A 230686-nucleotide genomic window follows, 5' to 3' on the forward strand; every position below is an offset into this window, starting at 1 on the left:
GTCGAGGGCCTCGTGCAGCTCGTGGGCGACGGGGAAATAGCCGACGCCGTTGCTCGGGTTGTTGTGCTGCTCCGTGAAGATCGTGTTGTCCTTGCCGCGCGCCATCTCCTCGGCGAGTTCCTCGCGGGCGGCGGTGGCCAGCTCCTCGCTCTCCCCGCCCTCGTCGACGTAGACCAGCTCCGTGCCGAGGGCCTTCATCGCGCGCAGCTTGTCCGTGCAGGCGTGGTGGTCCACGACGGCGGTGAAGGTGTAGCCGCGCTCGGCGGCCACGACCGCGAGACCGAGGCCGGTGTTGCCGGACGTGGACTCGATGATCCGGCCGCCCGGGCGCAGCTCGCCGCGCTCCTCGGCGTCGAGGACCATCTGCCGGGCCATGCGGATCTTCGCGGTGCCGGTGGGGTTGAACATCTCCAGCTTCAGCAGCAGCCGGCTGCCGGTCTCGGTGGTGGCGAGCTCCAGAAGGGGGGTGCGGCCGATGAGGTCGGACACGTGGGAGACCACGGCGGGGCGCTGAAGGGCTCCGGGCATCGATGTGCTCCTGTACGGGAGGGGAGGGGCGGGGGCGGGAGGGGGCGTCAGGTGAAGTGGCGGTCCAACCGCCAGCGCGGGCGCGGCAGTTCGGTGCGGTCGACGACGACCTTGGGCGGCAGCGGCAGGTCGTGGAAGGGGGATTCGTTGGAGTCCATCTGGTAGCCGGCCGTGTTGGGGTAGACCAGCAGGTCACCGACGCGCGGCTGCCGTCGGAAGGGGATTTTCCGCCAGGTGACCATGTCCGACTCCAGGCAGGTCGCGGCGCCGACGCTGGAGGGATACGTACCTTCGGTGGCGGCCGGGCCCGCGGCGCCGCCCGTCTCTTCGGCGCCCCCGCGGGGAACCAGCACCGGGTCGGGCAGGTACTCGCTGGCGAACCACTGCTCCGACAGGCTCAGGCTGCTCCCGTCCACGGTCAGCAGCCGGTAGCCCGCCCGCTCCTTGACGCCCTGCACGCGGAACACCGTCCCGCCCGCGCGGTCGAGCAGCGCCCGGCCCGGTTCGAGCAGCAGGCGTACGCCCGCGTCTCGAAGCACGGCGGCCAGCGCGCGCCCCCCGGTGCGATGCGCCAGCAGCGCCCGGAGCGCGTCCGCGCCCGCGACGGGCGAGTGGTACGGATAGAAGTCGCCGTCCTCGAACGACTTGCGCGCGTGGAAGTGCCCGTCGTGCCGCGCGGCGAGGAAGGCCCGCCAGTCGTCGGCGCCGACGTAACTGATCGGCAGCCCTCCGCCGATGCTGACGCGGTCGGCGTGCAGCCCCAAGGTCCGCGCTTTGACGCACAGTTCGGCGAGCGAGGCCGCCGACTCCGCGCGCGCCGCGACGTCGTATCCGGAGAGGTGGAAGCTGAAGCCCTCCATGCGCAGGGCGGTCTCGCCCGCGTGCGCGCAGCGGTCCATGGCCGTGGCCAGCTCGGCCTCGGTCAGGCCGAAGCGGCTGTGCGGCTGGCCGGGGGGCAGGGCACGCAGCAGGACGCGGGCGGGCCGCGTCACATGGCCGGCGCCCTCGCCGGCCACGAGGGAGAGGAGCGCGTCGAGTTCGTCCAGCGCGTCCACGGCGATGAGCGCGCCCTGGCGCACCGCGAGCCGCAGCAGGTCGTGCGCCTTGGCGGGCCCGGTGACCACGAGGTGCTCGCCGGGTACGCCGTGACCGAGCGCCTCGCGCAGCTCTCCGAGGGAGGCGACGTCGACGCCCGCGCCCTGGGCCGCACACCGCTCGACCCACACGGCGGCCTTGTTGGCCTTCTTCGCGTAGTACACGAACCCGGCGACTCCCGCGTCCTCCAACGCCCCGCGCATCGCACGCAGGTTGGCGTCGAACGCGTCCGGCAGCAGGAAGTGGAAGGGGCCGCCGAAGGCGTAGGAAAGCTCCTCGACGAGCCCGGAGGCCAGCACGGAGTCGGTGGCGGGGTCCGGCAGTGCGGGCAGCCCCGCGGAGACCTCCGCCCCGCTCACCGCCACACCGCCACCTCGGTCCCGAGGCCCTGCTCCAGCGCGAGCTGTGCGAAGCGGTGCCCCAGGGCGATGTCCGTGACGACCAGACCGCTGTTGTACGCGAAGATCCGCTCCTCGGCGCCGGTGCGGCCGGCCGCGACGCCCGCGAGCACCGGGGGGAACTCCGTGTCCACCGCGGGCAGTTTGCCCTCGGCGTCTGCCATGTCCGTCCCGGTGACGTTCATCTGCGCCTCGCTCGTGGCGACGACGCGGTCGGCCCGGTGCAGGGTCGAGGGGGCGAGGCCGTGGCCGACCAGGATGGAGAGGGCGCCCGGCTTCAGCCAGTCCGCCTCGATCGCCGCGGGGGTGTGCCCGCCCGCGGTGGCCACGATGACGTCGGCGTCCCCGGCTGCGGCCCGCAGGTCCTCGACCAGTTCCAGCTCGCGCCCGGGGAAGTGCCGGTGCAGCTCGTCGCGTACCGCCTGGATGCCCTCGGGGTGCGTGCCGGACAGCATCAGCCGCTCCAGGCCGGGCAGCGCGGTCAGCAGGAACGGCAGCGCCAGCCGCCCCTGCGTCCCGGTCCCCACGACCAGGGCGCTGCGGGCGCCGGGCGCGGCCAGCTCGCGGGCGAGCAGCGCGGAGACGGCCGGGGTGCGCAGCGAGCCGATGCGGGAGCAGTCCATCATCGCCACCGGCAGTCCGGTCACGTCGTCGTAGAGCGTGAGCGAGGTGTAGTAGTGCTGCTCCTCGCGGCCCTTGTCCAGGCCGTGCTTGTACGAGGTCTTGATGGCGACGACGTCGCGGGAGCCGTCACGGCCGAGCATCGCGTACGAGACGGAGTGCCCGTCCTTCGGCTTCACGGTGAGCTTGCGCGGGTTGTCCGACTCCCCGGCGTACAGCGTGCGGTAGGCGCCCTCGACGGTCGCGATCACGTCGGAGAGGGAGATGTCGATGCCGGCGAGGTCGCTGGTCGACAGGATCCGCAGATGCTGGTCGTCGCCGGATGTCCGGGGCTCGGCGGGGCTGCCGGGTATTCGGTCCTCGGTGGGGCTGGGCGGGGTACTGCCGGTCATGATGTCCGTTCCTTCCGTTCCGTGGGGGCGCGTTCAGGCGGCGTGCGCTTCGAGCGCCGCCTGACCGTAACCGTGCTCGTCGGCCTCGGCCAAGGGGCGTCCGCGCCGCCCGGGCACCCGCACGGAGGCCCGCTTGAGCCAGCGGTCGGTCCCGTCGTAGCGCGCCTTGAAGGGCACCCGGCCGTGCACGACCAGGTCGTTGTCGACGACGAGGACCTCCCCGGGGTCGAGGCTGACCGCGACGGAGACGCGGGCGAGTTCGTCCTCCAGGCGCTGGTACGCGGCTCGGTACTCCCCGTCCGCCTGGTCGAGGGGCGTGTACGCGGGGTCGAAGCGCAGGGTGAGCCCGTCCTCGGCGGCGAAGAGCGTGGGCACGGGCGGGGGAGCGGCGTCGGCGTAGCCCTGGGCCTCGGCGTAGGCGTCGTCGGGCAGGATCGGCAGGGCGGGCCGGGAGAGCAACTCCACGTCCTCGTCGGTGAGCCGGACCTTGCGGACACTGGCCGCGGTGGTCGCGATGCGGTCGTGGTTGCGCATGCAGCCCAGCATCAGCAGATGCGCGCGGCCGGGGTGGAAGGCGTCCTCGGTGTGCGGGCTGAGGAGCACCGCGCTGCTCGCGCCGGTCTGCTCGGACTCATGGCCGGGCGAGGGCACGATGTTGTGCACGAACCTGCCGTCCTGCTGGCCCTGCCAGGCGATGGGGTTGCCCATCACGCTGGCCAGCAGCAGGAGCACGATGTCGTGCACGGCTCCGCTGTCGCCCGCGTGGGCCCAGCCGGGCGGGGTCGGCCCCACCTGGGCGTCGTCGACTTCCAGGCCGCGCAGGACGAAGAGGCCGTCGTCGGTGTCGACGGGGCGGCAGTGGTGGCGCAGGGTGGCGCCGAACTCCGCCGCCGACTCCTCAACTCGTGCGAGAAGCTGGGGAGATGTCGCGGAAGTGCCGAATTCGGCGAGAATCTTCTCGGCTGCGGTGCGGAGCTCGCCCACGGAGTGGGGATCGAGCTGGCGGACGGGTGCGGCTGCGGCCGTGCTCATCGCGAAATTAGTCCGTTTCCGTCGAGTTGGTGGAGGAATCCGGGCGTGCGATCACCGGTGACGAGTCGAACGCTAGCAGTAAACTTAGGTAAGGCAAACCTTCCTGATTCATGGTTGAACCATCCCCTACCGGGCGGCAAGTTGGAAGGTGGGGGGCGCACTTGGCGGCGTGCGCGGGGTTGCGCACACAAGGGCCATTAGGGTAGGCAACCCTAAGATTTTCCGATCGTATTTCTGCTTCGACACGCGCTTCGATCGTGCTTCGATCGCGCTTCGACAGGCCGCTCTGAACTGGAACGAGGACGTACGTGGACATCACCAGGCGCCAAGTGCTGTGGGCCGGCGGGGCATTGGGTACGGCGACACTGCTCACCGCGTGCTCGGGGGGCGACGACACCTCGTCCAAGGCGGGCGGCGGAGGCAAGCCCCGCAAGGGCGGCACCCTGCGCGTCGGAGCCCTCGGCCGGGCCTCGGCGATCACCCGGGACCCGCACGGCACCCAGGCCAACGAGAGCGACTACCTCATCATCGCCCTCGTGTACGACACCCTCACCGCGCCCGGCGCCAAGGACAACACCGCCGCGCGCCTCGCGGCCAGTTGGAAGCCGTCCGCCGACCTGAAGACCTGGCGCTTCAAGATCGCCGAGGGCGCCGAGTTCCACGACGGCACCCCCGTCACCGCCGACGACGTCGTCTGGTCCCTCAAGCGCCTGCGCGGCACGCCCTCCGGGGCCTCCCGGCTGCCCGGCATCAAGGCCGAGAACATCAAGGCCGAGGGCAAGGACACCGTCGTCCTCGTCTCCGACTACGCCAACGCCGAACTGCCCCTGCTCACCCGCCTGTCCACCTTCGTACTGAAGAAGGACACCAAGGAGAAGGACCTCGGCAAGGCGCCCGGCACCGGTCCCTTCAAGCTCGACTGGTTCCGCTCCGGCAACGCGCGCCTCGTCCGCAACGACAAGTGGCACGGCGGCGAGGTGCTCCTCGACGCCATCGAGGTCAAGATCTTCGAGTCCCCGCAGGCCATGTCCAACGCCCTGCTCGCCGGCCAGATCGACCTCGCCTCCAACGTCGGCGCGGTCGCCGCCCGTACCGCCGAGAAGCGCAGCGACATCCAGGTCGTGCGCCGCCCCGACGACATGGCGATGCCGATCATCATGCGCGCGGGCGACGGCCCCTTCGCCGACCCCAAGGTCCGTGAGGCGCTGCGCCTCGCCGTCGACCGCAAGGCCATGGTCAAGCAGGTCCTGTCCGGCTACGGCACCGTCGGCAACGACATCATGGGCACCGGCGACCCCGCCTACGAGTCGGGCATCCCGCAGCGCGCACGCGACCTCGCCAAGGCCAAGTCCCTCCTGAAGGAAGCGGACTTCGACACCTCCAAGACGTACAAGCTGATGACGACCGAGGACGTCCCGGGCCTCGCCGAGTCCGCGACGCTCTTCGCGAGCCAGGTCCGCGAGGCGGGCGTGAAGGTCCAGGTCGTCAAGCAGGAGTCCGCCACCTTCTACGACAAGACGTGGCTCAAGGCCGACCTGTACACCACCTACTGGGGCACCAACGACTCGGTGCTCTTCTTCGCCAGCAAGACCATGGAGTCCAAGTCCGCCCAGAACGAGGCGGCCTGGAAGAGCAAGGAGTTCGACGCCGCCTACCGCGAGGCCATCGGCGGCAAGGACGCGGCCGCGCGCGCCAAGGCCCTCAAGAAGGTCCAGCAGATCCAGCACGACGACTCCGGTTACCTCCTGTGGGGCGTCGCCGAGGGCATCGACCTCGCCGCGGCCCCTGTGCACGGCCTGCCCAAGCTGCCCGGCTACGGACGCGTCCAGCTCGAGCGGGCATGGCTGGCCCGCTGAGCGGCACGGTGAGCGAGCGGGTCGCGGGTCCTCGCCCGCGGCCCGCCGGTCCCGCGCTCTCCGGGACCCTGCGCCTGGCCGGGCTGCTCGCCCGCCGGGCGCTGCTGCTCGCCGTCCTGCTCGTCACCGTCTTCGTCGCCGTCGAACTCCTGCCGGGCGACGCCGCCAACGCCACATCGGAGCGCGGCGAGAGCGCCGCCGACCTGGCGCGCCGCCGCGAACTCCTCGGCCTGGACCGGCCCGTCCTCACCCGCTTCTGGGAGTGGATGACCGGCCTGCCCACCGGCGACTTCGGCACGTCCGCGCGCGGCGAGCCCATCGCCGACATCCTCTCCAAGCCGCTGCCCAACACCCTGCTCCTCGGCGGTCTCGCGCTCCTGGTGACCCTCGCCGTCTCGATCGCGCTCGGCTGCTGGGCCGCGCTCAAGCCGGGCGGTGCCACGGACCGGGCCGTCTCCGCGACCGCCACCGGGATCCTCGCGCTGCCGGAGTTCGTCGTCGCCGTCGCGCTCGTCCTGGTGTTCGCGCTCTGGACCGACCTGCTGCCCGCGGTCACCCTCACCGACGCCGACGGCTCGCCCGCCTCCTGGCGGATGCTGATCCTGCCCGTCCTCGCCCTCGCGATCCCGCAGATCGGCTGGAACGTCCGCATCGTGCGCGCGGCCCTCGCCGACGAGGCCAAGGCGCCGCATGTGGAGAGCGCCGTCATCGACGGGCTGCCGCGCCACCGCGTCTTCACCCACCACCTGCTGCCGGGCGCGCTGCCCACCATCGCCGCGGGCATCGCCACCTCCACCGGCATGCTGCTCGGCGGCGCCGTCGTGGTGGAGACCATCTTCAACTACCCGGGTATCGGCTCGGTCCTCGCGGGCGCCGTCACCGACCGCGACGGCCCCCTCGTCGCCGGCGTCGTCGCCGTCACCGGAGCCGTCATCACCGGCGTGCTGCTCCTCGCCGACCTCGTACGTTCCTGGGCTTCGGGAGGCCGAACATGACCGCGCCCCTCACCCTGGCGAAGCGGGCCGCACGCCGCCTCCCGCGCCGCGGCGTCGTCCTGCGCGTCCTGCCCGCCCTGCTGCTCGTCGCCCTCGCCTTCGCCGGGCCCTGGCTCGCGCCGCACGCCATCGACACCCCCGTCACCGCCCCCTACGCCGAACCGGGCGGCGAGGCGGCGCTCGGCGGTGACCAGCTCGGCCGCGACGTCCTGAGCCGCCTGCTCGCCGGCGGCCGCGAACTCATCGCCACCTCCCTGCTGGTGGCCGCCCTGGTGACCGGCGCCGCCGCGTTCCTCGGCGCCCTCGGCGCGCTGCGCCCCGCCGTCGGCCGCGTCGTCGAACGCTGCGCGGACGTCCTCATGCTGCTGCCCGCCGTCCTCGGCATCCTGCTCATCGCGCTGTCCTGGCCGGGCGGCGGACGGTTCGCCGTCATCGCGGCCGCCGTGGTGATGGGCGTGCCCTACGCCGTACGCCTGGTCGCGGGCGCCGCCGCGCCGGTCGCCGCCTCCGGGTACATCGAGGCCGCGGCGGTCGGCGGGGAACGCCTGTGGCACCTCGTCGTACGCGAGGTCCTGCCCAATCTGCGGGCCACGCTGCTCGCCCTCTTCGGCCTGCGCTTCGTCGCCGCCGTCTACATCGTGGCGACGGCCGGTTTCCTCCAGGTGGGCCCACAACCACCCGCCGCGGACTGGGCACTGATGATCCGCGAGAACTCCGGCGGAATCGTCCTGAACCCCTGGGCGGTCCTCGCACCCTCCCTCGCCATCGGCCTCCTCGCCATGAGCGTCAACCTCGCGGCCTCGGCGCTGGTGCCGCGGTCCGGCAGGAGAGAGGTGACCGCGCTGTGAAGCGCGAGCCCGTCTCCGCGAAGCAAGAGCCCGTCTCCGCGAAGCAAGAGACCGCGATGACCCGGGGGGTCGCCTCGTGAACCACATGCCCGACTGGTACCCGAAGGGGCAGGTCCCCTCCTCCGGGGTGGCGGTGCGCGTCGACGGACTGAGTGTGGCCGCCGCCGACGGACGGCTCCTCCTGGAGGGCGGCGGCATGGAGGTGCGGCCCGGTCGCGTCACCGCGCTCGTCGGGCCCTCGGGGTCCGGCAAGACCACCCTCCTGCGGGCTGTGGCCGGGGTCCTGCCGCCCGGCGCCCGGCGCACCGCGGGCACGGTCGAGGTGCTCGGCCAGGACCCCTTGGCGCTCGGCGCCGCCGACCTGCGCGCCCTGCGCCGCCACCGCCTCGCCTACCTCGGCCAGGACCCCGGCTCCGGGCTCAACCCCCGCATGAAGGTGCGCCGCCTCATCGCCGAGGTCGCCGTCGACCGCGGCGCCGAGGCCTTGCGCGCCCAGCTGGAGGAGGTACGGCTCCCTCTCGGCCAGGGGCTGGAGAACCGGCGCACGGGCGAGCTGTCCGGCGGCCAGCAGCGTCGCGTCGCCCTCGCCAGGGCCCTCGCCCGCCGCCCCGCCGTCCTCCTCCTCGACGAGCCCACCGCGGGCCTCGACCCGGAGGTGCGGGACGAGATCGCCGAACTGCTGCGGCACCTGGCGGCCCACCACCGCCTCGCGGTCGCCCTCTCCTGCCACGACACCGACCTCGTCACGCGCCTGGCGGACGACGTCGTCGACCTGTCCGCCGCCGGCGCGCCGCCCCTGCCCCTGCCCGCGCCCCGCCCCCGTACGGTCGAGGCCCGGACCCCTGCGGACGGCACCCCCAAGCTCGCCGTCGCCGGACTGTGCGCGTCCTTCACCCACCGCGGCCGCGCCGTCCCCGTCCTGCACGACGTCGGCCTCACCGTCACCGCCGGATCCAGCACGGGCATCGTCGGCGCCTCCGGATCCGGCAAGACCACGCTCGTACGCGCTGTCGTCGGGCTGCACCGGCCCGCCGAGGGCACCGTCACGCTCGACGGCGTACGCCTCCACCCCGCCGCCCACGGCCGCACCCGCGCCCAGCGCCGCGCGCTCCAGCTCGTGCCGCAGGACCCGCTCGGCACCCTCAACCCCAGCCGGACGGTGGGCGAGACCCTCGGCCGGCCGCTGCGGCTGCACGGCCGCGCCCCGCGCGCCGAGGTCCCCGGGCGCGTCCTGGAACTCCTGGAGAGCGTCGGCCTGCCCGCGAACTTCGCCGACCGCTACCCCCACGAACTCTCCGGTGGGCAGCGGCAGCGCGCCTCCATAGCCAGGGCGCTGGCGGCCGACCCCGACGTCCTGGTCTGCGACGAAGTCACCTCGGCCCTGGACGACAGGACCGCGGGGGCGGTCATGGACCTCCTCGAAGAGCTGCGGGAGAGCCGTGCCCTCGCCCTCATCCTCATCAGCCACGACCTGCGGCTGGTGGCGAGCCGCACGGACGCGCTGCTGGTCCTCTCCGACGGCCGGGCCGTGGAGTCCGGCGCGACCGAGCGGATCCTCGCGGGCGTGGCGGGGGCCGCGGACGTACGTTTGCCAGGGGAGCGGCCGGTGTGACAGGTTTCCGGTCATGAACATGGGCATGGTGGTCGGTGACGTCTCCTCGCGCGCCGCGACGCGGGAGACGGACCTGCCCTGATGCCCTGACGTCCGTCAGGGGCCGTCACCCAGGAGGTCCGCCCCCTCCTCGTCGAAGCGCGCTTCGTGTCCCGGCGCCCACGACCAGGAGGAGACCCCGATGCCCCGCATCGAGTGGACCGAGAACGACAACACCCCCACCCAGTACGCCCGTTGGCACTCCGAAAGCGACGCGGCCCCGCCCCGCCGGGTCGTCGTCGCCGACGACCGGACGAAGGCCGACGCCGCCCACCGCCTCGCCTGCGAGGGCACCGCGCTGCTCTGGCGCGGCGACTTCCACGGCGCCCGGCAGCTGCTCGCCGCCCTGGCGCGCCGCGTCGACAGGAAGCCCACGCCCTCGGGCGCCACCCCCGCCGACGGCTTCCACCTGCACCGGCGGGCCCGCGGCCACCGCGCCCGTGTGCTCGGCATGCTGCTCGTACGCCTCGACGAGGAGTACGGCCTGACGCTGCGCAGGGCGCCCGACGTCCGCGCCGCCTGCCGGGAGGCGTACGGGCCGCCCGACGGCCCGATGGTGGTCTCCCTGCGGGAACTCCTCGGCGTCATCGGCGCCCACGAATGGCGGACGAAGGGCGTGGAGGTACCCGCCCTCGACGGTGACCGCATCCACCCCCACTACGGCGTGTTCTCGCCGGTCAGAGGGGAGTACGTCGACCTGGTGGCGTGCGCCCCGCTGCCGCCCGTGGCGGACCGGCCAGGGGCCCTGCCTTCCGCCGCGCCGCGTACGGCGTTCGACATCGGCACCGGAACGGGCGTCCTCGCCGCGGTGCTCGCCCGGCGCGGGTTCGACCGGGTCGTGGCCACCGACATCAACCCGCGCGCCCTCGCCTGCGCGCGCGACAACGTCCGGCGCCTCGGGCTCGACGGGCGGGTGGACGTGGTCGACGCCGGGCTCTTCCCGGCGGGCCGGGCCGCGCTCGTGGTGTGCAACCCGCCGTGGCTGCCCGCCCGCCCGGCCTCCGCCGTCGAGCAGGGCGTGTACGACCAGGGCAGCGCGATGCTGCGCGCCTTCCTGACCGGGCTCGCGGAACACCTGGAGCCGGGCGGCGAAGGCTGGCTCGTCCTCTCGGACCTGGCGGAACACCTCCAACTGCGGTCGCGAGCCGACCTGTTGGCGCTCTTTGACGCGGCGGAGCTGCGGGTCGTCGACCGGCTCGACACCGTCCCCCGCCACCCGCGCGCCGCGGACACCACCGACCCGCTGCACACGGCCCGCGCGGCCGAGGTCACGTCGCTGTGGAGGCTGGCGCCCCGCTGACCCCGCTGGTTACCCGACCGGCTCCCCGGTCGGCTCCACCGTTATGGAGCAACTGCTTCAGAATGTGTTAGCGTCCTCACTCGTCAGTTATGAAGCAGTTGCTTCAAAAAGGTCTCGGCACGTCGGAGGACGTTTCCATGCCACCTGCGGTGTACATAGTGGGGCTCGGTATCTTCACCCAGGGAACCTCGGAGTTCATGCTGTCCGGCCTGTTGCCGGGTATGGCCGACGACTTGGGGGTGTCGATCCCGGACGCCGGACTGCTCATCTCGGCCTTCGCTGTCGGCATGGTCATCGGCGCGCCGCTGCTCGCCGTCGCCACGCTCGGCTGGCCGCGCCGCACGGCGCTCGTCTCCCTCCAGGCCGCCTTCGTCGCGGCCCACGTGGTGGGCGCCCTCGCGCCCGGCTACACCGTCCTGTTTGTCTCACGCATCGTCAGCGCACTTGCCTACGCCGGGTATTGGGGCGTATCCGTGGCCACCGTGGTGGCGCTCGTGCCCGCGGCCGCCAAGGCGCGGGCGATCGCCGTGGTGGGGTGCGGACTGACGCTCGCCACCATCGTCGGCGTCCCCGCGGGCACGGTGCTCAGCCAGTACTCCGACTGGCGCGCCGCCTTCTGGGCGGTGGCCGCGGCGACCGTGGTGAGCCTGGTGGGCACGCTGCTCGTGGTCCCCGGCGGCCGCGGCGCAGGCGAGCGCCTGTCGGTCAGGGCCGAACTGCGGGGCATGGCACGGCCGCAGCTGTGGCTCTCGTACGCCATCACGGCCTTCGCCTTCGGAGCGGTCATCGTCACCTTCAGCTATCTGGCGTCACTCCTGACCGAGGTCAGCGGCGTCTCCGAGGGGTGGGTGCCGGGGATGCTCGCCCTCTTCGGCGTCGGCGGCATGGTCGGCATCGTGATCGGCGGACGCACGGCCGAGGCGCGGCCGCTGGGCACGCTCGGCGTCGGGCTCGGCGGGCTCGCTCTGTTCTCCGCGCTGCTCGCCCTCACGGCGCACGTGACGGCCGTGGTGATCGTCCTGGTCTTCCTGCTCGGCCTCGTCGGCTACGTCACCAACCCGGCCTTGCAGTCCCAGGTGTTCACCCTGGCGCCGGGCGCCCCGACGCTCGTCGGCGCGACCAATACGGCCGCGTTCAACGTCGGCAACACCGTGGCCCCGCTGCTCGGCGGCCTGGCCATCGACGCCGGGTTCGGCTACGCCTCGGTGGCCTGGGTCGGGGCCGCGCTGGCCGCGGCGGGTGTGGCCGGTGTGCTGTGGGCGGCGTACCTTCAGCGCTCGGGGCCGAAGCGGGTGCCGACGCCGGGCCCTCGTACGGCCGTGATCGCCCGCGAGACCGCCAAGGCGGAGGCGTGAGCACCGGCGCGCGGGAGGACCACGCCGCCCCACACGCCACCCGCGCCCCCCACGCCACGCGCGTCCGCGTCACCGCCGAGCCCGACTGGTACGAGTCGGCGGGCATCTCGCTCGGCATCCGCGTCGGCGGCCTCGTCTTCACCTCGGGACAGGCGCCGGTCGACGAGCGCGGTGCCACGGTCGGCGCCGGGGACTTCGAGGCGCAGGCCCGGCGCGCGCTCGCCAACCTCGCCACGGTCCTCGGCCGCGCGGGCTCCGGCCTGGACCGGCTGGTCAAGCTCACGGTCTTCGTCACCGACATGGCCCACCAGGACGTCTTCGCCCGGCTGCGTGCCGAGTACTACGTCGCGCCGTTCCCCGCGGAGTCCTTCGTCCAGGTCGCCGCGCTCGCCGATCCCGCGTGGCTGATCGAGATCGAGGCGATCGGCGCCGTGGAGTGACACCCCGCGTTTTGTGAGAGCGTTCCAAAACGTCTACTGTAGGGCCATGGCCAGGCCACGAGAGTTCAGCGAGGACCGCGTCGTCACCGCGGCCATGGAGACGTTCTGGCGCCATGGGTACGAGGGCACCTCGACCCGGGACCTGTGCGACAGCACGGGTCTGGGCCCGTCCAGCCTCTACAACACCTTCGGTGGCAAGCGGCAGCTCTACCTCCGCGCCCTGGGGCACTACTACGACACCGCCACCGCCGAACAGGTCGAGATCCTGCGCGGCCCCGGCCCGGCGAAGGAGCGGCTGCGCGCGATGATGCTCCACGCCCTCGACGCCGACCTCGACCCGGCGGACGCGCGCGGCTGCTTCGCGATCAATGCCGCCGTCGAGGCCGCCGCGCCCGACCCGGAGGTCAAGGAAGCGGTGCGGCGCAGCTTCGACCGGGTCGAGGACGAGCTGTGCGCGGTCGTGGAGGAGGGTCGGCGGGCCGGTGAGATCCGCTCCACGGGTGACGCGCGGACGGTGGCCCGCCGGGTGCAGAGCGCCTACTACGGACTGCGCGTCCTCAGCCGCGTACACGACGACCGGGAGATCCTGCTCGCCACGGTGGAGGGCGCGCTCGCCGATCTGTGACCCGCGGCGCGCTCACGTACCGCTCACGCGTCACCCGGGTCCGTTTATCGGCTGTTGATCGCTTCACCGGACGCTTCGCTGGTCCAAGTCCGTCGTGAACCAACGGAATTGACCGGAGGTATGTACATGAAGATGATCCGCTCGCTCAAGAAGAAGATCACCGGGGAGAAGAGCCTGAAGGCGTACGCCTGGTACCACTGGTACTAAACCGGCGAATCGTCCCTCTGTGTTCCGTGTGTCCCGTGTCCGGCGTGCCCGAGCGGCCGCCGGGCGCGGGCCCTCCGCCCTGGGAGACCACCGATGCCCCTCTCCGGTACCGACCGGTCCGCCCGCTCCGCCCGGACCACCGTCTTCACGCCGCGGCTCGACGCCCTGCTGCGCGGCCACCGCGGCGAGGACGTGTTCCGCCTGGACGCCGACACCGTGGGCGTCGCCGGGCCCGAGCTGACCGACCGGATCCTCGCCGCCCGGCCCGCCACCGAGCACGAACGCCCGACCTTCAAGCCCCTGCACGGCCGTTCCATCCACCGCACCGAGGCGTCGCACGTCATGCGGGCCATCGGCCGCGACGTACGCGCGGCGCTGCGCGGGCCCGGGCCGGGGGACGTCGACCTCACCGGGGAGTGGCCGCACGTCGGCCACGTCCACCTGCGCGACCTGATCCTCGGTGCCGACCCCTACCGGCTGCGCATCCTCATGGACCGCACCCTGGAGCTGACGCCCAAGCTGACGTGGACGGTCATCGCCGTCGGCGCCGCGCTCCCCGGCAGACCGCGTCCGGGCGCGCCCGTGACGGAGATCGCGGGCCTGACCGCCGAGGCCGCCACCTACAGCGACCGGCGGTACGCGATGGGCCTGTACCGGCGCGCGGCGGCGCCCGTCTGCTTCACCGTCTCCACGCTCGTCGCGAGCGCGTACTGGCTCGGGGCGCCCTTCGACGACGACACCCCGAACGAGCACATCCTGTACGAGGCCATGCGCCTGCTGCCCCCCTCCTGGAACATCCTGCGCAACGCGTCCCCCGAGTACCCGGCGCTCGACGCCCGCATCGGCGCGGGCGACGACGTCCTGCTGCTGCCGCTGCTCAGCCACCGCGACCCGGCGCTCTGGGACGACCCCGACGAGTTCCGCCCCGGACGCTGGGCCGCCCTCGACCCCGACGACCACCCCGGCTACCTCCCCTTCGGCCACGCCTCCGAACGCTGCTGGGGACGGCACATGGTCATGCCGCTGGCCGGGATGCTGCTCGACCTCCTCCGCGCCGAGGGGCTGACGGTCGACCCCCGGCAGACCACCGCCAGGGTGCCGCTCGCGGGGCTGCTCGGAGTCGACAAGGTGCGGCTCGTACGGCCGTCCTAGGCGGCGCGGCGGAACAGGCCCGTCCAGAGGAACGGCTCGCCGAAGAGCGCGGACTCGGCGGGCTCGTCGCGCATGCGGCGCAGTTCGACCTCCGTCAGGTCCCCGAAGATCCGCCGCAGCGCCCGGTCGTCGTAGGCGATACCGCCGTGCAGGGCGGACTGCCGGTAGAACTCCGCGTCCGGCAGTTCGGATCCCATGCCCCCCGCGCCGGCCGCGAAGCAGGTGAGGGCGAAGTGGCCGCCGGGCGCGAGGACGCGGTCCAGGAGGGCGAGGTAGCTGACGCGGCGGTGCGGCGGCAGGTGGTGGAAGCAGCCCGAGTCGTAGACCAGGTCGTACGGACCGGCCAACTCGGCCTGCGTGAGGGCGAAGGCGTCGCCCTGGTGGAACCGTACGGCGGCCCCCGTCGCGCGGGCGCGGTCCTCGGCCCAGGCCAGCGCGGCCGGCGACAGGTCGACGGCGTCGACCTCGAAGCCGAGCGAGGCGAGATGGAGGGCGTTGCGGCCGGGCCCGCAGCCGAGGTCGAGCGCGCGGCCCGGCGCGATGAGGCCCCGCTCGGCGTACGAGACGAGGTTTTCGTCCGGCTTCGCCACGAAGAACGGCACGGGCCTGGAGCGGTCGGCGTAGAAGTCGTCCCACCAGGCCGCGCCGCCGGCCGTCCAGCGGTCGGCCTCCGGTGCGAACAGGCCGTCCAGGAGGTTCAGCACGTCGTCGGCCGTGCGGATGTCGCGGTCCATCAAGTCCCCTTTCCCAAGGGGCAATTGTAGGTCGCGGGCCAGGGAAAGCCCAGGTCAGGGTCGGTGTGGTGAGGGGGCTTTCCGGACCTCGCCGCCGCTCCTTCCGGTGAGCCGAACAGTGTGTTCACGCGCTGTATCCCCAGAAGTAATCACAGCTGCTTGGATGTGCGAGCGCCGGAACAACGGCCGCTTCCGGCCAGTCCGGAAACAGCAGCAACAGCCCCCCACCGTCAGGAGTTTCAGTGCCGTACTCAGCGCCGCGCAGGTCCCAGGCGGCCGCGATCGCCACCGTGCTCGCCGCCGCCACGCTCGCCGCCGTCGCCCCGTCCGCGACCGCCGCCGACGCCTCCGCCGCGACGCCCTCGCTCAAGGTGCTCACGTACAACACGTTCCTGTTCAGCAAGACGCTCTACCCGAACTGGGGCCAGGACCACCGCGCCAGGGCCATACCGGCGGCGGACTTCTTCCAGGGGCAGGACGTCGTCGTCCTCCAGGAGGCGTTCGACAACTCCTCGTCCGAGGCTCTGCTGGCCGGGGCCAAGGGCCGCTACCCGCACCAGACACCGGTGATGGGCCGCGGCAGGAGCGGCTGGGACGCCACCGGCGGTGCCTACTCCTCGGTGACACCGGAGGACGGTGGCGTGACGGTCCTCAGCAAGTGGCCGCTCGTGCGCAAGGAGCAGTACGTCTACAAGGACGCGTGCGGCGCCGACTCGCACTCCAACAAGGGGTTCGTCTACGCCGTGCTGGACGTGAACGGCACCAGGGCGCACGTGGTGGGGACGCACGCCCAGTCCACCGACCCGGGCTGCGGCAGCGGCGAGGCGGCAGCCACGCGCGCGAAGCAGTTCAAGGAGGTGGACGCCTTCCTCGACGCCAAGAACATCCCGGCCGCTGAACAGGTCATCGTGGCGGGCGACTTCAACGTCGACTCGCACAGCGCCGAGTACGCCTCGATGCTCGCCGACGGAGGCTTCGCCCCCGCCGACGCCCGCACGGGCCACCCGTACTCCTTCGACACCCGGGACAACTCGATCGCCTCCGAGCGCTACCCCGACGACCCGCGAGAGGACCTCGACCACGTCCTGCACCGCAAGGGCCACGCGCGCCCCGCCACCTGGCACAACAACGTGGTCAAGGAACAGAGCGCGCCCTGGACGGTCTCCAGCTGGGGCAAGAAGTACACGTACACGAACCTGTCGGACCACTACCCCGTGACGGGGTACTAGGGCGTCGGCCGCTAACTGTGCCAGGGCCCGGTCACGGCGAACGTCGTGCCGGGCGTGTAGCAGTTGACGTACATCGTGGCGTGGTCGGGGGAGAAGGCGACGCCCGCGAACTCGCCCCATTCGGGCTTCTCGGGGCTGCCGATGTTCTGGCGGTTGCCGGCCATCGCGTAGACCTCGCCGCGCCGGGTCACGCCGTAGACGTGCTGGGCGCCGTCGCCGTCCTCGCAGACCATCAGGCCGCCGGTGGGTGCGAGGCAGATGTTGTCGGGGGACTCGCCGGGCAGCTGGATGTCCGTGCTCGGGCCGAAGACGATCACCAGGGTGAGACGGCGCGCGGCCGGGTCGTACCGCCAGATCTGGCCGAAGTGGTCGCCCGCCGAGCCCTCCGCCTTGCGCGCGAAGGACGACACGAAGTAGACGGACGAGCCGCCCCAGTAGCAGCCCTCCAGCTTCTGCGCGTGCGTGATGCCCTTCGGGCCGAAGTCCTGGTGGCGGATGGGCGTCTCCTTGGCCAGCGGGTCCGGTACGTCGACCCACTCGACACCGTCGAAGCTCGCGCCCGTCTTCTGGATCGAGGACAGGTCCGGTACGCCCGGCACGCGCATCGCCTGAAGCCTGCCGCCCGCGCGCAGCGAACCGCGGCCGCCCCCGGGCTTCTTGGGCAGGAAGCGGTAGAAGAGGCCGAAGGGCTTCTGGAAGGCGTCCTCGGTCTCGTAGACGATCCCGCGCTCGGGGTCGACGGCGATCGCCTCGTGCTGGAAGCGGCCCATCGCGGTGAGCGGTACGGCGCCGGTACGGCGCGGATCCACCGGGTCGACCTCGAAGACGAAGCCGTGGTCCTTGGTGTAGCCGTTCGTGCCGGCCTTGTCCTCGGTCTCCTCGCAGGTGAGCCAGGTGCCCCAAGGGGTCGGCCCGCCCGCGCAGTTCACGGCGGTCCCGGCGATCGCCACGCGCTCGTCCAGGACGTCGTTTCTCCGGTCGAGCGCGAGCGCCGTACAGCCGCCCTTGGCGGCCGGGTCGTACGTGAGTCCGCTGACCGTCGGCACGCCGATCTTGGCGGTGACGCGGTTCTCGTGGTTGCGCACGAGGTGGACACCGCCGCGCCTGCCGCGGAAGGCGGCCATGCCGTCGTGGTTGCTGGGCACCTTGCCCTCACCCGAACGGAGGTTCTCACCCTCGCGCGAGAGGACCCGGTAGCGGAAACCTTTCGGCAGATCGAGCAGGCCCTTGGGGTCGGGGACGAGGGGGCCGTAACCGGCCCGCCCGTGGGCGGCGGCCGTCCCCGCGAAGAGCTCCGAGAGAGCGCCCGTGAAGGCGATTCCCGCGCCCACGGCACCGGTGCGGGCGAGAACCTGACGTCGAGTGGCAGACATGATGGGCAACCTCCTGCTGGCGGACAGGAATGTGACCGGATGTGTGTACCACGCGCCCTGACTAGTGCACGAGACCCTTGGCATCCCGGGCGAGCGCCGTGAGCCGCGAGATGGCCCGGAAGTACTTCTTCCGGTACCCGCCGTTCAGCATCTCCTCGCTGAACAGCCGGTCGAAGGGCACACCGGAGGCCAGCACCGGCACCTCCCGGTCGTACAGCCGGTCGGCGAGTACCACGAGCCGCAGCGCGGTCGACTGGTCCGGCACCGGCGTCACCTCGGTGAGGCAGACGGCCGCGATGTGGTCGGTCAGCGCGCCGTAGCGGCTGGGGTGGACCTTGGCCAGGTGCGCGAGCAGATGCGGGAAGTCGTCGAGCGAGGCGCCCTCGGTCGCGTACGCCGCCTTGGTGACCTGCTCCTGCGAGTACGGCTCCGGAGCCTGCGGCAGGCCCCGGTGGCGGTAGTCCTCACCGTCGATGCGCAACGCCTTGAAGTGCGCGGAAAGGCCCTGGATCTCCCGCATGAAGTCGGTGGCGGCGAAGCGGCCCTCACCGAGCTTGCCGGGCAGCGTGTTCGAGGTCGCGGCCAGCGCCACGCCCTGCTCGACCAGCTTGGACAGGAGCGAGGACACCAGCACGGTGTCACCGGGGTCGTCGAGTTCGAATTCGTCGATGCAGAGCAGCCGGTGATCGCTGAGTGTGCGCACCGTCTGCTGGAAGCCGAGGGCGCCGACCAAATTCGTCAGCTCGACGAAGGTGCCGAACGCCTTCTGCTCGGGCGCCGCGGGCGTCGCGTGCCAGAGGGAGGCCAGGAGGTGGGTCTTGCCGACGCCGTAGCCGCCGTCGAGATAGACCCCGCGCGGCCCGGTCGGGGCCGGGGCCTTCTTCTGGAACCAGCGCTTCCTGCCCGCGCCGGAGGCATGCGCTCCGCCGAGGCCCGCCGCGAACCCGCTCAGGACGCGGACCGCCTCGGTCTGGCTCGGCTGGTTCGGGTCCGGGATGTACGTATCGAAGCGGACCGAGTCGAAGCGCGGCGGCGGCACCATCTCGGCGACCAGACGGTCGGCGGGGACGTGGGGCTCGCGGGCGCACAGGGACAGCGGAGCGACTTCGGCTATGGGGCCGGGCCCATGGGCTGCGGTGGAGGACGACACGGTTCCCCACCTTAAGGGGCGTGCAAGACTGCGGATATGCGACGCCTGTTCCCTGTGACCGACCAGACAACCGAGACGAACGCCGCGGACGGACGTGGCGCGAGCACCGAGGCCGCACGGGAGTGGAGCCTCGACGAACTGGCCGAGGCCTACGCCTACCCGGCGGGAACCGCCGCGGGGACGGGCACCTGGCTGCGCGCCAACATGGTGTCCACGCTCGACGGCGCCGCCCAGCACGACGGCCGCTCCCGGCCGATCTCCAACGACACCGACATGCGGATCTTCGGCACCCTGCGCGGGCTCGCCGACGCCGTGGTGGTGGGGGCCGAGACGGTCCGTCTTGAGGGCTATCGTCCGGCACGCGCGCGTGACGCCTTCGCCGCGCGCAGGGCCGCCGCCGGGCAGACCCCGGCGCCCGCCATCGCGGTCGTCAGTGCGAGCCTCGACCTGGACTTCTCACTTCCGCTTTTCGCCGAGCCGCCGACCCCGACGCTCGTGGTGACCGGGGCCGCCGCGTCCGCCGACAGGATCGCCGCAGCCGAGCGGGCGGGCGCCGTCGTGGTGATCGCGGGCGAGGGCGCGACCGTGGACCCCGCGCGAGTGGCGCCCGCCCTGGCCGAACGCGGGCTCACCCGGCTGCTCACCGAGGGCGGGCCGCGCCTGCTCGGGCAGCTCGTGGCCGCCAAGGCGCTGGACGAGCTGTGTCTGACGGTCTCGCCGATGCTCACCGCGGGGGACGCGCAGCGGATCGCGGGCGGGCACGCGCTCGCGACGCCCGATGAATTCGTACTGACGTCCGTACTGGAGGAGGCCGGGTTCCTCTTCACCCGATACCGTCGTAGCTGACAATCAGCGGAATCAGCCGTTCCGTTTGGCTTCCGCTGGGCACACTAGATCTCGCAGACCCCGTGCGGCCACGGGGCAGGATGGTTTCCGCAAGGGCCTCAGTACGGCCTACGGAGGAGAAGGGCGCCTGTCGTGTTCACAAGCGTATTGATGATCGAGAAGGCCCTGACGTCCGCCGACGTGGAGTTCGTCACCACCTTGCACGGCGACGAGCCGGTCACCTTCCACGTGCTGCTCCAGCCCCGGGGCGATCAGGCGGACCGCCTGCTGCGAGCCATCGACGACGTCGCCCTGGGCGAGCTGGACGAGGCGGCGCGCGAAGGAGAGACCCCCGAGGGCAAGGACGCGGCGGCCCTCGGCGAGCAGGCGCTGCGGGTCTCGCTGACAGCGCTGCGCGCGGCGGGCTGCGAGGCGCAGGGGCGGCTCATCCAGGACCACCCGCTGGACGCGCTCCAGGCGCTGGTCGACGACGTGGGCGCCGACGAGGTGATCGTGCTGACCGATCCCCACTACGTGGAGGAGTTCTTCCACCGGGACTGGGCCTCGCGGGCGCGGCACAAGGTGGGGGTGCCGGTCCTGAAGTTGTTCTCGCACAGCGAGTGACGCTGCCCGCTGTGGGTGGGCGGTTCTTTGTTGTGCGGGGTCGCTGCCGCTGGGGGGCGGGTCTCTGTCGTGCGGGTTTGTTCGTGGCTGGGCGCGCAGTTCCCCGCGCCCCTTTGGGGCGCATCCCTGCGGGCGCTTTACCGCGGGGCGCTTAGGCTGGGGCCGTTCACACCGTACGAACGCGACACCGTCGCACCACCAGGGGAGACACACGCATGGCACCCGGCCTGCCCCAGTCCATGGCCGACATGGACCGACCGCACTTCATCGGCATCGGCGGCGCCGGAATGTCGGGCATCGCCAAGATCCTGGCCCAGCGCGGCGCCAAGGTCGCGGGCAGCGACGCCCGGGAGTCCGCCACGGCCGACGCGCTGCGCGCGCTCGGCGTCACGGTCCACATCGGGCACGACGCCGCGCACCTCGCCTCCGACGCGACCTGCGTCGTCGTCTCCTCCGCGATCCGCGCCGACAACCCCGAGCTGGCCCGCGCCGCCGAGCTGGACATCCCCGTCGTCCACCGCTCGGACGCCCTGGCCTCCCTGATGGACGGCCGGCGGCCGATCGCCGTGGCCGGTACGCACGGCAAGACCACGACGACGTCGATGCTCGCCGTCACGCTCGCAACCCTCGGCCTCGACCCGTCGTACGCGATCGGCGGCGACCTGGACGTGCCCGGCTCGAACGCGCTGCACGGCGAGGGCGACATCTTCGTCGCCGAGGCCGACGAGAGCGACCGCAGCTTCCACAAGTACGCGCCCGAGGTCGCCATCGTCCTCAACGTGGAGCTGGACCACCACGCCAACTACGCGTCGATGGACGAGATCTACGAATCCTTCGAGATCTTCGCGGGCAAGGTCGTCCCCGGGGGCACGCTGGTGATCTCCGCGGACCAGCACGGGGCCGTCGAGCTGACCGGGCGGCTGCGGGACCTCGGACAGCTGAAGGTCGTCACGTACGGCGAGTCCGAGGACGCCGACCTGCGCATCCACAAGATCACCGCGCGTGGTCTGACCAGCGAGGTCACCGTCGTACTGAACGGCAAGTTCCTCACCTTCCAGGTCTCGGTGCCCGGCCGCCACTACGCGAACAACGCGGTCGCCGCCCTCGCCGCGGGCATCGCCCTCGGCATCCCGGCGCACAACCTCGCCTCCGCGCTCGGCTCCTACACGGGCGTCAAGCGCCGCCTCCAGCTCAAGGGCGAGGCCGCGGGCGTCCAGGTCATCGACTCCTACGCCCACCACCCCACCGAGATGACGGCCGACCTGGAGGCGATGCGCTCCGCCGCAGGCGACTCCCGCATCCTCGTCCTCTTCCAGCCCCACCTCTTCTCGCGCACCCAGGAACTGGGCACCGAGATGGGCCAGGCCCTCGCCCTCGCCGACTCCTCCGTGGTCCTGGACATCTACCCGGCCCGCGAGGACCCGATCCCCGGCATCACCAGCGCCCTGATCATCGACGCGGCCCGCGCGGCGGGCGCCGAGGTGACGGCCGCCCCGGACAAGGAAGCGGCGGTCGCGACGATCGCGGGAATGGCCAGGCCCGGCGATCTCGTTCTCACCATGGGAGCGGGCGACGTCACGGACCTCGGCCCGCGGATCCTGGCCGAACTGTCCAAGTGAAGGGGACCCCACCCATGGCGTACGACGTCGAGAAGCCGGACGAGCAGTGGCGCGCGGAGTTGACCCCGTCGGAGTACGCGGTCCTGCGTCAGGCCGGCACGGAGCCCGCCTTCGTCGGTGAGTACACCGACACGAAGACGAGGGGCGTCTACTCCTGTCGCGCGTGCGGCGCGGAGCTGTTCACCTCGGCGGAGAAGTTCGAGTCGCACTGCGGCTGGCCGAGCTTCTTCGACCCGAAGGACACCGACGCGGTCGAACTGATCCAGGACACCTCGCACGGCATGGTCCGCACCGAGGTGCGATGCGCGCGCTGCGGATCGCACCTCGGACACGTCTTCGAGGGTGAGGGTTACCCCACCCCCACCGACCAGCGGTACTGCATCAACAGCATCTCGCTGCGGCTCACGCCGGACGAGGGCTGAGCCGGCCCGGGGACGGGACTCAGAACGTCAGCTTCCAGCTGTTGATGTAGCCCGTGTCCTGGGCGGCCACGTCCTGGACACGGAGTTTCCAGGCGCCGTTCGCGGGCTCGCTGGACGCATCCACCGTGTACGTGGCGATGACGTTGTCCGCCGAGTCGTTGCCGCTGGAGTTCTTCAGGCGGTACGCGCTGCCGTCGGGGGCCAGGAGGTCGACGACCACGTCGCCGCGCCAGGTGTGGCGGATGTCGACGTCCACCTTGAGGGTGGCCGGGGCGTTGCCCGTGCGGCCGGTCACGTTCACGGTGGAGGTCACCGCGGCGCCGTTGTCCGGGATGGTGACGTCCGTGGTGTTCTCGTAACTGTCACCGGGCGGGACCGGCGTGTCCGTGCCGAGCTTCCACACCGTGTGGGCGATGGCGTCACTGTTGCGGTCGAGCGCGGTGTCGTTGATGTTCGCCGTGGTGTCGCAGGACGAGTGGTAGCAGCGGTCGAAGGCCTGGCCGGCCGTGCCGCCCCACTTCTGCGCCTGGGCGCTGGTCTTGGCGCGCGAGGCCCCGCTGAACAGGCCGCCGACCGGGATGCCGGCGCTCTTGAACGGGGCGTGGTCGGAGCGGCCGTCGCCCTCGGTCTCGATCTCCGTCGGGATGTTCAGACCCGCGTAGTAGTCCTTGAAGGTCTTCTCGATGGTGGGGTCGTCGTCGTAGACGAAGTAGCCGGCGTTCGGCGAGCCGATCATGTCGAAGTTCAGATAGCCGGTGAGCTTCGACCGCTCGGCGGCGGGGAGGTTGTTCACGTAGTGGCGGGAGCCGACCAGGCCGATCTCCTCGGCGCCCCACCACGCGAACCGCAGGTGCTTCGCCGGCTTCAGCTGCGCGCGGGAGACCGCGAGCGCGGTTTCCAGGACGCCGGCCGAGCCCGAGGCGTTGTCGTTGATGCCGGCTCCCGAGGAGACGCTGTCGAGGTGGGCGCCCGCCATCAGGACCTTGTCGGGGTCGCCGCCCGGCCAGTCCGCGACCAGGTTGTAGCCGGTGGCCCCACTGGACGTGAACTGCTGGACGGTGGTGGTGAATCCGGCCGCGTCCAGCTTTCCCTTCACGTAGTCGATGGAGGCCTTGTAGCCGGGGCGGCCGTGCGCGCGATTGCCGCCGTTGGCCGAGGCTATGGACTGGAACTGGGAGAGGTGCGCCTTGACGTTGGCGAGCGGGATGTCGGGTGCCGCGAGTGCCGGGGCGGGGGCCGAGGGCGCCGCGAGGGCTGTGGGCGCGGCGGTGGCGAGCAGACCGGCCGCGGCGAACGCGGCGATGCCCGCGGTCGTGCGTCTCGCGGTCGTGCGTCTCAGGGTGCGGGGCAGGGCGGTGGGTCGGGAGAGTCTCATGTGGGGCTCCGTATTCCGAACAGCGAAGGGGACGGAACGTGCGAGACGCCCCGCGACGCGGGTGCCGCGGGGCGCCTTTGGAGCTGTGCGTTGCCTGATGTTGAGGGCGCGACGATCTGCCGTCAAGAGCGGAAACCGGTCAGAATACGGTCAGCCAAGTTCGTATAGCGGACAACCCTCCGGCGCCGTCCGGTCTCAGAAGAAGACCCCGCACCTCAACAGCACATTCGCGTACGGCCGGGCCTCCCCGGTGCGGACCACCAGACGGGCCCGCGCCGAGAGGCGTTTCAGCTCCTCGTGCGGGACCAGCTCCAGCGCGGGGATGCTCTCCCGCAGCAGCCGCGCTGCCTGCGGGTTGGCCTCCCCGACCTCCCGCGCGGCCGTTCCGCCCTCCACCACCAGCTCGGCGAGCAGCCCGTCGAGGACCTCCGCGAAGGCGGGGACCCCGGCGCGGAACGCCAGATCCACCACGCGCGGGCCCGCCGGGATCGGCATGCCCGCGTCGCAGATCAGGACCGTGTGCCCATGGCCCAACTCGGCCAGCGCGCCCGCGAGATGACGGTTCAGGATGCCCGACTTCCTCACCGGGACGAGACCTCGGGGGCGGCCTCCGCAAGCTCCGACGCCGTCGGGTAGGAGCCCTGCGCGCCCTTGCGGGTGACCGCCGCCGCGCCCACGCGGACGGCGTAGGCGGCCGCCGTCGCGAGGTCCTCGCCGAGGCCGAGGCGCCAGCCGAGCGCCGCGGTGAAGGCGTCGCCCGCTCCCGTCGTGTCCACCGCGTCGACCTTCGGACTCGGGACCCGGACGGCGTCGGAGCCGTCCGCGGTGAGCGCGCCCGCCGAACCCAGCGTGATCACCACCGAACGGGGCCCGAGCGCGAGCAGCCCGCGCGCCCACTCCTCCGGGGCGTCTCCCGCGTCCTCGCCGAGGATCACGCGCGCCTCGTGTTCGTTGACCACCAACGGGTCGCAGGCGGCGAGCACTTCGGTGGGCAGCGGCGCGGGCGGCGAGGGGTTCAGGACGAAGCGGGTGCCGGGCCGCAGCGTGCGGACGACCTCGGCGACCGTGTCCAGGGGGATCTCCAGCTGACTCGAGACCACCCGCGCCGCCGCCAGGAGACCGCTCGAGGCGCGGATGTCCTCGGGCGACAGGCGGGCGTTGGCGCCCGGCGACACCACGATGCTGTTGTCGCCCGACGGGTCGACCGTGATCAGCGCGACGCCGGTGGGCGCGCCGCCCACCAGGACGCCGGCGGTGTCCACCCCGGCCGCGCGCTGCGCGTCCAGCAGGAGCGTGCCGTGCGCGTCGTCGCCCACCCGGGCCAGGAGCGCCGTGCGCGCGCCGAGCCGGGCGGCGGCCACCGCCTGGTTGCCGCCCTTGCCGCCCGGATGGACGGCCAGGTCGGAGCCGAGGACGGTCTCGCCAGGCGCGGGGCGGCGCTCCACCCCGACCACCAGATCGGCGTTGGCGGAGCCCACGACGAGCAGTTCGAGGTCCGTGTCGCCCGTGCTGCCGGCGTTGTTGTCGTTCATGTGCTGCTTCCTGCTTTCGTACGGTGATGAGGCGAGGGCGGTCAGGAGAAATTCTTCACGTTCTTCGACGTGACGACCTTCACCGGGACCTTCACCATCTCCCGCACCTCCTTGCCCTGCGCCGCCCGCACCGCGTTGCGTACGGCGATCCTGCCCAGCTCCCTGGGCTGCTGCGCCACGGAGGCGTACAGCGTGCCCGCCTCGACCGCCTTGAGGCCGTCGGGGGTCCCGTCGAAGCCGACCACCGGGACGGACGTCCCCGCCTTGTCGCCGAGCGCCTTGACCGCGCCGAGCGCCATCTCGTCGTTCTCGGCGAAGACGCCGTTCACGCCCTTGTTGGACTGGAGGAGGTTCGTCATGACGTCCAGGCCCTTGGTGCGGTCGAAGTCGGCGGGCTGCTTGGCGACGACCTCGATGCCCGGGTACGCCTTGATGCCCTCGGCGAAACCCTGCCCGCGCTCGCGGCTCGCTGAGGTGCCCGGCGTGCCCTGGAGGACGACGACCTTGCCCTTGCCGCCCAGCTTCCCGGCGAGGGCCTTCGCCGCGAGCCTGCCGCCCGCCACGTTGTCGGAGGCGACGAGCGTGGCGGTCTTCGCCTTGTTCACACCGCGGTCGGCCGCCACCACCGGGATGTCCTGCTTGTTCGCGCCGCGCACGGCCGGGCCCGCCGCGTCGGAGTCCACCGGGTTGACGATGATCGACTTCACGCCCTCGCCGGTGAAGTTCTGGAGCTGGTTCGTCTGCTGGGACGCGTCGTTCTGCGCGTCGGTCACGGTCAGGTCGACGCCCGCCTTGTCGGCCTCCGCCTGTGCGCCCTCCTTCATCTGTACGAAGAAGGGGTTGTTGAGGGTGGAGAGGGACATGCCGACCTTCGTCGAGGTGCCCGAGGTGCCCGAGGTGCCCGAGTTGAAGAAGGAGACGGCACCGATCACCGCCGCGACGACCACGGCGGCCACCGCGTACTTCATCGCCTGCGGCCCCTTGCCCCGTATGCCTCCGGACGCGCCCGAGGAAGCTCCCGGAGTCGCCCCGGCCCGCCTGCGCAGCGTGTCCAGCAGGACCGCCAGCGCGATGACGACACCGATCACGACCTGCTGCCAGAAGGCCGACACCGAAAGGAGGTTGAGGCCGTTGCGCAGCACCGCGAGGATCAGCGCGCCGACGAGCGTGCCGGACGCCTTGCCGACGCCGCCCGCGAGGCTCGCGCCGCCGATGACGACCGCGGCGATCGCGTCGAGTTCGTACCCCTGCGCGGCCTGCGGCTGCGCGGAGACCAGGCGGGAGGCGAGCACGATGCCCGCGACGGCCGCGAAGAGACCGGAGAGCGCGTAGATGACGAGCTTCTGGCGCTTGACGCGCAGGCCCGAGAGGCGGGCGGCCTCTTCGTTGCCGCCGATCGCGTACATGGAACGGCCGATGAACGTACGCCCGAGGACGACGGCCGTCACCAGGCCCATCACGACCATCACGATCACCGGGACCGGCAGCCAGCCGCCCACGGTGTCGCCGAGGTGGGAGACCGAGTCGGGGAACGCGATCGGGCTGCCCTGCGAGATCACCAGGGAGAGGCCGCGGGCCACCGACAGCATCGCGAGCGTCGCGATGAACGGCGGGAGCTTCCCGTACGAGACGAGCAGGCCGTTGACGAACCCGCACGCCATGCCGGTGCCGACGGCGAGGACGACCGCGAGCCAGACCGGCAGCCCCTCCGAAGTCGCCGACCAGGCAAGGACGGTGGCCGACAGCGCGGCCACCGAACCGACCGAGAGATCGATGCCGGCCGACACGATCACGAACGTCACGCCGAACGCGAGGATCGCCGTCACGGCGGCCTGCACACCGACGTTCAGCAGGTTCTGCGTGGTGAGGAAGTCGCCGGAGAGCAGCGACATCGCCACGACCAGGACGATCAGGGCGCTCAGCGCGCCGTTGTCGAGCAGGACGCGGCGGAGCGTGGCCGCACCACTCGCGCCGCCCGCGTCACGCTTCACGGTTTCAGTGGCCACGGGAGCCCTCCGCTTCTTCTTCGTCGTTCCGTACGTCCGTGTGGTGCGCCGTGTGGTGCGCCGTGTCGGTCGGGGCCGCAGTGCTGACGGCGAGCGCCATCACCGCGTCCTGGGTCGCCTCGTCGCGGTGCAGCTCACCGGCGATCCGGCCCTGCGCCATGACCAGGACCCGGTCGCTCATGCCGAGCACCTCGGGCAGATCGCTGGAGATCATCAGGACGGCGTGCCCGGAGGCCGTCAGCTCGTTGATCAGCTGGTAGATCTCGACCTTCGCGCCCACGTCGATGCCGCGCGTCGGCTCGTCGAGGATCAGCACCTCGACGTCCGCGAGCAGCCACTTGCCGATGACGACCTTCTGCTGGTTGCCGCCGGACAGCGTGCGCACGTGCTGGCCGAGCCCGGCCATGCGCACTTTCAACTGCTCGGCGATCCGGGCGGCGTCCCGCGCCTGGCCCTTGAGGTCCACCAGACCGGCCCGGGTCGCCGAACGCAGCGTCACCAGGCCGAGGTTCTCCCGCACGGACGCGTCGAGGACGAGCCCCTGGCCCTTGCGGTCCTCCGGTACGAGGCCGATGCCCGCGCCCATCGCGGCGTTCACGTCGTGCCGGGGCAGCCGCGCGCCGCGTACGCCGACGCTGCCCGCGTCGTAGGGATCGGCGCCGAAGACCGCCCGCGCCACCTCGGTGCGGCCCGCGCCGACGAGCCCCGCGAGGCCGACGACCTCACCGGCCCGCACCTCGAAACTGACGTCGTGGAAGACGCCGTCACGGGTGAGGCCCTCGACGGACAGCAACGGCGGGCCCGTCTCGGGCCGTTCGCGCGGGTACTGCTGCTCGATATTGCGCCCCACCATGAGGCGTACGAGTTCCTCCTCCGGGGTGGAGGCGGGCACCTGCTGGACGCTGCGGCCGTCCCGCAGCACGGTGACGCGGTCGCCGAGCGCGGCGATCTCCTCCAGGTGGTGGGTGATGAAGACGATGCCGACGCCGTCCTCGCGCAGCGTGCGCACGATGGCGAAGAGCTTGTCGACCTCCTCGGAGGTGAGCACGGCCGTCGGCTCGTCCATGATGAGCACGCGCGCGTCCAGGCTCAGCGCCTTGGCGATCTCGACCATCTGGAGCTGTGCGATGCCCAGTTCGCGCACCTTGGCGCGCGGTGACACCCGGACGCCGACCCGCTTCAGCAGCGCCTCGGCGTCCGCCTCCATCCGCTTCCGGTCGATCATGCCGAAACGCCGCGGCTGGCGTCCCAGGAAGATGTTCTCAGCGACCGTGAGATCCGGTACGAGGTTGAACTCCTGGTAGATGGTGGCGATGCCGAGCCTCTCGGCGTCCTGCGCACCGTTGATGCGCACCTCGCGTCCCTCGGCGAGGATGCGGCCGCTGTCGGGGCGGTAGGCGCCGGAGAGCATCTTGATGAGGGTGCTCTTGCCCGCGCCGTTCTCGCCGAGCAGGACGTGCACCTCTCCGCGCCGCAGATCGAAGTCGACGGCGTCGAGCGCGACGACGCCGGGGAACGTCTTGCGGATGCCTTCGATGCGCAGCAGTTCGTCCGCGTGGGTCACGGCTTGCTCCTTTGCGTGCTCGGGTCCGTGTCCGGGGCCGGGGCCGTGCTCGGGTCCGTGCCCGCCCGCCTGCCCGGCTGCGTGCGCCGGACGGCGGGCTCGCCGCAGGATCGCCGGACGACGAGGCGCGCGGGCAGGGTCACGGACCGCGGGCTCCTGCCCTCGATCCGGTCGATCAGCGCCTGTACGGCGGCCCGGCCGAGGTCGCCGGTCGGCTGGGCGATCGCGGTGATCGGCGGATCGGTGTGCACGAACCAGGGGATGTCGTCGAAGGCCGCGAGCCCGATGTCGTGCGGGACGCGCAGGCCGTGCGCGCGGATCGCGTCGAGGGCGCCGAGCGCCATCAGGTTGTCGGCGGCGAAGACGACTTCGGGCGGCTCGGGCAGGGAGAGGAAGCGTTCGGTGGCGCGGCGGCCGCTGTCGGCCTGGAAGTCGCCCTGGCCGATGTAGGCGTCGGGCAGGGCGATGCCGTGCTCGCGCAGCGCGTCGCGGAAGGCCTCGACGCGCTCGCTGCCGGTCGTGGTGGCGGCCGGCCCCGCGATGATGGCGAGCCTGCGGTGACCGAGGCCGTGCAGATGGGCGACGAGGTCGCGAACGGCCTGGCGGCCGTCGGAGCGGACGACGGGCACCTCCACGCCGGGGATCCACCGGTCGACGAAGACCATCGGCGTTCCGGCCCGCACGGCGTCGAGCATCAGCGGCGAGCCGCCGTCGGTGGGGGAGACGAGCAGCCCGTCGATCCGCCGGTCGAGCAGCGTCCGCACGTGATGGTCCTGGAGCTCGGGCCGCTCGTCGGCGTTGCCGATGATCACGCTGTAGCCGAGCGCGCGGGCCGCCTCCTCGACGGAGCGCGCCAGCTCCGTGAAGTACGGGTTGAGCACGTCGCTGATGACGAGCCCGAGGGTGCGGGTCTGGTCGGTGCGTAGGGACCGGGCGACGGCGTTGGGCCGGTAGCCGAGCGCCTCGACGGCGGCGAGCACGCGGGCGCGGGCCGCGGGGCTGACCGAGGGGTGACTGTTCACCACCCGCGACACGGTGGCGACGGAGACGCCCGCCTCGGCGGCGACGTCCTTGATGCTCACGGAGCCCGAGCTTGCGGCCATCGTCGGTCCACCTCCTTGTGGAATCGATTACACGGAGGATTGGAAACGATTACACGGGGGTGTGGCAAGGGGATGGAGGGGGCGATGGGGGGAGTGAGATCCGATCGTGATGAAGCGGGGAGGGGCAGGCCGGCGGGTCAGGCCGACCGGAAGGGGACCGTCAGCCAAGGGCTGTCCGGGTCCGAGGTCAGGGCGCGGTGGGCGTGCAGTACGTCCGTGTACCAGGAGCCGAACGACTCATCGTCGAAGTGGAGGCAGCGGCCCAGGATGTAGCCCGCGGAGAACTCCTCCCACGAAGCGTACGCGGCCCGCGCGGCATGCGAGGTCCGCTCGACGGCCGTACGCAGCTCCGCCTCGGTCGCGTACCGGGCGCCCCGCCCCCAGCGGGCCATCTTGGAGGCGCGGCCGATGTCCCACGCCGCGACCGTGCGGACGAAACCGTCCGGCGGCAGCAGCTCGTCGGCGCGGAAGCGGGCCTCGTAGCGCAGGATCTTCCCGACCAGGCCGCGCATGGCGGCGACGAAGTCGTCCAGCTCGGGGTCGTCGCCCGGGCGGTGCGGGGTGTCCGGGCCGCCCGTCTCCACGACGCGGTTGCGCAGCGTCACCTCGACGCACTCCCGCCACCGCTCCGGGTCGAGGCGCGGCCCGACCTCGGCCAGCACCGCGAGGCGGGCACCGAGGACGAAGTCCCAGTACCAGGGGCTGACTTCGCGCGTCAGCAGACGCTCCTGGACGGCCAGCCAGTCCTCTCGGCCGGCCACTCCCCAGGACTCCGCCAGGCGGTCCACCTCGTTGCGGTGGCCGGCGCCGTGCCAGTAGAGCGTGTTCCACGGGTCGCCGTTGGCGAAGCACAGATGCGCGCCGCACGCCAGGCCGTGCAGGAGCGGGCCGGGCCCGGGCGCCCCCGTGCGGCGGGTCTCGATGCGGTCGCCGAGGCCGCCGTCGCGGTGGTGGCGCTCGTGCAGGTCGGCCCAGACCTGCCGCTCCTCGTCGGTGGTGAGGTAGTACTGCTCGCACGGCGTCGCCGCGTTGACCACCAGGATGTCCACGTCGTCGGGGCAGCCCTCGGCGAGCGCGCCGAGCGTCACGAACTCGTATACGACGGCGGGGTGCGGGCGCGGCAGCAGCCCCGCGGTGTACACCTGCGCCGCCTTGCGGCCGTCCGGCAGATCGACGGTGAGCAGCGGGCTCGCGTCCGCGTCGGGGTCCTTCTCGTGCAGCGCCACCGGCCGGTACAGGCCCGCCACGGCCACGGCCCGCAGATACGTGTACGCGTCGTCGGCCTCGCGGAGTTCGTACAGGTGCTCCTCGAGATCGGCGGGCGCCTGCCACCGGCTGCCGTCCTCCGGAGCGGGGACGAACGGGAAGATCTCGTCGTGGAACTCGTCCTCGGCCTCGGGCGCCGCGTGCATCGTCGTTCTCCGCTTCCAGGTGTGTGGATCTTGCACCTTACGCGGGGACCTCCAGCCGCAGCGACTTCAGGCCGTTGATGAAATGCGAGACCAGCCGCCGGGGCGGTGCCGCGAGCCGCAGCACGGGCAGGGCGCGCGTCACCTCCTCGTAGAAGACGCGCAGTTGGAGACGGGCGAAGTGCGCGCCAAGGCAGACGTGCGGGCCCTCGCCGAACGCCACATGGGGGTTGGGTGAACGGGCCAGGTCCAGTCGGTGCGGATCGGTGAAGACCCGTCCGTCGTGGTGGGCGGAGGCGTGGAAGACGACGACCTTGTCACCGGCCGCGACCGGCGTCCCCGCCAGCTCGGTGTCGCGGGCGGCGGTACGCCGGAAACTGAGGACCGGCGGGTGCGCGCGCAGCAGTTCGTCCACGGCCGTGCCGAGGCCGGCCGTGCCGTCGCGCAGCCGCTCGTACTCTCCAGGGTTCTCGGCGAGCGCGAGCAGCCCGCCCGGCGCGGCGGCGCGCACGGTGTCGTTGCCCGCGACCGTGAGCAGGAAGAAGAACATCTCCAGCTCAGGGGCGGCGAGTTCGGCGTCCGTGGCGAGGGTCGTCAGGATGTCGTCGGCGGGGTGGCCGCGCTTGTACGCGGCCAGCGTCCGCGCGTAGTCGAACATGTCGCGCAGCATCGCGGGGGAGCGCGGATCCACGGGCGTGCCGTCGGGGCCGTGCGCGGTCGGCGCCGCCTCGTCCGGGTCCTGGTAGCCGATGACGCGCCGCGTCCAGTGCAGCAGCAGGCCGCGGTCGCCCGGCGCCACGCCCAGCAGGTCGGCGAGGTTGAGCAGGGCGTAGTCGTCGGTGACCTCGGTGACGACGTCGAACGTGCCGTCGCCCGCGCGGGCCCCCTCCACGGCCCCGGCGATGAGGGCGCGGGCCCGCTCGCGCACCCGCGCCTCGAAGCGGGCCACCCGCTTCGGCGTGAACGCCCGGCTCACCCGGCCGCGCAACCGGTTGTGCGCGGGCGGGTCCTGATTGAGCATCATGCGGCGGATGAACGGGAGGTCGTCCGGCGCGGGGTCGCGGATCTGCGTGGCTCCCAGATGGGAGGAGAAGGCGGCCGGGTCCTTCAGGACGCGGACGACGTCGGCGTGCCGGGTGACGGCCCAGAAACCCGGGCCCGCGGGCCAGCCCAGCACCCCGGGCTCCTCCTGCCAGGCCACCGGGTGGTGGTCGCGCAGGACGCGGTAGCGGTCGTGGGGGACCGCGTCCGCGTACAGACGAGGATCGAACACGTCGGGGACGGGCGGCGTCGGCGGCCCGCCACCGCGCGCCTCCCTCATGCCCCGGAGCCTCCACGGCCCGCGCTCCCCGGGTGGGGGTCCGCCGCGTCATCGTCCGCGCGCAGGAAGTCCTCCACGGTGCGGATCAGTTCGAGGGGGGTCTCGTCCATCGCGTAGTGCCCGGCCCCCGGCAGCTCGGCCAGCTCCCCCCGGGGATACGTGCGCAGCCACGTGTCCCGCATGAGGTCCGCCGACAGCGCCGGGTCGAGCGCGCCGGCGACCGCGAGCGCGGGCACCGACGACCGCGCCACCTCGGCGTGGAAGTCCTCGCCCGCCCAGGAGTCCAGCCAGGCGCGGAACGCCTTGACGTCGCTGACCGCGAGGGAACGGTCCACCATGCGGTCCAGCCAGGCGCCGGGGCGTACGCCACCCGTGGTGAAGTCGATGATCGCGCGCCGGTTCGCCGGGGTGTGCGCGGCGGACGCGAACAACTCCCACTGTTCGGGAGAGAGCCGCAGGCCCGAAGCGGGCACCGGCGACACCCCGACGAGGCGGCGCACCCGGTGCGGGGCGGCTGCCAGCACCCGCTGGGCGACGCTGCCGCCCATCGAGTGGCCGACCAGCGAGAACCGCTCCCAGCCGAGCCGGTCGGCGAGGTCGAGCACATCGGCCGCTCCCTCACCCGTCGTGTACGAGCCGACCGCGTCCTTCGCCTCGCCGTAGCCCCGCAGGTCCACCACCGCGTACTGGAACGATCCGACGTCGAGGTCGGCGAGCACGGGATCGTACGCCGACCGGTCGGCGAGCCAGCCATGGACCGCGACGACCTTGTGCGGGCCCTCGCCGAGCAGGGTGCGGGGAAGCTGGAAGGAGGCCACATCGACTCCGATCGCCGGCACGGTCCGGGCGACGCCGGTCGGCACCGGCCCGCGACCACGGTGACCCCAACTCCGACGCCGCGCAAGGGTGCCCCTGCTCCCGCGAGCGCCTCCCCGGTACGGGTGGTGCGCGCGATGGCGGGGATGAACTTGCCGGACGGCCTGCGGTCCGGTGCCGTGACTGGTCAGAATGTGGCATGGCCATCCGTCGTCGCAGCTACCGGCTCGATCAGGAGCCCGAAACCGGAGCCGTCCGACTGATCCCCGCGGGCGCCTCGCCCGGGGCGGACGGACAGGTCCCCGGACAGGTCCCCGGACAGGACCCCGGTCAGGAACACCCAACGGATCTTGCCGAGTTCGGGCCCGCGGTCGAACGCGTCATCGGGGCGGCCTCCGAGCTGAGCTACAGCCTGCTCCCGGACGGCGGCCGCCTCCTGTGCGCGGCGCTTCCCGGACAGCGCGTGGAGGCGCTGTACCTGAGCGCGGACACCCCGGGGCCCGGCCCCGTGTGGCCGATCGACACGTGGCGCTCGGCGACCTGGGAGCCGGGCGCGCAGGAGACACTCGGCGCCGGGTTCATCGAGTCCGAACTGCCCGTCCCCGAGGCGCACTTCGACCGCGAGCTGCTGGTGGAATTCGCCCGGGAGCGCGCGGACCGTGTCGCGCCCTTCCTCGCCGATGTGCGCCGCCTCTTCGAAGACCCGGCCGGACGGCAGATCGTCCTCGTCGAGAAGGACTCCGAGACCGTGGCCCGCTGGGTCGCGCTCGCCTGCGCCTCGCTGCCCGAGGCGTACGTCCCTCTGCTCACGTTCACCACCTGGACCACCGCCCCGCACCAGTCCCCGCAGCAGATCATCGGGATCGGCCCGGAGACGGAGTTCGACCGGACCGACCCCGCCACGGTCACGTACCTGTACCGCGTGCACGACGGCACGGGCGGCCCCCAGAGCCCGCCCCCCGACCGCGACCCCTGGGCCCGGTTCACCGCCGAGCGCTGGATCTCCGGGAACCCGCCGCGGCCCGGCCCCGGGGCCATGCCGCGGCCCGAGGACGCCTTCGCGCTGCTCCCGCTCATCGCCAGAGGCGGCGGCAGCGGGAGTGACGGCGGCGACGGGAGCGGGGGCGGCGACGGGAGTGAGGGCGGTGGCGCGGGCCTCACGAGAGCCCCCTCGGGCGCCGACCTCGCCGGGCTCGGCGAAGACTCCCTCCGCGCGGTCTTCGATGACCTCGCCGGGTCCGTGGCGCGGGGCGAGACCGACTCCCGCACGCTCGGCGAACTCGACCGGCTCTGCCGAGGGCTCGACGACGACCGGGCCCGCGCGGCCCGGCCGCTGGCCCTCGCTCTCGTCAAACACCATCTCGACGCGCCCCGCGCCCGTGACATCCTGCCCGATCTCACCGCCTTCGAAGGGCTGCCGCTCGGCCAGGAGGCCTGGCGGCAGCTGCGCGAGGAGTACGGCGACCGCGCCGACGACGCGCTGCGCCGCAGACTCTCCGACCCCCTCCACACCTGGACGGAGCCGCTGAGGCTCGCCCTCGCCGTGGGCACCGACGGCGGACCGGGGCTCGACGAGGCCATGAACCGGCTCGCGGGAGCACTGCTGCGCCCCGACCGGGGCGAGTGCGCCCACGCGGTCCGCGTCCTCGACGAGGTCGGACACCTCCCCCTCACCCGCCGGGTGCTGCGCCTGCTCATCAAGGACTTCACCGAGCGCAAGCTCGACCGTCTGCGGGAGCTGGCCCGCTCCCCGCACGGCGACTGGCTGCGGCGGCACATCGAGGAGGCGCCGCTCACCGTCCGGCTCGCCGCCGCCGCCGCGCAGTGGCACGGCCCCCCGGACCACCTGCGCGGCGCCGAACTGTTCAAGCGGCTCACCGAACTCCTTCCCACACGGAAGGTCGAGGACAAGACCACTCTGGGCCTGCTGTGGCACATCGTGTGGCGCGCCAACCCGCCGGACCGCGCCGAGCAGCCCTGGATCGCCCGCACCTGCACGCCCCGCCTGATCGTCGAGGCGGACCTCGGCCGTCGCGTCATCGGCTGGCTGAGGGAGCCGGACCGCTGCGACGCGGAGCTGGTCGACTTCGCCCGGGCGATGTGCGGTGACTCCAAACTGGGCGCGGGAGACCGGCACACCGCCGCCCTGCTCGTGACCGCCCAGGACCTCGCGGACGGCCGTACGCTCCTCACCCGCTCCGCCGTCGAGCGCCTCGGAGAGCTGTTCCGCAAGGCACCGCCGCCCGGCCTGGTCCTGCGGCAGGGCATCGACGAGCGGGTGGGCCACGCCCTCGCCCGGGCGAACCCCCTCGACGTGTGCGACTCCCACGGCGTGCGGATCCTCTTCGCCGCCGGACGGGAACTGCTGCGGCCCTACCGCGCGTACTTCCTGGACGACCGCACCCGCGACCGCCTGCTGCGCGAACTGCCCGAGCAGCCCGCCGAGTTGGCCGCGTACTTCCACATCTGGCGGCCCCGGCAGCGGCACGGCGTCAGCCCGGAATGGAACACGGTCGCCGAGGAACTGCTCGACGAGGTCCTCGCGCCCGTCCTCGCGCACGTGGACGACCATCACCTCGGCCGCGTGGCGACCGTCCTCCAGCGTGAGAACCAGGACGTGCAGGGATGGACGGCGTGGCGCCACCGGATCAGGCAGCGGACCGAGCATCCGACCGCGCCCCAGGACGAGTAGTCCGCCCGTTCGAGCGGCTCCCCCTCGGAAGCCCCCGAAGCCCCCGCCCCCCGCACCCTTCGCGCTCCATAGGAAAGGACCAGCGTGAGCGACACCAGCGACACTGTCGTCGTCGACAACTTCCCCGGCGGAAGCATGGCCAGCCGCCCCGTGCACTTCATCTGGATGCTCGACTGCTCGGGCTCCATGGGAGTGAACGGCAAGATCGGCGAGCTGAACTTCGCCATCCGCGAGGCCATCCCCGAGATGCAGCAGGCCGCCCAGTCCAATCCCGCCGCCTCCCTGCTCGTGCGGGCCATCACCTTCGCCAGCGGGGCGAGCTGGCACGTCAGCGACCCCACCCCGGTCGACCAGTTCTCCTGGGAGGACGTGCACATCTACGGCGGCACGGACATGGGCGCCGCGTTCAAACTGGCCGCCGGTGCGCTCCAGACGCCGCCGATGCCGCAGCGCGCCCTGCCGCCGGTGCTCGCCCTCGCCTCCGACGGGCAGCCCACCGACGACTGGCGGGCCGGGCTGCGCGCCATCGACAGCACCCCGTGGGGCAAGCGGGCCGTGCGCGTCGCGGTCGCCATCGGTGACGACGCCGACAAGAGCATGCTCAAGGAGTTCCTCGGCAACCCCGAGCTGGAGCCGCTCCAGGCGAAGAACCCCCGCCAGCTCGCCGCGGCCATCCGCTGGATGTCCACCGCGGTCGTCAAGGACGCCTCCACGCCGAAGGTCGACGACGGCTCTCGGCCCACGACGCCGATCGACGTCCCGTCGATGACCAAGGGCGAAGACGACATCTGGTGACGGGACCGCAGACAGCGACCGGACCGGATCCGGTGTCCGGCCCCATGACGGCCGCACCCTGGGCGCTGCTCAGCGGCGCGGTCAAGGGAGTGGCCAAGAAGTACAGCCAGGACCGCAGCGCCGCGCTGTCCGTCGCCGGGGGCCGCGCGGTCGTCCTCGTGGTCGCCGACGGGCACGGCAGCGCCGCCCACTTCCGCAGCGACCTCGGGGCGAGTTGGGCGGTCGAGGAGTTCACCGCGTGCGCGCGGGCCTTCGCGTACGAAGCGGTCCGGGTCGGCGGCGACGCCTCGGGCTGGACCGGGCTGCGCGAGGAGGCGCGCCGCCTGCCGCAGCAGGTCGGCCACCGCTGGCACGAATGGGCCCTGCTGCACGACCGCAACTCGCCCGCGCACGGCGCCCGTTCGCACCGTGCGGGGCGCGCGGAGACGGAGCGCGACCGCAAGGAGCCCCCGGACCTCGCCGCCTACGGCAGCACCCTCATCGGAGCCGTGCTGACCGAACGTATGGTGTTCTGCTGGCAGTTGGGCGACGGCGACATCGTGTTCGTCGACGACGCGGGCGTCCCGCACACCCCGCTCTCCACCGGCCCCGACATGGGCGACGAGACCGACTCGCTCTGCGCGCCCGAGCCCTGGCGCAAGATGCGCTCGCACTGGCAGCCCTTCACGGGCGGCGCCCCGCCGTGCGTACTGCTCTCCACCGACGGGCTCTCCAAGAGCTTCGCCGACCACCAGGGGTTCCTGGACTTCGCCACGGGCCTCAGCGGCCGCGCCGCAGAGCAGGGCGTGGCGGCGGTCCAGAGCCAGCTACCGGACTGGCTGGCGCGGGCCGCCCAGTTCTCCGGGGACGACACGACCCTCGTGGGCGCCATCGCGGCGCCCGCGCGGCGCAGCGACGAATCGTAAGGGCAGAAAGGCAGAGAGGAACAGAATGGTGAACGGCATGCTCGCCGCCGGAAAGACCCTGGTGGCCGAGTCGGGGGAGAAGCTCAAGGTCGCCGAGCTCTTCGGCTCCGGCGGCCAGGGCGAGGTCTACCGCGTCACGACGCCCACCGGCGACCACGCGGTCAAGTGGTACTACCCCCAGCTGGCCGACGCCCGCCAGCGGGAGATCCTCGAAGGGCTCATCGCCAAGGGCTGGGACGACGACCGCTTCCTGTGGCCGCGCTCCATCGTGATGGATCCCGCGGGCAAGCAGCCCGGCTTCGGCTACCTCATGGACGTACGGCCCGCCCGCTTCTGCGACCTGCCCGCCCTCTTCCGCCGTGACCCGTCGGTGTCCGCCGCGACGATGCGCACTCTGGTGACCGTGGCGCTGCACACCGTCGAGGCGTACCGCGCGCTGCACTCCCGGGGCATCGCCTACCGCGACATCAACTGGGGCGCAACATCTTCTTCGACCCGCGCACCGGCGACGTCCTCGTCTGCGACAACGACAACGCCGTCGTGGAGGGCGCCGAGGCGGGCGTCGCGGGCACCATGGACTTCATGGCGCCCGAGCTGGTGCGCGGCGACAAGGGCATCCAGCCCGGCACCCAGAGCGACCTGCACTCGCTCGCCGTCCTCCTCTTCTACCTCCTGATGAACGATCACCCGCTCAATGGAGCCCTGGAGTTGAACATCCGCTGCCTCGACATGGCCGCCAAACGCAAGCTGTACGGCACGGATCCCGTCTTCGTCTACGACCCCAAGGACACCCGCAACCGCCCGGTCCCCAGCGAGCAGCCCACCGTCGTTGCCAGTTGGAACGCGCTGCCGCAGATCCTGCGTGACCTGTTCGTGCGCACTTTCACGGACGGCCTGCACAACCCCTCCCTGCGGGTGCGCGAGTCACAGTGGCGCGAGGCGCTCAGCCAGGTCCTCGACGCCATCACGCAGTGCGGCGCGTGCGGCAAGCAGAACCTCACCCAGCCGGACGGAGCCCCGCCCAACTGCTGGAAGTGCCGCACCACCCTGACCCTGCCGCCCCGCCTCGAACTGGTCACGGGCACCGGCACGCTGCGCACCCGCCGGGGCATCCGCCTCGCTCCCAGCGCCCGCGTCTACGCCCATCACCTGCGCGACGACCCCGACCGCCACGACTTCACCGCCGTGGTCGGCGAGGTCACCGAACACCCTCAGCAGCGTGGCCGGTTCGGCCTCACCAACCGTACGAGGTCGGTGTGGACGGCGCGCAAGGACGACGGCACGGTCCGGGACGTGGAACCGGGCAAGACGATCGCCCTGCGCTCGGGACTGCTCATCGAGTTCGGCGGCGGCACGGAGGCCGTGGTCAAGGAGTGACGCAGGGCCGTCTCACGGCCGCCACCAGCGCCGCCACCACCCCCGCCACCAGGGAGGCTCCGAGGGTAGCGGGGGTGGTGGCGGAGGCGCCGCGGGGAGTGTCGCGCTGGCCGGGGGCGTGTCGATCGCGACGGCGTCGGGGCGGGGCAGCGGCACCGCGGTGACCACGCACACGTCGGCGGACACGGGGATCTCCACCCGCCCGGCGAGCAGCGCGCTGCGTGCCACATGCCGCTCCCCGCCCCGCAGGCCGTCGCCCCACGCCACGCGGACCAGGACCGCCGGTTCCGGCCAGTCGAAGCGCACCTCGGCGCGGTCCGCATCGATCCGACGCACCATCAGATCCCTAATCGGCGCCGGGCTTTCGATGACCAGGCTCGGTCCGGACACGGCCCGGTCGCCGAGCACGCTCACCGCCGTCACACGGACGCGCCGCTCGGGCCGCGGTGTCAGCTCGGCGCACGACTCGGCGCCGGCCGACCGCGCCGGGACGGCGTCCACCGTACCCACGAGGTCCGACACGTCCGTGCCCGGCGGGACGGGGCCCGCCGTCCAGGGGATGAGCAGCCCGTCGCCGACGGCGGGGGGCCGCCAGGTGATGGTCACGCGCTCGCCGTCCGCGTGCCGCCGCACGGTGAGTTCCTCCACCGGCGACGGCCACCGCTCGGCCCGCTCGGTGAGGGTGACGCCGCGGGACCACACGAGGTCGCCGTCCGGATCGCGGTAGCCGCAGCGCACCTCGTAGGTGTACGTCCCCGGCGCCAGGGGCGCGTCGAGCAGCCCGTCGTGGGCGCAGGGGACCCGCACCAGCGACGCCCCCCCCAGCCCTCGGTGGCGTCACCGAAGCCCGAGCGCGTCACCCGTACCTCGGCCGCCGCCGGGTCGGGCCGCCAGCGCAGCCGCACCCCGCCGGGGACGACGTTGGCGCGCAGCTCCGTCACCACAGGAGTGAGCAGCACCGGCCCCGTGACGCGGGGCACCCCGGCGAGGCGATCGCGGCGCAGCGGGACGACGGCGTATCTCAAGGGGCGGCCCACCGGGGCTTCGGTGTCGACGCTGCCGAGGCCCGTCTCGCCCGCCGCCGTCTCGACCGCCAGCTGGGGGGCGCCGTCGGGAAAGCGCAGGACGCGGTAGGTGACGCCGTGGGCGCGGCGCGGCGGCGCGCACCAGGACAGGCGTACGGCCCGGTCGTCGGTCACGGCGCCGACCTCGGCGTCCGCCGGGGCGAAGGGGTCGTCGGCAAGGAGCGTGGCCACGCGCAACAGCTCCGTGTGGGCGTGCGGGTCGTCCCGCGCCAGGCGCAGCGCGCCGAGCCGCGCGGTGGCGGCGGCACGCAGCGCGCCCTCGGCCTCGGACCGTGCGGCCTCGGCGGTGAGCCGGTCGACGTCCGCGGCTCGCGCGCGGAGGGAGCCCACCAGTGCGCTCAGGCGGTGGTCCTGCGGCCCGTCCGGGGAGGCGGAGCCGCGCGGCAGCCGCGCCACGACCCGCTCCGCCTCGCGCAGCCGCGGGCCCGGCCATACGTCGTTGAGCGTCTCGGCGGCGTGCCGGGCGGGCCCGGGGCCGGGGAATCCGGCGGCCACCGCCGCGGCGAGCTGTCCCGCCTCGCTGCGGTGCACTCCGAGCGCCACCGCGTCGGCGGCCCCCGGGCTGTCACCGGCGTCCGTGAGGAGGCAGCACACCTCCCACAGGACGATGCGGCGCAGGCCCATCGCGTCGTCGGTCAGGACCGTCTCCAGAATGTCCACCAAGGCCGCGGCCTGACGGGCACGAGGCTCCCCGGAGGCCTGCCAGCGGGCGCCCGCCCGCTGGACGTACGGCCGGTCGACGCGCTGCCAGATGCCGCCGCGGCCGGGGAACCAGAGGCCGTCGAGCACCCGGAAGCCGTCGTCCTGTTCGGCCCTCGGGAGCGTGCCGAACAGGGCGTCCGTCGCGGGCGCGGCCGCCGGGGCCCGCAGCACCTCCGCCGCATGCCTGAAGCCCGCCTCCCGCATGGCCTCGCGCAGCGCGACGTACCCGCGCATGCCGGGGCAGCGGGGCAGGACGGGCAGCGGCGGGCGGGCGCCGCTCGCCTTCGGGTGTTCGCCGGGGCGCAGGACCGCCATGCCTCAGCCGCCCGGCGCCGTGTAGAAGTACACGCGGACCACGGCGGTCTCGGGCCGCTTGCCGAGGTTGTGGAAGTCGTCCGTCGCCGTCTTCTTGGTGAACATGTCCGGACGGCCCTTGCCGAGGAGGCCGTTCACGCGGTGGGCGTAGACCGTGCCGTTCGGGCCCCCGCCGAAGGTGAGCACGAGCGCGGCCCGGCGGCCCGACCACTTCCGGGTGCCCTTCGAGATCTGCGCGACGAGGTCGCCCTTGCCCCGACCCGACACCTGGAACTCCTGGGGGTCGCGGTCCACGGCGAGGGGCCCGGTGGGAGTGGGGGAGGGCTTGCCGCCTTTGGACGGCGGGGGCTTGGGGCGGTCGTCGGCCTGCGGGTCGGGGCGGTCGGCCATCGACACGAGTGCGAGGACGAGCAGCAGGTCGGCGAAGAGCCACCCCGCGAGGAACACCACGCTGAACCGGTTGCCACGCCCGCGCACCGGCCGCCCTCGGCTCACGCGGGGCCCCCGTCACGGGGCGCGGGCGGGGGCAGCCGGGTCGTCGGCGGGTCGGCGGGCGGGCTCGGCGCGGGCACGGGTGAACCGTCCTCGGCGGCATGTCCATGGGCCGCCCCGCTGTTGGCCGTCCCGGCTCGCCCTGCACGCGGCTCGCTCGCCGCTGCCTCGGCCCGTGGCTCGCCCGCGCTTCCGTTCGAGCCACCGGAACCGTACGAACCACCCGAACCGTTCGGGCCGCCGCTCGGGCCGTTCGGACTGCCGCTCGGGCCGAACGCCCCGCTCTGGGAGCCGTACGCCCCGCTTGGGGAGCCATACGCCGCGCCGGAAGAGCCGTACGCCCCATTGCCCCTGCCGTGCGACGCGCCGTACGCCTCGCCTCGCGGCGACAGCGAGGGCAGGGCGGTCGCCAGCGTGTCCATGCGGGCGTCCAGGCGGGCCGCCGCGTCCTGCCAGTGGGCCGCCGCCGCGTCCCACCGCTCCGTGGCCTCGCGCATGCCGTCCACCGCGTCGCCCGTGCGGCCCGTGCTCGACACCAGGGCCTGCGAGGCCAGTTCGGTCGCCTTCGCCACCGACTCGGACTTCGTGACGAGCGTCTGCTGCGCGGCGACCAGCGCCTTCAGGGAGGCCTCGACCGTGTCGCCCGCCGCCTTGACGTGGTCGGCGATCCCGCGGGCCGCGAGCGCGTTGGCCCGGCCCGCCTTCGCGGTCGCCGCCGCGCCGTCGCGCAGGGTGGTATCGATGCGGTCCGCCGCGGCGCCGAGCTTGGGCACTTCCTTCGTGAGGGACAGCGCCGCGTTCTTCAGGGCGTCGGTGGCGTGCCCCACGGACGCCGTGGCCCCGCTGAGCGCCTTGTGGCTCTGCTCCGCCTTCGCCGCCACGTCGCCCATCTCCTTGGCGGCCTGCCTCAGCTCCGCGATGAACTGCTGCGGCGTCGCGCTGCGGTACGGCGCGAGCAGCATCTGCGCACGGGTGAGCACCGACGCCAGCTGGGCGAGGACCTGCTCCCGCTCCTCCTCCCGCTCCGCGTCGTCGCGCTCGGCGCGCACCCGCACGCGCGCGTGCCACACCGAAAGGCCCACGAGCAGGGCGATGAGGAGTACGGCCATCAGCGCCACGTTCTCGAACCGCCCGAGCGACGACAGATGGCCGCCGAAGCCCGTCTGCCACAGCTGGAGGAAGGGGCGCGTCGCCTGCTTGGGGTCCTCGTCGGCCAGCTCGCCGTACGCCCGCACGGCCTCCCGCAGTCCGAACCAGGTGATCAGGAGCGGAATGAAGACGAGCACCCCGAGGGCCGCCTCCAGGAGCCGGTCACGCCGCCCGGACGTCCGTTCAGGGGGTGTGCGTACGCTCTCCGGTCGTACGTACGTCTGTACGAGGTCGACCTCCGCCCAGCTGTCGAGCCGGGTCATCGTGCCCATGTCCCGGTGCAGCGCGGTCAGTTCGGCGCCGCGCGGCTCCAGCGCGGGCAGGGCGGCGAGCCGTCTCAGCTCGGTGATGATCAAGGCCTTGTCGAGCAGTTGGTCGGGCGTCAAGCCAGTTCCCCTCCATGACTCACGGGCGACTCACAGGCAACTCACGGGCGGCTCGCGAGCGGCGGCGCACGCGGGGCGCGACCGGCCTCTATCCGAGGACGTCCCCCCTGCCGCGCCGGTTCCTGCCGTCACGGTTGAGCCGCGCCAACAGTGCCTCGGCGGCGGAGTGTTCAGGGTCCCACGTCAGACACTTCCCCAGGGCCTCAATGGCCTCATCGCGCTCGCCGCGCCGGTCCAGCTCCACGGCGTGCCGGTAGGTGCGCTCGGCGAGCAGGCCGCGCACCCGTACGTTCGTCGGATCGTGGTTGTACGCGCACTTCAGCCACTGCTCGGCGCCGGTGAAGTGCTCCGGCGACATGTCGGCCATCGCGGCCTCGCAGTGCACGTCGATCATCGCGTCCAGCATGTCGGCGCCCGTCGGCCTGGTCGCCGCGTCCTGCCAGGCGATGTGCGCGGCCCGCACGGCGTGCTCGTACCGGCCGAGGGACAACAGTGCGCGGGCGCGGGCCAGTTGGCGCTGCGAGGCGTAGTCGAGGGCAGGCGCGGGCTCCGGTGCGGCCGGCCGGGTGGTCGGCGCGGGGTCGGGCCGGGGCGAGGGGCGGTCGAGGTCGTCCAGCAGCCCCTGGGCCTCGACGATGATCTCGCGCAGCAGGGCGCCGGCCTCTCGCGGGCGTCCCTGCCGGACGAGCAGCCGTGCCTGTTCCAGGTCGCGGGCGCCGTGACTCCCGCGTTCCTCCCGCACGCCGTGCGGGGCGGTGGCCTCACGGGGGTCCCGTACGGCGGCGCGCGCGGGCCGCGGATCGCGTGCGGCATCGTGATCTTTTGGGGCACCCGGGACTCGTGGTTCCCGTACCTCTTCGACGTCGGCCCCCACCAGCGTCGCCGTCAGCGGCGGTGCGTCCGAGAGGGTGTCCTGGGCCGGCGCCGCCGGTTCCAGAGGGCCCTCCTCCAGGGCCGAGGGGCCCGAGGACGCCGTGCCGCCCGCGAGCCGCACCGCGTGCTTCAACGCGCCGAGCGCCAGCAGCTCGGGCGACGCCTGGACGCTGCGCTCCCCGAGCCCGGCGATCCGTGAACGCACTTGCTCCATACGGGTGTTGCCGCCCACGAGCAGTAGCGTGTCGACGTCCGACGGCTCCATCCCCGCCTGGTCGAGCAGCGCCCGCGCCCGGTCGAGGGTGCGCCGCACATGACGGTCCAGATACGCGTCGAGGTCGGGCCGCTCGATCCGCAACCACAGCGGGACTCCGGCGCCGGGCATCATGTCCAGCACCGCCGCCTCCGGGCCGCCCGGCGACCCGAGCGCCTCCCGCGCCTCCTGCCCGCGCGCGCGAAGGCCCTGCCACACGGCCGCGTCGAGCCCGGTGACCGAGGACGGGGCGCGGTGCCTGCGCAGCAGCCGGACCGCCGACGACAGCAGCGCCGCGTCGAACGCGCGCCCCCCCGACGTGGTGCCGCCCTCGTAGCCCAGCGAGCGGAAGTGCCCGCGCACGCTGCGGACCAGACCCAGCTCGAACCCCTCGTACCCCATGCCGTAGACCAGGCACGTGCCGCTGTCCCGCTCCGTCATGTGACCGATCACCGCGGCCATGGAGTCGCTGACCAGCCGCGCCGGGTCGAGCCCCGCCTCGCGCGCCGCGTCCCGCAGCGCCGCCCGCTGCGCCGAGCCGAACCGCGCGGGCACGCTGATCACGGTCTGCGTCACCCGCCCGGGCGCCGCCGCCTCCACCCGCTCCCGCACGGACCGCAGCAGCCGCACGACGAGCTGGTCCGGGTCCACGGGCTTGTCCCCGACCCACACCGGACGCCCGCTGCCCAGGCGGCTCTTGAGGCTGGGGAAGGTCACCGGCAGCTCCCCCGTCTCGGCGGGTTCGCACAGCAGCCACGGCCCGTCCTCCGCGTCCGTGTCCAGGCGCCGCCCCGGGCGGCCCGGCAGCGCGAAGAGCGCCCGCACCCCCGTGGCGCCGAAGTCGATGCCGAGACTGACAGCGGCCGTCCCCGGCGCGGGGCGGCCGTCCTGCCGCGCCTGGTTCATCCGCCGGCCGTCTCTTCGGCGAACCGCAGGATGCCCTCGTAGTCCGGCCGGTCGGGAAGCGTCGGCACCGCACGCTCGGACTGCGCGACCGCCACCAGGTTCACGAGGTTGCGCGCCTGCTGGGCGGTCTGGACGTTGTTGCCCTGGCGGTGGGCCTGCTTGACGTACTCGACTGCTTCGTTGATCTGCCGGACCGTCTCCGGAGGAGCGCCCTCCGACGCCAGCTCGGCCTGCCGGAACTGGCTCGCCAGACCGCACTGGCGGTACATGTCGTCGAGCAGCAGCTCGGTCAGGCGCTTGTATTCGTTGCTGTCGCCCATCGTGACGGCCCGCTGCGCCTGCTCGATGTCCCTGCGGACCTTCATCGCCTGCACCGGCTCGATGTAGGGCCCGTACCGCTTCAGGAAGTGGTCGGCCTCCCGCTCGGCGAAGGCCAGCTGCTCGCGCAGGACGGCGCTGTCCAGCTCCTCCACCGGCTCGGGCGGCGGCGTGCGCGGCTTCTCCCGGTTCGGCGTGGCCTCCAGGACCATGTCCGTGCCGCGCACGCTGATCTTCACCGTGATGATGCGGTCCGCCGAGTAGTTGAAGGAGACGTCCACCTGGCGGTTGATCTCGATCTCCTGCGGCAGCTCGAACTCCACCACGCCCTGCTCGTGGTTCTCGCTCGCCACCTTGCTGTCGCCCTCGTAGACCGGCACCCGGATGCGGCGGCTGTCCGTCGCGTGGAACGTGCGCTGCCGCGGCTCGGAGAGCGGGTACGGCGAGCCCGCCTCGATGATCTCGACGAACACGTCGCGCTGGCTGCCCTTGATCGCGGCGATGCCCATCGCCATCGGCGTCGACTCGTACAGACCCGTGTCGCCCTTGGAACGCCCGTCGGCCAGGCTCCTGCCGCAGGCCGCGCAGGCGCTCGCCCCGTACTCGTTGACCTTCGCGCAGCCCGTGTCCGAGCACTCCACGCCCCGCAGCGTCTCGGCGAGGACGCCCGCGCCGAACGCGACGCACTCCATGGGGTTGATGTTCCTGCGCACCTTGTCCGCGCCGAAGAACGCCTCGACCGCCTCGTACACGGGCCGCGTGAGCGTGCCGCCGCCCACCAGGAGCACGTCCGAGATGTCGTCGGTCGAGAGTTCGTAGCGCGCCAGGGTCTCCTGGACGAGCGACATGGTGCGGCCCACCAGCGGCGCGATCATCGCGGTGAACTCGCGGCGCGTCAGGTTCATCTCGACGTCGAGCACGCCGTTCTCGCCCTTGTACGCGGCGGGGATCACGATGTACGTGTCCTCCATGTCGTTCAGCTCCCGCTTGGCGCGCTCGGCGGCCTTCTTCGCGTGGAAGAGGAACGCCTTGTCGCCGGACGGGTCCACGTGGTGCTCCTCGCGCATCCACGTGATGATGCGCTCCACGATCGCGAGGTCGAAGTCGTCCCCGCCCAGCCAGATGTCGCCGGCCGAGCGCAGCACCTGGAACTGGCTCCTGCCCTCCTGGTCCTTGACCGCGTTCAGCACGGAGATGTCGAACGTGCCGCCGCCGAGGTCGTAGACGAGGACCCGGCTGCGCGCCCCGCCGGGCTTGTGCAGGCCGAAGGCGACCGCGGCGGCCGTCGGCTCGTCCACGATCTTCTTCACCACCAGGCCCGCCTTCTCGGCGGCCTCGCGTGTGGCGGCGCGCTGCGCGTCACGGAAGTAGGCGGGCACGGTGATGACCGCGTGCGTCACCGGCTCGCCGAGGGTGCGCGAGGCGTCCCTGACCAGCTTGTCCAGGATCACGCTGGAGATCTCGGCGGGGGTGCGGGCCCGGCCGCCGAGCACCACGTGCGCCCGCGGGTCCTCGTCGGGCCCCGCCACGATCTCGTAGCTCATCCGGTCGCGGGCCTGCGCCACCGACGCGTCGGCGAAGTCCCGGCCCATCAGCCGCTTCACGGAGACGATGGTCTCCTTGGGCTGCCTGATCGCCCAGTTCAGCGCGTCCTCGCCGACCAGCGGCTGGTCCTTGCCGTCGCGGCTCTTGATGCCGACGACCGACGGGGTGAGCCGCTCGCCCTTGCTGTTGGTGAGCACCGCGATGTCCGCGCGGTGCGGATCGTGGGCGGCGACCGCGCTGTTGGTGGTGCCGAGGTCGATGCCGATGGCCTTCATTCCCGCTCCGTCCCTTGCTCCGTGCCGCCGTCGACGGCGACAACAACCCGGGCGGCGCGCAGCACTTGCCCCCGGTATCGATACCCGCGCTGGAGGATCTCAAGGACCTCGTCGTCGGCGCTCCCGGGCGGCGCGGCGCGCACCTCGGTCACCTGGTGCGTCGCCGGTTCGGCCCGCTCGCCGACCCGCCCGACCCGCTCGAGACCCTCCTCGGCCAGCGCCGCCTCCAACTGCCCGGCGATCAGCGCGAGGCTCCTTCTGTACGTCTCCACATCGCTCGCCGCGCCGTCCGAGAGCAGCCGGTCGAAGGAGTCGAGGACGTCGGCGCAGCGCAGCAACAGCCGTTCGGTGAGCGCCTGGTGGACCGCGTCGCGGGCGGCCAGGTCGCGGGCGTGCTCGTAGGCGAGCCGGGCCGTCGGGTCAGACATCGAAGCGGATCAGATCGTCCAGGAGGCGCGCGGTGGCCTCCGGGAGCGGGTGCCCGGGGCGCTCCTGGGGCGTGGCCTCGTCCGCATGCCCCGGGGACGCCGTCTCGACGGCCAGGCGCCGGTCGATCTCCGCTGCCGCCACCGGGAGTTCGGCGTCGAGGTCGACGTCGTACAGGAGCAGATCGACGAGCATTCTGCGGCGTACGACGCGCAGCTCGTCCCACGCCTGCTGGGTGACCGGCGTCATCAGGTGCCGGGCGAGCAGTTCGAAGGAGACGTCCCGCATGTCGGCGTGGGTCGTCCAGGGTGTCACACCGGCCGGGGCGAGCGCGTCGTAGGGGAAGGGGCCCTCCCAGCTCGCGTCGGGGTCCTTGATCACGCGACACTGCCTCCTGCTTCGTCCTCGGGGGTCCCCTGTCCGGGGCTCAGCTCGGCGAGCCAGCGGCGCACCGCGTCCAGGAGCGCGCGCCGGATCCGGCTGTCGGTGGGATCCGCGCGGGTGGCGCGGATCAGGTGGTGCAGCGCCCACAGGATCTCCCCGCGACGCAGCGCCCGCTCCGCCTTGTCCGTCAACTCCGCCGCCCAGCACGGCAGATCGTCGTCGTCGGGCGGGGTCTCCTGGCCGTCGCTGCGAATCAGATCGCCCATCCCGCCGACGCCGAGATGCCGGGTGAGGAGCTTCTCCATCTCGTCGAGGGACTCACTCAGCGTCTCGCGGTAGCGGTGCGTCAGCGCCTGGCCGAGGCCCACGTCCAGCAGACCCAGCGCCTCGTGGAGGAGTCCCAGGCGGGCCGGCACCTCGTACGTCCGCTCGTCGAGGGTGAACACGAGGGCCCGCGCGAGGTTGTCGCGGGCGTGGCTCGACTCCGGGTTGAGGGCGAGGGCGCGGCGCAGGTCGGCCTCCGCGCCGTACACGTCGCAGCGCATGCCGTGCTTGGTGCGGGTGTAGCCGCGCCACACGCCCCGCAGGGACAGCAGCGCCGAGAGCCTGCCGTTGAGCCGGCCGAGCAGGTCGCGGTCGAGCGGGTGCAGTACGGCGGTGGCGGACTCGACGAGCCGGACGGCCTCGTCCAGGCAGGGGCCGAGCTGCGCGCCCTCCTCGTCGGCGAGGGCCTCGGCCCGGCCGAGGACCGTGCGGATCACGGCCTTCTTCGAGCGGGCCTGCATCCCCGCGTCGCGGGAGACCCGCACCAGCTCCCGCCAGTGCTCAAGGGCCTCGTTGAGCCCGCCGTCACCGCGCGTCAGGGCGGCCCTGGCGAGCGCGAGCCGCACGTGCACGGCCAGTTCGACGCCGTCCTGGAGGAGGCGGGCGTGGCGGCGCGGCAGGCGTACGTAGGCGGGGTTGCGCAGCAGGAAGTCCTTGCAGTGGTCGCACCCCTCGGCGTGCCCGGCGCGGGAGGCGGGGCCCGCGCAGTCGTCGGGGAGGGTGCTCAGCGTGCGCAGGGCGGGCAGCGCGCGCAAGGCGGGCCCGAACTTGCGCACCTCGCACAGGGCGAAGCTCCGTGCCAGCTCCGAGAAGGCCCAGCGCAGCTCGCGTACCGCGTACTCGCCGGGGTCCTTGCCCTGCTGGGCCGCCGCGTCCAGGCTCGCCACCAGATCACCGAGGGGCGCCTGGAGCCGCAGCAGCCGCAGATAGCGCGGGCCGCACGCCAGCGTGGCGCGCGCGCCCGGCACCGACGGCAGGCCGCCCACGTCCTTCAGCACCCGGGCGCCGCCCAGCTCGGACTCCAGGATGCCCGCCAGCGCCTGGTAGGCGGCGGCCTGTCCGGGCCGGTCCTGCTCGGTGTGGCGCTGCTCGTAGGCCGACAGCTGGCCGAAGAGGTGCTGGCTCAGCTCCCAGCGCAACGACGCCATGTCCTCGTGGGTGAGGTCGCGTTCGTAGCAGACGGCTCGCTCGGCACGCCAGCCGTCCCAGTACTCGTCGTCGCTGAGCAGCGTCGCCCAGTACGCGAGCGCCGACTCCCAGGCGCCCACGGCGTGTTCCCATGCGCCGCTCTGCTCCAGCTCCTGCGCCTGCCACAGCCGGGCCGCGGCCAGGCCGTGCACCACGTCCATGTCGCCGGGCGCCTCCTTCAGGCGCCGCTCCCACTCGGCGGCGGCGGCCTCGCGGTCGCGCGCGAGGAGCAGGAGCAGCGGGGCGTCCTTCGGGAAGCGCTCGCACAGGGTGTCCAGGAGGCCGGGCCCCTCGTCCGGCGAGAGCCCGGCGAGGGCGTCGCGCAAGGCTTCGGGGGAGTGCCAGCGGTAGAGCAGGGCGTCCAGCCGCAGCCGTCGGGCCGGCAGGCGCAGCCGCTCCAGCGCGACGCGCTCGTGCCACGACATGGAACCGCGCTCCAGCAGCGCGTACGAGGCGTTCTTCACCACGTCCATGGAGGCGCCGGGATCCACGCCCGCGTCCCGGAGCGCGAGATACGGAAAGGCCTGGTCCTGTACGGCGAAGGGGTCGGCGACCAGGGGCGCGCTGGTCAGCCCGTCCGCCCACGGGAGCAGCCCGACCAGCCGCCGCAGCCTGCGGCATCTCACGTCGGCGCGGTCCAGGACACCCCGGGCCCGCTTGTACGCGGCGACGGCCGTGCTCCACTTCCCCGCCGCCTCCAGCAGCCGCCCCTCGGCGTAGGCGAGATGGGCGTCGGCGTCCTGGTGCCCCGGGCACTGCCGGAAGGCGTCGGCGGCCCGCTGCCACTCCTGGTGCGCGTCGGCGAGACGTCCGCGCGCGTAGGCGGCGACGGCGTGGGCGTCCCGGTGCGCCCCGAGAGCGTCGGCCTCGGCGGCCGTACGGGCCCAGTCCCCTTCGGCCTCGGCGAGCCGCACGCGCGCGTACCGCCCGCGCGTGGCGGCGTCCACGCCGTGTGCCTCCTCCCGCTCCAACTCCTCGTACGCCTCGACGACCCCTCGCCACGCCGTGGCCCCGTCAGCACCCTCTTCGGCGATCCGGGCCCGCATGTAACGCCGACGCGCCCGGACGTCGGCCCACTGCTCGTCCATGGCTTCGTAGACGCCGAGCGCGTCCTGCCACCGTCCGTCCAGTTCGCGGGTGCGGGCGAGGGCGTAGTGGTAGAGGTGCGCGGGTTCGTCGTCGACGGGGGTGGTGCCGGAGGCGAGGGGTGCGGGCGGCGGGCCGGGCGGGAGCGGTGCGCCGCGCAGCCGCGGCGGAAAGGCGCGGGCGTGGATCTCGCAGGCCCTCGCCCAGTCGCCCGCCTCCTCCGCCCTGCGGCCTTCCGCCTTGCGGCGCAGGGCGGCCACCGCGCCCTCGCGGGCCTCGTCCGGTACGCCTGTGAGGAGGCCGAGGACCGCCGCCCAGTCGGCGCGCAGATCGGCGGCCACGCGCGCGCGTGCGTAAAGGCGCCGCACGCCGACCTCGCCCTGGGCGTACGTGTCGGGCAGCCGCCCGAACCCATCGATGACCCCGCCCCACTCGCCCCGCTCGTCGGCGGCCCGCCCGCGCGAGTACAGCACCCGGTCCGGTACGTCCGACAGCTCGGACGGCAACCCGGCGAAGTGGGCGAGCGCCTGCGCCCAGCGGCCCTGCTCCTGGCAGAGCCGGCCCTCGGCGTACGTGCGCAGGTGGAGCGTGTCGGAGGGCAGGCCGTCCCCGGCGTCACCGCAGGCCGCCTCCCCGAATGCCTCCGCCGCCGCGCCCCAGTCACCGGATGCCATCGCCGACCGGCCCTGCACATAGCGTCGGAGCGGCCTTGTGGCGCGGTACTCGGCCGGCAGGGGAGCCAGTTGGGCCAGCGCGGCCGGCCAGTCGGCGGACTCCGCGGCGGCGAGGGCGCCCTCGTATGCGCGGTGGCGCAGCTCGCCGAGCCACGGCTCCGCGTCCCAACCGTGCGCGGCCGCCGCCGACAGGTCGGTGACCGCGTCGACGACGCGGCCCGCGTCCGCCGCCGCACGCCCCCGCGCGTACAGGACCCGCACCCCGCTGTCGAGGAAGCCGTCCGCCGAGCCGTAGCCCGTCACCGCCGCGGCCCACGCCCCCGCCGCTTCCGCCGTCCGTCCCTCGGCATACGCGCACCAGCCGGCCCGCTCGGGCCCCGCCTGCGCGAACGCCTCCCGCGCGCCCGGCCAGTCCCCGTCCCGCGCCGCCGCCCGGCCGCGCGCGTAGGCCGCCCGTCCCGCCGCGTCCTCCAGGTCCGCGCACGCCCCGTACGCGGCCAGTGCGGCGGGCCAGTCCTCGCTCGCCTCGGCGGCCCGCCCCGCCACGTACGCGGCCCACGCCGCGGCTGTACCGTGGCCGGGGCGCAGCGTCAGGACGGTGGCGTACCCCCGCGCGGCCGTCGCCCAGTCGCCCGCCTGCCGCGCCCGCTCGGCGGCCTCGCAGGTGCGCGCCACGTGCAGTTCGTCGCGTGCGGCCGCGAGCCGCTCCACCACGTCCCGCAGCCCGCCGGGCCGGGCGGCGAGCACGTCCTCGTAACGGCTGATGGCGGTGGGCCAGTCCGCCGACGCCTCGGCGGCCCGCGCCTCGTCGACGAGCGCGGCCAGGCGCTGAAGCTCGGCCACCTCCGCCTCCAGGCAGCCCGGCACCGCACCCGGCAAGGCCCGGCGGACCACGTCGAGTTGGGCCGCGGCGGCTGCCGCGTCCCGCTCCCCGGCGAGCAGCGCGCACAACTTCTCGACCTGGGGCCAGGCCAGCTCGAAGTCGGCCTCGGCCCGCATCCGGCGCTGCTCATCGGCGTAGCTCTCGGCCGGTGTCCGCAGGATCCGCTGCACCTGCGCCCAGTCGCCCCGGTCCCGCTGGAAGCGCGCCGCGCCGATCAGGACGGCCGAGCCGACGTGGCCGACGGGGCTCTGGAGCGTCTCCAGCGCGTGCGCGCCCTCCAGCAGCGGGTCCGGCTCCGCCCGGTCCCGTACCTCCCGTGCCTTGAAGAGCCATCCCTGCCGACAGCCCTCGTGCAGGAACAGCGTGGGCGTCGCCCACTCCACCGCCGTGTGCTCCGGCTGGTGGGAGATGCGCAGCCGCGCCGCGGCCACCGACTCGTCGACGGTCTTGTTGGCCGCGATGCCCTTCAGCAGCTCCGGGCTGAACGCTCCCGCCGACACATCGCTGACCAGCCCCCGCATCGCCACCACCGCCGGCACGCCGCCGCCGATCAGCGCCTGCGCGAGCCCGGAGAAGGGTTCGAGGTGCGAACTGTCCGCCCCGAAACAGAGGTTGAGGGCGACCAGCCGGAGCCGCCGGGATTTCAGCAGGATCCCGCTGAGCAGATCCGCGGGCACCCGGTCGCTGCCACCGCTCTCCGTCTCCAGGGCCACCACGCCCTTGCCCAGCTCCTGGTCGTACTCGCCGTGCGCGATCAGTACGACGGCCGTGGGGAGTTCGTGGTCCTCGGCGAGCGCCGACTCCAGCCCCGCGCGCGTGGCCCGCTCAAGCACCCTGGTCTTCACGGCGACATCGGGCAGATCGTGGCGCAGGGCGGCCACCTCCGCCGACGTCCGCAGCTGGGCGAGGTCCTTGGGGGAGGCGCAGGCCACCACGAGCCGGATCACGCTCGGCTCGTCCGCCGGCCCCGGCAGCCGCTGTCCGAGGGACCCGCCCGGCAGGGAACGCGCCAGTGAGTAGCCGTGGTTGAGGGCGAAGGCCTGCTGCGGGCTGCCCGGCGGCCCGCACAGCGACTCCAGGGGGAGGTCGCGCAGCTCGGGCGGCAGGTCGAAGCGGAGCCGGATCCCGCGCTGCCTCGACATTCCCTGCGCGCGGTCGTACGCGGTGTCGACGCAGACGCCGACACGGGTACCGATCCCCTCGCGGGCCTCGCCCTCGGCCCCCTGGCGCGCCTCCTCGTGCTCGCTCTCCTCCGATTCCTTCCCGTCACCGCCGAACAGCAGGCGGAACACCCCGCGCCCCAGTTCCCGCAGCTGCGCCACGGTGTGCAGTTCGCCCATCGGGGCCAGGCAGAGTTCCGCCGCGATCAGCCGGTCCCACTGCTCGCGGAGCGCCGCGGGCTCCGCGCCGACCGTGATGATCTCGGCGGCGGCCGCCGGGCCGTTGGCGGTCACGAGATAGCGGTCGCCGCCGACGCGGCGGACCCGGATGCGCAGTTCCTCGTAGGTGAGCACGGCCGTCACCGCTCGCTCTCGTCGGGCTGCCACATGACGTGGTCGAGGTCGGCGACGGCGGCTTCCCGCTGGTCCTCCAGGTCGGGATCGTCCGGGAAGTGCTCCAGGGCGGCGGTGAGCTGGTCGATGGCCTCGCGCAGGGTGTCCCGCGCGCCGGACAGGCTGCCCGAGCCCCAGCGGGCGGCGGCGAGGCGGCGCAGCACGATGCCGAGGCTGACCTGGGTCCGCAGCAGGTGCGGGTTGAACGCGACGGAGCGGCGCAGGTCGGCGGCGGGCTGGTCGAGCGGCCCGTCCTCCTCGTTGGCCACGGAGATGCCCCGGTCGGCGAGGACGCGGGCCAACTGTCCCTCCAGGCGGCCCCGTTCGTTGGCTCCGATCACCGAGCGGGTCGCCTCCAGGGTGGCCACCGCGCGGGTCAGCCGTCCTTCGTAGTGCGCCGCGCGGGCCGCGCCGAGCGCCATGTCGACGATGGCGGTCTGCGTCTCGCGGTACCGGTCCAGCTCCCGGCTGTGGACCAGGGCGCGGCGCCAGTACGCGGCAGCAGCCGTGAAGTCGGGCCGGTCGGCGGTGAGTTCGTCGCGCCCCATGCTGAGCCGCGCCTCCAGAGCCAGGCCGCGCGCGTCGAGGGAGAGCCTGCGGTGCCTGTCCGGAAGCCCGGCGTAACCGGGGTTCAGCTCGTCGAAGCGCGCGCAGTCCGGCTCGCACACGGCCGCCGCCCCGGGCCCGCCCCGCGCGCGACAGCTCGGGCAGCGCAGCTCGGCGAGGGCGGCGAGGGCGTCGCCGGGCTTGCCGAGACCCAACAGCAGCTGAGCGAAGCCCAGTTCGGAGAAGGCGTAGGTGAGGGAGGTGTACATGGGCGGGGCGCCGGCGGCGGGGTCGATGGACGGGTGGCCGGTGACCGCGGCGGTGGCACCGGGCGGGAGTGCGGCGGGCGTGTCCTCGACGGGGTGGAAGCCGTTCGCCCGGAGCGCGTGGGCCTGCTGCGCGGCGGTGTGCGCGGCGCCCGTGTGCAGCGCACGGGCCTCCTGCGCCGCGGCGAACGCGCCGAACTCGGCCGACCTGCCCAGCTCCGCGATGCGCAGCGGCCCGCAGAAGAGGGGCACCCCGCCGCCCTGCGCCGAGGGGAAGCCGCCCACGGCGGCGAGCAGCTTCGCGGCGTCGGCCTCCCGCTGGAGCAGCGGTCCCGGCGCTACACGCGTACCGGCGTCGTCGGGCATGCGCCGCTCCAGCGCCTCGCGCAGACCGGCCCGCAGGGCAGGCACCAGTGAGGCCTCCACCGCCACGCCGTACCGCCGGGACGCGGTGGCCCGGGCCCGCTCCCAGAACCCCGCGTCGTGCAACACGGAAGCCCAGGCGGCGATACACCTCTCCCACTCCGGGCCCCGCTGCCCGCCGGGGGAGTTGAGCAGGGCCAGTGCCAAGGTGTGGGTGACCCTGTGGTCGGTGGGGTCGCGCCGGGCGGCCTCGTGGAGAAGTTCCACGGCGGCGGCGCGCCGGCCGCCGCGCACGAGCACCACGGCGTGCAGCGGAACGAATCCGCCCGGCTCCGGGTCGAGGCCGCGGGCGGCGTCGACCAGCGCCCCGGCCCGCGCCCGACCGGCGCACTCCCGTGCGGGGTCCGCGCCACGCTCGCTCATCAGCCCCTGGAGCGCGGCCTTGCGCAGCCGCAGGGCCACCTCGCGCGCGGGGCGGCCCGAGAGCGCCGCCATGACCCAGCGGGCCTCGTCGTCCAGCGGGGCGATCCGGGAGGCGGCGCGCAGATCGCTGAGCGCCGCTTCCGGGGCGCCCGCGCGCGCGTGGACGTACGCGCGTTGGATCAGGGTGCGGCGGTGCGGGACGGCGCAGGCGAGCGCGGCGGTGAGGTGGCGCTCGGCGGCGGCGAGGTCACCGCGGTGCGCCGCCGCGCAGCCCAGCCAGTGCAGCGGCCCGGCAGCCGTGGGCCGCAGCCGTCGCGCCCGCTCGAACTCGACGACGGCCGCGTCGACGTCCCCGGCGGCGAGCCGCACCCGCCCCACCCCGGTCCGAGCCCGCGCCTCAACCCGCCCCCCGCTCCCCCCAATCCCCCGCTCGCCCCCAGGGCCCCGCCCCCCACCACTTCCCCCACTACCGCCACCCACCACCCCGGAGCAACGTCCCTCACGCTCCGCGCCACCGCTCTCGTCCCGGCCTTGCCGACCGCCTGGCCCGACCCCCGTGGCGCCGTTTTCCCCGCCCTCCGCGCCGCCGCTCTCGGCTCTGCCTTGCCCGTCGCCCGCGCCGCCGCTCTCGGCTCTGCCTGCCGGACTGCCTGCGCCGACCCCTTCGGCGCTGTATTCCCCGCGGCCCGCGCCGCTCCTCGGGGTACCGCCTTGTCCGCTGCCCGCGCTGCCGCTCCTGGTGCTTCCTTCCCGGCTGCCCACGCCGACCCCCGTGGCGCCGTTTTCCCCGCCCTCCGCGCCGCCGCTCTCGGCTCTGCCTTGCCCGTCGCCCGCGCCGCCGCTCTCGGCTCTGCCTGCCGGACTGCCTGCGCCGACCCCTTCGGCGCTGTATTCCCCGCGGCCCGCGCCGACCCCCGTGGCGCCGTTCTCCCTGCCGCCCGCACCGCCCCCTTCACCGCTACCTATCCCACCAGCCCCGCCACCATCCCTGAGCCCCTCACCGCCCTCGGCACCCTCACCGCCGTCGGCGCCCCCCGCCCACGCCGACGTCAGTGTCAGCGCCTCCCGGAAATAGGCTTCCGCCCTCGCGCGGTCGCCGCGATCCAGTGCCGACTCCCCGGCGGCGCACGCCTGTTCGGCGCGGGTCAGTTCCGCGTCCGACGTCTCCGCGGTGTCCGCGGTCTGCGTAGTCACAGTCAGCCCCCGATCCACGGCGAACACCCCGCCGTGCCCTCCGGCCGGCGTGTCAGCCGGCGGCCTCGTCAAGGACCGAGCGCCAGCGGCCCTGGGCGCGGTCGTAGTGCAGCGGCCCCACCGCGAACTCCGCCAGGTCGAGCCCGATCAGCGACTCGTACGCCTCGGCGGGCAGATCGGGCTCCAGCACGATGCTCAGCCCGCCCCCGGGGTCCTGGAGGACCAGCGGCCTGGCCTCGGCGCCCGCGGGCGACCCCGGACGCGCGGTTTTCCGTACGACCCCCTTGAACGCGGCGTACGCGTCCTTGACCGCCTCCGCCCCGAGGCCGCTGAGGAACGCCTGCAACGGCAGGGAGGCCAGGACGATCCAGGGGATGTCGGCCGCCCCGCGGTGGACGAGGGTGCGGCGGACCCGGACCGGCGGGGCGCCGAGCCGGTCGAGCGCGGCGGCCAGCTCCTGCCCGATGTCCTCGGGGACGTCGCGGTCCAGGAGCAGCTCCGCTCGCGGCGGCGCATCGGTCATGGAGGTGATTCCTTCCGGGGGCGTGGACCGCAGCCTAGAGGCGTAAGCCCTGCGCACGCGGGCAAACTGATGATTCGGCAAAGGCGCATCCAGGCCGCCGCCCCATGCCTTCGTGCGCCCCTTGTGCGCCCCGGCGCGCCTCCGATTCACGCGATGGTGCGATCATGCGCGGCCGCCCGGATGGCGGGAGAGGGTCATGGGTAGGGCCGGGCCATGACGCAGCCGTTCGAACTGCCGCACTTCTACATGCCGTACCGCGCGCGGCTCAACCCCCACCTGGAGGAGGCGCGTGCACACTCCAGCCAGTGGGCGCGTGACATGGGCATGTTGGAGGGCTCCGGCATCTGGGAGCAGAGCGACCTCGACGCGCACGACTACGGCCTGTTGTGCGCGTACACCCACCCCGACTGCGACGGCCCCGCGCTGTCGCTGATCACCGACTGGTACGTGTGGGTCTTCTTCTTCGACGACCACTTCCTGGACATGTACAAACGCACCCAGGACCGCGTCGCGGGAAAGGCTCACCTGGACCGGCTCCCCCTCTTCATGCCGATGGACCTCTCGACCTCCGTCCCCGAGCCGCAGAACCCGGTCGAGGCGGGCCTCGCCGACCTGTGGGCCCGCACGGTCCCCGCGATGTCCGCCGACTGGCGCCGCCGCTTCGCCGAGTCCACCGAGCACCTCCTGAACGAGTCGATGTGGGAGCTGTCCAACATCAACGAAGGACGGATCGCCAACCCCGTCGAGTACATCGAGATGCGCCGCAAGGTGGGCGGCGCCCCCTGGTCGGCGGGCCTCATCGAGTACGCGACCGCCGAAGTGCCCGCCGCCGTCGCCGGTTCGAGGCCCCTGCGCGTGCTCATGGAGACGTTCTCCGACGGCGTCCATCTGCGCAACGACCTCTTCTCGTACCAGCGGGAGGTCCAGGACGAGGGCGAGCTGAGCAACGGCGTGCTCGTCCTGGAGACGTTCTTCGGCTGTACGACCCAGCAGGCCGCCGACATCGTCAACGACGTCCTGACCTCGCGCCTGCACCAGTTCGAGCACACGGCGGTCACCGAAGTGCCCGCCCTCGCCCTGGAGAAGGGCCTCACCGCACCCGAGGTCACCGCGGTCGCCGCGTACACCCGGGGCCTCCAGGACTGGCAGTCGGGCGGCCACGAATGGCACCTGCGCTCCAGCAGGTACATGAACGAGGGCGCGCTGGCCACCTCGCCGCTCGCCGGGCCCACCGGCCTCGGCACCTCCGCCGCCGACGTGGGCGCGCTGCTCGCGTCCGCCGGGGCGGAGCGGCTGCGCTCGTTCACGCACGTCCCGTTCCAGAAGGTGGGCCCCTCGATCCTGCCGGACTTCCACATGCCGTTCCCGCTGCGGCTCAATCCGCACCTGGACGCCGCCCGCCCGAGGCTCACCGCCTGGTCGCACACGATGGGCATCCTGTCGGAGGGCGTGTGGGACGAGGACAAGCTCGACGCGTACGACCTTCCGCTGTGCGCCGCCGGAATCGGCCCCGACGGCACGGCGGAAGCCCTGGACCTCAGCTCGCAGTGGCTGGCCTGGGGCACCTACGGCGACGACTACTACCCCCTGGTCTTCGGCCACCGCCGTGACTTCGCCGCGGCGAAGCTCTGCACGGAGCGCCTCGCCGGGTGCATGCCCATCGAGGGCGAGCCGACCACCGTGCCCGTGAACGGCATGGAGCGCGGCCTCGCCGACCTGTGGGCGCGCACGACCCGGGACATGTCCCCGGAGCAGCGGCGCACCACACGGCACACCGTGGTGGTCATGACGGAGAGCTGGCTGTGGGAGCTGGCCAACCAGTTGCAGAACCGCATCCCCGACCCGGTCGACTACCTGGAGATGCGCCGTGCCACCTTCGGCTCCGAACTCACCATGAGCCTGTGCCGGATGGGCCACGGCCCCGCGGTGCCGCCGGAGGTCTACCGCAGCGGCCCCGTCCGCTCCCTGGAGAACGCCGCGATGGACTACGCGATGCTCCTCAACGACGTTTTCTCTTACCAGAAGGAGATCGAGTACGAAGGAGAGGTCCACAACGGCATCCTGGTCGTGCAGAACTTCTTCGGCTGCGACTACCCGACCGCGCTCGGCGTCATCCACGACCTGATGACCCAGCGCATGCAGCAGTTCGAGTACGTGGCCGCCCATGAGTTCCCCGTCCTGTACGAGGACTTCGGGCTGACGGCCGAGGCGCGCGCCGTCATGGACTGCTATGTCACCGAGCTGCAGAACTGGCTGGCGGGCATCCTGAACTGGCACGCGGGCTGCCGGCGCTACGGCGCGGAGGATCTGGCGAGGCGGGCGCACGGCTTCGTGCCGGACCGTGCGCCCGGGGTCCCCGCCGTCGCCGGGCTGCGCTGACCCGCCTCGCGGGCCGGCCAGGCAGGTACTAGGCAGGTACGCGCGCGTGCCGCACGGCGGCCCGCGCCAGCGCCTGGACGACCGGGTGCGGGCGTGAGCCGTCGCCGAACAGCTCGGGCTGGAAGAGGGTGGCCAGGAAGAAGGGATGGCCGGGGAGTTCGGCGATCCGGACCCGGCCCTCCTCGTCCTGGCCCGTGAAGCGCAGGCCGTGCGCGCGCAGCGTGTCGAGGTGGGGGCCGGGTCCGTAGGAGCAGTGGTAGCGCTCGATGGACCGGTCGGCGCCGAGCACCGATTCGGCGAGCGATCCGGGGGTGAGCGTCACCGTGCCCTCGTGGCCGACCAGCGAGCAGGCGAGCGGCTCGATGAGCAGGTCGCCGGCGCCGGGGTCGTTCTCGGCGTGCGCGACCGCGGTCAGGCCGCACACGTTGCGCGCGAACTCGAGCAGCGTGTGCTGGAAGCCGCCGCAGGTGCCGAGGAAGGGAATGCCCTCCTCGCGCGCGGTGCGGATCGCGGTCAGCGCTCCCGCCTCGCTGCGGTAGGGGCTGCCGGGCAGGACCCACACCGCGTCGAAGCCACGTACGGCTTCCGGCTCCTCGGCGTCCTCGGTCGGGACCCAGTACGCGTCGAGGACGAGGCCGTCGTGGGCGGCGAGGGCGTCCAGGAGGAGCGGCAGCCGGTTGTGGGAGGTCACGTTCGGCGAGCGTTCGCCGATCAACGCGATACGTGCCGTGGGGGAGTTGTGCGCCGCGTCGGCGGTCATGGCTGTGTCAGTCGTCATGCCGATCATCCTGGGCGCGGCCGGCCGTTCACGTCCAACGATGAAATCTGCATTCTCCATAAGTGTTCCTGATGGGGGTGCGCGATCCTTGGCGCATGGATCCACACCTCCTGCGTACGTACGTGACGGTGGCCCGCCTCGCCTCCTTCTCCGCGGCCGCGCGCGAACTCGGCTACACCCAGTCCGCCGTCTCCCAGCACATAGCGGCCCTGGAACAGGACCTCGGCGCCGCTCTGCTGACCCGCCGCCCCGTGGCGCCCACCCCGGCGGGCGCGCGCCTCATGGAACACGCGGGCCCCCTGCTGCTGCGCCTCGACGCCGCCCGCGCCGAGGTCATGCGCATGGCGGCCGCTCCCGAGCAGGGCCTGACGCTGGCCACCACACCGACCGCGCTGACCCGGCGTACGGCCGAGGCACTGCCACCGGCCGGCGTCACCCTGTCCGTGCTGCCCCGCGACGAGATTCCCGCGGCCGTCGCGACCGGTGCCGTCGACCTCGGCCTCGTCGACGGCCTCGCCGCACCGAACGACCCGCTGCGCCTGCCCGACGTGGCACCCCTGACCGCGCGGGGCGTCGGCCAGGAACCCGTCGCCGTGCTGCTCCCCGAAGGCCACCCGCTGGCCCGCCGCACCGGACTGCGCCTCGGCGACCTCGTGTACGCGCGCTGGATCGACGCGCCCGACACGGGCCTGCCGCTGGCCCAACTCCGCGCCGCGAACGGCACAGCGGGCTTCCGGCCCGCGCTGCGCTACGACGGCACGGACCTGCGCACCCTCGCCGCGCTGGCCGCCGCGGGCCACGGCCTGACCCTGCTGCCGCGTGCGGCCGCCGCCGAGGTGCCGGGCGCGGTCGCCGTGCCGCTGACCGCGCCCCGCGTCGTCCACCGCACGGAGCTGCTGCACGCCGGGACCCTGCGCGGGCCCGCCGCGGCGCTGGCGGCGCAGCTGGACGTCAGAGCCTGATCTCACCCGTTCGTGAGGCATCGCCGCCGGGTCGCGCCGGGTAGAGCTGTGGCCGGAGGCGAGCCATGGAACAGACCGCGTTGCGTCCCAAGCCGATGCCAGGCCGGAGCCCCGGCCGCAGCCCAGGCGACCATTCCGAGAAGGGCCGCCGCCCGTACGCCGTGCGGCGTCGCGGCAGGCGCCTGACGGCCGTGCTCGGCGGCCTGCTCCTCGCGGTGCTCCTGGTGCTGGCGGGCGTCGGCATCGGCACGGTGGGCGTCACCGTCATCGGCATGGGCGGAGTCGCCGAGACGGCGAAGGCGGCGGCCCCGCCGGGCGCGCTCCGGCAGGCCGCCGGGGGCCTCGGCGCAGAGGAGCCGAAGTCCGAACCGTCGAGGCCCGAACCGTCGAAGCCCGCGCCACGGAACTCCGGAGCGGCCGACGGCCCCGCCCCCGCCTCCGCGAATCCCGCCGGGGCCTCCACTCTCGGCGTCGAGGCCGTCGACGCCCCCGACGGCCGGGGCGCGCTGCTCGTCGGCGTGCACCTCCCGGGCCCGGGCTACGCCGCGGGCCTCGTACGCGGCGACACCCTGCTCGCGTTCGGCGGGGTACGCGTCGGCTCGGCGGCCGCTCTCGCGTCGGCGGTCGCCGCCGCACAGCCGGGCAAGGAGGTGCCCCTGACGGTCCGCCACAAGAACGGCAACCGCCAGATCCTCTCCGTCAGGCCGGGCATCGTGACCTGAGCCAGCCCCTTCGGCCGGCTCGCGGTCACCCGCGGCGGAAGGGAGGATGCTCGCGTAGCCAACAGGAGGCCCTCATGAGCACCGCGCCCGCGCCCTTCACCGCCGACGACTACAGGGCCCGTATGGAGCGCGCCGCTGCCACGGCCGCCGACGCGGGCCTCGCGGGCGTCCTCGTCGCCCCCGGCCCCGACCTCGTGTGGCTCACCGGCTACCGGCCGACCGCGCTCACCGAACGCCTGACCGTCCTCGTGCTCGCCGCCGGACAGGAACCCGTCCTCGTCGTGCCCACCCTGGAGGCCCCGGACGCCGAGCGCGCCGCGGGAGCGCCCGCGCTCACCCTGCGCGACTGGACCGACGGCAAGGACCCGTACGCCGTCGCCGCCCCGCTCCTGGACGTGTCCGGCCGCTTCGCAGTGAGCGACAACGCCTGGGCGATGCACCTGCTCGGCTTCCAGAAGGCGCTGCCCGGCACCTCGTACGTCTCCCTCACGGAGGCGCTGCCCATGCTGCGGGCCGTCAAGGACGCCGCCGAGCTGGAACGCCTCGCGGCGGCGGGCGCGGCGGCCGACGCGGCGTACGAGGAGATCCAGAAGGTCCCCTTCGCGGGCCGCAAGGAGATGGACGTGGCCGCTGATCTGGCCGGTCTGCTACGGCGGTTCGGACACTCCCAGGTGGACTTCACCGTCGTCGGCTCCGGTCCCAACGGCGCCAATCCCCACCACGAGGCGGGCGAACGCGTTATCGAACACGGCGACATGGTCGTCCTCGACTTCGGCGGCCTGCTCCACGGCTACGGCTCGGACACCTCCCGCACGGTCCACGTGGGCGAGCCGACCGCCGAGGAGCGGCGCGTGCACGACGTGGTGCGCGAGGCGCAGGCGGCGGGCTGCGCGGCGGTGCGGCCCGGGGCGGCCTGCCAGGACGTCGACCGGGCGGCCCGCGCCGTGATCACCGAGTTCGGCTACGGCGACTACTTCATCCACCGGACCGGCCACGGCATCGGCGTCACCACCCACGAACCGCCCTACATGATCGAGGGCGAGGAGCAGCCCCTCGTGCCCGGCATGTGCTTCTCCGTGGAGCCCGGCGTCTACCTGCCCGGCCGCTTCGGCGTACGCATCGAGGACATCGTGACCGTCACCGACGACGGCGGGCGGCGCCTCAACAACACCGCCCGCGACATGGCCATCGTCGACTGACCGCTCAGGACGTCCGGTTGAGGGGCGTCAGGCGAAGTCCGTCCGGGGCCCGCTGCGTGGCTCGCGGCCCGGGTAGTACGCGAGGACGTTGTACGGGTACGGCAGCGGACGCGCGCTCGCCGACGTCAGCCGCTCCTGCTGCTCGGGCGTCAACTCCCAGTCCACACAGCCGAGGTTGTCCGTCAGCTGCTCCACCGACCGGGCCCCCACGATCGGCGCGGTCACTCCCGGACGCTGGAGGAGCCACCGCAGGGCGACCTGGGCCGGTGTGCGGCCCGCCTCCTCGGCGACGTCCAGGAGCGCGTCGACGACCCGCCACGTCTCCTCGGTATTCCGCTCCTGCCAGGCGTCCGAGCCCCGCGCGCCCTGCGGGGGCGCGGCCATGCCGCGGCGGAACTTGCCCGACAGCCAGCCGCCCTGCAAGGGGCTGTACGGGATGACGCCCACGCCCTCCGCCTCGCTGAGCGGCAGCAGCTCCCACTCGGCCTCGCGCACCAGGAGGTTGTACACCGGCTGGAGGCAGGAGTACGGCTCCCAGCCGCGCGCCCGCGCCACGTCAAGGGCCTTCTGCAACTGGGCCGGGGAGTGGTTGCTCGCGCCGAGGTAGCGCACCTTGCCCGCCTTCACGAGGGTGTCCAGCGTGGACAGGGTCTCCTCGATCGGCGTCGTCGCGTCCCACACATGTGTCTGGTACAGGTCGATGTGGTCGGTGCCGAGGCGGCGCAGGCTCGCCTCCACCGCCGACAGGATGTGCTTGCGGCTCAGCCCGCCCGCGTTCGGGGCGTCGCCTCGTCCGCGCCGCTGCCGAACATCATCGCGCCGAAGCACAACTCGCTGACGCGCAGCCCCGTCCGGCCGAGGAATCGCTGCTTCATGGCGTGCCTCCCCTTGGTGGGCCCTCAAGATAGGCGCTTCGGCGGGCCGTGTGGACAGCTGCTCTAGGCGACGCCCACGACAGCGCACGACTCGCCGGGCAGCCGCAGCACGCCGTCCGCGCCGGGCGGCTCGACCGGCTCCCAGGCGGCGAGCACGCGCGCGTGGTTGTTCCCGAGCGGGACGGCGGCGGGATCCTTGCCGAAGTTCACAGCGACCTTCAGGTCCCCGCGCCGGAACGCGAACCAGCGCGCCTGTTCGTCGTACGCGACCCGCACCGCCGCCAGGTCGGGATCCATCAGGTCGGCGCGGGCGCGCCGCAGGGAGATCAACTCGCGGTGCCAGGCGAGCACGCGCGCGTGGTGCCCCGATTCCGGCTGAGACCAGTCGAGGCAGGACCGCTCGCGGGTGGCCGGGTCCTGCGGGTCGGGAATGTCCTCCTCCGCCCAGCCGTGCGCGGCGAACTCCCGCCGCCTGCCCCGGCGCACGGCCTCGGCCAGCTCGGGATCGGTGTGGTCGGTGAAGAACTGCCAGGGCGTCGTGGCCCCCCACTCCTCGCCCATGAAGAGCATGGGCGTGAAGGGGCCCGTGAGCGTCAGCGTGGCCGCGCAGGCGAGCAGGCCGGGGGAGAGGGAGGCGGAGAGCCGGTCGCCCTGCGCGCGGTTGCCGATCTGGTCGTGGGTCTGCGCGTACCCGAGGAAGCGGTGGGCGGGCGTCCGCGCACGGTCCACGGGGCGGCCGTGGGCGCGCCCGCGGAACGTCGAGTACGTCCCGTCGTGGAAAAAGCCGCGCGTCATCGTCTTGGCGAGTGCGGCGAGCGGGGCCCGTGCGAAGTCTTCGTAGTAGCCCTGCGACTCGCCGGTGAGCGCGGTGTGCAGCGCGTGGTGGAAGTCGTCGTTCCACTGCGCGTGCAGACCGAGGCCGCCGCTCGCGCGCGGGGTGACGACGCGGGGGTCGCCCAGATCGGACTCGCCGATCAGGGCCAGCGGCCTGCCGAGATCGCCCGCCAGGGAGTCGACGGCCGTGGACAGCTCCTCCAGGAAGTGGCACGCGCGCGTGTCCCGCAGCGCGTGCACCGCGTCGAGCCGCAGCCCGTCGAGCCGGTAGTCCCGCAGCCAGGCGAGCGCGCTGCCGATCAGATAGGCGCGCACCTCGTCCGAGCCCGGCGCGTCCAGATTGACCGCGGAGCCCCAGGGCGTGTGGTGCGTCTCGGTGAAGTACGGGCCGAAGGCGGGCAGGTAATTGCCGGACGGACCGAGGTGGTTGTGCACGACGTCCAGGACCACGCCGAGGCCCTGCGCGTGCGCCGCGTCGACAAAACGCTTCAGCGCCTCCGGGCCGCCGTAGGGCTCGTGCACCGCCCACAGGGACACTCCCTCGTACCCCCAGCCGTGCCGGCCGGGGAAGGGGCACAGCGGCATCAGCTCCACATGGGTGACGCCGAGGTCCGCGAGGTGTTGGAGCCGGTCCGCCGCCGCGTCGAGCGTGCCCTCGCGCGTGTACGTCCCCACGTGCAGCTCGTACAGGACCGCCTCCCGCACGCCGCGCCCCGCCCATGGCGTCCGCCACGCGTACCGCTCGTGCTCGACGACCGCGCTGAGGCCGTCGGGGCCGTCCGGCTGGCGGCGCGAGCGCGGGTCCGGCAGCACGGGGCCGCCGTCCAGCGAGAAGCCGTAGCGCGTCCCGTCCCCGGCCTCCGCGTCCGCCGTCCACCAGCCCGCGCGGTCCCCGTCGCGCTCCATCGCGCGCGTGGCGCCCGCGCACTCCAGAGTGACCTGCCCGGCCTGCGGCGCCCACACTTCGAACCTCACCGACGTGCCCCCTCGTCCGCTGTTCGTCACACCTGCGTCCCATGGTGCGTCAGAAGTCGCCTGTTCGTGGGCGGAAGAGATCGATCGACCGCCGCCCGCGCCCATTCTGGACACCTGGGGCGAGGTTGCCCGACAATCCCTTGGTGACATCCTCTTTCGAGTTCTCCACGTACCCCGCGCGGGTGACGGACGCCGAGCGCGACCGGGCGCTGGACGCACTCAAGGAGGGCGCGGCCGTCGGCAGGCTCTCGCACGACACCTTCCTGCGGCGCATGGAACTCGTCCTCGCCGCCCGCAGGCCCGACGAACTGGCCGCCCTCACCGCCGATCTGCGGACCGAGGGCCGCTGGTCGCGGATGGTGCTCGGCAGCGTGGAAGCGGTCTCCGGGTTCACCATGAAGCTGCGCAGGGCCTGGCAGGCCGAGCGCCTGCCGAAGCTGCTGCTGCCCTCGCCCGACAGCCCCTACCCCCTGCGGATCGGCCGTGACCCGGCCAATGGCCTGCGGCTCAGCCACGACACGGTCTCGCGCGTGCACGCCGAGCTGCGCCGGCAGGGCGGCATGTGGGTGCTGCGCGACCTCGGCTCCACCAACGGCACGTCCGTGAACGGCCGCAGGGTGACCGGCGCCGCGCTCGTCCAGGACGGCGACCTGGTGAGCTTCGGGCGGATGGCCTTCCGCCTGGCCGTGAGCTGAGCCCCGGCCGCGCGCCCGACCGGCCCCGGTAGGCGGGGCCGGTCACTTCTGTAGCTGTACGCGCGCGTGGCGCGCGGCGGCCACCGCGGTCCGTGACTGGTGCTCCACCTGGTGCTCCAGCGGCACCCACCGCGCCTCGAACCGCTCGGCGAAGGCCTCGCTCCACCGTGTCACGAGCCGGTCGAGGCGGGGCGCCGCCCGGTCGCCCGCCTCGTCGAGGACCCGCAGCAGCATCGCGGCCGCCCGCAGCGGCAGGCGCCGCCCGAACGCGTCGACGCTCCCGACGTACGCCACGGTGGTGTCCGCGGGCGGCAGGCGGACCCAGTCGTCGGCGAGGCCCGGCGCCAGCGCGAGTCCCCAGCGCGCGGCCCGCAGCAGCGGCCCGGCGTGGCCGGCCAGCCGGGGCAGCGCCTCGGCCAGGATCTCCTCGACGAGCCTGCCGTCCCTGCGCAGCCGCCGCGCGAGCGCCCGCAGGGCCGGTCCCGGCGCCGGGTGCGGCGCCGGGTCGTCGACGAGGTCGCTCGCCCACATCGGCACCTCGACGATCGCGGTACGGCCGCCGTACCGATGGGCGTGGTGCCAGGTGGTGAGCCGGGCGTCCTCGGGCAGGCTCGGGTAGGCCGCCGCCGCCCCGGGCCCCGGCAGTACGTGGACGCCGGGCCCGGAGACCGGCCAGCCCGCGGCGTCCGACGCGCCCGTCTCCACCGGAATGTGCAGCTCCGCCGCCGACTTGGCGAAGGGCTCCGCGAGGCCGGGGATGTCCTCCGTCAGCTGCACCCAACTGCCGCCCAGATCGGTGCCGTGCAGGGACACCTGCAAATAGGGCCGCAGCTCGTCGATGACGGCGGTCAGGGCGCGCGTCTCGGGCGGCAGCCGGTGAGGAGGCAGTACGGAGGGCGACCACTCGGGCTGCTCCGGACCCGCGGGGCGGAAGAAGTGCCGGTGGTAGTCGAGGAGCGAGCGCGGGGCGGGGGTGCGGTGCAGGCTCGCGCCGTCCGGGTCCGCGCAGAGCAGGAAGTGCCAGGAGGTGTCGGCGCGCAGCCGGGCGTCGCGCAGGGTCCGCTCGGCGAGGTGCAGGAGGGTCGAGCCGCCGGCGGGCTCGTTGGCGTGGGCGCCCGCGACGACGAGGACCGCGCGGGAGGCGTGCCCCACGGACAGCAGGTGGAGGGGCCTTCCCGCGCGTGAGGTGCCGATCTGGCGCAGGGCGGTCAGTTCGGGGCGGTGTTCGGCCAATTGCCGAGCAGCGGCGATGAGTTCCGGAACAGTGGGATAGCGCTGCACCGCCAGTTGACTCACCCCCGTCCGGTCCGCCACCGACGCAATCCGCAGTACGCCACGCCCCCGAGCGGGTGTCAAGGACACGCGCGATAGGGGCATTTGTACGACGCCGCCACCTCTGTCCCTGCCTCCCGCACACCTGTACGGAACCCACGCGGGCCCCCTGTCCCGCCACGGGCCTGTGCCTTGCGGGTGGCTCGGTTTCACCGTTCCTGCGGGCGTGGTGGCGGCGCATCCTGATCGCGGCGCGGGCCGTGCCGCCCCTGGCGCAGTGTCCCGTCCCCAGCCCCTGGGTCGCTCTCCGCCCCGCGGCTGCGGCAGCCGGGCGCCCGGACCGGCACGGGCTGTGCCGTGCGGGCAGCCTGGCCACGGCCCCCTGCGGCCCTACGGGCACGACCCGGGGCGCACCCCGATCGCGCCGCGGGCCATTGCCTACCGGCAGTTCGCCGTCCCGATCCGCCGCTACGGCGTTCGCCGCCCCGCCCCCTGGCTGACCGGCTCCCCGGAGTCGTCCGCCCGCTCCAGCAGCACCACAGGCGACTTCGCGAAAAGCTCCTCCGCGCGTGCGCGGCCCTCGAACTCCCGCCCGGGGGACAGCAGATCGGTCCACCGCCCGCCCGGGAGCGGAAGCTCCGTCTCCCGCCAGCCGCCCACCTCCGCAAGCCGCAGCGACAGCCGCGTCACCGCGACCACGACCTCCCCCGAGCGCGTGAACGCCACACAGTGCGCGGCGCCGGGCCCCTCGGCCGTCAGCGGCTCGTACGTCCCCGCGTCTCCGAACAGCTCCGGGCGCCGTCGGCGCAGCCGCAGCGCCACCGCCGTGAGCGCCAGCTTCTCCTCCGCGAGGTCCGCGGGCTCCGGCCGTGTGTCGAGCCGCTCCAGGACGTGCGGCTGGAAGCGCGCGGGCCGCCGGTTGTCCGGGTCGACCAGCGCGCGGTACTCGCCCTCCGTGCCCTGGTAGAGGTCGGGCACCCCGGGCATGGTCAGATGCAGGAGCGCGGCACCCAGGACGTTCACCCGCACATGGGGCGCCAGTTCCCGCGCGAGGTCCGCGACGGCGTACAGCGGGGGCCCGCACGGCCCGGCCTCCACGAAGGCGCTCACGGCCTTCTCGTAGGCCTCGTCGGGCTCGGTCCAACTGGTGTGCAGTCCCGCCTCGCGCACATGCTTCAGGAGCGCGTTCTGCAACCGCATGTCGTACGGGAAGCCGAAGCCGACCGCCGTCTGCCAGGCGGCCCACGCCAGCTGGGGGTCGGGGGCGCGGACACCTCCCTCGCGGGCGGTCCGTTCCGTCACCTCGGCGAGGAGGTCGGCCCACCGGTCCGGGCACTGCGACAGGAGGGAGATGCCCGCGCGCACGTCGGCGCTGCGCTTGGTGTCGTGGGTCGTCAGGACCGTGCCCGTCCAGGGCCAGTCGCGCTGCACGCGCGCGCAGTACGCGTGGAACTCCTCCACGGAGACCGCGGGCCGCTCGGGCGCGCCGCCCACCTCCGCCGCCGAGAGGAGCGGCGCGTGCCGGTAGAACGCGGTGTCCTCGACGGCCTTGGCGCGCAGCGCGGACGCGGTCTGCGCGAACCGCGCGCGGAACGCCGCCACGGCGGCCCCACCGCTCCCGTCCGCCGCCCCGGCCCTGCCCAGCGCCAGATCCCGTACGACGTCGACCGTCTCGGCCTCCTCGGGCACGCTGAAGACGGCCCTGGCCTCCTCGGCGGCCCGCGCGGTGAGCACCGTCTCGGGGGCGGCGCCCCCGGACACGTACGGCCGGTAGACGGGAAGCCGCACGAGGAGTTCCCGCAGGGCCGTGCGCAACGCCCACGGCGCGTGGTCCCGCAGGGCGGGGTCGGCCGCGCAGATCGCGGCCGCCGCGCGCGTGAGGCGGTCGACCTCGGCGGCCAGCTCGCGCGTGACGACCTTGTACGCGGCACGGCGCACCGTCGCGGCCCACTCGCCGCCCCGGTCGGCCGGCGGCGCGGCGAAGCGGCGGTACTGGCCGAGGAGTTCCCCCGCGCCCGCCGGATCGGTGAGGACGCCGTCGAGATGGCGCAGCGCGTCGTAACCGGTGGTGCCCGCCACCGGCCAGGCCGCGGGCAGGTGCTCGCCGTCGGCGAGGATCTTCTCGACGACCGTCCAGCGCCCGCCTGTCGCCTCGTGGAGCTTCTGGAGGTACGCCCCCGGGTCCGCGAGCCCGTCCGGGTGATCGATCCGCAGTCCTTCGACGACCCCCTCGCGGAGCAGCTGGAGGATCTTCCCGTGGGTCGCCTCGAAGACGTCCGGGTCCTCGACGCGGACTCCGATGAGGTCCGAGATGGTGAAGAAGCGCCGGTAGTTGAGATCCGTACGGGCCAGTCTCCACCAGGCCAGTCGGTACCACTGCGCGTCCAGCAGCTCGGGCAGGGGCAGCTCTTCCGTTCCCTCCCGAAGCGGGAACGCGTGTTCGTGATAGCGCAGGACGTCCCCGTCGACCCGCAGCGCCGTCAGCTCGTCCCCGAGCCGCGCCCCGAGGAAGGGCAGCAGGACGCGCCCGCCGCCCGCGTCCCAGTCGATGTCGAACCAGCGGGCGTACGGCGAACGGGGTCCCTCGCGCAGCACCTCCCAGAGCGCGTGATTGTGGCGCGGCACCGCCGCCATGTGGTTCGGCACGATGTCCACGACCAGGCCGAGACCGGCCTCGCGGGCGGTGCGTGCCAGGGACCGCAGCCCCTCCTCGCCGCCCAGTTCGTCCCTCACGCGGGCGTGGTCGACCACGTCGTAGCCGTGCGTCGACCCGGGGACGGCCTCCAGCACCGGCGACAGGTGCAGATGCGAGACACCCAGCGAGGCGAGATGGGGGACGGCGGCCTCGGCGGCCGCGAAGGGGAACTCCGGCTGCAACTGGAGCCGGTACGTGGCGGTCGGCGAAGGAGGCACCGCGGGCCTTGTGCGCTCTGGCGTCATGCGAAGGTACGTACCCGCCCCGGCGGCTTTCGTGTCATCCGCTCATGCGCGTCCGCTCAACGGCGTCGTTAGCGTCAGACGATGGCTCGGGGCACGCGGGACGCGTATCGCACAGTGATCGGCATGACGGGGGCGCTGCTGCCCGTCGTCTCGTTCCTCGGCAGGCTCCCCGTGGCCGTGATCCAGTTCGGCAGCGTGCTCCTGGTGACGAAGACCAGCGGGTCGCTGGCCACCGGCGGCGGCGTCGCCTGCGCGCTCGCGCTCGGCCAAGTGGGCGCCGGGCCCTTCGTCGGGCGCCTCGCCGACCGGCACGGCCAGCGGGCGGTGGTGCTCGTCCTCTCGCTCGTCAACGCCGCGGCGATCGCCGCGTACACCGCGGGTGCCGTCGCGGACCTGCCCACGCCCGCTCTCGTCGCCCTGGGCGTGCTCGCGGGCGCCACGGTCCCGGGGGTCGGCCCGCTCGCCAGGGCCCGCGTCGTCGCGCTGATCCGTGCGCGGGGCGGTGACGAGCGGCTCGCGGGGACCGTGCTCTCCCTGGAGAGCACGATGGACGAGCTGTCCTTCGTGCTCGGCCCCGCCCTGGTGGGCCTGGCGTCCGTCGTGGGCCATCCGGCGTACGCGTTCGGCGCGGCGGCGCTCCTGGTCGCCGTCTGCGGCACGGGCTTCGCACTGCACCCCACGGGGCGCACCGCCAGGAGGAGCCCGCGAGGACCGGCACGCGCGCGTGGGGCACGGCCGCTCCTGCCACGCTCGGTGTACGTGGTACGCGTCGGGCTCCTCTTCCTCGGGGTGCTGCTCGGCGCCTGCGGGGCGGGCATCACCGCGCTGACCGAGGAGCTGGGGCAGCCGGGGCAGGCCGGGCTCGTCTACGCGGCGATGGGCGTCATGAGCGCCGTGGTGGGGCTCTCCATGGCCGCGCTGCCCGACCGCTTCGGGCTGCTGGCGCGCTGGCGCGTGGCGACGGCGGCCGCCGCCCTCCTGTCGCTGCCCCTGGTCTGGACCGACAGCCTGGCGGCCCTCTACGGAGTGGTCACCTTCTTCGGCGCGGTCTACGCCCCGAACCTCATCACGGGCTTCGCGCTGACCGAGCGTTCCGTGCCGCCGCAGCGGCTCGCGGAGGGCATGACGTTCGCGGCGAGCGCGTTCGTCGGGGGGCAGGCGGTGACGCTGGCGGTGGCCGGGCGGCTGGCCGAGGCCCACGGGCCGGGGGCGGCGTTCGCCCTCGGCAGCGCGGCCGCGGCGGCGGCGTTCACGGTGGCGCTGATCGCCCGCCACGAACCGCCCCGCCACGGACCGCCCCGCCACGAACCGCCCCGCCAAGACCTGCCGCCCCGCGAACCGCCCCGCTCCGAAGCCCGCGCTCGGCAGCCCCGCGCCCCCGTCACGCCGGACGCTGCAACACCGTAAGGCTGCGGTCGGTCAGCGTCAGCCGGTCGCCCGCCCGCACCTTCGGCCCCGAATCCGACGCCACCCCGTCCGGACGCGCCGTGTCCACCACCACCTGCCACTGGCGGCCGTGGTTGACCGGCACCACGAACTCCAGCGGTTCCGGCGACGCGTTGAACATCAGCAGGAACGAGTCGTCGGAGATCCGCTCCCCGCGCGATCCCGGCTCCGAGATCGCGTTGCCGTTCAGGAACACGCTCAGCGCCCGCGCGTGCGAGGCCTCCCAGTCGCGCTGCTCCATCTCCGCGCCCTCCGGGGTGAACCAGGCGATGTCGGACAGCTCGTCGTGCGTGCCCTGGACCGGGCGGCCGTGGAAGAACCGGCGCCGGCGGAAGACCGGGTGGTCCCGCCGCAGCATCGCCATCGCCCGCGTGAAGGCCAGTATCGGGCTCTCGCCGTCGGGCCAGCGCACCCACGCCACTTCGTTGTCCTGGCAGTACGCGTTGTTGTTGCCGGCCTGCGTGCGCGCGAACTCGTCGCCGTGGCTGAGCATCGGCACGCCCTGGGAGAGCATCAGCGTGGCGATGAAGTTCCGCATCTGCCGCTCGCGCAGGGCGAGGACGCCCGGATCGTCCGTCTCGCCCTCGACGCCGCAGTTCCAGGAGCGGTTGTGGCTCTCGCCGTCGCGGTTGTTCTCGCCGTTCGCGTGGTTGTGCTTCTCGTTGTACGACACGAGGTCGTGCAGCGTGAAACCGTCGTGGCAGGTGGTGAAGTTGATGGACGCCAGCGGGCGCCGCCCGTCGTCCTGGTAGAGATCGGACGAACCGGTCAGCCGGGAGGCGAACTCCGCGAGGGTGCGCTGCTCGCCCCGCCACAGATCACGCACCGTGTCGCGGTACATGCCGTTCCACTCGGTCCACAAGGGCGGGAAGTTGCCCACCTGATAGCCGCCCTCGCCGACGTCCCAGGGCTCGGCGATCAGCTTCACCTGGCTGACCACCGGGTCCTGCTGCACGAGGTCGAAGAACGACGACAGGCGGTCCACCTCGTGGAACTGCCGCGCGAGCGTCGCCGCGAGATCGAAGCGGAAGCCGTCCACCCGCATCTCCGTGACCCAGTACCGCAGCGAATCCATGATCATCTGAAGGACGTGCGGCGAGCGCATCAGGAGCGAGTTGCCCGTCCCCGTGGTGTCCATGTAGTAGCGGGGGTCGTCCGTCAGGCGGTAGTACGAGGCGTTGTCCAGGCCCTTGTACGACAGGGTCGGGCCCAGGTGGTTGCCCTCGGCCGTGTGGTTGTAGACGACGTCCAGGATGACCTCGATGTTCGCCTCGTGCAGCGCCTTCACGGCCTGCTTGAACTCCAGGACCTGCTCACCGCGGTCGCCCCAGGAGGCGTACGCGTTGTGGGGGGCGAAGAAGCCGATGGTGTTGTAGCCCCAGTAGTTGTTCAGGCCCATGTCCACCAGGCGGTGGTCGTTCACGAACTGGTGGACCGGCATCAGCTCCAGGGCGGTCACACCCAGCCCTGTGAGGTGCTCGATGATCGCCGGGTGGCCCAGCGCCGCGTACGACCCGCGCAGTTCGTCCGGAAGGTCCGGGTGCAGCATCGTCAGGCCCTTCACATGGGCCTCGTAGAGCACCGTCTCGTGGTACGGGGTCCTGGGCGGCCGGTCGTCGCCCCAGTCGAAGTACGGATTGACCACCACCGACGTCATCATGTGCGGCGCCGAGTCCAGGTCGTTGCGCCGGCCGGGGTCCTCGAAGTGGTAGCCGTACACCTCCTCGCCCCAGTCGACGCGCCCGCTCACCGCGCGCGCGTACGGATCGAGCAGCAGCTTCGCGGAGTTGCAGCGGTGCCCCTGCTCGGGTGCGTAGGGGCCGTGCACGCGCAAGCCGTACCGCTGTCCCGGCATGATGCCGGGGAGGTAGGCATGCCGCACGAACGCGTCGGACTCACGCAGCTCGACGGCGGTCTCCGAGCCGTCGTCGTGCAGGAGACACAGCTCCATCCGCTCTGCGGCCTCGGAGAAGACCGCGAAATTCGTGCCGGCTCCGTCGTACGTGGCACCTAAGGGGTACGCCTGCCCAGGCCAGACCTGCATGCATATGACTCTTTCACTAACGCCCCCTCGGGCCGGGGCCACTTTGGCCAGAGTCTGCCCGAAAGTGGGGCAACCACCCTTGAGTTGAACCCGTCTAACCGTCCGACCACATACTCGGCATGCCCACGAATGGGGCGCCAGGGGAGTAGGGGGAGTAAGTGCGAGAGATAGTCAGACGCCACCTCGGGAAGGTGGTGGCGGGCGCGGCGGTCGCGGCGACCGCCACCGCGGTCGTGGTGGGCGTCAATCTGCCGGGTTCGGAGGCGGGCGCGTCGGGGGACCGCCAGGCCAACGCGGCAGCCGCGAAGCAGGACGCCATCGCCAAGGACGGCGTCGTCGAGGCGGCGCCCGAGGAGGGCGCCAAGGGCATCGGCAGCGACCCGCTGACCGACGAGGAGATTGAGCGCGCGGAGAAGGCATCGGTCAGCGGCCAGATGCGCTCCAGCGGCCGGGACGTCGAGGGGGACCGCGGCCCGCAGCTGCTGTCCACGAACCTCAGCGAGCCGGACCCGACCGACGCGGGGGCCGCGGCCCCGCGCAGGGCCGAAGTCGTCTACTACGACTACAAGAAGGACGCCGTCATCACCAAGACGGTGAATCTGGAGTCCGGCAAGGTGGACGACACGACCACCGCGCAGAACGTCCAGCCGCCACCCAGCCAGGAAGAGCTCGCCGAGGGCGCCAGGCTGCTGATCGCCGACCCGCTCGGCAAGGGGCTGAAGAAGGACTTCAAGCACGCCACGGGCAAGGCGCTGACCGGCCCGCAGCAGCTTCAGCTGAGCGGCATGGTCTTCCGCAAGGAGACCGTCAAGCGGGTGCCGTCGGACCTGACCGAGTGCGGCAAGCACCGCTGCCTCCAGGTCGTCACGAAGGTCAAGAACGGCCCGTGGATCGACACCCGGTCCCTCGTCGTCGACCTGAGCACCCGCACGGTCGGCCGCCTCGGCTGATTCCGGCCAGTCGCGCAGGACACCACACATCAACTTCTCCTCGTACGAGGGAGCCCACTCCACCATGCACGTCAACAGACTTTCGCGCGCCCGCAAACGGGCCACTCTGGCCGTCGCGGTCTCCGCGCTCCTCGGTGGCGCCCTGAGCGTCGCCGCCCCCGCCTCCGCCGCCCCCAAAGCGCCCAGCGCGCCCGCCGCGGCGGCCGACTGCAGCGACGCCTACAAGATCGAGCAGACCCTCGACGGCGGCACGACCTGGCGCATGTGCTGGCACTACAACACGCTCTCGGGCCTGATACTCGACAAGATCAGCTACCAGCCCAAGGGCGAGGCGAAGCCGATACCCGTCCTGACCAGCGCCCGGCTCGCCCAGGTGCACGTCCCCTACGACGACGGTCAGGCCGAGTACGACGACGTCACCGGCACCGACTTCGGCCAGGCCCTGCAAAACCTCGCCCCCGGTGAGTGCCCCGGCGGCACCATCAAGACCGTCAAGGTCCCCAACCGCGGCGAGGTGAAGGGCCTGTGCACCACCACGCGCGCGCGTGGGCACGCGTACCGCCTCAACGACGACGCGAGCACCGGCGGCTCCGGCAAGGTCTTCAGCGGCCAGGGCAAGGACCTGCTCGTCTACACCGTGAACAAGGCCTCCTGGTACGAATACATCACCGAGTGGCGCTTCTCCTCGGACGGCACGATCACCTCCAACGTGGGCGCGACCGGCAGTCTCTCGCCGTACGACTACGACGGCGGCGACGACCGCGGCTGGCCCATCGGCAAGGGCGACCAGGCCAAGGCCGAGAGCCACGCCCACAACGTCTTCTGGCGGCTCAACTTCGGCCTGGACGGTTCCCCCAAGGCCAAGGTCGAGCAGTACGACTCCAAGGTCACCCCGCCCACCGGGCCGGGCAGCCCCACCACGAAGACCACCCGCACCAAGGTCACCAAGGAACTCGCCGGTGACCGCAAGGACATGCGCTGGTGGCGCGTGGTCAGCGGGGCGGGCAAGAACACGGACGGCCACCCCAGGTCGTACGAGATCGTGCCGGGGGCCAGCAACAAGCACGCGGGACGGCCCTTCACCAAGCACGACGTGTACTTCACCCAGTACAAGAAGTGCGAGCAGTACGCGAGCAACAACATCGGCTGCCCGGCGGGCAGCCCGGACAGCGTCGACAAGTGGGCGAACGGCGAGAGCCTCACGCACCCCATCACCTGGGTGCACATCGGCTTCCACCACATCGCCCGTGACGAGGACCAGCAGCCGATGCCGGTCCACTGGCAGGGCTTCTCGCTGGCCGCGCGCGATGTCACCGCTATGAGCCCGCTCACTCCGCAGGATCTCGCTAACCAGAACGGTCAGCCGCCGATGGGCGGTTGAGGAAACACCCGGCCCATCCGGCTGCACCGCCCGCCGCTCCCGGAGTACCCTTCCTTGATCGTTGACCGGGGGAGTGGCAAGGGGGAACGGAAGGCGGTGCGCGGGTGAGCTCGGGTGGGCGGGAGCTGCCCTCTGGTGACGAGGGTCACGAGGGGGGCTCCGCGGACGTACCCGCCGGAGCGGTGTCCCTGGCACGGCCGGTGGAGATGGGATCTCAGATCGGACCGGAACTGGACTGGGGTGCCGACGCCTGGCGCGAGGTCCGTACGCGCGCCCAGCGCGCCGGGCGCGCCTACATCTGGCTGAATCTGGTGGAACAGCGGCTGCGCGCGGTCGTGGCCGCTGTTCTGCGCCCCGTCTACGAACCCGTCCACGCGGACGACTGGGTGGTCGCCGCGGCGGGCCCCGCGGGGCAGGAGTGGGTGCAGCGGGCCGTCGCCGTGCGCGAAGTGAGCCGGCGCAAGGGCTACTTGCTCGACCCCGCCGACGACAACGTCCTGAGCTTCCTCACGCTGCCCCAGCTGCGCGAGCTGATGGTGCAGCACTGGCCGTGCTTCGAGCCGTACCTCGACGACCGGCGCGATGTCGAACTGGCCCTGGACGAGCTGGAGGTCACGCGCAACGTCGTCTCGCGCAACCGCGCGCTGTCCGCGGCGGTCCTGGCGCAGGCTGAGCGCGCCTCCGCCAAGCTCTTGGACATACTCGGCGCGGGTACCGACACGCCTTCCGCGCGCCGCCTTCCGGTGGACGCCGTCGAGGACCTGGTCGGCGACCGTTACGCGGACGTGGTGGCGGTGCACCCGGACCGGGTGCGCCTCCTGCGGCAGTTCCCCGCGGAGGACATCTTCGGCGGGGCCCGCCGCCTCGACGCGATCGGCATCGGCCTCAACCTCCTCGTGCAGAACTTCTCCGGGCGCCGTCTGGTCCGGCTCGCGGAGTCCGGCTGCCGGGTGCGGCTGCTCTTCCTCAACCCCGCGAGCAGCGCGGTCAAGCGCAGGGAGCGGGAACTGGGCATCAAGAAGGGTGAGTTGAGCCGCTCCGTCGAGATGAACATCCTGCACATGCGCCGGGTGCGGGCGCGCCTTCGCGATCCGGGGGCCTTCGAGATCCAGGTCTTCGACGAGACGCCGCGCTTCACCGCGTATCTGGTCGACGGGGACGGCGCGGACGGCATCGCCGTCGTCCAGTCGTACCTGCGCGGGACCCGCGGCATGGAGGCACCGGTGCTCGTGCTGCGCGGCGGCGGCCGGGTGGTGAAATCGGGTGATACGGACGAGGGCGGTCTTTTCCCGACATATCGCGAGGAGTTCGAGCTGGCGTGGGCGGACTCGCGCCCGGTGTCCTGACCCCTCCCGCCCCGGCGCTTCGGTGCGCTCGGGCCGGGTAAGCGGAACGCGGACCTCGGATTGTCAGTGGCGCATGCGATCGTGGTGGCCACTGGGGGAAAGCACGACGAAGAAGGGGGCGGCCGTGGGCTGGCACCAGGAGCTGCTGATCGGTTTCGACCTGGAGACGACAGGGACGGATCCGGACGAAGCGCGCATCGTGACCGCCGCGGTGATAGAGGTCAAAGCGGGTGAGACGCTGGGCCGTCGCACCTGGCTGGCGGATCCGGGAGTTCCGATCCCGGCCGACGCGGTGGCCGTGCACGGCGTCACGAACGAACGGGCGGCGGCCGAGGGCCGCCCCGCCACCGAGGTGGCGGACGCGCTCGCCGACGTCCTCGTCTCTTACTGGCACTCGGGCGTCCCGGTCGTCGCGTACAACGCGGTCTTCGACCTCAGCCTGCTCTCCGCCGAGCTGCGGCGGCACGGCCTTGCGTCCCTGAGCGACCGGCTCGGTGGCGCGGAGCCCGGCCCGGTCATCGATCCGTACACGATCGACCGCTCCGTGGACCGCTACCGCAGGGGCAAGCGGAATCTGGAGGCGGTCTGCACGGAGTACGGCGTGGTCCTGGAATCCGCCCACGACGCGGCGGCCGACGCCCAGGCCGCGGCCCGCCTCGCCTGCGCGATAGCCGACCGCCACCCCAAGGTCGCCACCCTCGGCCCGGCGGAGCTCCACCGCCGCCAGATCGAGTGGTACGCGCACTGGGCGGCGGACTTCCAGACCTTCCTCAGGAAGAAGGGGAACGAGGACGCGGTAGTGGACGGAGTGTGGCCCTTCAAGGAGCCCGCGTCTCCGGTGAGCTGAGTCAGGGCGACGGAGTCAGAAGGGGTACCAGCGGACGGCCGTGTCGCGCTCGCGCAGGGACGAGACCCGGCGTCGGAACTCGGCGAGGGCCTTCGGGTTGGCGGGAGCGTGCTGCGCGACCCACGCGCAGCTGGCCGTCTCACGGGCGCCCCGCAGCACCGCGCATCCCTCCCACTCCCGCACGTCCCACCCGTAGACCGAGACGAACCCGTCGTACGCCTCGGGCGAGAGTCCGTACCGGTCGCGGGAGAGCGCCATGACGACCAGATCGTGCTCCCGCAGGTCGGAGGAGAAGGTCTCCAGGTCCACGAGGACGGGGCCGTCCGGTCCCACCAGGACGTTGCGCGGCAGCGCGTCGCCGTGGATCGGTCCCGGCGGCAGGTGCGGGGTGAGCGCGGCGGCCGCCGAGGCGAATCCGTCCCTGCGCTCGCGCAGATAGTCCGCGTCGGCCGGATCGATGGCGTCACCCGCGAGCCGCAGCCAGCGCTCGACACCGCCGAGCAGTTCACGGCGCGGCAGTTCGAAGGAGGGGGAGGGCAGTTCGTGTACGAGACGGATCAGCGCGGCGAGATCACGGGGCTCGGCGGGGCGCACGGCTGCCGGGAGCCGGTGCCAGAGCGTCACCGCGTGGCCGTCCACGACCCGGGGTTCGGCCTCCACGGCTCGTACGGCGGGGACGCCCGCCTGTTCGAGCCACCGGGCGACGCCCAGTTCGCGCCGCGCCCGGTCGAGGAGTCCGGGGGCGTCGCGGCCGACCTTGACGACCAGGTCGCCGACGCCGAACACCGCGTTCTCGCCGAGGGCGAGCAGCCGGGCCCCGCTCACCGGAACCGAAAGTTCCGCCGCGTCCAGTACGTCCCGCGCCCGTGCCTCGTCCATCCCGTGCCTCCCGCACCCGTTGCCCCGTTCGCCCGACAGTCTCGCATTCGCACAGGCCAACAGGCGTGCGCGGGCTGCGCAGCTGCTTGACGTATCAAGATCACATCAGCACGATGACGGGGGCCGCCAGGGCGGCCAGACCCGTATGAGCCGCCCGAAGGAGCCGATTCCGTGACATTGGCGACCGCGACGAAGCGGTCAGCGAGAGGCGCGCCGAACCGCGGAGGCGCGGACCACGGTGCGTGGTTCCTCGTGCTGCCCGCGCTGATCCCGATTCTCGTCCTCAGCGTCGGCCCCCTCCTCTACGGCATCGCGCTGGCCTTCACCGACTCCCAGTCGGGCCGCACCGAGCCCACGCAGTGGATCGGCGCCCTCAACTTCCAGGACCTGCTGCACGACACGCTCTTCTGGGACTCGTTCCGGATCGGCCTCCTCTGGGCGTTCGGCGTCACCGTGCCGCAGTTCCTGCTCGCGCTCGGCCTCGCGCTGCTGCTCAACCAGAACCTGCGCTTCCGCTGGCTGGCGCGGGCGCTCGCGATCATTCCCTGGGCGATGCCCGAGGTGGTCGTCGGCATCATGTGGCGCCTCGTCTACCACCCGGACGCGGGCGTGCTCAACGAAACGCTCTCCACCTTCGGCCTCGGCGAGGGCAAGGACTGGCTGACCGGCACGGCCACCGCGCTCTTCGCCGTGATCGCCGTCGGCGTCTGGGCGGGCATGCCGCAGACCACCGTCGCCCTGCTCGCCGGGTTGCAGAACACCCCGCGCGAGCTGCACGAAGCGGCCGCGATGGACGGCGCGGGCGCCTGGCGGCGCTTTCGGACCGTCACCTGGCCCGCCATCAAGCCGATCGCCCTCGCCATCACGGCGCTCAACTTCATCTGGAACTTCAACTCCTTCGCCCTCGTCTACGTCCTCACCCAGGGCGGCCCCGGCGGCCGCACCCGCCTGCCCATGCTCTTCGCCTACGAACAGGCGTTCCGCTACGGTCAGTTCGGCTACGCCGCGGCCATGGGCTGTGTGATGGTCGCCGTGATCTCCGTGCTCCTCGCCGTCTACCTCGTGGGCCGCCTGAAGGGGGGCGACGAGGCATGATGCGTACGAAGAAGTCCACGCGCGCCGCGCAGTACGTGGCGCTCGCCGCCTACCTCGTCTTCCTCGCCTTCCCGTTCCTCTGGCTGATCTCCACGGCCTTCAAGCCCGCGCGGGAGCTGGGCAGCCTCGACCCCACCTGGATCCCGAAGGACCCGACCCTGGAGAACTTCCGGCAGGCCTTCGACGAACAGCCGCTCCTCCAGGCCGCCGGCAACTCCTTGGTCGCCGCGGTCAGCGCGGCCCTGATCGCGGTCGTCATCGCGACACCGATGGCGTACGTCATGGCCAGGCACCGCACGCGTCTGGCGAAGGCGGCCACCGGCTGGGTGGTGGTCAGCCAGGCGTTCCCGTTCGTCCTGATCATCATTCCGCTCTTCCTGATCCTGAAGAACCTCCACCTGATCAACTCGCTGCTCGGACTGATCATGGTGTACGTGGTGTGGTCGCTGCCCTTCGCGCTGTGGATGCTCGTCGGATACGTCCGCGCGGTGCCGGCCGAGCTGGAGGAGGCGGCCGCGGTGGACGGCGCGAGCAGGGTGCGGACGTTCGTCTCGGTCGTCGCGCCGCTGCTCGCACCCGGCATCGTGGCCACGGCGATGTTCGCCTTCATCACCGCGTGGAACGAGTTCTTCTTCGCGCTCGTCCTGCTCAAGACCCCGGAGAAGCAGACGTTGCCGGTCATCCTCAACCGCTTCATCGGCGCGGAGGGCGTCGCGGACCTCGGCCCCCTCGCAGCAGCGGCGTTCCTCGCGACCATCCCCTCGCTCGTCATCTTCGCGATCATCCAGAAGCGGATCACGGGCGGCATGCTGGCGGGGGCGGTGAAGGCCTGATGCGTACCGCACCGCGTCTGCTGACCGCCGCGGCCACCGCGCTCGCCCTGCTGCTCACCGGATGCAGCGGCGACTCCGGCGACGACGACGGGAAGATCACGCTCCAGTTCCAGTCCCTGGCCTGGCAGAAGGAGTCCGTCGACGCCAACAAGGCGCTCGTCGAGGAGTGGAACGCCACCCACCCCGACGTCAAGGTCGAGTACGTCCAGGGAAGCTGGGACAGCGTCCACGACCAGCTGCTCACCTCCTTCGAGGGCGGCGAGGCGCCCGACATCATCCACGACGCCTCGGACGACCTCGCCGACTTCGCCTACGGCGGCTACCTCGCGGACCTCGGCGAGCTGCTCCCCGACCGTCTGAAGTCCGACATCCCGAAGCGCAGCTGGCAGACGACGACGTTCGGCGGCAAGGTCTACGGCGTGCCGTTCCTCCAGGAGCCGCGTGTACTGATCGCCAACGCGAAGTGGCTGAAGAAGTCGGGCGTCCGGATCCCCACCCCCGAGAAGCCGTGGAGCTGGGAGGAGTTCAGGGACGTCAGCGAGGAACTCGGCGACGGCGAGGACGGCAAGTATGGCGTCGCCTGGCCGTTGAAGGAGCCGGTCTCCGCGACGCTCAACCTCTCGCTGTCGACGGGCGGCCAGATGTTCCACCGCGGTGCGGACGGCAAGGTCGACGTCCGCTTCGGCGAGGCCGACGAGATCATGCCCCGCACGGTCCACGACCAGGTCAACGACGACAAGAGCGCCAGCGGTACGACGCTCGGCATGGGCGGGTCCGACACGCTGCCCGGCTTCTTCGGCGGGAAGTACGCGATGGTCCCGCTCGGCTTCTCCTACCGCCAGCAGATCGTCCAGCAGGCCCCCAAGGGCTTCGACTGGCAGGTGCTTCCCGCGCCCGCCGGGTCCGAGGGGCTCGCACAGGGCGTCAGCCCGCAGACCCTGTCCGTCGCCGAGGACAGCCCGCACAAGAAGGAAGCGGCCGAGTTCATCGACTTCTTCCTCCAGCCGGACAACATGGTGAAGCTGGCGCGCGGCGACTGGATGCTGCCGACCGGCAAGGAGGCGCTGAAAGACCCCGCGCTGCGCACCGGGAAGCACGACTGGGCGGCGGGCACGGCCCTCGCCGAGGATCTGCGCTCGGCGCCCGCCCAGTCGGTGCGGGGCTATCCGGAGTGGAAGGACAAGGTCGCCACCCCGGCGTTCCAGGAGTACTACAGCGGGGCGATCGACCTGGACGAGCTGCGCGAACGCCTGGTGGAGGACGGCAATCTGGTCCTGGCGAGATATCAGCGCTAGGGAGGCGGCCGTCGGCGGCGCGGTCTCAGTCGGCGTCCGGCTTCTCCGCCGAGAAGAGCCAGGTGTCGAACAGCTCAGTGAGGTCCTGCCCCGACTTCTTCTCGCACAGCGCGATGAACTGCTCGGTGTCGGCGTTCCCGTGCCGGTGCTCACGCGTCCAGGTGCGCAGGATGCCGAAGAAGGTGCGGTCGCCCACGGTCTCGCGCAGCTGGTGCAGCGTCATGGCGCCCCTGCCGTACACCGGCCTGTCGGAGACCCGGGCGGCGCTCGGCAGGTCGGCGGCCGGGAAGTCCCAGATGCCGTCGCTCTCCGAATGCGTGCCGTCGTAGAAGGAGTCGAAGGTGCGCTGGGCGCTGCGGTGTCCGTGCTCCTCGTCCCACAGCCACTCGGCGTAGGTGGCGAAACCCTCGTTCAGCCACATGTCCTGCCAGGCGCGGGGCGTGACGGAGTTGCCGAACCACTGGTGTGCCAGTTCGTGGACGACCAGGCGAGTGTCGGGTGCCTCCTGGAAGTACGGCCTGGTCTGCGTCTCCAGGGCGTAGCCGAGGTCGGGGAGGTGGTCGACGACGGCGCCGGTCGAGGAGAAGGGGTAGGGGCCGAAGCGGTCACTGGCCCAGTCGACGACCTCGGGCACCAGGTCGTGGACGTCGACGGGCCCGTCCGCCTCATCGGGGTCGACGGCCGTGTAGACGGGCAGGCCGTCGTCCGTCGTAGTGGTGGAGACGTCGAAGACGCCGGTGACGACGCTCGCGACGTAGCTCGCCGTGGGCTCGGGGTTGTGCCAGCGGAAGGTGGTGCGCTTGCCGCGCTGCCGCGTCTCGCGCAGTGTTCCGTTGCTGACCGCGGTGTAGTCGGACGGCACGGTGACGTCGATGTCGTACGTCGCCTTGTCGGACGGGTGGTGGTTGCCGGGGAACCAGGTCATGGAGCCGGTGGGTTCGCCCAGCGCTGCCACGCCGTCGTCCGTCTCGATCCAGCCCTCGTTGCCGCCGTCGCTCGCCGTGAGCATCCGGGGCGTCCCGTCGTACCGGACGGTGGTCCGGAAGGTCTCGCCCTTGCGGATGGGCCGGGCGGGGGCGAGCGTCAGCTTGTTCTTCTTCCTGCTGAAGCGGGCGTCGGAGCCGTCGACGGCGGCGTGGCGCACGCGCAGGCCCGCGAGGTCCAGGCTGAAGCGGGACAGGTCCTGCGTCGCCCGCGCGGTGATCACGGCGGTGCCTTCGAGGGCGTTGTCGTCGGGGACGTAGTCCAGTTCCAGGGCGTAGTGGGCGACGTCGTAACCGCCGTTGCCGAGGGCGGGGAACAGGTGGTCGTCGACGCCGGTGGCACCGGCGCGCGGCGTCCCGTCGGCGCGGTCCGACGTCGACGAGGTCGTGCAGGCGGTCGTCACCGTGAGGAACAGGGCGGCCAGGAGGACGGCGGAGCGGCGGGGGCGGATGGGGAACTCCTGACGGGGGCGGGGCGCGGGCGGACGGGCGCGGTCACAGGCGGCTGTGGGCGAGGCGGTTCCCGTGTACGTCGAGCAGGACGAGGTCTCTCGCGGTGCCGTCGCCGTCGTCGCCGTCCCACCAGGTACGGAAGAGGCCCCCGAGTTCCTTGGCGGTGGCCGTCCTCGCGGAGAGGTCGGTCCTCATTTCGACGTCGTAGTCGTCCGCCTCGCGGGTGTCGGTGAGTTCGACCGTCGTCAGGGCCTGCGCGTGGCGGGCGGTGCGGGACTCGCCGGAGTCGCGAGCCCAGGAGCGGAACCGCTCCAGGAGGCGGTGATCGGACTCCTGTACGGCGTCGTGCGGGGCCTGCGCGCCGCCCGTGCTCTTGGCGCCGCACGCCGACAGGGCGAGGCAGAGGGCCGCCGCGCACGCGAGCGCTGCGGGGCGGCGCGATGGGCGGCCGCTGGTTCCCGCGTGCACGTGGTTCATGAGGTGGTCTTCCGGCCGCTCGTAGGTTGTCGCGGTTATCTGGGTTGCCTGCTCGTTCGCCAGGTAAGAGGGGCAGAGGCCCCGTCAGGTTCCGCCGCGCCCCGTGCCTCGTGCCGGGGTGTCCAGGTGTGAGTCCAGCACCCTGAGCGCCTCGTCGGGAGAACGCTGTCCGAGGGCGACGTCGAGCCCGAGGCTCGTGGCCAGATTCAGCAGAGGTCCGCGTCGATCCGGGCGTAGCCCGCTGCGGAGTGCCCCGTTTCTACCGGGCCCCGGCGATGAGTCCCGCGGTGAAGTCCAGGAGTTCGCCGCTGCCGGGGGCCAGGCGCAGGCTCTTGGGTGTGATCCGAGTGGGGTCCTGCCGTTGCCCCTGACGGTCAATCAGAGCGCTTACTGGTGGCCGGTGTTCGCCGGTCTGGTCGTGACCGGCGTCGGTCAGGGTCTGGCCTTCCCGGCGCTCACGGTACTGGGCCTGCGGGGTGTCCCGCAGGCCCAGCAGGGCGCGGCCTCCGCGGTGACCGCCACCGCGACCGTGCCGCAGGGCGGGATCACGCCGTGACCGTGCCGTACGCCGGGGTCATCGCAGCCATGCGGCACGGCGAAGCCACCGCCACCCCGCCCCCCCGGCGGGATCACACCGCGACCGACTCCTCCATCTCCTCTTCCTCCGCTTCCCGCTCCCGCGCCTCCCGCACCCCGGCGGGAGTCGCCGCCGTCCGCCCGCGTCGCTCCCACAGGCCCGCGATGGCGACGATCGCCAGGCCGAGCACCAGCCAGCCGGCCAGCGTCCACACGTGCCCGCCCAGGCCGTGGCCGCCGAAGTAGAGGTGGCTGCGGATGCCCTCGACGAAGCCCGCGCCGTTCCAGAAGGCGTGCAGTGAGCCGAAGAAGCCGTTCTGGAGTTCGGGCCGGAACAGGCCGCCGGACGTCGTGAAGTTGAGCATCACGAAGAGCACCATCATCGCCAGCGTCGTCCAGCGCTTCAGGAACGTGTGCAGTCCTACGCCGATGAGGAGGACCCCCGCCGAGTAGAGCCAGGCCATCGCCCACACGCCCCACAGGCCGTGGTGCACGAGGTGGAAGATGGGCCCGGCGAGCGCGGCGCCGATCAGGCTGACGGCGAAGGAGACCCCCACCGCGAGGCCCGCGCGGGCCCGCATCCGCAGCCCCGCGCCCGCCGCGCCGAGGACCGCCACCGACGCGTACGAGCCGATGCTGACCGCGACGAGCAGGAAGAAGAGGCCCTGGCCCGTGGGATCGTCGGCGACCGGTGCCGCGACATCGGTGACCTTGAGCGGTACGCCCTGTTCCACCGCGACCGGCGTGAAGATCTTCTGCGCCGCCAGTGAACTCATGTCGGACCCGGCGGAGGCCACGATCAGCTCGGGCGACTTGGCGTCAGGGACGTAGGCCCCGGCTATGTCCAGGGACTTGAGCGCGTCGACGGCCTGCTCGCGGTCGGCGAGGGTGCGCACGTCGAGCGCGTCGCCCGCCTTGTCCTTGACGGTCTGCGCGAGGACCTGCGTCTGCGGGCCCGAGCCGACGACGGCGATCGGCATGTCGTTCGGCTCGGGCGTGACGAACGCGCCCATGTAGGCGAGGCCCATGCCGAGGCACATCAGCAGGGGCGTCACCAGATGGAGGAGGACGTGGCGCAGCGCGTCGCGCAGGCGGGGCGCGGGTTCCGCGGTGACGGACATGGGATTTCTCCGGAGGCTCGACAGGTGGATGGCGTGGATTGCGTAGAGGGCGGGGACATAGTTGCTATATACAACCCTTTCGATGTTGTACTCTACAACCATCCTGGGAGAGGGAGAAATCGTGACCGATCGCGACGAGGCCATCGAGATCATCCAGCGGGAGATGACCGCCTTCGCCCGGCGGGCGCGGGCCACCGCCGCGCGCATGCACCCGGAGCTCTCGCTCGTGTCCTTCACGCTGCTCAGTCACCTCGAACACCAGGGCGGCTGCCGGGCCACGGATCTGGCCGCGCACTACACCCTCGACAAGTCGACGATCAGCAGGCAGGTCGGCGCCCTGGAGAAGGCGGGGCTCGTCGAGCGGCGGCTCGATCCGGCCGATCACCGGGTGCACGTGCTGCACCTCACCGACCGGGGCAACGAAGTCCTCGCGCAGGTGGGCGAGGCCCGCCGGGTCGCGTTCCAGGGGCGGCTCGCGGGGTGGAGTGAGGCGGATCTGGAGCGGTTCGCCGGATATCTGCTCCGTTATAACGAGGCTGCCGCCGGTGACGGCGAATCCGTATAGCTTGCACGAGACGTCTCGTCTCGCTTAGGGTCCGGGGTATGACCTCACCTGGGCCCGCCCATATCGCCATGTTCTCGATCGCCGCCCACGGGCACGTCAACCCGAGCCTCGAAGTGGTCCGGGAACTCGTCGCCCGCGGCCACCGCGTCACCTACGCCATCCCGCACGCCTTCGCGGAGAAGGTCGCGGAGACCGGCGCCGAGCCCCGCCCCTACACGACGACGCTGCCGGGCCCCGACGACGACCCGGAGGCCTGGGGCAACGAGCTGATCGACAACATCGAGCCGTTCCTGCACGACGCGATCACGGTCCTCCCGGAGCTGGCCCGCGCCTACGAGGGCGACCAACCCGACCTCGTCCTGTACGACATCACCTCCTACCCGGCGCGCGTCCTCGCCCGCCGCTGGGGCGTCCCCGAGATCTCGCTCTCGCCGAACCTCGTCGCCTGGGACGGCTACGAGGAGGAGGTGGCCGAGCCGATGTACGCGCAGCTGAAGGAGACCGAGCGCGGCCGGGCGTACTACGCGCGCTTTCACGCCTGGCTCCAGGAGAACGGCATCACCCAGCACTGCGACCCCTTCGTCGGGCGTCCGCCGCGCTCGCTCGTTCTGATCCCCAAGGCGCTCCAGCCGCATGCCGACCGGGTCGACGAGAGCGTGCACACCTTCGTCGGCGCCTGCCAGGGCGACCGGGCGGAGCAGGGTGACTGGGAGCGGCCCGCCGGGGCCGAGAAGGTGCTGCTCGTCTCGCTCGGCTCGGCCTTCACCAAGCAGCCCGAGTTCTACCGCGAATGCGTCAAGGCCTTCGGAGGGCTGCCGGGCTGGCATGTGGTGCTCCAGGCCGGTAAGCACGTCGACGCGAGCGAACTCGGCGAGGTGCCCGGGAACGTGGAAGTGCACGACTGGGTGCCGCAGCTGGCGATCCTGAAGAAGGCGGACGCGTTCATCACGCACGCCGGTGCGGGCGGCAGTCAGGAGGGGCTCGCCACGGCGACGCCGATGGTGGCCGTGCCGCTCGCCACCGACCAGTTCGGCAACGCCGACATGCTCCAGGGGCTCGGCGTCGCCCGGCACCTGCCGATGGCGGAGGCGACCGCCGACGCCCTGCGCGAGGCGGTCCTCGCGCTGGTCGACGACCCCGAAGTCGCCCGCAGGCTGGGGGAGATCCAGAGGTCGATGGCGGGGGAGGGGGGCACGAGGAGGGCGGCCGACCTCATCGAGGAGGAACTGGAGAAGGGGCGGGCCCGAAGGCTCTGACGTAACGCTGCGTGACGCGGTTCCCTTGGCGGTCCAGTTGTTCGGTAACGCTCTGATAACGCGCCACCGTGCTGGAAGGCCCATTGACTCGTCCTGAAAGGTTGACCGTTACCCCCGGGTAAAGGTTGCACAGCGTAGATCTTGTTCCTTGCGCGAACCCCTCCCTAGCGTGAGATGAACTTTCGTCGAACGCCAGGAAGTTGACCCCCATGCGTCGAGACATACCGCCCCTCGCCGAGGTGCGCCGCATCACCCAGAAGAAGCGCGACGCGTGGTGGACCGTGTTGCTTGTCGACCCGGTCGCCACGCCGCTCGTGCGCATCACCGCGATGCGTACCAGAATCACGCCCAACCAGATCACGTGGGGCGCGTTCCTTCTCGGTCTCGGCTCCGCCGCGTGCTTCGCGCTCGGCGACTGGAAATGGCTCGCTCTCGGCGCCGTCATCTACCACCTCAGCTTCATCCTCGACTGCATGGACGGCAAGGTCGCCCGGCTCACCGGACAGGGTTCGGTCTTCGGTGCCTGGCTCGACTTCGTCTTCGACCGGATCCGCGTCATGGTGTGCGGCGTCGCCCTGATGGGCGGCCAGTACGAGCGCACCGGGGACACCCTCTACATCTGGCTCGCCCTCGTCGTCGTGGCGCTCGACACCCTGCGGTACATCAACTCGCTGGAGATCTTCAAGATCCGCCACTCCATGCGCAAGCAGATCAAGTCGCGCATGCGGGCCGCGCGGCGCGCGCAGAACGAGGCGGAGCTGGCCTTCATGGAGGACCTGCTGCGTGACAACCCCTCGGCGGACATCGAGCAGGATCTCCAGCGGGCGGCGGGCGAGGCCGCGTACGACCCGGAGACGGCCGAGGGGACCGGTGCCGACGGGGAGGCGGCACCGGCCGCCCCCAGGCCCCAGGTGATCGACCTGCACCAGGAGTTCCGCCGGAAGTTCCCCGCCTATCTCCGGGCCCGCTCCTTCCTGCTGCGCCACCGCATACGCGCACACCTGGTGAGCGGCATCGAGTTCCAGATGGGCGTCTTCATGATCGGCCCGCTCTTCGACGTGGTGGTGCCCGCGACGATCGTCTCCGGCGCGCTCCTGCTCGTCTTCGAACTCGCCATCATCTACAAACTGTTGCTCTCGACGAGGGACTTCACGCGGACCATCGACTCCTTCGAGGAGCAGAAGGTCCCCGCGGCGGCCTAGTCCCCGCGGCGGCACGGACCGCAATACGCGTCACGCCGGGCGGGCTGGAGACTCCAGCCCGCCCGGCGTGACGCGTGGGGGCGCAAACGGCTTTCTGTTAACTGGAGTTGAGTGGCTTGGCTCCCGAGATGTCCGTTCCGGTGTGTCAGATCCTGTTTGTTATTACGAAAGCTTGTTGAACAAGTCACAGCTGTATGTAGGTATTGATCTGCGCGCGTCAATCGGTCAGGGTTTCGTCCCAACACCCGGAGATCTTCCGGGCGTCAGGGCGTGCCGCGACGAACTTGTCGCCACGGCACACCCCTGGCAAGACAGCTGAATACCCCCCACATCCCCCACACTCCACGAGGAGCCCCCTCTTCATGGCAACTCACAAGCGCGCTCGCACGATGAAGCTCACCGCCGCGATAGCCACCGCCGCCACCGCGGTCGGTGTGACGGTCTTCGCCACCTCCTTCGCCGGTGCGGCCACTCCCGCCGAGGGCAAGATCTACGGCGCGGACGCCCAGGGCGCCGTCGCCGGCAGCTACATCGTGATGATGGACGAGAAGGCCGACAAGGGCACCAAGTCCGACCTCGCCGAGGAGTACGGCGGCGAGCTGAAGCGGAACTACTCCTCCGCCATCAACGGCTTCTCCGCCAAGGGCCTGAGCGAGACCGAGGCCAAGCGCCTGGCCGCCGACCCGGCCGTCGGCAAGGTCGTCCAGTCGAAGAAGTTCACCATCGACGCCACCCAGGACAACCCGCCGTCGTGGGGCCTGGACCGCATCGACCAGGCGGACACCGCGGCCGACAGCAAGTACACCTACCCGGACGCCGCCGGCGAGGGCGTCACCGCGTACGTCATCGACACGGGTGTCCGCGTCAGCCACAAGGACTTCGGCGGCCGCGCCACCTCCGGCTTCGACGCCATCGACAACGACGACAACGCCGACGACGGCAACGGCCACGGCACGCACGTCGCCGGGACCATCGCCGGTGAGTCGCACGGCGTCGCCAAGAAGGCGAAGATCGTCGCGGTCCGCGTCCTGGACGACCAGGGCTCGGGCACCACCGAGCAGGTCGTCGCGGGCATCGACTGGGTCACCAAGAACCACCAGGGCCCCTCCGTCGCCAACATGAGCCTCGGCGGCGGCGCGGACGAGGCGCTCGACGCCGCCGTCCAGAAGGCCATCGCCGCGGGCGTCACCTTCGGGGTGGCCGCCGGCAACGAGTCGGCCGACGCCTCCCAGGGCTCCCCGTCCCGAGTGGAGGAGGCCATCACGGTCGCCTCCTCCACCAAGGACGACGAGCAGTCGGACTTCTCCAACTTCGGCTCCGCCGTGGACATCTACGCCCCGGGATCGGACATCACGTCCTCCTGGAACACCGGTGACGACGCCACCAAGACCATCTCCGGTACGTCGATGGCCACCCCGCACGTCGTGGGCGCCGCCGCCGTCTACGTCGCCGCCCACCCGGACGCCAAGCCCGCGGACGTCGCCAAGGCCCTGACCGACGGCGCCACCCCGGGCAAGATCTCCAACCCGAGCGAGGGCACGCCCAACAAGCTCCTGAAGATCGTCGAGTAACCCTCGCCGTCCGCCGAGCCGCGGCCGCCGTGCCCACCCCCACGGGGCACGGCGGCCGCTCTATGGTGTGCGCATGGTGACCAAGAGATACGCGGCACTCCTGCGCGGCATCAACGTGAGCGGCCACAAGAAGGTTCCGATGGCGCAGCTGCGCGCGCTCCTGGAGGGGCTCGGGCACGGCGGCGTACAGACGTACCTCCAGAGCGGCAACGCGGTCTTCACCGCGGAGAGGGGAGACGAGGAGTCACTCGCCGCCCAGCTGCGGACGGCGATCGAGGAGCACTTCGGCTTCGCCGTCGACGTGCTGGTGCGCGACGGCGCGTATCTGCGGGCGGTGGCCGACGCCTGCCCGTTCCCCGCCGCCGAGCTGGAGGCCAAGCAGCTCCACGTCACGTACTTCTCCGCGCCCGTCGCCGCGGAACGCTTCGCCGCCATCGACCGGACCGCCTTCCTCCCGGAGGAGTTCAGGCTCGGCGACCGCGCCCTCTACCTGTACGCACCCGAAGGACTCGGCCGCTCCAGACTCGGTGAGCAGCTGTCGAGACCCGCCCTGAACAAGGGCGTCATCGCCACCAGCCGCAACTGGAACACCGTCATCCGGCTCGTGGAGATGACCCGTGACTGAACGCACCCCCGCCGTCGAAGCCGCCATCGAGGGCGAACTGCGCCTCCTGGACCCCGAGGTGCGCGCCTCACCCGAACTCTTCGGAGCCTTGCTGCACCCGGAGTTCACCGAGTTCGGGGCGTCCGGCACGCGCTGGGACCGGGAGTCGATCGTACGGGTCCTCACGGCGCGCCCCGACCCCGCGAGCCGTCCCACCACGACCTCGCACATGCGCGGCGTCCAGCTCGCCGACGACGTGGTGCACCTGACCTTCGACACGGACGACAACGGCCGCCGCGCGCACCGCAGTTCGCTGTGGCGGCGCACGGACGACGGATGGCGGCTCTGGTTCCACCAGGGGACGCTCTTCAGTGATGTGAGTGACGTCAGTGACGCGAGTCCGGGAGCCGGGAGGTGAGCAGCAGGGTGGTCCTGCCGTTCTCCTCGGGGACCTCGCGGCCCTGGGTGTAGCCGAGGCGCTTGAGGACGGCGAGGGAGGCGGTGTTCTCCGAGTCGACGGTGGCATGCACCTCGGCCAGACCGAGGGTCTCGTGCCCGTACGAGGTCAGCAGCCGCGCCAGCTCCGTCCCGAGCCCGAGGCCCCAGGTCTCCCTGGTCAGGCCGTAGACGATCTCGTGCCCGTCGAGCCAGCTCTCGGGCGAGGGCTTCAGCTCCGCGTGCCCGACGTAGCGCCCCTCGTACCGGACCGCCCACACGGGAAAACGTTCCTCCGCGTAGATGAGGCTGAATATCCGCCCGAACAGCGCCCGGTCCTCCGCCGCGCTCTGCATCCCGTCCCCGAACCAGCGGCCCACGGCCTCGTCCTGGAAGAGCGCGACGAAGTGCGCCTCGTCGGTGGCGGCATAGGCGCAGAGCGAGAGGCGTTCGGACCGCAGTTCGGGTGTCATCCGCGAGACAGTAGGGGGCTGGGGCGGGTGGGGCAAGCGGTTTGCGCCGGTCACGGGCCCTGCGGAGGCCGCGGCCCACCCGCCCCGGGGTCTATCACCCCGCCGCCCGTCACCCCGCCGTACGCGGCAGTCCGATCGGGTTCGGGTAGGGCAGGATGCCCGAGCTCTGGATGGCCCGGGACGCCGGGTGGAGGGCGGCCAGGAGCGCGTCCACGGTGGGGGAGGGCAAGGGGTGCAGCAGGCGGTCGGTGAGGCGGTCCGTGTCGTCCTCGATCAACTCACGTTCCGTCAGGCCCTGTTCCGTCACCCGGCCCGTCGGGTCGATCAGTCCGCGGCCGCGCAGGCGGTCCACGGAGACCTCCCACTCCTCCTCGCTCCAGCCGCGGTCCTGGCGGATGCGGGTCGTGTCCACCCTGCCCGTCGCGGCGGCCAGGACGAGGGCCTCGCGTGCGTCCAGGCCGTGATCGGCGAGCACCGCGACATGCGCGTCGCCCCGGAACTCACGTACGCACGTGACCAGTTGCCAAAGGCGCTCCACCGGATCCGCCCGGTCCGTCAGGTCGCGGTTGGCGGCGAAGAGCGGGCGGGCCAGTGGCGGGGCGTCCTCGACCAGGGCCTTCAGCGGCGGGTTGGCCGAAGTCGTCAATATGGCGATGTCCGGAACCATTTGGCGCAGAGCGCGGGCCGCGAGGCGGGCCCGCTCCTCGACGACCCGGTCCGGCGAGGCGTACTCCCACGCCGACGGGAGGGCGCGCGCCACCATGCCCGGCGCGAAGACACCGAGGGCCGCCGACGCGACGCCGGGCCCCACGCGGCCCATCGGGGCGGTGCGGGCGGCGAAGTACCCCATCCAGAAGCCCTTCAGGCCCACCGCCCGGCCGAGGCCGCGGCAGCGCTCCTCGAAATAGATCACCGCGTGCAGGGGTTCGGTCCGCAGCCACAGCGTGCGGGAACGGCTCGGGGTCATGAACCCACAAGCTAGGCCAGTGCGGGAATCCGCGCCAGAGGAGCAACAGAGCAGGTGTCCGGCGCGTACGTCTCGTCGTAGCGCCGCACCAACAGCCGCGCCACCGCCGGTGCCGGGCCGAGGACGTCGGCCAGTACGTCGGCCCCGGCGGCGCCCCGCGCGATGCGGTCCGGCAGGAAGCCGGGCGCGAGGACGTAGGGGGCGACCGCCACCTGACGTACCCCGGGCACGGCACGCAGTGCGCGCACGGCGTCCTCCGTGCGCGGCAGAGATGCGGAGGCGAACGCAGGCCGCACGGCACACCAACCGGTGAGCCGCCACTCCCGCGCGATTTCAGCGATCACTGCGATCGCCTCCGGGTCCGATGACCCCGCCGAGGCCAGCACGACCCCGGTCGAGGACCTGTCGGCGGGGTCGAGCCCCGCCTCGTACAACCGCTGCTCCAGGGCGTGCAGGAGGAGAGGCGACGGGCCGAGGACCGGCGCCCGGCGGATGCGCAGGGCCGCGGGGGCCTCGCGCAGCACAGCGGGGATGTCCGCCTTGGCGTGGAACGCGCGCGTCAGCAGCAGGGGCAGCGCCACGACGTCCCGTACGCCTTCGGCCGCGAGCCTCTCCAGCACGGCCGGCACGGAAGGCGCGTCGAAGTCCAGGAAGCCGACCTCCACCCGCAGTCCCGGGCGCAGCGACCGCACCCGGCGCACCAGCGCGCGCACGGTCGCGGCGTGCCGCGGGTCGCGGCTGCCGTGGGCGATGACGAGGAGCACGGGTCGGTACACGGCGCGTCAGCTCTTCACGAGGAGACCGCGGCCGCGCAGCACGCGCCGCTCCAACGGGCTGAAGATGAGCAAATCGATGGCGATGCCGACGATGAGGATGAGGAAGATGGCCAGGAAGATCATGGGCATGGAGCTGGCGTTGCGGCCGTTCTCCAGGAGCTGGCCGAGGCCCACGCCCAGCTCCGGCGAGGACGCGATGATCTCGGCGGCCATCAGGGACCGCCAGGAGAACGCCCAGCCCTGCTTGAGCCCCGCGAGATAGCCGGGCAGCGCCGCCGGGAGCACGATGTGCCAGGTGTGCCTGAGGCCCGTCGCGCCGAGCGTGCGGCCCGCGCGCAGGAACAGCGGCGGCACCTGGTCGACGCCCGACACCAGGCCGTTTGCGATGGAGGGCACGGCGCCGAGCAGGATCACCGCGTACATCATCTTGTTCTCGAGGCCCAGCCAGAGCACGGCCGGCGGCACCCACGCCACCGAGGGCAGCGACTGGAGTCCGGAGAGGATCGGGCCGATCGCGGCCCTGATGAACCGCACCCGGGCGACGATCAGGCCGAGCGGCGTACCGATCGCGAGGGCGAACACGAAGCCGAGCAGCCCGCGCGAGACGGACGTCCAGATGAAGTCCAGGAGCGTGCCCTGAAGCCAGGCCTCGCGTACCTCGTCCCACACCGCGGACGGCGACGGCAGTTTGCTCGGGTCGTCGACCATCTTGAAGGAGACCAGCGCCTGCCAGACCACCAGGACGAGCAGCACCGCGGTCAGCGGCGGCAGCACCTTCTGCACCAGGACCTGGCGCACCGGCGTGGGGGCGGGCCCGGCGGTCGTCTCCAGCGCGTCGAGCCCCGCCTCCAGACCGGCGAGATCCTGACCGTCCCCGGCCTCCTTCGTCTCAGTGCTGGCCATGGCGGCGGATCTCCCCACGCAGTTGTTCGGTGATCTCGACGGACAGTTCCGCCACGGCGGAGTCCTCGATGCGGCGCGGGTGCTCGATGTCGACCCGCCACTCGTGCGCCACCCGGCCGGGACGCGACGAGAGGAGCACGACGCGCTGGGCGAGGCGCACGGCCTCGCGGACGTTGTGCGTGACGAAGAGGACGGAAACGTCTCTCTCGCGCCAGATGCGGGTCAGCTCGTCGTGCAGCACGTCGCGCGTGATCGCGTCGAGCGCCGCGAACGGCTCGTCCATCAGCAGGAGCCTGCTGTCCTGCGCGAGCGCGCGGGCCAGCGCCACGCGCTGACGCATGCCGCCGGACAGCTCGTGCACACGCTTGCCGTAGGCGCCGTGCAGCCGGACGAGTTCGAGCAGCTCCTCGGCCCTCGGGCGGCGCTCCGCCTTCGGCACGTCGCGCAGCTTCAGGGCGAGTTCGATGTTCTTGCCCGCGGTCAGCCACGGGAAGAGCGCGTGCTCCTGGAACATCAGGGCCGGGCGGCCGTCCGTCGCGATGGCGCCGGCCGAGGGCTTGTCGAGTCCGGCCACCAGATTGAGCAGCGTCGACTTTCCGCAGCCCGACGCTCCGAGGAGGGTGACGAACTCGCCCGGCGCGACATCGAGCGTGATGTCGTCGAGGACGAGCTGGGACCCGGCGGGACCGGCGAAGGACTTCGATACGTGCTCGATCCGGGCGGCGTGCGTTGTCGCGGTGCGGATGTCCTCCGCGGCCTCGGCGAGAGTGGTCGCCATGGTCGTCACCTCCTGGGAACTGGTCTTCTTCCGGGCTTACTTGACGCCGAGACCGGCGTCGCCGACCGGGGACCCGCCCTCGGCCTTGAGGACCTTGTTCAGCGGGCCGAGGTCGTAGATGCCCTGGAGATCGGGCTCCTCCAGGAGGCCGGCCTTGACCGCGTGGTCCGCCTCCGCTTCGAGGGTGGCGGCCAGCGGGTCGTTGGTCGTCCGGATCGACTTCCACGCCGGGTCGAGCACCTCGGCGGGCAGCGCCTTGCCGGAGTCCGCCTTGAGCTGGGCGTTAGCGGCGGCCTTCGCCTTGTCCGGGTTCTTCTCGATCCAGGCGTTGGTCCTCACGGAGCCGCGCAGGACGGCCTCGACGACCTTCGGGTGCTCCTTCAGGAAGCTCTGCTTCACGATGATGTTCGTGATCACGAACTTCTTGTCCGGCCACAGGTCGGCCTCGTCGAGGAGGACCTTGCCGCCCTCGGCGACCAGCTTGGACGCGGTCGGCTCGGGCACCCAGGCGCCGTCGATGGAACCGGACTTGTAGGCGTCCGGAGTGATCTTGTTGTCGGTGCGGACCACCGACACGTCGCCCTTGCCGCTCTGCGCGTCGACGTCCCAGCCCTGCTCGGCGATCCAGTTGAGGAAGGCGACGTCCTGGGTGTTGCCCAGCTGCGGCGTCGCGATCTTCTTGCCCTTGACGTCGTCCAGCGACTTGATCTTCTTGGGGTCCACCACGAGCTTCACGCCGCCGGAGGCCGAGCCGCCGATGATGCGCAGGTTCTTGCCCTGGGACTTGGTGTAGCCGTTGATGGCGGGGGACGGGCCGATCCAGCCGATGTCGATCGAGCCCGCGTTCAGTGCCTCGATCTCCGAGGGTCCCGCGTTGAACTGCGAGTACTTCGCCTCCGTGCCGCCCAGTTCCTTCTGGAACAGCCCCTCGCGGTTGCCGACGAGGGCGGTGGCGTGGGTCAGGTTCGGGAAGTAGCCGATCCGCACGCTGTCCAGGCCGTCGATCTTCTTCGCGCCCGTGGCGACCTTGGACTTGCCGTCCTGGTCCGTCGCCTGGGAGCCGTAGCCGCAGGCACCGAGCGCCAGGGCCAGCAGGGGCAGGGCCGCCAGGGCGGCGAGTCGAGTACGTGGTGCAGGCACGGGAGGTGGCCTCTCGTCGGCCCGGGCGCACGCCGTCAGGTCGTGGCCGGGAGGTCAGCAGGTCTTCGTCTTCGCGTACGTCGTACGGGTGCGCCCCGCAGGACGGGGCGGCGGTGGGCGCGCAGGCGGTGCGCGTACGTCATCGCGCACATCGCGCGACGCCGCCCTGCCCGCTGCCGAGGGCGCCGCTGCCGATGCGGCCGCCCTCCTTCGCGAAGGTCGAGAACACGTCGAGTCGGGGCATGTCAGAAGTCCCAGCCCTCGTCGTCCGGGGCCAAAGCGGCCTCTTCGGCGGCGGTGGCGAACGCCTCGCCCGCCATGCCGGCCGCCAGCGTCGTGCCGTCGGCCGGGTCGATCAGCAGGAACGACCCGGTGCGCCGCGAGTCCGCGTACGAGTCGAGCGCGAGGGGCTCGGCGGTACGGACCTTCACGCGCCCGATGTCGTTGGCGACGAGCCGGCCGGGCTCCGGGTGCTGGGACAGGTCGTCGAGGGTCAGCCGCGAGGGGATCTCCTTGACGATCGCCTTGACCGTGCGGGTGGTGTGCTTGAGCAGCACCCGCTGGCCGACGTTCAGCGGCGTGTCCGCCACATGGCAGACCGTCGCCTCGATGTCCTGCGTGGTCGGCGGGGTGTCACCGCTCGGCACGATCAGGTCGCCGCGCGAGATGTCGATGTCGTCCTCCAGGAGCAGCGTGATGGACTGCGGCGTCCACGCCACGTCCACCGCCTTGCCCAGCAGGTCGATCCCGGTGATCTTCGAGGTGCGGCCCGAGGGCAGGACGGTCACCGACTCGCCCACGCGGAAGGTGCCGGCGGCGATCTGGCCCGCGTAGCCGCGGTAGTCGGGGTGCTCGGCGGTCTGCGGGCGGATCACGTACTGCACGGGAAGGCGGGCGTGGCAGGAGGTCAGGTCGTGGCTGACCGGGACCGTCTCCAGGTGTTCCAGGACGGTGGGGCCGCCGTACCAGTCCATGTTCGACGACGGCTCGACGACATTGTCGCCGGCCAGCGCGGAGATGGGGATGGCGGTGATCTCCGGGACGCCCAACTCGCGGGCGTACGCGGTGAATTCCTCGGCTATCTCCGCGAAGACCCGCTCCTCGTACGCGACGAGGTCCATCTTGTTGACTGCCAGGACGACGTGCGGGACGCGCAGCAGGGCGGCGACCGCGGCGTGGCGGCGGGTCTGCTCGATGACGCCGTTGCGGGCGTCGACCAGGACCACGGCCAGATCGGCCGTGGACGCGCCGGTGACCATGTTCCGCGTGTACTGCACGTGGCCGGGAGTGTCGGCGAGGATGAACCGGCGCCGGGCGGTGGCGAAGTAGCGGTAGGCCACGTCGATGGTGATGCCCTGCTCGCGCTCGGCACGCAGGCCGTCGGTGAGCAGTGCCAGGTCGGGGGCGTCGGCGCCGCGGCTCGCCGATACGCGCTCCACGGCCTCCAGCTGGTCGCTCAGGACCGACTTGGAGTCGTGCAGGAGGCGGCCCACCAGGGTGGACTTGCCGTCGTCGACGGATCCGGCGGTGGCGAACCGCAGCAGGGTGGTGGCCGACAGGTCGGCCAACTGCTCGGTGGTGGCGGTGGTGTTGCTCATGGTTAGAAGTACCCCTCGCGCTTGCGGTCTTCCATCGCGGCCTCGGAGAGCTTGTCGTCCGCCCGCGTCGCCCCGCGCTCGGTCAGCCGGGACGCGGCGATCTCGGCGATGACGGCGTCCAGCGTCGTCGCGTCCGAGTCGACGGCGCCGGTGCAGGACATGTCACCGACCGTGCGGTAGCGGATCAGGCGGGTCTCGACCCGCTCGTCGTCCTTGGGGCCGCCCCACTCGCCCGCGGTCAGCCACATCCCCGAGCGCTTGAACACCTCCCGCTCGTGCGCGAAGTAGATCTGCGGCAGCTCGATGTCCTCGCGGGCGATGTACTGCCACACGTCCAGCTCGGTCCAGTTGGACAGCGGGAAGACCCGGACGTGCTCGCCCGGCGCGTGCCGGCCGTTGTAGAGCTGCCACAGCTCGGGCCGCTGGCGGCGCGGATCCCACTGCGAGAACTCGTCGCGCAGGCTGAACACCCGCTCCTTGGCGCGCGCCTTCTCCTCGTCGCGGCGCCCGCCGCCGAAGACCGCGTCGAACCTCTCGCTCTGGATCTTCTCGGTGAGCGGCACGGTCTGGAGCGGGTTGCGCGTCCCGTCGGGGCGCTCGCGCAGTTTCCCGGCGTCGATGTACTCCTGCACCGAGGCCACGTGCAGCCGCAGTCCGTGCTCGGCCACCGCCCGGTCGCGGTACTCGATGACCTCGGGGAAGTTGTGCCCCGTGTCGACGTGCAGCAGGGAGAAGGGGACCGCGGCGGGGGCGAACGCCTTCAGTGCCAGATGCAGCATGACGATGGAGTCCTTGCCGCCGGAGAAGAGGATCACCGGCCGCTCGAACTCGCCCGCCACCTCGCGGAAGATGTGCACCGCCTCGGACTCCAGGGCGTCCAGATGGCTGAGCGCGTACGGGCTGTCGGTGCCCTCGCCGGTCACAGCGGCAACGGTGGTCATGCCAGGCCCCTTTCGGTGAGCAGCGCGTGCAGGGCCGCGGCGGACTCCCGCACCGTCTGGTCCTGCGACTCGATGCGCAGATCGGGCGACTCCGGCTCCTCGTACGGGTCGTCGACCCCGGTGAGCCCGGATATCTCGCCGGCCGCCTGCTTGGCGTACAGGCCCTTGACATCACGTACGGAGCAGACCTCGACCGGCGTGGCGACATGCACCTCCACATATCCGGTACCGGCCGCCTGGTGGCGCGCTCGCACCGCCTCACGGCTGTCCGCGAACGGCGCGATCACCGGCACAAGAACCAACACGCCATTACGGGCGAGGAGTTCGGACACGAAACCGATGCGCTGCACATTAGTGTGCCGGTCCGCACGGCTGAAGCCGAGGCCCGCGGAGAGGAAATCGCGGATCTCGTCCCCGTCGAGCACCTCGACCCGGCGGCCCTCCGCACGCAGGCGGCCCGCCAGTTCGTACGCGATGGTCGTCTTGCCGGCGCTCGGCAGGCCGGTGAGCCAGACGGTGGCTCCGCTCACGTGGTTCTCCTGACTTTCTCGCTGTGCACGCTCTTGCCGTGCGCTCTCTCGCTGTGCCGCGGTCATCCGTGGATCCCGCACTCGGTCTTGGCGTTCCCGGCCCAGCGGCCGGCCCGCGCGTCCTCACCCTCCACCAGGCGGCGGGTGCAGGGAGCGCAGCCGACCGAGCCGTAACCGTCCATCAGCAGAGGGTTGGTGAGGACGCCGTGCTCGGCGACGTACGCGTCGACGTCGTCCTGCGTCCAGCGGGCGATCGGCGAGATCTTGACCTTCCGCCGCTTCTCGTCCCAGCCGACGACCGGGGTGTTCGCCCGGGTCGGCGACTCGTCACGGCGCAGGCCCGTGGCCCAGGCCGCGTACGACGTCAGGCCTTCCTCGAGGGGCTTGACCTTGCGCAGCTTGCAGCACAGGTCCGGGTCGCGGTCGTGCAGCCGGGGCCCGTACTCGGCGTCCTGCTCGGCCACCGACTGACGTGGCGTCAGGGTGATGACGTTGACGTCCATCACGGCCTCGACGGCGTCGCGGGTGCCGATGGTCTCCGGGAAGTGGTAGCCCGTGTCGAGGAAGACGACGTCCACGCCGGGTGCGGCTCGCGAGGCGAGGTGGGCGACGACCGCGTCCTCCATCGAGGAGGTCACGCAGAACTCCCCGCCGAAGGTGGCGGCCGCCCACTGGAGGATCTCCAGCGCGGACGCGTCCTCCAGGTCGCGCCCGGCCTGTTCGGCGATCGCCTTCAACTCGACGTCGGTACGCGCCGTGTGAGTGGTCGTCATGTGCGATCGCCTCCGCCGTCGGTGTGCTGAACTCCCCGGGCGAGCAGCCCGAGGAACTTCAACTGGAAGGCTCGGTTGCACGCCGCGCATTCCCAGGCACCGTGACCGGTCTCGTTCGGGCGCAGGTCCTCGTCGCCGCAGTAGGGGCAGTGGAAGGGGGCGGCTCGCTCGCTCACTTGAGGGCCTCCTCGCCGGCCCGCGCCGCCCACGTGGCGAACCGCTCGCCGTCCGTGCGCTCCTCCTGGAACCGCTTGAGGACCCGCTCGACGTAGTCGGGCAGCTCGTCCGCGGTGACCTTCAGGCCGCGGACCTTGCGGCCGAAGCCGGCGTCGAGGCCGAGCGCGCCGCCCAGGTGCACCTGGTAGCCCTCGACCTGGTTGCCGTCGTCGTCGAGGACCAGCTGGCCCTTGAGTCCGATGTCGGCCACCTGGATACGGGCGCAGGCGTTCGGGCAGCCGTTGATGTTGATGGTGATCGGCTCGTCGAACTCCGGGATACGGCGCTCCAGTTCGTCGATGAGCGAGGCGCCGCGCGCCTTGGTCTCGACGATGGCCAGCTTGCAGAACTCGATGCCCGTGCAGGCCATGGTGCCGCGCCGGAACGGCGAGGCGTTGACCTTCAGGTCGAGGGACTCCAGGGCGGAGACGAGCGAGTCGACCTGCTCCTGCTCGATGTCGAGCACGATCATCTTCTGCTCGGCGGTGGTGCGCAGCCGCCTTGAACCGTGCGCCTCGGCGACCTCGGCGATCTTCGTGAGGGTGGCGCCGTCCACCCGGCCGACGCGCGGGGCGAAGCCGACGTAGAAGCGGCCGTCCTTCTGCCGGTGCACGCCGAGGTGGTCGCGCCAGGTGCCGGCGGGCTGCTCGGGCGCGGGGCCGTCGGTCAGCTTCCGCTTGAGGTACTCGTCCTCCAGGATCCGGCGGAACTTCTCCGGGCCCCAGTCGGCGACGAGGAACTTCAGACGGGCGCGGTTGCGCAGCCGCCGGTAGCCGTAGTCGCGGAAGATGCCGATGACGCCGCCGTACACGTCCGGCACGTCTTCGAGCGCCACCCAGGCGCCGAGGCGCACGCCCAGCTTGGGGTTGGTGGACAGGCCGCCGCCGACCCAGAGGTCGAAGCCGGGGCCGTGCTCGGGGTGGTGGACGCCGACGAACGCGACGTCGTTGATCTCGTGCGCGACGTCCAGCTGCGGTGAGCCGGAGATGGCGGACTTGAACTTGCGCGGCAGGTTCGAGAAGTCGGGGTTGCCGATGAAGCGGCGCTGGATCTCGTCGATGGCGGGGGAGCCGTCGACGATCTCGTTCTCCGCGATGCCGGCGACGGGCGAGCCGAGGATGACGCGGGGCGTGTCGCCGCAGGCCTCGGTGGTGGAGAGCCCAACGGCCTCCAGCCGCCGCCAGATCTCGGGGACGTCCTCGACGCGGATCCAGTGGTACTGGACGTTCTGCCGGTCGGTGAGGTCGGCGGTCCCGCGCGCGAACTCCTCGGAGATCTCACCGATGACGCGCAGCTGCTCGGTGGTCAGCCGGCCGCCGTCGATGCGGACGCGCAGCATGAAGTACTCGTCGTCCAGCTCCTCCGGCTCCAGGATCGCCGTCTTGCCGCCGTCGATCCCGGGCTTGCGCTGGGTGTAGAGGCCCCACCAGCGCATCCGGCCGCGCAGGTCGTTGGGGTCGATGGAGTCGAAGCCCCGCTTCGAGTAGATCGTCTCAATACGTGTCCGCACATTGAGACCGTCGTCGTCCTTCTTGAACTGCTCGTTCCCATTGAGCGGCGTGAAGTGACCCACGGCCCACTGGCCCTCGCCGCGGTGACGGCTCGCCTTGCGGCGGGGCGTGGCTGGGGCGGGCTTCTCTGGCGTGGCGGGCATGGGGTTACGTCCTTCGGGGCAGCGGGAAAGCGGCTCTCTGACCTGCGGGTATGGGCACATGCGGAAATGTGCGCGCGGCGCTGCGCAGGGAGGGGAAGCTGGGGGGATCGGTGATCAGTTGTGCGGCAGTGCTGAGTCGATCAGCAAGGCGGACACATGGCGCTGGACATGCGGCCGAGGTCGACGTGACGCCGACTCACCAAGGCAGTTCCAGTGCGATCCATGACGGAAGCGTGTCACGGGACTTTCGACCCAGTCCAGCATTATCCAGAATGTGGACACCCCTGTCCCGCATCGCGGACAGGGGTGTTGTCGATCACACGGATCAGGCGGTGTCAGTCGCGCCGGGCGCCCGGCCACGGGCCCGGGGTGGCGACCTCCGGTTCCTGTTCCACCTTGGTGTCGAAGAGCTTGAAGCCGCGCCGCAGGTAGTTGTCCATGGCGTGCTCGCCGTCCTTGGTGCAGGTGTGCAGCCACACCCGCTCGGTCGGCGCGAGCCCCGGCCACCGCTCGGCCAGGTCCCACGCGCGCGCCGCCCCGTACGAGAGGAGGTGCCCGCCGATCCGGCGGCCCCGGAAGGCGGGGAGCAGCCCGAAGTAGACGATCTCCACGACGCCCGGTGCCTCGTCCCCCTTCTCGCCCCGCGCCGCCAGCTCCATGTACCCGGCGGGCGTCCCCCTGTCGTACGCGACCCACGTCTCCACGCCCGGCCGGTCCAGCAGCTTGTGCCACTCGGCGTAGGTGAGGGACAGGCGGTCGGTCCAGCGGAGGTCCCCGCCGACCGACGCGTACAGGAACCGGCTGAACTCGGGCGACGGCACCTCGGCGCGCATGATCCGCACCTCGCCGTCGGGCGCGGCGGCGGGAAGCAGCTCGCCGGGGGAGGTCTGCTCCAGCGACCACGTGGTGACAGTGAGACTCATGGGGCTCAGCGAATCACGGGTTCGCCGGGATCCGGAAGCCCGCCCGTACGGGTGCCGCGCCGCGAACGCGCCGCCCAGAGGCTCAGGGCTCCGCCACGCTCCTCGCCTCCCGTATCGCCGGTGCGACCGAGTGCGGCAGGAGGCGGGCCGGACTGTCCGGTGCCACCACCTCCACCTCGACGTCCTCGTGGAAGCGGTACGGGCGGTGGGCGAGCACGCCGCCGCCCAGGTATCTGCGCACCCGGGACAGCTCGGCGCGCACCGTCACCGTGCGGGCCGGGTCGCCGAACATGTCCTGCGCGAGGCCCGAGGCGCTGCGTCCCTCGCGGTGCGTGGCGAGCAGATAGAGCAACTCCGCGTGGCGCGGACTCAGTTCATGCGTCCAGTCGCGGACACCGCCGAGCATGGACAGGGTCCATCCGCGCGGTTCGCTCACGTCGAGGACCAGCCGGGTCGCGGACAGCGGCTCCGGCGTGCCGCCCGGCGCCTCCGGGCGCAGCAGCCAGCCGCCGGGCAGCGGCTCCACCCGGCACGACCCCAGCGAGGGCAGCCAAGTACGGCCCGCCGCGAGGGACCTGGGGAGGGCGAGGCGGTCCGCAGGGGGCATGCCCGTCACCGCGGCGGTCCAGCCGTGCACGTCCACGGCGATCGCCCGCCCGTCCAGGCGCGCGAGAACCGGCGCCGCCACCGCGCGCAGCCGCTCCAGCGCCGTCACATGCCGCTCGCGCAGCCGGGCCTCGGCGAGCTTGGCCACCGAGCCGGCCAGGGCCAGCGTCGCCGGGTGCATGGTCCGCAGCGGGCCGCTGACGTCGACGACGCCGAGCAGCCTGCCGTCGCGCGGATCGGTCACCGGAGCGCCCGCGCACGTCCAGGAGTGCTGGGTGCGCACGAAGTGCTCGGCGGAGAAGACCTGCACCGGGCGGCGCACGACCAGCGGCGTGCCCAGGCCGTTCGTGCCGACGACGCTCTCGGACCAGTCCGCGCCCGGTTCAAAGCCGAGCGAGTCCGCCTTGCGCAGCACCGCGGCGCTGCCCTCGCGCCACAGCACCCGCCCCTCCGCGTCGCAGACGACCATGATGTGCTGCGCGGCGTCCGCCACCGAGACCAGGGCGTCGCGCAGGACCGGCAGGATCTCCCGGAGCGGCGAGGCGCGGCGGCGCTCCTCCAGTTCCTCCTCGCCGAGCAGCGGCGACCTGAAGCCGTGATCGGGGTCGACCCCGTCGGTGAGCATCCGCTCCCAGGACTCGCGGATCACCGGGCGTGGTACGACGCGCGGCCGCTGCCCGGAGAGCGTCGCGTCGTGCGCCCCCTTCAGCAGCCGCGCGGCGTGCGCGAGGTCCATGGCGGAGATCCGCGCGAGATCGATCATCGAAGGGGCGTTCATCACCACGGGGTCCTTTCCGGCCAGACCGGTGCGTAGCGGCATCCCTTCATCCTGCCGTGGGATCACGGGCCGGGGCGATGGTTCGACGATAAACAATTGGGCGCGGGAGGGCGTTGCAACCTCATGCAACCCTCGCGAACGCCTGTGCGGTGGCCGAATCTGGACGCATCACCGCCCGTGCGGTGTTCATGCTCCTCAAGGGGCCTGAAGGACGGGGGTGGTGCCGTGTCGGCGCAGCACCACCCCCGTGTCGTACCCGTCGGCGGCTACGGCCGCGGCGCGGCCCGCTCCACCACCGAGGCCAGATCGAGACTGTGCGGCAGCGTGCCGAACGCCGCGCCCCAGTCCCCGCCGAGCCGTGAGGCACAGAACGCGTCGGCGACCTCCGGGGGCGCGTAGCGCACGAGCAGGGAGCCCTGGAGCACCAGGGCCATGCGCTCCACGAGGCGCCGCGCCCGCGCCTCGATGCCCTCCAGATCGGCGAGTTCGGTCAGCAGGCCCTTGATCGCCCCGTCCAGCCGGTGATCGGCGCCACGGGCCCTGCCGACCTCCTGGAGGAAGGCGTTGAGGGCCTGCGGCTCGCGCTGCAACGCCCGCAGCACGTCCAGCGCCTGTACGTTCCCCGACCCCTCCCAGATGGAGTTGAGCGGCGCCTCGCGCAGCAGCCGCGGCATGCCCGACTCCTCGACGTAGCCGTTGCCGCCGAGGCACTCCAGGGCCTCGCCGACCATCGGCGTGCACCGCTTGGTCACCCAGTACTTGGCGGCCGGCACCGCGAGGCGCAGGAACGCCTGCTCCTGCTCGCTCCCGTCGTCGTACGCCGCCGCGAGCCGCAGCGCCAGCGTCGTGGCCGCCTCCGATTCGAGGGCCAGGTCCGCCAGGACGTTGCGCATGAGCGGCTTGTCGATCAGCTTGCCGCCGAAGGCCTCCCGGTACGTGGCGTGGTGCACCGCCTGCGCGACGGCCTGCCGCATCAGCGCGGCCGAACCGATCACGCAGTCCAGCCGGGTCGCGGCGACCATCTCGATGATGGTGCGCACCCCTCGCCCCTCGTCCCCGACCCGGCGCGCCCACGTACCGTCGAACTCGACCTCGCTGGAGGCGTTGGAGCGGTTGCCCAGTTTGTCCTTGAGCCGCTGGATGGCGAAGGCGTTGCGCGTGCCGTCCTGAAGGACGCGCGGCACGAGGAAGCAGGTCAGCCCCTGCTCCGCCTGCGCGAGCACCAGGAAGCCGTCGGACATGGGCGCGGAGCAGAACCACTTGTGGCCCGTCAGCTCGTACGCGCCCTCCTCCGAGAGGGCCGCCGCCCGCGTCGTGTTGGCCCGCACGTCACTGCCGCCCTGCTTCTCCGTCATGCCCATCCCGAAGAGGACGCCCGCCTTCTGCGACGCCGGGCGCAGCCCCTGGTCGTAGACGGTCGAGGTGAGGCGCGGCTCCCACTCGGCGGCGAGCGCGGGGTCGGCGCGCAGCGCGGGCACCGCGGCGTGCGTCATCGACACCGGGCAGCCGTGCCCGCCCTCCGTCTGCGTCCACACCAGGAACCCCGCGGCCCGCCGCACATGCCCGCCGGGCCGCGACCAGGCCGCGGTCAGGCCCGCCCCGACCGCCTTGCCGAGCAGCCGGTGCCAGGACGGATGGAAGTCGACCTCGTCGACGCGGTTGCCGTACCGGTCGTGGGTGCGCAGCACGGGAGGGTTGGCGTTGGCCAGTGCTCCCCACTCCTGTGCCTGGGCGGAACCGGCGCTGCGGCCGAGCAGCGAGAGGTCCTCGCGGGCGGAATCGAGGAGCGCCGGGTCCAGATGCCGCTCGACGCCCTCCACGAGGGCCCGGTCGGAAGCGAATACGTCATATCCCACCAGGGGCGGAGCCTGGTTGGTCACTGTGTGGGTGGTGGCTGCCATGCCGCTACGGTAAGGAGGTGCACCAGGCAAATGAAACACCCGGGCGGCCCTCGGGACGCTGGAAACGGGCCCGCGCTCTGTACCGCAACGTCTCCAAGCGCAGGACCGCCTGGCTGCTGCTCAAGGACACCGTCAACTCGTGCATCGAGTACCGCATCCTGGGGCTCGCGGCCGAGGCGGCGTTCTTCACGCTGCTCTCCGTGCCGCCGCTGCTGCTGAGCCTCATCGGGCTGCTCGCCTACGTCGACCGGTGGACCGGCGCGAACACCATCGCCAGCGTCGAGAACAACATCCTGGAGGCGTCCCGCACGATCCTGTCCGACCGGGGAGTCAGCCAGATCGCGCAGCCGATACTGGAAGACGTCATGAAGGTCAGCCGGCCCGACATCATCTCCATCGGCTTCCTCTTCGCCCTGTGGTCCGGCTCGCGCGCCGTGAACGTCTTCATCGACACGATCACCGTGATGTACGGCCTCGACGGCGTGCGCGGCATCGTCAAGACGCGCCTGCTCGCCTTCGGCCTCTTCATCGTGGCGCTGCTCATCGGCTCGGTCGCGCTGCCGCTGATGGTGGCGGGGCCGGACGCGGTGGTGAAGCTCCTGCCCGGCTCGACGACGGTCGTCCAGATCCTGTACTGGCCGGTCGTCGTCATCCTCTCCGTGGTCTTCCTGACGACGCTCTACCACGTGTCGGTGCCGGTGCGTTCGCCGTGGGTCGAGGACATGCCGGGCGCGCTGATCGCCCTGGCCATGTGGGTGCTCGGCAGCTTCCTCCTGCGCATCTACCTCACCTCCACGGTGGAGGGCCCCACGATCTACGGCTCCCTCGCCGCGCCGGTCGCCGTGCTCCTGTGGATCGGTGTGTCCGCCTTCGCGGTCCTGGTCGGCGCCGCGGTGAACGCGGCGATCGACCGCGTCTGGCCGTCCGTCGCCACGGCCGTCGCGCGCGCCGCCAACGACCGCATAAGGGAGGCGCAGGCCGCCGAGGTCGTCGCCCGCGCGGCCGCCGCCCGCGAGGGCCTCACCGACCCGGACGACCCCGAAATGCCCTCGGAGTTCCCCGAGCGGTGGTCCCGTTTCCTTCCCCCGGACGACGTGACCTCGCGGCTCCGTACGCATGTGAAGAAGAACGGCACGGAGCCGCCCCCGGAGTAGCGGTGCGAAGAGCCCCCCCGGCGATTGAGGAGCGGGGGCCGGGGCGGAGCCCCGAGGCCTCGCGCGGAGGGGCTCCGACTCAGCTCTTCCAGGTGCCCGCATCGGCCTGCTCCGCGGCGAAGTCGGCGAAGTCCCTGGGCTCGCGCCCCAGCACCTCCCGCACCCCCGCGGAGAGCATCGCATTGCGCCCGTCGAGGTTCGTCTCGAACATCCCCACCAGGAACTCCGCCTCCTCCACCGGGACCCCGAACTCCTGGAGGGCGGCCCCGTACTCGCGGGCCGAGACCGGGGCATAGGTGATCTCCCGCCCGGCCGCCGCCGAGACCTCGGCCACCGCCTGCCGGAACGAGAGCAGCCGCGGCCCCGTGATGTCCAGGATCCGGTCGGCGAACCGGTCGCCGCCGGTCAGCGCGGCCACCACCACGTCACCGATGTCCCGCGTGTCGATGAAGGGTTCGAGCACCTCCCCGGCGGGGAAGACCAGCTCGCCGCCCCGCATCTCCTCCAGGAGCGGACCCTCGCTGAGGTTCTGGGCGAACCAACTGGCCCGTACGACCGTCCACCGGGCGCCCGACTCCCGCACGGCCTGCTCGGTGGCGTGTGCCTGGTGCTCACCTCGCGCCGAGAGCAGCGTGAGCCGCCCTACGCCGAGTTCGACCGCGAGCCGGGCGAACGCGCCGACCGCCTCCGCCGCCCCGGGCGCGCCGACGTCCGGCAGATACGCGAGATGCGCCGCGTCGGCGCCCCGCAGGGCGTCCGCCCAGGTCGACCGGTCCGCCCAGTCGAAGCGCACCGCCCCGTGGCGCGAGGCGGCCCGCACCGTGAGCCCGGCCGCCTCGGCGGACTCCACCACTCTGCGCCCCACCCGGCCGGTCGCGCCGGTCACCAGGACGGTCATGCCCGCCGTGCTTTTGGAGTTCGTGTTGCCCCTGTTCGTCTTTTCCGTGTTCGTCGTCATGGCTTCAGTCAACCGCCCGGCCCGCGGCGGAACCATCGCCGAGGCGCTCACGGCCATACGCCTGCGTCCACGCGCCGCTCGCGCCCGCGTCTACGCTGCCGCCATGGACGTACTCGCAGGCTTGCTGGAAGGCCCCCGCGCCCGGGGGGCCTTCATGATCCGCGCGCTGTTCGACCCGCCCTGGTCCGTGCGCATCGCGGACGAGGCACCCCTGTCCGTCATGGTCATGGTGCGTGGCACCGCGTGGGTCGTCCCCGAGGACGGGACGCCCCCGCAGCGCATCCGCCCCGGCGACCTCGCCATCGCCCGCGGACCCGACCACTACACCTGCGCCGGCGACCCCGCCACGAAGGCGCTCGCCGAGATCCAGCCCGGCGAGCGCTGCGTGCCGCTGGGCGACGCCCCGCCCGGGAAGTACGGGTCCCTCGGACTGCGCGCCTGGGGAGAGTCGCACGACAGCTCCGTGGAGATGCTGATCGGCACCTACCAGATGCGGGGCGAGATCACCGGACGGCTCCTCGACGCGCTGCCGCCGCTGCTCGTCCTGCCCACCGAGGTGTGGGACTGCCCCCTCACCCCCCTGCTCGCCGACGAGATCAGCAAGGACGAGCCGGGCCAGGACGTGGTCCTGGACCGGCTCCTCGACCTCCTCCTGATCGCCGCCCTGCGCGCCTGGTTCTCGCGGCCCGAGGCGGCGGCCCCCGCCTGGTACCGGGCGATGGGCGACTCCGTCGTGGGCCGCGCCCTGCGCCTGCTCCAGGACGATCCCGCGCACCCCTGGACGATCGCGGACCTCGCAGCGAAGGCGGGCGTCTCGCGGGCCGCGCTGGCGCGGCGGTTCACCGAGCTGGTGGGGGAGCCACCGATGACGTACCTGACGAACTGGCGGCTCGCGCTCGCCGCGGACCTGCTGCGCGACAGTGAGCTGACGATCGCCTCGATCGCCCGCAAGGTCGGCTACGGCAGCGCGTTCGCGCTGTCCGGCGCCTTCAAACGGGTCTACGGAATCAGCCCGCAGGAGCACCGCACCCGAGCGGCGTAGCCTTTGTGTGTGACTTTGTGTGTGGCTTCGTGCGTGGCCGAGGAGGCCGGTGACCAGGGGGAGTACCGCGAGCGGCCGTCCCGGCTGACCGGCGCGGTCGTGTGGACCCGCACGGCCACGGCCGCCCCCGGCGACGCCCGTCCCGTCCTGCCGGACGGCTGCATGGACCTGCTGTGGACCGAGGGCAGGCTCTTCGTCGCGGGCCCGGACACCCGCGCGTACGTCCCCACGGCCGCCGGGGGCCGCTATGTGGGTCTGCGCTTCCACCCCGGCACGGCCCCCGCCCTTTTCGGCGTCCCGGCCCACGAACTGCGGGATCGGCGCGTGGAGTTGGCGGACCTGTGGAGTGCGGCGACAGTGCAGCGGCTGACCGGGCGGGTGGACGGAGCCCGCGACCCGGTGGCCGCCCTGGAGGAGGTCGCGATGGAGCGCGCCGACGAGGCCGGGCCGCCCGACCCGTTCCTCGCCGAGGTCGTACGCTCCCTGGGTGCCGGCGCCTCGGTCGCCGCGACGGCGAAGGCGCTGGGCGTCAACGCCCGCCTTCTGCACCGCCGTTCACTGCCCGCCTTCGGCTACGGCCCCAAGACGCTGGCCCGCGTGCTGCGACTCCAGCGGGCACTCGCACTGGCCCGCGAAGGACTGCCGTACGCGGACACCGCGGCGGTGGCGGGCTTCGCCGACCAGGCCCATCTCGCCCGCGACGTCAAGGAGTTGACCGGGCTGCCGCTGACCGCGCTACTCGGCGGCAGCTGACGGGCCGGGGGCCTCCAGCGGCGCGAAGAGGTCGACGCCGTTGCCGTCCGGGTCGAGGACGACGGCGTACCGCTGCCCCCAGGGCGCGTCGAACGGTGTCAGCTCGCTCTTGTACCCGGCGCCCATGAGCCCCTCGTAGGACGCGTCGACGCCCTTCGGCGTCCCGCAGTGGAAGGCGAGCCCGATCCGCCCCTCGCCGGTGGGCGGATGCCACCCCTCGTGGAAGGAGCGGATCGTCTCCTCCGTGTCGAAGGCGATGCGCAGGCCCCGGGAAGAGCGGCCTCCACATGCGGCGCGCTCTCGGAGCCCTCGGCGAACTCCAGGCCGAGACGGCGGTAGAAGCCGAGTGAGGCGGCCATGTCGGACACGATCAGGCCGATCACATCGAACCGTGGAATGGGTGTGCTGTTCATGTCCGTGAGCGTATGCGGCCTACGGGTGACCGGTCTTGAAGGAATCGGACACTACCTGCACGACTGTCCGGGCCCCCGAATCCCCGCTACGGTGGAAGGCATGGACTATCCCGGCGACAACCGGCTCGCGGCGGCCGTCGTGGCCCATCGCGGCCGTGTCCTGCTCGTACGCCGCAGCGAGACCGAGCGGTTCCTGCCCCGGGTCTGGGGCGTGCCGTGCGGAAAGCTCGAACCGGGCGAGAGTCCGCGCGACGGCGTCCTGAGAGAGCTGAAGGAAGAGACCGGTCTGCTCGGCCAGGTACTGCGCAAGGTCGGCGAATCCTCCTTCGTCAGTACGTACCACGGCCACGAGGTGAAGAACTGGCAGGACAACTTCCTGGTCAGGCCGCTCACCCTCGACGTGGCGCTCCCGCTGCCCGACCAGGAGCACCGCTGGCTCGCCCCCGCCGACCTCGGCTCGGTCGAGATCGACGACTACAACCGCGACATCGTCAGCCAGGCCTTCAGTACTCGTCCCGGCAGTACTCGTCCCGGCCGATGAGCTGCGCGAGGGTCTCCAGCTCCGCCAAGTAGTCCCCCACCTCCAGGGGCTTCTTCGCCACCGCCCGCGTCGGCACGTCCGCCGCGCCGGGGTCGGTGAACACGTCCGTGTAGCGCCGCCGCTCCGCCCCGGTCTCCAGGAACAGTGTCACCGTCGGCCCGGCCGACGCGCACCACGCCCGGTGCAGGGCGAACGACGGCAGCGCGTACCCGCTCCCCGCCGTGTACAGCGCGCTCTGCGTCAGCCGCAGCCGCGCCCGCCCGGCCGGCTCCAGAAGCCAGTCGCCCTCCTCGCCCGCGAGGGACTCCCGGTACCGCGCGGCCTCCAGGCCGCCCGCGCTCTCCTCGCCGCCGGGTACGGGTTCGTACAGCTCCATGCCGAGCGCGCCGCGCACCACGTGGGAGGCCAGCGGCGAGCGGTGGTTGTGGATGTCCTCGCGGACGTTCGCCCCGGGGTGCCACACGTGCGCGCGCAGCATGTGCCGGGGACCGCCGTCGACCAGGAGCAGCTTGTCGAAGCCCAGGACGTGGCGGTACGAGAGCAGGGCGCACCCCGACGGGTCGCCCGCCCCCGCCGCCAGCTCGGTGAGCAGCGGCAACAGGCGCGCGGGCGAGCCCAGTTCGGCGACGACGGTGCGGGCCGCCCGCACCAGGTCGTCCTCCGTCGGCCCGGTCGGCGCCCCTTCGAGCAGCCGCCTGGCCCTGTGCACGTGCCGAGCACCCACAGCACTCTCCCCCTCGTCCGCGCGTGGACGCGCCGGTCCCGGGGTTCAGGCACCCGGCTGATACATCCATACGGCATGTGCCCGCAGCGCCGAAAGGCCCTGATAGGTCATCCACAGGGGGCGGCCGAGATCATGCCCGTCCCAGTTCCATATCCCGTCGTCCTGCTGACGCCACACCGAGCCGACGGCTGTCGTGAGCAGCGCGTGCCACTGCTCCTCGCGGCCCTCGTCGACGGCGATCCGCCAGGCGCCCGGCGTGAGGAGCGCCCGCACCATCCAGGCGGCCGTGAAGTGCCGTACGAACAAGACCTCTTGGCGCCAGGAGTCCACGGGGTGCGGGCGACGCACCTCCTCCTGGGTGTTGGTCAGGTCCACGCAGGCGTCGTGCAGCGGCTGCGGGCAGGACAGCAGCCAGCGCACGCCGTCCTCGCGGGCGGCGCGGGTGTTCGTGTCCTCGTCCAGCAGGCGGGCCGCCCGGTCGAGGGCGACCACGGCCTGCGCCGTGTGCACGGGGGACGGGCGGGCGGCCGGGGTGCGCAGGGTGGGGCCCCAGCAGCGGCGGTGCTCCCTGGCGGGGTCCGTGATCGTGCGGTCGACCAGCTCGTCCCGCAGCCGCGCCACGTCGGGTGAGTGCGGCGCCGCGCGCAGCAGGCCGCGCAGCATCGTGGTCACCACGTGGGTCCTGCCGAAGCCGGACGCCTCCAGCTCCGCGGTGAAGCCCGCGGCGCAGCGGGCCGCTTCGGCGGCGACCCGCTCGGGGTCCGCGCCCGCCCGGGCCAGGGCGCCGAGCGCGAGCGCGGTCACCTCGGGCCGCGGCATGACGCCCTGGGAGCGCGCCGCCCAGCCGCCGTCCCGCAGCCGCAGCCGCCACAGCGTCTCCGTGAGGTCGCTGACGCTCAACCGGCCGTCGGGGGCGGAGAGTTCGAGGACGATGTGCAGGCCGTAGGCGGTGCCGGTCGGGGTGGGCCGCACCGGCCTCGTCGGCTCGTCCAGCGAGTGCGGCCAGCCGGTGAGCCTGCCCCGGTCGGGGTCGTCGAGGACGGCCAGCTCCGCGGCGAGCGTGGCGTGCGAGGCGGCGAGGAGCGCCGGGAGGGGGCGGGGCGTGGCGGCGGGCGCGCCCGGGGCGGACCCGGTGCGCGCCCCGCGCGGAAGGGGGACCCCCGCGGTGCCCGGTCGGCCCGCGAGACCCAGCCGGCCCGCGTGACCGGGGCGGACGCCGCCGGACCCGTCCGCTCCCGTGGCGTCGCTGTCGCCGTCCTCGCCATCGGCGCCCGCCCGTGCTCTGATCAGCGCGGCCGAGAGCCAGGCGGCGAGGCCCACGCCGAGGCCGCTCACCGCCGCGATGCCGTAGCGCGCGGCGTCCGCCGAGATCGCGTCCGGCAACACGCCCACCAGCGACTGGAACACCGCGTATCCGGCCGCGGCGCAGCCGAAGCCGCCGAGCCAGCCCACGAAGCGTCCCGGGGGCGCGTCGGGCCGCGGGTCCGGGGTGGGTTCCGGCCTCGACGGGCCCCGGCCGAGCCGCTGCTGTGACATGCGGTGCTCCCTCCCCCCAGGGCGGCGCGTGGGGTCGGTGTTCACACACCAGTCTAGTGCCGGGCGGCCCCGTTTCCCCGGGTCACGGCGGTGGAGAAGGTGACGTCCAACCTCTCGGGCCGGGCGTGCAGTTGGTACTGCGGCAGGGCTCCGGGGCCGCAGGACTGCGAGCCGATGCCCTGCTGGCCGATGTCCAGATTGACCCACACGGTGTCGCCCGGGACGAGGTCGGTACGGTGCCGGGCGGCGTCGAGCTGTTCGGTGGTCCAGCGGCGCGCGGTGAACCACGGCCCGTCGTTGGTGTCGACGCGCAGCCCGCCGACCTCCGCCCAGCGCAGCCCGGGACGCGCGCCATTCTCCTGCGGGCGCACGTAAGGGGTCTGCATCGCGTCGACGTCCGACTCCCAGAGGCCGGTCATCGAGGCCGCACAGGTGTCGGGGTAGGCCTCGCCGGGCCCGCCGCCGAACCACCGGACCGGCCCGGACGCGCCGGGCAGCCCGAAGCGGATGCCGACGCGCGGCAGCGGCACCGTCCACTCGCCCTCGGGCTCCACCTCCAGCGACAGCAGCAGGCGGGGCCCGTCGGACTGCCAGCGGTACTCCACGCGCAGCCCCAGATCGCTCGCCGCGGGCGCCACCCGTGTGCGTACGGTCAGGGCGTCGTCGCGCAACTCGACCGCGTCCACGCGGTGTTGCATCCGGTCGAGTCCGAGCCGCCGCCACCGCGTGCTCAGGGAGGGCTCGGGGCGCCAGGGCATGCCGTTGTCGTTGTCGGTGGGCGCCCGCCACACATCCAGGCGCAGCTCCTTGATCTCCAGGCCGCCGAGCGAGAGCAGCGTGCCGTGGGCGTCGAAGGCGGCGTCGCCGAGCAGGATGCGCCGGCCGTCGCGTACCGGGGCCGTGCCGCCGGGCGTCGACCGCACCGGGCGTGCCTCGTCGTCGAGTTGGGCCCACGCCACCACGTGGCCGCGCTCCGCCCACGCCGCGTCCTCGGCGAGCACCGCCCGCACCGTCCACCGGCTCTCGGCGCCCCGGCCCCGCTTCGGCGCGGGCGGCAGCTTCACCTCGGCGCACTCTCCGGGCCGGACCGCGGGCATCGGCAGGGAGCCGTCGGCGACGCTCACGCCGTCCACCTCGTACGACCAGGTGAGGGCCAGCAGGGAGAGGTCGGTGAAGTCGTACAGATTGGTGATCCGTAGGGCCCTGCCGCGCTCGTCGCTGTCGCTGTCGCCGTCGCCGTCCGTACGGGCCGGCTCGACGCGCACCGGCTCGATGCGCACCGGCTCGATCACCTTCTTGTACTCGACGAGGCCGGGAGACGGCGTCCGGTCGGGGAAGACGAGCCCGTCGCAGACGAAGTTCCCGTCGTGCGGCTCCTCGCCGAAGTCACCGCCGTAGGCGTACGCGTACGACGGGTGCGCGAGCCCGTGGTCGATCCACTCCCAGATGAAGCCGCCCTGAAGCCGCTCGTACGTCTCGAAGAGTTTCTGGTACTCGCTCAGGCCACCCGGGCCGTTGCCCATGGCATGCCCGTACTCGCAGAGCAGGAAAGGAAGTTGACGCCTCTCCTCGGGGCCTTCGTCCGCGCCGCGGCCGATGCGCTCGACCTCGTCGTGATCGGCGTACATCCGTGAGTACATGTCGGTGTCCGCACAGGAGCTGTCTCCCTCGTAGTGCAGGAGGCGGCTGTCGTCCCGGGCGCGGATCCACTGGGCCATGGCGGTCAGGCCGCGGCCCGTGCCGCATTCGTTGCCCAGCGACCAGACGACGACCGAGGGGTGGTTCTTGTCGCGCTCGACCATGCGGGCCGCGCGGTCCAGGAGGGCGGGCGTCCACCGGTCGTCGTCGACGGGATTGCCCCGCCAGCCGACCGCCTGGAAGCCGTGCGTCTCCAGGTCGCACTCGTCGACGACCCACAGGCCGAGCTCGTCACAGAGGTCCAGGAAGGCGGGGTGGGGCGGATAGTGGCTGGTGCGGACGGCGTTGATGTTGTGCCGCTTCATCAGCAGCACGTCAGCGCGCATGGTGTCGAGGTCGAGGGCGCGGCCCGTCTCCGGGTGGAACTCATGGCGGTTGACGCCGCGGAAGAGGACCGGGCGGCCGTTGACCTTGATGAGCCCGTCCTCGACGGCGACCGTACGGAAGCCGATCCGCAGCGGGATCCGCTCGCCCGCCGTGGCGTAGACCCCGTCGTAGAGCCTCGGCGTCTCGGCGGTCCACGGCTCGACGTCCACGGTGACCGTCTCGCCCGTCGCCACGTCGATGCCCAACTCGCCTACGACGACCCGCCCTTCGACGTCGGCGTCGACGCGCAGCGTGCCCGTCCCCGCGCGATGGTCGTACGACGCGTGCACGAAGTGGTCGCCCGCGCAGCCCTCGGGCCGGTGCAGCAGCGTCACATCGCGGAAGATGCCCGGCAGCCACCACTGGTCCTGGTCCTCCAGATACGACCCCGAGGACCACTGGTGGACGCGGACGGCGAGGACGTTGCCCGCGGGGCGCAGCAGCGCGCCGACGTCGAACTCGTGGGGCAACCGGGATCCCTTGAAGTCGCCCAGCTCCGTGCCGTTGAGCCAGACGCGGGCACAGGACTCGACCCCGTCGAAGCGCAGCACCGCCGTGCCCGGCCCCGGCCAGTCGGCGGGCAGGTCGAAGGTGCGCAGGTGGTCGCCCGTGGGGTTGTCGGTCGGCACCCTCGGAGGGTCCACCGGGAACGGATAGAGCTGATTGGTGTAGTGGGGCGCGCCGTGGCCCTGGAGCACCCAGTGTCCGGGGACCGTGATGTCGTCCCAGGCCGTGCGGTCGTGGCCGTCGGCGGCGAACGCGTCGTCCTCGGCGTCGGCGGTGGGGGAGAGGCGGAAGCGCCAGGTGCCGTTGAGGGAGAGGGCGGGGGCGTCCGACGCCGCGTACCAGGCGCGGGGCGGCAGGCTGCCGGTGCCGGGGGATGCGTCCTCGTGATGGCGGAGATCCAAGCCGTGATCCATGCGTTCCATCAGACCGTGCCGGGGCGGCGGCTCACAATTGTTTCGGAGCGGGAGTCGATGGACTCTTCGGGCGTGGCTTGGACGGGCGCGGGACTGGCTGCGGATAGCGCGGGACATAGGCGTCTGCGGGGGTACCACTCGGCGTTCGGGCGGCCGATCTCCCGCTCACGGCGGCCCGGGGCGCGCCGGCGCCCGCCAGGGGCAGGGGCGAACCGGGAAGGAGGGCAGGGCAGTCTCGCGTGCAGGCAGGTCCGGGCTCAGGCGGCCTCGCCTCAGGGCAGCCTCGCCTCACGGCAGCTTCGTCCAGGGCAGCCTCGCCTCAGGGCAGCTTCGGCGCCCCGCAGCCGTGCGCCCTCGCCGAGCGCCGCGCGAACTCCTTCAGCGCGGCCTTCTCGTACGCCAGGTCGGCCGCGGACGCCTTCGTGGCGCGGCGAGCGTCGTCCCCGTCGTGCTCCTTGCCGTCCACGGCTCCACTCCGCTCCACCGTGAACAGGGCGGGACCGCCGCCGTCACGGCAGGCCGCGCTCGCCCAGTGGCCGCCGCCCGGCGACCCTCCCGCCGGGGTGTCACCGGGTACGGGCTCGTCGGAGTAGCGGCCCACCCGCTCCTGTCGCAGCAGCCGCTCGGTGACCGCGTACGGCCCGTAGTAGGCGACCAGCGAGTAACGCCGCTCCTCGTGGTCCGAGCCCGTGACCGGCTCGCCGGCCCCGCCGCCCGAGAGCACGCACACCTCGACGGGCCCGCCGGGCCGCGTGCCCTCCCACGCACGGGACACCCGCGAGCCCCGGCCGGGGACTCCGCGGCAGGAGCCGGACGCGTCGGCGAGCGGCACGTCCTCGTCGGCGTTCACCGGCAGCGGCACGGTACGCGGAGGCTTGCCCAGCTCGGCGTCGCAGCCCCACTTCCCCGACGCCTTCGCGGCCGTCGCGGTCGCGATCCGCGCGAGGGCGGTGCGGCGCCGCGGGTCGTCGAGGGTGACGTCCTCCACCTCCACGTCGACGGTGACGAGCAGACCGCCGCGGCGGCGGGCGCAGTCCAGGAGCACCGTGGCGGTCGCCGAGTCCTCACCGGCCGCGCTCGTGAGGCTCTCCCCGGTCGTGAACAGGCCCTGCCAGCCGCCGCCGAGCGCGGCGGGCGGCAGCTCGGTCGACACCGACGGGTACAGCGCGCCGAAGCCCCGCGGGACATCGACCTCGCGGTCCTCGGCCGTGCTGGCCGCGGGCCGTTCCGGCAGCCTCTGCACGGTCACCTCGACCGAGGCGTCATGGGTCGGACGACCCGCGCCGCGCTCGGTCTCGCGACGGACGGTGCATGTCACCTGGCGCGTATCGCCTTTACCGCCATACGCGTCCTCGCCGGCCGCCCGCACCTCCGCCCTGCCCGGCCCGCTCTCGAACGGGCCGTCGCCGAGGACGGCCCGCATCTCGTCCGAGGGCAGGACGCCCCCGCACGACTCGGCGAGCACCTGCCGGGCCGCGCGGCGCTCGTGCGGACCGCCCCACCAGTAGTAACCGCCCGCGATCAGAGCCAGGGCGACGAGCGCCCCGCAGGACGTGAGCACCACGCGCCCCGCCCTGCCCTCCCACGTCAGCCGCGCCACTCCGGCACCTCTCCCATGATCTTCGTGTCCCGGCAGTGCGCGCGCTTCGGCCAGCCATCCGGCGCCGCGAGATAGCGGTCGAGCAGGGCGCGCGCCCGCTCGGAGAGCCGCCGCCGCTCCTTCGGTTCGAGAACGACGCTGTCCTTGGGCGTGCCCTGGCCGAATTCCAGTTCCGGTGTGACCGTGACCCGGTGGTAGGTGGCGCCCGCGTCGCACTCCGACCGGGCCCAGAGGGCGAGAAGCGGATCGTCGCCGGACCGCGCGATCGTGACGGGCTTCCCGGCACCGGTCCTGGCCTCAGGATCGGGGGCGTGGTTGTTGCCCCGATGGCTGTCGTACGCGCCGCCCGCCAGCACCCCCGACCAGCTCTCCGCGCCCGCCGCCCTGATCGCGAGCCTGTCGGCCGGCTCCGCCGAGTCGTCGAGGCGGCCGCCGCAGGCACCGGAGCGCCTGCTGTACGCCGACGCGTTCCGGTCGAACGTCCAGTCGCCGGGCGCGAACCGCAGCGCCGCGGGGGAGAGCCAGTCGCACAGTTTCGGCGCCTTGTCGGGGGTGGTGCCGGACGCGGACGCCAAGGGCTCGCCGCCGCAGCCCTGCCTCCGGGAGACCCAGTCCGCGACCCGCACCGCCGTGCGGGACGCGAGGAGGCGCTCTGCCTTCGGGACGTCGTACTCGTCGGCGGCCGACGGCAGGTCCACCGTGACGAGCAGATCGCGCGACGGGCGCACCCGGCCGCTCAGGCCCTTCGGGCAGTCGGCGAGCAGCGAGGCCGTCACCGTGCTCCCGTCCAGCTGCTTGTCGTCGACCGACACGGCACCCAGCGCGCTGTCCGGCAACGGCAGTCCGAAGCTGCCGTCGAGCGGGGGCGGGGAGGTGCGGGTGAGCACGGCCTCGGCCCGCACCCGCGCCCGCGCGTCGGGCTCCCAGGCGTCATCACCGCCGCCCCACGACAGGGTGCAGTCGAGCAGCGCGCGGCTCTCGTGACGGGGTCGCAGCATCGTGCCGAACTCGTCCAGTACGCCCGGCTCGTCATCCGGCACGAAGTCACCCAGCTCGTCGGGGAGCAGACCCGCACACGCCCGCGCCAGCTGCCGCTGATTGGCCGCGAACCGTTCCTGGCGGTCCTCGGACCTCGACACGGCGAGCCAGGTCACGCCGGACACGAGCACCGACAGGGTCACCACACAGGCGATCAGCCATGTGCGCCCTCGCACCGCGCGCAGCGCACCCACCCCGGGTATGACGCTCCCCATTCCCGCTTCCCCCGCTTCCCCCGCGAATCGTTCCCGCGAAGGTCCCCCCGCGCACCGCATGCAGACCAGCCGCATCAAGACCAGCCGCATCAAGCCAGAGGGACGGTATCAATCCCGGTCGGCGCGTCGGAGCGCGGACCCTTGTCGCCGGTGGGCCCATCTGCTTGACTCCGCCCGCCGGAACGCCACGTACGCCGTCGGTGGAGGCCGCCATGGAGATCACCCGCAGATGCCTGCTGTCCGCCCTGTCGGCCGCCGGACTCCTGGCGGTGGTTCCCACGGGCCGCGCGGACGCGGCCGCGGCGGCCGAGGGCCGCGCCCGGCTGCTCGCCAATACCGTGGCGGTCCTCGCCGGAACCGCCGACTCCAACGCCCGTCCGGAGACGGCCGCGAAACTGGCCGCCGTCGAGCGGACCGCGCGGGCGAACCTGAAGGCGATGGACGGTGCGGGCGAGGGCGAACTCTTCGCCGGCCTGCCGCTCGGCACCGACGACGCGAACCTGAACACCGCCTACCGCCGCCTGTACGAGATCGCCCTCGCGACCCGCACGCCGGGGATCCCCGCGGACCTGCACGGCAGCACGGCCGTGCGGCGCCGGGTGGTAGACGGCCTGACCTGGCTGCACGAGCGCTACTACGGCGACCAGTCCACGGGCTACTACGGCAACTGGTTCCACTGGGAGATCGGCATCTCCCAGCACGTCAGCAAGACCCTGGTGCTGCTCGCGGACGAGGTGCGCGCCCACCGCCCGGAGCTGGTGCGCACCTACGTCGACTCCATGGACGCCTACCTGCGCAACGGCACCGACGGCGACGTGGACCTCGACTCCCGCTTTCACACCGGCGCCAACCTCGCCGACATCACCACCAACCGTGTCCTCCAGGGCGCCCTGCTCGGCGAGGGCGGCGAGGCCCGCATCCGCAAGGCCCTCACCGACCAGCTGACGGTGTTCCTCACGATCGACCCCTACCGGCTGCGGCACGGCGTGACGGACGGCTACTACGCGGACGGCTCGTTCCTCCAGCACGCCTCCGTCGCGTATACGGGTTCGTACGGCAAAGGCCTGCTCACCCGCGTCGTGCAGACCCTCAAGATCCTCGAAGGTACCGGCTTCGCGCACGGTGAGGAGCTGGTGCCGACCGTGTACGGCTGGGTGAAGGACGGCTTCGCCCCGCTGATCTTCGAGGGCTGGATGATGGAGGTCGTCAAGGGCCGCGCGGTGGCACGCCCCGACTCCGGATACACCGATGTGGGCGTGGTCGTGGAGGCCGTCGTCGACCTCGCCTCGCTCGCGGCCGGAGACCGGGCCACGGCCCTCAAGAGCTACGTCAAGCACATCAGGGCCACTTCGCGCACCGCCCTCGACCCGGCACGGTTCGTCTCCCCGGTCAGCGTCGTGCGCTACGCCGACATCCTCGGCGACGCGTCCGTGCCGCCCGCCGACCTCAACCCCGCCGAGCGCAGTGTCGCCTTCAACGCCATGGACAAGACCGTGCACCGCAGGCCCGGTTACGCCTTCGCACTCGCGCGCAGCTCCGAGCGGATCAGCAAGTACGAGTACATGAACGGCGAGAACCTCATGCCGTGGTTCCAGGGCGACGGCGCGTACTACCTCTACCTCTCCGGTCAGGACCAGACGCAGGCCTACGGCGTCGACTACTACACGACGATCCCGCCGTACGGTCTGGCGGGCGTCACGGCGCCGGTCGAACAGCGGCGCAGCGTAACGGAGTTGTACGGCAAGGCGTACTACGACAACCCCGGGCACCCGCTCAACTTCACCTCGTCGTCCGCGTCGCAGAACAAGTACGTCTACTTCCCGCGCGGCACCAACGGCCACTCCGGGGGCGCCGTCCTCGGGACGTACGGCACGGCGGCGATGGTGCAGTCGAGCGACGCGGCGCACCACGACCGGGCCCTGCTCCCCGACGACTTCGTCGTGTACCGGAACGCGACGGCGACCAAGTCCTGGTTCCTGCTCGACGACGAGATCGTGGTGCTCGCGGCGGGCGTCGGCGACACCGTCGGGCGGGCCGTGACCACGACCGTCGACGCCCGCACCGCCGCCCCCGACGACCGGACCTCGCTCACCGGCACGCTGCGCGACGGCCGCGCCTGGACCGGCCCCGGCACCGCCGACCTGCGCTGGCTGCGCTACGCCAACGCCACGCAGGGCACCGCCATCGGCTATGTCTTCCTCGACACGCCGCAGGTGCGGGTCGCCCTGGACCGGGTCACCCGCAGCCGCCGCGCCGTGCGCACCGCCAACCCCGATACGCCGGTGACCCGTTCGGTCCTCGGCGTGACCGTGGACGGGGCCGCCGGGGCCCGCCCGGCGCGCCTCGCCTACGCGCTGGTACCGAACGCCACGGAGGAGCGGCTGCGCGCCCACCGCCACGGCCCCCTCACGGTCCTCGCCAACTCCCCGCGCCTCCAGGCCATGTCCCACAGCGGCATCGGTCTGACGGCCGCCAACACGTTCACGCGGGGCACGCACGACACCGCCGGTCTGCGCATCGAGGGTCCGGCCTCGGTCATCGTGCGCCGCCAGGGGCGCCACGACAAGGCGAGGACCACCGTGGCCGTCTCCGACCCGACCATGAACCGGGACCGGATCACGGTCCTGCTCCGCGGCCGCCGTCTGCGCGAGCTCGCCGCGGATTCCGGCGTACGGGTGAGCCGGGCGCCCGGCGGCACCCGGATCGACGTCGACACGCGTCATGCGTACGGCAGAAGCTTCACGGTCACCCTGAGCGGCTGAACGCCCATGGTGCGTAACGAGCGTGACGGTCAGTCAGTAGACAGACCGGGCGCGCTGATGGCCTGCACCGGGCACGCCCGTACCGCTTCGCGCACCATCGGGTCGCCGCCGCCGTCCTCCTTGCCCGGCAGTACCTCGCTGAAGCCGTCGTCGTCCTGCGTGAAGACGCCCGGCGCGGTCAGCGCGCACATGCCCGCCCCCACGCACCGGTCCGTGTCGACGTGGATCACCTTGTTCGTCGCCCCATTCGTCATGGTCAACTCCTACCAGGTGACGGGTAGTTCCAGCATCCCTTGGAGGGTGTCGCCCGGCTTGAAGGGGATTTCGTCGGCGGGCACCGCCAGGCGCAGCCCCGGCAGCCGCTCGAAGAGGGACCACAGGGCGATCTCCAGCTCCGCACGGGCGAGGTTCTGCCCCAGACACTGGTGGATGCCGAACCCGAAGGCGAGGTGATGGCGGGTCGTGCGGTGCCAGTCCAGCTCCTCCGGGTTCTCGTAGGCCGCGTCGTCGCGGTTGATGAGGGACGTGGAGAAGATGACGCCCTCACCGGCGCGCAGCGTGCTGCCCGCGATCTCGATGTCCTCCCTCACCACGCGCAGCATGCCGTCCGCGATGGACAGGTAGCGCAGCAACTCCTCGATCACGGCGGGCATCAGCGTCGGCCCTGCGCCGCCGGGTCCCGGCCGCAGTTCGGCGAGCCGCTCGGGGTGCTGGAGCAGGGTGAACGTACCGAGGGAAATCATGTTCGCGGTGGTCTCGTGCCCCGCGACGAGCAGGATCGTGGCCAGGCTGACCAGTTCGTCGCGGTCGACCGCGCCCGCCGCCAGCTGCCGGTGGATCAGCTCGTCGAGGAGACCGTCCCCCGGGTCCCTCCGCTTGCGCTCTATCAACTCGTGGAAGTACGCGGCCAGTTCGTCCCGTGCCGCCTCGGAGTTCTGCGCGCCGGGGCCGCGCAGCAGACGGCGCGACTGCTCCTCGAAGAAGTCGTGGTCGGCGTAGGGCACGCCGAGGAGCGCGCAGATCACCATGGACGGCACGGGCAGCGCGAACGCGCCCACCAGCTCGGCCGGCGGCCCCTGTTCCTCCATGGCGTCGAGGAGCCGGTCCACGGTCTCCTGGATCCTCGGGCGCAGGGCCGCGACGCGCTTGACCGAGAAGCTCGGGATCAACATCCGGCGCTGGACGTTGTGCCGGGGATCGTCGACGCCGAGCAGGGCGACACTGCGGTCGCGGACGCGGGCGAAGCGTTCGGTCGGCGCGGGGAAGTCCTCGCTCTGGCGGTCCGAGGAGAGCCGCGGATCGGCGAGCAGCACCCGGGCCGCCTCGTGCCCGGTGACCAGCCACACGGAGCGCCCGTCGAACAGTGAGACGCGGGTGAGCGGCCCGGCCTCCCGCAGGGGCGCGTAGCCGGTGGGCGGGTGGTAGGGGCAGGTGCGGTCCTGTGGGAAGGGCGTGAGGGCCGGGGCCGGGGCCGGGGTGGAGGCTGGGGCGGAGGCCGGGGGTTTCGTCGACTCGACTGACTCCATCATGGACGTACCTCGCAAGCGCAGATGGTCCCTTACCCGCCCCATTGGATGCTCAGGGCATCTATCTCGTACACGGCAAGACCGGCCAGATCGACGGCGGGAGGGATCTGGCCGGAAAGCCCCCGTGCGAGGATCCGGGAGAACCATGTGCGGCCACTGTGGAGGATGAGACGAATGTTCGCGATTTCCCTGGGCGGCGGAGCCGAACTGCGTCCGCTGGAGCCTTGGCAGGCCGAGGAGTTCCTGGCCCACATGGACCGCGGCCGAGAGTTCATAGGCCAGTACGTCGGCCTCCCCGACATCACCGCCGACCTGCCGGCCGCGCGCCGCTGGCTCCAGTTGTACGCCGACAAGTCCGCCGCCGACACCGGCCGCCTGTACGGCATCCGGCTCGACGGACGCCTCGTCGGCGGCGTGCTCCTCCGGAGCTTCGACGCCGGGACCGGCACCTGCGAGGCGGGCTGCTGGCTGGAACCGGCGGCCGCGGGACAAGGACTGGTCACCCGCGCCGTACGCGTCGTCATCGACTGGGCGTTCGAGGTGCGAGGGATGCACCGGGTGGAGTGGCTGGTGGCTCCGGAGAACATCCCGAGCATCAACGTGGCCAAGCGCCTCGGCATGACCCTCGAAGGCGTTCAGCGCCAGAACGACCTCTACCGTGGCGTGCGTCAGGACACCGAGGTCTGGGCGGTACTGGCACCGGAGTGGCGCGCCGAGCGAGCCGAAGCGGCGGCCCGGTGAGCGGGGGGAACCGGCTCCCGGTAAATGGCTGGCGCGCCCGCGGAGCCGGGATCTAAGCTGCGTCTCGTTCCTCGGCGGCCATCCCGGCCGCCGGGCCAGGCCGAGCAGGACCCAGGAGGTGTGACCGATGGCTGTCGTCACGACGGGCGTTGCCCGCATCCGGAAGTTCATCAAGTCCACCTCCGTGGCCACCGGCTGACCGACCGTCACTTCGCAGCGCGCCGTCGAGCGCGTGCGCCGGGGCCACCCCTGTGAAGGGTCACCCCTTGTCTTTCTCCGCTCTTCCGTTCTCCTCCCTCCTGAGTTCGTCCTCGTCCGCCGCGCACCCCCTCGCCCCCTACGGCTGGGACGCGCGGTGGGAGGCCGAGTTCGCGCCGTACGCGGCACAGGGGCTGCTGCCCGGCCGGGTCGTCCGCGTCGACCGCGGGCAGTGCGACATCGTCACCGCCGAGGGAACCGTGCGGGCCGACACCGAGTTCGTCACCCCGCGCGATCCGCTGAAGGTCGTATGCACCGGCGACTGGGCCGCGGTGGACCCGGCCGGCGGCGACCCCCGCTACGTACGGGCGTACCTGCCGCGGCGTACGTCCTTCGTGCGCTCCACCTCGTCCAAGCGCTCCGAGGGACAGGTCCTCGCGGCCAACGTCGACCACTCGATCATCGCGGTCTCCCTCGCCGCCGAACTCGACCTCGGCCGGATCGAGCGGTTCCTCGCGCTCGGCTGGGAGTCGGGCGGCCAGCCGGTCGTCGTGCTCACCAAGGCCGACCTCGTCCCGGACGACGCCACGCTCGCGCACCTCGTCGAGGACGTGGAGACCTCGGCGCCCGGCGTCCAGGTGCTGCCGGTCAGCGCCACGAACGGCCACGGCGTCGACATCCTCGCCGCGGTCGTCTCCGGCGGTACGTCGGTGCTGCTCGGCCAGTCCGGCGCGGGCAAGTCGACCCTGGCGAACGCACTCGCCGGCGCCGACATCATGGAGGTCCAGGCGATCCGTGACGTCGACGGCAAGGGCCGGCACACCACGACGACCCGCAACCTCCTGCTGCTGCCCGCGGGCGGCGTCCTCATCGACACGCCGGGGCTGCGAGGCGTCGGCCTGTGGGACGCCGGTACCGGTGTCGGGCAGGTCTTCTCCGAGATCGAGGAGCTGGCGGGGGACTGCCGGTTCCACGACTGCGCCCACACCGCCGAGCCCGGCTGCGCGGTGCTCGCCGCGGTCGAGGACGGCACCCTTCCCGAACGCCGCCTCGACAGCTACCGCAAGCTGATCCGCGAGAACCAGCGCATCGTCGCCAAGACGGACGCGAGGGTCCGCGCGGAGCTGCGGCGGGAGTGGCGGCTGCGGGGCGCTGAGGGGCGCGCGGCCCTGGAGATCAAGCGGGGACGACTGCGCTGACCTCACCGGTCGGGGCAGTGCTGGGCGCCCCTGCGGGGGCGCCCAGCGTCGTGTCCGAATTCCGCCAGCCCGGGTGTGCTCCCGGCTCCACAATGGAGGGCGTGATCGATGAGGAGACCCGATACGAGGCCGTGCGCAGCCGGGACGCCCGCTTCGACGGCGAGTTCTTCTTCGCCGTGGAGACGACCGGCATCTACTGCCGCCCCAGCTGCCCCGCCGTGACCCCCAAACGGCAGAACGTCCGCTACTACACCACGGCCGCCGCCGCCCAGACCTCCGGCTACCGCGCCTGCCGCCGCTGCCGGCCGGACGCCGTGCCCGGCTCCGCCGAGTGGAACGTGCGCGCCGACGTGGTCGGCCGCGCCATGCGCATGATCGGCGACGGCGTCGTCGACCGCGAGGGCGTCCCCGGCCTCGCGGTCCGCCTCGGCTACAGCGCCCGGCAGGTGCAGCGCCAGCTCACCGCCGAACTCGGCGCGGGCCCGGTCGCGCTGGCCCGCGCCCAGCGGGCGCACACCGCGCGCGTCCTGCTCCAGACCACGGACCTGCCGATCACGGAGATCGCGTTCGCCGCGGGCTTCGCCAGCGTCCGCCAGTTCAACGACACGATCAAGGCCGTGTACGCGCTCACGCCGACCGCGCTGCGCGCCGCCGCCCCCCGACGCGGCGCCGCACGCGCCACACCCGCCGCGGGCATCCCGCTGCGCCTCGCCCACCGGGGCCCCTACCAGGCCGCGGCGGTCTTCGACCTGCTCGCGGCTGAGGCGGTCCACGGCATTGAGGAGGTCACCGGCGAGCGCGCCGCCCGCACCTACCGGCGTACGCTCCGACTGCCCTACGGGACAGGGATCGTGGCCGTCCAGGAGGCCCGCTCCACGGCCGCGGCCGGGGGCGGAAGAGGGGGAGGAGGAGGGGGCGGGGCCGAGGGAGCTTCCGGCCCCGGAGCCGTACACCGCGGCGGCTGGCTCGACGCCCGGCTGCACCTCACCGACCTGCGCGACCTCACCACCGCCGTGCAGCGCCTGCGCCGCCTCTTCGACCTGGACGCCGATCCGTACGCCGTGGACGAGAGGCTCGGCGGCGACCCCCGCCTCGGCCCGCTCGTCGCCGCCCGGCCCGGACTGCGCTCGCCGGGCGCCGCCGACCCCGAGGAGTTCGCGGTGCGGGCGCTCGTGGGGCGGGCCGGCGCCGAACGGCTCGTGGAGCGGCACGGCAAGGCGCTGGACGCGGCGTGCGGACGGCTCACCCACCTCTTCCCCGCGCCCGCCGAACTGGCCGTCGAGCGCGGCCCGCTCGGCGCGCTGGCGACGGCGCTCGCCGACGGCGCCCTGCGGCTGGACGCGGGGGCGGACCGGGACGACGCCGAGGCCGCGCTGCTCGCCCTGCCCGGCCTGGATGCGAGGACGGCGGCGCTGATCAGGATGCGGGCGCTCGGCGACCCCGACGTGGCCCCGCCCGGCGAACCGGAGCCGATCCTGGACGCCTGGCGGCCGTGGCGCTCGTACGCCCTGCGCCACCTGCGGGCGGACCGTGACCCTACCGCGCGTCGAGCCCCCAGCTGTGGATCCGGCGCGGACGGATCCGGATCAGCTCCTCGCTGAAGCCGGGGCCCAACTCGTGGGGACCGGTGAGCAGTTCGGCCTCCCCGCGGATGTCGATGCCCCGCACCTTCCACGGCTCCAGGCTCACGATGTCGTCGACGACGAGGGACACCTTCGGGTTCGTCCGGAGGTTGCGCCACTTCTTCGTGGTGCCCAGCGAGTGTCCGCCGACCAGGATCGTGCCGTCGTCCTGCGGGAAGAAGCCGACGGGGTTCGCCTGCGGCTGCCCCTTCGGGTCGACCGTGGCCATCCGCCCCAGCCGCTGGGACCTGAGGTACGCGCGTTCGGCTTCGCTGAATTCGCTCATGCGCCGACCCTCGCACGAGCCCAGGCCCCGCCGCACCGGTGCCAGGCCGCCGGCCAGCCGCGTCACCAACCTGTCGGCACAGCACACCTAACCCCAGAACACGGCCCCCAGCCACGCCCCCAGGATCATCAGGCACGCGAACAGCTCGGTCAGTACGCTCGCGCCGCCGCTGCGCATGGCCGTCCGCGTCGCCGCCGCCGCCTCGCCGTGACCGCCGAGCCGCAGCCGCTCCGCGGTGTAGATCCCGCCGATGAAGCCGGGCACCGCGCCGATCACCGGCACCACGCAGAAGCCCAGCAGCGCCCCCGCCCCGGCGAAGACGGCCATCCGGCGCGTGGCGCCGCTCTCCCGCAGCCTGCGGGGAGGCAGCTGCCAGCGCACCGCCTGCGCCGCGAGCAGCACCACGGACGCGCCGACGAGGACACCCCAGGCGAGCCCCCTGGTGTCCTGGAGCGCCCACCACAGGACCGCGGCCCACACCAGCCACGGCCCCGGCACTCCGGGCACCAGCACTCCGCACAGGCCGAGCAGCATCACCACCGCGACCAGCAGGAGTTCCCACGCTCCCATCTGCCCAGCGTGCAGCAGTTCCGGTGAAACCGCAGGTCAGGTTAGACCCGCGGCGCGCGGGTACGGCGTGCCACCCAGTCGCGTTCGTACGCGTGCCAGCCCAGCTGGAGCCGTGTCGTCACGCCCGTCAGCTCCATCAGCCGCTTCACCCGGCGCTGCACCGTCCGCAGCCCCAGGTCGAGCTGTTTGGCGACGCTCGCGTCGGTCAGGCCCGCGAGGAGCAGCGAAAGGATCTCCAGGTCCGTACCGTCCGGGCCCTCGGGGGCCTCTTCACGGGCCGTGCCATCGCCCTCGCCGAGGCGCAGCGGCAGCGCCTCCCGCCAGACCGCCTCGAAGAGGCCCGTCAGCGATGCGAGCAGCCCGCTGGCGTGCACGACGAGCGCCCCGGGCTCCGCGGTCCGCGAGGTGAGCGGCACCATCGCGAGCGAGCCGTCGGCGATCACCAGCTTCGTCGGGACGCGGTCCACGACCCGCACCCGCTCGTCGCGGCCGATCGCCGTCGACAGTTCGACGAGCCCCGTGGGCAGGTCGAGGACCGCTCGCTCGACCACGACGCGGTAGCCGACGCCCCGGCCCGCGGCCCGCTTCCCGGCGCTGTGCTCCATGCCGGTGACGGCGAGGGGGCCGCCGGTGACCAGTGCGCACACCTCCTCGCTCGCCCCCAGCTGCAACTGGAGGAACCGCTGCGAGACGGCGCCGGCGCCGGTGACCACCTCGACGAGGTCATGGACGGTGGGCTCGGCGGCCTGCGCGCGGTACTCCCCGGCGAGCAGGCTCGCCGCCAGCTCCGCCTTCTCCAACTCGTGCCACCGCTGGGTGAGGAGGGCGCCGAGCGCGACGCCTGGCGGCGCGGCCACCCAGCGGCCCGCCCTGCCGGAGGCCTGCGCGGCCAGGCCGTGCCGCTCCAGGCGGCGCAGCGCCCGCTCGGTCTCCGGCTCGCCGAGGCCGAGTCTGCGGGCGAGGTCGGGCACGTCGGCGGCGCCCACCGACACCAGTGCCCGGTACGCCGACTCGTGCGTCTCGTCCAGACCTATCGCTGCCAGCATCCGGCGACGTCCCTCCCCGAAGCTCCGTCCCGGCGGCGCCGTGGCGGGAAACAGCCACGGCGTGAACCCGCCCCAGGACATCATCCCGCCCGCGGACGGTACGCGGATTGAACTCGGCGCTACTGGGCACGCGGGTTACAAGCCGGGTGCACTCACCGAGGTGAAGCTGTCGCCCTCCTACGACGAGGGCGGCACATGGAAGGCGGCGACGACCGCTGAGCACGCCGGGAAGTAGGGCGCGACCGTCAACCACGCGGGCGCCCGGCGGTGAGCAGGTGCGGCTCAAGGCCCGGCTGACGGACTCTCACGACGACTCCGTCACACAGACCGTGGCCCGCGCCTACGACGTGCGCCGGCCACACAGACGCCGCCGGGCGGTCCTCCTGTGGGGGGTAGGCCCGCCCGGCGGTCCCCTTCGTCGCCAAGATGGCCGGAATTTCCGGAAGCACCGTTTTCGTACGCCCTCCGCGGTGGAAAATAAGGGCATGAGCCAGCAGGGGGAGAGGCGCACCGGCCGCGACGACGACTGGTGGGGGCAGCTGTACGACGACACCACACAGGACACGGGCCCCACGCCCGCACCGGACACCCTCGACGACAGGTTCGCCTCGGCGTCGGACGCGGTGAAGGAAGGGACCCCCGCGGACGCGTCCCTCACTCCTCCGGCCCACGGGAACCCGCCCCCACCACCGGCCGGCCCGGGCGGACCTGCGGGCTCCGAGGCGGCGGGGGACCGGCGGGACGTACTGGGTCCGGCCGAACCTCGGTCGGCCGGGCCCCGGTCGTCCCAACCCTGGCCGGTCGAGTCAGGGTCAGCTCAGCGTGGTTCGGCTGGGCCCGCGGCTGCCGGGCCCCCGTCGGTCGAGTCCCGGTCGGTCAAGTCCCGGTCGGTCGAGCCCGGGTGGGGGGAGCCCTGCTCAGCTGGGTCTCAACCAGCCGGGCCGCAATCAGCCGAACCGCAACCAGCCGGGCCCCGGCCAGCCGGGCCCCAGTCGTTCGAACCCCGCGCGCCCGGACCCCAGCCGTCCGAACCCCGCGCGAGCGAGCCCGAAACGTCCGAGCCACGCTCAGCCGAGCCCCGACCCCCCAGCCCCGGCGCCCTGATTCCACCCCAGGCGCCACCGGACCCCGGCGGCCCCGCACCAACCCCTCCGCCCGCCCCACCAACCGCTCAGCCCGCTCCGTCCGACCCGGCCCGCCCGGGCGGCCCGCCCCCCGCCCCGCCCTCCACCCTCGTCACCCCCGCCCCCTGGGAACCCCCCACCGGGCCCACGGGCCCGGTGACCTTCGGGGCGGGCTCCGGGCCGGTGGCGGGGACGCCGCCCCGCCCGCCGGTGCCAGGGTCGCGAAGGCCCGGGTCGCCGAGGACCGAGGCTGCCGCGGGGCCGGCCGGCGCCGCCCCGTCGCCCTTCGCTTCCGCCGGTCCCGCCTACGTGGGTGACCGGCCCCCCACCTACGAGGCCGAGCCCACCGCCCTGCCCGCCGCCGACCCCGACGACCTGGGCGATCTCGTCGCGGACACCGTCCTGGACGGGGCGCGGTACGGCTCGTCCACGCTGCGCGCCGCCTCCGTGCGCGGCGACTCCGCCCGCTACCGCGGCGAGCCCCGCCGCGACTCCCTGCTGACCGCCCGCTTCGGCACCGGAGAGGACGCCCTGGTGCTCGTCGCCATGGCCACCGGCGCCCGGGCGACCCCGGGAGCGCACCGCGCGGCCGCCGAGGCCTGCGAGTGGATCGGCAGGGCCGTGGGGCGCAGCCACCAGCGGCTCGCCGAGGACATCAGGGCCGCCCGGCGCGGAGACCTGAAGTCGGGCCTGCACCGCCTCACCGACCGCAGCCTCGGCAAGCTCCGCGCGCACGCGGCGGACCTCGGGCTCCAGCCGGACGAGTACGCCGCCTCCCTGCGCTGCCTCCTTTTGCCCGCGGACCCCCAGTGCCGTACGCGCGTCTTCTTCGGTGTCGGCGCGGGCGGCCTCTTCCGGCTGCGCGAGGGCGAGTGGCAGGACATCGAGCCGCGCGTCGCCGACGCCACCGGCGAGGCCGTGGTCGGCTTCGGCTCACCGCCGCCCCAGACCCCGGAGGGCGACCGCCTCACCATGGACCTGGGCATCACCACACCCCCGAGCCCCTACGAACCGGCCCCGGAACCACCCCGCGACCCCTTCCGCTTCCGGGCCTCGGTCGCCCGGCCGGGTGACACGCTCCTGCTGTGCAGCGGCGGCCTCGCGGAGCCCCTGCGCGGCGAGCCCGAGCTGGCCGAACACCTCACCCTCAGATGGCAGAAGAGCGGCCCGCCGGGGCTCGCCGCGTTCCTGGCCGACATCCAGGTCAGGGTCAAGGGGTACGCCGACGACCGCACGGCCGCCGCGGTCTGGGAGGCATGACCGCCGCACCTGTGAATTCATGGAGCAAAGGGTCCAAGCGGTTACAAGGGGCCCAAGGGGTTACAAGAGGCCCAAGGGCTCCATGATGCCCAAAGGTTCCAAGGGTGAAGAGGTGCGTACCGCATGGCCAAGCAGAACGTCGCCGAGCAGTTTGTCGACATCCTCGTCCGGGCGGGCGTCCAGCGCCTGTACGGAGTGGTCGGCGACAGCCTCAACCCGGTCGTGGACGCCATCCGCCGCACGAAGGAGATCGACTGGGTCCAGGTGCGGCACGAGGAGACCGCCGCCTTCGCGGCTGGCGCCGAGGCCCAGATCACCGGCAAGCTCGCCGCCTGCGCGGGCTCCTGCGGTCCGGGCAACCTCCACCTCATCAACGGCCTGTACGACGCCCACCGCTCCATGGCCCCGGTGCTCGCCCTCGCGTCGCAGATCCCGTCGAGCGAGATCGGCCTCAGCTTCTTCCAGGAGACGCACCCCGACCGGCTCTTTCAGGAGTGCAGTCACTACAGCGAGCTGATCTCCAGCCCGAAGCAGATGCCCCGGCTGCTCCAGACCGCCATCCAGCACGCCGTCGGCCAGTCCGGCGTCAGCGTCGTGTCGCTGCCCGGCGACATCGCCTCCGAGCCCGCCCCGGACAAGGCCGCCGAGACCGCCCTGGTGACCTCGCGGCCCACCGTGCGCCCCGGCGACGAGGAGATCGACAAGCTCGCGAAGATGATCGACAAGGCGGGCAAGGTCACGCTGTTCTGCGGCAGCGGCACGGCGGGCGCCCACGCCGAGGTGATGGAGTTCGCCGAGAAGATCAAGTCCCCGGTGGGGCACGCGCTGCGGGGCAAGGAGTGGATCCAGTACGACAATCCGTTCGACGTCGGCATGAGCGGCCTGCTCGGCTACGGCGCCGCGTACGAGGCCACCCACGAGTGCGATCTGCTGATCCTGCTCGGCACGGACTTCCCGTACAACGCCTTCCTGCCCGATGACGTCCAGATCGCCCAGGTCGATGTGCGCCCCGAGAACCTCGGCCGCCGCTCGAAGCTGGACCTCGCCGTCTGGGGCGACGTCCGCGAGACACTGCGCTGCCTCACCCCGCGCGTCTCGCCCAAGTCGAACCGCAAGTTCCTCGACAAGATGCTCAAGAAGCACGCGGACGCCCTCGAAGGCGTCATCAAGGCGTACACCCGCAAGGTCGACAAGCACGTCCAGATCCACCCCGAGTACGTCGCCTCGGTCCTGGACGAACTCGCCGCGGACGACGCGGTGTTCACCGTCGACACCGGCATGTGCAACGTCTGGGCGGCCCGCTACCTCACTCCCAACGGCAGGCGCCGCATCATCGGTTCCTTCAGCCACGGCTCGATGGCGAACGCCCTGCCGCAGGCGATCGGCGCCCAGTTCGTCGACCGCAAGCGCCAGGTCGTGTCGATGTCGGGCGACGGCGGCTTCTCGATGCTGATGGGCGACTTCCTCACCCTCGTCCAGCACGACCTTCCGGTGAAGGTCGTCCTCTTCAACAACTCCTCCCTGGGAATGGTGGAGTTGGAGATGATGGTCGCCGGACTGCCGAACTACGGCACGGCGAACCACAACCCCGACTTCGCCGCCGTCGCCCGCGCCGCCGGGGCCTACGGTGTCCGCGTGGAGAAGCCCAAGCAACTCGCGGGCGCCCTGAAGGACGCCTTCGCGCACAAGGGCCCGGCGCTGGTCGACATCGTCACCGATCCCAACGCCCTCTCCATCCCGCCCAAGATCAGCTCGGACATGGTGACCGGCTTCGCGCTCTCCGCCAGCAAGATCGTGCTGGACGGCGGAGTCGGCCGGATGGTGCAGATGGCCCGCTCGAACCTGCGGAACGTGCCGAGGCCCTGACCCGGGCCCCGGCCGCACCCGCCCGTCGGCTCAGGCGGGACGCAGTCGCAGCGTGACGATCTGGAAGGGCCGCAGCGCCAGGGTCAGACCGGCCTCGCCCGTGTCCGCCTCGCGCAGCGGCCGTTCCATCAGGTCCGTCACATCGGCCCGCGCCACCGGGAACGACGTGCCGAGCGTGGCCGCGGCCCGCCCGCCGCGCGACTCGTAGAGCCGTACGACGACATCGCCGCTGCGGTCGTCGGCGAGCTTGACCGACTCGACAGTGACCGCCGGATCGTCGATGCTCACCAGCGGCGCGAGGGCAGGCGCGTCGGCCACCCGCAGCGGCAGGTTGAGCGCCAGTCCCTCCGCGACCGCGTCGCCCGTCGCCGCGCCGGGGAGCAGGGCGTACGTGAAGCGGTGCGCGCCCTGGTCGGTCTCCGGGTCCGGGCTGTGCGGGGCCCGCAGCAGTGTCAGGCGCACGGTGGTGCCGAGGGCGCCGCCGTGCTCCGTGCGCGTCACGTCATGGCCGTACGTCGAGTCGTTGAGCAGCGCGACGCCGTACCCCTCCTCGGCCACCCGCAGCCAGCGGTGCGCGCAGATCTCGTAACGCGCGGCGTCCCATCCGGTGTTGGCGTGCGTGGGCCGGTGGACATGGCCGAACTGGATCTCGGCGGCGGACCGTTCGGCGTGCACGTCCAGGGGGAACGCGGCCTTGAGTACCTTCTCCGACTCCCGCCAGTCGACGTCCGTGACGATGTCGACGCGCCTGCTGCCCGCCGCGAGCCGGATCACCTGCGTGATCCGCGACTCCCCGAACGCGCGCACCACCCGCACGGCGACCCGCGACGGCCCGTCCTCGACCAGCTCGACGGAGTCCGCGTCCGTGAGGTCGGTGTGCCGCCGCCGGTAGTGCCGGTCGAGGTCCCAGGCGTCGTAGCGCGTGGGGTGGTCGGGGTGCAGCTGGAGGAGGTTGCCGGGGGCCGCTAGCACCTCACGGTCCGCGGTCAGGTCCCGCACGGAGGTGAGGAGCCCGGCCGCGTCGACGGTCACGCTCAGCCGCTCGTTGGTGAGGACGATCGTGTCGCCGGTCGTGTGCGCGGCCGCTCCCGGACCCGGCGCCACGACGCCGTCCAGACTCCGTGTGCCGAGGGCGGGGACGTCCACGCGCACCAGCGTGCCGTCCCCGCCGTCCACCACCTCGCTGCGGGCGTACGGCGAGGCGTTGAGCACCGCGGGCCCGCCCGCGCCGAGCGCGCGCACGGCCGACGCGGTGATCCCCTCCAGCTCGGCCAGCACGCGCCCGTAGGTCTCACGTGCCTCCCGGTGCACCCACGCGATCGACGAACCGGGCAGGATGTCGTGGAACTGGTGCAGCAGGACCGTCTTCCACAGCCGGTCCAGCGCGTCGTACGGATAGACGTACGCCGGATCCCGTACCGCCGCGGCCGTGCACCACAACTCCGCCTCACGCAGGGCGTGTTCGCTGCGGCGGTTGCCGCGTTTGGTTGCCGCCTGGGTGGTGTACGTCGCCCGGTGCAGCTCCAGATACAGCTCGCCCGACCAGACCGGGGCGCCGGCGCCGTACTCCTCCTCGGCCGCCGCGAAGAACGCCGACGGCTTCTCGATCTCGACGCGCGGCGACCCCTCCAGGGACCTCAGGCGCCGCGCCCGCTCCATCATCTCGCGGGTCGGACCGCCCCCGCCGTCACCCCAGCCGAACGGCACCAGGGAGCGGGTCGCACGCCCCTTGTCCGCGAAGTTCCGCTCGGCGTGGGCGAGTTCGGCGCCGTGGAACTGTGAGTTGTACGTGTCCACTGGCGGGAAGTGGGTGAAGACCCGGGTGCCGTCGATGCCCTCCCACCAGAAGGTGTGGTGCGGCATCCTGTTGGACTGGTTCCAGCTCAGCTTCTGGGTGAGGAACCAGCGCACGCCTGCCAGCTTCGCCAACTGCGGGAAGGCGGCGGTGTAACCGAAGGAGTCCGGCAGCCAGATCTCCTCGGTCTCCACGCCCAGCTCCTCGCGGAAGAACCTCCTGCCGTGGGTGATCTGCCGGGCCAGTGCCTCACCGCCCGGCATGTTGGCGTCCGACTCCACCCACATCGAGCCGACCGGCGCCCAAGTCCCGTCGGCTACCGCCTTCTTGATGCGCTCCCAGATGTGCGGCTGGTGCTCCTTCACCCACGCGTACTGCTGGGCCTGCGAGCAGGCGAAGACCAGCTCCGGATACTCCTCGGCCAGCGCCGTCACATTGGCAAAGGTGCGCGAAGCCTTGCGTACCGTCTCGCGCAGCGGCCACAGCCACGCCGAGTCGATATGCGCGTGACCGGCAGCCGATACGCGGTGCGCGCTCGCGTGCGCGGGCCTGGCGAGCACCCCGGCGAGGGCCGCGCGCCCGGCCGCCGCCGTGCCCGGCACATCGTGCAGATCGAGCGCGTCGAGCATGTCCTCAAGGGCCCGGAGGATCTCGTGCCGCCGCGGACGGTCGGCTTCCAGTTCGCCCATCAGCTCGGAGAGGACCTCGATGTCCAGGGTCAACTGCCATACGTCCTCGTCCAGTACGGCGAGATCGGCAGACGCGAATCGGTAGATCGGGCTAGTACTTGCGGTCAGGACGTCGCCCAACGGCGTCGGCACGAAGTCGTGCAGAACAGTCGGATTGGCCGCCGCCTCCAGAAGTAGGTGCACCGGCTCACCACCCCGCGCGGGGGAAGCCACCGGAATATGCCGATTGCGCGGGTGAACTCCTTTCAGTGGAACGCCCGCCGCGTCGTACACCAGCCCCTCGGCCTGGAACCCCGGCCCTTCCTCCGTGAACCCAGGGTCGATCACCACCTCGACACGGCGCCCCCGCCACTCCCGCGGGACCTGCCCTTGGAGGCGGAACCAGCTGGTCGACCAGGGACTTCCCCATTCGCTGCCGGTCTCGAAGGGTTCGTACGACGCCTCCAGAGCGGCCGATACGGGTACCGGCTCGCCCGGCGCGTGCCAGGCGGAGAGGGCGAGCGGCACCCTGCGCGGATACTGGGCGGGACGGATGAACTGGCGCAGCGCCCGCTCCAGGCGGCCTTCCACCAGCAGTCTGTCGTCATGCACGGAGGCTCCTCGAACGCTCGGTGGCGGGGGTCCACCGCTTCATTTCCCCTCAGCGCCCCGGCACACCCCCGCCATTGGTTGATGATTCGACAGGAGTGCCGTCATGGGGCCGGGGCATGCATTCCGTGAGGTTGTTCGACCAAGGAGGCAAGGTCATCGCTTGGTGGGCGGGGGTCATGACGAGGCAGTCAGGTAGGAGCGGCCCGGGGGGATTCGGGTCCTCTTCACCGAACGTACGGGACGAGATCGCCGAGGGAGCGCAGGCCGGACCGGACCGGGCCCAGCTCAGGCGCAGACTGGGGAGGTCTGATCTGTCGGCGGTACCCGAGGTCAGGGCCGCCCTGAGGGAATTCCTGAGACGCTGGGGGCAACCGGCACGGGCCGACATAGCCGAGCTGCTCACCAGCGAACTGGTCACCAACGCACTGGTGCACACCGATCACGACGCGATCGTCACCGCGAGCCTGGGCCCGCGCGGGCTGCGTGTCGAGGTGCGGGACTTCGTGGGCCGCCGCCCCGAGCCGCGGGTACCGAACGCCGACGACGGTACGAACGGCAGGGGCCTGGTCCTCGTGCAGTCCCTCGCAGACGCGTGGGGCGTGCGCGCCCACGGGGTGGGGAAGGCGGTGTGGTTCGAGCTGAACGGCGGCGGCACGGCGTGAACCCTGCCGCCACCGCCAGGACCCTGGTGTGATCAGCCGAACTGCTGCTCCAGGTCCTTGAGCTTCTGCTCCAGCGAGTCGAGCCGGGGCAGGGTCTGCGTGTCATCCTCCGCCGTGAGGTCGACGGTGACGGGGGTGGCATTCTCGGCGTCACCTCTGACGGCCTGGAGGGAGGGGCGGGCGCGTACCGGCAGTTCTTCCTGCGGCGCTATAGCAGGGTCCGCGCCGACCTGCGCGGACCCGGCGGACGCGGAGACAGCCTGTACCTCGACCTGCCTGCCGCCCCGGGCGTAACCCCGGTGGCCGCGGCTGATGGCCTTGAGCCGGGCGCGCTCCAGTTTCTCGTGGTCGCGCCTCTGTAGCCGCGTGCGCTCCTTCTCGCGGCGGTCCTCACGCACCTCCTCGACGGCCTCGTCCAGCGTGCGTACGCCTTCGAGGAGCATCAGCGACCAGGCGCCGAACGTCTCCCGGGGCGCGCGCAGCCACCGCACGATACGGATCTGCGGCAGCGGCCGCGGCACCAGACCCTGCTCCCGCAGCGCCGCCCGGCGGGTCTGCTTCAGCGCGCGGTCGAAGAGCACCGCCGCCGACAGCGACATCCCGGCGAAGAACTGCGGGGCGCCGGCATGGCCAAGACCCCGTGGCGCGTGCACCCAGTTGAACCAGGCGGCGGCCCCGGCGAACGTCCACACGAGCAGCCGCGAGCCGAGCGCCGCGTCGCCGTGGCTGGCCTCGCGCACGGCGAGGACGGAACAGAACATGGCCGCGCCGTCGAGGCCGAACGGCACGAGGTACTCCCAGCCGCCGGAGAGGCTGAGATTCTGCCGGCCGAAGCCGACAAGGCCGTGGAAGGAGAGCGCGGCGGCCACCGCCGCGCAGCAGAACAACAACACGTAGGACGCGGTGCCGTAGATGGCTTCCTTGCGCCTGCGGCGCTCCTCGCTGCGTTCCCACGAATCGTCGCCCGTGGCCTTCGCTGCTCTGTCGTGGCCTCGCTTGCCGCGCGCGAGCACCGCCACCGCCACCAGCATGCCCAGGAGCAGGACGCCGCCGGGGAGCAGCCAGTCCAGCGATATGTCGGTCAGTCTCATCTGGGGTCCCTTGCATCGCGGTAGGGCGTTTCGGCGCCATAGTGACCCGATCCCGACGACCCTCAGGAGGGTTTCGGGACAAGAGAACGCCAAGGGGGTGCGAGGGAGTGCGCAGAACGCGATTTAGCTCGAACTGACGCTTGATGAGTGGCCGTTGAGTTCGATTAAACAGGCCCGAAGGGGTGGTTCAGCCGGACGTGGCGGCGGTGGCGCTCAGCCGAGCGACCCGGTCCGCGTCGCAGGTGCGCGGGCAGGTGACGCAGGTGTCGTCGGGGCGCAGCGTGTAGAACATGCAGCAGCTCGCCCGGTCGCGGGTCGGCAGCGCCTCGCCGTTCGGTCCCGTCAGCTCCCGGAAACCGGCCGTGCCCACGTACGGCTTCGTGGCGCCCGGCAGCAGTCGCTCCAGCTCCGTCATCGCGCGCCGTTCCTCGCCGAGGAGGTGCGCGATGTACCAGAGGCCCTCGACGATCTCGTCGGTGGCCGCGCTCCACAGGGCGCGCGAACGGCGCCGCATCCGGGGGCCGAAGCCTTCCAGGAGCGGGCCGAGGTGCTCGGCGACCGCCGCCCGCACCTCCGCGCGCAGCGCCTCCTCGTCGGGGACGACGCGGGCGCCGGGCAGGGCGGCGGCAGGGTCGCCCGGCAGACAGGCGAAACCGTCCGTGCGGACGGCCATGCGGCCGAGGGCGCGATGGAAGGAGACGTTGGCCACCGGCAGGCGCGGGACGCGGCGGTGGAGGAACCACGGGACCGTGATCAGCAGGGTGGCCGGCCAGGCGTACCGGTGCAGGCCGAAGCTCGCCACCACGTCGGGGCGCGCCTGGGTGCCGTAGTCCTTCAGGACCTGTGCGTTGTCCCACGCCAGGAACGCGTCGAGGTCGGCCCCGCCCTCCGCGAGCCGGGCGGCGGTGACCCAGCCGCCACCCTGGGGAGCCTGTTCCCCGGCGCCGAGTTCGGTGACGCGCAGTCCGGGAAACACCTCGGTGAGGCGGGCATAGGAGTCCGCGACGGCGCTGGGGGCGCTCTGGGCGGGCGCGGCCAAGGTGGGGACGGACATGCGGGGACCACCGAATCGCGATCGATTGCAGGTAAGCCTTACCTTACCCGACGTGATCGAGGTTTCAACCGCGGTCCTGTCCGCCTATGGTGCCTCTCGTACCTTTCACAGCAGGCGAAGGCGGGGCGGGCGGACGACGTGGAGCAGACCGGAGCGCGCGGGGCGGGTCCCCTCGCGGGGGCGCCTCGCGTCCGGGTGCCGGAACAGGCGGGCCGCGAGGTCCGCGGTCCCGCCGCGCGCCGGACGGTGCGGCGGAACTCCGTACGCGGACAGATCCTCGACGCGCTGCGGGCCGCGCTGGTGGGCGGCGAGCTGACGCCCGGCGAGGTGTACTCGGCGCCGGTGCTCGGCGAACGCTTCGGCGTCTCGGCGACGCCCGTGCGCGAGGCGATGCAGCAGCTGGCGATCGAAGGCGCGGTCGAGGTCGTCCCCAACCGCGGCTTCCGGGTCGTCGAGCGGGGGGCGCGGGAGCTGGGGGAGCTGGCGGAGGTGCGGGCGCTGATCGAGGTGCCGGTCATGCTGCGGCTCGCCCGTACGGTGCCGGCCGCGCGCTGGTCCGAACTGCTGCCGCTCGCGGAGGCCACCGTGACGGCGGCGGCGGGCGGCGACCTCGCGCGCTACGCCGAGGCCGATCGCGCCTTCCACGGCGCGATGCTCTCCCTCGCGGGCAACCGGCAGCTGGTGGAGGTCGCGGAGGACCTGCACCGGCGGGCGCAGTGGCCCCTCGTCAGCGGCCCCGTCTCGGCCCGCCGGGCGGACCTCGTGGCGGACGCGGCGGAACACATGTCGTTGCTCGAGGCGTTGATCGCCCGGGATATCCCGGTGGTGTCCACGCTGGTGAGCGAGCACTTCGCGGGTGCGGGCGGCCTTACGTAGGGTCCCGCCGCTTCGCGCCGGACGTGTCCCCTCCCACCCGCCCGTTACCCCGCGTCGGCGTACGTCGAGTGACCGCCCCTCCTCGCCCGTCAGTGCGGGGTGAACGGGCGGATGGGTGGGAGGGACCCGGCGGGAGGGCAGGGGGCCTAGGCCGCCGGGGTCGGAGGGGTGAGGTGGGGGGAGAGCCACGCGGGGACGCCGCCCAGCAGGCGGAAGAGCCGCGCGGCCTCCGCGCGGAGCCGCGCCGCCTCCGGCTCCGGCTCCGCGTCGGCGAGCGCGGCCAGCGCCGGCGCCGTGCCGACCAGATAACCCAGCTCCTCCCGAAGCCGCAGCGACTCCGCGAACCCGTGCCGCGCCTCCGCCAACTCCCCGTCCCGCAGGGCGAGTCCGGCGAGGTGGCGCCAGGTGAAGGAGAGCAGGAGAGGGTCCGCGTGCGCCGTGGCCCCCGCGTGCGCCCGCCGGTACGCGGCCTTCGCGGCCTGCGCCGAGTCGGCGATGTGCTCCGCGATCAGCCCCCGGCGGAAGTCGAGCAGCGGCCGCCCCGCCGCGTTCGGGGCGAGCAGCGCCGCCGCCCTGCCGAGCGCCGTACGCGCCTCGTCGGCCCGGTCCCGTACGCCCAAGACCGTGGAGGCGTAAGCGAGTTGGCCGCGCTCGCACGCCGCGGCCCCGCGGTCGTCGTCGTCCTCGGCCAGCGCCTCCGCGGTCCGCAGGACGTCCTCGGCCTCGCCCCAGCCGTCCCCGGTGAACAGGCACCGCTCGACGAGCAGCGCGGCCCGCTGGAGCGCGGGCGCGGCCCCGGCCCGCGAGGCGAGCAGCGCGGCCGCGTCGGTCCAGCAGCCGCGCGAGCGCAGCCGCCATACCGCGGTCTGGAGTGGATCGTCCCCTGCAATCGTTCCGGTACCAGACATGGCGGTATGCGCCACGTTGCCCTCCCCGAGCACCCCATTGAGCTGTTGAGTCGTGGGCGAATCTCAGCATGGATGGCGGGGTCCGGCCAAGAGGCTGGGTGAAAGAATTCACAAAGGGCGGGAGCGCGACGGGACTTGGGCCGTCCGGAGTCCGGACGGCCCAGCACGGGCACATCCGGATTTCCTCAGCTCATCCGCAGCGCGAGGAAGAAATCGAGCTTGTCCTCAAGGCGTGAGAGGTCACGACTCGTCAACTGCTCGATACGGCCCACCCGGTAGCGCAACGTGTTGACGTGCAGGTGCAGTCGCGCGGCGCAGCGCGTCCACGAGCCGTCACAGTCGAGGAACGCCTCGAGGGTGGGGATCAGCTCCGCCCGGTGCCGCTGGTCGTACTCCCGCAGCGGGTCCAGCAGCCGCGCCGTGAACGCCCGGCGCACGTCGTCCGGGACGAAGGGGAGCAGCAGCACGTGCGAGGCCAGCTCCTGGTGGCCGGCCGCGCAGACCCGGCCGGGGCGGGCGGCGGCGACCCGGCGGGCGTGCCGCGCCTCTTCGAGGGCGCCGCGCAGCCCCTCCGCCGAGTGGACGGCCGCGCTGACGCCGAGCGTGAGCCGCCCGTCGCCGTCTAGGCCCGCCGACAGCGGGTCGCGGACGGACTCCAGGAGGGCGTCGGCGAGCAGGCCGGTCTCGGAGCCGTCGTGCTCCGCCGAGACCGCGGGGAGCGGCACCAGCGCGATGGCCTCGTCGCCGGTGTGCGCGACCGCGATCCGGTCGGAGGGCTCGGGCCCGGAGGACAGGGGGCCTCCCGCGCCCGAGTCGGTCCGGAAGCTCAGGGAAGGGTCGACGAGGATCTCCTCCAGGAGCGACTGGGCCACCGGGCCGCCGTCGATGTCACCGCCGTCCCACTCGACCCGGGCCACCACGACCTGCCAGTGCGGGGCCGTGCCGAGCCCGGGAAGCAGCACGGGCGCGGCGACCCGCAGGCGCGCCGCGATCTCCGCGGGGGCCGCGCCCGTCTGCACCAGCTCAAGGACCTCCTGGGCCAGGCGGCGCCGCACCGTGCGGGCGGCGTCGCGCCGGTCCCGCTCCACCGCGATCAGCTGCGTGACGCCCTGCAACAGGTCGAGCCGCTCCTCGGGCCAGTCGCCCGCGTCGGCCTCCACCGCGAGCACCCAGTCGGAGAGCACCGTCTCGCGCAGGTCGCGCGAGGCGGCGCCCGCTCCCCGCCCACTGGTCCGAATGGGGAACAGCGAGTACGTCACCCCGTCCACCGAGACGCGGTACGGCCCGCGCCGCCCGGTGCGCGAGGCGGCCAGGTGCTCCCCGGCGAGGCGGGCGCAGACGGCCCCGGGCAGGGCCGTGCCGCCCGCCGTCGATCCGGCGATGGCGCGCCCTGCGGGGGAGAGCACCCAGGCCCGCAGGTCCAGGTCGGTGCCGAGCAGGTCCAGTACGACATCGGGGCCGCCGCCCGCCGGGCCCGATGTCATCAGACGCCGGTGCCGGTCCACCACCGCCGCCAGGTCCCCGGCGCGCTCGCCGGACACCTGGCGTACGACGTGTTCGGTGATCGTCGCGAAGGCCACGGATTCGTTGACCGCGAAGAGCGGCAGGCGGTGGCGGGCACAGGCCTCGACGATGTCGTCGGGGATGTCGCCCAGCTCGGCCTCCCCGGCGGCCAGCGCGGCCACTCCAGCGCTCGCGAGGATGCGTACGAAGGGTTCGGTGTCCGAGGCGTCGCGGCGCCAGGCGAGGCCGGTGAGGACCAGCTCGCCGCCCGCCAGATAGCGGCTGGGGTCCCGCAGGTCCGTGGTCATCACACCGCGCACGGTGCGGTCCAGCTCGTCCTCGCCGCCGAGCAGCCGCAGGCCCAGCGCGTCGGTGTCCAGGAGTGCGCGCAGCCGCATGGTGTCGTCGCCGCCGATCTGTCTCGAATGGTGTGTACAAACATGTGCGCTCCGTAGCGCCGGGACCCTGTGCCGCAGGGCGTCTCCGGTTTCCCGGGGGAATCCGCGAGGTTTCTGGGGCCCGTTCTTCATACGAATCTACAAGACGCGCGGCTTGGCCAGCCAACTCCTTCATGGTTTCGGTGACTGACCCCATCGGACGAGCGGGCGGTGTACTTGCCCCACTCCGCGTTAACAGCACATGAACGAGCAGTCGAGGGACGAACGGCCCGAGTGGCCGAAACGGAATCCTCCCGTCCCCCGAAGCGAACGACCCTCGATACGAAGAAGAGAGCCTCATGGACTTCCTTCGCCCCGCCAGCTGGGAGGAGGCGCTCGCCGCCAAGGCCGAGCACCCCACGGCTGTGCCGATTGCGGGTGGCACCGACGTGATGGTCGAGATCAACTTCGACCACCGTCGTCCCGAGTACCTGCTTGACCTCAACCGCATCGTCGAACTGCGCGAGTGGGAGGTGGGCGAGGAGACGGTCCGGCTCGGTGCCTCCGTCCCGTACACCCAGATCATGGAGGAGCTGCGCACGGAGCTTCCCGGCCTGGCGCTCGCCTCGCACACGGTCGCATCGCCGCAGATCCGCAACCGCGGCGGCGTCGGCGGCAACCTCGGCACGGCGTCCCCGGCCGGCGACGCCCACCCGGCGCTGCTCGCCGCCGACTGCGAGGTCGAGGTGGAGTCGGTGCGCGGCTCGCGCCTGATCCCGATCGACGACTTCTACACCGGCGTGAAGCGCAACGCCCTCGCCGAGGACGAGCTGATCAGGGCCGTCCACATCAAGAAGGCGGACGGCCCGCAGCAGTACTCGAAGGTCGGCACGCGCAACGCCATGGTCATCGCCGTGTGCGCGTTCGGCATCGCGCTGCACCCCGAGACCCGCACCGTGCGGACCGGCATCGGCTCCGCCGCCCCGACCCCCATTCGGGCGAAGACCGCCGAGGAATTCCTGAACGCGGCGCTCGAAGAGGGCGGCTTCTGGGACAACAAGAAGATCATCACCCCCTCGATCGCCAAGCAGTTCGCGGAGCTGGCCTCCGGCGCCGCCAACCCGATCGACGACGTGCGCGGCACGGCGAGCTACCGTCGGCACGCCGTCGGGATCATGGCCCGCCGCACGCTCGGCTGGACCTGGGAGTCGTACCGCGGCAAGGGCCGCAGCACTGAGGGAGTCGCATAATGCGCGTGAACTTCACGGTCAACGGCCGTCAGCAGGAAGCGGACGACGTCTGGGAGGGCGAGTCCCTTCTGTACGTGCTCCGCGAGCGTATGGGGCTCCCGGGCTCCAAGAACGCCTGTGAGCAGGGCGAGTGCGGTTCCTGCACCGTCCGTCTCGACGGCGTGCCGGTCTGTGCGTGTCTGGTCGCGGCCGGTCAGGTGGAGGGCCGTGAGGTCACCACCGTAGAGGGCCTCGCGGACTACGCCAGGCACCGCGAGGACGCCCACCCCGGCGGTGGCTGCGCCTCCGGCGCGTGCGGCACCTCGCTCCAGGACGCCCAGCAGTGGAAGGCCCAGGGCACCGACTCCCAGACCGGCGAGGGCACCACGCTCTCCCCGATCCAGCAGGCGTTCATCGACGCCGGCGCCGTCCAGTGCGGCTTCTGCACGCCGGGTCTGCTGATCGCGGCCGACGAGATGCTGGAGCGCAACCCGCAGCCCACCGACGCGGACATCCGCGAGGCGCTGTCCGGCAACCTCTGCCGCTGCACGGGTTACGAGAAGATCCTGGACGCGGTGCGCCTCGCCGCTGCCCGCCAGGACCGTCAGGGACTTCAGGAAGGGGCGGTCTGATCATGGGTTCCACCCGTACGACCGGCGTACCCACCAAGCTCACCCAGGGTTCGCAGACCAAGGGCGGCATCGGCGAGTCGACGCTGCGCCCCGACGGCACCCTGAAGGTCACCGGCGAGTTCGCGTACTCCTCGGACATGTGGCACGAGGACATGCTGTGGGGCCAGACCCTGCGCTCCACCGTCGCGCACGCCGAGATCGTCTCGATCGACACCTCCGCGGCCCTCGCGATGGCGGGCGTCTACGCCGTCATGACGTACGACGACCTGCCCGCCGAGATGAAGAACTACGGCCTGGAGATCCAGGACACGCCGGTCCTCGCCCACGGCAAGGTCCGTCACCACGGTGAGCCGGTCGCCCTCGTGGCCGCCGACCACCCGGAGACCGCCCGCCGCGCCGCCGCGAAGATCGTGATCGAGTACAAGGAACTGCCCCTCATCACCGATGAGGCCTCGGCGACCGCTCCCGACGCGGTGCTCGTGCACGAGGGCCGCACCGACAGCCACATGAAGCACGTCCCGCACCCGAACATCGTGCACCGCCAGCCGATCATCCGCGGCAACGCGGCCGAGGCCGCCAAGAAGGCCGACGTCATCGTCAAGGGCGAGTACACCTTCGGCATGCAGGACCAGGCCTTCCTCGGCCCGGAGTCCGGTCTCGCCGTGCCGGCCGAGGACGGCGGCGTCGACCTCTACGTCGCCACCCAGTGGCTGCACTCCGACCTCGAACAGATCGCCCCCGTCCTCGGCCTGCCCGAGGAGAAGGTGCGCATGACGCTCTCCGGCGTCGGCGGTGCCTTCGGCGGCCGCGAGGACATCTCGATGCAGATCCACGCCTGCCTCCTGGCGCTGCGCACCGGCAAGCCGGTCAAGATCGTCTACAACCGCTTCGAGTCCTTCTTCGGCCACGTGCACCGCCACCCGGCGAAGCTCTACTACGAGCACGGCGCCACCAAGGACGGCAAGCTCACGCACATGAAGTGCAAGATCGTCCTGGACGGCGGCGCCTACGCGTCGGCCTCCCCGGCGGTCGTCGGCAACGCCTCGTCCCTGTCGGTCGGCCCGTACGTGATCGACGACGTCGAGATCGAGGCCATCGCCCTCTACACCAACAATCCGCCCTGTGGCGCGATGCGCGGCTTCGGCGCCGTCCAGGCCTGCTTCGCCTACGAGGCGCAGATGGACAAGCTCGCGGCCAAGCTGGGCATGGACCCGGTCGAGCTGCGCCAGCTGAACGCCATGGAGCAGGGCACCCTCCTGCCGACCGGACAGGTGGTCGACTCGCCCGCCCCGGTCGCCGAGATCCTGCGCCGTGTGAAGTCCCGCCCGCTGCCGCCCGAGCGCCAGTGGGAGTCCAGCGAGGGCGCCGACGTGCGCCAGCTGCCGGGCGGCCTGTCCAACACCACGCACGGCGAAGGCGTCGTACGCGGTGTGGGCTACGCGGTCGGCATAAAGAACGTCGGCTTCTCCGAGGGCTTCGACGACTACTCCACCGCCAAGGTGCGCATGGAGGTCATCAACGGCGAGCCCGTCGCGACCGTGCACACCGCGATGGCAGAGGTCGGCCAGGGCGGTGTCACCGTCCACGCGCAGATCGCGCGGACCGAGCTGGGCGTCAACCAGGTGACCATCCATCCCGCCGACACCCAGGTGGGCAGCGCCGGTTCGTCGTCCGCGTCGCGGCAGACGTACGTCACCGGCGGCGCCGTCAAGAACTCCTGCGAGCTGGTGCGCGAGAAGGTCCTGGAGATCGGCCGCCGCAAGTTCGGTTCCTACCACCCGGCGTGGGCCACCGCCGAGCTGCTGCTCGAAGGCGGCAAGGTCGTCACCGACGGCGGCGAGGTCCTCGCCGACCTGGTCGACGTCCTGGAGGACGAGAGCGTCGAGATCGAGGCCGAGTGGCGGCACCGCCCCACCGAACCCTTCGACCTGAAGACCGGGCAGGGCAACGGCCACGTCCAGTACTCCTTCGCCGCGCACCGCGCGGTCGTCGAGGTCGACACCGAGCTGGGCCTGGTCAAGGTCATCGAGCTTGCCGTCGCCCAGGACGTCGGCAAGGCGCTGAACCCGCTGTCCGTCCTCGGCCAGATACAGGGTGGCACCACCCAGGGCCTGGGCGTGGCGGTCATGGAGGAGATCATCGTCGACCCGAAGACCGCGAAGGTGAAGAACCCCTCCTTCACGGACTACCTGATCCCCACCATCCTCGACACGCCGACCATCCCCGTCGACGTGCTCGAACTCGCCGACGAGCACGCCCCCTACGGGCTCCGTGGCATCGGCGAGGCCCCGACCCTCTCGTCCACCCCGGCGGTCCTCGCGGCCATCCGGAACGCGACGGGTCTGGAGCTGAACAGAACTCCGGTACGGCCCGAGCACCTCACCGGCACGTAACCCCTGGCCGGGTGGAGGCGGAGCAAGAAGCACCCGGGGGCTTCCGTCCCCGGGTCCCCTCCTCAACGCCATGTCGTTCGTCTCGGGCCGTCCCCCGGGTCGTGCAGCCAACGCACCATCCCAAATCCCGCAACTCCGCGGGTGCCCCTGTGAACCTTGGGAGTAGGCACCATGACCCAGTCTTCAGTGGAGCCCAAGACCACCGCAGAGGACGCGGGCTCCGGCTCCCGCGTCCCGGCCGGCCGGTCTTGGCTCGATCGGTACTTCCACATATCCCGGAGAGGATCCTCGGTCGCGCGCGAGGTGCGCGGCGGCGTCACCACCTTCATGGCGATGGCGTACATCCTCCTGCTCAACCCCGTGATCCTGTCCGGCAAGGACGCGGCCGGGGACACCATGGCGACGAAGGCCGTGATCACCGCGACCGCGTTCGCCGCGGCCCTCACCACGCTCCTGATGGGCTTCGTCGGCAAGGTGCCGCTGGCCCTGGCCGCCGGACTCTCCGTGTCCGGCGTGATCTCCTCGCAGGTCGCACCCGAGATGACCTGGCCGCAGGCCATGGGCATGTGCGTGATGTACGGCGTGGTGATCATGCTGCTCGTGGTCACCGGGCTCCGCGAGATGATCATGAACGCGATCCCGCTCGCCCTCAAGCACGGCATCACCATGGGCATCGGCCTGTTCATCGCCATCATCGGCCTGGTCAAGGGCGGCTTCGTCCACCCGGGCAAGGCCACCCCGCTCTCGCTCGGCCCCGCCGGTGAACTCTCGGGCTGGCCCGTCCTGCTCTTCGCGGGCACCCTGCTCCTCATCTTCATGCTCCAGGCGCGCAACATCCCCGGCGCGATCCTGATCGGCATCGTCACCGGCACGTTCGTGGCCGTCATCCTCAACGCCTTCGACGTGATCGACCCCAAGCAGTGGGCCAACGGCGCCCCCGAGCTGCACGGCAGCGCGATCTCCTCGCCGGACTTCTCGCTCTTCGGCGAGGTCGAGTTCGGCGGCTGGGGCGAGGTCGGCGCGATGACCGTCGGCATGATCGTCTTCACGCTCGTGCTCGCCGGGTTCTTCGACGCGATGGCCACCATCATCGGCGTCGGCACCGAGGCCAACCTCGCCGACGAGAAGGGCCGCATGCCCGGCCTGTCCAAGGCGCTGTTCATCGACGGCGCCGGCGGCGCGATCGGCGGTGTGGCGGGCGGCTCCGGCCAGACCGTCTTCGTGGAGTCCGCGACCGGCGTCGGCGAAGGCGCCCGCACCGGCCTCGCCTCGGTCGTCACCGGCCTGTTCTTCGCGGCCTGCCTCTTCTTCACGCCGCTCACCGCGATCGTGCCGCAGGAGGTCGCGTCCGCCGCGCTCGTCGTCATCGGCGCGATGATGATGATGAACGCCCGGCACGTCGACTGGGCCGACCGCGCCACCGCCATCCCGGTCTTCCTGACCGTCGTGCTCATGCCCTTCACGTACACCATCACCACCGGTGTCGCGGCGGGCGTCGTCTCCTGGGTCGCCATCAAGATCGCCCAGGGGAAGGCCCGCGAGATCGGCGCCTTCATGTGGGGCCTGACGGTGATCTTCATCGTCTACTTCGCCCTCAACCCCATCGAAGGATGGCTGGGCGTCCACTGACGCCCGGGCCCTCCGCACACCCGCAGAGCCTGAGGAGGCCGCACATGCTGGACATCGCCGACGAGCTGAACCGGTGGGTCGAGCAGGGACGTGACTTCGCCGTCGCCACCGTGGTGGCGGTCGGCGGGAGCGCGCCCCGGCAACCCGGCGCCGCCCTCGCGGTCGACGCCGACGGCACCGCCATCGGCTCGGTCTCCGGCGGGTGCGTGGAGGGCGCCGTCTACGCGTTGTGCCAACAGGCGCTGGAGGACGGCGAACCCGTACTCGAACGCTTCGGCTACAGCGACGAGGACGCCTTCGCCGTGGGCCTGACCTGTGGCGGCATCATCGACATCCTCGTCTCCCCGGTCCGCGCGGACTCCGCGTCCCGGCCGGTGCTCGCCGCCGCCCTCGCCGCCGCGTCCTCGGGGCAGGCGGCGGCGGCCGCCCGCATCACCTCCGGACCCGCCGACCTCATGGGCCGCGCCCTTCTCGTACGTCCCTCAGGTGCGTACGAGGGCGGGCTCGGCGGACATCCGGAGCTGGACCGCACGGTGGCGGGGGAGGCCCGCGCCCTTCTCGACGCCGGGCGCACCGCGACCGTGGAGATCGGCGAGGACGGGTCGCGGTGCGGATCGCCGCTGGTCGTCCTGGTGGAGTCCAGCGTGCCGCCGCCCCGCATGATCGTGTTCGGTGCCATCGACTTCGCCTCCGCGCTGGTGCGGATCGGCAAGTTCCTCGGCTACCACGTGACCGTGTGCGACGCGCGGCCCGTCTTCGCGACGCCGACCCGCTTCCCCGACGCCGACGAGATCGTCGTCGAGTGGCCCCACACCTACCTGGAGAACACCGAGGTCGACGGCCGCACCGTGCTGTGCGTGCTGACCCACGACGCCAAGTTCGACGTACCGCTGCTGCGCCTCGCGCTGCGGCTGCCCGTCGCCTACGTCGGCGCGATGGGTTCGCGCCGCACCCACGAGGACCGCAACGTCCGTCTCCGCGAGGTCGGGGTCACCGAGCTGGAACTGGCGCGGCTGCGCTCACCCATCGGCCTCGACCTCGGCGCTCGTACGCCCGAGGAGACCGCCCTGTCCATCGCCTCGGAGATCGTCGCCAGCCGCCGGGGCGGCAGCGGGGTCTCGCTCACCGGGGCGCACACGCCCATCCATCACGACGGAACCCGCGGGCCCGCGGGGCGCATCGGCTCGGTCGCCTGAGCCGCGCGGCGCACCCGGCCTACGTACTCGGCGGCGCGGTCGCGGTGAGCCGGTCCACCACCCGGCCGAACATCCGCCGGGCCGCGAAGGCCAGCACCCGGTCGAACAGCCGCGGCAGCCGACGCACGGTCAGCTCCTCCTGCCAGAGCACCGTGGCACCGCCGACGGACGAGGGACGCACCTCGAACTCCGCCCAGCCCGTCACGAACGACCCCCGCTTCTCCAGGCGGCACCGGCCCGGTGAGGCGGCCTCCGGCGGGTGCCAGCCGACGACCTCCATCGGGTCGTCGAAGCCGACGGGGCCGAGCGCACTGCGGGCGACGAAGACCGTGCCCACGCGCGTGGGCGGGGGAGTGCGGACCGTGACGCGGGTGAGCGGAACGGCCTCGCCGTGCCGTTCCCACGTGGTCAGACGGTGCCACGCCTCGGCGGCGGGCAAGGACGTTTCCCTGGCGAACCGGAAGAGAACCACGTCGCCGAGCCTAGGGCCTGTCCGGCGGATCATGCCGCGTGCCGCGGGGTCTGGCACGCCGATCTGCCGCGTTGTCGTCGGTTGACAACGCTCCGCGTTGCCGCCCTCCTCCGCCTTGCATCTCGACGCACCAGACCCCGCTCACCTGCGCAGAAAGGTGACCGCCTCCCCAGTACGGCCTGATCCGCCGGACAGGCCCTAGTTCCAGCCGGTGCGCGCGGCGCGTGCTCAGCGGTAGACCTTGCCCGGCTCGGCCTTGCCCGGCGCGAGCAGCTGGGAGACGGTCACGAAGACGTAGCCCCGCTTCTTCAGCTCGGAGATGACGCCCGGCACGGCGGGCACGGTGCCCTTGTAGATGTCGTGCAGCAGGATGATGCCGTCCCGCTTGGTCTGGTCGATGACCCGCTTCTCGATCAGCTTGGAGTCATTGGTCGTGTAGTCCTTGGCCGTGACGGTCCACAGGACCTCCGAGAGGCCCAGCTCCTTGGAGAGCTTGTTGACGTCGTCGTCGGTGCGGCCCTGCGGCGGGCGCATCAGTGTCGGCTTCTTGCCGATGAGCTTCTCTATCGCCTCGTTCGGGCGCTCCAGCTCGCGGCGCGCCTCGTCGGGCTCGATCTTCGTGAGGATCTTGTGCGACCAGGTGTGACTGGCGACCTCGTGGCCCTCGCGGTCCATCCGCTTCACCAGCTCGGGGTACTTCTCTATGTGGTTCTTGCCCAGCGTGAAGAAGGTGGCGGGGACCTTCTCGTCCTTGAGGATCTTGAGCAGACGGGGCGTGTTCTCGCTGGGCCCCGCGTCGAAGGTCAGCGCCACGCACTTGGCCTTGCGGCAGTCGACGGTGCCGAACTTCCCCCGGTCCGCGGCCTTCGCCTCCGCACCCGCCTCGCGGACGGTGCTGGGCGAGGTGGTGTCGAGTTCGGCGCACCCGGTCAGGGCGAGGGCGAGGGCCGCCCCGGCCGCGAGGACGGCAGCGGTGCGAGGCAACCTCTTCGAGGTCCGTCTCGTCTTGCAGGCAGCGGCAGGCGTGTGAGGAGGAGGCATGGGAGCACTATACCTGCTGTGTATACATGGAGTGTATAGCGGCCTCCGCTTGCCGGGTGCCACCAGCGGTCAGGTGAATTCGGTGGTGATTTGCCGTGGGTGAATGCGTGAATCGGCAGGAGTAATCCCCAGCTATTTTTCGGGTGGGGCGGGTACAACACTCATATGAAATCCATGGAGTGGGAACTTGCTATTTCGCACACCGCCGCCCTCCTGATGTGGATCGCCGGTGTCGTGGTGGTCGCGGTTCTTCTCGGCGCCTTTTTCTGGGGGCAGCGGGTTCGCGCGCGCGAGCCCAGACCGCCGCGTCCGGACGAGCAGACGAAGATGCCCGAAGGCGGCCCGGTCAGGGAGATCCGCGAATACCGGGACCCGGACGAGGTGCCGAGGGACGGCCACCGGCTCACGCCGCACGAGCTGAAGGAGGGGTACGGCCAGTCGAGCACGCACCCCAGCCCCTCGCAGGATCCGGCCGACCACAGGAAGGGCGACGGCGGCAGCTTCGGCAGCGGCGGCCTCGGCAGCTGACCTCGCCGTTCAGGCGTGACGGTCGGCGGAGGCGGCGGCCGTCACGGCTTCGTCGTGCCCGTGTCCTCGCAGGTGGTAGACGTTGAACGCCTTGCGGATGACGGGCTGGGCGACGTTGCGGACGGGTACGCCGCCGCTGGTCATCCCGTGCTCGGTACCGGCGTGCGCGTGGCCGTGCACCGCCAGGTCCGCGCCCGCCGCGTCGACCGCCTCGGCCAGCAGATAGCTGCCGAGGAACGGATAGATCTCCAGCGGTTCTCCCGCGAGCGTGTCCGGCACCGGTGCGAAGTGCGTCAGCGCCACCCGCGTGTCACAGCCCTGCTCGGCCAGCTCGTGCAGCGAGGCCCGCAGGCCCTCCGCGCAGCGGCGGGTGTACCGGATGAACTCCTTCATCAGGGGTTCCCCGAACTCGCTCCCACTGCGGCCCACGAACCCGCCGCCGAACCCCTTGGTCCCCGCGACGCCCACGCGCGCCCCTTCGATCTCGACGACCGTGCCCTGCCCTTCGAGCACCTGTACGCCCGCAGCGCGCAGGACGGCGGTGACCTCCTCGGGCCGCTCGTCGTGATGGTCGTGATTGCCGAGCACGGCGATGACCGGAACCGGCAGGTCCGCCACCTCACGGGCGACCACCCGCGCCTCGTCCGGGGTGCCGTGGCGGGTGAGGTCCCCGGCGAGAAGCAGCAGGTCGGCGCAGTCGGGAAGCGTTTCGAAGGCGGGCCTGAGCAGCCCCTGGCTGTCGGCCCCCATGTGAATGTCCCCCACGGCCGCGACGCGGATCATACGACTTCCTCCGGGTGGTCCGGGGCCGCCGAGCCGGCGACCACTACATCGAAGTGCACCGTCTGCCCGGCCAGTGCCTCGTTCACGGTACGCAGCAACTCCTCGCGGCAGTGCGATGTGGGGACGGTCCCGACGACCGCCACGGACGACCCGCGGCTCTCCACGCGGATGCCCAGTTCGCCCAGCTCCTCCGCGGCGAGCCGCTCTTTCAAATGGGCGATTCGGTATTCGACATTGGCTGGGTCGTTCACCGGTCTCCTCCTCGCGGTGCGATGACTTCAAGGCGTTCCAGCAGATAGAGGAAAGCGGCCGGCATCGGCGCGTCCCCGCACTCGCCGCGGACGGCCTCCCAGTCGACCATTTCCCGCAGCTGTCGCGCGATCGGCAGTACGGCTCCGAAGTCGCAGTGGTGCTCGGAGAAAGCCGCGAGCAGGGCCCGCATCAGATCGGTCGGCGCAAGGACCGGCATGCGCACCGAGTCCACCGGCAGTTCCACGGCCCGTCCCAGCAGTTCCGCGGTGACCGGCTGGTGAGCCAGTTCGAAGATGAGGTCGATGTCCTGGCCCAGGCACTTCGCCTTGAGGAGCCAGTCCTCGGGCGGCGCGTACACCGTCAGACCGGCCTGTTCCAGCGTGGCCGCGACCGCCTCGGCGTCCTCGGGCCTGATGCAGAAGTCGGCGTCGTGCTGGAGGTTGCCGGTCCCGCCGTGCGCGTACACGGCGACGCTGCCGGCGAGGGCGAAATCGTGCTCGTGCCTCTTGAGAATGGCGGCGACCTGCTTGGTCGCCTCCAGGATGGCCTGGTTCAGGTCGGGCGGAAGCTCTTCCGCGCACAGCTCGTGGTGCGGGGACCCACCGGCCGGCCCCGCCGCGGTGCGCAGCTCGGTGACCGGCTTCCTTCCATACCCGTCGGGGGTGGTTTCTTCTGCGTTCGGCGTCACCTGCTGCTCCGTTTCCGGACGCCGGCTGCTGCACTGTCGTCGTGCAGGTCGGCGGTCTCCGACGATCGCTGCCCAGGCAGCACCGGTACCCGGACCGCCGGGTTCGACACGGGCCAGTTGTCCGTGCGGCACCGTGGCGCACAAATGCGCGCGATGTTGGATTTCCCTTATACCGCAGGGGCGGGCGCTCCACCTCTCCGTACGGCGTACGGCGTACGGCGTATACGGGCTTCAGGCTTCCTGACTGTCGGGGGTGGCCTTAGCGTGAGAAAACGGAGTAAAAGGAACGCACACGGGTCGAAGGAGTCGACGAACGTGACGGACGTATCGAGCAAGGGCCCCGCCTCGGGCGACAACCGCGAGACGCTCACCAACCGGCAGGGTCACCCGGTCCACGACAACCAGAACCAGCGCACCGTCGGCGCCCGTGGCCCGGCGACGCTGGAGAACTACCAGTTCCTCGAGAAGATCAGCCACTTCGACCGCGAGCGCATCCCCGAGCGGGTCGTCCACGCGCGCGGGGTGACGGCGTACGGCTACTTCGAGGCGTACGGCGCCCTGGGCGACGACCCCATCGGGCGCTTCACCCGCGCCAGGCTCTTCCAGGAGCGCGGCAAGCGTACGGACGTCGCCGTGCGCTTCTCGACGGTCATCGGCGGCCGTGACTCCTCCGAGGCGGCCCGTGACCCCCGGGGCTTCGCGGTGAAGTTCTACACCGAGGACGGCAACTGGGACCTGGTCGGCAACAACCTGGGGGTGTTCTTCATCCGGGACGCGATCAAGTTCCCCGACGTCATCCACGCGCTCAAGCCGGACCCCGTGACCTTCGAGCAGCAGCCGCGTCGGATCTTCGACTTCATGTCGCAGACCCCCGAGTCCATGCACATGCTGGTCAACCTCTTCAGCCCGCGCGGCATCCCGTCGGACTACCGCCACATGCAGGGCTTCGGCGTCAACACGTACAAGTGGGTCAACGAACAGGGGGAGTCCCTCCTGGTGAAGTACCACTGGATGCCCAAGCAGGGCGTCCGCAGCATGACCGAGGAGGACGCGGCGAACGTCCAGGCCGAGGGGCTCGGGCACGCCACCAAGGACCTGTACGAGGCGATCGCGCGCGGTGATCACCCGGAGTGGGAACTGCTCGTCCAGGTGATGGAGGACCACGACCACCCCGAGCTGGACTTCGACCCGCTCGACGACACGAAGACCTGGCCCGAGCAGGACTTCCCGCCGAAGGCGGTCGGCCGGATGGTGCTCGACCGGATGCCGGAGAACTACTTCGCGGAGAACGAGCAGATCTCGTTCGGTACCGGTGTGCTGGTGGACGGCCTCGACTTCTCGGACGACAAGATGCTCGTGGGCCGCACCTTCTCCTACAGCGACACCCAGCGCTACCGCGTCGGCCCCAACTACCTCCAGCTGCCGGTCAACCAGGCCAAGAACGCCCGTGTGCGCACCAACCAGCGCGACGGCCTGATGACGTATCAGGTCGACGGGGGCGGCGAGAACCCCATCGTCAACTACGAGCCGTCCATCACCGGCGGGCTGCGCGAGGCGCAGTACGCGACGCACGACGAGCAGGGCCCGGAGATCCACGGCAGGCTCACGCGCAAGCGCATCCCGCGGACGAACGACTATCTCCAGGCGGGCCAGCGGTACTGCCTGATGGAGCAGTGGGAGCGCGACGACCTCGTACACAACTTCGTCGAGCTGCTCTCCGAGTGCGACCGGGCGGTCCAGGAGCGGATGGTCTGGCACTTCCTGCTCGTGGAGAACGAGCTGGGCCTCAAGGTCGGCGAGGGGATCGGCATCGGCGCGAAGGACGTCGCGGGCCTCCAGCCCCTCGCCGGTCAGGACCTGACCGAGGAGGACCGCAAGCGGCTCGCCAACCTGGGGGAGAACCCGCCGCGCGACGTCAGCGGCCTGACCATGACGCACTGCGTGCCGAACGAGAGGCACGTGGTCAGCCGCTGAGGGCTCTGCTCCCGCACGGAAACGCGGTCGACCGAGCACTACTCGGCCGACCGCGCCCCGCACTGACGCCTACTACTCCTCCTACTCCCACTGCTACTGCTGTCGCAGCTCCTTCTCGCTCAGCCAGGGCCCGCCCGGTAGGCCGCCGCCTTGCCGTGACCGGCGGCCGAACTCTCTTCCGCACGGACGGCCGCGCTGGCGGCCACGCCCAGCAGCAGGGCCACCGCGCCGGTGATGACGTTGCAGACCACCGACCTGGTGGTGCTCATGTCACCCGCCACGACCCACGGGGCGACGATCGTCCAGGCCCCCAGCGCGCAAGCGGCCCACGCCATGCTGTGGGTGCGTTCGTACGCTCGGCCGAATCCGCCGCTCATCAGCAGGGCGTAGGCGATGCCGACGACGAGGTTGGTGACCGTCAGCCTCGTCAGTCCGTCGAAGCCCACGATCCAGGGCGAGCAGGCCAGGAAGAGGCCGGTGAGGAAGGCCATCGTCTCGACGGCTTGCACTTTCGGTGTGCTCGCCGCGCGCTCGGCGATCTCATGACGAGCGCGGATGTCGATGATGTCGGGATGCGTCTCCATCGATGACGGGGACCTGGGGGACGTTGTCATGTCGCCCACCTCCAGCTGAGTGGTGGTACTTGGTGCGTGTGGTTCCAGATGCGTGGGGCCGCGCGAACCGATGGCACGCGGCCGAACCAGGACGCGGGCCGACGCGGTGGTCCACGGACTCATCGGCCGGCTCAGGCATGGCGATCACCATCCAGAGTACTCGCGGAGGCGCCGCGCCACCCGGCGTGGGAGGCGCGCTAGCCTCCGGGTATGGATGTGCGACTGGCCGCGTACGCCGTGTCCGTCGAGAGCGGGCGGGTACTGCTCGCCCATGCCGTGAAGCCGGACGGCGAGAGGGTCTGGACTCTGCCCGGTGGCAGGGTCGAGGACGGGGAGGATCCGTTCGACACGGTGATCCGGGAGGTCGCCGAGGAGACCGGCTTGGACGCCGTGGTGGAACGCCTGTTGGGTGTGGACTCGCGAGTCATCCCCGCGGCGGAGCGCCGCTCACCCGGCAGGCCCGCGCTCCAGAACGTCGGCATCTTCTACCAGGTCCGCACCACCGGCGGCCGGCTCCGCCCGGAGCCCAACGGCGACACCGCCGAGTCGGTCTGGACCCCGCTCTCCGACGTCCCCCGCCTCGTTCGCTCGTCGCTGCTCGACATCGGTCTGGCCCTGGCCCGAACCGCCCCGCCGACCGGCCACGTCGCCCCCGTCCCGGTCGGCGGCCTGATCCGGCACTGAGGTCACCACGCCCGGTCGCCCCCAGGGTCGAACAGGCGCACGCTGGAAGGAGTGGAGCCGGGGCTGGCGAGCGGAGTTGGCAGTTTCGGAAGCTCCCGTACGCGCGTACGCGCATTGTCGGAAGGAGGTGCGACGCCATGTCCAAGTTCATGGACGTCCACCACGGGATGAACGGCATCACGGCCGACCAGTTGAAGGAGGCCCACCAGGCCGACCTCGCCATCGAGAAGGAAGAAGGCGTCCACTTCGAGAAGGCCTGGGCGGACCCGGAGTCCGGCACGGTCTACTGCCTCTCCGAGGCACCCTCGGCCGACGCCGTCCAGCGCATCCACGAGCGCGCAGGACACCGGGCCGACGAGGTCCACCCGGTTCCCCTCACCGTGTGAGCCCCCGGCCGCCGACCGGCGCGGGCGGGCGCGGTCCCAGCGCGCCCGTAGGTCGTCAGGCGTAGGTCGTCAGGTCGTCAGGCGGCCGATGTCCTGCGGGTCGATGCCCGTCAGCTGGGCGATGCGCTGCGCGGGGATGCCCGCGGTGAGGGCCCGGTGCACGAGCGCCTCCCAGTCCTGGGTCGTATCCCGGTATTCGAGCAGCTCGCTCTCCATGTCCGTGACGGCCTGCGGCGCGCACTCCTGCTGGACCCGCAGCGCCTCCTCCTCGCTCAACGGCACGGGCAGGCGCTCGGCGTCCTCGGGGATGAGCGCCTCTGCCTCGGCGGGCAGGATCCTGACCTGCTCCGAGGAGACGGAGACGTCGTGGGCTTGCAGCCAGCCGTGCACGGCTGGCGTCTCCGTGCACTCCAGGCCCCCGAGGGCGGCCAGGGCCGCCCCCAGCCGCGGGCGCCGGTCGGGAAGAAGGAACAGGTATGCGTCATCGGCCATCGCGGAAAATCGCCTTCTCGTTCGGTCATCACAAGCGCGCACGGATGCTAGTGCCCCGCCTTGCGCGATCTCACGCGCGACGGCTCACACCGGTTCGGGTTGCGGCTCCGGCTGGAGCGCCGGTGCGGTCTTCGGCTCCCACAGCCTGGTGGTCCGCATGTAGCCGTAGATCACGGAGGCCATCGCCAGCAGGAGAAGCGGCCCGAACACCCCGGGATGCTCGGCCATGTCCAGCGGCAGATAGCGGTACGACACCAGGAGCCCGGTGAAGACCGCCGTGCCGTAGGCGACCAGCTGGATTCCCGAGCGGTCCCAGCCGCGGTCGAACGTGCGCAGCGCCGCCTCGACGGTGAGCGCGAACACCACGCCGGCGATGAGGTCCACGCCGTAGTGGTAGCCGAAGCCCAGCGTCGCGCTGAGCGTGGCGACCAGCCAGAACGCCCCCGCGAACCGCAGCAGGCGCGGACCCTTGCGGGAGTGGATGAAGATCGCGGTGGCCCACGCCGTGTGCAGGCTGGGCACGCAGTTGCGGGGCGTGATCCCGTCGTACGGCACCGGTTGCGGGACGCCGATCGGCGGCGGTGTGTTCGGCCACAGGTCGGCCACCGCCCACTCCACGCCGCCGGTGCCGGAGGTGCCGGGGCCGTAGGCGAAGATCGGTCCGACCACCGGGAAGATCATGTAGATGCCGGGCCCGATGAGGCCGATCAGCAGGAAGGTGCGCACCAGGTGGTGGCGGGGAAAGCGGCCCTCGGCCGCCACGTTGCGCAGTTGGTACAGGGCGACGACGATCGCCGCCACCGCGAGCTGTGCGTACACCAGGTCGAGAACGTACGTGCTGACCGGGCCGGAAGCCCTGAGTATGCGGCCTGCCAGCCACGACGGGTCGCCCAGTGCGTGATCGGCGGTGGCCACATACGGATCGAGCACGGTGGGGCGGGTCTTCGACGTGATGAGCAGCCAGGTGTCACCGGTCTTGCGGCCGGCCACGAGGAGCAGCCCCAGACCGACGCCCTTCAGCAGCAGGAGGCGTTCCTTGCCCGTACGACGCGTGATCGCGAAAGCCGCACAGCCCAGCATCGCCCACAACGCGCCGTTGCCGATGAAGTGGTCCTCGGGCACCTCGGCGCCGACCGCCCACCGCACCGATACGAAGACGACGTCGACACCGATCGCGGCACCGGCCGCGATGAACCGCTGCCGCCAGGTGAGCACCACCATCATCAACGCCAGGCCGCCGTACAGAGGCCCCGGTTTGGGGGGAAATATGACCTCTCGCGCCTGGTTGGTGATCGGCCCCGGTACGCCGCCGTAGCGTCGCGCGGCGATCTCCAGCGCGATGAGGAATCCGAGGGTCACCACACACGCCGTGGCCCACAGGATCGCTCGCCCCCGCGAAACTATAGGTATCAATTGTTTGACCGATGGTTAGACGTTATTCGGATGACCGATCATGTCACGACCGCCTTCACGGCCTGTGTGCGTGATCCGGCACCGCGGAAACGCCGGGCCTGGCCACGCGGAGGATCCCGTCGGCCAGGCGGGCCAGGGCGAGCAGGGTGGCGAGTGTCCAGATCGCGGCACCGGGCCAGCCGAAGCCGAACAGCAGCGGTGCCAGGACGAGCAGCATGAAGGTGATGAGCAGGGCGGGGAAGACCATGGCCAGCAGGCCGTACGGGATGCTCCACCCGCGGGTGAACTGGCGAGGCTGCGGGCTCTGGCGCCACAGGTGCTGACTCAGCCACGAGCGGGCGTCGGCCATGGCGCGCGGCCGCACGAAGGGCTCGTCGACGAAGGCCAACAGGAGCAGATAGCCGTCGAGTCTGAGGAACGGAATCAGGTTGATGGCGACCGTGAAGAGGTTGGCCAGCACCAGCCGCCACCAGAACTCGGCTGGCCCGGCCAGGTCGGCAGCCGCGAGGAGAGCGGCGAGCGAGGCCACGCCGGCGTTGACCATGACGCCGGCCAGGGCGACGACGGAGCGGGCCCTGCGGGGCAGGCGCCAGCTGGAGGAGACGTCGCAGAAGAACGCGGGGCAGACGTAGTACAGGAGGGCCACGCCCATGCGGCGCGGGTGGCCGCCGAGTGCGGCGACCGCGGTGGCGTGGCCGAACTCGTGGCAGACGTTCACCACGATCATGGCGAGCAGGATGTGCCACCACATGCCGGGTGAGGGGTCGAGCAGCGACCGGGCCATGTCCGGGAAATGGGTGGCGGCCAGACAGACGCCGACGACCAGGAGCAGCGCGTACAGCAGCCGCGTGATCCGGCTACCGGCGAGGGTGCCCACCGCGGCCAGCGCGCGGGTCAGTCTGTGCGGCCGGTAGAGCGTGAGTTGGATGGTGACCGGGTTGGGCCGCGTGAGTCGCTTTTCGGCGGCTGCGGGGCCGTCGGTTTCGAGCAGGCCGAGGCGCGTGAAGTGCTGGAGTAGTTCAGCGGCCTTCCGCGCCCCGATCCGGGCCGACCAGGCGCGGGTGACCTCGTCGCGGGAGCGGGTGCCGTCCAGGTCTCGCAGGAGCCCGATCGCGTCCCGGCCCATGCGGAGATACAACCCTTCCGGCAGACTCACCACGGTTCTCTCGCCGTGAGTGGTGAACTCGACGCCGGGTCGCAGAGCGGGCCGGGATGGCGTTTGCACGGGCGGGGCAGGCGAGACAGCCGAGGTAGTCATCAGGTCAGGTCTCTGTGGGGAGCAGGGCGAGTGATGCCCGTCGGGCCCGGCACGGGCCGCCTCGTGAAACGACGTTGCGCGAGGGCGAGTAACGCCGGGCGAGGCGGCGCGCGCCGGAGGAGGGGAGGGAGTTGCCGGTGGGGGCGTCTCAATGGGCGCCGTTCCACCACCGCTGGGTGTTGTAGGCGGCCGAGCCGAAGTTCTTGACCGCCTGGGCCCCGTGGTTCCACGCATCACCCCAGTTCCCCTTCACGCCTTCGTGGACGGCCTGCCCGGTGTGTCCCACCCCGTCCCAGCCCTGCTTCCACGCCAGCTCGCCGGGTCCGTCGAGCGGTGCGACGTGGGCGTCGAGGGGCTCCAGGACCTCGATGTCCAGATCCAGTGTCGGGTCGAGGGCCTGCGTGCTCATGAGCGCCTGCATGTGCGTTCCTGCTTTCTGTCCGGAGAGGGTGGCGGGTGCCCGCCTGACGATTCAGAGAAGCAGAACACCGACGCTCTTTCTCCTACCGCCCATTCGCCCCGGCGCGAAGTCGCTCGATTGGCGCCCCCAGGGCGGACCGGTCCGGCGCGTCCGCCACGACGAACCCGCTGGGTGAGCCACTATCACGCCGGGAAATCCAAACGGTTTCCCCACTCCAAGTGTGTGCAGTCCCAGTGTTCGCAGAAGGGGAATTCATGTCCGTAGTACGTCGTGTCTCCGCACTGTCCGTGACGGTTCTGGCGGCAGCCAGCCTGCTCACCGTCCCGGCCCACGCCAGTTCCACCTCCGCCACCTGCGGAAGCCGACTCGAGCACTACAGCGGCACCTTCACCGGAAGCTTCAAGCCCACCGGGAACAAGGCCACCCACCACGTCACCGTGGAGTTCCTCGAAAGCAACGCGGTGCACGCCACCTCGGTCAACAGCAAGACCGGCAAGGTCCAGTCCACGGGCGCCAATTACTTCGTCGCCGAGGTCGACAAGAGCCCTGCGATCGCCCTGAACACCATGGAAGGGACTTTCGCGGGTCTCCCGTCCTGCAACTCCCACGGGCATGTCGTCAAAATCAAGGGCGGAGTCTCCAAGGACGGTTTCAAGACCGAAGCGCCCTTGACGCTCCGAAGGGTCTGACACCGCCCGACCATTCCCCGCCTCGATACGCCTGTCGTCCTCCCGGGTCATGCGGGATCCGCGACGGTGGGAGAGGCGGGGTTCGGAATGCTTTTGGTGGGGGCGTACTGGGCGGCCTGCGCGGTGAACATGGCGGCGTAGCGGCCCCCGGCGGCCATGAGTTCGTCGTGGCTGCCGTGCTCGGCGAGGCGTCCGTGATGGAGCACGTAGATGCGGTCGGCATGGCGCACTCCCGACATGCGATGGGTGACGAGGACCACGGCCCGGTGGGGGGCGGCGAGGCGGCGGATGCGGTCGAAGGCCTCGATCTCGGCCTCGGGGTCGAGGGCGGAGGTGGGTTCGTCGACGATGAGGACGCTGTCAGCCCGGGAGGTTGAGCTGCGCCAGTGGGTGCGGGCGAGCCCCACTTTCTGCCACTCACCGCCGGACAGTTCGATGGCTCCGCGGAACATGCGGGCCAGCAGACTCCGCAGCCCGTCGGGGAGTTTGGCGATGACGGGGCCTGCCCCGGCGTACTCCACCGACGGTCGCAGGTCCTGCGGTGAGGCGCTGCGGGCGGGGCGGCCGAGGCGGATGTTCATCGCGGCGGTCACGGGCCAGCGCTGGAAGTCCTGGGTGAGCAGACAGACGCGTTCGAAGAGCTGGGAGCGGTTGAGGTCGTTGATGTCCGCGTCGCCCCACAGGAGGGTGCCGTCCTGGGGAAGCAGCAGACCCGAAAGGATCTTCATCAGCGTGCTCTTGCCCGAGCCGTTCTCGCCCACGACGGCGGTGACCGATCCCATGGGCAGCGTGAGCGTCACCTGGTCCAGCGCCGGGGTGTCACGGTCGGGGTAGCGGTAGGTGACGTGGTCCAGCACGATCCGCTCGACGCGGTCGGGGACGGGGGCGCCGCCGTCGGGGATGGTGCGTTGTGCGGCCTGGACGAGGAAGCGTCCGTGGTCGCGTACGTACAAGGACTCCTCGTGCAGCTGGTTCACGTTCATCACCAGCGCGCCCAGACTGGCCGACCCGGTCCGTACGGCGATCACCGCGGTGCCCGCGACGGCCAGACTCATGTGACCGCTCGTGATCAGCCAGAACATCGTCCCGTAGGTCGCCGCCATCGCGAGGCCGGACAGGGCGGCGGCGACCCACTCGGTGAGGGCCTTGCTCGTGGCCAGTCGCTCCTGCTCGGCTTCGGCGCTCTCGGCCATCCGCCGGTAGCGGCTGAGCAGGAAGGCGCCGACGGCGTGGATACGCACCTCCTGTGCGGCGCTTCGCTCGGTGAGGAGGTTGCCGATGAGGCGGCCGGCGCGCACGTGCTCGATCCAGCTCATCCGTGACACGTAGCGCTCCTGTGCGACACGCATGGCGCCCCAGCCCCGTGGGGCGGCGATCAGGATCAGCATGGGCAGCAGGGCGGGGTGCAGGACGGTGAGCACGCCGGCCGTGGTGATCAGCGAGATGACGCCGTTGAGCGCGGCGACGCAGGCCCCGATCATGCGGCGGGCGGAGGCCGGGCCGTACTGGGCGATGTCGATGAGCCGGCGGAAGTCGGGGTCGTCGATCGCCTCCAGTTCGACGGAGGCCGAGGCGGCCAGGTACTGGGTGGTCGCGATCCGCTCGACGAGCGGTTCCAGACGCCCCGCCCGGGAGGTGGACCACGCGGCCAGGGCCGAGTTGACGACGCCGACGACCCCCGCGGCGAGCAGGCCGGGCAGCAGGGCGTGCAACCGCTCGACGGGGCTGCCGGTGCCGCCGAGCAGGGCGTGCATGACGGCGTTGACGGCGAGCAGTCCGACGGCCGCGGCGATGCCCTGGCCGATCTCGCTCATCGCCACCGCGAGGAGCGCTCGCCGGTCGGCGTTCCAGGCCATGCGCAGGGTCGCTCCGACCAGGCCCGGCATGGAGCGGAGCGCGGAGCGCATGGTCAGGTCCAGGGTGGCGTGCTCGTGTTGGGACCAGCCCATGTCGTAGCGCAAGGGGCCGCCGAACAGCTCCCGTTCGGCGTCGGAGACCTTGGGCTCGGCCATGCGTACCGGCCCGAAGAACCTCTTCACAGGGCGCCTCCCCGAGGGGCGGCGTCTTCGAACGCAGGATGAATGAGGGCAGGGCGACACAAGCGGTGCATGGGCGCTCCTCGGCGTACGATGCGGACAGGTGATCGGATAACTCAGCCGTTCCTGTCCCCGTCACGGGTGCACGGGAGCTAAATCTAGAACCGGATTTCGAATAGCCGGGCGACCCTTGGTGGGGTGGAGCGCGCCGCGCCGTGATGCTGCGTTCGACCACTCCTGTGGGTCTGGGTACGTCGTCCGGGGGATTGCCCAGCACGGGCGTCCGGGGTGGGCGGCCCCGTCGGTCGCGCGTTCACCGCGGCGCGGCGGCGATCTCTTCGAGGAAGGGGCCGATCGCATCGATGAAGTGGTCGTTCCGGTCCCCGGCCACCATGTGCCCGGCGCCCGCCACGTCGACGCGCCGCGCGTGGGGAACCCCGGCGCAGAACTCCTCGGCGATGTCCTCGCGCACCACGTCGCTGATCCCGCCGCGGACGAGCAGGATCGGCGCGCCGACGCGGCGTGCGGCGTCGAGGAGGCGCTCCGCCATGCCGGGCGGGTCCATCCGGCCCTCGAAGCTGTCCAGCAGGCGGGGGTCCCAGTGCCAGACCCAGCGGTCGCCGCGGCGCCGCAGGTTGTCACGTATCCCCATTGCCCCCGACTCCGAGGGTGGCCGGTGCGGCAGGTAGGCCGAGACGGCCGCGGCCGCTTCCTCCACGCTGGCGAACCCGTGCGTCCGTCGCATGAACTCGACGATCCGCACGACTCCGCGAGGGTCCGGCCGATGGGCGACGTCGACGAGCACCAGGGCGCGGACCGCCGCTTCGGGGGCCTCTCCGGCGGCGAGCAGCGCACTCAGTCCGCCGAGCGAGGCGCCGATGACCACCGGTCGGGCGCCGAGTCCGGCGACGAGCGCACGGACGTCGTCGGCGAACAGGCCGAGGTCGTAGTCGCCGTCGGCCGACCACGCGCTGGTGCCGTGGCCGCGCAGGTCCGGGGCGATGACCTGCCAGCCCAGCGCGGCCAGCCGGGGGCCGGTCCGGCCCCAGGCGTGCCGTGTCTGGCCGCCGCCGTGCAGCAGGACGAGCGGAGGCGCCGACGCCTCGCCCCACACGTCCGCCGTGAGCCTGATCCCGCCGCGGCCGGCGAAGCTGCGGGCCCGTCGCGGCGCGCCGGCCGTCATCGCGCGTCCCCGGTTCGCAGCGGCGCGAGGAGCCGGTCGCGGTGGGGGTCGGCGGCCGCCGCGGCGAGCGCGACGTCCAGCGCGAGCAGCGCGCGTTCGAGGAACCGGTCGTCGTCGATCAGTGCGGCCACCCACTGGTGCAGCGCGCCCACGCACGCGGTGCTGACCACGGCGGCCAGCGCGTCGGTGGCGATGTCGGTGCGCAGCAGGCCCCGCGCCCGCGCGTCCGCCAGCGCCCTGCGGAGGTGGGTGTGCGGACTGCGGTGGAGTACGAGGCCGCTGTCCTCCCACTCACGCACCATGCGACGCGATACGACCGGATCGCCCACGAACAACTGGACGGTCGACCTGACGACCTCCCTCGGGTCATCGGCTCCCTGCGACCCCAGGCGGCGCTCCAGCTCGTCCATGAACTCGGCGGCGAGCGCCTCCCAGATCTTGTCGCGCGGTCCGACCAGGTTGTACACGGTGGCAGGGGAGACCTCAGCCCGCGCGGCGATCCGCTCGGTACTGATCACCGCTTCCGGGCCCTCCCGCAGCAGTTCGCGCGTCGCCTCAAGGATCCGCCCGCGCCGCCGCGCCTTGTGCCGCTCGCGCAGCCCGCCTTCGACGGCCTCCATACGCGCACACCCCATTCCTCTGAGCCCAGAAACTTAGAGACATCTATAACTTTAGAGGTCCCTCTGGATTCTGCAAGGCTCTGGCCGCAGTGACGTTTCTCTGGTGAAAGCGCTGGGCCGGGAGGGTGAGGGGAGCGCGGGTCGGGGAGGCCCGCTCCTCGTGCCCGAAATCATCCTGTCTCGGCCACCCCCCACCCACATGACCAGGAGTCAGGCGTTGAACTACGGAACCGAGCTGAGAGACCGGATCGCCGCGCCGGGCACGACTCCGCTGATCGGCGTGTACGACATGTACTCGGCGTCCGTCGCGGCCGGCCACTACGACGGGCTCTTCGTGTCCGGCTTCGGCTTCGCCGCCTCGTACTACGGGCTGCCCGACATCGGCTTCATCGCCTGGCCGGACATGCTGGCGTTCGTACAGCGGCTGCGCGGAGCGTTTCCCCGGCATCACCTGCTGGTGGACATCGACGACGGTTACGCCGATCCCGAAGTGGCCTGTCATGTGGTGGAGAGTCTGGAGCGGATCGGGGCTTCGGGCGTGATCCTGGAGGACCAGAAGCGGCCCCGCCGCTGCGGGCACGCGGACGGCAAGCAGGTGCTGCCCCTCGACGAGTACCTCACCAAGCTGGAGATGGTGCTGCGGACCCGCGAGGACATGGTGGTGGTGGCCCGCACGGACGCGACGGACGAGGCGGACATCATCGAGCGCGCCAGCCGCCTGGCGGCCACCGAGGCGGACGTGATCCTGGTGGACGGCGTACGTGACGTCGAGTGGGTCCACCGGATCCGCGAGGTCGCCGACGGCAAGCCGCTGCTGTTCAACCAGATCGGCGGCGGCAAGTCCCCGCGGCTCTCGCTCGCCGAACTCGCCGAACTGGGCGTGGACGTCGCCATTTACAGCACGCCCTGCCTCTTCGCCGCGCACGAGGCGATGGAGGCCGCGCTCGCCGAGCTGAAGCGCGCCGGCGGCAGGCTGCCGTCCGTCGACCCGGAACGCGGCGTCGGCGTCGCCGCCTCGACCCGGCTGCTGGAACGGAACATCGCCCGCCACCGCGTGGCGCGGGGCGGCCCGGCCGGGGCCGCGGTCAGCGCACCGGGAAGCCGAACGAGTAGCCCTGCTCCTTGAGTCGGGGGAGGAGCCGGCGCAGGGCCTCGACGGTCTGGGTACGGTCACCGCCCGCGTCGTGGAAGAGGAGTGTCGGTCCGTTGGGCAGTTCGCGCTCGACGGTGGCGACGATGGCGTCCGTGCCCGGTTGCTCGAAGTCCTTGGTGTCCACGTTCCAGCCCAGCGGGCGCATGCCCCGGGAAGCGGCCAGTTTGCGGCTGTACGGGGTGAAGGCTCCGCCGGGCGCCCGGTAGTACATCGGCCGCACGCCCCCGGACGCCTTGGTGATCATGCGTTCGGCATCGAGTATCTGCCGCGACTGGTAGGCCTGGGAATCCTTGTCCATGGCGGTGTTGTGAGAGACCGAGTGGTCGCACAGCCGGTGCCCGGCCGCGACCACCTTCTTCACCAGGTCCGGGTGAGCCTGCGCCTGCGTGCCCACCATGCAGAACGTGGCCTTCACTCCGTACTCCCGCAGCAGGTCGAGCACTTGAGGGGTCCACTTGGGGTCGGGGCCGTCGTCGATGGTGATGTTGATGCCGCGCTTCCCCTTCTCCGAGGCGTGCGCGATGGCCGCCGAGACGGGCTTGACGGCGCTGCCCGGCGCGGTCGGCGCGGCCGCCTCCGGCGTCGAGTCGTCCGTGGCGCCGGCCTGCGCGGTCCACACCGAGGCCCCGGTGGCGAGCATCGTCACCCCGAGGGCCGCCCCGATCAACTTGCCGTACCAGCCCCGCCCGCCGCCGTGCCGCGCCATGTCCGCCCCTCTCGCGCAATCCCTCGCCGTTCTCCGGTCGTCTCACGACCACCCGGCAGGACGAGACACACGGGCCACGGGATGCGTCTGTTACCGATCACGGACAATTCCGGGAGATTTCGCGGACAACCCACTGCCGGGTGCGGAGTGCCTGGGAGGCCCAGGTGAGCGCGGGCGCCAGGCTTTCGGGTGGCGGCCAGCCGTTGATGACGGCCAGCAGGGACAGGTACTGGTCTCGGCGCGGGTCGTGCATCTGTTCCAGCCGGGCGGCAAGGCGCCGGTGAAGGGCAGGGGTGTCGTACGAGGCCTGGTCGCCGAGGATGCGCGCGTAGTGGGCCGCGAGTGCGGCGACGATCGGGTCCGCCGCGGGCGATTGGGGTGCGACACCGGCTTCCAGAGCCGGTGTCACCTGAGCCCGTACGGCTTCGGTGAGGATCAGGGGACGGCCCGTGCCGGCGTCCGGGGCCCGGTCGGCCCCCAAGTCCTGGGCCATGCCGTGCAGTGTGGTGCGGAAGCCGTGGTCCTGGAGCAGCTCCGCCAGTTCCACCCAGGCCTCGATCTGCTCGGGTTCGGGGTCGTTTGGCAGTTCGGGTGTCAGTGAGCGGGTGGCCGCGGCGAACGCGGGGTGATCGTGCAGGCCGTCGAGCACGGCACTGAGGAAGTCGTCGATCAGCCCTTGCCGTTCGGCTTCCGACAGGCGTGCCAATCTGTGCATGAGGTCCATCTCCCGGGGAGTCGAGCCGCGCCGGGCCACCGCCGCCAGTACGGCGCGGCGCTGCCGCAGGACGCGGATCTGCACGTCCAGCGCATCGGCGTGCGTCGCCGCGACGTCCGTCAGCAGAGCCTCCCGGTCCATGACCTTGCGGATCGTGGCCAGGTCGATGCCCAACTCGCGCAGTGTGCGCACGAGTTCGACGCGGGCGATGGCATCGGGGCCGTACCGGCGGTACCCGGCGGGGGTGCGGTCGGTGGGTGGCACGAGCCCGGTGTCCGCGTAGAACCGGATGGCCTTCACCGTCAGACCCGTCCGCCGGGCCAGATCACCGATCGAGTAGAGCGTGTCGCCGTTCATGCCCCTACCCTCATGTCTCCTGTAACCGGAGACTCAAGCCTCTGCTCGCGCCCGTTGGCGTTGCCGTTGCCGTTGCCGTTGCCGTTGCCGTTGGTGTTGGCGTTAAAGCGTGTCCTCCGGCCGATCCAACTCCATGGTCAGACCGTCGAGTTCCTCCAGGCGGTTCGCCGAGCCGGTCAGGTGGGGAACCGTGGCGACCAGGATCAGCTCGGTGACGGCCACGATGTGGGTGAGGGGAGCGATCGGGCCGGCTGCTTCGCTGGGCAGGCGCAGCAGCACGTCGGAGTCCGGGGCCATCGGCGATCCCCAGGCGTCGGTGACCAGCACGAGTCGTGCCCCGCGCGCTCGGGCGGCCCGGACGAAGCGCGCGGCGCTCTGCGAGTAGCGGCGGAAGTCGTAGGCCACGATCAGGTCCTGCGGGCCGATGTCGACCAGCACCCTGGCCCGGGCGGCCGCCTCGTGCGGCACCTGGCGCACGCGCGGACGCAGACCGGAGAGCTGGCGGACGAGGTAGTCGGCGGCGAGTTCGCTGAGCGGTCCGCCGATCCCCCAGACGCCGCCGGCGCCCGCGAGCAGGGCGCCGATGCGGTCGAGGAGGGGTTCGGTCGCGGCCTCGACCGTGCCGCTGAGCCCGGCGAGCAGCTCCTCGGCAGCCTGGTGCGGTGCGGCGGGAGAGGTGCTGACGAATTCCCGCAGCCGCGACCGGTCGTGCTCCCTGCTCTGCGCGCGTACGGAGGACTGGAACTGCGCGAAGCTGCTCCAGCCGAGCCGGGCGATGAGCCGGGACGCGGTGGGCGGGCTGACCTCGGCCCGGTCGGCGAGGGACCGCAGCGAGCCGAGCGCCGCGAAGGGGTAGTCACCCAGGAGCACCCGCACGATCGCCTGCTCGCCGCGCGGCAGTTCGGGATACATCTCGCTGAGCCGCGTCGTCACCAGGTCCGGACGGCGGGTTGAGTCGTACGACCCACCGGCTCGTTCAAGGACCGCGGCATGACAGTGGCGGTCAGCAAGGCGGTCGAGGCGGGCACGGAGATGCTGGTGTGCGCGTCGACCGGCAACACCAGCGCCTCGGCCGCCGCGTTCGGCGCGCGGGCCGGGCTCAGGACCGTGGTCCTGGTCCCGAAGGGAGCCGTCGCGCTGGGCAAGCTCGCCCAGACGGTGCAGTACGGCGCCGAAGTCGTCGAGCTGACCGGCACCTTCGAAGACTGCCTGCGGGTCGCCAGGGAGTTGGCCGCTGAGCATCCGGTGGCCCTGGTCAACTCGGCGGCCAACGACCACCGTCTGGCGGGCCAGCAGACCGCGGCCTTCGAGATCGTCGACGTGCTGGGCGATGCCCCCGACCTCCACTGCCTGCCGGTCGGCAATGCCGGGAACATCACCGCGCTCTGGCGCGGCTACACGGCGTACGAGAAGGCCGGACGCGCCGCGCACCGCCCGCGGATCTGGGGCTTCCAGGCGGCGGGCGCGGCCCCGCTGGTCCTCGGGCGGACCGTCGAGGCTCCCGAGACGGTGGCCAGCGCCATCCGGATCGGCAACCCGGCGTCCCGGGCGGGCGCGCTGGCGGCCCGCGACGAGTCCGGCGGCCGGATCTCGGCCGTCTCGGACGAGCAGATCCTCGCTGCCTGCCGCCTGCTCGCCCGCCACGAGGGGGTGTTCGTGGAACCGGCGTCGGCGGTCGGCGTCGCGGGACTGCTCGCCGAACACGCGGCGCGCCGGGTGCCCGCCGCCCAGCGCATCGTCATCACGGTCACCGGCAACGGCCTGAAGGATCCCCAAGCCTCGATCCCGGAGGGCTGCCACTCGGTGGAGACGTCGACGGCCACCTCCGATGTGGTGCGGGCTCTGGGTCTGGTCTGAGCGGCGCCCGACCGAGTTCGAGGAGCAGCCGGCCACCACGAGGGGGCGAGCCCGCTACCTCCTCGCGCACCCTGCCGTTACGGTCGCGGACGGTCCTATGATCGTCACTCCGCGTACGAGGGGGCTGGTATGGCGGCAGGCGGTTCGGCGGCACGGCGGGCGCAGGAGGCGCGGCGGCAGGAGCGGCTGCTGCGCGAGCAGTGGCAGTCCGCTCGTCGGCAGGCGCGGCAATGGGAAGCGGCGAGCGAGGGTGAACGGCGGGTCGCGGCCCAGCTGTTGGTACTCACTGAGCGTGGGTGGAGGCTGCTCGTAGACCGCCGATGGCCGGGGACACGGACCGCCAACGTGGACATGCTGATGGTGGGCCCCGGCGGGGTCTTCGTCATCGACGTCAAGAACTGGCGCCGTGCTCCAGAGGTCGCGGACGGCAGGTTGCGCGCCGGTGGCGAACCGCGGGACGAGCATGCGGCCAAGCTGCTGGCGGTCACGAAAGCCGCCGAGAGCGCGGTCGCGTCGCTCGGCCTGTCCCCGGTGGCGGTCCAGCCCCTCATGGTGTTCGCGGGGCACCGGGTCGATGCCGGCCTCGGTCGCATCCGGCTGCTGGGGGAGCACGAGGTCGGTCCCGCGCTGCTGTCGGAGTGCCGCAGGTTGCGCGCGGAGTCCGTCCGCGCGATCGCCGACCATGTGGAGCGCGTCTTCCCCGACTATGAGGGATCGGCGGTGACCGAGCGGATTCCGCCGTCTCCGGGCCAGCCTCAACAGGGCGTACCGGATGGCCTGTTCGACCTGGAGGGTCTGCGCGACGCGGCCCTGGAAGAGGCGCTGCGGGCCCCGATCGAGCAGTGGATGACCTTTCTGCACCCCGATCAGGTCGCACTGGTACGCCGCAACTGGTCGGGTCCGGCGCGCATCAGCGGCCCGGCGGGCACGGGCAAGACGGTGGTCGCACTGCACCGCGCGGCCCACGTGGCTCGACGTACCGGCGGCCGGACCCTGTACGTCACGTACGCCAACAACCTGCCTCGCGTACAGGCCACGTTCCTCAAGGCCATGGCCCCGGCGGTCGCCGACCGGGTGGACTTCCGCAGCCTGCACTCCTGGGCGCAGGAATTCCTGCAAGAACGTGGCGTCCCGGTGAGGCTGCACGGGAACAAGGCGCAGACCGCCTTCAGCCTCGCCTGGAAATACGTCGGACGCGACAGCCGCCTCGCCGAGGTCGACCCGGCGCCGATCTACTGGCGAGAGGAGATCGACCACGTCATCAAGGGCCGCGGCATCACCACCTTCGAGGAGTACGCGACCGTGCCTCGGCGCCGACGCAGGGCGAGCCTGCGCCGCCCCCACCGGCAGGCGGTGTGGGAGCTGTACGAGGCATACGAGGAACTGCGCATCGCGCGCGGCGTGCACGACTTCAACGACGTGCTCTCGCTCGCCCTGGCCGAGGCGTCGCGTCCCACCGGCCAACTCCCCTATGCGGCCGTCATCGTGGACGAGGTCCAGGACCTCACCCTCGTCGGGGTACGTCTGTTGCACGCCCTCGTCGGTGACGCCCCCAACGGGTTGCTCCTGGTCGGCGACGGCCAGCAGGCCGTCTATCCGGGGGGATTCCGCCTGACCGACGCCGGCATCGACATCCGCGGCGACCGCGGACAGGTCCTTCGTACCAACTACCGCAACAGCAAGCAGATCCTGGACGTGGCGCTCACGGTCGTGGCGGAGGACGCCTTCGAGGACATCGACGGCCTGCGAACGCCCGGCCGCCGCGACGTCGATCTCACCTACCACGATGGGCAGGTGACCCGCGTCACCAAGCCGACTGTCCATGACCACGACCAAGCGCTGCTGGACGCGCTACGTGCCATGCCCGGTGGCACGCGAGCCGATGCGGCCGTTTTGTGCCCGTCCAAGCGAGCCATCGGTCATTACCAGCGACTGCTCGCTCAGGCGGACATCCCGGTATGCCTGCTGGAGCACTACGACGGGCGCCCCGTCGACGCGGTCAAGCTGGGTAGCTACCGCAGAGCCAAGGGCTTGGAGTTCAAGCGGGTGTATCTGCCGCAGCACGACGCCGCTCTGTCGGACGGGGTACCGGCCGGTGAGCGGTTCGGAGTCGCCGAGGTGCCCGAAACGCTAAGAGAGCGCGAAGAGCTGCTGCGCAGCCAGCTTTTCGTGGCCATGACCAGGGCACGAGACGTGCTCTGGCTGGGGAGCGTGGGTTCGCCTCGTTGACAACGGGGGAGCCCATGGCGCAGTGGGTTCTGGATCACGTCCTGCACGGGCCGCCCGTGCCTGTGCCGTCGTACGGATTCGACCTCACGCCGGTGGTCGCACACAGTCTGCGTCGCGCAAGCACTGCCCGCGATGGTGGCGGAAACCGCTGTGGCCGCACACTTCCGCCCGCACTTCCGCCCACTATGACATCCGCTCACGGACAGTGACCACCGCTCCGAACTGGCCTAATGATCCCGTGTCCGGAAGGGTGGCACCAAGGCATCCGTACACGCCTGAACGCAGCGCCACCTGCGATGCCTGCGCGCCACCAGCGCGCCTCAACTCTCCTACATCACACGCAACTTGCCTTTTCGTCGTCGTGCCGAGGCCCCCGCACTCCGTCGAGTTGCCGCCGCCAACTCACCTGTCGCACAGGCATGTTGCTCGCGGGCTGCGAGCGTCCGAACCCCGGTGGCGCACCGTCCGAGAGCTGCGGTCGGCGGGTTCGGTCACGGATGGCGACGCTGGCCCGCCGCGTGGCCGAAACTCATAGCTGAGCAACCGAACAATCTTGGGATTCTCTGGTCATGCGCCTCTCCAGGCACTTAAGTACCTGTCGAGCACTCGCTACCGGCCAAAGGTGAGAGCCACCGGCCCGGCCCCCCATCCCAACTGTCCCGAGAGTCCTTCTGCCTATGCTCGCCCGTGCACACCGTTCGGTGTCGTGCTCACATGAACCGGCGAGCCGAGGGATGCGTTGATGGAGAGTTCGACCCCGGCCGGCCGGGCGAACCCGGTCGGCCGAGACGCAGATCTCTATGCGGCGGTGCAGGACGTCCAGGCGGGTTACTGGATGCAGATGCGGCAGGTGCTCGCCCGGACGGGCAGCTGGACGCAGTGGACATCCCGTACTCAGGTTCTTGGAGTCGTCGCGGCTCAGGCCAACGTTGTCGAGCTGTGGCTGAAGGAGGAACCGGAGAGCCTCGCCGCCCGGGTGATGTACGCCAGGGTCGCCACCGAACGCGTGTTGCAGGCCCACCGCAGGGACTGGGCGCGTGACTACCGGCGGGCAGGGGACCTGGAGAAACTGGTGGCCAGAGCCCGGGACGCGTGCCACAGGGCGGGCGAGGGGAACGCCGACGACGCGGTGCCCTGGATCTGCCGCCTGGCCCTGGCCGAGGCGGACACGACAGGACGCTACCCGGAGCATCACGTGGCTCCGCCACCCCATGAGTACCTGCTGCCCGGCGGGCCATGGGGCCTGCTGGGGGAAGCGCACCGACGAGATCCGTTCAACCGCGAGGCATGGCACCGCATGTCCCAGGCGCTCCAGGCCCGCCCGGGCCCCGCGGGCCGCCAGGCCGTCGCGACGGACTTCGCCCGCTGGACGGTCTCCTTCGCGCCGCCCGACTCGCCCCTGCTTCTGCTGCCCCTCTACGCCCGGGTGCAGGAACACCGGGAGCGACGGGACAACGGCGCCGAGGTCATGCTGAACCTCCTGTGGACCAGGGAGGACACCACCCGGGCCATCACGCAGGCATTCGAGGGCTGGTTCCGAAAGTGTGATCCGGCCACCAGTTCACAGCTGGATCTCAACTACCTCGCCTACGCCCTGGCGAGGGGCGGCTTCGCCCAGTGGGCCGGCGAAGTGTTCGATGCCATCGGCGATTTCGCCACTCCTGCGCCGTGGCAGTACGACGCCCGGCACCCCGACAACCAGTGGCGGAAGGCGTTCGAGGAGGACCGCGTCGCCTGCCTGAGATCCCGCCCGCGGCGTTCGGGAAGACATCCATGACCGCCGAGCTGTCACCCACGGGCGGGCACCGCCACGTCTCGCCGACAGCCCGGCGGCCACCCGCCTGCACCCCCCTACTTCAGCTTTCCTGTGCGGAGAACCAATGACTTCGGTAAGAACACCGCGCCAGCAGCCGATCCCGGTCGACGACGACGGGGAGGACGCACGCATCCTCCAGTCGCTGGGCTACACCCAGCAACTGCACCGCCGGATGGGGGATTTCGGCAACTTCTCCGCCTCCCTGTCGGTCATCTCGATCATGTCGGGGACCTTGCTGCTGTTCGGCTACGGCCTGAACTCGGGAGGCCCCGCGGTGATCACGTGGGGGTGGCTCGCCGTAGGGCCGCTCGTGCTGTGCCTGGCCGCGTCCCTGGCGGAGATAACCTCCCGGTACCCCACCAGCGGCGGCCTGTACTACATGGCCCGCCAGCTCGGCGGCGAGCGGTGGAGCTGGTACACCGGCTGGCTCAACCTCCTGGGCCTGCTCGGCGGGATCGCCGCCCAGGACTACGGCATCGCGACCTTCACCGCCGCGTGGATGAACCTCCAGTTCGGCTACACCCCCACCCCGGGCTCCCTGCTGGCCCTGTACGCCGTCATCCTCGCGCTGCACGCGGTACTGAACCTCTTCGGCACCCGGCTGATGAACATCTTGACGTCCCTGAGCGCGTGGTGGCACCTGGCAGGGGCCGTCGCCATCATCGGGTCCCTGGCGTTCGTGCCCTCCCACCACCAGTCGGCCGGCTTCGTCTTCTCCGAGTTCACCAACAACACGGGCTGGAGCGCCCCGGTATACGTGGTCCTGCTGGGCATGCTGCTGCCGGTGTTCGCCCTGGCCGGCTACGACACCTCGGCCCACTTGAGCGAGGAGACCAACCACGCCTCCGTCGCCGCGGCCCGTGGGGTCTTCCGCTCGGTGGCGGTGTCCTGGATCGCCGGCGGCATCCTGCTGACCACACTGCTGTTCGCCATCCAGGACTACACAGTGACCCTGGAAAGCCAGACCGGCGTACCGGTGGCGCAGATCCTTCTGGACGCGCTGGGCATGGCGGCGGCCAAGGCCCTGCTGCTGGTGATCATCGTGGCCCAGTTCCTGTGCGGCTACACCGTGACCGCCAGCGCCAGCCGGATGATCTACGCCTTCGCCCGGGACGGTGCCCTGCCCGGATCGGGGCTCTGGAAGAAGGTCAGCCACCGCACCGCCATCCCCGCCAACGCGGTCTGGCTCGCGGTCGCCGTGGCGTTCGTACTCGCACTGCCTTCCCTGTACTCCAACGCGGCGTTCGCGGCGGTGACCGCCATCTCGGTCGTGGGATTCACCTCCGCCTACGCCATCCCGGTGCTGCTGCGCCTGCTCCACCGCGACCGATTCACCCCAGGACCCTGGCACTTGGGCCGCTGGAGCCGGCCGATCGGATGGGTGGCGGTGGTGTGGGCGGGCGCGGTCACGGTGCTGTTCCTGCTGCCGCAGAGCAGCCCGATCACCACCACCACCTTCAACTACACACCCGTCGCGGTGGTGGTGGCCTTCCTCATCGCCGCCCTGTGGCGCCGCTTCGGACGCGACTCCTACCACGTGCCGCGCTCCGGATCCCCCACCGAGGACGAGCGGTTCGAAGGCATCATCTGATGCCGGCGATACCGCGTACGAAAACGCGCACGACAGCGCGTACGAAACCGCGTTCGACCCCAACCCAGCCCCAACGACCCACGGGAGTACGGTGACTGGCCTCACGGAGTCCATCGAATCGGCACAGCAGCTCGCCGTGGCCTGGCGTGCTTTGGTGCTCGACCGCGACGCGGACGCGGATGTGCGAGACCTCCCCGGCATCGCCGTCCGCTGGGCCGACTGCCGGTTCTCGTTCTACAACTGCGTCACGCTGACCGACCCGGGAGCAGGAGCCGACCTCGTCGCGCGGCGCCTGAGCCGGGCGGCGGACATCATGCGCACGAAGAAGCACCCGGGCTTCCTGTGGCTCTTCGAAGGCCTCCTCGACGACGAGGCGCGCACCGCGCTGACCACGGCGGCCGAGCAGGCCGGCCTGGAGTACGCCTTCCCCGGCACGGGCATGGCCGGTGACCTGCTGCCCATTCCCGACCCGGTCCACCCCGACCTGACGTTCGTACGGGTGCGCACCGACGAGCACCTGCGGGCCTACGCGGACCTCCAATCGAGCGCCTACGGGTTCCCTTTGGAGGAGGGCCGCGACGGCCTGGTCGGGTCCGCACACTGGAAGAGTGAGATGTACGCCTACCTGGGCATGCGGGGCGACATCCCGGTGGCGTGCGCCGCGACGGTCGAAGCGCAGGGCCGTCTCTTCGTCGCCTTCGTCGCCACCGACCCGCGGTGGCAGCGCAGGGGCTATGGCGAGGCGGTCACGCGCAAGGCGCTGTACGAGGGCGCCCGAGCCACCGGGCTGACCCGCGCCACCTTGCACGCGACCGTCGCCGGGGCTCCCGTGTACCCGCGCATCGGCTTCACGCCGAACTCACCCATTCACTTCTTCAACTTGAAGAAGTGAGGCCTCGGCGGGCCCCGGGCCGGAGGCCGTGGACATCGCCGCGGGTCGCTTCGGGTGTGTGACCTCCCGGGCCCGCTGGACCGGCTTCTGCGACGCCGACCTGCCGACGCCCGTGACGGCGGTCGACGACGGACCTGTCGGCATGCCGGCGAGGGGGCGTTGGGGCGGGCGGGGCGAGTCATGGGCACTCCCGGACCTGTCGGTGCGCGCGTCCCGACTCGATACCGGTGTCACCAACGTCCGGTCCTCATACACCTAGTCGGCCATTGCCTCCACCGCCCAGGGCGTCACCGACAAGGTCGTGTGCGTGTGCTGTGGGCAGCTGCGCCGGGTCAACAACCGCACCGCGGACGGCCGGTTGAGAGTTCACTGCGGCTCACCCGGCGGCGTCCAGGGCGCGGCGCGCGGCAGTGCGCAGGTGCCTGCGGACGGCTTCGTCAGCGTCCAGGGTGTAGTCGGCGCCGAGGCCGGCGAGGAGCTGGGCGATGCCGGGGAGGTGGTCGCCGGAGCAGTCCACCGTGCAGGCGTCGGGGCCGGCCGGCCGGATGCGGGTGGCGAGGGCCCAGGTGCGGCGGCGGACGGCGTCGGCGGGTTCCCGGACCGTGGCGATGGCCCGATAGCGCACAGGCGCGGCAGCGATCTTCGCTGCCACATAGGCGGCTGGGTCGTGGCCGGGCACGAGCCGGGGGGTGAAGCGGTGGCGGGTCGGGGCCAGGTCGGTGACGCGGTCGAGGCGATAGATGCGCCAGTCGTCGCGGGCGTGGTCGTGGGCGAGGAGGTACCACAGGCCGCCGGAGGCGACGAGGTGGTGCGGGTCGGCGCGGCGGTCAGCGCTGTGGCCGGTGCGGTTGGTGTAGGCGAAGGTGACGGTCTCCCGGTCCCGGCAGGACGCTGCCAGCGCGGTCAGGGTCGCCGGGTCGGTTCGCGGTCCGCGGCGCTCCCATTCGATGGTGGCGGTCGCCTGCTGGAGGGCGGCCACCTGGGTCCGGAGGCGGGCGGGGAGGACCTGTTCGAGTTTCGCGAGGGCGCGCAGGGTGGTCTCCTCCATGCCGGTGAGGTGCCCGGCGGCGGTGCGCAGGGCGACGGCGGTGGCGGTGGCTTCGTCGTCGTCGAGGATGAGGGGCGGCATGGCGGCGCCGGAGGCCAGGCGGTAGCCGCCGGCGTGGCCGGTGGTGCCCTCGACGGGGTAGCCGAGATCGCGTAGGCGCTCGATATCGCGCCGGACGGTGCGGCCGGTGACGCCGAGCCGCTCGGCCAGCTCGGCGCCGGACCACTCGCGGCGCGTCTGGAGCAGGGACAGCAGGCGGAGCATCCGTGCGGGAAGGTCGGTCGTCATGTTTTCCAGGATGGCGTGCTCTGAGGACGTGAGGTGTCCTAAAGGCCTCTTAGCGTGGAGGCATGTCCGAGAACAAAACCTCCCGAACCATTACGGATACGGCAGCCCCGCGACGGTGGGCCGCGCTGGTCGTCGTGCTGATCGCCGCCTTCATGGACGCGGTCGACGTCACCGTGGTGCATATCGCCCTGCCCGACATCCAGGCCGAGACCGGAGCGTCCACGGCACAGCTTCAGTGGATCACCGGTGGGTACGCGCTGGCGTTCGCGCTCGGGCTGATCACCGGCGGCCGGATGGGGGACCTGTTCGGCCGTAAGAAGATCTTCCTGCTCGGTGTCGTCGGCTTCACGGTCACCTCGCTGGTGTGCGGCGTCGCCGGAAACCCGGAAATTCTCCTCGCCGGGCGCATCGCGCAGGGCGCCATGGCCGCGTTGATGGTGCCGCAGGTGCTGTCGATCATCCACGTCACCTTCCCCGAGCGTGAGCGGGGCAAGGTGTTCGGGATCTACGGAGCGGTCATGGCCCTGGGCACGCTCGCCGGGCCCTTGGTCGGTGCGCTGCTGGTCGAGGGTGACCTGTTCGGGCTCGGCTGGCGGCCGGTCTTCCTGGTCAACCTGCCGCTGGGCGTCGCAGGACTGATCGCCGGAGCCCTGGTGATCAGCGAGTCGAAGGCCGAGCGGGCGGCCCGTCCGGACCTGGTGGGTGTGCTGCTGGCCACGGCCGGTCTGCTGGCGCTGGTTCTGCCCCTCACCCAGGGGCGTGAGCTGGGCTGGCCTGCCTGGACATACGGGTCGATGGCCGCCTCCGTGCCCGTTCTGGCCGCGTTCGTGGCCTGGGAGCGGCGCCTGGCGCGGCGTGGCGGATCGCCGTTGGTGGTGCTGTCGCTGTTCTCCCGGCGCAGTTTCTCCGGCGGGCAGGGTGTGCAGCTGCTGTTCGGTCTGGCCTCGGGTGTGTTCTTCCTGGCCTGGACGCTCTACCTGCAACTGGGGCTGGGCTTCTCGCCGCTGAAGGCCGGGCTGTCGGGGATGCCGCTGTCCGCGGCCATGATGGCCGGGGCCGGACTGTCGATGCAGGTGCTGGTGCCGCGCTTCGGCCGCCGGGTGCTACAGGCCGGCGGACTGCTGGCCGCCGCGGGCATGGTCCTGTTCGTCGGTCTGGCCGGCCATTACGGCACCGACATCGCCCTGTGGCAGACGATGATGCCGCTGATCCCGATGGGCCTGGGCATGGGGTTGATCATCGCCCCGCTGACCGACGTCATCCTCTCCGAGGTGCCTCACGAGCACGCGGGCTCCGCCTCCGGCCTGACCAACACCACCATGCAGCTCGGCCAGGCCGTCGGCGTGGCCCTGTCCTCGGTCGTCTTCTTCGACCGACTCGGGCCCGGCGGCCCCGCCGCACAGGCGGAGCAGATGCCGCACGCCTTCGCAGGCTCCCTGTGGTACGTGGCTGCCGCCTTCACGGCCGCGTTCGCCGTTCTGTTCGCTCTGCCCCGCACGGTCGGCACCATGCCACGAGCCACCGACAAGGCCTCCCCGGAGCAGGGGCAGGAGCAGGAGGCCGAGCCGGTTCTGACCGGCTGACAGGTCGGCCCTGTCCCCGTGCCCGCCCCGTACAGCACGTACGAAAGGCATTCACGTCATGGGTTACATGTCCCCCGGCCAGGTGGTCTGGTTCGAGATCGGACGGTACGCCGTACTTCCACGACTTCACCGGCGCCCAGCGGCCCTCCGGCGCCCAGCGGCCCTCCGACGGCCTGTGGGATCACAGCGGCAGCCCGTACGGCGCCGCTTACGTCATGCCGTCCTCGCCGGACGCTGCCCCCTCACCACCGCCGGGCTCCCCGGTACACCCCAAGACCGCGGCCCGCACACGCGTAGCCGCACCCCCCGAGGTAAGGAACTCCCGCCATGAGCACCTCCCACTCCGCCGACGCCCTCAACGGTTCGGTGATCTCGTACGCGATCTGGGCCGACGACGGGCGCCGGCTCGCCGAGTTCTACGCCGCCGCGCTGGGCACCGAGGTCGGCACCCCCTACCCGGACGAGCACGGCAACGAGGTCGCCTTCCCCGTCATCGTCGGCAACACGATGTACGTCTTCTGGACCTCCAGCTCCTTCACCGCACCCGCCTGGCCCCAGCAGGAGCTGCCCTTCCACATGGACCTGGCGTTCCCCGATGTGGCCGCCGCTGAGAAGCGGCTGCTGGAACTCGGGGCGAGCAAGCCCGACTTCCAGCCCGGCGGCGAGCACTGGACGGTCCTGCTGGACCCCTCCGGCCAGCCGCTGTGCATCAGCCAGGCCCACCCCTCCTGACCCCGCCCACCACACCTGTACCGAGCCCACGGCCGTGGTAGTCGGCCGCGGCCGTGGGCCGCAGGGCCCGCTACACGCGGAAGGAAGACTCATGAAGATCGCACTGTTGGGAACCAGCTTCGGCCAGGCGCACGCCGGGGTCTACGCGGCCCGCGACGACGTGGACGTGGTGATGTTCGGCCGCGACGAGGACAAGACCGCGCAGGTGGCCGGCCGGTTCGGCTTCATCGCCTCCACCGACCTGGATGTCGCCTTCACCGACGACTCCTTCGACCTGGTCGACCTCTGCCTGCCCATCGCGCTGCACACCCCGATGGCGCTGCGCGCCTTGGAGGCCGGCAAGCACGTGCTGACCGAACTGCCCATGGCCGGTTCCCTGGCGGAGGGCCGCGAACTCGTGGCCGCCGCCGAGTCGAGCGACCGGCACGTGTTCGTGGACATGTTCGAGCGGTTCATCCCCGCCAACCAGGCTCTTGAGGACGCGGTACGGGACGGTACGTACGGGCGGCTGGAGGAACTGACCTGCTGGTCGGCGATGGCGCCGCTGTGGCCCGGCGCAAGTCTGGGAGTGAAGGTGCTGCCGATGGAGGCCATGCACAGCGACCTGGACCTGATCACCCGCGCCCTCGGCATGCCCGACCAGGTCCACGTCACCTCGGTCGAACGGGACGCGGACGCCGGCGCGGTCGAGGCGGTCATGGCCTTCGACGGGGCGCTAGCCCGCAGCTCGGTCTCCTCGCTGCGGCCGATGCCGTGGGGCGGCCGCGGCGGCTACACCGCCGCCTTCACCGACGGCGTCCTCGAGTGGACCTCGGCCATGGGCTACGACGGCCAGCCGACCGGCACTCTCACCGCCTACAGCGACAAGGGGGCCCACGAGGTGGAGCTACCCGCCGCCGACCAGTACACGGCGATGATCGACCACGTGCTGGCCGTGCTGCGCGGTGAGGCCGACAACGAGATCAGCCCAGCCAGCGCCCTGGCCGCACTGGAGCTGACCTGCCAGATCGACCAGCAGGTCAACCCCGCCACCTGACCATCCAGCCCTGTTGCCGCCCGGTCCCGACCGCGTGGCAACTTCGTCCGCAACCGGCTGCCGAAGTACGAGAAACCCGAAGCCGACAGCATTGAGGACCTTTCCCCGGCGATCGTGGTCGACCAGAAGCCGCTGGGCGGCGGCTCACGTTCGACGGTGGGCACCATCACGGACATCGCCTCCCTGATCCGGCTCCGGTTCTCCCGCGCAGGGTCGCCCAGTGCGGGCACGTCGACGGCCTAGCGCTGTGAGTGGCGACGCTCTGGGGAGACGGGCCGACTGATACCTGCAGAGGAACCAGTCGTCCTGTGGCTCGGCTGAACTCTCAAACCTTTGGTGACCGTTGTTCACGTCCTGAGAGGCACGGGTAGGGCACGCACCGCGTCCACTCGGTGTTGGGTTCCGCTATCCGACTGATGTAGGCGAAGGTAGCGCCCCCAGTTGGCTGCTTGTGTGTCGGCGGCTGGGGCGGCGGTCGACTCGCACAGAGGGCCGGACCATCGGTCGGGTGGACGGGCACCTCCGTGTGTGTGGTCGTATGCAACGCTTCTGCTCGTTCGTTGCACGGCAAGGGTGTCCGGCATACACCGCCGCAGTCCTGGTTGAGACGTGTGGGCTCTGCCCTACAGGCTTTTGACGTTGAGTGAACAAACGTTGCACTGTTGGATGACCCGGGAGTGCGACGGGAGGGGTGAGCCGCGACGGCGGCTTCACCGTCGACCGCGCGTTTCTTGGAGTGAAAGACGCGGCTGCATATCTCGGCCTTTCGCCCCGGACGCTGTACGTCTGGCGTCACCGACGGCAGGGGCCTCCAAGTTTCCGTATGGGTTCCCATGGGCCCGTGACCTATCGGCTCGATGCCCTTGAAGCCTGGATACGCGAACAGGCACAGGCGGACTCCCGCTCCAACCCCGCCCTCAACCCCGTGAGCGTCGCGCCGCAGCGGCGTACCGCGTACTCGGCAACGCCTTCCGGCCGACCCTCCCCACCCCTACCTGCAAGGAAGCACTTGGCCGGCTACATCGAAGACCGCTGGGTCAACAAGAAGAAGGACCCCACCAGCGGCAAGCGGGAGCGCACCACCCGCTACGGGAAGGGCTCGCGGTACCGCGTCGCAGGCATCCCCGGCGTACGGAACATGTCGTTCGACACGCTGGAGGACGCCAAGGCGTGGCTGCGCAGGGCCGGTACCGACAGCGAACGCGGCGAGTTCGTCGACCCGCGCGACGGTTCCATCCCGCTGACCGACTACGTCACGCGCTTCTGGAAGGAGGGCGTGCGGGGCGACCGAGGGTGAGGGGCGGGGGCGAACCCTGGAGGCACCGGACGGGGTGGAGCTGCGCTATGTCCTCACCTTCCTGCCCCGAGTCCGCGACCCCACCATCCGACAGGTGCGCGTCAAGACCATCATGCCCGCCCTCCTGACGGCCACGAGCAGAGCCACGGAACCCTGCTCCTGGTCACGGTCGACGGTGGTGGGACCCTCGGCACCGCCAGCGGCCCGGGCTTGTCGATGAGGCTGGCCCTAAGCCCCCTGTATCCGCGGCACGGGCTCCGAGCGACTCTGCGAGCCAGCCTCCACACCCAGCCCACGCTCACCCAAGCCCGGGGGCTGTCGAATCAACCAGCAGGGCCAATGTGGAGAACCCGTGGGACGCCAAGTCCACCGGATGGCCGACGCCGACTCCTGGACATCGGCACGGGGACCGGGCTGGTGGCAGAGGCGCTGCTCAGTCGCTTCGACGACATCATCGCCGTCGTCAACGACGCGGACATGCTCACCGCGGCCGACTCGGCGCTGCGCCCCAAGCTCCCCCAGGGCTGCGACGTCCGCCAGCGTCTCGGCGCCGCCAGACGATGGGTTGAGCCGTCTGCGCGCGGACGTCTCCAGGGCCCGGCAGGACACGCTCAGTGACGGTTGACTGAAGCGGCTTGGTCGAGCCGCGTCGTACGGCAGGTGCGGAAGAGCAGGTGGGGAGGGTGATGGCCCGCTCCCCAAGGCCGCGCATTCTCCCCAGCTTCTCCCCAGGGCTCCGAAACAGATGCCCATGGGAGTTCGCATGAGCGAAGTTGATCATCTATTCCGAGCTGACGTCTATAGCCAGTCCCGCCGCTTGAAGATGAAGTACAAGCTCACACAAACCCCCGCCATTAGCAGGATTGCGAAGGGGTACCCGGCTACCCACTTCAGCTCGGGCATGTTCTCGAAGTTCATCCCATAGATTGTTCCCACCAACGTGGGAGCAAATAGAATGGCCGCCCACGACGAGATCTTCTTGATCTCCTCGTTCTGTTCGAACCCCGCCTCCGCCAGCGCCCGCATCTCCGCGTTCTGCTGCTGTGTCACCAGCGTCGCGTTGACCGTGAGGATGTCGGTCAGGGCCTGTCGGAAGCCGTCGGCCCGTTCGCTGGTGTGGGTGACGTGGTCGGCTACGTCCCTCAGGTAGCGCTGGAGTTCCTCGTCCGTGCCGTACTTCGCGAAGCCCGCCATCAGTTGGTGCAGCATGCCGACCAGGGGGCGCGTCGCGCGTTGGAACTCGACCATTTCGCGGGAGAGTTCGTAGATGCGGCGGGAGACCTCGGGGTCGCCGCTGAAGACCTCGGTCTCGATCTCGTCGATGTCGTTCTGGACGCCCGCGACGACTGGGGCGTAGCCGTCGACCACCGCGTCGAGGATCGCGTAGAGCACCGCCTCGGGGCCGAGTTTGAGGAGGTCCGGGGTCTCCTCCATGCGGCGGCGGACCCCGGACAGGTCGGGGGCCGCGGCGTGCCGGACGGTGATGACGAAGTCGGGGCCCACGAAGACGTGCAGCTCGCCGAAGTCGACCTCCTCGGGGGCGTCGAGGTAGCGGGCGGCGCGCAGGACGACGAAGAGTGTCTCGCCGTACCGTTCCAGCTTCGGGCGCTGGTGGGCCTCCAACGCGTCCTCGACGGCCAGCTCATGCAGGTCGAACTCGGCGGCCAGGGAGAGGAGTTCGGCCTCCGTCGGGCGGGCCAGGCCGATCCACGCCATTCCGTCCCGCTGCTCGCGCAGCTCCCGGAAGGTGTCCGCGAGGGAGGACGGCGTCGCCACGCGGACTCCGTCGCGGTACAGGGCCGCCTGCACGACGCTGCCCGCCTCCCGCCCGGCAGGCGCGGAGACGGAGGGTGCGTCGGGCCGCGTCTCCTCCGGCGGTGGCGCCGCCGGGGGCCGCGTCGCGCGCCGCCACGTGTGCTTCCTCGCGGGCGATGCCGGACGGGGTCGGCGCTCCGCCATGCTGGCCGCCTCCAGGTGAGTCGAGAGTCGAGTGTCGGTGTCGAGTGGCGTCGAACTTATGGTCTAGATGGGCACTGAGCAGGATATACGTCCCAAAAGGCGCGGGTGCGTCGTGTGACGTCACCGACGTGAGGGGGCAACTCTATGGAGGGGGCAACTCTATGGATGGGCGCGGCACGTCGACGGCGGCCCCCGCACTTGCGGACCGTGGATGTCCGCAAGCCCCGCTAGCGTGACCCGCATGACCAAGACGACCAGGGCCCAGAACGGCACCGCCCCCGTGCTGGGGACGCGCGCGCTCAACCGTGCCACGCTCGACCGGCAGCTCCTCCTGCGCCGCTCCCGCGACCTGTCCGTCAAGGACGCCGTCGCCCATCTCGTCGGCCTCCAGGCGCAGAACGTCAAGCCGCCCTACTACGCCCTCGCCGCGCGCCTCGAAGGCTTCGACCCCGCCGAGCTGTCCGCGCTCCTGGAGGCGCGCGAGCTGGTGCGCATGGTCACGATGCGTTCCACCATCCACCTGCACACGGCCGACGACGCCCGCACGCTGCGGCCGTTCGTCCAGGACGCGATCGAACGCGAGCTGAGCGTGTTCCGCGCCGGGCTCGTCGGCGTCGACCTGCGCGAACTCGCCGGGGTCGCCCGCGAGGCCGTCGAGGCCGAACCCCGCACGATGAAACAGCTCCGCGAGGTGCTGCTCGTGCGGTGGCCCGACGCCGACCCCCAGTCGCTCGCGCTCGCCGCGCGTTGCGTGCTGCCGCTCGTCCAGGTGACCCCGCGCGGGCTGTGGCGGCGCAGCGGGCAGGTCGCGCTCACCACCCTTGAGCAGTGGCTCGCAGGCGGCGCCGCCGAGCAGGCGCCGTCGCGAACCACCGCCCGTACGCCCGACGCCATCGTCCTGCGCTATCTCGCCGCCTTCGGGCCCGCCTCCGTCAAGGACATGCAGACCTGGGCGCGGCTCACCCGGATGCGGGAGGTCTTCGAGCGGTTGCGGCCCCGGCTGCGGACGTTCCGCGACGAGAACGGCGTCGAACTGTTCGACCTGCCCGACGCGCCGCGCCCCGACGCGGACACCCCGGCCCCGGCCCGTTTCCTTCCCGAGTTCGACAACCTCCTGCTCTCGCACGCGGACCGGGCCCGCGTCGTGCCCCCCGCGTACAAGGGGCGTACGTGGAAGGGGAACTTCGCGTACTGCGTCTTTCTCCTCGACGGGTTCCTGGCCGGTGTGTGGCGGCTGGCGGAGGACGCCGGGAACGGGCGGGCCGTGCTCACCATCGAGCCGTTCGGGAAGCCGGGGCGGGCCGAGCGGGAGGAGTTGACGCGGGAGGCCGAGCGGATGCTCACGCGGATGGCCGCGCCCTCGCCCTCGTACGACATCCGCTTCGGGGCCGTGATCGACGCCTGACGCGTCGCGCCTCTCCGCTTGCGACACCCCCGCTCAGGGGTAGTGGGACCCGCGTCACGAGTTACACGATGCTACGTATCCGAACGCGACGCCGTGTGACGCGATGTTGCTTAACGCGGTGTTGCGTGACGTGATGCCGCGTATCTGAAGTGGTCCCGGATATCAGGAGAGAGCTATGCGGACACCCATGACCGTCACGGACTTCCTCGACCGGGCGGAGCTGGGCTTCGCCGGCAGCCCCGGCGTGATCGACGAACCGCGTCAACCCGCCCCGGTGGTCCCGGAGTCGACGTACGGACGTCTCGGCGAGCGGGTCCGGGCCTGGCAGGCGGGGTTCGACGCGCTGGGCGTCGGGGAGGGCGAGCGCGTGGCCGTCGTCAGCCACAACTCCGCCCGCCTCCTTGAGCTGCTGTTCGCCGTGCCGATGAGCGGGCGGATCTGCGTGCCCGTCAACTTCCGGCTCAAGCCGGACGAGGTCGATTACGTGGTGCGGCAGAGCGGCGCCTCGGTCCTGCTCGTGGACCCGGAGCTGGACGACGCCCTGTCGGCGGTCAAGGCACGCCACCGCTTCGTGCTCGGCGAACGGACCGAGGCCGAGCTGATGCGGTTCGGCGTCGAGCCGCGCCCCTGGGCGAACCCCGACGAGGACGCCACCGCCACGATCAACTACACGTCGGGGACCACCGCCCGCCCCAAGGGAGTGCAGCTGACCCACCGCAACATCTGGGTGAACGGGCTGACGTTCGGCCTGCACACCCGCGTGTGGGAGCGGGACGTCTATATGCACACCCTGCCGATGTTCCACTGCAACGGCTGGGGCATGCCGTTCGTGATGGCCGGGCTCGGCGTGAAGCAGGTCGTGCTGCGCAAGGTGGACGGCGCGGAGATCCTGCGCCGCGTGGAGGAGCACGGTGTCACGCTCATGTGCGGGGCGCCCGCGGTGTGGAACGCGGTGCTGGACGCGGCCACGGCCTGGCGCGGCGAGGTGCCTGGCCGCGACCGGGTGCGGATCGTCTGCGCCGGGGCCCCGCCGCCGAGCAAGCTGATCCAGCGGGTGGAGGCGGAGCTGGGCTGGGAGTTCACGCAGATCTACGGCCTCACCGAGACGTCCCCGCTGCTCACCTTCAACCGGTCCGCGCCGGCGGACGCGGAGCTGCCGGCCGAGGAGCGGGCGCGCAAGCTCTCCCGCGCCGGGCTGCCCGCGCTCGGCGTCAAGCTGAAGGTCTCCGACGCGGGCGAGGTCCTGGCCCGCTCGAACGTCGTACTCGAAAGCTACTGGGACAAGCCGGAGGAGACCGCGGCGGCGCTGGAGGACGGCTGGTTCCACACCGGTGACGGCGGCACGCTCGACCCGGACGACGGCCACCTCACGATCTCCGACCGCAAGAAGGACGTGATCATCACCGGCGGTGAGAACGTCTCGTCGATCGAGGTGGAGGACACCATCTTCAGTCACCCGGCGGTCGCCGAGGTCGCGGTCATCGGAGTGCCGCACGAGAAGTGGGGCGAGACGATCAAGGCCCTGGTGGTCCTCGCGGAGGGGGCGACGGCCCAAGAGGCGGACATCATCGCCCACTGCAAGCGGCGGATGGCCGGGTACAAGGCGCCGACGTCCGTCGAGTTCCGCGACGCCATCCCGCGCACGGCCACCGGCAAGGTCCAGAAGTTCAAGCTGCGGGAGCCCTACTGGGCGGGGCGCGACCGCGGGGTGAACTGACACCGTGAACTGACACCCCGTCGGCGCCCTCATGACGTCACATCGGTGTCTTCAATAAACCTGCACATCGAATACGCAGTCCAGTCACGCAATTCGGCGGACGCTCCACGAAAACTCCGCCCGAATTCCCGTGCATAGGCCACAGAACGCGGTCGCGGGTGCGCGAGTGTCCGGTTTGTTGAAGGGAGTACCGTCGTGCACCCGATTTCCCTCTGTGCATGTTGTGAAGGAGCTGCCACCTCGCGGTGAACCTGCCTGCACGCAGCGGTGATGCGATGCCGCGCGCGGTCCCGGACGGTGCTTCGGCGATTGGATGCGCGCCCCGCGAACGTGCTTTGATCCTGGCCCACGCGGAATTGGCACAGCAGGTTCCGCCGGTGGGAAACACCTTTGCGACATTTATGAGAAGGGCAGCTCACGCCATGAACAACACCCCGCAGGTCGAGACCCTCGAGATTTCCGACGCCGACCTCGACAACGTCTCCGGCGGCCTCGTCGCCGGTGTCGCGGGCAACGTCACCAGCACCGTCGACTCCATCGCCCCGGTCTCCGGCGTCGTCGCCGGCGTCGTCGGGACCGTCGAGGGTGCCACCGGCCTGAACACCGGCGCCGTCACGGGCCTGGCCTCCGGCCTGACCGCCGGTCTCTGAGCCTCGGCTCGCTGAGACACCGTGATGCGTGAGCCCCGGAGCCGCTGGTTCCGGGGCTCACGAATGCCACCTGCGCAGGAAGGAAAAGGCGTCCCGTGCAGTTCCGCCAACAGGCCCTGTCCAAGTTGCAGTCGCCCGAGGAACTCGACCTGCCGGTGCGCTACGCCCGCCCCCAGGGGCTGCTCGTCCTCGCCGTCACCCTCGTCGTCATGGCCGCCGCGAGCGTCTGGGCCGTCACCGGCTCGGTCTCCTCGACCCTCAGGGCACCCGGCATCCTCACCCACGGGCAGGGCAGTTACGTGCTCCAGAGCCCCGTCACCGGTCAGGTGACCCGGGTGCGGGCCGAGGAGGGCGAGCGCGTCGCCGCGGGCGCTCCGGTCCTCGAAGTCCGCACGGATGGCGGCGACAAGGTCGTACGTGCCATCGCCGCGGGCCGCGTGACCACGCTCGTCGCCAGGATCGGCACCGTGGTCACCACCGGCGCCGACGTCGCGACCGTCGAGCGCGTGGCGGGCACCGGCGACCCGCTCCTCGCGATGCTCTACGTACCCGCCGACAGCGCGGCCACCGTCCCCGTCGGCGCCCCGGTGGACCTCACCCTCCAGTCCGTGCCCACCCAGGAGTACGGGACGCTGCGCGGCCGCGTGAAGGCCGTCGGGCGGGCCGCGCAGACCCGGCAGAGGATCACCGGCTTCCTCGGCGACGAGGAACTCGCCGGGCGGTTCACGAAGGACGGGCCGCCCGTGGCCGTCCTCGTACGGCTGGAGAAGTCGCCCGGCGCCACGCGAGAGGGGGCATCCGGCACCAACTCCCGCTACGCGTGGTCGGCCTCCGGCGGACCGCCCTTCGCGCTCGACTCCATGACCCCGGCCACCGGCGCCGTCCACCTCGCCGAGCAGCGCCCGATCGATTGGCTGCTTCCGTGACCGCACCCCACGCCTCCCAGGCCGCACCGCACCCCTCCGCCACCGCACCGCACCCCTCCCCGGCACACCAGCAGCGGCTGCCGCCCCCCGGCGGCCGTCGCAGGCACCGCCCCGAACCCCCGCGGCGCGGCCGCCGTGCCGCGCCCCGCCCCGCGGCGAGGGGCAGGCGGCAGAAGACCGTCCGCACGCCCACCGTCCTCCAGATGGAAGCCGTGGAGTGCGGCGCCGCCGCCCTCGCCATGGTCCTCGCCCACCACGGGCGGCACGTCCCCCTGGAGGAGCTGCGCATCGCGTGCGGGGTCTCGCGCGACGGCTCACGGGCCAGCAACGTCCTGAAAGCGGCGCGCAGTTACGGCTTCACGGCCAAGGGCATGCAGATGGAGCCCGCCGCGCTCGCCGAGGTCGAGGCGCCCGCGATCCTCTTCTGGGAGTTCAACCACTACGTCGTCTACGACGGCATGGGCCGCCGCCTCGGCCGCCGCGGCGTGTACATCAACGACCCCGACAAGGGCCGCCGCTTCGTGCCCGCGGAGGACTTCGACACCAGCTTCACCGGCGTCGTCCTGGTCCTCGAACCGGGGGAGGGCTTTTGCCCGGGGGGCCGCAGGCCCGGCGTCATGAAGGCGCTGCCGGCACGCCTGCGCGGCACCACCGGCACGATGCTCGCCGCGCTCCTCGCCAGCCTGCTGCTCGTCGCGGTCGGCGCCGCGCTGCCCGCGCTCAGCCGCACGTACATCGACCTGTTCCTGATAGGGCATCAGACCTCGCTCCTCGGACCGCTGTTCGCATCGATGGGCGCGATGGTGGCGCTCACCGTGGTGCTGACCTGGCTGCAACAGGCCAACCTGCTGCGCGGCCGCATCATCTCCTCCACCCTCGGCAGCGCCCGCTTCCTGCGGCATCTGCTGCGCCTGCCCGTCACGTTCTACGCTCAGCGCAGCCCCGCCGACCTCGTGCAGCGCCTCGCCTCGAACGACGCGGTCGCCGAGACCCTGGCCCGCGACCTCACCGCCGCGGGCGTCGACGGCATCGTCGTACTTCTCTACGCGGCCCTGCTGTGGACCTACGACCCCCAGCTCACCCTCGTCGGCGTCGGCATCGCGCTGCTGAACATCGCGGCGATGCGTGTCGTCATCCGGCTGCGCGCCACCGGCACCCAGAAACTGCGCGCCGACAGCGCCAAACTCACCAACACCTCCTACACCGGCCTCCAGTTGATCGAGACCATGAAGGCCACCGGAGGTGAGAACGGCTACTTCCGGCGCTGGGCGGGCCAGCACGCCACCACTCTGGAGGAGCAGCAGCGCCTCGGCGTGCCGAGCGCTTGGCTCGGTGTCGTCGCGCCGACCCTCGCCACCCTCAACAGCGCGCTGATCCTGTGGATCGGCGGCCTGCGCGCGGTCGAGGGACATCTGTCGATCGGCCTCCTCGTCGCCTTCCAGGCCCTCGTCACCCGCTTCACCGCGCCGATCACCCGCCTCAACGGCGTCGCGGGCCGCATCCAGGACTTCGCCGCCGACGTCGCCCGCCTGAAAGACGTCGAGAACTTCCCCGTCGACCCCCTCTACACACGCCCCGAACCCACCGCGAGCACCCGCCGCCTCAAGGGCCACGTCACCCTCGACGACATCACCTTCGGCTACAGCCCCCTCGACAAGCCGCTCCTGACCGGCTTCTCGCTGTCCGTCGGCCCGGGGCAGCAGGTCGCCCTCGTCGGCGGCTCGGGCAGCGGCAAGTCGACCGTCTCCCGGCTGATCTCGGGGCTCTACAGCCCGTGGGAGGGCACGATCCGCATCGACGGGCAGCGCCTGGAGGACATCCCGCGCGGCGCGCTCGCCGCCTCCGTCTCCTTCGTCGACCAGGACGTCTTCCTCTTCGAGGGCACGATCCGCGACAACGTCGCCCTGTGGGACCCGTCGATCCCCGACGACGCCGTCGTCGCCGCCCTCGAGGACGCCTGTCTGTACGAGGTCGTCGCCCGCCGGCCCGGCGGCATCCACGCCCGCGTCGAACAGGACGGACGGAACTTCTCCGGCGGGCAGCGCCAGCGCCTGGAGATCGCCCGTGCCCTGGTCCGCCGCCCCAGCGTCCTCGTGCTCGACGAGGTGACCAGCGCCCTGGACGCCGAGACCGAACAGGTCATCATCGACAATCTGCGCCGCCGCGGCTGCGCCTGCGTCGTCATCGCCCACCGCCTGAGCACCGTGCGCGACAGCGACGAGATCGTCGTACTCGACCACGGCCGGATCGTGGAGCGCGGCCGCCACGAACACCTCGTCACCGCCGGCGGCCCCTACGCCGACCTGGTCAAGGAGCACTGAGGTGACCTCGGTACCGGAACACGCGTACCCCCACGACACGGTGGCCGCCGCCTTCGGCGCGCTCGGCACACCCGTCGACTGCACGGACCTGCGCAGCGTGCACCTGGAGGGCCCGCAGGTGCTGTGGCTCGTGGTTGCGGGCGCCCTCGACCTGTTCGCCGTCGACGCCGCGCAGCAGGGCCACTGGCACTTCCTCGGCCGCCTCGAACCGGGCACCCTGCTCCTCGGCCCGGCCGAAGGCCCCCAGCACACCCTGCTCGGGCGCCCCCTCCAGGGCTGCGCGCTGCGCCGCATCCCGCTGCGCGAGCTGTACCGGCCCGACTACCCCGACCACAACAACACCTGGGCGTACGAGCAGCAGTACCCCACTCGGTACGACACCCAGGACGCGGCCCTGAGCCTCCTGGAGCACGCCTTCGTACTCGGCATCGGGCGCGGCCACCGGGTCCTGTTCGAGGCCCCGCTCGACGGTCGCACCCTGGGCGACGGCGTAGGGGCCGACGGCGTGGTGACCGACGACGACGTCCTCTGGATGCCGGTCGCGCCGGGCACTGTTCAGTACGGCTCCGCCTGCAGCGCCGAGGCCGCGGGCGCCCTGCTCGTGGACGCCGTGATGTGGCAGCGCATGGTCAACCAGCAGTACCGCCTCCTTGCGACCCTCGACCGCTGGATCGAACGGCTGGAGCGGGCCCACGAGGACCGCACGGCGGCCGGCATCAAGGCGGGCGAGAGCGTCCGCGAGCAGGCCGACCGGACCTTGATCGCCTCCATCGGCCGCGCGGGCGGGGGAAGTTCACGCCGCGCCGCTTCCAGGGGCGGCGGAGACACCACGTACGCGGCCTGCCGGCTGGTCGCCGAGGCGGCGGGCATCACGCTGGCCGACCGGGCGGACGGCGGCGCGGTGAACGACCGGCTCGACCCGGTGGAGCAGGTCGCGGTGGCCTCCCGGATCCGTACCCGCCCCGTCCGGCTCGACGGACGCTGGTGGCGCGAGAACACGGGCCCGCTGGTGGGATACCGAGCCGCGAGCGGGACACCGGTCGCCCTGCTGTGGCGGCGCGGCGGCTACGAGTCGGTGCACCCCGCCTCCGGGCGGCGCACCCGCGTCGACCAGACCAACGCGGACGAGTTCGCACCGCGGGCCGTCATGTTCTACCGCCCGCTGCCCGAGGGGAGGCTGACGCCGTGGCAGCTCTTCCGCTTCAGCCTGCGGGGTACCGGTGGCGACGTACGCAACCTCGCGCTCGCCACGCTCGTGACGGTCGCGACCGGCGCGCTGGTGCCGCTCGCGACGGGGCAGGTGCTCGGCGTGTTCGTGCCGAACGCCGAGAAGAGCCTCGTCGTCCAGGTCTCCCTGGCCGTCATGGTCACCAGCATCGTCTCCGCGGCGTTCATGCTGCTCCAGAACCTCACCATCCTGCGGATGGAGGGACGGATGGAGAGTGCGCTCCAACCAGCCGTCTGGGACCGGCTGTTGAGGCTGCCGACCCGCTTCTTCACCTCCCGCTCCACCGGTGAACTGGCGAGCGCGGCGATGGGCGTCAGCGCCATCCGCCGGGTCCTTTCGGGCATCGGCCCCGTGGCGCTCCAGTCGAGCACGGTCGGCGCGATGAACCTCGTCCTGCTGCTGCTCTACAGCGTCCCCCTCGCCCTGGCCGCGCTGGCGATGCTCGCCGTCATCGCCGGTGTCTTCCTCGCCCTCGGCCTAGGGGAGCTGCGCTGGCAGCGGCGCCTGGTCGAGCTGGGCAACAAGCTCAACAACCAGGCCTTTCAGACCCTGCGCGGCCTGCCCAAACTCCGGGTGGCCGGGGCGGAGAGCTTCGCGTACGCGGCGTGGGCGGAGGAGTTCGCGCGCAGCCGCGAGCTGCAACGGCGGGCGGGCCGGATCAAGAACGCGACGACTGTCCTGAACTCCGTCTACCTCCCCCTGTGCACGCTCATCATGTTCGTCCTCCTCGCGGGCCCCGCCCGGGGCAGCCTGACCGCAGGGGAGTTCCTCACCTTCAGCACCGCCGTGACGATGCTGCTGACGTCCGTCACGCAGCTCACCGGCGCGCTGATCTCGGCGGCCGCGGTGCTCCCGATGTTCGAGCAGGTCAAGCCGGTCCTGGACGAGGCGCCCGAGGTGCGGGACGCGAGCACGCAGCCGGGTGAGCTCCAGGGCGCGATCGAGGCCCGCGGCCTGTCCTTCCGGTACTCGGACGACGGCCCCCTGGTCCTCGACGACGTGTCGCTCTCGATCCGTCCGGGCGAGTTCGTCGCCGTCGTCGGCCCGAGCGGCTGCGGCAAGTCGACGCTGCTGCGCCTTCTGATCGGCTTCGACCGGCCGGTCTCGGGCAGTGTGCTCTACGACGGTCAGGACCTGGCCGCCCTGGACCAGTCGGCCGTGCGCCGCCAGTGCGGAGTCGTGCTCCAGAACGCCCAGCCGCTCAGCGGATCGATCCTGGACTGCATCCGCGGCGCGGAGTCGTTCACACAGGAGGAGGCGTGGGAGGCCGCCGCGATGGCCGGTCTCGCCGAGGACATCAAGCGGATGCCGATGGGCCTGCACACGATGATCTCCGGCGGGGGAGCGGTCTCGGGCGGCCAGCGCCAGCGCCTGATGATCGCCCAGGCACTGATCCGCCGCCCCCGCGTCCTCTTCTTCGACGAGGCGACGAGCGCCCTGGACAACGAGACGCAGCGCACGGTCATCGACAGCACCCGCGCCCTGAACGCCACCCGCGTCGTGATCGCCCACCGCCTCTCCACCGTCATGGACGCCGACCGGGTGATCGTCATGTCACAGGGGCGCGTCGTGCAACAGGGGCCGCCCGCCCAGCTGTTGGCGGACACGGGCGGGCGCCTGCACGAACTGCTGAGGCGGCAGCTGCGGTGAGTCAGTCGTCGTAGTGGAGCGTGCCGTCCTCGTCCATCGTGGGGTGCATCTTCATGGGTCCGTAGGAGTCCACGTCCGAGGGGCGGGGCGGCTCCGGGCCGTCGGGGCCGACGCGGACCAGCCGCTCGGTACGGCAGATCCGGTACAGGGTGTCGCCCACGCGCGCCTCGTTGGCGTGAGCGGCGGCCTTGAACCGCTCGGCGGCCCGCGCGTGCGCCGCCTTCTCCTCGGCGTCGAATTCGTAGAGCAGCGGCCAGGATTCCGTCATCGCGTCGTACAGCAGCCGGCGGGCGTCGTGCGGGGTGGGCATCAGGGAAGTCCGCGGCGTCCACCCCGTCTTGCCGCGCTCGGCCACGCCGAAGCCGACGGGCATCAGGACGATGCCCGGATGGGTGGTGACGGCCCGCTGGGAGTCCGCGCGTACGTCGACGGGGAAGCGCGCGCCGGTGTAGGCGAAGTCCCGCAGCCCCAGCTTCAGGGCGCTCGTCATCAGCCCCGGGGTCTCCTCGGTGGGGTCCAGGACGAAACCGGGGTCCGTGGAAGGAGCGTCGTGCCGTCCGGTCCACGACCGGTCGGGCGGTTCGGGGTCCGTCGGCCGGGGCGGCTCCAGGCCGTCGGCGCCGGTGCGCGCGAACTCGTCGCCTCGCACCACGCGGTAGCGCACGCCGCGGACCTCCAGCTCGTCGACGGGCTCGCGCTCAAGGATCGCGACCGCCGCCAGCAGATCGCGGCGCTCGGCGGGGTCGTCGGTGTCGTCCTTGGCCTTGAACCACAACACCGAGTTCAGCGCGTCCCTGGCCTGTTGGGGCATGCCGTCCACGATCGGCTTCAGCACCCGCCAGTCGGGCCCGGCCGCGGGGTCCTGCACGGCGAGACCGAAGACGGGTCCGCGGACCGCGAGATGCGGGTAACGGTACGACGCGTCCACGGCATCGGCCTCGGTCACCAGCTCGGCGGGATCGTCGCGGCGCACCAAACCGGCGTGGAGCTGGTCCAGTTGTCGCTTCCAGTCATCACCCATGCGCATATTGTGGTCGCTGCGCGGGGAGGGCGGGCCGAAATGCCGCAAGCGGCCGAGCGAAGAGCGTTCTCGGGGCATCCTTGACGGCATGGCGCAGAAGGCGAACACGGGGCGTGACCAGGAAGCCGGGGCGGCCGGACTCGCGTACGCCCACGGCACGAGCGGGACCCCGCTCCTCGGCGACACCATCGGGCGCAATCTCGACCGGGCGGTCGCGGCCTGGCCCGAGCGGGACGCCCTCGTGGACGTGGCGTCCGGTACCCGCTGGACGTACGCCGAGTTCGGCGACGCCGTCGAGCGGCTGGCGCGCGGGTTTCTGGGGGCGGGCGTCGGCAAGGGGGAGCGCGTCGGGATCTGGGCGGTGAACTGCGCCGAGTGGGTGCTCGTGCAGTACGCCACCGCGCGCATCGGCGCGATCATGGTGAACATCAACCCGGCATACCGCGCACATGAGTTGGAGTTCGTACTCAAGCAGGCGGGCGTGTGCGTCCTGGTCGCCTCGCAGGCCCACAAGGGCAGCGACTACCGCGCGCTCGTCGACGAGGTGCGGCCCCACTGTCCCGAACTGCGCGCTGTCCACTACATCGGGGACGGATCGTGGGACGCGCTGCTCGACGCCGCGGCGTCCGCCGGCCCGGCCGAACTCACCCTGCGAGAGGCGGCGGTGAGCTGCGACGACCCGGTCAACATCCAGTACACCTCGGGCACCACCGGCTTCCCCAAGGGGGCCACGCTCTCCCACCACAACATCCTCAACAACGGCTACTGGGTGGGCCGTACGGTTGGCTACACCGAACAGGACCGGGTCTGTCTGCCCGTGCCCTTCTACCACTGCTTCGGCATGGTCATGGGGAATCTCGCCGCCACCTCGCACGGCGCCTGCATCGTCATCCCCGCGCCGTCCTTCGACCCCGTCGCCACGCTCCACGCCGTCGAGCGCGAGCGCTGCACCTCGCTGTACGGCGTGCCCACCATGTTCATCGCCGAGCTAAACCTCGCCGACTTCGCGACGTACGACCTGAGTTCGCTGCGCACCGGCATCATGGCGGGCTCGCCCTGCCCGGTCGAGGTGATGAAGCGGGTGGTCGCCGAGATGCACATGGAGGAGGTCTCCATCTGCTACGGCATGACCGAGACGTCCCCCGTCTCCACGCAGACGCGCCGTACCGACGACCTGGAGCGCCGCACGGGCACCGTCGGCCGGGTCCTGCCGCACATCGAGGTGAAGGTCGTCGACCCCGCGACCGGCGCGACGCTGCCGCGCGGCGCCTCCGGCGAGCTGTGCACCCGCGGCTACAGCGTCATGCTCGGCTACTGGAACGAACCCGAGCGCACCGCCGAGGTCATCGACTCCGGGCGCTGGATGCACACGGGCGATCTGGCGGTCATGCGCGAGGACGGTTACGTCCGGATCGTCGGCCGCATCAAGGACATGATCATCAGGGGCGGCGAGAACATCTACCCCCGCGAGATCGAGGAGTTCCTGTACGGACACCCGAAGATCGCCGACGTCCAGGTGGTGGGCGTCCCCGACGAGCGGTACGGCGAGGTGCCGCTGGCCTGCGTGATCCTGCGGAACCCCGACGAGGGCATGACGCTGGAGGACCTCCGGGCCTACTGCAAGGGGAAGTTGGCCCACTACAAGGTCCCGGCCGCGCTGCGGATCCTGGAGTCCTTCCCGATGACGGTCTCGGGCAAGGTGCGCAAGATCGAACTCAGGGAGCGGTACGGGGAGTGACGTCCGCCGTGAGGGCGCGGCGCATACAGAGGCGGGGCCACCGGTCGAGGCCCAGCTCCGCCTCGTGCGCCCCGATCTTCCTGAGGCCGGGCGTGAGTTCGGCCTCCGTGAGCGGGCGGAAGCCGATGCGGGCGTAGTACGGGGCGTTCCACGGCACGTCGGCGAACGTCGTCAGGGTGAGGGCGGCCCTGCCCTCCGCGCGGGCCCGGTCCGCCACGTGCTCGATCAGCGCACGGCCCACCCCGCGGCGGGCGGCGCGGGGGTCCACGGTGACCTGCTCGATGTGCTCGGCGTGGTCGACGGGCTCGCTGAGCACGTACGCGACGGGGGTGCCGTCCTCGTCCGTGGCGACCCACGCCCGCCCCGCCCGGCGAAAACGCTCCAACTCCGCCGTCGTGGGCGGCTCGTCGTCGGCGACGGCGTCCATGCCGAGGGCGCGGAAGGCCTCTCCCGCGGCGCGTTCGATGTCCTGGAGCACGGGGAGTTCGCCGGCTGTGGCGGGGCGGATCTGCATGGGGTGAGTATGGCCCGGTGAAAAACGGTTGTGCCGCCACGGTCCGGGCGTGGATCGTGTGCCGGTGATCGAGAGAGCGACGACCGGCGGCGGCGTCCGGCCCGAAGCGGAGCCGACCGAGGAGCCGACCGCGGAGCCGACGGTGGGGCCCGGCGCGCCGCCCGGACTCGGCCGCGGCATGGTGCTGTTGCTCGCCGTCGTGTGCGGTGTGGCGGTCGGCAATGTCTACTTCCCGCAGGCCGTCAGTCCGTTGGTCGCCGACGGCCTCGGCGTGTCGGCCGATACCGCCACGCTGGTGGTGACGGCGACCCAGTTCGGTTACGCGGGCGGGATCTTCCTCCTCGTACCGCTCGGCGACCGCCTCCCCTGCCGGCCCCTCATCGTCACGCTGCTCTCGCTCGCCGGACTCGGCCTGCTCGGCGGGGGCCTCGCACCCGGGCTCGTGCCGCTCATCGGCGCGAGCGTCCTCGTCGGCGTCACCACCGTGATCGCGCCGATCGTGGCGCCCATGGCGGCGGGGCTGGTTCCGGAGGGGCGGCGCGGCGCCGTCACCGGCACCCTGCTCAGCGGCTCGATCGGCGGCATGCTCCTGTCCCGCGCCTTCGGCGGGAGCCTCGGCGAGTGGCTGGGCTGGCGCGCCCCCTACCTCACGACGGCGGCCCTCGCCCTGCTCCTCGCGCTCGTGCTCTCCCGCGCGCTGCCGAAGGCCACCGCGCCCTCCCGGCAGAGCTACCCCGCACTGCTCGGCGCGACCCTCCACCTGCTGCGCACCGAACCGGAGCTGCGGCGGTCCGGCTTCTATCAGGCGATGCTCTTCGGCGGGTTCTCCGCGCTGTGGACGGGCGTCGCCCTGGTGCTGACCGGTCCCGTCTACGGCCTTGGCGCCTCGGCGGTCGGCCTGCTGGCCCTGGTCAACGCCGGGACCATGATCTGTACGCCGCTCGCGGGGCGGCAGGTGGACCGGCGGGGGCCCGACGCGGTCAATCTGGTCACGATCCTCGCGGTGCTCGCGGCGGCGGCCGTCCTCCTGCTCGGCGGCCTCGGCGGGGCCATGGGCCTCACGGCGCTCGCGGTGGGGTCGCTGCTCCTGGACGTCGCGATGCAGTCGGGGATGGTCGCCAACCAGGTGCGGATCTTCGCGCTGAGCGACGAGGCGCGCTCCCGGCTCAACACGGCGTACATGACGTGCGCCTACCTCGGCGGAAGCATCGGTTCCTGGCTCGGGGCGCGCTCCTACGGCGCCTTCGGCTGGCCGGGCGTCTGCGGGCTCGTGGCGGCGCTGGCCGCGCTGGCCCTCGTACGGCATGTGCTGCATCTGAGGACCGGCGGCGAGCGCTGAGGCCCCGCGGCGGGCGCTGAAGGAGGGGAGGCCGGTCAGCGCACTCCGTGCGGGCGGAACTGGACGCTGATGCGCCCGCCGGTGGCCCGCGCCGACTTGGGGACCGCGTGTTCCCAGGTCCGCTGGCAGGAGCCGCCCATCACGATCAGGTCGCCGTGCCCGAGCGGCCTGCGGACCGTCGCACCGCCTCGGCGCGGGCGCAGCAGCAGGTCGCGAGGGGCTCCCACGGAGAGGATGGCGACCATCGTGTCCTCGCGGGCGCCCCGGCCGACGCGGTCGCCGTGCCACGCCACGCTGTCGCGTCCGTCGCGGTAGTGGCACAGGCCGGCCGTCGTGAACTCCTCGCCGAGTTCGGTCGCGTAGTGCGCGGAAAGCGCTCGGCGCGCCTCGTCGAGTACGGGGTGCGGCAGTGGTTCACCGGCGCGGTAGAAGGCGAGCAGGCGCGGTACGTCCACGACCCGCTCGTACATCTGGCGGCGTTCGGCCTGCCACGGGACGTCCGCGGCGAGGCGTTCGAACAGGGCGTCGGCGCCGGTGAGCCAGCCCGGCAGGAGGTCGATCCACGCCCCGTCGCCGAGCACCGTCCTGCGGATTCCGTCCAGGGAGCGCAGGCGCGTGTCGTCGCTCTGATCGAAGAGTGACCCTTGGAGCTGGTGCCGTGCCATGGTGTCAGCGTACTCCTCGATCGAACATGTGTGCCAATTCGAAGACGGGCCCCTCGGGGCCCGCGTCAGGCTCCGTTCGCGATGAGGTCGTCCGCCGCGCTGTTGACCGGCTGGGGCGTGCCCGTGAGGTCCAGGATGAACAGCGGCACGTCGAGCGCGTCCGCGCGGGCGCGGGCCTCGTCCGTATATCCGGCGAGGGAGAAGAAGGCGCAGGTGGCGGGGGTGTCGTCGGTGCCGGTCGCGGCGGTGAGCCACAGGCACTCGACATCGCGCAGGCCGGTGCGGTGCAGGCCGGGGTCGACCTGGGCCAGCATCCCGCGCGCGGCGATCCGTGTCCCCGACGGCGGGCGCCGGGCGGCGCTGCGCGTGTTGAGGTAGCCGAGCCACCGCAGATACAGCGCGGCCACGGTCACGGCGTCGCGGGTGTCACGGATGGTCACCGGCCGGAAGGCGGGGCGGGGGCGGGCCGCCGTGTTGCCGATTGCCGTGCTCGGGGCCGTAGTGGACCTGCCCGGGACCGGTGCCCCGGGTGCCGGGACGACGGGGACGCGCAGGACGGCGCCGCAGTCGCAGTCCAGTTCCGGCCGCGGCCACTGGCCCTGACGGCCGCAGGCCCAGCAGCGGACGGTGACCCACTCGTCCGCCCAGCTCCGCTCGGTGACCGGCGTCGCGGGCACGCCCCTGGCCACCGGCGCGGTCATGGGGGCGCCGCACGCGCAGGGCAGGGGCGCGGGGGCGTACAGATGCTCGCGCAGGCACTCCGGGCACCGGACCGGGACGCCGCCGTCCGCCATCGTCACCACCGCCTGCCGCGCGCCGCCGCGCACCGTGCCGTCGCGCTCAGCGGGGCGACCGTCGCCCCTCGCGCCGTCTCCCGCCATCCTCCACCCGACCGGCGCCCGCCGAGGGCAAGTTGGCCCGTCCCTTGACGCTGTCCGGCGCACCCCCTTACATTGCTTCCATATAGCAGAACATTCTTTCCACAATGCGGAAACAGAAGCTCACCGCGGGGCGCGACGGGAGCCGGATCCGCCAGCCGTATCCGGCAGCCGAAAAGCTGTCGAAGCTGTCGAAGCAGGAGAACCCCATGGCTCGTATGACCGCTGCCCGCGCGGCAGTTGAGATCCTCAAGCGCGAAGGCGTCGTCAACGCGTTCGGTGTGCCGGGCGCCGCGATCAACCCCTTCTACAAGGCGCTCAAGGAGGGCGGTGGCATCGACCACACCCTCGCGCGTCACGTCGAGGGCGCCTCGCACATGGCCGAGGGCTACACCCGGTCCAACCCGGGCAACATCGGCGTCTGCATCGGCACGTCGGGCCCCGCGGGCACCGACATGATCACTGGTCTGTACTCCGCGACCGGTGACTCGATCCCGATCCTCTGCATCACGGGCCAGGCGCCGACGCACCTGCTCCACAAGGAGGACTTCCAGGCCGTCGACATCGCGACGATCGCCAAGCCGGTCGCCAAGATGGCCGTCACGGTCCTGGAGGCCGCGCAGGTCCCCGGCATCTTCCAGCAGGCGTTCCACCTGATGCGCTCGGGCCGCCCGGGCCCGGTCCTCATCGACCTGCCGATCGACGTCCAGCAGACCGAGATCGAGTTCGACCCGGAGACGTACGAGCCGCTGCCGGTCTACAAGCCGTCCGCGACCCGCGCCCAGATCGAGAAGGCGATCGGCTTCCTCCTCGCCTCCGAGCGTCCGCTGATCGTCGCGGGCGGCGGCATCATCAACGCCGACGCCTCCGACCTCCTGGTCGAGTTCGCCGAGATCACCAACACTCCGGTCGTGCCGACCCTGATGGGCTGGGGCACCATCCCCGACGACCACGACCTGAACGCGGGCATGGTCGGCCAGCAGACCGGCCACCGCTACGGCAACGCCACGTTCCTGGAGTCGGACTTCGTCCTCGGCATCGGCAACCGCTGGGCCAACCGCCACACCGGCTACAAGCTCGACGTCTACACCCAGGGCCGCAAGTTCGTGCACGTCGACATCGAGCCGACGCAGATCGGCAAGATCTTCGCGCCGGACTACGGCATCGCGTCGGACGCGAAGGCGGCCCTGGAGCTGTTCGTCGAGGTGGCGAAGGAGCTGAAGGCCGCGGGCAGGCTGCCCGACCGCTCGGAGTGGGTGGCCTCCCACCTGGAGCGCAAGGAGACCCTCCAGCGCCGTACGCACTTCGACAACGTCCCGATGAAGCCGCAGCGCGTCTACGAGGAGATGAACAAGGCCTTCGGCCCCGAGACGCGGTACGTCACCACGATCGGCCTCTCGCAGATCGCGGGCGCCCAGATGCTGCACGTCTACAAGCCGCGGCACTGGATCAACTGCGGCCAGGCGGGCCCGCTCGGCTGGACCATCCCGGCCGCGCTCGGTGCCGCCAAGGCCGACCCGCAGACGCCGGTCGTGGCCCTCTCCGGTGACTACGACTTCCAGTTCATGATCGAGGAGCTGGCGGTCGGCGCGCAGCACCGCATCCCGTACGTCCACGTCCTGGTCAACAACGCCTACCTGGGCCTGATCCGGCAGGCGCAGATCGGCCTGGACATCAACTTCCAGGTCAACCTGGAGTTCGAGAACCAGAACTCCCCGGAGCTGGGCGTCTACGGCGTCGACCACGTCAAGGTCGCCGAGGGCCTCGGCTGCAAGGCGATCCGCGTCACCGAGCCCGACGAGCTGCTGCCGGCCTTCGAGCAGGCCAAGAAGCTCGCGGCCGAACACCGCGTGCCGGTGGTCGTCGAGGCGATCCTGGAGCGCATCACGAACATCTCGATGAGCCCGACCGCGGACATCAGCGCGGTCAAGGAGTTCGAGGAGCTGGCGACGGAGCCGGGTCACGCGCCGACGGCGATCCGCCCCCTGAAGGTCTGACAGCACCCGCCACATCGAGAAGGGGCGGCCGACCCGAGAGGGTGGGCCGCCCCTTCTCGATGTTCCCCGCGGGGCACACCTGTTCGCGTAGCGTGGCCGGATGGATTCACTTGCCGGCCTGAAGGTCATGACCTGCGCTGACGCGTCCCGTCTTGAGGACTGGCTCGACGAGCACCACGGCGACACCCCGGGAGTCTGGGTGAAGATCGCCAAGAAGGGCGCGGGGGTGGCCTCGGTGACAGCCGCGGAGGTCAACGACGTGGCGCTCTGCTACGGCTGGATCACCGGCCACCGGAAGGCGTACGACGACGTCCACTACCTCCAGAAGATCACCCCCCGCCGTCCGCGCAGCCTCTGGTCGAAGGTGAACGTCGACCGGATCGAGGAGCTGACCGCCGAGGGCCGCATGCGCGAACCCGGCCTCGCCGAGGTCACGTTGGCGCGCTCCGACGGACGCTGGGACGCGGCGTACGAGTCGCAGCGCAACGCCACCGTGCCGGACGACCTGGCCGCCGCGCTCGCCGCGAGCCCGGCGGCTCACAAGACGTTCGAGGCCCTCACCAAGTCGGAGCGCTATGTGGTCCTGCACCGCCTGATGACGGCGAAGACCCCCGCCACCCGCACCGCGCGGCTCGAACGGATGCTGGCGCGACTGGAGTCGGGCGAGGCGATCAGCTGAGGCGGCACGAAAGAGCGCCGGGGTACGGGACCGTCCGTACCCCGGCGCTCCGGCCTGGTGCTGGTGTGAAGTTGTTGCCGCCCGACGGCGCGCGACTGGCGAAACATGCATACGTGCTGCCGGGCGGAGTTCGTGGGCCCCGCGAGGGGGTTGGGGCCGCGGCGGGTGCGACGGGCCGTGGGTTCCCCTCCCTCAGGTCGAGAAGGAATCCGCCGGACCTTGACCACCGCACTGGCTCGCAGAGCCGCCGCGGACCGTGCCCGCGCGCCTGTGTCACGTACCACCCCTCATCCGGGTTCGTGACAGCGGTGCGGGCTCAGCGCCGAAGAGTAGACCTCCCGTCAACTCACCGGCGCAGCATTGGGTGTGACCGTGCCTCAGTCCTCGCGCAGGGCGCGGACGGCTTCCGCGACGCGCTTGCCGTAGTCGGCGTCGGCGGCGTGGAAGTGGGCGAGGTTCTTCTCGATGACGTCGTCGCGGGAGACCTGCGAGAGACCGCCGGCGATGTTCGCCACGAGGCGCGACTTCTCGTCCTCCGACATCAGGCGGTACAGCTCACCGGCCTGGAAGAAGTCGTCGTCCTTGGTGTGCGTCGGGGCCGCGTGCGTACCCGTGTAGCCGGCGACCGCGAGCGGGGCGGAGAGCGGCTGGCCGGTCTCGGCCGGGCCGTCGTACGAGTTGGGCTCGTAGTTCTTGCGGTCGCGGCCGTACGCGTTGGACGCCATCAGGCCGTCGCGGCCGTAGTTGTCGGCCTTCGCCGCCCTCGGGGCGTTCACCGCGAGCTGGGTGTGGTTGACGCCCAGGCGGTAGCGGTGCGCGTCCGCGTAGGCGAACAGGCGGCCCTGGAGCATCTTGTCGGGCGAGGGGCCGATGCCCGGCACGAAGTTGTTCGGGGAGAACGCGGCCTGCTCGACCTCGGCGAAGACGTTGTCCGGGTTGCGGTCGAGGACCAGGCGGCCGACGCGCTGGAGCGGGTAGTCCTTGTGCGGCCACACCTTGGTGAGGTCGAACGGGTTGAAGCGGTAGTCCGCCGCCTCGGACGCGGGCATGATCTGCACGTGCAGCGTCCAGGACGGGTTCACGCCCCGCTCGATCGCCTGGAGCAGGTCGGTCTGGTGCGAGTTCGGGTCCTTGCCCGCGATCTCGGCGGCCTGCTCGCTGGAGAGGGAGCGGATGCCCTGGTTCGTCTTGAAGTGGTACTTGACGAAGAAGGCCTCGCCCTTGGCGTTCGTCCACTGGTAGGTGTGCGAGCCGTAGCCGTTCATGTGGCGGTACGAGGCGGGGATGCCGCGGTCGCCCATCAGCCAGGTGATCTGGTGCGTCGCCTCGGGGGCGTGCGCCCAGAAGTCCCAGACGTTGTCCGGCTCCTGCTTGCCCGTGAAGGGGTCGCGCTTCTGGGAGTGGATGAAGTCGGGGAACTTGATCGGGTCCTTGATGAAGAACACCGGGGTGTTGTTTCCGACGAGGTCGTAGTTGCCCTCTTCGGTGTAGAACTTCAGCGCGAAGCCACGCGGGTCGCGGACCGCGTCCGCGCCACCGAGGTTGTCCGCCACGGTCGAGAAGCGCAGGAAGACCTCGGTGCGCTTACCGATCTCGCTCAGGAAGTCGGCGTGGGTGAAGCCGGTGACGTCGTCGGTCACCTCGAAGTAGCCGTAGGCGCCCGAGCCGCGGGCGTGCACGACGCGCTCCGGGATGCGCTCACGGTTGAAGCGGGCCAGCTTCTCCAGGAGGTGCTGGTCCTGGAGCAGGATCGGGCCACCGACGCCGGCGGTGGCGGAGTTCTGATTGTCGGCGACCGGGGCGCCGGACTCGGTCGTAAGCACGCGCTTCGACATGGTGACCTTCCGTGCTGTGACTGCTGAGGTGCTCGGAGCGTAAGGAGCCCTGAACTGCTACGTCAACAGTTTGTTGAATTTGTGGTTGTGGTTCCGGGCCGCGGCGGCGCCTGGGCGCGACAGGACAGGTGTCAGCGCCGCCGCGGCCCGGAAGTTCATGAGGAGCTGTTACAGCTCGGCGCCCGAGAGGCGCTCCACGGAGCGCAGCAGGGCGGAGTGGTCGAGGCCGCCGTCACCCTGGGCGCGCAGGGAGGCGACGAGCTGGGCGACGACCGCGCCGACCGGCAGTGCGGCGCCCACGTTGCGGGCGGCGTCGGTGACGATGCCCATGTCCTTGTGGTGCAGGTCGATCCGGAAGCCGGGCTTGAAGTCCCGGTTCAGGAAGTTGTCCTTCTTGCGGGTCAGCACGGTGGAGCCGGCCAGTCCGCCGTTCAGCACGTCGAGCGCGGCCTGGAGGTTCACGCCGGACTTCTCCAGGAAGACCACGGCCTCGGCGCACGCCTGGATGTTGACGGCGACGATCAGCTGGTTGGCGGCCTTCACGGTCTGGCCCGAGCCGTGCGGACCGCACAGCACGATGGTCTTGCCGAGGGCGTCGAAGAGCGGCTTGGCCTCGTCGAAGTCGGCCTGGTCACCGCCGACCATGATGGAGAGGACGGCCTCGATGGCACCCGCCTCGCCGCCGGAGACCGGGGCGTCCAGGACGCGCAGGCCCTTCTCCTTGGCGGCCTTGGCCAGGTCGACGGAGGTCTGCGGCGTGATCGACGACATGTCGACGATCAGCGCGCCGGGCCTCGCGTTCTCCAGGATGCCGTCCGGGCCGTACGCGATGGCCTCGACCTGCGGGGAGGCGGGCACCATCGTGACGATGACGTCGGCGTCCTTGACGGCCTCCGCGATGGACTTCGCGGCGGTGCCGCCGGCGGCCGAGAGCCGGTCCAGCTTGTCCTGCTCCAGGGTGAAGCCGGTGACGGAGTAACCCGCCTTGATCAGGTTCTCGGACATGGGGGAGCCCATGATGCCGAGTCCGATCCACGCGATCGCCGGGCGGGCAGGGCGGGAGGAATCTGCGAGGTTGCTCATGAGGGTGCCTTTCTGACTGCGGTACTACGTCGTTCCTGCGGCGAGGATCTGACGCGGAGTAACGGGTGGGTGGGTGGGAGGCATCCGCCGCGGAGCGGCGGGCTAGTTCGCCCCGGACAGCCAGCCGAAGGACTCCTCGCTGGGCCGGTCCCCGGCCTTGTACTCCAGGCCGACCCACCCCTCGTAACCCGCGTCCCGCAGCTGATCGAGCAACGCCTCCAGAGGCAGGGACCCCGTCCCGGGCGCCCCCCGCCCGGGGTCGTCCGCGATCTGCACATGCCCGGTCTTCGCGGCGTACCGCGAGATGACTGAGGGCAAGTCCTCCCCGTTCATGGACAGGTGGTACAGGTCCATGAGGAATTTCGCGTTACCGAGCCCGGTCGCGGCGTTCACCTTGTCGACGATCTCGATCGCCTTGGGCGCGCTGACGATCGGGCAGAGCGGCGACTCAGGCTTGTTCAGGGCCTCGATGAGCAGCACCGCGCCCACGCGGTCGGCCTCGCGGGCCGCCAATACCAGGTTCTTCAGGGCGAGTTCGTCCTGGACGGCCGGGTCCACGCCGTCGACACGGTTGCCGTACAGCGCGTTGAGCGCCTTGCAGCCGAGCGACTGGGCGAAGTCCGCCGCCACCGCGAGGTTCGCGCGAAACTTCTCGCTCTCCTCGCCGGGGATCGACAGGGCGCCGCGATCGGGGCCCGGCAGCTGCCCCGCGTAGAAGTTCAGCCCCACCAGCTGGACGCCCGCGTCCTCGATCGCCTTCTTCAGGGCGTCGAGCTCGGACTGCTCGGGGGTGGGGGCGTCGACCCAGGGCCACCACAGCTCGACCGCGCCGAAGCCGGCCTTCGCGGCGGCCGCGGGGCGCTCCAGGAGCGGGAGCTCGGTGAAGAGGATCGACAGGTTCACATTGAAGCGCTGGTCGGAGTATCCCATGGGGCTTCCGCGCTCCTTCCGTATTGCGGAAGTTCATTTCTGCTTGATGGAAGACTGCCTCCGGTTCGCGGAGGCTGTCAAGAGGGGACTGCCGAAAAATCACGCCCCGGCAGTAGGTTGGCCGCGTGCGATTGAGAGTGGAGTTCACGACCGAACCCTTCGACCTCGACGAGGCCCCGGCGCATGCGCTGGTGGCCCGGGAGGTCATCCAGGGGGCCCCGCTGGACGCGGTGGACGTAGGGCCTTTCGGCAATACGGCCGAGGGTGACCTCGACGCGGTCCTGACCGCCGTCGACGCGATGCTGCGCCAGTCCCTGGGCGCGGGAGCCACCAGGGTCTCGCTCCAGGTCAACGTGATCGGCGAACCGGGGGAGCCGCGGCAGTCGGGGGAGGCGGATAAGTGACCGGTTTCGGGGACGACCCCTTCGTCACCGCGGTCAAGCCGCTGGTGGACGCCATGGGCGGCGAGCTGATGCCGCCGGACCAGGCGGGGACCGACGACGTGGTCCTGGCCTGGGAGGGCGAGGACGTGGTGGCCGTACGGCTGCCGCAGCTCGCCGACTCCCTGGACCACATCCTGCTCGCCCTGGAGCGCAAGCAAGGCCGGCCGCTCGCCGAGCTGGACCGCAAGGCCAAACAGGAGGTCGTGCGGATACTGGAGGCGAGAGGGGCCTTCTCGGTCCGCCACGGCGTGGAGACGGTCGCCGCCGCCCTCGGGGTGAGTCGCTTTACGGTGTACAACTACCTGAACCGCTCCACCTGAGCGGGGCGGCGCAGGCCGTCCTCACCCAGCCCCCAGAAGGCCGCCTTCCGTTAACCGGACGGCGGCCTTTGTTACTCGAAGTTTTCAACAAAGTGTTGACGTGGTGTTTCGGCTGGCGTTAGCTATCCGCAGCCCGACCCGCACAAGGCCACGGAGGTACCCGTGACTTCGAGTACGACCCTGGGCCTCGCCCGGTTCAACGCCTCGGCGCGGTCCGCGGCCGCCGCCGCGCTCCACGAGGCCTGCGCCTCATCGGCCTGGGGAAGCAAGCTGCTCTCCCGGCGCCCCTACGCCACCGTCGAGGACCTCTTCGCCGCGAGCGACGCCGCCATGGCCGAGCTGACCGCGGAGGATCTGGCCGAGGCGATGGCGGGGCATCCGCCGATCGGCCGCCCGAAGCCGGGGGACCCGACCTCGTCCCGCGAGCAGCGGGGTATGGCGGGCGCCTCCGAGGAGCTGAAGGCCGAGATGCTCGAACTGAACCTGGCCTACCAGGAGAAGTTCGGCCACGTCTTCCTGATCTGCGCCACCGGACGCACCGGCGAGCAGATGCGGGACGCGGTCAAGGAACGGATCGGCAACTCGCCCGAGCAGGAGCGCGAGATCGTCCGCTCCGAACTGGGCAAGATCAACCGCATCCGCCTGACCCGCCTCGTCGAAGAGTGGAAAGAGGAAGAGAGCGCATGAGTACGGAGACCACCGCCTCGGTGTCCACGCACATCCTGGACACCAGCCTCGGACGCCCCGCGGAGGGCGTCGCCATCTCCCTCTCGGCCCGCGCCGGCCGGGACGCGCGGTGGGAGGCGCTCGGCGGCAGCGCGACCGACGCGGACGGGCGCTGCAAGGACCTGCCGGCGCTGCCGGAAGGCACCACCCACGTACGTCTCGACTTCGAGACCGAGGCGTACTTCCTGAAGCCGAAGAAGCAGAACAACCAGCAAGCCGAGGCGCAGCAGGACGCCCCCGCGAATCGGGACAGCGGTGCGAGCGGAGCGTTCTTCCCGGAGGTGGCGATCACGTTCGCCGTCACGCCGGGCGAGCACTACCACGTACCGCTGCTGCTCAACCCGTTCGGCTACTCCGTTTACCGAGGGAGCTAGCAGACATGCCCACCATTCTGGGACAGAACCAGTACGGCAAGGCTGAGAACCGGGTCGTAAAGATCACGCGGGACGGCGACACCCATCACATCAAGGACCTGAACGTCTCCGTCGCCCTCTCCGGCGACCTGGACGACGTCCACTACAACGGCTCCAACGCCAACTGCCTGCCGACGGACACGACGAAGAACACCTGCTTCGCGTTCGCCAAGGAGTACGGCATCGACTCCGCCGAGCAGTACGGCATCCACCTCGCCCGGCACTTCGTGGACAGCCAGCCCTCGATCCACCGCGCGCGGATCCGCATCGAGGAGTACGCCTGGGAGCGCATCGGCGGCTCCGACAGCAACTCCAAGTTCATCGGCGCCGACGAGGTCAAGCACTCCTTCGTCCGCAAGGGCCAGGAGACGCGGCTCGCCCAGATCACCTATGACGGCGAGAAGTTCGAGGTGCTCTCGGGGCTCAAGGACCTCACCGTGATGAACTCCACGAACTCCGAGTTCTGGGGCTACATCAAGGACAAGTACACGACGCTGCAAGAGGATTACGACCGTATCCTCGCCACCTCCCTGTCCACGTGGTGGCGGCACAACTGGACCGGCGACGAGCAGCGCATGCCCAGCTGGGAGCGCAGCTACGAGCAGGCGAAGAAGCACATCCTGCACGCCTTCGTGGAGACCTACTCGCTCTCCCTCCAGCAGACGCTCTACCAAATGGGCTCGCGGGTCATCAACAACCGCAGCGAGATCGACGAGATCCGTTTCTCCGCGCCCAACAAGCACCACTTCCGCCAGGACCTGACGCCCTTCGGCCTCGACAACGAAGCCAAGGACGGGGCCGTCTACTACGCCGCCGACCGCCCGTACGGCCTCATCGAGGCCACCATCCTGCGGGACGGCGTCGAGCCGAAGATCCCGGTCGACATGACCAACCTCTGACGCGGGACGCGCGCCCCCTCCTCCCCGCAGTGGGAGGGGGCGCGCCACACCGGAGGGAACAGCAATGGCACAGCCTGCAAAGGGGCCGGCAGACGGTCCGTGTTCCACCCCACCCGTAGGTGACGGGGGCTCAACTCCCGGCTGTCACCCGGTGGATGAGAAGCTCCACCCCTCGCGGCTCGTCCCCGCCGCGCTTCAGCACATCGCCGCCATGTACGCGGGTGTCGTCACCCCTCCGCTCATCATCGGCCAGGCCTGCGGCCTGGACACCGTGGCCCAGACCCGGCTCATCGCCGCCGGGCTGCTCATCGCCGGTCTCGCCACCATTCTGCAAACGCTCGGCGTCAAGGGTTTCGCCGGCAACCGCCTGCCCTTCGTGAACGCGGCCTCCTCCGCCGGTATCGCGCCGATCCTCGCCATCGCCGAGACCAACGCCAAGGGCGAGCAACTCCCGGCGATCTACGGCGCGGTGATGGTCGCGGGCGTCTTCTGCCTGGCGGTCGGCCCCTTCTTCGGCAAGCTCCTGCGCTTCTTCCCGCCGCTGGTCACCGGCGTCGTCATCACGCTCATCGGCGTCACGCTGATGCCCGTACCCGTCAAGTGGGCGCAAGGCGGCGACGAGACCCACCCGGACTTCGGCGACATGAAGTACCTCGCGCTCGCCGCGTTCACCCTCGTCGTCATCCTCATGTTCCAGCGCTTCGGGCGCGGCTTCCTCAAACAAGTCGCCCTGCTGGCGGGCATGTTCATCGGCACGCTGGCCGCGATCCCCTTCGGTCTCGCCGACTTCACCTCCGTACAGTCGGCGCCGCTGGCCGCGCTGCCCACGCCGTTCGCCGCGGGTGCCCCCGTCTTCCAGCCCGCCGCGATCCTCTCGCTCTGCATCGTCATGCTGGTCCTGATGACCGAGTCGGCGGCCGGAATGCTCGCCCTCGGCGAGATCTGCGAACGCAGGACCGACGGGAGGACCATCACCCGCGGCCTGCGCACCGACGGCATCGCCACCCTGGTCGGCCCCGTCTTCGGCGGCTTCCCGACCTCCGCCTTCGCGCAGAACGTCGGCGTCGTCTCGCTGACCCGCGTCCGCAGCCGCTACGTCGTCGCCGTCGCGGGCGCCACGCTCATCGTCCTCGGCGCCTTCCCCGTGCTCGGCGCGGTCGTCAACGTGGTCCCCATGCCGGTCCTCGGCGGCGCCGGCATCGTCCTCTTCGGCTCCATCGCGGTCAGCGGCATCCGCACGCTCTCCGAGGCGGGCCTGGACGACAGCTCCAACATCGTCCTCGTGGCCGTGTCGCTCGGGGCGGGCATCATCCCGCTCGCCGCGCCCACCTTCTACGCGGACTTCCCCGCCTGGGCGCAGACCGTCCTCGGCTCCGGCATCAGCGCCGGCGCGCTCGTCGCGGTCTCGCTCAACCTGTTCTTCCACCATCTCGGCACCCGTGGCAGCGCCCAGGGCGCGGCCGCGGCACTCAAATCTCCCTAGGGTCATGCCGTGCCCTCCCCCAAGCTCTTAAGGAGCAGGGGGGACCCCCACGCCACTCACCAGTTAGGAAGCACCATGGCACCTTCGGCAGACCGCATCGTCATCGAGAACGTCGCCATCGCGACCGTCGACGCCGAGGACACCGAGTACGCCTCGGGCCACATCGTCGTCAAGGGCAACAAGATTGAGTCCATTGGCGCGGGCAAGGCCCCCGAGGGCCTGGAGAACGTCGTACGCCGTGTCGACGGCACCGGGCACCTCGCCACGCCCGGCCTGGTCAACACCCACCACCACTTCTACCAGTGGATCACCCGCGGTCTGGCCACCGACCACAACCTCTTCAACTGGCTGGTGGCGCTCTACCCCACGTGGGCGCGCATCGACGAGCAGATGACGTACGCGGCCGCCCAGGGCTCCCTCGGCATGATGGCCCGCGGCGGCGTCACCACCGCGATGGACCACCACTACGTCTTCCCGCGGGGCTCCGGCGACCTCTCCGGGTCGATCATCCGCGCCGCCTCCGAGATGGGCGTGCGCTTCACCCTGGCCCGTGGCTCGATGGACCGCAGCGAGAAGGACGGCGGTCTGCCGCCGGACTTCGCCGTGGAGACCCTGGAGGGCGCGCTCGCCGCCACCGAGGAGACCGTCAAGAAGCACCACGACGCCTCCTTCGACGCGATGACGCAGGTGGCCGTGGCCCCCTGCTCACCGTTCTCGGTGTCGACCGAACTCATGAAGCAGGGCGCCGAGTTGGCCCGCCGCCTGGGAGTGCGGCTGCATACCCACGGCAGCGAGACGGTCGAGGAGGAGAAGTTCTGCCACGAGCTGTTCGGCATGGGCCCCACCGACTACTTCGAGTCGACCGGCTGGCTCGGTGACGACGTGTGGATGGCGCACTGCGTCCACATGAACGACTCCGACATCGCCGCGTTCGCCCGCACCGGCACGGGCGTCGCCCACTGCCCGTCCTCCAACGCGCGCCTCGCGGCCGGCATCGCCCGCGTGCCCGACATGCTGAAGTCGGGCGTCCCGGTCGGCCTCGGCGTCGACGGCACCGCCTCCAACGAGTCCGGCGAACTCCACACCGAACTGCGCAACGCCCTGCTGATCAACCGCCTCGGCGCCCACCGCGAGGCCGCCCTGAACGCCCGCCAGGCCCTGCGCCTCGGCACGTACGGCGGCGCGCAGGTCCTCGGCCGGGCCACCCAGATCGGCTCCCTGGAGGCCGGCAAGCTCGCCGACCTCGTCCTGTGGAAGATCGACGGCATCGGGCACGCCTCGATCGCCGACCCGGTGACCGCCATCGTCTTCGGCGCGGCGGCCCCGGTCACGCTCTCCCTCGTCAACGGCAGGCCGGTCGTCGAGAACGGCCGCCTGCTGCACGCCGACGAGGACGCCATCGCCCGCTCCACGCGGGAGGAGGCGCAGCGCCTCGCGCGGATCGCCGCCGAGAGCTGAACCCAAGAACTCCGGTCAGGGGGGACGGCCCCTGACCGGACTTGAGCAGCCGAGCGGGCTGCTCAAGTGCCGCCCCGGAACGTGGCCCAAAGCTTCACGTTCCCGGGGCGGTCAGTACTACCTGGGCGCATTTCCACCACCGCACGACCGAGCAAGTCCTTGCACCAAGCACCACCCCCCACCTCCCAGAAGCGAAAAGTGCCGGCGCCCAGCCGGGGCTGGAAAACAACCGGAGGAGCCACCGTGGCCACTCAGCCCAGGTTCACCAAGCAAGGCACCACCCCGGACCCCGACTCCGACGAGGGGGCCATACGACCGGAAGGTATCCATCCGGTCGACGAGAAGCTCCCGCCCCTGAAGATGGCGACCACCGGCCTCCAGCACGTGGCCGCCATGTACGCGGGCGTCGTCGCCCCGCCGCTCATCGTCGGCGCGGCCGTCGGCCTCTCCGCGAAGGAACTCACCTTCCTGACCGGCGCCTGTCTGTTCACCGCGGGCCTCGCCACCTTCCTCCAGACCCTCGGCATCTGGAGGATCGGCGCCCGGCTGCCCTTCGTCAACGGCGTCACGTTCGCCGGTGTCGCGCCCATGCTCGCCGTCGTCGACTCGACGAACGACAAGGACGACGCGCTCCCCGTCATCTTCGGCGCGGTGATCGTCGCGGGTGTGCTGGGCTTCATCGCGGCGCCGTTCTTCTCCAAGATGGTGCGGTTCTTCCCGCCCGTCGTCACCGGTACGGTCATCACCCTCATCGGCATCTCCCTCATGCCGGTCGCCTTCGGCTGGGCGCAGGGCCCGGTGCCGGGCGCCGACGACTACGGCTCGACCAAGAACCTCGCCCTCGCGGGCATCACGCTCGTCATCGTGCTGCTGCTTCGCCGCTTCACCACCGGCTTCGTCAAGCAGATCGCGGTCCTGCTCGGTCTGGTCGTCGGCACGCTCGTCGCGATCCCCTTCGGCGTCACGGACTTCAGCCCGGTCGGTGAGGCGGACATCGTCGGCTTCCCGACGCCCTTCCATTTCGGCGCCCCGCAGTTCGCGGCGGCGGCGATCGTCTCCCTGTGCGTGGTGATGGTCGTCTCGATGACGGAGTCGACGGCCGACATGCTCGCCCTCGGCGAGATCGTGGACCGTCCCGCCGACGAGAGGACCATCGCGGCGGGTCTGCGCGCGGACTGCCTCGGCTCGGCGGTCAGCCCGCTCTTCAACGGCTTCATGTGCAGCGCCTTCGCCCAGAACATCGGCCTGGTCGCGATGACGAAGATCCGCAGCAGGTACGTGGTCGCGGCGGGCGGCGGCTTCCTGGTCCTGATGGGCCTGTGCCCGATGGCGGCCTCGCTGATCGCGGTCGTGCCGCGCCCGGTGCTCGGCGGCGCGGGCGTCGTCCTGTTCGGCTCGGTCGCGGCGAGCGGCATCCAGACGCTGGTCAAGGCGAACCTGGAGAAGGACAACAACGTCCTGATCGTGGCCGTCTCGCTGGCCGTCGGCCTGATCCCGATCGCGGCGCCGGAGTTCTACCACGCGTTCCCGGAGACCGCGAAGATCATCCTCGACTCGGGCATCTCGACGGGCTGTGTGGCGGCCGTGCTCCTGAACCTCGTCTTCAACCACATCGGCGGGGGCCGCGACGACGACGAGGTGACGGCACCGATGGAGCCTGGCGGGGAGATCGCTCAGACGCGGATCCCCGGCCAGCCGGTGACGTGATCACATACTGACTCGACCTGACTCGGCGGGGCTGCGAAGCTGGCGGGGATCTCCGGGCCCCGCGCGCCGATTCGGGCCCTCGCCGAAAGGAACCGCCGTGTCAGACGTGAGGTCAGACGTGTCAGACAGCCGTGGCCCACACCTCCACGAGATCCGGGTGGCCGACGAGGGAGTCGGTCCGTACGGGATCGCCGCCGGGGCCGACGGCGCCCTGTGGCTCACCCTCAACGGCAGCGGTGAGGTCGCACGCCTCACCGTGGAGGGGGAGTTCACGCGGTACGGCCTCGGGGCACCGGAGTGCGGCCCGACCGTCATCACCCCAGGGCCCGACGGCGCGCTGTGGTTCGCCCGGACCAAGGACCACCACATCGGGCGCGTCACGGTCGACGGCAAGACGGAGGCGTTCCGGGTGCCGTCGCCCGGGAGCGGGCCCTACGGCATCACGTCAGGGCCGGACGGCGCGCTGTGGTTCACGGGGATGAACAGTGACCGGGTGGGCCGCGTGGACGCCGACGGGGAGATAGTGGAGTTCGTCCTGCCGACCGAGGGCGGTTTCCCCTCGGCGATCGCGCCGGGGCCCGATGGCGCGCTGTGGTTCACGCTCAACCAGGCGAACGCGATCGGCCGCATCGGTACCGACGGTCACGTCGACCTCCATCCGCTGCCGACGGAGGGCGCGGGGCCGGTGGGGATCGCCTCCGACGGGGAGGCCCTGTGGTTCGTCGAGATCATGGCCGGGCAGATCGGCAGGATCTCGGTGGACGGCCGGATCGAGGAGTTCCCGCTCCCTGACCGAACCGCGAAGCCGCACGCCATCGTCGCGACGGAGGCCGGGGACTGCTGGTTCACGGAGTGGGGAGCGAACCGCGTCGGCCGCATCACGTCAACGCCCTTCCAGGCGGCGGTGATCCAGGAGTACGAGCTTCCGACGCCGTCGTCCGAACCGCACGGCATCACCGTGGGCCCGGACGGGGCGCTGTGGGTGGCCCTGGAGAAGGGCGCGGTCGTCCGTGTCGCCTACTAGCCGATGTGGTACGAGTCGCCGTACACCTTCCAGTCCAGCGGCGGGTCCAAGTTGAGGTTCCTCTTCCTGAGGAACACCCGCTGCGCGGTGTCGACCCGGCTGGTGTCCTCGTGGGCCTCCTCCTGCTTCATCGCCCAGACGCGCGCGTCGAGGAAGGCGTTGAGGTACTTCACCTCGTCACCGCCCTGGACCGGCGGCTTCGCCGAACGCAGCGCGCGCTTGCGGATGTTGCGGAAGCTGGTGGAGTCGGTGCCGTCGCCGTGCATCACGATGGCGTCGTAGTAGCAGAACTGGCCGAGTACGCCGATGCCGTCCGCCTTGCCCTGCTTGACGGCCGGGTTGAAGTAGACGCGGTCGCGCTCGTCGTTCTGCGCCTTCTGGAACGCCGCGTCCTCGGCGGCGCGCTCCCAGTCGCGTACGAAGGTGGGGTCGAGCCCTTCGTGCGAGTCGGTGCCGTCGACCTCGCGCAGGGCGGGCAGGTACTTGGCGAGGACGTTGCCCGGCTTGCGCCGGGTGTACAGCTCGACGAGGTCCAGCATGTCGCCGGTGCCGGAACAGAAGCCGATGATGCCAGCGGTGTAGCCGCGGCCGTCGTCGATGTCCTCGATGTAGCGGTAGTAGTCCTTCCAGTTGAGGCTGGAGTTCTCGGCGCTACAGACGAGTTTCATGGCGATCTCCTTCTTCGCCGGATCGTCGAGCCCGATGGCGCTCACCGCTGCCGGAGTCGCCGTCGCCGTCTGCGAGGCGATGAGCGGGCCCGCGAGGGCGGCGGCGCCGATGAAGGTGAGGAGGGTGCGGCGGGTGGGATGGGCGGGGTGGGGGGTCTGCACGAGGGCCTCCTGAAGGGGGGAGTTCGTTCCGCGTACTGTTAGGAAGGTTTCCTACCAGAGATTGGCGGCGGCGTATACCCGTCAAGAGGCGTCAGCCCGTGCGGAGTTGGCGTCGGCGGAATGGCCGGACATCGCTCTGGCAGCCGTTCCCACTGGTCCGTACGCTCCCCTCGCTCACGCATTCCGCTTCACGCACCGCGGCTCCACGCACCACGGCACTTCTCCCACCCCCCTCCTTCGCAATGGAACGGAGAACCATGGCTGGTGCACTGCTGCTGAGCGGCGCCGTCGCGGCGCTGATCGGCTCGACGCTTCCCGCGCACAGCCCGGCCGGGACCCTCGAACCGCCGCCGGACAAGATCGTGATCGAGGTCGCCACGGTGAACGGCTCGGGCTGCCCGCGCGGCACCGCGGCCGTCGCCGTCTCCGAGGACAACACGGCCTTCACGGTCACCTACAGCGACTACCTCGCCCAGGCGGGCGGCAGCGCGGACCCCACCGCGTTCCGCAAGAACTGCCAGCTCAACCTCATCGTGTACGTGCCGCAGGGCTTCACGTACGCGATCGCCAGCGCGGACTACCGCGGCTACGCCTCGCTCCAGCCGGGCGCCAAGGGCATCGAGAAGGCCTCGTACTACTTCCAGGGCTCACCGAACACGGCCGCGAAGTCCCATGAGTTCAAGGGCGCCTACAACGACAACTGGCAGGCCACCGACACGACCGACTGGGCGCAACTGGTCTGGGCGCCGTGCGGGGAGCGGCGCAACTTCAACATCAACACGGAGTTGCGCGTGGACGCGGGCACCTCGGACCCCGCGAGGACCAGCTTGATGACGATGGACTCGACGGACGGCGACATCAGCACGGAGTATCACATGGCGTGGAAGGAGTGCCCGCGCCGCTGAATCCCGCGCGGTGCGCCTCGATGTGGACGAGGTGCGCCGCGAGGATCTCCTCGAACGCTGCGCGGCGGTCCACTCCCAGGGGGCGGACGTCGCGGGCGAAGTGGGCCAGGGCGGGGAAGCGTTCGGGGTCGGCGCCGAGCACCGCGACGCGGAACAGCTCCATGCCCTGTTCCTGCTCCTCGGGGGTGATGGCGCTGACCCCGGCCTCGGAGGCGATCAGCGCGGCGATGAGGATCGCGATCCGGTGGTAGCGCGCCGGAATCTCCTCGTCGGGCACTCCCGCTGCGCGCAGGGCCTGGAGTACCTCTTCCATCACCAGCCGGGAACCGGTACCGCTCGACGCGTAGCGTCCCCAGACCGCGGCGAGCTGGGGCTGCTGCCGGAAGGCCTCTCTCACGCGCAGGGCCAGGGCCGTGATGCGCTGCTTCCAGTCGCCCTCGGGGTGGTAGCCGTCCACCGCGGCCAGGAGGATCCGGTCGGCGACAGCGCGCAGCAGCTCGGTCTTGCTGCGGAAGTGCCGGTAGAGGCTGGAGGAGTCGGTCCCGAGGGCCGCGGCCAGCTTGCGCACGCTGAACGAATCCGTGTCGCTCGTGCGCAGCAGCTCCGCCGCCGCGTCCAGGATCTCTTCGGTTGACCAGCGCCTTCGGCCTGCCATCGTGCCCCTCTCGTCGGACCTCAGCCTAACTTATGCACTTGGCGTTGCACGCACTGCGTGCATAATGAGGACATCGGCATGCCGGGCGGACCGGCCTGCCGCTCGTTCCCTGCTGCCCTGGTCGGGCGACCGCTGCGGGACCCGGCCCGGGGAAGACGAAAGGACGCAAGACGTGACGAACCCTCTGGATTCCGCGGTGTTGAACGCGGCCATCGAAGACGTCCACCGCGCCGGGATGCCGGGCCTGTTCGCCGAGGTGCGAGACGGCGAGCAGGTCTGGCGCGGTGCCGCCGGGGCCGCCGATGTCGTCACCGGCCGCCCCGTCACCGCAGATATGCGGCACCGGGTCGGCAGCATCACCAAGACCTTCACCGCCGCCGCGGTCCTTCAGCAGGTCGAGAGCGGTCGGATCGATCTCGACGCGCCGATCGGCGGGTACCTTCCGAAGCTGGTTCCCGGAGAGCGCGGTGACGCGATCACGGTCCGGATGCTGCTCAACCACACCAGTGGCTTCGCCGAGTACCTCCCGTACGCCTACCCCTCCCTCAAGGCGTTCCCCGCCATCGCGGACACCGGGCCCCAGAGCCTGGACGACCACCGGCACACGCGGTTCGACCCCGCCGCACTGATCGAGATGGGGGTCACCGCACCCGCGTTCGGCCCCCCGGGCGGCACTCCGGGGCTGTACTCCAACACCAACTACCTGCTCCTCGTCGAACTCCTCGAAGAGGTGACCGGTACGACGGCCGAGCGGTACATCACCCGGAACGTCATCGAGCGCGCCGGGCTCCAGGACACCGAACTCCCCGCCGGGCCCCACGTCGACGGGCCGCACTCGCAGCTCTACGAGGCGTGGTTCGGCATGATCGACCCGCCGCGCGACTACAGCGTCTACGACATGTCATGGGTGGGTCCCTCGGCCTCGCTGATATCGACCGTCGCGGACCTAAACCGCTTCTTCGGCATGCTGCTGGCCGGGGAGATCGTCAGCCCCTCGTCACTGGCGCAGATGCGACGCACGGTCCCGGTCGTCTCCCAGGAGGGGAAGACGATCGACTACGGACTCGGCCTGCACCCGATGGAGGGTCCCGGTCAGGGCACCTTCTGGGGCCATGGCGGCACGGTCTGGGGCGGTGGAGCGCTGGCCATGATCCGTGCCGACGGCAAGCGGCAGATGGCGGTCGCGGTGAACATGCAGAGGTGGAACAGGCTCGACTCCGCCGGCAGGCCGCAGCCCCATCCCATCGACGCCGCGCTCGCGACGCTGTACCGCGTGGCGATGTACGGCTGACCGCGGGGGCGGCCGGGCCCACCAGGCCAACCCGGCCGGCCCCGAGCCGCGCACCTGACCAGATGAACGATGACCGCAGAACGGATGTATCGCCATGACCGTTGCCCCGATCGATCTCTTCGCCTCCTTCGTCCACCTCGACCAAGACGGCCAGGCGCGCGCCGTGCAACCCGTGTTCGACACCGAACGGGACGGCTGGCAGCTGATGACCTTCCATGCGGAGGCCCCTGCCGACGTCCACGCCGACCATTGGGAAGTCCACTCCGCCGCCGACGAGGTCGTGGCCTGCCTCAGCGGCGGGATACGTCTCTACTTCCGCCCGCAGCAGCCGGGTGAGAAGGAGGAGGAGGTCGAGCTGGCGGCGGGAACGGCGGTCGTCGTCCCGCGCGGGCGATGGCACCGCATCGCACTGAACACCCCCAGCGACATCATGTCCGTCACCGTGCCGCGGGGGAGCCGTCTGGAGAAGCGCAGCGAAGCCTAGCCGGGCCCGTTGGCCCGTCACATACCCCGGGGCTCCACCCTTGGACGACCTCTTAGCAATGCCTCTGCCAGGGGCCTAGGTACGAACTGTCGATTTCGTATCGGCCGGCTCCTGGCACCTTGAGGCGCACCCACTCGCCCTCACGTTCGATGCAGCCGGCGTTGGTTCGCAACCAGGGCGAATAGGCGATGCGCAGACTTACCGCCCCCTGTCTCCGGGTGCGGAGGGTGAGCTTGGCGTTGTCGCTGCCGATCACAGATGCACCAGCGCCGGTGGCCATGGGGCGGGCGTTTTTGACTGCGTAGATCCGCCAGTTGGCGTCGTGCCACACCGGCTTCAGCCAGTTGGGCTCGCTCTTTACGAGTCTGGCCTCATCCTTCGCCGCGAAGTCGGGCTCACCGGTCGGCAGAATGACGTACTTTACTGCCCAGTTGTTGAGCCAGGAGCGGTACTTCGCGGCCGAGAACCGGCCCTCGTAGAAGAGGTCACCTCGCTCCACGTCCACCTGTCGATTCCATCCACGGGCGAGATTCACATAATGGCCAAGCACGGTGGTCTCCCGGTGATTGATCGCCGGCACGACCTCCACGCGGGTTCGGTCCGCGTCCAGCCGGTCCAGCGCCGCCAGTACGCCACGCGCTTGTGTGGCCCACGCCGGCACTGGTGTCGACATCTTCGTCACATGAATGGTGTGCGACGTGACCCATTGGGTGGAGAGTACGAGTCCGACACCGAGCGCCGCCTTTTGTAGCAGGCGCCCCTTCCCGGTGAGGAGCGCGGCGAGCAGTACCGGACCGCCGAACAGCTCAGCCAGCCGGACGACATTGGCTCCCACGGGCGTGGGGATCAGTGCCGACAGGACGACGCCGAGCGCGTAGGTCGCGGAGCTGTAGCGAAGCACCCGCCAATCAGGCGGGGCGAACGCGGCAAGCAGCACACTGAAGAGGATCGGCTTCCACAGATCGCTCGTGGACATGGGCATCACGCCGCTGAAGGGGAAGAGCAGCGTCGTCAGGCCCACCACCGCAGTGGGAGGAGTACACAGTGCGAGGGCTTTGCCGAAGTCTCGGTTCAGGAGCCAGCCCGTGCCACACACGAGAAGGAACAGTCCTGCCACCGGGCTGGCCATCGTTGCCAGCGTGCTGAACACGCCGGCCGCAACAAGCCGCCGGCTTCTTCCCATCAACATCAGACACGATGCCAAGGCCAGCGCGACGCCCAGTGCGAAGGTGGACCGCCCCGAAGCGACGTTGCCCCACAAGAACAGCACCGCCAGGAGCGTGGGCCACATCGGGTTGCGGATGCCGCTGCGTACGAACACGCAGCCGATCAGCCATGAAGCGGCAACACCTGAGGCCACGGTGACGGTTCGCACGCCGAGCAGTGCCATCAGTTGGGGGGCCAGGACACTGTAATTTCCTACATGGACGCCGCCGTACCAGCCGAGGCTGTAAGGCGATCCAGGGTGCTCGGCAACAAACCGGGTCCAGGAAACCTGTGCGGCGAGATCCCCGCCTCCAGTGGCGAGGAAGACGGCCCATAGGATGTATGCGGGAAGGGCGAGAATGCCGGCCGAGACGGGGACGCGATGCCGCTTGCAAAAGGGGCGCAGCCGCCTCGGCCCGACGGGAGAGCTGTTCTTTTTTTGGGCAGGCAGTCCAGTCGTCGACGAGGCAGTGGATGCCACTGATGATTCCGTTCAGTAATTTTGCCGAGAGACCGCCCACCCTGTAGGTCAATCCCGAAGCGGCAGCTATTCCCCAGGAAGCGCCAGCCGGACGTTATGCAGGTAGCGCCTGTTTGAGCTTTTCAGATCATCGAAATAAGGCTTGTCTCTGTTGATCTCTATCTCCTCCAGCCTTTTCTGTCGAGAGCCAGATGGCGACCAGGTCAGTCTTCTTCTTGCATCTGACGTCAGACGCTGCGATGGCGATCTCTCGTTCTGTTGGATCGCCCTCCCCTGCCCACTTCCTGGCAGCCCCCCAGGGGGTTGCGTAGTCAAAACCGGCCGCTTTCATGCATGCACTCCACCGGGCGGCAGCGGTTTTCACGCTGTGATCGCGTTTGGCTGCGTCGAATGTACTCGACTTCAGGTCGTTGAACTTCGTGAAAGAGGTCTTTGCGCCACGTGTCAGTCTCTGGTCGGCCTGCTTCTGACAGTCTGCGGCTCGGGAAGTGGCGTCCTTCGACAGGCTCGCCAGTCGCCCCCTCATCTGTTTGACCACGCTCCTGTACTGCGGCGAGGACAGAAGCTCCGCAGGTGTGTGATATCCAAACCTACTGGCGACATTCGGCTCGACGACGCCGAAGTGGAGACGATTTCGCCAACTAGGGACACTTTTGGGTGACTTGACTAGCCCCCACTCATGTCCCTTCTCCCGCATACATGGGCGAACCAGAGCATCAGTGGCCGCATACGTCTTGATGATGTCATTGTCAGATAATTCGTAGGAATCGAAGGGGAAGACAATGCCCCTGGCCTCTGGGGTGGGTGCAGGTACGTCCGCCTCCGCCCCGCCGTCCGCTCCAGCTCCGCCGGAGCAGCCGGCTGCGAGCAGGCCCAGGGCTACGCATGAAATATATCCCCTACGCATGTTCATTCTTCCCTCATTTTTAAATGCCGCCTGGGGGGTGCCGCGCATGCGGCACCCCCCAGGCATGCAGTTTCCCTAGAATCCGTTCAGGGAGCTGGCCTTGTTCGCGAAGTTGTTGTTCTCGAAGTCGGAGTCCTCGCTGTGGGGCTTTAAGCCGTAGCTCTGGCCCTGGTAGTTCACATCCTGGTGTAAGTGGACCCAGTGGCCACACCTGTTCTTGGCGGCGTTGGCGTCGTCGTTCATGGCCGAACCGCTCGACCACTTATCTCCACTGAAGGTCTTGTCGTTCCCCGAGAATGCACGGGACCCGTCCCTGAAGCCGTTCGTGTCCCAGAGCGTGAAGCACGCCGCGGCTTGCGGACCGCTTTCGGCGGCGGTCGCGGCGGGGGCGATTGCAACGAGGCTAGTGGCGCACACGGCCGCAAGGCCGAGTGAAAGAGTGAGCTTGCGCATTATTTCCTCTCGAATTTTACGTCGGTAGCGAGATCCGCAGCATGGGGGCGGAATTGACTGCTCCACTTTCCGGTGGTCCCGCCGGTCGAACGCTTGAATACAAACATTGCATTCCCGTAATGGTCAACGCGTTTATGGCGGTGTCGTGGCATATGGCTAGAAGCGGTCGCCATCTGGAGGGCAACACGCCGCTGGCTGTGACGGTGGCATATGGCTAGAAGAAGTCGCTGTCTTTAGTGAAATCCGTCCGGTGAACCATCAACCGCGACCGCTTATCGTCCTCTATTTCACATAAAGTCTGTTTCGTGCGATCGGTGTGTAAGGGGCTGATAGTGCGCGCCGGGAAGAATGCTAAGTGATCTTCGCGTTTGGCCGTCAGTGTCCGAAAGCGGCGCCGCCACGCCCGGCCGTGGTCAGTCGGGCGCGCACCTGTGCCGCGATCTCGTACGTGTCACCGGTCGGCCGCGTGGCCAGGCGGCCCGGGTCGCGGGTCCAGTCGTCCTCCAAGGCGAACCAGTCGATCTTTTGGGGCGCGCGGCCTTCCGCGAGCGCGGACCGCAGTTCCTTGAAGTAGCGCTCCCAGCGCAGCCGGTACAGGCCACCGACGAGCCCCGCCCACTCGCGGTTGGCGTAGTCGCGCAGCCCGGCGTCCGCCCCGGAGCGATGGCCCCAGACGGTGAGCAAGGACAGTTGGTCATAGGCGAGTTGGTTCCGCTCCCGCGCGTCGGCGCCCCATGCCCGGGCGTCCGCGACCCAGCGGCCCAGGAGGTGGCGGGAGTCCGTGGCGACGAGCCGGTCGAGCAGGTCCATCAGGTCGAGCCAGTCGCGGGTGAGCCGGTCGAAGCGGGCCGAGTCCTTGGCGTCGTACGCCTCCTTGACGCGCGGCAGCAGGACGCGGCTGTGGTTGGAGAGCGTCTGCCGGGCGACGTCGAGGAGGTCGCGGCGGTACGCGGAGGAGTCCCGCAAGTCCCGCCGTACGGCCAGTAGTTCGCCGAGGGCGGGGGCGAACTCCGCCGGGTCGTACCGCATCTTCTTCGGTGACCAGGACGCCGCCGACCTTGCCGCGAGATCGGGGCGCGCCCCGAAGAGGCCGTCCGCGCCCTCGGCCCACTTGTCGGCTCGGGTCGTGCCGTAGGCGGTGCGGCGCAGGATGTCCCACGCGGCGGCGGCGTGCGGATCGGCGGCGCCGTACCGTGCCGTGGCCCACTCGGCGAACCACTCCTCAAGGTCCAGGTTCCCCGTCCGCCAGGCGAGTTCCGAGAAGAGTTCGAAGGCCGCCGGGTTGTTGTCGGCCGCTTCCGGCATGAGGGCGATGCCGCTGAGAGTGCTGCCCTCCTTGGTGCGCCACTTCTCGAACAGCTCTGCCCAGACCGGGGTGTTGGCGCCGAGCGCGGTGTGGCCGCCGAAGTTCCAGATGGAGCCGAAGGCGTAGGGCGTGGAGCCCCAGTCGGCCTCGCGGTCCGTGATGTGCGGGAAGCGGTCGGAGATGCCGTCGACGACGAGCATGTGCTTCTTGTCGACGGCGTCGGTGATGGCCTTCGGCGGGTTGTGCTGCCAGCCGAGCATCACCCAGGTGGCACCAGGGTGCGCGGTCCGCAGTGCCTTCTCGACGCCCCTGGCCGCCTCGGCCACCGGCACGTCACCTGGCTTCCCGCCCTCGTGGAGCAGGTCCATCTTGTACATCGTGGTCGGGCCGAGGAGATCGTCCTGCGTCCGGTAGAACGCGGCGGCCACGCGCGCGAAATGGCCGGTGCGCGGATCCAGCCAGTCGGGGCGGGCGAAACCCAGCCAGTTGCCCTGCGGGACCGTCCTCGCCCCCGGGTTCCTGTCCTCGAAGCCGGGCGGCACGGTCCCGAAGTAGCCCGGCAGGACCGGTGTCATGCCCAGCTCGCGCAGCCGGTCGCAGATGCGGCGGCCGAGGCGGGCACGGGCGCCGAGGAGCTGCCGGGACACGGGGTGCGGGAACGACGACATGTTCTGAAGGAGCCACCACGGCTGGTGGGCGGGGGCCGGGATCCAGGATCTCAACTCCTCGTCCCCGTAGCCGAATTCCTGGAAGGCGCGGTGGTACACGGCATCGGCGCCGACGTACACGAGCACTTCGTTGTAGCCGTGCAGCGCGAGCACGTCCAGCTCGCGCTCCCAGTAGCTCCAGCCGTGGTACGCGTTCGTGTAGCCGTCGTTGGTGTCGTTCAGCACGAACCGGTGCGGGGTGTTCGCCCGGCCGGTGAGGGTTTTCGCGGGGGCGGGAAGCCGACGGGGCAGGCCCGACCGGCTGCCCGCCCAGGTGATGTTGGCGTGGGCGGTGTGCTTCAAGTAGTGCCGCAAGCCGGTGAGTTGGACGGCCGGGGTGGTCCCGGTGACGGTGATGCGGCCGCGCGCTCCGCCTCCGGTGACCTGGAAGGAGTCGCCGGCGCCCGGCTTCGGCGGGACGGTACGGAACGTGATCTGGTCCCAGTGGCGGGGCAGCAGCCGCCGGGCCGCGTCGGTGGCGGCGGTGCGCCGGGCGCCCGGGACGCCGTCCGCGGTGGTGCCGGAACAGGCGACGGCGGCGGTACCGGCGAGGCCGGTGAGGAACAAGCGGCGGGGGAGGGGCATCGGGGGCTCCGTCGGTCGGAAGGGGCGGGTGCGCGGGGGCACATACCGCTGTATCTCTTCCCCCGCGCGCCCCCCGCCTCTAACGGACGCTGCCTGAATGCGCCCCCAAGGGGCGCGGGAAGCCACGCGACCGGCCACTACGGACGGCCATAGGCCGGAAGTCCTTGCCTACAAGGACTTGCGACCCCCGCCGCGAGGACCAACGGGCCGGCTCTTTCCGATCCGCCGGTTGGCAGTGTTGATCGATGTCCACAGGGCAGACGAGTGATCAACGATGACCGACGCCGACGCGAGAGAGTGACTGCACAGTGAGCGCGCCCGAAGCACCAGAAACACCGGCACCGCCCGCTCCGGAGGCCGTCGCCCGCCACCGCGCCCTCTTCCGCGCCATCCACCGCCGCAAACACCCGCGCCTGCGCCGCTCGGACATCACGGTCACCGAGGAGGCCCAGGTCAAACGTGCGGTGAAGGCGACCGCGCTGGGCAACGCCATGGAGTGGTACGACTTCGGCGTCTACGCCTACCTCGCCGTCATCATCGGCAAGGAGTTCTTCCCCTCCGGGAACGAGACCGCGCAGACCCTCTCCTCGCTCGCCACCTTCGCCGCGGCCTTCCTCGTACGCCCCATCGGCGGCATGTTCTTCGGCCCGCTCGGCGACCGCGTCGGCCGCAAGAAGATCCTCGCGCTCACCATGATCATGATGTCGAGCGCCACCCTCGCGATCGGCCTGATCCCCAGCTACGCCACTCTCGGCGTCTGGGCCCCCGTCCTCCTCGTCCTGTGCCGCATGGTGCAGGGCTTCTCCACGGGCGGGGAGTACGGCGGCGCCGCGACCTTCATCGCCGAGTACGCCCCAGACAAGCGCCGCGGCTTCTGGGGCTCGTTCCTGGAGTTCGGCACCCTGATCGGCTACACCGTCGCCGCGGTCCTCGTCACCACCCTGACCATGCTGCTCAGCGACGACGCCATGCAGTCGTGGGGCTGGCGCGTCCCGTTCCTCGTCGCGGCGCCGCTCGGCCTCATCGGCCTGTACCTGCGGCTGAAACTCGACGAGTCGCCCGCGTTCCAGAAGATGGAGGAGGGCGAGGGCCCGGCCGCCGAGCGGCAGAAGAAGTCCTTCAAGGACTCCTTCGTCGGCCAGTGGCGGGCGATGCTGCTCTGCATCGCGCTGGTCGCCGCGTTCAACGTCACCGACTACATGTTGCTGTCGTACATGCCGACGTATCTCACCCAGCTCGGCTTCGGCGAGACCGGCGGACTGATGTCCATCGTCATCGTCATGCTGATCCTGATGGCACTCATCAACTCGGTGGGCCGCCTCTCGGACCGCATCGGCCGCAAGCCGGTCCTGATGGCGGGCTCGGTCGGCTTCTTCGTCCTCGCCCTCCCCGCGTTCCTGCTCATCAAGCAGGGCGGCACGGTACCGGTCTTCGCCGGGCTGCTGATCCTCGGCCTCGCGCTGGTCTGCTACCTCGGCGTGATGTCGTCCTCGCTGCCCGCCCTCTTCCCGACGGACGTGCGCTACGGCTCGCTCTCCATCGGCTTCAACATCTCCGTCTCGCTCTTCGGCGGTACGACCCCCCTGGTCGTCGCCGCGCTGATCGGCGCGACCGGCAACGACCTGATGCCCGCGTTCTACACGATGCTGGCGGGCCTCGTCGGCATCATCGCGGTCGCCGCGATGAAGGAGACGGCGCGCAAGCCCCTGGAGGGCTCCCCGCCGTCGGTCGCGACGGACGAGGAGGCCAGGGAACTGGTGGCGACCCAGCGTCAGCAGTCGGAGGCGTAGCCCACGAACTCCGCCCAGGCGCGGGGCTCCAGCGAGAGCTGGGGCCCTTCCGGGTCCTTGGAGTCGCGTACGTGGATCGCCCCCGGGCAGGGGGCGATTTCTACGCAGTCGTCTCCGGAGCCGCCGCTGTAGCTTGACTTGCGCCAGGCGAGGGCGACTTCGACGCAGTCGCCGGAACCGCCACTGCTGTAGCTGCTCTTGAACCAGGCCAGTTCAGGGGTGCTCATCATGCTCCTCGCATCCGCTCCAGCAGGCTCACCGAGTCCTCGAACGAGAGAGCCTGTGAGCGCATCTTGGCATACCGCATCTGGAGCATGCTGACCACTTTGGGGTCCGAGATCAACTGCCCGCTCTCCTGCCCCTCACCGTAAGCGAACCAGTTGTTCTCGGGGGTCTCCAAGAGCTGCATGGGACCGTCGAGACCGGCATGGGTCTCGCGCTCCACGGGCATGATCTGCACCTCAATGTTCCTGCGCCTGGCAAGCGCCAGCACATGGTCGATGAGTTCCATGGTGACGTCATGCCCGCCCATGCGGCGCAGGAACAGATGTTCCTCCAAGATGAAGCTGTACGAGGTGTTCGGCCGTTCCGTGAGGAGCCGCTGTCGCTCCAAGCGGGCTGCCAGCTGCGCTTCGATCTGCTCGTCATTCAGCGGCGGAAGCTGATTGACGAACAGCGTGCGCGAATACGCCGGGGTCTGCAACAGCCCCGGAATCAACCGGCATTCGTACGTATAGAGGGCGATCGCCTCCTGCTCCAGGCGGGCCCACTGGCGGAACCAGGTCGCGAGCCCCGGCTTGCGCGAGAGCTGATTCGCTGCGAGCCGCAGCGTCCCGAACGCGTCCAGCGCCGCCTCGCAGCGGTCGACGAAGCCCGGTGGCGGGAACCTCCTGCCCTGCTCGATCGAGGCGAGGAAGTGCGAGGAGCACCCCACCTCGTTGGCCAGCTCCTCCTGTGTCAGCCCCGCCCGCTTGCGGAAGCTCTTCAGGACCGCGCCGAAGGTCTTCAGACCGTCCGACGCCTCGGGCTCTTTGCTGCTTGACGACATCACGGGAAACCCCCGACGCTCGTGTACCGATCCCCGCCAACGCCTCAATGGTTACGGACCGTTACCCGCGCTGTCCACCCTTTGTACTCGTACGCTGACTCAGCGTACGAGTTTGGTGGCTGGTGTACGGGCCGCGGCGAGGCCACGGTGGGCGTCATGCCAACGCAAGCCCGACCCGCCACCGCGACGCGGGAATTCACGCAACGTCTCAGCGCGACGCCCCGGGGCGCCCGCCTCGCGAGGCGCCTGGCCAGGTACCACCTGAACGGCTGGGGCATCGAGTACGACAGCGAACTGTCCGACACCGCCGAGGCGATCATCGCCGAGCTGGGGGCGAACGCCGCGACGCACGGACGCGTTCCCGGCCGCGACTTCGAGCTGCGCCTGACACTGAGCGCCGACACGCTCCGTATCGAGGTGACGGACACGCGGACCGAACGTATGCCCCCACAGACACCCGAACCCCCGGAGCCCGACGAGGAGTCGGGCCGGGGGCTCGTGATCGTGGCGGCGCTGGCCGCGGAGTGGGGTGTGGCGGCGCGGCAGGTCGGCAAGTCCGTCTGGGCGGAGATCCGCGCGGGGCAACCGGTGTGGTGTCGGCGTCAGAGCAGCAGGACGAGGGCGTAGACGAGGAAGAACGCCGCGATCAGCACGGAGAGGCCGAGGATCAGGGCCAGGGGGCCCTTCGACCACCCCTTCGGCGGATCGTGGGCGGGTCCGGCCCCCGACATGCCGCCCTCGGCGGGCGGGGTCTCGCCCGGTGGCACACCGCCGCCGGGCTGGATTCCTGAGGTGCCGTGGGGCTCCGGTTCCGGGTCCGGGGCCGGATCCGGGTGCTGGTCCGGGTGTGGGGGAGGAGTCATGTGAGCCAAGTTCTCACGCCCCGCGCCGTGAGCCGGGGCGCCGCCGTGCGGCACACACGGAGTCCGGGGATACACCCCCCGGACGGGCCAGCGGGCCCCTGCTCG

Annotated in this window: 198 protein-coding genes and 5 pseudogenes (1 of these 203 running past the window's edge); 99 read left to right on the forward strand and 104 right to left on the reverse strand. The window is 71.6% G+C overall.

What is annotated here, in order from left to right:
* The 4 genes in view from CP975_RS28115 to CP975_RS28130 are tightly spaced (at most 47 nt apart) and all read right to left on the reverse strand, a layout consistent with a single transcriptional unit that may run on beyond the window.
* Positions 1 to 528 carry the 5' portion of a cysteine synthase family protein gene (locus tag CP975_RS28115; RefSeq protein ID WP_055531584.1) on the reverse strand. Its footprint begins 504 nt before the window's first position, so 528 of the gene's 1032 nt are visible here — the first part of the coding sequence; its start codon is at positions 526 to 528; its stop codon lies beyond the left edge, outside the window.
* A gap of 47 nt (positions 529 to 575) precedes the next feature.
* Positions 576 to 1988, reverse strand: coding sequence for a type III PLP-dependent enzyme domain-containing protein (locus tag CP975_RS28120; protein WP_055531753.1), 1413 nt, complete (start codon positions 1986 to 1988; stop codon positions 576 to 578).
* Positions 1979 to 3034, reverse strand: a complete 1056-nt coding sequence (locus tag CP975_RS28125) for an ornithine cyclodeaminase family protein (RefSeq protein ID WP_150477483.1) — start codon at positions 3032 to 3034, stop codon at positions 1979 to 1981. The genes CP975_RS28120 and CP975_RS28125 overlap by 10 nt, the downstream gene beginning before the upstream one ends.
* Before the next feature lie 33 nt (positions 3035 to 3067).
* Positions 3068 to 4066, reverse strand: a complete 999-nt coding sequence (locus tag CP975_RS28130) for a TauD/TfdA family dioxygenase (protein ID WP_055531755.1) — start codon at positions 4064 to 4066, stop codon at positions 3068 to 3070.
* Between the two features lie 308 nt (positions 4067 to 4374).
* Here CP975_RS28130 and CP975_RS28135 point away from each other — a divergent pair, with 308 nt between their 5' ends.
* The 10 genes from CP975_RS28135 (at position 4375) to CP975_RS28175 (ending at position 14495) form a co-directional block, all read left to right on the forward strand.
* Positions 4375 to 5922, forward strand: a complete 1548-nt coding sequence (locus tag CP975_RS28135) for an ABC transporter substrate-binding protein (protein ID WP_030779699.1) — start codon at positions 4375 to 4377, stop codon at positions 5920 to 5922.
* Positions 5907 to 6917 carry an ABC transporter permease gene (locus CP975_RS28140; RefSeq protein ID WP_055531756.1) on the forward strand — a complete coding sequence of 337 codons (1011 nt, stop codon included), beginning with the start codon at positions 5907 to 5909 and terminating at the stop codon, positions 6915 to 6917. Before CP975_RS28135 ends, CP975_RS28140 begins: the two co-directional genes overlap by 16 nt.
* Positions 6914 to 7765 (forward strand): ABC transporter permease, encoded by an 852-nt coding sequence (locus CP975_RS28145; RefSeq protein ID WP_055531758.1) that lies wholly within the window; start codon positions 6914 to 6916, stop codon positions 7763 to 7765. Before CP975_RS28140 ends, CP975_RS28145 begins: the two co-directional genes overlap by 4 nt.
* Positions 7766 to 7850: 85 nt before the next feature.
* Positions 7851 to 9377 (forward strand): ABC transporter ATP-binding protein, encoded by a 1527-nt coding sequence (locus CP975_RS28150; protein WP_246201834.1) that lies wholly within the window; start codon positions 7851 to 7853, stop codon positions 9375 to 9377.
* A gap of 181 nt (positions 9378 to 9558) precedes the next feature.
* A complete protein-coding gene (locus CP975_RS28155) occupies positions 9559 to 10716 on the forward strand; it encodes a N5-glutamine methyltransferase family protein (protein ID WP_055533240.1) in 1158 nt (385 codons plus the stop codon).
* Positions 10717 to 10853: 137 nt separating this feature from the next.
* Positions 10854 to 12071, forward strand: a complete 1218-nt coding sequence (locus tag CP975_RS28160) for a Cmx/CmrA family chloramphenicol efflux MFS transporter (RefSeq protein WP_055533242.1) — start codon at positions 10854 to 10856, stop codon at positions 12069 to 12071.
* Positions 12068 to 12511 carry a RidA family protein gene (locus CP975_RS28165; RefSeq protein ID WP_150477485.1) on the forward strand — a complete coding sequence of 148 codons (444 nt, stop codon included), beginning with the start codon at positions 12068 to 12070 and terminating at the stop codon, positions 12509 to 12511. Before CP975_RS28160 ends, CP975_RS28165 begins: the two co-directional genes overlap by 4 nt.
* Positions 12512 to 12557: 46 nt before the next feature.
* A complete protein-coding gene (locus tag CP975_RS28170) occupies positions 12558 to 13136 on the forward strand; it encodes a TetR/AcrR family transcriptional regulator (RefSeq protein ID WP_055533244.1) in 579 nt (192 codons plus the stop codon).
* A 108-nt stretch (positions 13137 to 13244) separates the two neighbouring features.
* Positions 13245 to 13343 carry a tryptorubin family RiPP precursor gene (locus CP975_RS35470; protein ID WP_213083954.1) on the forward strand — a complete coding sequence of 33 codons (99 nt, stop codon included), beginning with the start codon at positions 13245 to 13247 and terminating at the stop codon, positions 13341 to 13343.
* Positions 13344 to 13436: 93 nt separating this feature from the next.
* Complete coding sequence (locus CP975_RS28175) at positions 13437 to 14495, forward strand: cytochrome P450 (protein WP_055533246.1); 1059 nt, start codon at positions 13437 to 13439, stop codon at positions 14493 to 14495.
* Here CP975_RS28175 and CP975_RS28180 read toward each other — a convergent pair.
* Entirely contained in the window at positions 14492 to 15229 is a 738-nt protein-coding gene (locus CP975_RS28180; RefSeq protein WP_055533248.1) for a class I SAM-dependent methyltransferase, read from the reverse strand. The genes CP975_RS28175 and CP975_RS28180 overlap by 4 nt on opposite strands.
* Positions 15230 to 15471: 242 nt before the next feature.
* Between CP975_RS28180 and sph the strand changes: the two genes are divergently transcribed.
* Entirely contained in the window at positions 15472 to 16458 is a 987-nt protein-coding gene (gene sph, locus CP975_RS28185) for a sphingomyelin phosphodiesterase (RefSeq protein WP_055533250.1), read from the forward strand.
* Positions 16459 to 16469: 11 nt separating this feature from the next.
* Here sph and CP975_RS28190 read toward each other — a convergent pair whose 3' ends face one another.
* Together CP975_RS28190 and zapE are read right to left on the reverse strand one after the other, a co-directional pair.
* The gene (locus tag CP975_RS28190) at positions 16470 to 17831 is read right to left on the reverse strand and encodes a PhoX family protein (protein ID WP_150477486.1); all 1362 of its coding nucleotides are present in this window, start codon (positions 17829 to 17831) and stop codon (positions 16470 to 16472) included.
* A gap of 61 nt (positions 17832 to 17892) precedes the next feature.
* Entirely contained in the window at positions 17893 to 18981 is a 1089-nt protein-coding gene (gene zapE / locus CP975_RS28195; RefSeq protein ID WP_055533252.1) for a cell division protein ZapE, read from the reverse strand.
* Positions 18982 to 19017: 36 nt separating this feature from the next.
* Between zapE and CP975_RS28200 the strand changes: the two genes are divergently transcribed.
* From CP975_RS28200 to msrB, 4 genes are all read left to right on the forward strand, one after another.
* Positions 19018 to 19827, forward strand: a complete 810-nt coding sequence (locus CP975_RS28200; RefSeq protein WP_055533254.1) for a pyrimidine reductase family protein — start codon at positions 19018 to 19020, stop codon at positions 19825 to 19827.
* A gap of 132 nt (positions 19828 to 19959) precedes the next feature.
* Complete coding sequence (locus CP975_RS28205; protein WP_199783106.1) at positions 19960 to 20430, forward strand: indole-3-glycerol phosphate synthase; 471 nt, start codon at positions 19960 to 19962, stop codon at positions 20428 to 20430.
* Between the two features lie 215 nt (positions 20431 to 20645).
* Positions 20646 to 22049 (forward strand): UDP-N-acetylmuramate--L-alanine ligase, encoded by a 1404-nt coding sequence (gene murC, locus CP975_RS28210; RefSeq protein ID WP_055533258.1) that lies wholly within the window; start codon positions 20646 to 20648, stop codon positions 22047 to 22049.
* 14 nt (positions 22050 to 22063) lie between these two features.
* Positions 22064 to 22471, forward strand: a complete 408-nt coding sequence (gene msrB / locus CP975_RS28215) for a peptide-methionine (R)-S-oxide reductase MsrB (protein WP_055533260.1) — start codon at positions 22064 to 22066, stop codon at positions 22469 to 22471.
* A 19-nt stretch (positions 22472 to 22490) separates the two neighbouring features.
* Here msrB and CP975_RS28220 read toward each other — a convergent pair whose 3' ends face one another.
* The 9 genes from CP975_RS28220 to CP975_RS28260 all read right to left on the reverse strand — a co-directional run bounded on the left by CP975_RS28220 (position 22491) and on the right by CP975_RS28260 (position 33599).
* Positions 22491 to 23846, reverse strand: a complete 1356-nt coding sequence (locus CP975_RS28220; RefSeq protein WP_055533262.1) for a M28 family metallopeptidase — start codon at positions 23844 to 23846, stop codon at positions 22491 to 22493.
* Between the two features lie 195 nt (positions 23847 to 24041).
* Positions 24042 to 24431 carry a D-ribose pyranase gene (rbsD, locus tag CP975_RS28225; RefSeq protein WP_055533264.1) on the reverse strand — a complete coding sequence of 130 codons (390 nt, stop codon included), beginning with the start codon at positions 24429 to 24431 and terminating at the stop codon, positions 24042 to 24044.
* Positions 24428 to 25378, reverse strand: a complete 951-nt coding sequence (locus CP975_RS28230) for a ribokinase (protein ID WP_055533266.1) — start codon at positions 25376 to 25378, stop codon at positions 24428 to 24430. Before CP975_RS28230 ends, rbsD begins: the two co-directional genes overlap by 4 nt.
* Positions 25379 to 25419: 41 nt before the next feature.
* Positions 25420 to 27384: an ABC transporter permease/substrate-binding protein gene (locus CP975_RS28235; RefSeq protein WP_055533268.1), complete on the reverse strand. Its 1965-nt coding sequence runs from the start codon at positions 27382 to 27384 to the stop codon at positions 25420 to 25422.
* Entirely contained in the window at positions 27374 to 28948 is a 1575-nt protein-coding gene (locus CP975_RS28240; protein ID WP_055533270.1) for a sugar ABC transporter ATP-binding protein, read from the reverse strand. The genes CP975_RS28235 and CP975_RS28240 overlap by 11 nt, the downstream gene beginning before the upstream one ends.
* On the reverse strand, positions 28945 to 30051 hold the full coding sequence (locus CP975_RS28245; RefSeq protein WP_150477487.1) for a LacI family DNA-binding transcriptional regulator: 1107 nt from the start codon (positions 30049 to 30051) through the stop codon (positions 28945 to 28947). Before CP975_RS28245 ends, CP975_RS28240 begins: the two co-directional genes overlap by 4 nt.
* A gap of 137 nt (positions 30052 to 30188) precedes the next feature.
* Positions 30189 to 31463, reverse strand: coding sequence for a DUF1266 domain-containing protein (locus tag CP975_RS28250; RefSeq protein WP_150477488.1), 1275 nt, complete (start codon positions 31461 to 31463; stop codon positions 30189 to 30191).
* Between the two features lie 37 nt (positions 31464 to 31500).
* Entirely contained in the window at positions 31501 to 32781 is a 1281-nt protein-coding gene (locus CP975_RS28255; protein WP_055529088.1) for a cytochrome P450, read from the reverse strand.
* The gene (locus CP975_RS28260; protein ID WP_055529089.1) at positions 32778 to 33599 is read right to left on the reverse strand and encodes an alpha/beta fold hydrolase; all 822 of its coding nucleotides are present in this window, start codon (positions 33597 to 33599) and stop codon (positions 32778 to 32780) included. The genes CP975_RS28255 and CP975_RS28260 overlap by 4 nt, the downstream gene beginning before the upstream one ends.
* A gap of 197 nt (positions 33600 to 33796) precedes the next feature.
* Here CP975_RS28260 and CP975_RS28265 point away from each other — a divergent pair, with 197 nt between their 5' ends.
* From CP975_RS28265 to CP975_RS36420, 4 genes are all read left to right on the forward strand, one after another.
* Complete coding sequence (locus tag CP975_RS28265; RefSeq protein ID WP_055529086.1) at positions 33797 to 36289, forward strand: GTPase-associated protein 1-related protein; 2493 nt, start codon at positions 33797 to 33799, stop codon at positions 36287 to 36289.
* 135 nt (positions 36290 to 36424) lie between these two features.
* Entirely contained in the window at positions 36425 to 37084 is a 660-nt protein-coding gene (locus CP975_RS28270; RefSeq protein WP_055534185.1) for a vWA domain-containing protein, read from the forward strand.
* A 44-nt stretch (positions 37085 to 37128) separates the two neighbouring features.
* On the forward strand, positions 37129 to 37989 hold the full coding sequence (locus tag CP975_RS28275; protein ID WP_055534181.1) for a protein phosphatase 2C domain-containing protein: 861 nt from the start codon (positions 37129 to 37131) through the stop codon (positions 37987 to 37989).
* Between the two features lie 540 nt (positions 37990 to 38529).
* Complete coding sequence (locus tag CP975_RS36420) at positions 38530 to 39366, forward strand: hypothetical protein (RefSeq protein WP_342787987.1); 837 nt, start codon at positions 38530 to 38532, stop codon at positions 39364 to 39366.
* 12 nt (positions 39367 to 39378) lie between these two features.
* Here the strand turns inward: CP975_RS36420 and CP975_RS35160 are convergent, their stop codons facing one another.
* The 11 genes from CP975_RS35160 to CP975_RS28330 form a co-directional block, all read right to left on the reverse strand.
* Entirely contained in the window at positions 39379 to 39999 is a 621-nt protein-coding gene (locus tag CP975_RS35160) for a hypothetical protein (RefSeq protein ID WP_167532744.1), read from the reverse strand.
* Positions 39969 to 41468: a hypothetical protein gene (locus CP975_RS28285; RefSeq protein WP_150477489.1), complete on the reverse strand. Its 1500-nt coding sequence runs from the start codon at positions 41466 to 41468 to the stop codon at positions 39969 to 39971. The genes CP975_RS35160 and CP975_RS28285 overlap by 31 nt, the downstream gene beginning before the upstream one ends.
* A gap of 3 nt (positions 41469 to 41471) precedes the next feature.
* Positions 41472 to 41963 carry a hypothetical protein gene (locus CP975_RS28290; RefSeq protein WP_167532745.1) on the reverse strand — a complete coding sequence of 164 codons (492 nt, stop codon included), beginning with the start codon at positions 41961 to 41963 and terminating at the stop codon, positions 41472 to 41474.
* Complete coding sequence (locus CP975_RS28295; protein WP_055535632.1) at positions 41960 to 43495, reverse strand: hypothetical protein; 1536 nt, start codon at positions 43493 to 43495, stop codon at positions 41960 to 41962. The genes CP975_RS28290 and CP975_RS28295 overlap by 4 nt, the downstream gene beginning before the upstream one ends.
* 88 nt (positions 43496 to 43583) lie before the next feature.
* The gene (locus tag CP975_RS28300) at positions 43584 to 45527 is read right to left on the reverse strand and encodes an Hsp70 family protein (RefSeq protein WP_055535630.1); all 1944 of its coding nucleotides are present in this window, start codon (positions 45525 to 45527) and stop codon (positions 43584 to 43586) included.
* On the reverse strand, positions 45524 to 47665 hold the full coding sequence (locus CP975_RS28305; protein WP_055535628.1) for an Hsp70 family protein: 2142 nt from the start codon (positions 47663 to 47665) through the stop codon (positions 45524 to 45526). The genes CP975_RS28300 and CP975_RS28305 overlap by 4 nt, the downstream gene beginning before the upstream one ends.
* The gene (locus CP975_RS28310) at positions 47662 to 48093 is read right to left on the reverse strand and encodes a nucleotide exchange factor GrpE (RefSeq protein ID WP_055535626.1); all 432 of its coding nucleotides are present in this window, start codon (positions 48091 to 48093) and stop codon (positions 47662 to 47664) included. Before CP975_RS28310 ends, CP975_RS28305 begins: the two co-directional genes overlap by 4 nt.
* Positions 48086 to 48472: a hypothetical protein gene (locus tag CP975_RS28315; RefSeq protein WP_055535624.1), complete on the reverse strand. Its 387-nt coding sequence runs from the start codon at positions 48470 to 48472 to the stop codon at positions 48086 to 48088. Before CP975_RS28315 ends, CP975_RS28310 begins: the two co-directional genes overlap by 8 nt.
* Entirely contained in the window at positions 48469 to 54177 is a 5709-nt protein-coding gene (locus CP975_RS36265) for a CHAT domain-containing protein (RefSeq protein WP_150477490.1), read from the reverse strand. Before CP975_RS36265 ends, CP975_RS28315 begins: the two co-directional genes overlap by 4 nt.
* Positions 54150 to 56150: a hypothetical protein gene (locus CP975_RS28325; RefSeq protein ID WP_150477491.1), complete on the reverse strand. Its 2001-nt coding sequence runs from the start codon at positions 56148 to 56150 to the stop codon at positions 54150 to 54152. Before CP975_RS28325 ends, CP975_RS36265 begins: the two co-directional genes overlap by 28 nt.
* Positions 56151 to 57027: 877 nt before the next feature.
* Positions 57028 to 57498: a hypothetical protein gene (locus tag CP975_RS28330; protein ID WP_055532673.1), complete on the reverse strand. Its 471-nt coding sequence runs from the start codon at positions 57496 to 57498 to the stop codon at positions 57028 to 57030.
* A gap of 213 nt (positions 57499 to 57711) precedes the next feature.
* Here CP975_RS28330 and cyc2 point away from each other — a divergent pair, with 213 nt between their 5' ends.
* Positions 57712 to 59877, forward strand: a complete 2166-nt coding sequence (gene cyc2, locus CP975_RS28335; protein WP_055532671.1) for a germacradienol/geosmin synthase Cyc2 — start codon at positions 57712 to 57714, stop codon at positions 59875 to 59877.
* Between the two features lie 28 nt (positions 59878 to 59905).
* On the opposite strand, the gene CP975_RS28340 is transcribed toward cyc2, so the two are convergent.
* Positions 59906 to 60655 carry a CTP synthase C-terminal region-related (seleno)protein gene (locus tag CP975_RS28340; protein ID WP_150477492.1) on the reverse strand — a complete coding sequence of 250 codons (750 nt, stop codon included), beginning with the start codon at positions 60653 to 60655 and terminating at the stop codon, positions 59906 to 59908.
* Between the two features lie 95 nt (positions 60656 to 60750).
* Between CP975_RS28340 and CP975_RS28345 the strand changes: the two genes are divergently transcribed.
* The 3 genes from CP975_RS28345 to CP975_RS28355 all read left to right on the forward strand — a co-directional run bounded on the left by CP975_RS28345 (position 60751) and on the right by CP975_RS28355 (position 63538).
* A complete protein-coding gene (locus tag CP975_RS28345) occupies positions 60751 to 61617 on the forward strand; it encodes a LysR family transcriptional regulator (RefSeq protein ID WP_055532674.1) in 867 nt (288 codons plus the stop codon).
* Between the two features lie 65 nt (positions 61618 to 61682).
* Positions 61683 to 62339, forward strand: a complete 657-nt coding sequence (locus CP975_RS28350) for a PDZ domain-containing protein (RefSeq protein WP_055532667.1) — start codon at positions 61683 to 61685, stop codon at positions 62337 to 62339.
* A 74-nt stretch (positions 62340 to 62413) separates the two neighbouring features.
* Positions 62414 to 63538 carry an aminopeptidase P family protein gene (locus CP975_RS28355; RefSeq protein WP_055532665.1) on the forward strand — a complete coding sequence of 375 codons (1125 nt, stop codon included), beginning with the start codon at positions 62414 to 62416 and terminating at the stop codon, positions 63536 to 63538.
* A 27-nt stretch (positions 63539 to 63565) separates the two neighbouring features.
* On the opposite strand, the gene CP975_RS28360 is transcribed toward CP975_RS28355, so the two are convergent.
* Together CP975_RS28360 and treZ are read right to left on the reverse strand one after the other, a co-directional pair.
* Complete coding sequence (locus tag CP975_RS28360; RefSeq protein WP_246201656.1) at positions 63566 to 64276, reverse strand: aldo/keto reductase; 711 nt, start codon at positions 64274 to 64276, stop codon at positions 63566 to 63568.
* Positions 64277 to 64476: 200 nt separating this feature from the next.
* The gene (gene treZ / locus CP975_RS28365; RefSeq protein ID WP_055532663.1) at positions 64477 to 66222 is read right to left on the reverse strand and encodes a malto-oligosyltrehalose trehalohydrolase; all 1746 of its coding nucleotides are present in this window, start codon (positions 66220 to 66222) and stop codon (positions 64477 to 64479) included.
* A gap of 143 nt (positions 66223 to 66365) precedes the next feature.
* Here treZ and CP975_RS28370 point away from each other — a divergent pair, with 143 nt between their 5' ends.
* Positions 66366 to 66917 (forward strand): FHA domain-containing protein, encoded by a 552-nt coding sequence (locus tag CP975_RS28370; RefSeq protein WP_030787844.1) that lies wholly within the window; start codon positions 66366 to 66368, stop codon positions 66915 to 66917.
* A 42-nt stretch (positions 66918 to 66959) separates the two neighbouring features.
* On the opposite strand, the gene CP975_RS28375 is transcribed toward CP975_RS28370, so the two are convergent.
* Positions 66960 to 68240 (reverse strand): M14 family zinc carboxypeptidase, encoded by a 1281-nt coding sequence (locus CP975_RS28375; protein ID WP_246201835.1) that lies wholly within the window; start codon positions 68238 to 68240, stop codon positions 66960 to 66962.
* A gap of 417 nt (positions 68241 to 68657) precedes the next feature.
* On the reverse strand, positions 68658 to 71129 hold the full coding sequence (gene treY / locus CP975_RS28380) for a malto-oligosyltrehalose synthase (protein ID WP_150477494.1): 2472 nt from the start codon (positions 71127 to 71129) through the stop codon (positions 68658 to 68660).
* 81 nt (positions 71130 to 71210) lie between these two features.
* On the opposite strand from treY, the gene CP975_RS28385 reads away from it, so the two are divergent.
* The gene (locus tag CP975_RS28385) at positions 71211 to 72536 is read left to right on the forward strand and encodes an MFS transporter (protein WP_150477495.1); all 1326 of its coding nucleotides are present in this window, start codon (positions 71211 to 71213) and stop codon (positions 72534 to 72536) included.
* On the opposite strand, the gene glgX is transcribed toward CP975_RS28385, so the two are convergent.
* Positions 72511 to 74619 (reverse strand): glycogen debranching protein GlgX, encoded by a 2109-nt coding sequence (gene glgX, locus CP975_RS28390; protein ID WP_150477496.1) that lies wholly within the window; start codon positions 74617 to 74619, stop codon positions 72511 to 72513. The genes CP975_RS28385 and glgX overlap by 26 nt on opposite strands.
* Before the next feature lie 158 nt (positions 74620 to 74777).
* Between glgX and CP975_RS28395 the strand changes: the two genes are divergently transcribed.
* The 4 genes from CP975_RS28395 to CP975_RS28410 all read left to right on the forward strand — a co-directional run bounded on the left by CP975_RS28395 (position 74778) and on the right by CP975_RS28410 (position 79143).
* A complete protein-coding gene (locus tag CP975_RS28395) occupies positions 74778 to 75569 on the forward strand; it encodes a hypothetical protein (RefSeq protein WP_055531135.1) in 792 nt (263 codons plus the stop codon).
* Between the two features lie 64 nt (positions 75570 to 75633).
* A complete protein-coding gene (locus tag CP975_RS28400; RefSeq protein WP_055531136.1) occupies positions 75634 to 76950 on the forward strand; it encodes a copper amine oxidase in 1317 nt (438 codons plus the stop codon).
* Between the two features lie 104 nt (positions 76951 to 77054).
* Positions 77055 to 78296 carry an SAV2148 family HEPN domain-containing protein gene (locus tag CP975_RS28405; RefSeq protein ID WP_150477497.1) on the forward strand — a complete coding sequence of 414 codons (1242 nt, stop codon included), beginning with the start codon at positions 77055 to 77057 and terminating at the stop codon, positions 78294 to 78296.
* A gap of 124 nt (positions 78297 to 78420) precedes the next feature.
* Positions 78421 to 79143 carry a 3'-5' exonuclease gene (locus tag CP975_RS28410; protein ID WP_055531140.1) on the forward strand — a complete coding sequence of 241 codons (723 nt, stop codon included), beginning with the start codon at positions 78421 to 78423 and terminating at the stop codon, positions 79141 to 79143.
* 15 nt (positions 79144 to 79158) lie between these two features.
* Here CP975_RS28410 and CP975_RS28415 read toward each other — a convergent pair whose 3' ends face one another.
* A complete protein-coding gene (locus CP975_RS28415; protein ID WP_055531142.1) occupies positions 79159 to 80022 on the reverse strand; it encodes a phosphotransferase enzyme family protein in 864 nt (287 codons plus the stop codon).
* Between the two features lie 171 nt (positions 80023 to 80193).
* Between CP975_RS28415 and CP975_RS28420 the strand changes: the two genes are divergently transcribed.
* The 3 genes from CP975_RS28420 to CP975_RS28430 are packed head-to-tail and all read left to right on the forward strand — an operon-like array spanning position 80194 to position 83245.
* Positions 80194 to 81117 (forward strand): carbohydrate ABC transporter permease, encoded by a 924-nt coding sequence (locus CP975_RS28420; RefSeq protein WP_055531144.1) that lies wholly within the window; start codon positions 80194 to 80196, stop codon positions 81115 to 81117.
* The gene (locus CP975_RS28425; RefSeq protein WP_425474286.1) at positions 81114 to 81950 is read left to right on the forward strand and encodes a carbohydrate ABC transporter permease; all 837 of its coding nucleotides are present in this window, start codon (positions 81114 to 81116) and stop codon (positions 81948 to 81950) included. The genes CP975_RS28420 and CP975_RS28425 overlap by 4 nt, the downstream gene beginning before the upstream one ends.
* Positions 81950 to 83245: an ABC transporter substrate-binding protein gene (locus CP975_RS28430; RefSeq protein WP_199783001.1), complete on the forward strand. Its 1296-nt coding sequence runs from the start codon at positions 81950 to 81952 to the stop codon at positions 83243 to 83245. The genes CP975_RS28425 and CP975_RS28430 overlap by 1 nt, the downstream gene beginning before the upstream one ends.
* 25 nt (positions 83246 to 83270) lie before the next feature.
* Here the strand turns inward: CP975_RS28430 and CP975_RS28435 are convergent, their stop codons facing one another.
* Together CP975_RS28435 and CP975_RS28440 are read right to left on the reverse strand one after the other, a co-directional pair.
* A complete protein-coding gene (locus CP975_RS28435) occupies positions 83271 to 84632 on the reverse strand; it encodes a M1 family metallopeptidase (RefSeq protein ID WP_246201658.1) in 1362 nt (453 codons plus the stop codon).
* Positions 84633 to 84723: 91 nt separating this feature from the next.
* A complete protein-coding gene (locus CP975_RS28440) occupies positions 84724 to 85158 on the reverse strand; it encodes a hypothetical protein (RefSeq protein WP_055528137.1) in 435 nt (144 codons plus the stop codon).
* Between the two features lie 361 nt (positions 85159 to 85519).
* Between CP975_RS28440 and CP975_RS28445 the strand changes: the two genes are divergently transcribed.
* Positions 85520 to 85714, forward strand: a complete 195-nt coding sequence (locus tag CP975_RS28445) for an MFS transporter (RefSeq protein ID WP_150477499.1) — start codon at positions 85520 to 85522, stop codon at positions 85712 to 85714.
* A gap of 73 nt (positions 85715 to 85787) precedes the next feature.
* Here the strand turns inward: CP975_RS28445 and CP975_RS28450 are convergent, their stop codons facing one another.
* Positions 85788 to 86855: an ABC-2 transporter permease gene (locus tag CP975_RS28450; RefSeq protein ID WP_055528136.1), complete on the reverse strand. Its 1068-nt coding sequence runs from the start codon at positions 86853 to 86855 to the stop codon at positions 85788 to 85790.
* Positions 86856 to 86937: 82 nt separating this feature from the next.
* Between CP975_RS28450 and CP975_RS28455 the strand changes: the two genes are divergently transcribed.
* The 6 genes and pseudogenes from CP975_RS28455 (at position 86938) to CP975_RS28480 (ending at position 92471) form a co-directional block, all read left to right on the forward strand.
* Entirely contained in the window at positions 86938 to 87420 is a 483-nt protein-coding gene (locus tag CP975_RS28455) for a MarR family winged helix-turn-helix transcriptional regulator (RefSeq protein WP_150477500.1), read from the forward strand.
* A gap of 1 nt (position 87421) precedes the next feature.
* Positions 87422 to 88676, forward strand: a pseudogene (gene mgt / locus CP975_RS28460) (macrolide-inactivating glycosyltransferase).
* A gap of 209 nt (positions 88677 to 88885) precedes the next feature.
* Positions 88886 to 89878 (forward strand): CDP-alcohol phosphatidyltransferase family protein, encoded by a 993-nt coding sequence (locus CP975_RS28465; RefSeq protein ID WP_055528133.1) that lies wholly within the window; start codon positions 88886 to 88888, stop codon positions 89876 to 89878.
* A gap of 362 nt (positions 89879 to 90240) precedes the next feature.
* Complete coding sequence (locus tag CP975_RS28470) at positions 90241 to 91449, forward strand: S8 family peptidase (protein ID WP_055528132.1); 1209 nt, start codon at positions 90241 to 90243, stop codon at positions 91447 to 91449.
* A gap of 76 nt (positions 91450 to 91525) precedes the next feature.
* A complete protein-coding gene (locus CP975_RS28475) occupies positions 91526 to 92074 on the forward strand; it encodes a DUF1697 domain-containing protein (protein ID WP_070321154.1) in 549 nt (182 codons plus the stop codon).
* Positions 92067 to 92471 carry a nuclear transport factor 2 family protein gene (locus CP975_RS28480; RefSeq protein WP_055528129.1) on the forward strand — a complete coding sequence of 135 codons (405 nt, stop codon included), beginning with the start codon at positions 92067 to 92069 and terminating at the stop codon, positions 92469 to 92471. The genes CP975_RS28475 and CP975_RS28480 overlap by 8 nt, the downstream gene beginning before the upstream one ends.
* Here CP975_RS28480 and CP975_RS28485 read toward each other — a convergent pair.
* The 16 genes from CP975_RS28485 to CP975_RS28555 all read right to left on the reverse strand — a co-directional run bounded on the left by CP975_RS28485 (position 92440) and on the right by CP975_RS28555 (position 107445).
* A complete protein-coding gene (locus tag CP975_RS28485; RefSeq protein ID WP_070321153.1) occupies positions 92440 to 92961 on the reverse strand; it encodes a GNAT family N-acetyltransferase in 522 nt (173 codons plus the stop codon). The two genes, CP975_RS28480 and CP975_RS28485, sit on opposite strands and share 32 nt — an antisense overlap.
* Before the next feature lie 109 nt (positions 92962 to 93070).
* Positions 93071 to 93928, reverse strand: coding sequence for an SCO6745 family protein (locus CP975_RS28490; protein ID WP_150477501.1), 858 nt, complete (start codon positions 93926 to 93928; stop codon positions 93071 to 93073).
* An 11-nt stretch (positions 93929 to 93939) separates the two neighbouring features.
* Positions 93940 to 94704, reverse strand: a complete 765-nt coding sequence (locus CP975_RS28495; RefSeq protein WP_150477502.1) for a sirohydrochlorin chelatase — start codon at positions 94702 to 94704, stop codon at positions 93940 to 93942.
* 6 nt (positions 94705 to 94710) lie between these two features.
* On the reverse strand, positions 94711 to 95607 hold the full coding sequence (locus CP975_RS28500) for an ABC transporter permease (RefSeq protein WP_055529595.1): 897 nt from the start codon (positions 95605 to 95607) through the stop codon (positions 94711 to 94713).
* Positions 95594 to 96385: an ABC transporter ATP-binding protein gene (locus CP975_RS28505; RefSeq protein ID WP_055529592.1), complete on the reverse strand. Its 792-nt coding sequence runs from the start codon at positions 96383 to 96385 to the stop codon at positions 95594 to 95596. The genes CP975_RS28500 and CP975_RS28505 overlap by 14 nt, the downstream gene beginning before the upstream one ends.
* 36 nt (positions 96386 to 96421) lie before the next feature.
* Positions 96422 to 97525: an aliphatic sulfonate ABC transporter substrate-binding protein gene (locus tag CP975_RS28510; RefSeq protein ID WP_055529590.1), complete on the reverse strand. Its 1104-nt coding sequence runs from the start codon at positions 97523 to 97525 to the stop codon at positions 96422 to 96424.
* 245 nt (positions 97526 to 97770) lie between these two features.
* Positions 97771 to 99123 (reverse strand): sulfate adenylyltransferase subunit 1, encoded by a 1353-nt coding sequence (locus tag CP975_RS28515; protein WP_055529586.1) that lies wholly within the window; start codon positions 99121 to 99123, stop codon positions 97771 to 97773.
* Positions 99124 to 99125: 2 nt separating this feature from the next.
* Positions 99126 to 100064 carry a sulfate adenylyltransferase subunit CysD gene (gene cysD, locus CP975_RS28520; protein ID WP_055529584.1) on the reverse strand — a complete coding sequence of 313 codons (939 nt, stop codon included), beginning with the start codon at positions 100062 to 100064 and terminating at the stop codon, positions 99126 to 99128.
* Positions 100061 to 100660: an adenylyl-sulfate kinase gene (gene cysC / locus CP975_RS28525; RefSeq protein ID WP_150477503.1), complete on the reverse strand. Its 600-nt coding sequence runs from the start codon at positions 100658 to 100660 to the stop codon at positions 100061 to 100063. Before cysC ends, cysD begins: the two co-directional genes overlap by 4 nt.
* A complete protein-coding gene (locus CP975_RS28530) occupies positions 100657 to 101367 on the reverse strand; it encodes a phosphoadenylyl-sulfate reductase (RefSeq protein WP_055529580.1) in 711 nt (236 codons plus the stop codon). Before CP975_RS28530 ends, cysC begins: the two co-directional genes overlap by 4 nt.
* Positions 101364 to 101543 (reverse strand): hypothetical protein, encoded by a 180-nt coding sequence (locus CP975_RS28535; protein WP_055529578.1) that lies wholly within the window; start codon positions 101541 to 101543, stop codon positions 101364 to 101366. Before CP975_RS28535 ends, CP975_RS28530 begins: the two co-directional genes overlap by 4 nt.
* On the reverse strand, positions 101540 to 103237 hold the full coding sequence (locus CP975_RS28540; RefSeq protein WP_055529576.1) for a nitrite/sulfite reductase: 1698 nt from the start codon (positions 103235 to 103237) through the stop codon (positions 101540 to 101542). Before CP975_RS28540 ends, CP975_RS28535 begins: the two co-directional genes overlap by 4 nt.
* 140 nt (positions 103238 to 103377) lie before the next feature.
* Positions 103378 to 103461, reverse strand: a complete 84-nt coding sequence (locus tag CP975_RS36425; RefSeq protein ID WP_324615426.1) for a putative leader peptide — start codon at positions 103459 to 103461, stop codon at positions 103378 to 103380.
* A 111-nt stretch (positions 103462 to 103572) separates the two neighbouring features.
* Complete coding sequence (locus CP975_RS28545; RefSeq protein WP_055529575.1) at positions 103573 to 104160, reverse strand: GNAT family N-acetyltransferase; 588 nt, start codon at positions 104158 to 104160, stop codon at positions 103573 to 103575.
* Positions 104161 to 104242: 82 nt separating this feature from the next.
* Positions 104243 to 105544, reverse strand: a complete 1302-nt coding sequence (locus CP975_RS28550; protein WP_055529603.1) for a GAF domain-containing protein — start codon at positions 105542 to 105544, stop codon at positions 104243 to 104245.
* A gap of 266 nt (positions 105545 to 105810) precedes the next feature.
* Positions 105811 to 107445 (reverse strand): acyl-CoA dehydrogenase family protein, encoded by a 1635-nt coding sequence (locus tag CP975_RS28555; protein WP_055529572.1) that lies wholly within the window; start codon positions 107443 to 107445, stop codon positions 105811 to 105813.
* Positions 107446 to 107462: 17 nt separating this feature from the next.
* Between CP975_RS28555 and CP975_RS28560 the strand changes: the two genes are divergently transcribed.
* Positions 107463 to 108599, forward strand: a complete 1137-nt coding sequence (locus tag CP975_RS28560) for a YihY/virulence factor BrkB family protein (protein WP_055529570.1) — start codon at positions 107463 to 107465, stop codon at positions 108597 to 108599.
* A 79-nt stretch (positions 108600 to 108678) separates the two neighbouring features.
* Here CP975_RS28560 and CP975_RS28565 read toward each other — a convergent pair whose 3' ends face one another.
* Positions 108679 to 109557 (reverse strand): NmrA family NAD(P)-binding protein, encoded by an 879-nt coding sequence (locus CP975_RS28565; RefSeq protein ID WP_055529568.1) that lies wholly within the window; start codon positions 109555 to 109557, stop codon positions 108679 to 108681.
* A 103-nt stretch (positions 109558 to 109660) separates the two neighbouring features.
* Between CP975_RS28565 and CP975_RS28570 the strand changes: the two genes are divergently transcribed.
* Positions 109661 to 110599, forward strand: coding sequence for an AraC family transcriptional regulator (locus tag CP975_RS28570; protein ID WP_055529601.1), 939 nt, complete (start codon positions 109661 to 109663; stop codon positions 110597 to 110599).
* A 21-nt stretch (positions 110600 to 110620) separates the two neighbouring features.
* A complete protein-coding gene (locus CP975_RS28575; RefSeq protein ID WP_246201659.1) occupies positions 110621 to 111352 on the forward strand; it encodes a DUF6597 domain-containing transcriptional factor in 732 nt (243 codons plus the stop codon).
* Here the strand turns inward: CP975_RS28575 and CP975_RS28580 are convergent.
* A pseudogene (locus tag CP975_RS28580) lies at positions 111335 to 111765 on the reverse strand (VOC family protein). The gene CP975_RS28575 and the pseudogene CP975_RS28580 overlap by 18 nt on opposite strands.
* A 100-nt stretch (positions 111766 to 111865) precedes the next feature.
* Between CP975_RS28580 and CP975_RS28585 the strand changes: the two are divergent.
* The gene (locus tag CP975_RS28585) at positions 111866 to 112306 is read left to right on the forward strand and encodes an NUDIX hydrolase (RefSeq protein WP_055529565.1); all 441 of its coding nucleotides are present in this window, start codon (positions 111866 to 111868) and stop codon (positions 112304 to 112306) included.
* On the opposite strand, the gene CP975_RS28590 is transcribed toward CP975_RS28585, so the two are convergent.
* From CP975_RS28590 to CP975_RS28610, 5 genes are all read right to left on the reverse strand, one after another.
* A complete protein-coding gene (locus CP975_RS28590) occupies positions 112269 to 113030 on the reverse strand; it encodes a hypothetical protein (RefSeq protein ID WP_055529563.1) in 762 nt (253 codons plus the stop codon). The two genes, CP975_RS28585 and CP975_RS28590, sit on opposite strands and share 38 nt — an antisense overlap.
* Before the next feature lie 45 nt (positions 113031 to 113075).
* Positions 113076 to 114566, reverse strand: coding sequence for a hypothetical protein (locus CP975_RS35970; protein WP_246201660.1), 1491 nt, complete (start codon positions 114564 to 114566; stop codon positions 113076 to 113078).
* A gap of 53 nt (positions 114567 to 114619) precedes the next feature.
* Positions 114620 to 117550, reverse strand: a complete 2931-nt coding sequence (locus tag CP975_RS28600; protein WP_150477504.1) for a glycoside hydrolase family 2 TIM barrel-domain containing protein — start codon at positions 117548 to 117550, stop codon at positions 114620 to 114622.
* A 319-nt stretch (positions 117551 to 117869) separates the two neighbouring features.
* Complete coding sequence (locus CP975_RS28605; RefSeq protein WP_150477505.1) at positions 117870 to 119150, reverse strand: hypothetical protein; 1281 nt, start codon at positions 119148 to 119150, stop codon at positions 117870 to 117872.
* Positions 119138 to 120403, reverse strand: a complete 1266-nt coding sequence (locus tag CP975_RS28610) for a hypothetical protein (protein ID WP_055527311.1) — start codon at positions 120401 to 120403, stop codon at positions 119138 to 119140. The genes CP975_RS28605 and CP975_RS28610 overlap by 13 nt, the downstream gene beginning before the upstream one ends.
* 212 nt (positions 120404 to 120615) lie before the next feature.
* Between CP975_RS28610 and CP975_RS28615 the strand changes: the two genes are divergently transcribed.
* Positions 120616 to 123165, forward strand: coding sequence for a polysaccharide lyase family 8 super-sandwich domain-containing protein (locus CP975_RS28615; RefSeq protein ID WP_055527310.1), 2550 nt, complete (start codon positions 120616 to 120618; stop codon positions 123163 to 123165).
* Between the two features lie 29 nt (positions 123166 to 123194).
* On the opposite strand, the gene CP975_RS28620 is transcribed toward CP975_RS28615, so the two are convergent.
* Positions 123195 to 123419, reverse strand: coding sequence for a ferredoxin (locus tag CP975_RS28620; RefSeq protein ID WP_055527308.1), 225 nt, complete (start codon positions 123417 to 123419; stop codon positions 123195 to 123197).
* A gap of 9 nt (positions 123420 to 123428) precedes the next feature.
* Complete coding sequence (locus CP975_RS28625; RefSeq protein WP_150477506.1) at positions 123429 to 124694, reverse strand: cytochrome P450; 1266 nt, start codon at positions 124692 to 124694, stop codon at positions 123429 to 123431.
* A gap of 171 nt (positions 124695 to 124865) precedes the next feature.
* Between CP975_RS28625 and CP975_RS28630 the strand changes: the two genes are divergently transcribed.
* The 3 genes from CP975_RS28630 (at position 124866) to CP975_RS28640 (ending at position 128430) form a co-directional block, all read left to right on the forward strand.
* Entirely contained in the window at positions 124866 to 125432 is a 567-nt protein-coding gene (locus CP975_RS28630) for a GNAT family N-acetyltransferase (RefSeq protein WP_150477507.1), read from the forward strand.
* Positions 125433 to 125698: 266 nt separating this feature from the next.
* The gene (gene rsgA / locus CP975_RS28635; protein ID WP_246201661.1) at positions 125699 to 126829 is read left to right on the forward strand and encodes a ribosome small subunit-dependent GTPase A; all 1131 of its coding nucleotides are present in this window, start codon (positions 125699 to 125701) and stop codon (positions 126827 to 126829) included.
* Positions 126830 to 126921: 92 nt separating this feature from the next.
* Positions 126922 to 128430 carry a DNA-3-methyladenine glycosylase 2 family protein gene (locus CP975_RS28640; protein ID WP_150477997.1) on the forward strand — a complete coding sequence of 503 codons (1509 nt, stop codon included), beginning with the start codon at positions 126922 to 126924 and terminating at the stop codon, positions 128428 to 128430.
* Here the strand turns inward: CP975_RS28640 and CP975_RS28645 are convergent.
* The 3 genes from CP975_RS28645 to CP975_RS28655 form a co-directional block, all read right to left on the reverse strand.
* On the reverse strand, positions 128366 to 128737 hold the full coding sequence (locus CP975_RS28645; RefSeq protein WP_055534587.1) for a PPOX class F420-dependent oxidoreductase: 372 nt from the start codon (positions 128735 to 128737) through the stop codon (positions 128366 to 128368). The genes CP975_RS28640 and CP975_RS28645 overlap by 65 nt on opposite strands.
* An 87-nt stretch (positions 128738 to 128824) precedes the next feature.
* Positions 128825 to 129307, reverse strand: coding sequence for a DUF456 domain-containing protein (locus CP975_RS28650; RefSeq protein WP_055534583.1), 483 nt, complete (start codon positions 129305 to 129307; stop codon positions 128825 to 128827).
* A gap of 41 nt (positions 129308 to 129348) precedes the next feature.
* Complete coding sequence (locus tag CP975_RS28655; protein ID WP_055534585.1) at positions 129349 to 130353, reverse strand: helix-turn-helix transcriptional regulator; 1005 nt, start codon at positions 130351 to 130353, stop codon at positions 129349 to 129351.
* 61 nt (positions 130354 to 130414) lie between these two features.
* Here CP975_RS28655 and CP975_RS35165 point away from each other — a divergent pair, with 61 nt between their 5' ends.
* The 3 genes from CP975_RS35165 (at position 130415) to CP975_RS28665 (ending at position 134603) form a co-directional block, all read left to right on the forward strand.
* The gene (locus CP975_RS35165) at positions 130415 to 130588 is read left to right on the forward strand and encodes a hypothetical protein (RefSeq protein WP_167532746.1); all 174 of its coding nucleotides are present in this window, start codon (positions 130415 to 130417) and stop codon (positions 130586 to 130588) included.
* Positions 130589 to 131099: 511 nt separating this feature from the next.
* On the forward strand, positions 131100 to 132737 hold the full coding sequence (locus CP975_RS28660; RefSeq protein ID WP_425474337.1) for a protein phosphatase 2C domain-containing protein: 1638 nt from the start codon (positions 131100 to 131102) through the stop codon (positions 132735 to 132737).
* A gap of 123 nt (positions 132738 to 132860) precedes the next feature.
* Positions 132861 to 134603, forward strand: a complete 1743-nt coding sequence (locus tag CP975_RS28665) for a pyruvate dehydrogenase (RefSeq protein WP_055535703.1) — start codon at positions 132861 to 132863, stop codon at positions 134601 to 134603.
* Positions 134604 to 134633: 30 nt separating this feature from the next.
* Here CP975_RS28665 and CP975_RS28670 read toward each other — a convergent pair whose 3' ends face one another.
* The gene (locus tag CP975_RS28670; protein WP_055535711.1) at positions 134634 to 137678 is read right to left on the reverse strand and encodes an alpha-mannosidase; all 3045 of its coding nucleotides are present in this window, start codon (positions 137676 to 137678) and stop codon (positions 134634 to 134636) included.
* A 176-nt stretch (positions 137679 to 137854) separates the two neighbouring features.
* Between CP975_RS28670 and CP975_RS28675 the strand changes: the two genes are divergently transcribed.
* The gene (locus tag CP975_RS28675; protein WP_150477509.1) at positions 137855 to 138340 is read left to right on the forward strand and encodes an ATP-binding protein; all 486 of its coding nucleotides are present in this window, start codon (positions 137855 to 137857) and stop codon (positions 138338 to 138340) included.
* Between the two features lie 32 nt (positions 138341 to 138372).
* On the opposite strand, the gene CP975_RS28680 is transcribed toward CP975_RS28675, so the two are convergent.
* Both CP975_RS28680 and CP975_RS28685 read right to left on the reverse strand, forming a co-directional pair.
* On the reverse strand, positions 138373 to 139431 hold the full coding sequence (locus tag CP975_RS28680; RefSeq protein ID WP_055535713.1) for a DUF2637 domain-containing protein: 1059 nt from the start codon (positions 139429 to 139431) through the stop codon (positions 138373 to 138375).
* Between the two features lie 187 nt (positions 139432 to 139618).
* On the reverse strand, positions 139619 to 140485 hold the full coding sequence (locus tag CP975_RS28685; RefSeq protein ID WP_055535714.1) for a (2Fe-2S)-binding protein: 867 nt from the start codon (positions 140483 to 140485) through the stop codon (positions 139619 to 139621).
* Positions 140486 to 140623: 138 nt separating this feature from the next.
* On the opposite strand from CP975_RS28685, the gene CP975_RS28690 reads away from it, so the two are divergent.
* A complete protein-coding gene (locus tag CP975_RS28690) occupies positions 140624 to 141361 on the forward strand; it encodes a GntR family transcriptional regulator (RefSeq protein WP_150477510.1) in 738 nt (245 codons plus the stop codon).
* 146 nt (positions 141362 to 141507) lie between these two features.
* On the opposite strand, the gene CP975_RS28695 is transcribed toward CP975_RS28690, so the two are convergent.
* Together CP975_RS28695 and CP975_RS28700 are read right to left on the reverse strand one after the other, a co-directional pair.
* Entirely contained in the window at positions 141508 to 142269 is a 762-nt protein-coding gene (locus CP975_RS28695) for a hypothetical protein (protein WP_246201662.1), read from the reverse strand.
* 185 nt (positions 142270 to 142454) lie between these two features.
* On the reverse strand, positions 142455 to 144170 hold the full coding sequence (locus CP975_RS28700) for a PucR family transcriptional regulator (protein ID WP_055531541.1): 1716 nt from the start codon (positions 144168 to 144170) through the stop codon (positions 142455 to 142457).
* A 338-nt stretch (positions 144171 to 144508) separates the two neighbouring features.
* Here CP975_RS28700 and CP975_RS28710 point away from each other — a divergent pair, with 338 nt between their 5' ends.
* From CP975_RS28710 to CP975_RS28730, 5 genes are all read left to right on the forward strand, one after another.
* The gene (locus CP975_RS28710) at positions 144509 to 145399 is read left to right on the forward strand and encodes an FAD binding domain-containing protein (protein WP_055531538.1); all 891 of its coding nucleotides are present in this window, start codon (positions 144509 to 144511) and stop codon (positions 145397 to 145399) included.
* Entirely contained in the window at positions 145399 to 146010 is a 612-nt protein-coding gene (locus CP975_RS28715) for a (2Fe-2S)-binding protein (RefSeq protein ID WP_055531536.1), read from the forward strand. Before CP975_RS28710 ends, CP975_RS28715 begins: the two co-directional genes overlap by 1 nt.
* A gap of 2 nt (positions 146011 to 146012) precedes the next feature.
* Positions 146013 to 148403, forward strand: coding sequence for a xanthine dehydrogenase subunit D (pucD, locus tag CP975_RS28720; RefSeq protein ID WP_055531534.1), 2391 nt, complete (start codon positions 146013 to 146015; stop codon positions 148401 to 148403).
* Positions 148404 to 148574: 171 nt separating this feature from the next.
* Entirely contained in the window at positions 148575 to 150032 is a 1458-nt protein-coding gene (locus CP975_RS28725; protein ID WP_030778017.1) for an NCS2 family permease, read from the forward strand.
* A gap of 44 nt (positions 150033 to 150076) precedes the next feature.
* Complete coding sequence (locus CP975_RS28730) at positions 150077 to 151228, forward strand: XdhC family protein (protein WP_055531532.1); 1152 nt, start codon at positions 150077 to 150079, stop codon at positions 151226 to 151228.
* A 19-nt stretch (positions 151229 to 151247) separates the two neighbouring features.
* Here CP975_RS28730 and CP975_RS28735 read toward each other — a convergent pair whose 3' ends face one another.
* Together CP975_RS28735 and CP975_RS28745 are read right to left on the reverse strand one after the other, a co-directional pair.
* On the reverse strand, positions 151248 to 151700 hold the full coding sequence (locus CP975_RS28735) for a hypothetical protein (protein WP_055531530.1): 453 nt from the start codon (positions 151698 to 151700) through the stop codon (positions 151248 to 151250).
* Between the two features lie 228 nt (positions 151701 to 151928).
* Entirely contained in the window at positions 151929 to 152741 is an 813-nt protein-coding gene (locus CP975_RS28745) for a polysaccharide deacetylase family protein (protein ID WP_150477513.1), read from the reverse strand.
* 165 nt (positions 152742 to 152906) lie between these two features.
* Between CP975_RS28745 and CP975_RS28750 the strand changes: the two genes are divergently transcribed.
* Positions 152907 to 153269 (forward strand): DUF6479 family protein, encoded by a 363-nt coding sequence (locus CP975_RS28750; RefSeq protein ID WP_055531525.1) that lies wholly within the window; start codon positions 152907 to 152909, stop codon positions 153267 to 153269.
* A 9-nt stretch (positions 153270 to 153278) separates the two neighbouring features.
* Here the strand turns inward: CP975_RS28750 and CP975_RS28755 are convergent, their stop codons facing one another.
* The 3 genes from CP975_RS28755 to CP975_RS28765 are packed head-to-tail and all read right to left on the reverse strand — an operon-like array spanning position 153279 to position 154992.
* Complete coding sequence (locus CP975_RS28755; RefSeq protein ID WP_055531523.1) at positions 153279 to 154052, reverse strand: metallophosphoesterase family protein; 774 nt, start codon at positions 154050 to 154052, stop codon at positions 153279 to 153281.
* Positions 154049 to 154303: a hypothetical protein gene (locus tag CP975_RS28760; RefSeq protein WP_150477514.1), complete on the reverse strand. Its 255-nt coding sequence runs from the start codon at positions 154301 to 154303 to the stop codon at positions 154049 to 154051. Before CP975_RS28760 ends, CP975_RS28755 begins: the two co-directional genes overlap by 4 nt.
* Positions 154300 to 154992, reverse strand: coding sequence for a nucleotidyltransferase family protein (locus CP975_RS28765; protein ID WP_055531521.1), 693 nt, complete (start codon positions 154990 to 154992; stop codon positions 154300 to 154302). Before CP975_RS28765 ends, CP975_RS28760 begins: the two co-directional genes overlap by 4 nt.
* Before the next feature lie 315 nt (positions 154993 to 155307).
* Here CP975_RS28765 and CP975_RS28770 point away from each other — a divergent pair, with 315 nt between their 5' ends.
* The gene (locus CP975_RS28770) at positions 155308 to 156966 is read left to right on the forward strand and encodes a catalase (RefSeq protein ID WP_055531519.1); all 1659 of its coding nucleotides are present in this window, start codon (positions 155308 to 155310) and stop codon (positions 156964 to 156966) included.
* A gap of 119 nt (positions 156967 to 157085) precedes the next feature.
* On the opposite strand, the gene CP975_RS28775 is transcribed toward CP975_RS28770, so the two are convergent.
* A complete protein-coding gene (locus tag CP975_RS28775; protein WP_246201663.1) occupies positions 157086 to 157580 on the reverse strand; it encodes an SPW repeat protein in 495 nt (164 codons plus the stop codon).
* A gap of 210 nt (positions 157581 to 157790) precedes the next feature.
* Here CP975_RS28775 and CP975_RS28780 point away from each other — a divergent pair, with 210 nt between their 5' ends.
* Both CP975_RS28780 and CP975_RS28785 read left to right on the forward strand, forming a co-directional pair.
* Positions 157791 to 158264, forward strand: a complete 474-nt coding sequence (locus CP975_RS28780) for an NUDIX hydrolase (RefSeq protein WP_055531515.1) — start codon at positions 157791 to 157793, stop codon at positions 158262 to 158264.
* Positions 158265 to 158401: 137 nt separating this feature from the next.
* Positions 158402 to 158650: an SCO4226 family nickel-binding protein gene (locus tag CP975_RS28785; RefSeq protein ID WP_030778038.1), complete on the forward strand. Its 249-nt coding sequence runs from the start codon at positions 158402 to 158404 to the stop codon at positions 158648 to 158650.
* A 69-nt stretch (positions 158651 to 158719) separates the two neighbouring features.
* On the opposite strand, the gene CP975_RS28790 is transcribed toward CP975_RS28785, so the two are convergent.
* The 4 genes from CP975_RS28790 to CP975_RS28805 form a co-directional block, all read right to left on the reverse strand.
* Complete coding sequence (locus tag CP975_RS28790) at positions 158720 to 159142, reverse strand: DUF6003 family protein (RefSeq protein WP_055531513.1); 423 nt, start codon at positions 159140 to 159142, stop codon at positions 158720 to 158722.
* Between the two features lie 84 nt (positions 159143 to 159226).
* Positions 159227 to 160525 (reverse strand): phosphatase PAP2 family protein, encoded by a 1299-nt coding sequence (locus CP975_RS28795; RefSeq protein WP_055531544.1) that lies wholly within the window; start codon positions 160523 to 160525, stop codon positions 159227 to 159229.
* Positions 160526 to 160610: 85 nt separating this feature from the next.
* Entirely contained in the window at positions 160611 to 161711 is a 1101-nt protein-coding gene (locus CP975_RS28800; protein WP_150477516.1) for a hypothetical protein, read from the reverse strand.
* 250 nt (positions 161712 to 161961) lie between these two features.
* On the reverse strand, positions 161962 to 162222 hold the full coding sequence (locus CP975_RS28805; protein ID WP_150477517.1) for a hypothetical protein: 261 nt from the start codon (positions 162220 to 162222) through the stop codon (positions 161962 to 161964).
* 266 nt (positions 162223 to 162488) lie between these two features.
* Here CP975_RS28805 and CP975_RS28810 point away from each other — a divergent pair, with 266 nt between their 5' ends.
* On the forward strand, positions 162489 to 162923 hold the full coding sequence (locus tag CP975_RS28810; protein ID WP_055531508.1) for a hypothetical protein: 435 nt from the start codon (positions 162489 to 162491) through the stop codon (positions 162921 to 162923).
* Between the two features lie 47 nt (positions 162924 to 162970).
* On the opposite strand, the gene CP975_RS28815 is transcribed toward CP975_RS28810, so the two are convergent.
* From CP975_RS28815 to CP975_RS28825, 3 genes are all read right to left on the reverse strand, one after another.
* Positions 162971 to 164935 (reverse strand): ABC transporter ATP-binding protein, encoded by a 1965-nt coding sequence (locus CP975_RS28815; protein ID WP_055531543.1) that lies wholly within the window; start codon positions 164933 to 164935, stop codon positions 162971 to 162973.
* A gap of 337 nt (positions 164936 to 165272) precedes the next feature.
* Positions 165273 to 166142: an alpha/beta fold hydrolase gene (locus CP975_RS28820; protein ID WP_055531506.1), complete on the reverse strand. Its 870-nt coding sequence runs from the start codon at positions 166140 to 166142 to the stop codon at positions 165273 to 165275.
* Positions 166139 to 166762: a TetR/AcrR family transcriptional regulator gene (locus CP975_RS28825; protein ID WP_055531504.1), complete on the reverse strand. Its 624-nt coding sequence runs from the start codon at positions 166760 to 166762 to the stop codon at positions 166139 to 166141. Before CP975_RS28825 ends, CP975_RS28820 begins: the two co-directional genes overlap by 4 nt.
* 217 nt (positions 166763 to 166979) lie before the next feature.
* Between CP975_RS28825 and CP975_RS28830 the strand changes: the two genes are divergently transcribed.
* Positions 166980 to 167888: an isocitrate lyase/PEP mutase family protein gene (locus tag CP975_RS28830; protein ID WP_055531502.1), complete on the forward strand. Its 909-nt coding sequence runs from the start codon at positions 166980 to 166982 to the stop codon at positions 167886 to 167888.
* Here the strand turns inward: CP975_RS28830 and CP975_RS28835 are convergent.
* From CP975_RS28835 to CP975_RS28845, 3 genes are all read right to left on the reverse strand, one after another.
* Positions 167848 to 168621 (reverse strand): polysaccharide deacetylase family protein, encoded by a 774-nt coding sequence (locus CP975_RS28835; protein ID WP_055531500.1) that lies wholly within the window; start codon positions 168619 to 168621, stop codon positions 167848 to 167850. The two genes, CP975_RS28830 and CP975_RS28835, sit on opposite strands and share 41 nt — an antisense overlap.
* A 97-nt stretch (positions 168622 to 168718) precedes the next feature.
* On the reverse strand, positions 168719 to 169693 hold the full coding sequence (locus CP975_RS28840; RefSeq protein WP_055531498.1) for a MerR family transcriptional regulator: 975 nt from the start codon (positions 169691 to 169693) through the stop codon (positions 168719 to 168721).
* A gap of 102 nt (positions 169694 to 169795) precedes the next feature.
* Complete coding sequence (locus CP975_RS28845; protein WP_055531496.1) at positions 169796 to 170626, reverse strand: MurR/RpiR family transcriptional regulator; 831 nt, start codon at positions 170624 to 170626, stop codon at positions 169796 to 169798.
* A 39-nt stretch (positions 170627 to 170665) separates the two neighbouring features.
* On the opposite strand from CP975_RS28845, the pseudogene thrC reads away from it, so the two are divergent.
* The 5 genes and pseudogenes from thrC to CP975_RS28875 form a co-directional block, all read left to right on the forward strand.
* Positions 170666 to 171550, forward strand: a pseudogene (gene thrC / locus CP975_RS28850) (threonine synthase); the annotation flags it as partial.
* A 129-nt stretch (positions 171551 to 171679) separates the two neighbouring features.
* Positions 171680 to 173779 (forward strand): nuclease-related domain-containing DEAD/DEAH box helicase, encoded by a 2100-nt coding sequence (locus CP975_RS28855; protein WP_055531492.1) that lies wholly within the window; start codon positions 171680 to 171682, stop codon positions 173777 to 173779.
* A gap of 742 nt (positions 173780 to 174521) precedes the next feature.
* Positions 174522 to 175556 carry a hypothetical protein gene (locus tag CP975_RS28865; RefSeq protein WP_055531490.1) on the forward strand — a complete coding sequence of 345 codons (1035 nt, stop codon included), beginning with the start codon at positions 174522 to 174524 and terminating at the stop codon, positions 175554 to 175556.
* 103 nt (positions 175557 to 175659) lie between these two features.
* Positions 175660 to 177186, forward strand: a complete 1527-nt coding sequence (locus tag CP975_RS28870; RefSeq protein ID WP_055531488.1) for an amino acid permease — start codon at positions 175660 to 175662, stop codon at positions 177184 to 177186.
* A gap of 91 nt (positions 177187 to 177277) precedes the next feature.
* Complete coding sequence (locus CP975_RS28875; RefSeq protein ID WP_055531486.1) at positions 177278 to 178078, forward strand: GNAT family N-acetyltransferase; 801 nt, start codon at positions 177278 to 177280, stop codon at positions 178076 to 178078.
* 376 nt (positions 178079 to 178454) lie between these two features.
* Here the strand turns inward: CP975_RS28875 and CP975_RS28880 are convergent, their stop codons facing one another.
* Positions 178455 to 179414, reverse strand: coding sequence for a helix-turn-helix transcriptional regulator (locus CP975_RS28880; RefSeq protein ID WP_150477520.1), 960 nt, complete (start codon positions 179412 to 179414; stop codon positions 178455 to 178457).
* Between the two features lie 62 nt (positions 179415 to 179476).
* Between CP975_RS28880 and CP975_RS28885 the strand changes: the two genes are divergently transcribed.
* The 7 genes and pseudogenes from CP975_RS28885 to CP975_RS35980 all read left to right on the forward strand — a co-directional run bounded on the left by CP975_RS28885 (position 179477) and on the right by CP975_RS35980 (position 184680).
* Entirely contained in the window at positions 179477 to 180997 is a 1521-nt protein-coding gene (locus CP975_RS28885) for an MFS transporter (protein ID WP_150477521.1), read from the forward strand.
* 327 nt (positions 180998 to 181324) lie between these two features.
* Positions 181325 to 181729, forward strand: coding sequence for a VOC family protein (locus CP975_RS28890; RefSeq protein ID WP_150477522.1), 405 nt, complete (start codon positions 181325 to 181327; stop codon positions 181727 to 181729).
* A 91-nt stretch (positions 181730 to 181820) separates the two neighbouring features.
* A complete protein-coding gene (locus CP975_RS28895; RefSeq protein ID WP_150477523.1) occupies positions 181821 to 182765 on the forward strand; it encodes a Gfo/Idh/MocA family protein in 945 nt (314 codons plus the stop codon).
* Positions 182766 to 182807: 42 nt separating this feature from the next.
* A pseudogene (locus tag CP975_RS28900) lies at positions 182808 to 183005 on the forward strand (hypothetical protein); the annotation flags it as partial.
* A 496-nt stretch (positions 183006 to 183501) separates the two neighbouring features.
* Positions 183502 to 183639: pseudogene (locus CP975_RS35975) on the forward strand (helix-turn-helix transcriptional regulator); the annotation flags it as partial.
* A gap of 135 nt (positions 183640 to 183774) precedes the next feature.
* On the forward strand, positions 183775 to 184062 hold the full coding sequence (locus CP975_RS35170; RefSeq protein WP_055531915.1) for a hypothetical protein: 288 nt from the start codon (positions 183775 to 183777) through the stop codon (positions 184060 to 184062).
* Positions 184063 to 184479: 417 nt separating this feature from the next.
* A complete protein-coding gene (locus tag CP975_RS35980; protein ID WP_055531913.1) occupies positions 184480 to 184680 on the forward strand; it encodes a hypothetical protein in 201 nt (66 codons plus the stop codon).
* A 180-nt stretch (positions 184681 to 184860) separates the two neighbouring features.
* Here the strand turns inward: CP975_RS35980 and CP975_RS28915 are convergent, their stop codons facing one another.
* Positions 184861 to 186021: a magnesium and cobalt transport protein CorA gene (locus tag CP975_RS28915; protein WP_150477524.1), complete on the reverse strand. Its 1161-nt coding sequence runs from the start codon at positions 186019 to 186021 to the stop codon at positions 184861 to 184863.
* 241 nt (positions 186022 to 186262) lie between these two features.
* On the opposite strand from CP975_RS28915, the gene CP975_RS28920 reads away from it, so the two are divergent.
* From CP975_RS28920 to CP975_RS28945, 6 genes are all read left to right on the forward strand, one after another.
* The gene (locus CP975_RS28920; RefSeq protein WP_055531908.1) at positions 186263 to 187426 is read left to right on the forward strand and encodes a winged helix DNA-binding domain-containing protein; all 1164 of its coding nucleotides are present in this window, start codon (positions 186263 to 186265) and stop codon (positions 187424 to 187426) included.
* A gap of 175 nt (positions 187427 to 187601) precedes the next feature.
* Positions 187602 to 189143 (forward strand): AMP-binding protein, encoded by a 1542-nt coding sequence (locus CP975_RS28925; protein ID WP_055531905.1) that lies wholly within the window; start codon positions 187602 to 187604, stop codon positions 189141 to 189143.
* Between the two features lie 422 nt (positions 189144 to 189565).
* Entirely contained in the window at positions 189566 to 189793 is a 228-nt protein-coding gene (locus tag CP975_RS28930; protein WP_030778101.1) for a hypothetical protein, read from the forward strand.
* A 95-nt stretch (positions 189794 to 189888) separates the two neighbouring features.
* Positions 189889 to 190719 (forward strand): biotin/lipoyl-containing protein, encoded by an 831-nt coding sequence (locus CP975_RS28935; protein WP_150477525.1) that lies wholly within the window; start codon positions 189889 to 189891, stop codon positions 190717 to 190719.
* A 77-nt stretch (positions 190720 to 190796) separates the two neighbouring features.
* Complete coding sequence (locus CP975_RS28940; RefSeq protein WP_150477998.1) at positions 190797 to 193040, forward strand: NHLP family bacteriocin export ABC transporter peptidase/permease/ATPase subunit; 2244 nt, start codon at positions 190797 to 190799, stop codon at positions 193038 to 193040.
* A gap of 1 nt (position 193041) precedes the next feature.
* The gene (locus tag CP975_RS28945; RefSeq protein ID WP_055527061.1) at positions 193042 to 195918 is read left to right on the forward strand and encodes an NHLP bacteriocin export ABC transporter permease/ATPase subunit; all 2877 of its coding nucleotides are present in this window, start codon (positions 193042 to 193044) and stop codon (positions 195916 to 195918) included.
* Between the two features lies 1 nt (position 195919).
* Here CP975_RS28945 and CP975_RS28950 read toward each other — a convergent pair whose 3' ends face one another.
* Entirely contained in the window at positions 195920 to 196939 is a 1020-nt protein-coding gene (locus CP975_RS28950) for a DUF5954 family protein (protein ID WP_055527074.1), read from the reverse strand.
* Positions 196940 to 197027: 88 nt separating this feature from the next.
* Here CP975_RS28950 and CP975_RS28955 point away from each other — a divergent pair, with 88 nt between their 5' ends.
* The gene (locus CP975_RS28955) at positions 197028 to 198677 is read left to right on the forward strand and encodes an AMP-binding protein (protein WP_055527062.1); all 1650 of its coding nucleotides are present in this window, start codon (positions 197028 to 197030) and stop codon (positions 198675 to 198677) included.
* On the opposite strand, the gene CP975_RS28960 is transcribed toward CP975_RS28955, so the two are convergent.
* On the reverse strand, positions 198655 to 199191 hold the full coding sequence (locus CP975_RS28960; RefSeq protein WP_055527064.1) for a GNAT family N-acetyltransferase: 537 nt from the start codon (positions 199189 to 199191) through the stop codon (positions 198655 to 198657). The genes CP975_RS28955 and CP975_RS28960 overlap by 23 nt on opposite strands.
* A 178-nt stretch (positions 199192 to 199369) precedes the next feature.
* Here CP975_RS28960 and CP975_RS28965 point away from each other — a divergent pair, with 178 nt between their 5' ends.
* The gene (locus CP975_RS28965) at positions 199370 to 200530 is read left to right on the forward strand and encodes an MFS transporter (RefSeq protein ID WP_055527075.1); all 1161 of its coding nucleotides are present in this window, start codon (positions 199370 to 199372) and stop codon (positions 200528 to 200530) included.
* 35 nt (positions 200531 to 200565) lie between these two features.
* Here CP975_RS28965 and CP975_RS28970 read toward each other — a convergent pair whose 3' ends face one another.
* Complete coding sequence (locus CP975_RS28970) at positions 200566 to 201195, reverse strand: alpha-ketoglutarate-dependent dioxygenase AlkB (protein ID WP_055527065.1); 630 nt, start codon at positions 201193 to 201195, stop codon at positions 200566 to 200568.
* 65 nt (positions 201196 to 201260) lie between these two features.
* Positions 201261 to 201989: a hypothetical protein gene (locus tag CP975_RS28975; protein ID WP_055527077.1), complete on the reverse strand. Its 729-nt coding sequence runs from the start codon at positions 201987 to 201989 to the stop codon at positions 201261 to 201263.
* A gap of 293 nt (positions 201990 to 202282) precedes the next feature.
* Here CP975_RS28975 and gcl point away from each other — a divergent pair, with 293 nt between their 5' ends.
* Together gcl and CP975_RS28985 are read left to right on the forward strand one after the other, a co-directional pair.
* The gene (gene gcl, locus CP975_RS28980; protein ID WP_150477999.1) at positions 202283 to 204070 is read left to right on the forward strand and encodes a glyoxylate carboligase; all 1788 of its coding nucleotides are present in this window, start codon (positions 202283 to 202285) and stop codon (positions 204068 to 204070) included.
* 100 nt (positions 204071 to 204170) lie between these two features.
* A complete protein-coding gene (locus CP975_RS28985; protein WP_055527069.1) occupies positions 204171 to 204749 on the forward strand; it encodes a YdeI/OmpD-associated family protein in 579 nt (192 codons plus the stop codon).
* 377 nt (positions 204750 to 205126) lie between these two features.
* Here CP975_RS28985 and CP975_RS28990 read toward each other — a convergent pair whose 3' ends face one another.
* From CP975_RS28990 to CP975_RS29000, 3 genes are all read right to left on the reverse strand, one after another.
* The gene (locus CP975_RS28990) at positions 205127 to 206584 is read right to left on the reverse strand and encodes a catalase (protein ID WP_055527071.1); all 1458 of its coding nucleotides are present in this window, start codon (positions 206582 to 206584) and stop codon (positions 205127 to 205129) included.
* Positions 206585 to 206752: 168 nt separating this feature from the next.
* The gene (locus tag CP975_RS28995) at positions 206753 to 207667 is read right to left on the reverse strand and encodes a 2-hydroxy-3-oxopropionate reductase (RefSeq protein WP_055527072.1); all 915 of its coding nucleotides are present in this window, start codon (positions 207665 to 207667) and stop codon (positions 206753 to 206755) included.
* 102 nt (positions 207668 to 207769) lie between these two features.
* Entirely contained in the window at positions 207770 to 208597 is an 828-nt protein-coding gene (locus CP975_RS29000; RefSeq protein ID WP_055533576.1) for a TIM barrel protein, read from the reverse strand.
* Between the two features lie 125 nt (positions 208598 to 208722).
* On the opposite strand from CP975_RS29000, the gene CP975_RS29005 reads away from it, so the two are divergent.
* The 9 genes from CP975_RS29005 (at position 208723) to CP975_RS29045 (ending at position 217070) form a co-directional block, all read left to right on the forward strand.
* Positions 208723 to 209001 (forward strand): thiamine-binding protein, encoded by a 279-nt coding sequence (locus tag CP975_RS29005; RefSeq protein ID WP_070321262.1) that lies wholly within the window; start codon positions 208723 to 208725, stop codon positions 208999 to 209001.
* Positions 208998 to 209360 (forward strand): helix-turn-helix domain-containing protein, encoded by a 363-nt coding sequence (locus CP975_RS29010; protein ID WP_055533579.1) that lies wholly within the window; start codon positions 208998 to 209000, stop codon positions 209358 to 209360. The genes CP975_RS29005 and CP975_RS29010 overlap by 4 nt, the downstream gene beginning before the upstream one ends.
* A gap of 162 nt (positions 209361 to 209522) precedes the next feature.
* Positions 209523 to 210047, forward strand: coding sequence for a 2-oxo-4-hydroxy-4-carboxy-5-ureidoimidazoline decarboxylase (gene uraD / locus CP975_RS29015; protein WP_055533581.1), 525 nt, complete (start codon positions 209523 to 209525; stop codon positions 210045 to 210047).
* Positions 210044 to 210460: a hydroxyisourate hydrolase gene (uraH, locus tag CP975_RS29020; RefSeq protein ID WP_055533583.1), complete on the forward strand. Its 417-nt coding sequence runs from the start codon at positions 210044 to 210046 to the stop codon at positions 210458 to 210460. Before uraD ends, uraH begins: the two co-directional genes overlap by 4 nt.
* Positions 210461 to 210465: 5 nt before the next feature.
* Entirely contained in the window at positions 210466 to 211398 is a 933-nt protein-coding gene (gene pucL, locus CP975_RS29025; RefSeq protein WP_055533585.1) for a factor-independent urate hydroxylase, read from the forward strand.
* Between the two features lie 64 nt (positions 211399 to 211462).
* On the forward strand, positions 211463 to 212881 hold the full coding sequence (locus tag CP975_RS29030) for a nucleobase:cation symporter-2 family protein (protein ID WP_055533587.1): 1419 nt from the start codon (positions 211463 to 211465) through the stop codon (positions 212879 to 212881).
* 75 nt (positions 212882 to 212956) lie between these two features.
* Positions 212957 to 214339, forward strand: a complete 1383-nt coding sequence (locus CP975_RS29035) for an 8-oxoguanine deaminase (protein ID WP_055533589.1) — start codon at positions 212957 to 212959, stop codon at positions 214337 to 214339.
* Between the two features lie 243 nt (positions 214340 to 214582).
* A complete protein-coding gene (locus tag CP975_RS29040) occupies positions 214583 to 216046 on the forward strand; it encodes a nucleobase:cation symporter-2 family protein (protein ID WP_199783121.1) in 1464 nt (487 codons plus the stop codon).
* Between the two features lie 118 nt (positions 216047 to 216164).
* On the forward strand, positions 216165 to 217070 hold the full coding sequence (locus tag CP975_RS29045; RefSeq protein WP_055533592.1) for a Vgb family protein: 906 nt from the start codon (positions 216165 to 216167) through the stop codon (positions 217068 to 217070).
* Here the strand turns inward: CP975_RS29045 and CP975_RS29050 are convergent.
* Positions 217067 to 217900: a chitosanase gene (locus CP975_RS29050; protein WP_150477526.1), complete on the reverse strand. Its 834-nt coding sequence runs from the start codon at positions 217898 to 217900 to the stop codon at positions 217067 to 217069. The genes CP975_RS29045 and CP975_RS29050 overlap by 4 nt on opposite strands.
* 257 nt (positions 217901 to 218157) lie before the next feature.
* Between CP975_RS29050 and CP975_RS29055 the strand changes: the two genes are divergently transcribed.
* The gene (locus CP975_RS29055) at positions 218158 to 218805 is read left to right on the forward strand and encodes a DUF4360 domain-containing protein (protein ID WP_055535846.1); all 648 of its coding nucleotides are present in this window, start codon (positions 218158 to 218160) and stop codon (positions 218803 to 218805) included.
* Here CP975_RS29055 and CP975_RS29060 read toward each other — a convergent pair.
* Complete coding sequence (locus tag CP975_RS29060) at positions 218759 to 219460, reverse strand: TetR/AcrR family transcriptional regulator (protein WP_055535849.1); 702 nt, start codon at positions 219458 to 219460, stop codon at positions 218759 to 218761. The two genes, CP975_RS29055 and CP975_RS29060, sit on opposite strands and share 47 nt — an antisense overlap.
* Before the next feature lie 172 nt (positions 219461 to 219632).
* Here CP975_RS29060 and CP975_RS29065 point away from each other — a divergent pair, with 172 nt between their 5' ends.
* The gene (locus CP975_RS29065) at positions 219633 to 220751 is read left to right on the forward strand and encodes a serine hydrolase domain-containing protein (protein WP_055535850.1); all 1119 of its coding nucleotides are present in this window, start codon (positions 219633 to 219635) and stop codon (positions 220749 to 220751) included.
* A 94-nt stretch (positions 220752 to 220845) separates the two neighbouring features.
* Positions 220846 to 221235, forward strand: coding sequence for a cupin domain-containing protein (locus tag CP975_RS29070; protein WP_055535853.1), 390 nt, complete (start codon positions 220846 to 220848; stop codon positions 221233 to 221235).
* A gap of 52 nt (positions 221236 to 221287) precedes the next feature.
* Here CP975_RS29070 and CP975_RS29075 read toward each other — a convergent pair whose 3' ends face one another.
* The 4 genes from CP975_RS29075 to CP975_RS29090 all read right to left on the reverse strand — a co-directional run bounded on the left by CP975_RS29075 (position 221288) and on the right by CP975_RS29090 (position 226880).
* Positions 221288 to 222922 (reverse strand): hypothetical protein, encoded by a 1635-nt coding sequence (locus CP975_RS29075; RefSeq protein WP_246201668.1) that lies wholly within the window; start codon positions 222920 to 222922, stop codon positions 221288 to 221290.
* Positions 222923 to 223049: 127 nt separating this feature from the next.
* Positions 223050 to 223835: a hypothetical protein gene (locus CP975_RS29080; RefSeq protein ID WP_150477528.1), complete on the reverse strand. Its 786-nt coding sequence runs from the start codon at positions 223833 to 223835 to the stop codon at positions 223050 to 223052.
* Between the two features lie 69 nt (positions 223836 to 223904).
* Positions 223905 to 224282 (reverse strand): peptidase inhibitor family I36 protein, encoded by a 378-nt coding sequence (locus CP975_RS29085; RefSeq protein WP_150477529.1) that lies wholly within the window; start codon positions 224280 to 224282, stop codon positions 223905 to 223907.
* A 375-nt stretch (positions 224283 to 224657) separates the two neighbouring features.
* Positions 224658 to 226880 carry an alpha-N-acetylglucosaminidase gene (locus CP975_RS29090; protein WP_150477530.1) on the reverse strand — a complete coding sequence of 741 codons (2223 nt, stop codon included), beginning with the start codon at positions 226878 to 226880 and terminating at the stop codon, positions 224658 to 224660.
* A 308-nt stretch (positions 226881 to 227188) separates the two neighbouring features.
* On the opposite strand from CP975_RS29090, the gene proP reads away from it, so the two are divergent.
* Positions 227189 to 228670 (forward strand): glycine betaine/L-proline transporter ProP, encoded by a 1482-nt coding sequence (gene proP, locus CP975_RS29095; protein WP_150477531.1) that lies wholly within the window; start codon positions 227189 to 227191, stop codon positions 228668 to 228670.
* Here the strand turns inward: proP and CP975_RS29100 are convergent.
* Together CP975_RS29100 and CP975_RS29105 are read right to left on the reverse strand one after the other, a co-directional pair.
* Positions 228652 to 228897: a DUF397 domain-containing protein gene (locus tag CP975_RS29100; protein WP_055536400.1), complete on the reverse strand. Its 246-nt coding sequence runs from the start codon at positions 228895 to 228897 to the stop codon at positions 228652 to 228654. The genes proP and CP975_RS29100 overlap by 19 nt on opposite strands.
* The gene (locus CP975_RS29105) at positions 228897 to 229718 is read right to left on the reverse strand and encodes a helix-turn-helix domain-containing protein (RefSeq protein ID WP_055536403.1); all 822 of its coding nucleotides are present in this window, start codon (positions 229716 to 229718) and stop codon (positions 228897 to 228899) included. The genes CP975_RS29100 and CP975_RS29105 overlap by 1 nt, the downstream gene beginning before the upstream one ends.
* A gap of 156 nt (positions 229719 to 229874) precedes the next feature.
* On the opposite strand from CP975_RS29105, the gene CP975_RS29110 reads away from it, so the two are divergent.
* Entirely contained in the window at positions 229875 to 230345 is a 471-nt protein-coding gene (locus CP975_RS29110; protein WP_055536404.1) for an ATP-binding protein, read from the forward strand.
* Here the strand turns inward: CP975_RS29110 and CP975_RS29115 are convergent.
* A complete protein-coding gene (locus tag CP975_RS29115) occupies positions 230321 to 230581 on the reverse strand; it encodes a DUF6480 family protein (protein WP_030778174.1) in 261 nt (86 codons plus the stop codon). The genes CP975_RS29110 and CP975_RS29115 overlap by 25 nt on opposite strands.
* Positions 230582 to 230686: the final 105 nt, after the last annotated feature.

Origin of the sequence: Streptomyces alboniger (assembly GCF_008704395.1) — a bacterium.
In the GTDB taxonomy this organism is placed as follows: Bacteria; Actinomycetota; Actinomycetes; order Streptomycetales; family Streptomycetaceae; genus Streptomyces; species Streptomyces alboniger.

Bases quoted from the DNA above. Each gene is read 5' to 3' on its own strand.
- CP975_RS28545 (WP_055529575.1), bottom strand. From the start codon at position 104,160: ATGAGTCTCACTGTCACCACGTGGTCGCTGGAGCAGACCTCCCCCGGC.
- CP975_RS28975 (WP_055527077.1), bottom strand. From the start codon at position 201,989: ATGGCGGACGGCGGCGTCCCGGTCCGGTGCCCGGAGTGCCTGCGCGAG.
- CP975_RS28430 (WP_199783001.1), top strand. From the start codon at position 81,950: ATGCGTACCGCACCGCGTCTGCTGACCGCCGCGGCCACCGCGCTCGCC.
- CP975_RS28730 (WP_055531532.1), top strand. From the start codon at position 150,077: ATGCTGGACATCGCCGACGAGCTGAACCGGTGGGTCGAGCAGGGACGT.
- msrB (WP_055533260.1), top strand. From the start codon at position 22,064: ATGGCGTACGACGTCGAGAAGCCGGACGAGCAGTGGCGCGCGGAGTTG.
- CP975_RS28615 (WP_055527310.1), top strand. From the start codon at position 120,616: ATGGAGATCACCCGCAGATGCCTGCTGTCCGCCCTGTCGGCCGCCGGA.
- CP975_RS28815 (WP_055531543.1), bottom strand. From the start codon at position 164,935: ATGGCCGAGCCCAAGGTCTCCGACGCCGAACGGGAGCTGTTCGGCGGC.
- CP975_RS28355 (WP_055532665.1), top strand. From the start codon at position 62,414: ATGAGCACCGCGCCCGCGCCCTTCACCGCCGACGACTACAGGGCCCGT.
- CP975_RS28515 (WP_055529586.1), bottom strand. From the start codon at position 99,123: ATGAGCAACACCACCGCCACCACCGAGCAGTTGGCCGACCTGTCGGCC.
- CP975_RS28685 (WP_055535714.1), bottom strand. From the start codon at position 140,485: ATGTCCGTCCCCACCTTGGCCGCGCCCGCCCAGAGCGCCCCCAGCGCC.
- CP975_RS29115 (WP_030778174.1), bottom strand. From the start codon at position 230,581: ATGACTCCTCCCCCACACCCGGACCAGCACCCGGATCCGGCCCCGGAC.
- CP975_RS28715 (WP_055531536.1), top strand. From the start codon at position 145,399: ATGCGCGTGAACTTCACGGTCAACGGCCGTCAGCAGGAAGCGGACGAC.
- CP975_RS28790 (WP_055531513.1), bottom strand. From the start codon at position 159,142: ATGGCCGATGACGCATACCTGTTCCTTCTTCCCGACCGGCGCCCGCGG.
- CP975_RS28755 (WP_055531523.1), bottom strand. From the start codon at position 154,052: ATGATCCGCGTCGCGGCCGTGGGGGACATTCACATGGGGGCCGACAGC.
- CP975_RS28175 (WP_055533246.1), top strand. From the start codon at position 13,437: ATGCCCCTCTCCGGTACCGACCGGTCCGCCCGCTCCGCCCGGACCACC.
- pucL (WP_055533585.1), top strand. From the start codon at position 210,466: ATGCCCACCATTCTGGGACAGAACCAGTACGGCAAGGCTGAGAACCGG.
- CP975_RS28675 (WP_150477509.1), top strand. From the start codon at position 137,855: ATGACGAGGCAGTCAGGTAGGAGCGGCCCGGGGGGATTCGGGTCCTCT.
- CP975_RS28985 (WP_055527069.1), top strand. From the start codon at position 204,171: ATGGATTCACTTGCCGGCCTGAAGGTCATGACCTGCGCTGACGCGTCC.
- CP975_RS29110 (WP_055536404.1), top strand. From the start codon at position 229,875: ATGCCAACGCAAGCCCGACCCGCCACCGCGACGCGGGAATTCACGCAA.
- CP975_RS29080 (WP_150477528.1), bottom strand. From the start codon at position 223,835: ATGAACATGCGTAGGGGATATATTTCATGCGTAGCCCTGGGCCTGCTC.
- CP975_RS28550 (WP_055529603.1), bottom strand. From the start codon at position 105,544: ATGAACGCCCCTTCGATGATCGATCTCGCGCGGATCTCCGCCATGGAC.
- CP975_RS28995 (WP_055527072.1), bottom strand. From the start codon at position 207,667: ATGAGCAACCTCGCAGATTCCTCCCGCCCTGCCCGCCCGGCGATCGCG.
- CP975_RS28450 (WP_055528136.1), bottom strand. From the start codon at position 86,855: ATGTCCGTCACCGCGGAACCCGCGCCCCGCCTGCGCGACGCGCTGCGC.
- CP975_RS28610 (WP_055527311.1), bottom strand. From the start codon at position 120,403: ATGGGGAGCGTCATACCCGGGGTGGGTGCGCTGCGCGCGGTGCGAGGG.
- murC (WP_055533258.1), top strand. From the start codon at position 20,646: ATGGCACCCGGCCTGCCCCAGTCCATGGCCGACATGGACCGACCGCAC.
- CP975_RS29070 (WP_055535853.1), top strand. From the start codon at position 220,846: ATGACCGTTGCCCCGATCGATCTCTTCGCCTCCTTCGTCCACCTCGAC.
- CP975_RS28425 (WP_425474286.1), top strand. From the start codon at position 81,114: ATGATGCGTACGAAGAAGTCCACGCGCGCCGCGCAGTACGTGGCGCTC.
- CP975_RS29090 (WP_150477530.1), bottom strand. From the start codon at position 226,880: ATGCCCCTCCCCCGCCGCTTGTTCCTCACCGGCCTCGCCGGTACCGCC.
- CP975_RS28345 (WP_055532674.1), top strand. From the start codon at position 60,751: ATGGATCCACACCTCCTGCGTACGTACGTGACGGTGGCCCGCCTCGCC.
- CP975_RS28620 (WP_055527308.1), bottom strand. From the start codon at position 123,419: ATGACGAATGGGGCGACGAACAAGGTGATCCACGTCGACACGGACCGG.
- CP975_RS28955 (WP_055527062.1), top strand. From the start codon at position 197,028: ATGGCGCAGAAGGCGAACACGGGGCGTGACCAGGAAGCCGGGGCGGCC.
- CP975_RS28805 (WP_150477517.1), bottom strand. From the start codon at position 162,222: ATGAGCACGCAGGCCCTCGACCCGACACTGGATCTGGACATCGAGGTC.
- CP975_RS28780 (WP_055531515.1), top strand. From the start codon at position 157,791: ATGGATGTGCGACTGGCCGCGTACGCCGTGTCCGTCGAGAGCGGGCGG.
- CP975_RS29030 (WP_055533587.1), top strand. From the start codon at position 211,463: ATGGCACAGCCTGCAAAGGGGCCGGCAGACGGTCCGTGTTCCACCCCA.
- CP975_RS28695 (WP_246201662.1), bottom strand. From the start codon at position 142,269: ATGTCTGGTACCGGAACGATTGCAGGGGACGATCCACTCCAGACCGCG.
- CP975_RS28895 (WP_150477523.1), top strand. From the start codon at position 181,821: ATGAAGATCGCACTGTTGGGAACCAGCTTCGGCCAGGCGCACGCCGGG.
- CP975_RS28470 (WP_055528132.1), top strand. From the start codon at position 90,241: ATGGCAACTCACAAGCGCGCTCGCACGATGAAGCTCACCGCCGCGATA.
- CP975_RS28585 (WP_055529565.1), top strand. From the start codon at position 111,866: ATGGACTATCCCGGCGACAACCGGCTCGCGGCGGCCGTCGTGGCCCAT.
- CP975_RS28665 (WP_055535703.1), top strand. From the start codon at position 132,861: ATGGCCAAGCAGAACGTCGCCGAGCAGTTTGTCGACATCCTCGTCCGG.
- CP975_RS28440 (WP_055528137.1), bottom strand. From the start codon at position 85,158: ATGAACCACGTGCACGCGGGAACCAGCGGCCGCCCATCGCGCCGCCCC.
- CP975_RS28835 (WP_055531500.1), bottom strand. From the start codon at position 168,621: ATGGCGCGGCACGGCGGCGGGCGGGGCTGGTACGGCAAGTTGATCGGG.
- CP975_RS28870 (WP_055531488.1), top strand. From the start codon at position 175,660: ATGACTTCGGTAAGAACACCGCGCCAGCAGCCGATCCCGGTCGACGAC.
- CP975_RS28285 (WP_150477489.1), bottom strand. From the start codon at position 41,468: ATGGCGGTCCTGCGCCCCGGCGAACACCCGAAGGCGAGCGGCGCCCGC.
- CP975_RS29060 (WP_055535849.1), bottom strand. From the start codon at position 219,460: ATGGCAGGCCGAAGGCGCTGGTCAACCGAAGAGATCCTGGACGCGGCG.
- CP975_RS28505 (WP_055529592.1), bottom strand. From the start codon at position 96,385: ATGGCGACCACTCTCGCCGAGGCCGCGGAGGACATCCGCACCGCGACA.
- CP975_RS28340 (WP_150477492.1), bottom strand. From the start codon at position 60,655: ATGACGACTGACACAGCCATGACCGCCGACGCGGCGCACAACTCCCCC.
- CP975_RS28305 (WP_055535628.1), bottom strand. From the start codon at position 47,665: ATGAAGGCCATCGGCATCGACCTCGGCACCACCAACAGCGCGGTCGCC.
- CP975_RS28625 (WP_150477506.1), bottom strand. From the start codon at position 124,694: ATGATGGAGTCAGTCGAGTCGACGAAACCCCCGGCCTCCGCCCCAGCC.
- CP975_RS29000 (WP_055533576.1), bottom strand. From the start codon at position 208,597: ATGGGATACTCCGACCAGCGCTTCAATGTGAACCTGTCGATCCTCTTC.
- CP975_RS28200 (WP_055533254.1), top strand. From the start codon at position 19,018: ATGCGACGCCTGTTCCCTGTGACCGACCAGACAACCGAGACGAACGCC.
- CP975_RS28485 (WP_070321153.1), bottom strand. From the start codon at position 92,961: ATGACACCCGAACTGCGGTCCGAACGCCTCTCGCTCTGCGCCTATGCC.
- CP975_RS28925 (WP_055531905.1), top strand. From the start codon at position 187,602: ATGCGGACACCCATGACCGTCACGGACTTCCTCGACCGGGCGGAGCTG.
- CP975_RS29105 (WP_055536403.1), bottom strand. From the start codon at position 229,718: ATGTCGTCAAGCAGCAAAGAGCCCGAGGCGTCGGACGGTCTGAAGACC.
- CP975_RS28970 (WP_055527065.1), bottom strand. From the start codon at position 201,195: ATGGCACGGCACCAGCTCCAAGGGTCACTCTTCGATCAGAGCGACGAC.
- CP975_RS28810 (WP_055531508.1), top strand. From the start codon at position 162,489: ATGTCCGTAGTACGTCGTGTCTCCGCACTGTCCGTGACGGTTCTGGCG.
- CP975_RS28555 (WP_055529572.1), bottom strand. From the start codon at position 107,445: ATGGCAGCCACCACCCACACAGTGACCAACCAGGCTCCGCCCCTGGTG.
- CP975_RS28465 (WP_055528133.1), top strand. From the start codon at position 88,886: ATGCGTCGAGACATACCGCCCCTCGCCGAGGTGCGCCGCATCACCCAG.
- CP975_RS28275 (WP_055534181.1), top strand. From the start codon at position 37,129: ATGACGGCCGCACCCTGGGCGCTGCTCAGCGGCGCGGTCAAGGGAGTG.
- CP975_RS36425 (WP_324615426.1), bottom strand. From the start codon at position 103,461: ATGGATCGCACTGGAACTGCCTTGGTGAGTCGGCGTCACGTCGACCTC.
- CP975_RS28915 (WP_150477524.1), bottom strand. From the start codon at position 186,021: ATGGCGGAGCGCCGACCCCGTCCGGCATCGCCCGCGAGGAAGCACACG.
- CP975_RS29055 (WP_055535846.1), top strand. From the start codon at position 218,158: ATGGCTGGTGCACTGCTGCTGAGCGGCGCCGTCGCGGCGCTGATCGGC.
- CP975_RS28710 (WP_055531538.1), top strand. From the start codon at position 144,509: ATGGACTTCCTTCGCCCCGCCAGCTGGGAGGAGGCGCTCGCCGCCAAG.
- CP975_RS28820 (WP_055531506.1), bottom strand. From the start codon at position 166,142: ATGACGGCCGGCGCGCCGCGACGGGCCCGCAGCTTCGCCGGCCGCGGC.
- CP975_RS28865 (WP_055531490.1), top strand. From the start codon at position 174,522: ATGGAGAGTTCGACCCCGGCCGGCCGGGCGAACCCGGTCGGCCGAGAC.
- CP975_RS28960 (WP_055527064.1), bottom strand. From the start codon at position 199,191: ATGCAGATCCGCCCCGCCACAGCCGGCGAACTCCCCGTGCTCCAGGAC.
- CP975_RS28840 (WP_055531498.1), bottom strand. From the start codon at position 169,693: ATGAACGGCGACACGCTCTACTCGATCGGTGATCTGGCCCGGCGGACG.
- CP975_RS28130 (WP_055531755.1), bottom strand. From the start codon at position 4,066: ATGAGCACGGCCGCAGCCGCACCCGTCCGCCAGCTCGATCCCCACTCC.
- CP975_RS28855 (WP_055531492.1), top strand. From the start codon at position 171,680: ATGGCGGCAGGCGGTTCGGCGGCACGGCGGGCGCAGGAGGCGCGGCGG.
- CP975_RS28700 (WP_055531541.1), bottom strand. From the start codon at position 144,170: ATGCGGCTGCGCGCACTCCTGGACACCGACGCGCTGGGCCTGCGGCTG.
- cysD (WP_055529584.1), bottom strand. From the start codon at position 100,064: ATGACCACCGTTGCCGCTGTGACCGGCGAGGGCACCGACAGCCCGTAC.
- CP975_RS29035 (WP_055533589.1), top strand. From the start codon at position 212,957: ATGGCACCTTCGGCAGACCGCATCGTCATCGAGAACGTCGCCATCGCG.
- CP975_RS28750 (WP_055531525.1), top strand. From the start codon at position 152,907: ATGAAATCCATGGAGTGGGAACTTGCTATTTCGCACACCGCCGCCCTC.
- CP975_RS28350 (WP_055532667.1), top strand. From the start codon at position 61,683: ATGGAACAGACCGCGTTGCGTCCCAAGCCGATGCCAGGCCGGAGCCCC.
- CP975_RS28890 (WP_150477522.1), top strand. From the start codon at position 181,325: ATGAGCACCTCCCACTCCGCCGACGCCCTCAACGGTTCGGTGATCTCG.
- CP975_RS29100 (WP_055536400.1), bottom strand. From the start codon at position 228,897: ATGAGCACCCCTGAACTGGCCTGGTTCAAGAGCAGCTACAGCAGTGGC.
- pucD (WP_055531534.1), top strand. From the start codon at position 146,013: ATGGGTTCCACCCGTACGACCGGCGTACCCACCAAGCTCACCCAGGGT.
- CP975_RS28145 (WP_055531758.1), top strand. From the start codon at position 6,914: ATGACCGCGCCCCTCACCCTGGCGAAGCGGGCCGCACGCCGCCTCCCG.
- CP975_RS28245 (WP_150477487.1), bottom strand. From the start codon at position 30,051: ATGGCCGCAAGCTCGGGCTCCGTGAGCATCAAGGACGTCGCCGCCGAG.
- CP975_RS28455 (WP_150477500.1), top strand. From the start codon at position 86,938: ATGTTGTACTCTACAACCATCCTGGGAGAGGGAGAAATCGTGACCGAT.
- CP975_RS28680 (WP_055535713.1), bottom strand. From the start codon at position 139,431: ATGAGACTGACCGACATATCGCTGGACTGGCTGCTCCCCGGCGGCGTC.
- CP975_RS28125 (WP_150477483.1), bottom strand. From the start codon at position 3,034: ATGACCGGCAGTACCCCGCCCAGCCCCACCGAGGACCGAATACCCGGC.
- CP975_RS28650 (WP_055534583.1), bottom strand. From the start codon at position 129,307: ATGGGAGCGTGGGAACTCCTGCTGGTCGCGGTGGTGATGCTGCTCGGC.
- CP975_RS28155 (WP_055533240.1), top strand. From the start codon at position 9,559: ATGCCCCGCATCGAGTGGACCGAGAACGACAACACCCCCACCCAGTAC.
- CP975_RS28600 (WP_150477504.1), bottom strand. From the start codon at position 117,550: ATGGATCACGGCTTGGATCTCCGCCATCACGAGGACGCATCCCCCGGC.
- CP975_RS28785 (WP_030778038.1), top strand. From the start codon at position 158,402: ATGTCCAAGTTCATGGACGTCCACCACGGGATGAACGGCATCACGGCC.
- CP975_RS28270 (WP_055534185.1), top strand. From the start codon at position 36,425: ATGGCCAGCCGCCCCGTGCACTTCATCTGGATGCTCGACTGCTCGGGC.
- CP975_RS28220 (WP_055533262.1), bottom strand. From the start codon at position 23,846: ATGAGACTCTCCCGACCCACCGCCCTGCCCCGCACCCTGAGACGCACG.
- CP975_RS28265 (WP_055529086.1), top strand. From the start codon at position 33,797: ATGGCCATCCGTCGTCGCAGCTACCGGCTCGATCAGGAGCCCGAAACC.
- CP975_RS28160 (WP_055533242.1), top strand. From the start codon at position 10,854: ATGCCACCTGCGGTGTACATAGTGGGGCTCGGTATCTTCACCCAGGGA.
- cysC (WP_150477503.1), bottom strand. From the start codon at position 100,660: ATGACCGCGGCACAGCGAGAGAGCGCACGGCAAGAGCGTGCACAGCGA.
- CP975_RS28385 (WP_150477495.1), top strand. From the start codon at position 71,211: ATGGCTCGGGGCACGCGGGACGCGTATCGCACAGTGATCGGCATGACG.
- CP975_RS28400 (WP_055531136.1), top strand. From the start codon at position 75,634: ATGCACGTCAACAGACTTTCGCGCGCCCGCAAACGGGCCACTCTGGCC.
- CP975_RS29085 (WP_150477529.1), bottom strand. From the start codon at position 224,282: ATGCGCAAGCTCACTCTTTCACTCGGCCTTGCGGCCGTGTGCGCCACT.
- CP975_RS28630 (WP_150477507.1), top strand. From the start codon at position 124,866: ATGTTCGCGATTTCCCTGGGCGGCGGAGCCGAACTGCGTCCGCTGGAG.
- gcl (WP_150477999.1), top strand. From the start codon at position 202,283: ATGGCTCGTATGACCGCTGCCCGCGCGGCAGTTGAGATCCTCAAGCGC.
- CP975_RS35970 (WP_246201660.1), bottom strand. From the start codon at position 114,566: ATGTCACAGCAGCGGCTCGGCCGGGGCCCGTCGAGGCCGGAACCCACC.
- CP975_RS28725 (WP_030778017.1), top strand. From the start codon at position 148,575: ATGACCCAGTCTTCAGTGGAGCCCAAGACCACCGCAGAGGACGCGGGC.
- CP975_RS28255 (WP_055529088.1), bottom strand. From the start codon at position 32,781: ATGAGGGAGGCGCGCGGTGGCGGGCCGCCGACGCCGCCCGTCCCCGAC.
- CP975_RS28230 (WP_055533266.1), bottom strand. From the start codon at position 25,378: ATGAACGACAACAACGCCGGCAGCACGGGCGACACGGACCTCGAACTG.
- treY (WP_150477494.1), bottom strand. From the start codon at position 71,129: ATGACGCCAGAGCGCACAAGGCCCGCGGTGCCTCCTTCGCCGACCGCC.
- CP975_RS28880 (WP_150477520.1), bottom strand. From the start codon at position 179,414: ATGACGACCGACCTTCCCGCACGGATGCTCCGCCTGCTGTCCCTGCTC.
- CP975_RS28250 (WP_150477488.1), bottom strand. From the start codon at position 31,463: ATGCACGCGGCGCCCGAGGCCGAGGACGAGTTCCACGACGAGATCTTC.
- CP975_RS28570 (WP_055529601.1), top strand. From the start codon at position 109,661: ATGGACGTACTCGCAGGCTTGCTGGAAGGCCCCCGCGCCCGGGGGGCC.
- CP975_RS28565 (WP_055529568.1), bottom strand. From the start codon at position 109,557: ATGACGACGAACACGGAAAAGACGAACAGGGGCAACACGAACTCCAAA.
- CP975_RS28415 (WP_055531142.1), bottom strand. From the start codon at position 80,022: ATGGACGAGGCACGGGCGCGGGACGTACTGGACGCGGCGGAACTTTCG.
- CP975_RS28745 (WP_150477513.1), bottom strand. From the start codon at position 152,741: ATGCCTCCTCCTCACACGCCTGCCGCTGCCTGCAAGACGAGACGGACC.
- glgX (WP_150477496.1), bottom strand. From the start codon at position 74,619: ATGCAGGTCTGGCCTGGGCAGGCGTACCCCTTAGGTGCCACGTACGAC.
- CP975_RS28920 (WP_055531908.1), top strand. From the start codon at position 186,263: ATGACCAAGACGACCAGGGCCCAGAACGGCACCGCCCCCGTGCTGGGG.
- CP975_RS28655 (WP_055534585.1), bottom strand. From the start codon at position 130,353: ATGCTGGCAGCGATAGGTCTGGACGAGACGCACGAGTCGGCGTACCGG.
- CP975_RS28310 (WP_055535626.1), bottom strand. From the start codon at position 48,093: ATGTCTGACCCGACGGCCCGGCTCGCCTACGAGCACGCCCGCGACCTG.
- CP975_RS28825 (WP_055531504.1), bottom strand. From the start codon at position 166,762: ATGGAGGCCGTCGAAGGCGGGCTGCGCGAGCGGCACAAGGCGCGGCGG.
- CP975_RS28530 (WP_055529580.1), bottom strand. From the start codon at position 101,367: ATGACGACCACTCACACGGCGCGTACCGACGTCGAGTTGAAGGCGATC.
- CP975_RS28180 (WP_055533248.1), bottom strand. From the start codon at position 15,229: ATGGACCGCGACATCCGCACGGCCGACGACGTGCTGAACCTCCTGGAC.
- CP975_RS28500 (WP_055529595.1), bottom strand. From the start codon at position 95,607: ATGGCCAGCACTGAGACGAAGGAGGCCGGGGACGGTCAGGATCTCGCC.
- CP975_RS28930 (WP_030778101.1), top strand. From the start codon at position 189,566: ATGAACAACACCCCGCAGGTCGAGACCCTCGAGATTTCCGACGCCGAC.
- CP975_RS28950 (WP_055527074.1), bottom strand. From the start codon at position 196,939: ATGGGTGATGACTGGAAGCGACAACTGGACCAGCTCCACGCCGGTTTG.
- CP975_RS28330 (WP_055532673.1), bottom strand. From the start codon at position 57,498: ATGACCGATGCGCCGCCGCGAGCGGAGCTGCTCCTGGACCGCGACGTC.
- CP975_RS28645 (WP_055534587.1), bottom strand. From the start codon at position 128,737: ATGAGCGAATTCAGCGAAGCCGAACGCGCGTACCTCAGGTCCCAGCGG.
- CP975_RS28965 (WP_055527075.1), top strand. From the start codon at position 199,370: ATGGTGCTGTTGCTCGCCGTCGTGTGCGGTGTGGCGGTCGGCAATGTC.
- CP975_RS28775 (WP_246201663.1), bottom strand. From the start codon at position 157,580: ATGACAACGTCCCCCAGGTCCCCGTCATCGATGGAGACGCATCCCGAC.
- CP975_RS28150 (WP_246201834.1), top strand. From the start codon at position 7,851: ATGCCCGACTGGTACCCGAAGGGGCAGGTCCCCTCCTCCGGGGTGGCG.
- CP975_RS28540 (WP_055529576.1), bottom strand. From the start codon at position 103,237: ATGCCCGCCACGCCAGAGAAGCCCGCCCCAGCCACGCCCCGCCGCAAG.
- CP975_RS28140 (WP_055531756.1), top strand. From the start codon at position 5,907: ATGGCTGGCCCGCTGAGCGGCACGGTGAGCGAGCGGGTCGCGGGTCCT.
- cyc2 (WP_055532671.1), top strand. From the start codon at position 57,712: ATGACGCAGCCGTTCGAACTGCCGCACTTCTACATGCCGTACCGCGCG.
- CP975_RS28885 (WP_150477521.1), top strand. From the start codon at position 179,477: ATGTCCGAGAACAAAACCTCCCGAACCATTACGGATACGGCAGCCCCG.
- CP975_RS28490 (WP_150477501.1), bottom strand. From the start codon at position 93,928: ATGACCCCGAGCCGTTCCCGCACGCTGTGGCTGCGGACCGAACCCCTG.
- CP975_RS28640 (WP_150477997.1), top strand. From the start codon at position 126,922: ATGGAGGGCGTGATCGATGAGGAGACCCGATACGAGGCCGTGCGCAGC.
- CP975_RS28300 (WP_055535630.1), bottom strand. From the start codon at position 45,527: ATGAACCAGGCGCGGCAGGACGGCCGCCCCGCGCCGGGGACGGCCGCT.
- uraH (WP_055533583.1), top strand. From the start codon at position 210,044: ATGAGTACGGAGACCACCGCCTCGGTGTCCACGCACATCCTGGACACC.
- CP975_RS28990 (WP_055527071.1), bottom strand. From the start codon at position 206,584: ATGTCGAAGCGCGTGCTTACGACCGAGTCCGGCGCCCCGGTCGCCGAC.
- CP975_RS28190 (WP_150477486.1), bottom strand. From the start codon at position 17,831: ATGTCTGCCACTCGACGTCAGGTTCTCGCCCGCACCGGTGCCGTGGGC.
- CP975_RS28170 (WP_055533244.1), top strand. From the start codon at position 12,558: ATGGCCAGGCCACGAGAGTTCAGCGAGGACCGCGTCGTCACCGCGGCC.